The sequence below is a fragment of the Pseudarthrobacter sp. H2 genome (assembly GCF_050157045.1).
GTDB lineage: Bacteria > Actinomycetota > Actinomycetes > Actinomycetales > Micrococcaceae > Arthrobacter.
The window spans coordinates 4,030,410-4,255,424 of sequence record NZ_CP189594.1 but is presented as its reverse complement, the minus strand read 5'-3'; the positions used below and the strand labels follow the sequence as shown (position 1 = coordinate 4,255,424).

Annotated in this window: 205 protein-coding genes, 1 tRNA gene, 6 pseudogenes and 1 riboswitch (2 of these 213 running past the window's edge); of the genes and pseudogenes, 119 read left to right on the top strand and 93 right to left on the bottom strand. The window is 67.7% G+C overall.

Annotated features, from left to right (window positions below):
* The 4 genes from ACQCSZ_RS19725 to ACQCSZ_RS19710 form a co-directional block, all read left to right on the top strand.
* On the top strand, positions 1-638 hold the 3' portion of the coding sequence (locus tag ACQCSZ_RS19725; protein ID WP_427005349.1) for a PDR/VanB family oxidoreductase. It extends 367 nt beyond the left edge of the window; only the last 638 of its 1,005 coding nucleotides appear in the window; its start codon lies off the left edge, out of view; its stop codon occupies positions 636-638.
* 184 nt (positions 639-822) lie between these two features.
* Positions 823-1,641 (top strand): HAD family hydrolase, encoded by an 819-nt coding sequence (locus tag ACQCSZ_RS19720; protein WP_427005348.1) that lies wholly within the window; start codon positions 823-825, stop codon positions 1,639-1,641.
* A 139-nt stretch (positions 1,642-1,780) separates the two neighbouring features.
* Positions 1,781-2,524: a glycerophosphodiester phosphodiesterase gene (locus ACQCSZ_RS19715; RefSeq protein ID WP_427008397.1), complete on the top strand. Its 744-nt coding sequence runs from the start codon at positions 1,781-1,783 to the stop codon at positions 2,522-2,524.
* A gap of 94 nt (positions 2,525-2,618) precedes the next feature.
* Positions 2,619-3,743 carry a glycerate kinase gene (locus ACQCSZ_RS19710; protein WP_427005347.1) on the top strand — a complete coding sequence of 375 codons (1,125 nt, stop codon included), beginning with the start codon at positions 2,619-2,621 and terminating at the stop codon, positions 3,741-3,743.
* A gap of 4 nt (positions 3,744-3,747) precedes the next feature.
* Here the strand turns inward: ACQCSZ_RS19710 and ACQCSZ_RS19705 are convergent.
* Both ACQCSZ_RS19705 and ACQCSZ_RS19700 read right to left on the bottom strand, forming a co-directional pair.
* A pseudogene (locus ACQCSZ_RS19705) lies at positions 3,748-4,409 on the bottom strand (DUF6766 family protein).
* Positions 4,410-4,452: 43 nt separating this feature from the next.
* Positions 4,453-4,896, bottom strand: a complete 444-nt coding sequence (locus ACQCSZ_RS19700; RefSeq protein WP_427005346.1) for a DUF6328 family protein — start codon at positions 4,894-4,896, stop codon at positions 4,453-4,455.
* A 230-nt stretch (positions 4,897-5,126) separates the two neighbouring features.
* Here ACQCSZ_RS19700 and ACQCSZ_RS19695 point away from each other — a divergent pair.
* Positions 5,127-5,240 (top strand): annotated as a pseudogene (locus tag ACQCSZ_RS19695) (NAD(P)-dependent dehydrogenase); the annotation flags it as partial.
* Positions 5,241-5,300: 60 nt separating this feature from the next.
* Complete coding sequence (locus ACQCSZ_RS19690) at positions 5,301-5,711, top strand: hypothetical protein (RefSeq protein WP_427008481.1); 411 nt, start codon at positions 5,301-5,303, stop codon at positions 5,709-5,711.
* 98 nt (positions 5,712-5,809) lie between these two features.
* Here ACQCSZ_RS19690 and ACQCSZ_RS19685 read toward each other — a convergent pair whose 3' ends face one another.
* Positions 5,810-7,177: a uracil-xanthine permease family protein gene (locus tag ACQCSZ_RS19685; RefSeq protein ID WP_427005345.1), complete on the bottom strand. Its 1,368-nt coding sequence runs from the start codon at positions 7,175-7,177 to the stop codon at positions 5,810-5,812.
* A gap of 239 nt (positions 7,178-7,416) precedes the next feature.
* On the opposite strand from ACQCSZ_RS19685, the gene ACQCSZ_RS19680 reads away from it, so the two are divergent.
* A complete protein-coding gene (locus ACQCSZ_RS19680; protein WP_427005344.1) occupies positions 7,417-8,022 on the top strand; it encodes a malonic semialdehyde reductase in 606 nt (201 codons plus the stop codon).
* Positions 8,023-8,253: 231 nt separating this feature from the next.
* Complete coding sequence (locus ACQCSZ_RS19675; protein WP_427005343.1) at positions 8,254-8,439, top strand: hypothetical protein; 186 nt, start codon at positions 8,254-8,256, stop codon at positions 8,437-8,439.
* Positions 8,440-8,691: 252 nt separating this feature from the next.
* On the opposite strand, the gene ACQCSZ_RS19670 is transcribed toward ACQCSZ_RS19675, so the two are convergent.
* Positions 8,692-9,132, bottom strand: a complete 441-nt coding sequence (locus ACQCSZ_RS19670) for a hypothetical protein (RefSeq protein WP_427005342.1) — start codon at positions 9,130-9,132, stop codon at positions 8,692-8,694.
* A gap of 442 nt (positions 9,133-9,574) precedes the next feature.
* On the opposite strand from ACQCSZ_RS19670, the gene ACQCSZ_RS19665 reads away from it, so the two are divergent.
* Positions 9,575-10,780, top strand: coding sequence for an IS110 family transposase (locus ACQCSZ_RS19665; protein ID WP_427005341.1), 1,206 nt, complete (start codon positions 9,575-9,577; stop codon positions 10,778-10,780).
* A 178-nt stretch (positions 10,781-10,958) separates the two neighbouring features.
* Here the strand turns inward: ACQCSZ_RS19665 and ACQCSZ_RS19660 are convergent, their stop codons facing one another.
* Positions 10,959-11,954 (bottom strand): Gfo/Idh/MocA family protein, encoded by a 996-nt coding sequence (locus tag ACQCSZ_RS19660; RefSeq protein WP_427005340.1) that lies wholly within the window; start codon positions 11,952-11,954, stop codon positions 10,959-10,961.
* 2 nt (positions 11,955-11,956) lie between these two features.
* Positions 11,957-13,138 (bottom strand): Gfo/Idh/MocA family protein, encoded by a 1,182-nt coding sequence (locus tag ACQCSZ_RS19655; protein ID WP_427005339.1) that lies wholly within the window; start codon positions 13,136-13,138, stop codon positions 11,957-11,959.
* A 104-nt stretch (positions 13,139-13,242) separates the two neighbouring features.
* Here ACQCSZ_RS19655 and ACQCSZ_RS19650 point away from each other — a divergent pair, with 104 nt between their 5' ends.
* Positions 13,243-14,280, top strand: coding sequence for a LacI family DNA-binding transcriptional regulator (locus tag ACQCSZ_RS19650; protein ID WP_426976395.1), 1,038 nt, complete (start codon positions 13,243-13,245; stop codon positions 14,278-14,280).
* A 559-nt stretch (positions 14,281-14,839) separates the two neighbouring features.
* Here ACQCSZ_RS19650 and ACQCSZ_RS19645 read toward each other — a convergent pair.
* Together ACQCSZ_RS19645 and ACQCSZ_RS19640 are read right to left on the bottom strand one after the other, a co-directional pair.
* Positions 14,840-15,136, bottom strand: coding sequence for a hypothetical protein (locus ACQCSZ_RS19645; RefSeq protein ID WP_426976396.1), 297 nt, complete (start codon positions 15,134-15,136; stop codon positions 14,840-14,842).
* A 293-nt stretch (positions 15,137-15,429) separates the two neighbouring features.
* Positions 15,430-15,573, bottom strand: a complete 144-nt coding sequence (locus tag ACQCSZ_RS19640) for a hypothetical protein (protein WP_427005338.1) — start codon at positions 15,571-15,573, stop codon at positions 15,430-15,432.
* Positions 15,574-15,769: 196 nt separating this feature from the next.
* On the opposite strand from ACQCSZ_RS19640, the pseudogene ACQCSZ_RS19635 reads away from it, so the two are divergent.
* Positions 15,770-16,064, top strand: a pseudogene (locus tag ACQCSZ_RS19635) (IS5/IS1182 family transposase); the annotation flags it as partial.
* Positions 16,065-16,158: 94 nt separating this feature from the next.
* On the opposite strand, the gene cycA reads toward ACQCSZ_RS19635, so the two are convergent.
* Together cycA and ACQCSZ_RS19625 are read right to left on the bottom strand one after the other, a co-directional pair.
* Positions 16,159-17,637, bottom strand: a complete 1,479-nt coding sequence (cycA, locus tag ACQCSZ_RS19630; RefSeq protein WP_427005337.1) for a D-serine/D-alanine/glycine transporter — start codon at positions 17,635-17,637, stop codon at positions 16,159-16,161.
* A gap of 155 nt (positions 17,638-17,792) precedes the next feature.
* Positions 17,793-17,890, bottom strand: a riboswitch (glycine riboswitch).
* 124 nt (positions 17,891-18,014) lie between these two features.
* A complete protein-coding gene (locus ACQCSZ_RS19625; RefSeq protein WP_427005336.1) occupies positions 18,015-19,427 on the bottom strand; it encodes a DUF2382 domain-containing protein in 1,413 nt (470 codons plus the stop codon).
* Between the two features lie 818 nt (positions 19,428-20,245).
* Between ACQCSZ_RS19625 and ACQCSZ_RS19620 the strand changes: the two genes are divergently transcribed.
* Positions 20,246-21,412 carry a GGDEF domain-containing protein gene (locus ACQCSZ_RS19620; protein ID WP_427005335.1) on the top strand — a complete coding sequence of 389 codons (1,167 nt, stop codon included), beginning with the start codon at positions 20,246-20,248 and terminating at the stop codon, positions 21,410-21,412.
* 37 nt (positions 21,413-21,449) lie between these two features.
* Here the strand turns inward: ACQCSZ_RS19620 and pgm are convergent, their stop codons facing one another.
* On the bottom strand, positions 21,450-23,123 hold the full coding sequence (gene pgm, locus ACQCSZ_RS19615; protein WP_427005334.1) for a phosphoglucomutase (alpha-D-glucose-1,6-bisphosphate-dependent): 1,674 nt from the start codon (positions 23,121-23,123) through the stop codon (positions 21,450-21,452).
* A 131-nt stretch (positions 23,124-23,254) separates the two neighbouring features.
* Here pgm and ACQCSZ_RS19610 point away from each other — a divergent pair, with 131 nt between their 5' ends.
* Positions 23,255-23,905, top strand: a complete 651-nt coding sequence (locus ACQCSZ_RS19610) for a DUF4190 domain-containing protein (RefSeq protein WP_427005333.1) — start codon at positions 23,255-23,257, stop codon at positions 23,903-23,905.
* Positions 23,906-24,190: 285 nt separating this feature from the next.
* Here ACQCSZ_RS19610 and ACQCSZ_RS19605 read toward each other — a convergent pair whose 3' ends face one another.
* Positions 24,191-25,657, bottom strand: a complete 1,467-nt coding sequence (locus ACQCSZ_RS19605; protein WP_427005332.1) for an amidase — start codon at positions 25,655-25,657, stop codon at positions 24,191-24,193.
* A gap of 306 nt (positions 25,658-25,963) precedes the next feature.
* Between ACQCSZ_RS19605 and ACQCSZ_RS19600 the strand changes: the two genes are divergently transcribed.
* From ACQCSZ_RS19600 to ACQCSZ_RS19590, 3 genes are all read left to right on the top strand, one after another.
* Positions 25,964-26,290 carry a rhodanese-like domain-containing protein gene (locus ACQCSZ_RS19600; RefSeq protein ID WP_427005331.1) on the top strand — a complete coding sequence of 109 codons (327 nt, stop codon included), beginning with the start codon at positions 25,964-25,966 and terminating at the stop codon, positions 26,288-26,290.
* Positions 26,291-26,308: 18 nt separating this feature from the next.
* Positions 26,309-27,289 carry a prephenate dehydratase gene (pheA, locus tag ACQCSZ_RS19595; protein ID WP_427005330.1) on the top strand — a complete coding sequence of 327 codons (981 nt, stop codon included), beginning with the start codon at positions 26,309-26,311 and terminating at the stop codon, positions 27,287-27,289.
* Between the two features lie 92 nt (positions 27,290-27,381).
* Positions 27,382-27,618: a hypothetical protein gene (locus tag ACQCSZ_RS19590; RefSeq protein ID WP_427005329.1), complete on the top strand. Its 237-nt coding sequence runs from the start codon at positions 27,382-27,384 to the stop codon at positions 27,616-27,618.
* Here ACQCSZ_RS19590 and ACQCSZ_RS19585 read toward each other — a convergent pair.
* Complete coding sequence (locus ACQCSZ_RS19585) at positions 27,615-28,679, bottom strand: diacylglycerol/lipid kinase family protein (RefSeq protein WP_427005328.1); 1,065 nt, start codon at positions 28,677-28,679, stop codon at positions 27,615-27,617. The genes ACQCSZ_RS19590 and ACQCSZ_RS19585 overlap by 4 nt on opposite strands.
* Before the next feature lie 76 nt (positions 28,680-28,755).
* On the opposite strand from ACQCSZ_RS19585, the gene serS reads away from it, so the two are divergent.
* Both serS and ACQCSZ_RS19575 read left to right on the top strand, forming a co-directional pair.
* Positions 28,756-30,036, top strand: a complete 1,281-nt coding sequence (serS, locus tag ACQCSZ_RS19580) for a serine--tRNA ligase (protein ID WP_427005327.1) — start codon at positions 28,756-28,758, stop codon at positions 30,034-30,036.
* A 92-nt stretch (positions 30,037-30,128) separates the two neighbouring features.
* A complete protein-coding gene (locus ACQCSZ_RS19575; protein WP_427005326.1) occupies positions 30,129-31,004 on the top strand; it encodes an HAD family hydrolase in 876 nt (291 codons plus the stop codon).
* A gap of 45 nt (positions 31,005-31,049) precedes the next feature.
* Here ACQCSZ_RS19575 and ACQCSZ_RS19570 read toward each other — a convergent pair whose 3' ends face one another.
* The 4 genes from ACQCSZ_RS19570 to ACQCSZ_RS19555 all read right to left on the bottom strand — a co-directional run bounded on the left by ACQCSZ_RS19570 (position 31,050) and on the right by ACQCSZ_RS19555 (position 34,491).
* A complete protein-coding gene (locus ACQCSZ_RS19570) occupies positions 31,050-31,649 on the bottom strand; it encodes a hypothetical protein (protein ID WP_427005325.1) in 600 nt (199 codons plus the stop codon).
* 78 nt (positions 31,650-31,727) lie between these two features.
* Complete coding sequence (locus tag ACQCSZ_RS19565; RefSeq protein WP_427005324.1) at positions 31,728-32,483, bottom strand: DUF429 domain-containing protein; 756 nt, start codon at positions 32,481-32,483, stop codon at positions 31,728-31,730.
* Positions 32,484-32,543: 60 nt separating this feature from the next.
* Positions 32,544-33,869 (bottom strand): carboxylesterase family protein, encoded by a 1,326-nt coding sequence (locus tag ACQCSZ_RS19560; RefSeq protein ID WP_427005323.1) that lies wholly within the window; start codon positions 33,867-33,869, stop codon positions 32,544-32,546.
* A gap of 133 nt (positions 33,870-34,002) precedes the next feature.
* A complete protein-coding gene (locus tag ACQCSZ_RS19555) occupies positions 34,003-34,491 on the bottom strand; it encodes an inorganic diphosphatase (RefSeq protein WP_211882094.1) in 489 nt (162 codons plus the stop codon).
* A 140-nt stretch (positions 34,492-34,631) separates the two neighbouring features.
* Between ACQCSZ_RS19555 and ACQCSZ_RS19550 the strand changes: the two genes are divergently transcribed.
* The 15 genes from ACQCSZ_RS19550 (at position 34,632) to ACQCSZ_RS19480 (ending at position 50,117) form a co-directional block, all read left to right on the top strand.
* Complete coding sequence (locus tag ACQCSZ_RS19550; protein WP_427005322.1) at positions 34,632-36,143, top strand: D-alanyl-D-alanine carboxypeptidase/D-alanyl-D-alanine-endopeptidase; 1,512 nt, start codon at positions 34,632-34,634, stop codon at positions 36,141-36,143.
* A gap of 86 nt (positions 36,144-36,229) precedes the next feature.
* Positions 36,230-37,357 (top strand): zinc-dependent metalloprotease, encoded by a 1,128-nt coding sequence (locus ACQCSZ_RS19545; RefSeq protein ID WP_427005321.1) that lies wholly within the window; start codon positions 36,230-36,232, stop codon positions 37,355-37,357.
* Between the two features lie 128 nt (positions 37,358-37,485).
* Positions 37,486-38,523, top strand: coding sequence for a tRNA lysidine(34) synthetase TilS (tilS, locus tag ACQCSZ_RS19540; protein ID WP_427008396.1), 1,038 nt, complete (start codon positions 37,486-37,488; stop codon positions 38,521-38,523).
* A 29-nt stretch (positions 38,524-38,552) separates the two neighbouring features.
* Positions 38,553-39,104, top strand: a complete 552-nt coding sequence (gene hpt / locus ACQCSZ_RS19535; protein ID WP_427005320.1) for a hypoxanthine phosphoribosyltransferase — start codon at positions 38,553-38,555, stop codon at positions 39,102-39,104.
* 239 nt (positions 39,105-39,343) lie between these two features.
* Positions 39,344-41,410: an ATP-dependent zinc metalloprotease FtsH gene (gene ftsH, locus ACQCSZ_RS19530; protein ID WP_427005319.1), complete on the top strand. Its 2,067-nt coding sequence runs from the start codon at positions 39,344-39,346 to the stop codon at positions 41,408-41,410.
* Between the two features lie 69 nt (positions 41,411-41,479).
* Positions 41,480-42,085, top strand: coding sequence for a GTP cyclohydrolase I FolE (folE, locus tag ACQCSZ_RS19525; protein WP_427008395.1), 606 nt, complete (start codon positions 41,480-41,482; stop codon positions 42,083-42,085).
* Positions 42,086-42,096: 11 nt separating this feature from the next.
* Positions 42,097-43,038, top strand: a complete 942-nt coding sequence (gene folP / locus ACQCSZ_RS19520) for a dihydropteroate synthase (protein ID WP_427005318.1) — start codon at positions 42,097-42,099, stop codon at positions 43,036-43,038.
* Positions 43,039-43,052: 14 nt separating this feature from the next.
* Positions 43,053-43,421 carry a dihydroneopterin aldolase gene (folB, locus tag ACQCSZ_RS19515; RefSeq protein WP_427005317.1) on the top strand — a complete coding sequence of 123 codons (369 nt, stop codon included), beginning with the start codon at positions 43,053-43,055 and terminating at the stop codon, positions 43,419-43,421.
* Positions 43,418-43,984 (top strand): 2-amino-4-hydroxy-6-hydroxymethyldihydropteridine diphosphokinase, encoded by a 567-nt coding sequence (gene folK, locus ACQCSZ_RS19510; protein ID WP_427005316.1) that lies wholly within the window; start codon positions 43,418-43,420, stop codon positions 43,982-43,984. The genes folB and folK overlap by 4 nt, the downstream gene beginning before the upstream one ends.
* Positions 43,981-44,502, top strand: coding sequence for a DUF3180 domain-containing protein (locus ACQCSZ_RS19505; RefSeq protein ID WP_427005315.1), 522 nt, complete (start codon positions 43,981-43,983; stop codon positions 44,500-44,502). Before folK ends, ACQCSZ_RS19505 begins: the two co-directional genes overlap by 4 nt.
* Positions 44,483-44,995, top strand: a complete 513-nt coding sequence (locus ACQCSZ_RS19500) for a PH domain-containing protein (protein WP_427005314.1) — start codon at positions 44,483-44,485, stop codon at positions 44,993-44,995. Before ACQCSZ_RS19505 ends, ACQCSZ_RS19500 begins: the two co-directional genes overlap by 20 nt.
* Positions 44,992-46,584 (top strand): PH domain-containing protein, encoded by a 1,593-nt coding sequence (locus tag ACQCSZ_RS19495; protein ID WP_427005313.1) that lies wholly within the window; start codon positions 44,992-44,994, stop codon positions 46,582-46,584. Before ACQCSZ_RS19500 ends, ACQCSZ_RS19495 begins: the two co-directional genes overlap by 4 nt.
* Positions 46,577-47,497, top strand: a complete 921-nt coding sequence (locus ACQCSZ_RS19490) for a Rossmann-like and DUF2520 domain-containing protein (protein WP_427005312.1) — start codon at positions 46,577-46,579, stop codon at positions 47,495-47,497. The genes ACQCSZ_RS19495 and ACQCSZ_RS19490 overlap by 8 nt, the downstream gene beginning before the upstream one ends.
* A 14-nt stretch (positions 47,498-47,511) precedes the next feature.
* Complete coding sequence (locus ACQCSZ_RS19485; RefSeq protein WP_427005311.1) at positions 47,512-48,429, top strand: 4-phosphopantoate--beta-alanine ligase; 918 nt, start codon at positions 47,512-47,514, stop codon at positions 48,427-48,429.
* A gap of 203 nt (positions 48,430-48,632) precedes the next feature.
* Entirely contained in the window at positions 48,633-50,117 is a 1,485-nt protein-coding gene (locus tag ACQCSZ_RS19480) for an MDR family MFS transporter (RefSeq protein ID WP_427005310.1), read from the top strand.
* A 124-nt stretch (positions 50,118-50,241) separates the two neighbouring features.
* Here the strand turns inward: ACQCSZ_RS19480 and ACQCSZ_RS19475 are convergent, their stop codons facing one another.
* Together ACQCSZ_RS19475 and ACQCSZ_RS19470 are read right to left on the bottom strand one after the other, a co-directional pair.
* Positions 50,242-51,075 (bottom strand): alpha/beta fold hydrolase, encoded by an 834-nt coding sequence (locus ACQCSZ_RS19475; protein WP_427005309.1) that lies wholly within the window; start codon positions 51,073-51,075, stop codon positions 50,242-50,244.
* Positions 51,076-51,162: 87 nt separating this feature from the next.
* Positions 51,163-52,098 (bottom strand): alpha/beta fold hydrolase, encoded by a 936-nt coding sequence (locus ACQCSZ_RS19470; protein WP_427005308.1) that lies wholly within the window; start codon positions 52,096-52,098, stop codon positions 51,163-51,165.
* A 76-nt stretch (positions 52,099-52,174) separates the two neighbouring features.
* Here ACQCSZ_RS19470 and lysS point away from each other — a divergent pair, with 76 nt between their 5' ends.
* From lysS to dhaM, 8 genes are all read left to right on the top strand, one after another.
* The gene (lysS, locus tag ACQCSZ_RS19465; RefSeq protein ID WP_427005307.1) at positions 52,175-53,707 is read left to right on the top strand and encodes a lysine--tRNA ligase; all 1,533 of its coding nucleotides are present in this window, start codon (positions 52,175-52,177) and stop codon (positions 53,705-53,707) included.
* 2 nt (positions 53,708-53,709) lie between these two features.
* Positions 53,710-53,901 carry a hypothetical protein gene (locus ACQCSZ_RS19460; protein WP_211882067.1) on the top strand — a complete coding sequence of 64 codons (192 nt, stop codon included), beginning with the start codon at positions 53,710-53,712 and terminating at the stop codon, positions 53,899-53,901.
* A 135-nt stretch (positions 53,902-54,036) separates the two neighbouring features.
* Positions 54,037-54,363 carry a histone-like nucleoid-structuring protein Lsr2 gene (locus ACQCSZ_RS19455; protein WP_211882065.1) on the top strand — a complete coding sequence of 109 codons (327 nt, stop codon included), beginning with the start codon at positions 54,037-54,039 and terminating at the stop codon, positions 54,361-54,363.
* A 268-nt stretch (positions 54,364-54,631) separates the two neighbouring features.
* On the top strand, positions 54,632-57,124 hold the full coding sequence (locus ACQCSZ_RS19450; protein ID WP_427005306.1) for an ATP-dependent Clp protease ATP-binding subunit: 2,493 nt from the start codon (positions 54,632-54,634) through the stop codon (positions 57,122-57,124).
* Positions 57,125-57,287: 163 nt separating this feature from the next.
* Positions 57,288-57,797, top strand: coding sequence for an amino-acid N-acetyltransferase (locus ACQCSZ_RS19445; protein WP_427005305.1), 510 nt, complete (start codon positions 57,288-57,290; stop codon positions 57,795-57,797).
* Between the two features lie 650 nt (positions 57,798-58,447).
* On the top strand, positions 58,448-59,449 hold the full coding sequence (gene dhaK, locus ACQCSZ_RS19440; protein WP_427005304.1) for a dihydroxyacetone kinase subunit DhaK: 1,002 nt from the start codon (positions 58,448-58,450) through the stop codon (positions 59,447-59,449).
* A 2-nt stretch (positions 59,450-59,451) separates the two neighbouring features.
* Positions 59,452-60,078 (top strand): dihydroxyacetone kinase subunit DhaL, encoded by a 627-nt coding sequence (gene dhaL / locus ACQCSZ_RS19435; RefSeq protein ID WP_427005303.1) that lies wholly within the window; start codon positions 59,452-59,454, stop codon positions 60,076-60,078.
* Positions 60,075-60,755 (top strand): dihydroxyacetone kinase phosphoryl donor subunit DhaM, encoded by a 681-nt coding sequence (gene dhaM / locus ACQCSZ_RS19430; RefSeq protein ID WP_427005302.1) that lies wholly within the window; start codon positions 60,075-60,077, stop codon positions 60,753-60,755. Before dhaL ends, dhaM begins: the two co-directional genes overlap by 4 nt.
* Positions 60,756-60,790: 35 nt before the next feature.
* Here dhaM and ACQCSZ_RS19425 read toward each other — a convergent pair whose 3' ends face one another.
* The 3 genes from ACQCSZ_RS19425 to ACQCSZ_RS19415 all read right to left on the bottom strand — a co-directional run bounded on the left by ACQCSZ_RS19425 (position 60,791) and on the right by ACQCSZ_RS19415 (position 62,931).
* Complete coding sequence (locus ACQCSZ_RS19425) at positions 60,791-61,417, bottom strand: DUF4386 family protein (RefSeq protein WP_427008394.1); 627 nt, start codon at positions 61,415-61,417, stop codon at positions 60,791-60,793.
* A 122-nt stretch (positions 61,418-61,539) separates the two neighbouring features.
* Entirely contained in the window at positions 61,540-62,049 is a 510-nt protein-coding gene (locus tag ACQCSZ_RS19420; protein WP_427005301.1) for a hypothetical protein, read from the bottom strand.
* Between the two features lie 45 nt (positions 62,050-62,094).
* Positions 62,095-62,931 (bottom strand): A/G-specific adenine glycosylase, encoded by an 837-nt coding sequence (locus ACQCSZ_RS19415; protein WP_427008393.1) that lies wholly within the window; start codon positions 62,929-62,931, stop codon positions 62,095-62,097.
* 283 nt (positions 62,932-63,214) lie between these two features.
* Here ACQCSZ_RS19415 and ACQCSZ_RS19410 point away from each other — a divergent pair, with 283 nt between their 5' ends.
* Complete coding sequence (locus ACQCSZ_RS19410; protein WP_427005300.1) at positions 63,215-63,943, top strand: hypothetical protein; 729 nt, start codon at positions 63,215-63,217, stop codon at positions 63,941-63,943.
* A gap of 99 nt (positions 63,944-64,042) precedes the next feature.
* Here ACQCSZ_RS19410 and disA read toward each other — a convergent pair whose 3' ends face one another.
* A complete protein-coding gene (gene disA, locus ACQCSZ_RS19405; RefSeq protein WP_427005299.1) occupies positions 64,043-65,119 on the bottom strand; it encodes a DNA integrity scanning diadenylate cyclase DisA in 1,077 nt (358 codons plus the stop codon).
* Between the two features lie 335 nt (positions 65,120-65,454).
* On the opposite strand from disA, the gene ACQCSZ_RS19400 reads away from it, so the two are divergent.
* Complete coding sequence (locus ACQCSZ_RS19400) at positions 65,455-67,068, top strand: peptide chain release factor 3 (protein ID WP_427005298.1); 1,614 nt, start codon at positions 65,455-65,457, stop codon at positions 67,066-67,068.
* Positions 67,069-67,216: 148 nt separating this feature from the next.
* On the opposite strand, the gene ACQCSZ_RS19395 is transcribed toward ACQCSZ_RS19400, so the two are convergent.
* Positions 67,217-68,419, bottom strand: coding sequence for a PucR family transcriptional regulator (locus ACQCSZ_RS19395; RefSeq protein ID WP_427005297.1), 1,203 nt, complete (start codon positions 68,417-68,419; stop codon positions 67,217-67,219).
* Between the two features lie 97 nt (positions 68,420-68,516).
* Between ACQCSZ_RS19395 and ACQCSZ_RS19390 the strand changes: the two genes are divergently transcribed.
* Together ACQCSZ_RS19390 and ACQCSZ_RS19385 are read left to right on the top strand one after the other, a co-directional pair.
* The gene (locus ACQCSZ_RS19390) at positions 68,517-69,599 is read left to right on the top strand and encodes a ferredoxin reductase (RefSeq protein WP_427005296.1); all 1,083 of its coding nucleotides are present in this window, start codon (positions 68,517-68,519) and stop codon (positions 69,597-69,599) included.
* Positions 69,600-69,612: 13 nt separating this feature from the next.
* Positions 69,613-70,833 (top strand): fatty acid desaturase family protein, encoded by a 1,221-nt coding sequence (locus tag ACQCSZ_RS19385; RefSeq protein ID WP_427005295.1) that lies wholly within the window; start codon positions 69,613-69,615, stop codon positions 70,831-70,833.
* 182 nt (positions 70,834-71,015) lie between these two features.
* On the opposite strand, the gene radA is transcribed toward ACQCSZ_RS19385, so the two are convergent.
* The gene (gene radA, locus ACQCSZ_RS19380; protein WP_427005294.1) at positions 71,016-72,389 is read right to left on the bottom strand and encodes a DNA repair protein RadA; all 1,374 of its coding nucleotides are present in this window, start codon (positions 72,387-72,389) and stop codon (positions 71,016-71,018) included.
* Positions 72,390-72,468: 79 nt separating this feature from the next.
* A complete protein-coding gene (locus tag ACQCSZ_RS19375) occupies positions 72,469-73,596 on the bottom strand; it encodes an FUSC family protein (RefSeq protein WP_427005293.1) in 1,128 nt (375 codons plus the stop codon).
* Positions 73,597-73,908: 312 nt separating this feature from the next.
* Here ACQCSZ_RS19375 and pstS point away from each other — a divergent pair, with 312 nt between their 5' ends.
* The 4 genes from pstS to pstB all read left to right on the top strand — a co-directional run bounded on the left by pstS (position 73,909) and on the right by pstB (position 78,137).
* Complete coding sequence (gene pstS, locus ACQCSZ_RS19370; RefSeq protein WP_427005292.1) at positions 73,909-75,030, top strand: phosphate ABC transporter substrate-binding protein PstS; 1,122 nt, start codon at positions 73,909-73,911, stop codon at positions 75,028-75,030.
* A gap of 200 nt (positions 75,031-75,230) precedes the next feature.
* The gene (pstC, locus tag ACQCSZ_RS19365) at positions 75,231-76,163 is read left to right on the top strand and encodes a phosphate ABC transporter permease subunit PstC (protein ID WP_427005291.1); all 933 of its coding nucleotides are present in this window, start codon (positions 75,231-75,233) and stop codon (positions 76,161-76,163) included.
* Entirely contained in the window at positions 76,164-77,273 is a 1,110-nt protein-coding gene (gene pstA, locus ACQCSZ_RS19360) for a phosphate ABC transporter permease PstA (protein ID WP_427005290.1), read from the top strand.
* 84 nt (positions 77,274-77,357) lie between these two features.
* Positions 77,358-78,137, top strand: a complete 780-nt coding sequence (gene pstB / locus ACQCSZ_RS19355; RefSeq protein ID WP_427005289.1) for a phosphate ABC transporter ATP-binding protein PstB — start codon at positions 77,358-77,360, stop codon at positions 78,135-78,137.
* Positions 78,138-78,283: 146 nt separating this feature from the next.
* Here the strand turns inward: pstB and ACQCSZ_RS19350 are convergent, their stop codons facing one another.
* From ACQCSZ_RS19350 to ACQCSZ_RS19340, 3 genes are all read right to left on the bottom strand, one after another.
* On the bottom strand, positions 78,284-79,300 hold the full coding sequence (locus tag ACQCSZ_RS19350) for an inorganic phosphate transporter (protein WP_427005288.1): 1,017 nt from the start codon (positions 79,298-79,300) through the stop codon (positions 78,284-78,286).
* A 1-nt stretch (position 79,301) separates the two neighbouring features.
* Positions 79,302-79,919, bottom strand: a complete 618-nt coding sequence (locus tag ACQCSZ_RS19345) for a DUF47 domain-containing protein (RefSeq protein WP_427005287.1) — start codon at positions 79,917-79,919, stop codon at positions 79,302-79,304.
* Between the two features lie 338 nt (positions 79,920-80,257).
* Positions 80,258-80,914, bottom strand: coding sequence for a hypothetical protein (locus ACQCSZ_RS19340; protein ID WP_427005286.1), 657 nt, complete (start codon positions 80,912-80,914; stop codon positions 80,258-80,260).
* Between the two features lie 218 nt (positions 80,915-81,132).
* Between ACQCSZ_RS19340 and ACQCSZ_RS19335 the strand changes: the two genes are divergently transcribed.
* A tRNA-Lys gene (locus ACQCSZ_RS19335) sits at positions 81,133-81,205 on the top strand.
* Positions 81,206-81,543: 338 nt separating this feature from the next.
* Here ACQCSZ_RS19335 and ACQCSZ_RS19330 read toward each other — a convergent pair.
* The 6 genes from ACQCSZ_RS19330 to ACQCSZ_RS19305 all read right to left on the bottom strand — a co-directional run bounded on the left by ACQCSZ_RS19330 (position 81,544) and on the right by ACQCSZ_RS19305 (position 92,393).
* Positions 81,544-82,410, bottom strand: a complete 867-nt coding sequence (locus ACQCSZ_RS19330) for a hypothetical protein (RefSeq protein WP_427005285.1) — start codon at positions 82,408-82,410, stop codon at positions 81,544-81,546.
* Between the two features lie 40 nt (positions 82,411-82,450).
* Entirely contained in the window at positions 82,451-85,579 is a 3,129-nt protein-coding gene (locus ACQCSZ_RS19325) for an efflux RND transporter permease subunit (RefSeq protein ID WP_427005284.1), read from the bottom strand.
* A 1-nt stretch (position 85,580) separates the two neighbouring features.
* Positions 85,581-86,036 (bottom strand): hypothetical protein, encoded by a 456-nt coding sequence (locus tag ACQCSZ_RS19320; protein WP_427005283.1) that lies wholly within the window; start codon positions 86,034-86,036, stop codon positions 85,581-85,583.
* Positions 86,033-89,203 carry an efflux RND transporter permease subunit gene (locus ACQCSZ_RS19315; protein ID WP_427005282.1) on the bottom strand — a complete coding sequence of 1,057 codons (3,171 nt, stop codon included), beginning with the start codon at positions 89,201-89,203 and terminating at the stop codon, positions 86,033-86,035. Before ACQCSZ_RS19315 ends, ACQCSZ_RS19320 begins: the two co-directional genes overlap by 4 nt.
* Positions 89,204-89,667: 464 nt before the next feature.
* On the bottom strand, positions 89,668-90,375 hold the full coding sequence (locus ACQCSZ_RS19310) for a hypothetical protein (protein WP_427005281.1): 708 nt from the start codon (positions 90,373-90,375) through the stop codon (positions 89,668-89,670).
* 857 nt (positions 90,376-91,232) lie between these two features.
* Positions 91,233-92,393 carry a GGDEF domain-containing protein gene (locus ACQCSZ_RS19305; protein WP_427005280.1) on the bottom strand — a complete coding sequence of 387 codons (1,161 nt, stop codon included), beginning with the start codon at positions 92,391-92,393 and terminating at the stop codon, positions 91,233-91,235.
* 247 nt (positions 92,394-92,640) lie between these two features.
* Between ACQCSZ_RS19305 and ACQCSZ_RS19300 the strand changes: the two genes are divergently transcribed.
* The gene (locus tag ACQCSZ_RS19300) at positions 92,641-93,450 is read left to right on the top strand and encodes a putative protein N(5)-glutamine methyltransferase (RefSeq protein WP_427005279.1); all 810 of its coding nucleotides are present in this window, start codon (positions 92,641-92,643) and stop codon (positions 93,448-93,450) included.
* On the opposite strand, the gene ACQCSZ_RS19295 is transcribed toward ACQCSZ_RS19300, so the two are convergent.
* From ACQCSZ_RS19295 to ACQCSZ_RS19270, 6 genes are all read right to left on the bottom strand, one after another.
* Positions 93,447-93,857, bottom strand: coding sequence for a hypothetical protein (locus ACQCSZ_RS19295; protein ID WP_427005278.1), 411 nt, complete (start codon positions 93,855-93,857; stop codon positions 93,447-93,449). The genes ACQCSZ_RS19300 and ACQCSZ_RS19295 overlap by 4 nt on opposite strands.
* Positions 93,858-94,006: 149 nt before the next feature.
* Positions 94,007-94,270, bottom strand: coding sequence for a GlsB/YeaQ/YmgE family stress response membrane protein (locus ACQCSZ_RS19290; RefSeq protein WP_427005277.1), 264 nt, complete (start codon positions 94,268-94,270; stop codon positions 94,007-94,009).
* A gap of 121 nt (positions 94,271-94,391) precedes the next feature.
* A complete protein-coding gene (locus ACQCSZ_RS19285) occupies positions 94,392-95,363 on the bottom strand; it encodes an aldo/keto reductase (protein WP_427005276.1) in 972 nt (323 codons plus the stop codon).
* Positions 95,364-95,464: 101 nt separating this feature from the next.
* Positions 95,465-95,674 (bottom strand): dodecin, encoded by a 210-nt coding sequence (locus ACQCSZ_RS19280; RefSeq protein WP_427005275.1) that lies wholly within the window; start codon positions 95,672-95,674, stop codon positions 95,465-95,467.
* Positions 95,675-95,765: 91 nt separating this feature from the next.
* The gene (locus ACQCSZ_RS19275) at positions 95,766-96,641 is read right to left on the bottom strand and encodes an SGNH/GDSL hydrolase family protein (RefSeq protein WP_427005274.1); all 876 of its coding nucleotides are present in this window, start codon (positions 96,639-96,641) and stop codon (positions 95,766-95,768) included.
* Between the two features lie 62 nt (positions 96,642-96,703).
* A complete protein-coding gene (locus ACQCSZ_RS19270; protein WP_427005273.1) occupies positions 96,704-97,414 on the bottom strand; it encodes a FadR/GntR family transcriptional regulator in 711 nt (236 codons plus the stop codon).
* A 160-nt stretch (positions 97,415-97,574) separates the two neighbouring features.
* Between ACQCSZ_RS19270 and ACQCSZ_RS19265 the strand changes: the two genes are divergently transcribed.
* The 5 genes and pseudogenes from ACQCSZ_RS19265 to ACQCSZ_RS19245 all read left to right on the top strand — a co-directional run bounded on the left by ACQCSZ_RS19265 (position 97,575) and on the right by ACQCSZ_RS19245 (position 104,038).
* Positions 97,575-99,089: a four-carbon acid sugar kinase family protein gene (locus ACQCSZ_RS19265; RefSeq protein ID WP_427005272.1), complete on the top strand. Its 1,515-nt coding sequence runs from the start codon at positions 97,575-97,577 to the stop codon at positions 99,087-99,089.
* Positions 99,031-99,990 (top strand): annotated as a pseudogene (locus ACQCSZ_RS19260) (NAD(P)-dependent oxidoreductase); the annotation flags it as partial. The gene ACQCSZ_RS19265 and the pseudogene ACQCSZ_RS19260, both read left to right, overlap by 59 nt.
* A gap of 190 nt (positions 99,991-100,180) precedes the next feature.
* Positions 100,181-101,647 carry a GntP family transporter gene (locus tag ACQCSZ_RS19255; protein ID WP_427005271.1) on the top strand — a complete coding sequence of 489 codons (1,467 nt, stop codon included), beginning with the start codon at positions 100,181-100,183 and terminating at the stop codon, positions 101,645-101,647.
* The gene (locus ACQCSZ_RS19250; RefSeq protein ID WP_427005270.1) at positions 101,647-102,510 is read left to right on the top strand and encodes a class II fructose-bisphosphate aldolase; all 864 of its coding nucleotides are present in this window, start codon (positions 101,647-101,649) and stop codon (positions 102,508-102,510) included. The genes ACQCSZ_RS19255 and ACQCSZ_RS19250 overlap by 1 nt, the downstream gene beginning before the upstream one ends.
* 184 nt (positions 102,511-102,694) lie before the next feature.
* Entirely contained in the window at positions 102,695-104,038 is a 1,344-nt protein-coding gene (locus ACQCSZ_RS19245) for an acyltransferase family protein (protein WP_427005269.1), read from the top strand.
* On the opposite strand, the gene speB is transcribed toward ACQCSZ_RS19245, so the two are convergent.
* Both speB and ACQCSZ_RS19235 read right to left on the bottom strand, forming a co-directional pair.
* Complete coding sequence (speB, locus tag ACQCSZ_RS19240) at positions 104,001-104,999, bottom strand: agmatinase (RefSeq protein ID WP_427005268.1); 999 nt, start codon at positions 104,997-104,999, stop codon at positions 104,001-104,003. The genes ACQCSZ_RS19245 and speB overlap by 38 nt on opposite strands.
* On the bottom strand, positions 104,996-106,378 hold the full coding sequence (locus tag ACQCSZ_RS19235) for an MFS transporter (RefSeq protein WP_427005267.1): 1,383 nt from the start codon (positions 106,376-106,378) through the stop codon (positions 104,996-104,998). Before ACQCSZ_RS19235 ends, speB begins: the two co-directional genes overlap by 4 nt.
* Positions 106,379-106,550: 172 nt before the next feature.
* On the opposite strand from ACQCSZ_RS19235, the gene ACQCSZ_RS19230 reads away from it, so the two are divergent.
* A complete protein-coding gene (locus ACQCSZ_RS19230) occupies positions 106,551-108,086 on the top strand; it encodes a PucR family transcriptional regulator (RefSeq protein WP_427005266.1) in 1,536 nt (511 codons plus the stop codon).
* Between the two features lie 67 nt (positions 108,087-108,153).
* On the opposite strand, the gene ACQCSZ_RS19225 is transcribed toward ACQCSZ_RS19230, so the two are convergent.
* The 7 genes from ACQCSZ_RS19225 to ACQCSZ_RS19195 all read right to left on the bottom strand — a co-directional run bounded on the left by ACQCSZ_RS19225 (position 108,154) and on the right by ACQCSZ_RS19195 (position 115,008).
* Positions 108,154-109,572: an aspartate ammonia-lyase gene (locus tag ACQCSZ_RS19225; RefSeq protein ID WP_427005265.1), complete on the bottom strand. Its 1,419-nt coding sequence runs from the start codon at positions 109,570-109,572 to the stop codon at positions 108,154-108,156.
* Entirely contained in the window at positions 109,562-110,764 is a 1,203-nt protein-coding gene (locus ACQCSZ_RS19220; RefSeq protein ID WP_427005264.1) for a M20 family metallopeptidase, read from the bottom strand. The genes ACQCSZ_RS19225 and ACQCSZ_RS19220 overlap by 11 nt, the downstream gene beginning before the upstream one ends.
* The gene (locus ACQCSZ_RS19215) at positions 110,761-111,438 is read right to left on the bottom strand and encodes a DUF1028 domain-containing protein (RefSeq protein ID WP_427005263.1); all 678 of its coding nucleotides are present in this window, start codon (positions 111,436-111,438) and stop codon (positions 110,761-110,763) included. The genes ACQCSZ_RS19220 and ACQCSZ_RS19215 overlap by 4 nt, the downstream gene beginning before the upstream one ends.
* Before the next feature lie 29 nt (positions 111,439-111,467).
* Complete coding sequence (locus ACQCSZ_RS19210) at positions 111,468-111,887, bottom strand: RidA family protein (RefSeq protein ID WP_427005262.1); 420 nt, start codon at positions 111,885-111,887, stop codon at positions 111,468-111,470.
* Positions 111,884-113,344: a 4-hydroxyphenylacetate 3-hydroxylase family protein gene (locus ACQCSZ_RS19205; protein ID WP_427005261.1), complete on the bottom strand. Its 1,461-nt coding sequence runs from the start codon at positions 113,342-113,344 to the stop codon at positions 111,884-111,886. Before ACQCSZ_RS19205 ends, ACQCSZ_RS19210 begins: the two co-directional genes overlap by 4 nt.
* A complete protein-coding gene (locus ACQCSZ_RS19200; protein WP_427005260.1) occupies positions 113,341-113,946 on the bottom strand; it encodes a flavin reductase family protein in 606 nt (201 codons plus the stop codon). The genes ACQCSZ_RS19205 and ACQCSZ_RS19200 overlap by 4 nt, the downstream gene beginning before the upstream one ends.
* Before the next feature lie 141 nt (positions 113,947-114,087).
* Positions 114,088-115,008 carry a LysR family transcriptional regulator gene (locus tag ACQCSZ_RS19195; RefSeq protein WP_427005259.1) on the bottom strand — a complete coding sequence of 307 codons (921 nt, stop codon included), beginning with the start codon at positions 115,006-115,008 and terminating at the stop codon, positions 114,088-114,090.
* A 106-nt stretch (positions 115,009-115,114) separates the two neighbouring features.
* Between ACQCSZ_RS19195 and ACQCSZ_RS19190 the strand changes: the two genes are divergently transcribed.
* Genes ACQCSZ_RS19190 through ACQCSZ_RS19180 form a run of 3 tightly spaced genes read left to right on the top strand, consistent with a single transcriptional unit; the run spans position 115,115 to position 118,748 of the window.
* Positions 115,115-116,257: a M20 family metallopeptidase gene (locus ACQCSZ_RS19190; protein ID WP_427005258.1), complete on the top strand. Its 1,143-nt coding sequence runs from the start codon at positions 115,115-115,117 to the stop codon at positions 116,255-116,257.
* Between the two features lie 59 nt (positions 116,258-116,316).
* Complete coding sequence (locus ACQCSZ_RS19185; RefSeq protein WP_427005257.1) at positions 116,317-117,186, top strand: ABC transporter substrate-binding protein; 870 nt, start codon at positions 116,317-116,319, stop codon at positions 117,184-117,186.
* A gap of 2 nt (positions 117,187-117,188) precedes the next feature.
* Positions 117,189-118,748, top strand: coding sequence for an amino acid ABC transporter permease/ATP-binding protein (locus ACQCSZ_RS19180; protein WP_427005256.1), 1,560 nt, complete (start codon positions 117,189-117,191; stop codon positions 118,746-118,748).
* 707 nt (positions 118,749-119,455) lie between these two features.
* Here the strand turns inward: ACQCSZ_RS19180 and ACQCSZ_RS19175 are convergent.
* The 4 genes from ACQCSZ_RS19175 to ACQCSZ_RS19160 all read right to left on the bottom strand — a co-directional run bounded on the left by ACQCSZ_RS19175 (position 119,456) and on the right by ACQCSZ_RS19160 (position 121,934).
* Entirely contained in the window at positions 119,456-119,986 is a 531-nt protein-coding gene (locus ACQCSZ_RS19175; protein WP_427005255.1) for an RraA family protein, read from the bottom strand.
* Between the two features lie 6 nt (positions 119,987-119,992).
* Positions 119,993-120,673 (bottom strand): hypothetical protein, encoded by a 681-nt coding sequence (locus ACQCSZ_RS19170; RefSeq protein WP_427005254.1) that lies wholly within the window; start codon positions 120,671-120,673, stop codon positions 119,993-119,995.
* A gap of 37 nt (positions 120,674-120,710) precedes the next feature.
* Positions 120,711-121,079: a hypothetical protein gene (locus tag ACQCSZ_RS19165; RefSeq protein ID WP_427005253.1), complete on the bottom strand. Its 369-nt coding sequence runs from the start codon at positions 121,077-121,079 to the stop codon at positions 120,711-120,713.
* 117 nt (positions 121,080-121,196) lie between these two features.
* Positions 121,197-121,934: a hypothetical protein gene (locus ACQCSZ_RS19160; RefSeq protein ID WP_427005252.1), complete on the bottom strand. Its 738-nt coding sequence runs from the start codon at positions 121,932-121,934 to the stop codon at positions 121,197-121,199.
* A 631-nt stretch (positions 121,935-122,565) separates the two neighbouring features.
* Between ACQCSZ_RS19160 and ACQCSZ_RS19155 the strand changes: the two genes are divergently transcribed.
* From ACQCSZ_RS19155 to ACQCSZ_RS19130, 6 genes are all read left to right on the top strand, one after another.
* Complete coding sequence (locus tag ACQCSZ_RS19155; RefSeq protein WP_427005251.1) at positions 122,566-123,759, top strand: extracellular solute-binding protein; 1,194 nt, start codon at positions 122,566-122,568, stop codon at positions 123,757-123,759.
* 119 nt (positions 123,760-123,878) lie between these two features.
* Positions 123,879-124,730, top strand: coding sequence for a carbohydrate ABC transporter permease (locus ACQCSZ_RS19150; protein WP_427005250.1), 852 nt, complete (start codon positions 123,879-123,881; stop codon positions 124,728-124,730).
* A gap of 7 nt (positions 124,731-124,737) precedes the next feature.
* Complete coding sequence (locus tag ACQCSZ_RS19145; protein ID WP_427005249.1) at positions 124,738-125,595, top strand: carbohydrate ABC transporter permease; 858 nt, start codon at positions 124,738-124,740, stop codon at positions 125,593-125,595.
* A gap of 156 nt (positions 125,596-125,751) precedes the next feature.
* The gene (locus ACQCSZ_RS19140) at positions 125,752-126,789 is read left to right on the top strand and encodes a LacI family DNA-binding transcriptional regulator (protein ID WP_427005248.1); all 1,038 of its coding nucleotides are present in this window, start codon (positions 125,752-125,754) and stop codon (positions 126,787-126,789) included.
* Entirely contained in the window at positions 126,789-127,700 is a 912-nt protein-coding gene (locus tag ACQCSZ_RS19135) for a ribokinase (RefSeq protein WP_427005247.1), read from the top strand. Before ACQCSZ_RS19140 ends, ACQCSZ_RS19135 begins: the two co-directional genes overlap by 1 nt.
* A gap of 23 nt (positions 127,701-127,723) precedes the next feature.
* The gene (locus ACQCSZ_RS19130) at positions 127,724-128,698 is read left to right on the top strand and encodes a nucleoside hydrolase (protein ID WP_427005246.1); all 975 of its coding nucleotides are present in this window, start codon (positions 127,724-127,726) and stop codon (positions 128,696-128,698) included.
* An 83-nt stretch (positions 128,699-128,781) separates the two neighbouring features.
* Here ACQCSZ_RS19130 and ACQCSZ_RS19125 read toward each other — a convergent pair whose 3' ends face one another.
* Together ACQCSZ_RS19125 and ACQCSZ_RS19120 are read right to left on the bottom strand one after the other, a co-directional pair.
* On the bottom strand, positions 128,782-129,105 hold the full coding sequence (locus ACQCSZ_RS19125) for a hypothetical protein (protein WP_427005245.1): 324 nt from the start codon (positions 129,103-129,105) through the stop codon (positions 128,782-128,784).
* Between the two features lie 41 nt (positions 129,106-129,146).
* Positions 129,147-129,374, bottom strand: coding sequence for a type II toxin-antitoxin system RelE family toxin (locus ACQCSZ_RS19120; RefSeq protein WP_427005244.1), 228 nt, complete (start codon positions 129,372-129,374; stop codon positions 129,147-129,149).
* 190 nt (positions 129,375-129,564) lie between these two features.
* Here ACQCSZ_RS19120 and ACQCSZ_RS19115 point away from each other — a divergent pair, with 190 nt between their 5' ends.
* From ACQCSZ_RS19115 to ACQCSZ_RS19100, 4 genes and pseudogenes are all read left to right on the top strand, one after another.
* Positions 129,565-129,777 (top strand): hypothetical protein, encoded by a 213-nt coding sequence (locus tag ACQCSZ_RS19115; RefSeq protein WP_427005243.1) that lies wholly within the window; start codon positions 129,565-129,567, stop codon positions 129,775-129,777.
* Positions 129,774-130,118, top strand: a complete 345-nt coding sequence (locus ACQCSZ_RS19110; RefSeq protein ID WP_427005242.1) for a GNAT family N-acetyltransferase — start codon at positions 129,774-129,776, stop codon at positions 130,116-130,118. Before ACQCSZ_RS19115 ends, ACQCSZ_RS19110 begins: the two co-directional genes overlap by 4 nt.
* A 95-nt stretch (positions 130,119-130,213) precedes the next feature.
* Positions 130,214-130,858, top strand: coding sequence for a hypothetical protein (locus ACQCSZ_RS19105; protein WP_427005241.1), 645 nt, complete (start codon positions 130,214-130,216; stop codon positions 130,856-130,858).
* Positions 130,859-130,894: 36 nt separating this feature from the next.
* A pseudogene (locus ACQCSZ_RS19100) lies at positions 130,895-131,023 on the top strand (helix-turn-helix domain-containing protein); the annotation flags it as partial.
* A gap of 49 nt (positions 131,024-131,072) precedes the next feature.
* On the opposite strand, the gene ACQCSZ_RS19095 reads toward ACQCSZ_RS19100, so the two are convergent.
* From ACQCSZ_RS19095 to ACQCSZ_RS19080, 4 genes are all read right to left on the bottom strand, one after another.
* Positions 131,073-131,432, bottom strand: coding sequence for a DUF202 domain-containing protein (locus ACQCSZ_RS19095; RefSeq protein WP_427005240.1), 360 nt, complete (start codon positions 131,430-131,432; stop codon positions 131,073-131,075).
* Positions 131,429-131,830, bottom strand: coding sequence for a YidH family protein (locus ACQCSZ_RS19090; RefSeq protein ID WP_427005239.1), 402 nt, complete (start codon positions 131,828-131,830; stop codon positions 131,429-131,431). Before ACQCSZ_RS19090 ends, ACQCSZ_RS19095 begins: the two co-directional genes overlap by 4 nt.
* A 100-nt stretch (positions 131,831-131,930) precedes the next feature.
* Positions 131,931-133,277, bottom strand: coding sequence for an MFS transporter (locus tag ACQCSZ_RS19085; RefSeq protein ID WP_427005238.1), 1,347 nt, complete (start codon positions 133,275-133,277; stop codon positions 131,931-131,933).
* On the bottom strand, positions 133,274-134,344 hold the full coding sequence (locus ACQCSZ_RS19080) for an MBL fold metallo-hydrolase (RefSeq protein WP_427005237.1): 1,071 nt from the start codon (positions 134,342-134,344) through the stop codon (positions 133,274-133,276). The genes ACQCSZ_RS19085 and ACQCSZ_RS19080 overlap by 4 nt, the downstream gene beginning before the upstream one ends.
* Before the next feature lie 100 nt (positions 134,345-134,444).
* Between ACQCSZ_RS19080 and ACQCSZ_RS19075 the strand changes: the two genes are divergently transcribed.
* Complete coding sequence (locus ACQCSZ_RS19075) at positions 134,445-135,374, top strand: LysR family transcriptional regulator (RefSeq protein ID WP_427005236.1); 930 nt, start codon at positions 134,445-134,447, stop codon at positions 135,372-135,374.
* A gap of 59 nt (positions 135,375-135,433) precedes the next feature.
* Here ACQCSZ_RS19075 and ACQCSZ_RS19070 read toward each other — a convergent pair whose 3' ends face one another.
* On the bottom strand, positions 135,434-136,342 hold the full coding sequence (locus tag ACQCSZ_RS19070) for a LysR family transcriptional regulator (protein ID WP_427005235.1): 909 nt from the start codon (positions 136,340-136,342) through the stop codon (positions 135,434-135,436).
* A gap of 94 nt (positions 136,343-136,436) precedes the next feature.
* On the opposite strand from ACQCSZ_RS19070, the gene ACQCSZ_RS19065 reads away from it, so the two are divergent.
* The 5 genes from ACQCSZ_RS19065 (at position 136,437) to ACQCSZ_RS19045 (ending at position 141,065) form a co-directional block, all read left to right on the top strand.
* Positions 136,437-137,477: an MBL fold metallo-hydrolase gene (locus ACQCSZ_RS19065; protein ID WP_427005234.1), complete on the top strand. Its 1,041-nt coding sequence runs from the start codon at positions 136,437-136,439 to the stop codon at positions 137,475-137,477.
* Positions 137,478-137,568: 91 nt separating this feature from the next.
* Positions 137,569-138,891 carry an MFS transporter gene (locus ACQCSZ_RS19060; protein WP_427005233.1) on the top strand — a complete coding sequence of 441 codons (1,323 nt, stop codon included), beginning with the start codon at positions 137,569-137,571 and terminating at the stop codon, positions 138,889-138,891.
* 14 nt (positions 138,892-138,905) lie between these two features.
* The gene (locus tag ACQCSZ_RS19055) at positions 138,906-139,376 is read left to right on the top strand and encodes a DUF3237 domain-containing protein (RefSeq protein ID WP_427005232.1); all 471 of its coding nucleotides are present in this window, start codon (positions 138,906-138,908) and stop codon (positions 139,374-139,376) included.
* 103 nt (positions 139,377-139,479) lie between these two features.
* Positions 139,480-140,286 (top strand): helix-turn-helix domain-containing protein, encoded by an 807-nt coding sequence (locus ACQCSZ_RS19050; protein ID WP_427005231.1) that lies wholly within the window; start codon positions 139,480-139,482, stop codon positions 140,284-140,286.
* Positions 140,283-141,065: an SDR family NAD(P)-dependent oxidoreductase gene (locus ACQCSZ_RS19045; RefSeq protein WP_427005230.1), complete on the top strand. Its 783-nt coding sequence runs from the start codon at positions 140,283-140,285 to the stop codon at positions 141,063-141,065. Before ACQCSZ_RS19050 ends, ACQCSZ_RS19045 begins: the two co-directional genes overlap by 4 nt.
* Before the next feature lie 73 nt (positions 141,066-141,138).
* Here ACQCSZ_RS19045 and arfB read toward each other — a convergent pair whose 3' ends face one another.
* Entirely contained in the window at positions 141,139-141,561 is a 423-nt protein-coding gene (gene arfB, locus ACQCSZ_RS19040) for an alternative ribosome rescue aminoacyl-tRNA hydrolase ArfB (RefSeq protein WP_427005229.1), read from the bottom strand.
* Positions 141,562-141,976: 415 nt separating this feature from the next.
* Positions 141,977-143,578, bottom strand: a complete 1,602-nt coding sequence (locus ACQCSZ_RS19035; protein WP_427005228.1) for an MFS transporter — start codon at positions 143,576-143,578, stop codon at positions 141,977-141,979.
* Between the two features lie 425 nt (positions 143,579-144,003).
* Between ACQCSZ_RS19035 and ACQCSZ_RS19030 the strand changes: the two genes are divergently transcribed.
* Complete coding sequence (locus ACQCSZ_RS19030; RefSeq protein WP_427005227.1) at positions 144,004-144,228, top strand: hypothetical protein; 225 nt, start codon at positions 144,004-144,006, stop codon at positions 144,226-144,228.
* A 112-nt stretch (positions 144,229-144,340) separates the two neighbouring features.
* Positions 144,341-144,598, top strand: coding sequence for a hypothetical protein (locus ACQCSZ_RS19025; protein ID WP_427005226.1), 258 nt, complete (start codon positions 144,341-144,343; stop codon positions 144,596-144,598).
* A 38-nt stretch (positions 144,599-144,636) separates the two neighbouring features.
* Here ACQCSZ_RS19025 and ACQCSZ_RS19020 read toward each other — a convergent pair whose 3' ends face one another.
* The gene (locus ACQCSZ_RS19020; RefSeq protein WP_427008392.1) at positions 144,637-145,632 is read right to left on the bottom strand and encodes a LacI family DNA-binding transcriptional regulator; all 996 of its coding nucleotides are present in this window, start codon (positions 145,630-145,632) and stop codon (positions 144,637-144,639) included.
* Between the two features lie 273 nt (positions 145,633-145,905).
* Between ACQCSZ_RS19020 and ACQCSZ_RS19015 the strand changes: the two genes are divergently transcribed.
* The 3 genes from ACQCSZ_RS19015 (at position 145,906) to ACQCSZ_RS19005 (ending at position 149,266) form a co-directional block, all read left to right on the top strand.
* Positions 145,906-146,871, top strand: coding sequence for a nucleoside hydrolase (locus ACQCSZ_RS19015; RefSeq protein ID WP_427005225.1), 966 nt, complete (start codon positions 145,906-145,908; stop codon positions 146,869-146,871).
* A gap of 62 nt (positions 146,872-146,933) precedes the next feature.
* Positions 146,934-148,304: an MFS transporter gene (locus tag ACQCSZ_RS19010; RefSeq protein WP_427008391.1), complete on the top strand. Its 1,371-nt coding sequence runs from the start codon at positions 146,934-146,936 to the stop codon at positions 148,302-148,304.
* Between the two features lie 2 nt (positions 148,305-148,306).
* On the top strand, positions 148,307-149,266 hold the full coding sequence (locus ACQCSZ_RS19005) for a ribokinase (RefSeq protein WP_427005224.1): 960 nt from the start codon (positions 148,307-148,309) through the stop codon (positions 149,264-149,266).
* A 34-nt stretch (positions 149,267-149,300) separates the two neighbouring features.
* Here the strand turns inward: ACQCSZ_RS19005 and ACQCSZ_RS19000 are convergent, their stop codons facing one another.
* Positions 149,301-151,763 (bottom strand): ATP-dependent DNA ligase, encoded by a 2,463-nt coding sequence (locus ACQCSZ_RS19000; protein WP_427008390.1) that lies wholly within the window; start codon positions 151,761-151,763, stop codon positions 149,301-149,303.
* A 157-nt stretch (positions 151,764-151,920) separates the two neighbouring features.
* On the opposite strand from ACQCSZ_RS19000, the gene ACQCSZ_RS18995 reads away from it, so the two are divergent.
* On the top strand, positions 151,921-152,889 hold the full coding sequence (locus ACQCSZ_RS18995) for a Ku protein (RefSeq protein WP_427005223.1): 969 nt from the start codon (positions 151,921-151,923) through the stop codon (positions 152,887-152,889).
* 41 nt (positions 152,890-152,930) lie between these two features.
* On the opposite strand, the gene ACQCSZ_RS18990 is transcribed toward ACQCSZ_RS18995, so the two are convergent.
* The 9 genes from ACQCSZ_RS18990 to ACQCSZ_RS18950 form a co-directional block, all read right to left on the bottom strand.
* Complete coding sequence (locus tag ACQCSZ_RS18990) at positions 152,931-153,218, bottom strand: DUF7218 family protein (protein ID WP_427005222.1); 288 nt, start codon at positions 153,216-153,218, stop codon at positions 152,931-152,933.
* Positions 153,219-153,419: 201 nt separating this feature from the next.
* Positions 153,420-154,541: a hypothetical protein gene (locus tag ACQCSZ_RS18985; RefSeq protein ID WP_427005221.1), complete on the bottom strand. Its 1,122-nt coding sequence runs from the start codon at positions 154,539-154,541 to the stop codon at positions 153,420-153,422.
* A gap of 93 nt (positions 154,542-154,634) precedes the next feature.
* On the bottom strand, positions 154,635-156,653 hold the full coding sequence (locus ACQCSZ_RS18980; RefSeq protein WP_427005220.1) for a multicopper oxidase family protein: 2,019 nt from the start codon (positions 156,651-156,653) through the stop codon (positions 154,635-154,637).
* Positions 156,654-157,060: 407 nt separating this feature from the next.
* Entirely contained in the window at positions 157,061-157,606 is a 546-nt protein-coding gene (locus ACQCSZ_RS18975) for a hypothetical protein (protein WP_427005219.1), read from the bottom strand.
* Between the two features lie 33 nt (positions 157,607-157,639).
* Complete coding sequence (locus ACQCSZ_RS18970; RefSeq protein WP_427005218.1) at positions 157,640-159,370, bottom strand: hypothetical protein; 1,731 nt, start codon at positions 159,368-159,370, stop codon at positions 157,640-157,642.
* A 391-nt stretch (positions 159,371-159,761) separates the two neighbouring features.
* A complete protein-coding gene (locus ACQCSZ_RS18965) occupies positions 159,762-160,040 on the bottom strand; it encodes an HPr family phosphocarrier protein (RefSeq protein WP_427005217.1) in 279 nt (92 codons plus the stop codon).
* 55 nt (positions 160,041-160,095) lie between these two features.
* Positions 160,096-162,195, bottom strand: a complete 2,100-nt coding sequence (locus ACQCSZ_RS18960; RefSeq protein ID WP_427005216.1) for a PTS fructose transporter subunit IIABC — start codon at positions 162,193-162,195, stop codon at positions 160,096-160,098.
* 2 nt (positions 162,196-162,197) lie between these two features.
* A complete protein-coding gene (locus tag ACQCSZ_RS18955) occupies positions 162,198-163,184 on the bottom strand; it encodes a 1-phosphofructokinase family hexose kinase (RefSeq protein ID WP_427005215.1) in 987 nt (328 codons plus the stop codon).
* On the bottom strand, positions 163,181-163,996 hold the full coding sequence (locus ACQCSZ_RS18950) for a DeoR/GlpR family DNA-binding transcription regulator (RefSeq protein ID WP_427005214.1): 816 nt from the start codon (positions 163,994-163,996) through the stop codon (positions 163,181-163,183). The genes ACQCSZ_RS18955 and ACQCSZ_RS18950 overlap by 4 nt, the downstream gene beginning before the upstream one ends.
* Before the next feature lie 421 nt (positions 163,997-164,417).
* Between ACQCSZ_RS18950 and ACQCSZ_RS18945 the strand changes: the two genes are divergently transcribed.
* The 4 genes from ACQCSZ_RS18945 to ACQCSZ_RS18930 all read left to right on the top strand — a co-directional run bounded on the left by ACQCSZ_RS18945 (position 164,418) and on the right by ACQCSZ_RS18930 (position 169,779).
* Positions 164,418-165,638, top strand: a complete 1,221-nt coding sequence (locus ACQCSZ_RS18945; protein WP_427005213.1) for a beta-ketoacyl-[acyl-carrier-protein] synthase family protein — start codon at positions 164,418-164,420, stop codon at positions 165,636-165,638.
* Between the two features lie 34 nt (positions 165,639-165,672).
* Positions 165,673-166,290 carry an alpha/beta hydrolase gene (locus tag ACQCSZ_RS18940; RefSeq protein WP_427005212.1) on the top strand — a complete coding sequence of 206 codons (618 nt, stop codon included), beginning with the start codon at positions 165,673-165,675 and terminating at the stop codon, positions 166,288-166,290.
* 347 nt (positions 166,291-166,637) lie between these two features.
* Positions 166,638-167,375, top strand: a complete 738-nt coding sequence (locus tag ACQCSZ_RS18935) for an HAD family hydrolase (protein WP_427005211.1) — start codon at positions 166,638-166,640, stop codon at positions 167,373-167,375.
* Between the two features lie 73 nt (positions 167,376-167,448).
* The gene (locus ACQCSZ_RS18930) at positions 167,449-169,779 is read left to right on the top strand and encodes a glycoside hydrolase family 65 protein (protein ID WP_427005210.1); all 2,331 of its coding nucleotides are present in this window, start codon (positions 167,449-167,451) and stop codon (positions 169,777-169,779) included.
* A 149-nt stretch (positions 169,780-169,928) separates the two neighbouring features.
* Here ACQCSZ_RS18930 and ACQCSZ_RS18925 read toward each other — a convergent pair whose 3' ends face one another.
* Entirely contained in the window at positions 169,929-171,221 is a 1,293-nt protein-coding gene (locus ACQCSZ_RS18925) for an MFS transporter (protein ID WP_427005209.1), read from the bottom strand.
* A 193-nt stretch (positions 171,222-171,414) separates the two neighbouring features.
* Here ACQCSZ_RS18925 and ACQCSZ_RS18920 point away from each other — a divergent pair, with 193 nt between their 5' ends.
* The 7 genes from ACQCSZ_RS18920 (at position 171,415) to ACQCSZ_RS18890 (ending at position 181,214) form a co-directional block, all read left to right on the top strand.
* Positions 171,415-172,257: a hypothetical protein gene (locus ACQCSZ_RS18920; RefSeq protein ID WP_427005208.1), complete on the top strand. Its 843-nt coding sequence runs from the start codon at positions 171,415-171,417 to the stop codon at positions 172,255-172,257.
* 4 nt (positions 172,258-172,261) lie between these two features.
* Positions 172,262-173,011, top strand: a complete 750-nt coding sequence (locus ACQCSZ_RS18915; RefSeq protein WP_427005207.1) for a LamB/YcsF family protein — start codon at positions 172,262-172,264, stop codon at positions 173,009-173,011.
* A 180-nt stretch (positions 173,012-173,191) separates the two neighbouring features.
* Entirely contained in the window at positions 173,192-176,902 is a 3,711-nt protein-coding gene (locus ACQCSZ_RS18910) for a nitrate reductase subunit alpha (protein WP_427005206.1), read from the top strand.
* Positions 176,902-178,581, top strand: coding sequence for a nitrate reductase subunit beta (gene narH, locus ACQCSZ_RS18905; RefSeq protein ID WP_427005205.1), 1,680 nt, complete (start codon positions 176,902-176,904; stop codon positions 178,579-178,581). The genes ACQCSZ_RS18910 and narH overlap by 1 nt, the downstream gene beginning before the upstream one ends.
* Positions 178,578-179,198, top strand: a complete 621-nt coding sequence (gene narJ, locus ACQCSZ_RS18900) for a nitrate reductase molybdenum cofactor assembly chaperone (RefSeq protein ID WP_427005204.1) — start codon at positions 178,578-178,580, stop codon at positions 179,196-179,198. Before narH ends, narJ begins: the two co-directional genes overlap by 4 nt.
* A 1-nt stretch (position 179,199) precedes the next feature.
* The gene (gene narI / locus ACQCSZ_RS18895) at positions 179,200-179,967 is read left to right on the top strand and encodes a respiratory nitrate reductase subunit gamma (protein ID WP_427005203.1); all 768 of its coding nucleotides are present in this window, start codon (positions 179,200-179,202) and stop codon (positions 179,965-179,967) included.
* A 23-nt stretch (positions 179,968-179,990) separates the two neighbouring features.
* Complete coding sequence (locus tag ACQCSZ_RS18890; protein WP_427005202.1) at positions 179,991-181,214, top strand: MFS transporter; 1,224 nt, start codon at positions 179,991-179,993, stop codon at positions 181,212-181,214.
* Between the two features lie 89 nt (positions 181,215-181,303).
* Here the strand turns inward: ACQCSZ_RS18890 and ACQCSZ_RS18885 are convergent, their stop codons facing one another.
* Positions 181,304-182,647 carry a DUF445 domain-containing protein gene (locus ACQCSZ_RS18885; RefSeq protein ID WP_427005201.1) on the bottom strand — a complete coding sequence of 448 codons (1,344 nt, stop codon included), beginning with the start codon at positions 182,645-182,647 and terminating at the stop codon, positions 181,304-181,306.
* 50 nt (positions 182,648-182,697) lie between these two features.
* Here ACQCSZ_RS18885 and ACQCSZ_RS18880 point away from each other — a divergent pair, with 50 nt between their 5' ends.
* From ACQCSZ_RS18880 to ACQCSZ_RS18865, 4 genes are all read left to right on the top strand, one after another.
* Positions 182,698-183,597, top strand: a complete 900-nt coding sequence (locus ACQCSZ_RS18880; protein ID WP_427005200.1) for a glycerophosphodiester phosphodiesterase — start codon at positions 182,698-182,700, stop codon at positions 183,595-183,597.
* Positions 183,598-183,819: 222 nt separating this feature from the next.
* Positions 183,820-184,281 (top strand): DoxX family protein, encoded by a 462-nt coding sequence (locus ACQCSZ_RS18875; protein WP_427005199.1) that lies wholly within the window; start codon positions 183,820-183,822, stop codon positions 184,279-184,281.
* A 10-nt stretch (positions 184,282-184,291) separates the two neighbouring features.
* On the top strand, positions 184,292-185,068 hold the full coding sequence (locus ACQCSZ_RS18870) for an AzlC family ABC transporter permease (protein ID WP_427005198.1): 777 nt from the start codon (positions 184,292-184,294) through the stop codon (positions 185,066-185,068).
* Complete coding sequence (locus ACQCSZ_RS18865) at positions 185,065-185,376, top strand: AzlD domain-containing protein (protein WP_427005197.1); 312 nt, start codon at positions 185,065-185,067, stop codon at positions 185,374-185,376. The genes ACQCSZ_RS18870 and ACQCSZ_RS18865 overlap by 4 nt, the downstream gene beginning before the upstream one ends.
* 67 nt (positions 185,377-185,443) lie before the next feature.
* Here ACQCSZ_RS18865 and ACQCSZ_RS18860 read toward each other — a convergent pair whose 3' ends face one another.
* Complete coding sequence (locus ACQCSZ_RS18860; protein ID WP_427005196.1) at positions 185,444-186,076, bottom strand: TetR/AcrR family transcriptional regulator; 633 nt, start codon at positions 186,074-186,076, stop codon at positions 185,444-185,446.
* A gap of 171 nt (positions 186,077-186,247) precedes the next feature.
* Between ACQCSZ_RS18860 and ACQCSZ_RS18855 the strand changes: the two genes are divergently transcribed.
* The 3 genes from ACQCSZ_RS18855 (at position 186,248) to ACQCSZ_RS18845 (ending at position 188,473) form a co-directional block, all read left to right on the top strand.
* A complete protein-coding gene (locus ACQCSZ_RS18855) occupies positions 186,248-186,628 on the top strand; it encodes a thiamine-binding protein (RefSeq protein WP_427005195.1) in 381 nt (126 codons plus the stop codon).
* 49 nt (positions 186,629-186,677) lie between these two features.
* On the top strand, positions 186,678-187,355 hold the full coding sequence (locus ACQCSZ_RS18850; protein WP_427005194.1) for an O-methyltransferase: 678 nt from the start codon (positions 186,678-186,680) through the stop codon (positions 187,353-187,355).
* 149 nt (positions 187,356-187,504) lie between these two features.
* Complete coding sequence (locus ACQCSZ_RS18845; RefSeq protein WP_427005193.1) at positions 187,505-188,473, top strand: polysaccharide deacetylase family protein; 969 nt, start codon at positions 187,505-187,507, stop codon at positions 188,471-188,473.
* A gap of 612 nt (positions 188,474-189,085) precedes the next feature.
* On the opposite strand, the gene ACQCSZ_RS18840 is transcribed toward ACQCSZ_RS18845, so the two are convergent.
* From ACQCSZ_RS18840 to ACQCSZ_RS18825, 4 genes are read right to left on the bottom strand one after another with little or no spacing between them, the layout of a single operon-like run.
* Positions 189,086-190,633 carry an amino acid permease gene (locus ACQCSZ_RS18840; protein WP_427005192.1) on the bottom strand — a complete coding sequence of 516 codons (1,548 nt, stop codon included), beginning with the start codon at positions 190,631-190,633 and terminating at the stop codon, positions 189,086-189,088.
* Positions 190,634-190,646: 13 nt separating this feature from the next.
* A complete protein-coding gene (locus ACQCSZ_RS18835; RefSeq protein ID WP_427005191.1) occupies positions 190,647-192,065 on the bottom strand; it encodes an aspartate ammonia-lyase in 1,419 nt (472 codons plus the stop codon).
* Positions 192,066-192,073: 8 nt separating this feature from the next.
* Positions 192,074-193,135: an asparaginase gene (locus tag ACQCSZ_RS18830; RefSeq protein WP_427005190.1), complete on the bottom strand. Its 1,062-nt coding sequence runs from the start codon at positions 193,133-193,135 to the stop codon at positions 192,074-192,076.
* A gap of 54 nt (positions 193,136-193,189) precedes the next feature.
* Positions 193,190-193,918 carry a FadR/GntR family transcriptional regulator gene (locus ACQCSZ_RS18825; RefSeq protein WP_427005189.1) on the bottom strand — a complete coding sequence of 243 codons (729 nt, stop codon included), beginning with the start codon at positions 193,916-193,918 and terminating at the stop codon, positions 193,190-193,192.
* Positions 193,919-194,318: 400 nt separating this feature from the next.
* Between ACQCSZ_RS18825 and ACQCSZ_RS18820 the strand changes: the two are divergent.
* Positions 194,319-194,898 (top strand): annotated as a pseudogene (locus ACQCSZ_RS18820) (recombinase family protein).
* Positions 194,899-194,982: 84 nt separating this feature from the next.
* Here ACQCSZ_RS18820 and ACQCSZ_RS18815 read toward each other — a convergent pair.
* The 8 genes from ACQCSZ_RS18815 to ACQCSZ_RS18780 all read right to left on the bottom strand — a co-directional run bounded on the left by ACQCSZ_RS18815 (position 194,983) and on the right by ACQCSZ_RS18780 (position 203,215).
* A complete protein-coding gene (locus ACQCSZ_RS18815) occupies positions 194,983-195,201 on the bottom strand; it encodes a hypothetical protein (RefSeq protein WP_427005188.1) in 219 nt (72 codons plus the stop codon).
* 302 nt (positions 195,202-195,503) lie between these two features.
* On the bottom strand, positions 195,504-197,660 hold the full coding sequence (locus ACQCSZ_RS18810; protein WP_427005187.1) for a glycogen debranching N-terminal domain-containing protein: 2,157 nt from the start codon (positions 197,658-197,660) through the stop codon (positions 195,504-195,506).
* 200 nt (positions 197,661-197,860) lie between these two features.
* On the bottom strand, positions 197,861-198,862 hold the full coding sequence (locus tag ACQCSZ_RS18805; protein WP_427005186.1) for a zinc-dependent alcohol dehydrogenase family protein: 1,002 nt from the start codon (positions 198,860-198,862) through the stop codon (positions 197,861-197,863).
* A gap of 69 nt (positions 198,863-198,931) precedes the next feature.
* Positions 198,932-199,948: a universal stress protein gene (locus tag ACQCSZ_RS18800; protein ID WP_427005185.1), complete on the bottom strand. Its 1,017-nt coding sequence runs from the start codon at positions 199,946-199,948 to the stop codon at positions 198,932-198,934.
* Between the two features lie 109 nt (positions 199,949-200,057).
* Positions 200,058-201,203: a YihY/virulence factor BrkB family protein gene (locus ACQCSZ_RS18795; RefSeq protein ID WP_427005184.1), complete on the bottom strand. Its 1,146-nt coding sequence runs from the start codon at positions 201,201-201,203 to the stop codon at positions 200,058-200,060.
* 78 nt (positions 201,204-201,281) lie between these two features.
* Entirely contained in the window at positions 201,282-201,890 is a 609-nt protein-coding gene (locus tag ACQCSZ_RS18790; protein ID WP_427005183.1) for a DUF3618 domain-containing protein, read from the bottom strand.
* 18 nt (positions 201,891-201,908) lie between these two features.
* The gene (locus ACQCSZ_RS18785; RefSeq protein WP_427005182.1) at positions 201,909-202,322 is read right to left on the bottom strand and encodes a phage holin family protein; all 414 of its coding nucleotides are present in this window, start codon (positions 202,320-202,322) and stop codon (positions 201,909-201,911) included.
* The gene (locus ACQCSZ_RS18780) at positions 202,319-203,215 is read right to left on the bottom strand and encodes a hypothetical protein (protein ID WP_427005181.1); all 897 of its coding nucleotides are present in this window, start codon (positions 203,213-203,215) and stop codon (positions 202,319-202,321) included. The genes ACQCSZ_RS18785 and ACQCSZ_RS18780 overlap by 4 nt, the downstream gene beginning before the upstream one ends.
* 231 nt (positions 203,216-203,446) lie before the next feature.
* Between ACQCSZ_RS18780 and ACQCSZ_RS18775 the strand changes: the two genes are divergently transcribed.
* Positions 203,447-204,355, top strand: a complete 909-nt coding sequence (locus ACQCSZ_RS18775; protein WP_427008389.1) for a spermidine synthase — start codon at positions 203,447-203,449, stop codon at positions 204,353-204,355.
* Between the two features lie 42 nt (positions 204,356-204,397).
* Here ACQCSZ_RS18775 and ACQCSZ_RS18770 read toward each other — a convergent pair whose 3' ends face one another.
* Positions 204,398-205,333, bottom strand: coding sequence for a LysR family transcriptional regulator (locus ACQCSZ_RS18770; RefSeq protein WP_427005180.1), 936 nt, complete (start codon positions 205,331-205,333; stop codon positions 204,398-204,400).
* A 133-nt stretch (positions 205,334-205,466) separates the two neighbouring features.
* On the opposite strand from ACQCSZ_RS18770, the gene ACQCSZ_RS18765 reads away from it, so the two are divergent.
* Positions 205,467-206,846: an MFS transporter gene (locus ACQCSZ_RS18765; RefSeq protein WP_427005179.1), complete on the top strand. Its 1,380-nt coding sequence runs from the start codon at positions 205,467-205,469 to the stop codon at positions 206,844-206,846.
* A 102-nt stretch (positions 206,847-206,948) separates the two neighbouring features.
* Positions 206,949-207,698: a 3-hydroxybutyrate dehydrogenase gene (locus ACQCSZ_RS18760; protein WP_427005178.1), complete on the top strand. Its 750-nt coding sequence runs from the start codon at positions 206,949-206,951 to the stop codon at positions 207,696-207,698.
* A gap of 33 nt (positions 207,699-207,731) precedes the next feature.
* Here ACQCSZ_RS18760 and ACQCSZ_RS18755 read toward each other — a convergent pair whose 3' ends face one another.
* Entirely contained in the window at positions 207,732-207,995 is a 264-nt protein-coding gene (locus ACQCSZ_RS18755; protein WP_427005177.1) for a hypothetical protein, read from the bottom strand.
* A 158-nt stretch (positions 207,996-208,153) separates the two neighbouring features.
* Positions 208,154-209,668 (bottom strand): amino acid permease, encoded by a 1,515-nt coding sequence (locus ACQCSZ_RS18750; RefSeq protein WP_427005176.1) that lies wholly within the window; start codon positions 209,666-209,668, stop codon positions 208,154-208,156.
* 256 nt (positions 209,669-209,924) lie between these two features.
* Here ACQCSZ_RS18750 and ACQCSZ_RS18745 point away from each other — a divergent pair, with 256 nt between their 5' ends.
* The gene (locus ACQCSZ_RS18745) at positions 209,925-210,896 is read left to right on the top strand and encodes an NAD(P)-dependent alcohol dehydrogenase (RefSeq protein WP_427005175.1); all 972 of its coding nucleotides are present in this window, start codon (positions 209,925-209,927) and stop codon (positions 210,894-210,896) included.
* 21 nt (positions 210,897-210,917) lie between these two features.
* On the opposite strand, the gene ACQCSZ_RS18740 is transcribed toward ACQCSZ_RS18745, so the two are convergent.
* Entirely contained in the window at positions 210,918-211,358 is a 441-nt protein-coding gene (locus ACQCSZ_RS18740) for a protein-tyrosine phosphatase family protein (RefSeq protein ID WP_427005174.1), read from the bottom strand.
* Positions 211,359-211,593: 235 nt separating this feature from the next.
* On the opposite strand from ACQCSZ_RS18740, the gene ACQCSZ_RS18735 reads away from it, so the two are divergent.
* From ACQCSZ_RS18735 to ACQCSZ_RS18670, 14 genes are all read left to right on the top strand, one after another.
* On the top strand, positions 211,594-212,493 hold the full coding sequence (locus ACQCSZ_RS18735) for an IclR family transcriptional regulator (protein WP_427005173.1): 900 nt from the start codon (positions 211,594-211,596) through the stop codon (positions 212,491-212,493).
* Between the two features lie 211 nt (positions 212,494-212,704).
* Positions 212,705-214,405 carry a urocanate hydratase gene (locus tag ACQCSZ_RS18730; RefSeq protein WP_427005172.1) on the top strand — a complete coding sequence of 567 codons (1,701 nt, stop codon included), beginning with the start codon at positions 212,705-212,707 and terminating at the stop codon, positions 214,403-214,405.
* A 111-nt stretch (positions 214,406-214,516) separates the two neighbouring features.
* Positions 214,517-216,121, top strand: a complete 1,605-nt coding sequence (gene hutH / locus ACQCSZ_RS18725) for a histidine ammonia-lyase (RefSeq protein ID WP_427005171.1) — start codon at positions 214,517-214,519, stop codon at positions 216,119-216,121.
* 151 nt (positions 216,122-216,272) lie between these two features.
* Positions 216,273-216,509, top strand: a complete 237-nt coding sequence (locus ACQCSZ_RS18720) for a hypothetical protein (RefSeq protein ID WP_211881464.1) — start codon at positions 216,273-216,275, stop codon at positions 216,507-216,509.
* A 328-nt stretch (positions 216,510-216,837) separates the two neighbouring features.
* On the top strand, positions 216,838-217,947 hold the full coding sequence (locus ACQCSZ_RS18715; protein ID WP_427005170.1) for a DUF475 domain-containing protein: 1,110 nt from the start codon (positions 216,838-216,840) through the stop codon (positions 217,945-217,947).
* Between the two features lie 51 nt (positions 217,948-217,998).
* Positions 217,999-218,589 carry a TerD family protein gene (locus ACQCSZ_RS18710; protein WP_427005169.1) on the top strand — a complete coding sequence of 197 codons (591 nt, stop codon included), beginning with the start codon at positions 217,999-218,001 and terminating at the stop codon, positions 218,587-218,589.
* A 41-nt stretch (positions 218,590-218,630) separates the two neighbouring features.
* Positions 218,631-219,212, top strand: coding sequence for a TerD family protein (locus ACQCSZ_RS18705; RefSeq protein ID WP_427005168.1), 582 nt, complete (start codon positions 218,631-218,633; stop codon positions 219,210-219,212).
* An 85-nt stretch (positions 219,213-219,297) separates the two neighbouring features.
* Entirely contained in the window at positions 219,298-219,879 is a 582-nt protein-coding gene (locus tag ACQCSZ_RS18700) for a TerD family protein (protein ID WP_427005167.1), read from the top strand.
* A gap of 32 nt (positions 219,880-219,911) precedes the next feature.
* Positions 219,912-221,108 carry a toxic anion resistance protein gene (locus ACQCSZ_RS18695; protein ID WP_427005166.1) on the top strand — a complete coding sequence of 399 codons (1,197 nt, stop codon included), beginning with the start codon at positions 219,912-219,914 and terminating at the stop codon, positions 221,106-221,108.
* 34 nt (positions 221,109-221,142) lie between these two features.
* The gene (locus ACQCSZ_RS18690) at positions 221,143-221,652 is read left to right on the top strand and encodes a hypothetical protein (RefSeq protein ID WP_427005165.1); all 510 of its coding nucleotides are present in this window, start codon (positions 221,143-221,145) and stop codon (positions 221,650-221,652) included.
* An 8-nt stretch (positions 221,653-221,660) separates the two neighbouring features.
* Positions 221,661-222,203 (top strand): TerD family protein, encoded by a 543-nt coding sequence (locus ACQCSZ_RS18685; protein ID WP_427008388.1) that lies wholly within the window; start codon positions 221,661-221,663, stop codon positions 222,201-222,203.
* 1 nt (position 222,204) lies between these two features.
* Positions 222,205-222,975 carry a hypothetical protein gene (locus ACQCSZ_RS18680; protein ID WP_427005164.1) on the top strand — a complete coding sequence of 257 codons (771 nt, stop codon included), beginning with the start codon at positions 222,205-222,207 and terminating at the stop codon, positions 222,973-222,975.
* 35 nt (positions 222,976-223,010) lie between these two features.
* Positions 223,011-224,195 (top strand): HpcH/HpaI aldolase/citrate lyase family protein, encoded by a 1,185-nt coding sequence (locus tag ACQCSZ_RS18675; RefSeq protein WP_427005163.1) that lies wholly within the window; start codon positions 223,011-223,013, stop codon positions 224,193-224,195.
* Positions 224,192-225,015 carry the beginning of a phosphoribosyltransferase domain-containing protein gene (locus tag ACQCSZ_RS18670; RefSeq protein WP_427005162.1) on the top strand. Its footprint extends 1,945 nt past the window's final position, so only the first 824 of its 2,769 coding nucleotides appear in the window; its start codon is at positions 224,192-224,194; its stop codon lies off the right edge, out of view. The genes ACQCSZ_RS18675 and ACQCSZ_RS18670 overlap by 4 nt, the downstream gene beginning before the upstream one ends.

Below are 225,015 nucleotides of genomic sequence, written 5' to 3'. Positions count from 1 at the left end.
TCACCGCGCTGCTCAACATGGCGCGCGTGCTCCGCAACATCAAGGCCGACTACACCCTCGTCTACGCCGGCCGCAGCCGGGCCGCCATGGCCTACCTGCCCCAGCTGCAGCAGCTGCACGGGGACGCGCTCCGGCTGCACGTCGACGACGAAGGCACGGCGCTGAAGGTGGACGAGCTGCTGGCCGGCGTGGGCCGGGACACCGAACTGTACATGTGCGGACCGATCCGCCTGATGGACGCCGTGAAGCGGGGCTGGGACACGCGCGGCCTCGCCGGGCCCAACCTCAGGTTCGAGACCTTCGGCAACAGCGGCTGGTACGACCCCGAGGAATTCGTCGTCCGGGTGCCCCGCCTGGGCATCGAGGCGACCGTGGGTCCCGGAACGTCCATGCTGGAGGCCCTCGAGGGCGCCGGCGTGGACATGATGTTCGACTGCCGCAAGGGTGAGTGCGGCCTGTGCGAAGTCCGGCTGCTGGGGCTGCAGGGCTCCATCGACCACCGCGACGTCTTCTACAGCGAACGCCAGCAGCACGCGGCGGCGAAGATGTGCTGCTGCGTCTCCCGGGCCGTCAGCTCCGCAGCGGGGGCGCGGGCGGACTCCGGCGGGGAACGCGCCGTCGTCACGATCGACGTCTGAGCTGGACCCGGCGTCCGCGGCGCCGAAATCGCCGGAAGCCTGCGGACTCGCCGCGGCGTTCCGGCGACGTCGGCACGCTTCCGGCGATTTCGCGCCCGCGACTCGCCCGCGACTTCGGCTCAGGCAGGCCACCGTCCCCCACGGGCGCCCCTGCGGAGTCCCGGCCTCAACGTAGACTGGCAGTATGCGGCTGGTAGCAAGTGACATTGACGGAACGATCCTCGGCCACGACGGCAGGATCAGCGACCGCACCGTCCGCGCGTTCCACGCCTGCCGCGACGCCGGCGTCGAACTGGTCTTCGTGACCGGGCGCCCGCCGCGCTGGCTGCACCCCCTGCGCGAGCAGCTGGGCCACACCGGAACAGTCATCTGCTCCAACGGCGCCGTGGTGTGGGACCTTGAGGCGGACCGCCTGGTCTCGGCCCGGGGCCTGGAGCTCGACGCCGTCTTCGAGGCCCGCCGCATCATCCGGCGGCTGCGCCCCGCGGCTCTGTTCGCCGCCGAGACCCTGACCGGTTTCCACCTGGAACCGGGGTTCATCGAGGACGGCTCCAGCCGGCTGCTCGCCGAGTACACGCCGGCCGCGCTGCACACCACGCTCACCGCGGCGGATTCCGTGGTGAAGTTCCTGGCCGTCGTCCGCGCCGGGACCGCCGATGAGTTCCTGGCCGAGGTGTCGCCCGCCGTCGCGCACCTGGCGGCGGCCACCCACTCGGCGCCGGGCATGGCGCTCCTGGAACTCTCCCTCCCCGGCGTGAACAAGGCCGTCACCCTGGCCGCGTATGCCGCATCGCTGGGCATCGAGGCGCAGGACGTGGTGGCCTTCGGGGACATGCCCAACGACATCGAGATGCTGCGCTGGGCCGGCGACGGCTACGCGATGGCCAGCGGCCACCCGGAGGCGATCCGCGCCGCCGGCCAGCAGGCCCCGCATTTCGACGACGACGGCGTGGCCCAGGTCCTTGAGGCCAAGCTCGCCGGCCTGGGCCTCCGGCTTCCCTGACCGCAGGTCCAGGCAGGACCGGTACGCTTCAGGGGTGAGCGTTCCGCACCCCTTCTTTGCCGCCGGCGGCAGCCTCGACGGCGCCGCCGCCGGCGGCCTGAATGATGAGGGCCGTGCGCCTGCCGCGGCGCCCCTCGCGATGGCCCACCGCGGCTTCTCCCTGGACGGCCTGGAAAACTCGATGGCCGCGTTCCGCGCCGCCGTCGGCCTCGGGTTCCGGCACCTGGAGACAGACGTCCACACCACGGCCGACGGCGTGCTGCTGCTGTTCCACGACGAGTCACTGGACCGGGTCACGGACGGACACGGCCGGATCTCGGAGCTCCCCGCGGCGACCGTCGCCCGGGCGAGGATCGGCGGTGTGGAGCCGGTCCCGCTGTTCGAGGAGCTCGTCGCCGCCTTTCCGGAGGTCCGGCTCAACCTGGACGTCAAGGACTGGAACTCGGTGGACCCCCTGGCCGCCGCGATCGAGCGGTACGGGCTCCATGACCGGGTGCTGATTGCCAGCTTCTCGGACCGCCGGCGCCGCGCGGTGCTGAAGCAGTTGAGCCGGCCCGCCGCGGGCTCGGCCGGCGTCGTCTCCAACGCCCTGTTCGTCCTGCTGGGTCCGGTGTTGCCGGCCCCGCTGCTGCGTCTGGTCGCGGCGCGGGTGCTCCGCGGCGTCCACGCCCTGCAGGTCCCGGTCCGCTACGGCGCCGTGCCGGTGGTGACTCCCGGCTTTGTGCGGCGCGCCCACCGCCACGGCCTGCAGGTGCACGTCTGGACCATCAACGAGCAGGCCGAAATGCACCGGCTGCTGGACCTCGGCGTGGACGGGATCGTCACCGACCGCGCCGACCTGCTCAAAGCGGTGCTGCAGGAACGCGGCGAGTGGCGGCGGTGACGCCCGCGCCTCGATGAGTTCGCGGACGAAGCAGCCCGGACCTCCCAGCCGGCCGCCGGCACCGGGCCCGCAGCCGGGCTGGCAGGATAGAGCCATGCGCATCCTCATCGCCCCGGACAAGTTCAAGGGCTCCCTCACCGCCGCCGAAGCCGCCGCCGCCATCGCCGAGGGCGCCCTCCGCGTCTATCCCGACGCCGAGGCCGTCCAGTTCCCGGTCGCCGACGGCGGCGAGGGAACCCTGGAGGCAGCCGTCGCGGCCGGGTACGAGGAGCGGCTCAACGCCGTCGTCGGCCCGATCCTGGCGCCGGTCGGCGCGGCCTGGGCCCTCCGCAAGGACGCGTTCGGCGGCGGCACCGCCGTAATCGAAACCGCGCAGGCGTCCGGCCTGGCGCACATGGAACCGACTCCGGCCAACGCGCTGCGCGCCCACAGTTACGGCTGCGGCCAGCTGATCGCGGCGGCGATGGATGCCGGCGCCACGGAGATCGTGCTGGGCCTGGGCGGCTCGGCCATGACCGACGGCGGCAGCGGCGCCCTTCGCGCGCTGGGGCTCAAACCGCTGGACGCCGCCGGCAACGTGGTGCCCCTGGGCGGCGGGTCGCTGGCGGATGTCGCTTCCGTGGACCTCAGCGGGCTCGATCCCCGGCTGGCCGCGGTCAGGTTCCGGATCGCCGTCGACGTGCAGAACACACTGTTCGGAAGCGACGGAGCGGCGCACGTCTTCGGCCCGCAGAAGGGCGCCGACGAGGACGCCGTGGAGCTGCTCGATGCGGGGCTGCGGAACTGGGCCTCGGTGCTGCGCCAGGCCACCGGCCGGGAAATCAACGTTCCGGGGGCCGGGGCGGCGGGCGGATTCCCGGCGTCGTTCCTGGCCTTCAGCAACGCCGCGCTGGAGGGCGGGTTCGAGCTGGTGGCCGGGCTCACCGGCCTTGCCGCCAGGCTCGCCGAGGCGGACCTCGTCATCACCGGCGAGGGGTCGCTGGATTCGCAGTCACTGGCCGGCAAGGCGCCGATTGCGCTCGCCGACGCCGCCCGGGACCTCGGCATCCCGGTGATCGTGGTGGCCGGCCGCATCCTGGTCACCCCGGAGGACCTCGCCCGGCACGGCGTGGTGGCCGCCGCGCAGCTGCTGGACCTCGCCGGGAGCCCGGCCGACGCCGTCGCGAACGCCGCGAAGTACCTCACCTGGGCCACCAGCCAGGTGCTTGAGGGGGCCTGAGCGTTCAGGTGCCGGTCTCGTAGTGGGGCTCGGCCACGGGTTTGGACTCGGGTGAGCCCTTTTCACGGAGGTCGACCGAGGCGCCGACGAGGACGGCGACGGCCAGGAATTCGCTTTGCCAGTTCTGGAACGATTCGAACCAGAAGCGGCTGGTCGCAAGATACTCGAGCACGGTGACCGGCGGTTGGCCGTGGCTCTCCTGCTCGCTGCTGTAGGCCGCGCTGCCGCCGGCGGCGTGGAGGGCGAACGAGGCCAGGAACAGCAGGATGAACATGATGGAAAGGGAATGTTCATAGAGCTTCAGCACCCAGCCCCCGCGCCGCACCGGCCACTGAGTGGCGGCCTTGAGTGTGGCGTTCCGCGGGTCCTGGTCCTGCGGGCTTCCTGGCCTATCGGCTTAGACTCCGAGGATCCTTTCTGGAAGAGGAAGACCGTCAGGAGGACGTACATGCCCATCTGCAGGAATTCCGATTCCCAGTTCTCAAACGTGGCTTCGACGAAATCGCCGGTGGCAAGGTACTCGGCCACGCTGACGGCCGGTTCCCCGTGCGCCACCTGGTCCTCGCTGTAGCTGCTCGCGCCGCTGAGGACCATTCCGCCGAAGAAGACGAGGAAGAGCCCGATGTTGGCCAGCAGCAGCCCGCGTTCCTTTACCCATTTGCCCATGCTTGCACCAGTTTCTTGTTGTGGATGGTGGATGCCGGTCCGGTCACGCCGCACTGTCCCCGGCGCCCGCCCGCTTGGCTGCCTCACGGTTGAGCCGGGCCGGAACGTAGACCAGCAGGACCAGCAGCACGGCCAGCAGCACCCCGCCCGCCGTCAGTCCGGCGGCGCGGCCCGCAGTGACGTCAAAGACCAGTGCCGCCGAGCCCACGCTGAGCAGCCCGACGCCCCCCAGCGCGAACTTCGTGATGTTGTCCGCGCTTGCCACGAGGGCGGCTTTCAGGTGCTGGCGGAACAGCCGCCGGTGCACGCTCACCGGCAGCAGTATCACGGCGGTGGTCAGGGCGGCCAGCGACACATCCGCGAGGTAGAGGCCCTTCTGGAAAGCGTCCAGGCTGGGGAACCGGGCCTGGAAGGGTAACGTCAGCAGGAAGCCCGCGAGGATCTGGACGCCGGTCTGGAGGACGCGGAGCTCCTGGATCAGTTCCATCCAGTTCCATCCAGTTCCGGTCCAGGCGCTGGTCCGCGCTTTCATTCCGGCCGGGGTCGGGCGAAATTTCCGGATCGGACATCGGCGCACCTCCCCGCTCGTGGACGCGCCGCGACGCGGCCGTCAGGACTCAACCTATGCTCGGGAGTTGCTAATTTCAAGTTGGTACTAAGGCTGCTGACTATTTCCGGGTAGGGTGGAATTGTTTACGTTGCTGGGGCAGTTTTTCAATGGGACCGCCGCACCGCGGACCCGGCGAAGAAAGCTGCCGGGGGAGCGGCACCCTCGAGGGGAAGGCCGCGCTGATTACCGGCGGAGACTCGGGGACCGGCAGGGCGGTGGCCTCTGAACGCCTTTCCATCAGATTTCCCAGCAACAGCTTTCCGACAAGCAGGAGGAATGACATGAGCCAGGAGCAGCAGCACGGAAACCCGGCCGAGGAAGCCGGCGGCTACGGAACGCCGACCGTAGAGCAGGAAATGCCCGGCGGTGACGACACCAAGAAGTTCGCCCAGCCGCGGGAGGAGGAGGCGTTCGACGAGGCAGGCCTGAGCCAGGACAGCACAGACGGCGAGACATCCCCGGCCGGGGCGCCGGACCTCAGCCAGTTCGGAGCCGAAGACCAAGACAGTGCGGGAGAGCCCGGAGCGGGACGCCTGGGCGGGACGGAGGATCAGATGAAGGCAGAAAAAGAGAGCACGGACCCCGGCTTCGAACCGGGCAGCGAAGCGGCGGCCGGGGGCGGCGACGCCGCGGTGCCGTCCGCCGATGCCGAGATGGATGCCGCCAACACCGAGGAACCCGACGCCGATTAAGCTCCGCGGGCCACGCCCTGGAGGCCACAACAAAAAGGCCGGCATCCGGCCACCGGACGGTGGCCGGATGCCGGCCTTCGGCTCATCCCGGTGAAAGGCTAGCGGCGCTTCCTGCCGGCGCGCTTGGCCGCGGCGCTCGCGGCGGCCCTGACCGCCGGCGGCAGGCTCTGTAGTGCCGCGGGCGACTCCGTCTCAGGCTCGGCCACGGTGCCGCGGGCCTTGGCGATGGCCTTCATACCGTGGTAGATCACCAGGGCCGCGGCGGAACCCAGCGCGATGCCGGTGAACTTCAGGTCCCCGACGGTCCAGGTGTAGTCCGCGATGCCGACAATCAGGGCGACGGCGGCCGTGGTCAGGTTGACGGGGTTGGAGAAGTTCACCTTGTTCTGGACCCAGATCTTCACGCCGAGGACGCCGATCATGCCGTAGAGCATGGTTGCCGCGCCGCCCAGCACGCCGGCCGGGACGGTGGCGATGAGTTCACCGAACTTCGGCGAGAAGCTCAGCACCACGGCGAAGATGCCGGCCACCCAGTACGCCGCCGTCGAATACACCTTCGTGGAGGCCATGACGCCGATGTTTTCCGCGTAGGTGGTGGTGCCCGAACCGCCGCCGAGGCCGGCCAGCACCGTCGCCGCGCCGTCGGCCATCAGCGCCCGCCCGGAGACGCCGTCGAGGTTCTGCCCCGTCATGGCGGACACGGCCTTCACATGGCCGATGTTCTCGGCGACCAGCACCAGCACCACGGGCAGGAAGAGTCCGACGACGCCGAGGTGGAACTCGGGGGTCTGGAAGTGCGGCAGCCCGATCCAGGCGGCGCCGTCCATCTTGGAGTAGTCGACTTCGCCGCGCATCATCGCGACGAGGTAGCCCACCACGACGCCGACGAGGATGCTCAGCCTGCCCAGGATGCCGCGGAAAAAGACGCTGACCAGGATGATGACCGCGAGGGTGATCACGGCAGTGACGGGCGCGGAGTCGAAGTTCTGCCTCGCCGCCGGGGCCAGGTTCAGGCCGATCAGGGCGACGATCGCACCGGTGACGATCGGCGGCATCAGCCGGTTGATCCAGCCCGCCCCGAACTTCTGCACCACGGCTCCGATCACGGCCAGCCCGACGCCGGCCAGCACCACGCCGCCCAGCGCGCCGGGAACGCCGAACTGCTGCTGGGACGCCATGATCGGCGCGATGAAGGCGAAGCTGGAGCCCAGGTAGCTGGGCACGCGGCCCCGGGTGATGACCAGGAACAGCAGGGTGCCGATGCCGGAGAAGAACAGTGTGGTGGCGGGCGGCATGCCGGTGATGATCGGGACCAGGAACGTGGCGCCGAACATGGCGACAACGTGCTGCATCCCGACGCCGATGGTCAGGGGCCAGGCCAGGCGCTCGTCGGGCCTGACGACCTCGCCGGGGCGGATCGACCTGCCGTTGCCGTGGAGCTTCCATTTGGTACCGAGCATGCTCATTGCCGGGGGCCTTTCGGGGAATGTGGCGGGAATGTGGCGGGGCGCGGAAGGAATCTTCCGGAGCAACTTTACCGCGCGGCCGTTCCCGGGTGATCCGTGCGGTTCTGCCCTGTGCCGGCCCGCTGTGCCGAACGTCACGGGCCGACGCGGGAAGCGGGCGATCGACGTCGAGGTTGCAACTATGGAAAGCAGAACGCCAGCCATCACCCGGGTGCGCCGGCCCAGCGAAAGGGACGCGAATGACAATCGCCCATGACGAAGCAGTAATTGACGCAGCCGCCGTAGACGCAATCTTTGCCGAAGCACGCACTGCCAATGCCTTCACCGGGGAGGTCACGGACGAGCAGGCACGTGCCATCTACGAACTGACCAAGTTCGGCCCCACCGCCTTCAACTCCCAGCCGATGCGCGTCACCTATGTCCGCTCCGAGGAAGCCCGCGCGACCCTCGTGGGCGCCCTCTCCAACGGCAACCGCGCCAAGACGGCCGCCGCACCCCTCGTCGCCATCCTCAGCTACGACACGTCCTGGCAGGAGCAGTGGGACAGCTTCCTTCCCGGGTACAACGCCCCCAAGGCCATGTACGACGCCGCCCCGGACCTCGCCGCCGCCACGGGCAACAACAACGCCCACTTGCAGGCCGGCTACTTCATCCTCGCCGTCCGCTCCCTCGGATTCGCCGCCGGTCCCATGACGGGTGCGGACTTCCCGGCGATCGATGCCGCGTTCTACGCCGACGGCAGCCAGAAGAGCTTCCTCGTGGTCAACATCGGCCAGCCCGGCGTGGACGCGTGGGGCGAGGCCAAGCCGAAATTCGCCTATGAGGACGTCGTCCGCACCGTCTAAGGGTTTCCTCACGGGCGGGTGCCTCCGGCAGGCTCGTCCCGCGGAGGTGCCTCCGGCACCATGGGGGACAGGCCGGAGGCACGCGGGACGCAAATATGCGGTTGAGTGCAAGGCCTACGCCCGGGGCCACTTCCTATTTTAGTCCTCTTTTCAGTCCGCCGCGGGGCCGTGGCTGGGGCGATCTGCGCCGCCGTTGGCTACGTCCTGACCGCGATGAAGGCCACCTTTCGCATGCCCACCGACGTTGGGTTCCGGTGGGAGCGCAACGGCGTTGGCATCACCGGTGCCACCGCGGCCACCTACAAGCTCGCGGCCGCCGACAAGGGAGCCAAGATCACCGTCCGCACGCTGGTGAAGGTCTATGCCACAGGCCTCCCCGGGGTTTCCATCGTGAGCGCCCCGATCGGAATCGGCTAATTGGCCCCTTCTGCTGTCCGGGGTACGGTCTTTCCCGTATACCCCGGTCTTGTCGCGAGCGCGCCCGTCTGGCTGCCTGAGCCGCCCCAGTCTGCGGACGAACTGCCGGTGGAGGTTCGAGCAGCCGCGCTGACACTGGGCGGACGTGATTGCCTGCAAACGCTCTTCACGATTTGCCTATGAAGGCTGGGAGACGACCGAGGCTTCTGCTTTCTCGTTTACGTCGTGGGGTGTTCTGGGGAGACTGCCGTCCTACCTGGTCGGCTCCCACTCTGGACTGCCATCTATTGAATCGGCGCCCCGGGGCGGCGTCGTCAGATGGGCGGTAATTCCCTGTGCCTCAAGTTCCTCCACAATGACGCGAAGCATTTTCTCGCCCATCGCCCGAGAGAGTTCACCTTTCGTGTCCAGATATGCCACCGGTCCTTTAGGTGTGAGGTGGACGGGCGACGAGTAATTCGGCGTGTATTCGTTTGTGGTTTCCAGCTCGGAGTCGGCTAACTCGTTGCCGTTGCCGTCAATGTGCATGCACCGCTCCATGGCGATGTAGAGGGCTTCGGCAGCCTTGTCTGTCTGATCGGTGATGACAAGGAAGAACGGCGACGGACCTTCCCACCCGTCCCAATCCTGGGAAATGGACCCATCCTCCGTCTGCTGGTCAAAGATGTCTGGAGCTACCGTAACGTTGGCCATTCTGTCCCCCTGAGTTATATTGACCGGTGCTGCGCTGCCATGCCGAAAGCGTACAAGGTCGTGGCCCGCTGAGTCAGAGGAGTCGAATTGACCAAAATAGGTAACTGCAGCGCTAAACCGTCTTGTCAGGGCCTGCAGGAGGTCGACAAGGGCGTCGCTAGGCTCGGGCAGCACAGGCTTCACTATTATCTTTTGCTGCTGTCCTTATGGTGTTGACGGGTGGTTCCGTGGCCGTTGTAGGGTCGTGGCTACCCGGGGGAGGCGGGTATGGCTTTGTTGCTGTGGCCGGACGACTCATCTCGTGACGGCTCCGAAGGATTGGCCGCCCGCCGCCCCGCGATGACCCGACCGCTCATTGAGAGACGCGACATGATCGCCGGATAAGGACACGACGGCGCGGTTATCTGCCGGGTTCCACCCGTACGACAGACTGGAGGCTGTTTTGGTGCACCTATGGGCCGGTATCGACGCCGGCAAAGCCCATCATCACTGCGTCGTGATCGACGCCGACGGAAACCGGCTGCTCTCGCAGAAAATCCCCAACGATGAACCGGCCCTGCTCGAACTCATCGCCAACGTCCTCAAACTCGGAGACGGCGACGAAGTCATCTGGGCAACCGACCTGAACCACGGCGGGCCGGCGCTGCTGATCGCCATCCTCGTCGCCCATGGCCAGAACATCCTCTACATCCCGGGCCGGATCGTCCACCACGCCTCCAAGCTCTACCGCGGCGAGGGCAAAACGGACGCGAAAGACGCCGCCGTAATAGCCGACCAGGCCAGGATGCGCCGGGACCTGCAGCCGCTGCGGGCCGGGGATGAGATCAGCACCGGGCTGCGGATCCTCACCGCCCGCCGGGCGGACAAATCCGCGGACCGGGTCCGGGCGATCAACCGCCTGCAGGCCCAGCTGCTCGAATACTTCCCCGCCCTGGAGCGGGCCTTTGACTACAGCCGCTCCAAAGGAGCGCTGCTGCTGCTGACCAAACACCGCACCCCGGACGGGATCCGCCGCACCGGGCAGGCCAGACTCCATGCCTGGCTGAAGAAACACGGCACCCGCTCGTCCGCCGCGGTCGCCCAGGCCGCCGCCGACGCGGCGAAATCCCAGCACACCACCGTACCGGCCCAGCACCTCGGGGAACTGATCGTCGCAGCCCTCGCACAGGAAATCATCACCCTGAACAAGGAACTGGCCGACCTGGACGCGCTGATCAGCGAGAAGGTCACCGAACACCGGCACACGCAAACCCTGCTCAGCATGCCAGGCTTCGGACCCGTCCTCGCCGCGGAGTTCCTCGGAGCCACCGGCGGCGACCTCACGGTCTTTGAAACCGCAGACCGGTTCGCCGGCGTCGCTGGGCTCGCACCCGTACCCCGTGATTCCGGGCGGATCACCGGCAACCACCACCGGCCCCGGCGTTACGACCGCAGGCTCCTGCGCGTCTTCTACCTCTCCGGGCTTTCGGCGCTGAAAACCTGCCCCGCTTCCCGGACCTACTACGACCGAAAACGCGGCGAGGGGAAAACCCACATCCAGGCCATGCTCTCCCTGGCCCGCCGCCGCCTCAACGTCCTTTGGGCCATGCTCCGCGACGGCACTACTTATACCCCGGTGCCGGTCCCGGCAGCTCGGTTTGCTGCCTGACAGGTGAGGGACACCTTCGCGGGGGACGATTCCTCGATGGCTTGCATCGAGCCTTCGCTGAACCTGCGGTCCGCGGGGCTGGGACGCCTATGTTGTTGAGTGTGCGGGAAGACGGCACCGACGAATTTGGGAAGCCAGGTCGGAGTCGCGGGCCGGGCCGGCGCGGCCGACTTGGGGATCAGTATGAGATCGGTTCGGCCCGGCCGCTCGTCAGGGACCGGGTGGCTGCTTCGGCGATCGCTTGGGCTTTCAGCCCGTCCTCAAGGGAGGGACTGATGGGGGTGCCGTCCTCGAGAGCATTGACGAAGGCGGCGAGGGCTGCGGCATACGTCGGTTTGACTCTCTCGAACCAGCCGGGGTGGAGCCCGTCGTCCGTGACCTTGCCGGCGGTATAGCGCGATACGTTGCCGTTGCGGTGGCGGCGCGCCTCGGCCATGCCGGTGGATCCGAGGACCTCGATGCGTTCGTCGTAGCCGTATCCGATGCGACGCGTGCAGTCGATCTGGACGAGTGCCCCGGAGGCCAGCCGGAGGGTGACGGCCGAGGTATCGACGTCACCGTAGGCGGCCAGGCGAGGTTCGGCCAGGGTGGACCCGGTAGCAAAGACTTCAACGGGATCGAATCCGGAGATCCATCGTGCGAGATCGAAGAAGTGGACTGCCTGGTCGCGCATCTGCCCGCCGGAGACGGCGATGTACTCGAGGGGAGGCATGGCGGGACCTCTGCTGGAGAGCTGGATGAGTTCAACGTCGCCGATCTCTCCGGAATCGACGATGCGCTTCAGCTCGGCGTAGTCGCGGTCGAAGCGGCGGTTGAAGTCGACCATGGCGAGGGTGTTGCGTTCCCTGGCGTAGGCGACAGTCTCGGTTGCCTCCGCGAGGTCGAGATGGATCGGCTTTTCGCATAGCACGGCGACCCCGGCATCCGCGGCGCGCCGAAGATGACCGGCGTGGGTGTCCGTCGAAGACGCTATGAATACGGCATCAATCGCGCCGGCGTCGAAGATCTCGTCGAGGCTGCCGGCCACGGCGGCCCCGTATGTGCGCGCGAGGGCATCCGCGCGGTTGGTGTCGAGGTCGTACACAAAACAGAAGTCGACGTCCGGGTTGATTGCGAGGTTGGCTGCATGGACGGTGCCGATGAATCCGGCGCCGATGAGGGCGAAGCGTTGCATGGTCAGGCCTCCTGGCTGGTTGCGCTGGCCGGGACGGTCCAGGCGCCGTTGTTCGCGTGGGATGCGGCGACAGCTTCGACGAACTGCACGCCGATGAGCCCGTCGATGCCGGTCGGAAAGGACAACTCGCGGATTGTGCTTGCCGTGCGGTCACGTCGTGCCGTGAGTTCATCGGCGAGATCACGATAGAAGTTCGCGAATGCCTCGAGGAAGCCCTCGGGGTGGCCGAGGCCGACGCGGGTGAGCCGGGCAGCATCATCGGACAGAGTGCTGAGGCCATGCGTCAGGATGGTCGTCGTGCCCTCGAGGTCCTGCACCGACAGGTGATGGGGATCCTCGTGCTGCCATTCCAGGCTCCCGGCGTCACCGAATATGCGGATGCGCAGGCCGTGGTTGTGTCCCGTCGCGGCCATGCTGGCCCAGACACGCCCCGGGACTCCGCTGTTGAGCCGGAGCGATACCGTGGCGTTGTCGAAGACCGTGCGCCCGGGGACGACGGTGTGCAGCTGCCCGGAGATTTCTTCCGCTTCAAGGCCAGTGATGTAGCGGGCCAGGTGATAGGCGTGTGTGCCGAGGTCCGCCACCACGCTGGGGAATCCGGCAACGTCCGGGTCTGTGCGCCAGGCAGCCTGCTTGTGCCCGGAGAGTTCCAGCGGTGTCGCCGCCCACCCGGAGGCGTGCTCGACGTCGACGAAGGTGATGCGGCCGAGCGCACCGTCGCGGACCATCCTGCTGGCCTGGCGGACCATGGCGTAGGCGGAGTAACAATGCGGCACGGCGAGGATCGCGTCGTTCTCCGCCGCGATGCGCACGAGCTCGGCGGCCGTAGCCGAATCGCCGGTGAGCGGCTTCTCGCACACGACGGAGATTCCCTGCTCCAGGAACGCCTTCGCGATAGGGAAGTGGCTGTCATTCGGGGTGGCGACAACGGCGAGGTCGATCCCCTCCGGGTGCGCTGACTCCGCCTCGGCCATCTGCTCGTAGTCCGCGTACGTGCGCTCCGGTGAAACACCCAGGCTGCTCGCGACGCGTGCCGCCTGCCCGGAATCCCGCCCGAAGACGCCAGCTTCCAGCGAGTAACGGTCATCGAGCCGCATCCCGAAGCGGTGTGTCTTGCCGATGTCGGCACCGGCGCCGCCACCGACCATTCCTGCCCTGAGGCGGAGCCTGCCTGGTTCAACCATTACTTCGTTCCTTACCGCAGTTTGGACAAATGTAGACCGTTCCATATTGAGTCATGGGGAACCCGGGCGCAACCCCTAGACTGGATTCGACATGAGGAGAACGAATGCCTGAAACGGACAATGACGCACGGTCACTGCGGCAGCCGACGATCCGCGACGTCGCCGAACGCGCGCAGGTGTCCAAATCCTTGGTTTCGCTCGTCCTTCGGGACGCGCCGCACGTCAGCGACACACGCCGGCGGGTGGTCCTCGAGGCAATCGCCGATCTCGGGTACCGGCCCAATGCCCACGCCCGGGGACTCTCGCGCACTAAGAGCGACACCGTCGGCGTTCTCCTGAACGATTTGCGCAATCCCTGGTTCGTGGACCTGCTCGAGGGCCTGGCCGCCACCCTGCATGCTGCGGGACTGTCGCCGGTCCTGGTTGACAGCTACACGGACCGGCGCATCGGCAGGGACTCGGTGGACGCGATGCTCCGGCAGGGCATCGACGGGCTCGTGGTGGTCGGTACGACAACCGAATCCGATGCCATCCAGACCGCTGCCGAAACCATCCCGGTAATTCTCGCCGGAACCCGCGACCCGAACCTTCCCGGCGTCGACGTCGTAGTCAACGACGATGAAGCCGGTGCCCGCGCGGCAACACAGCACCTCATCGACTTGGGCCACCGGCACATCGCGCATCTGAGCGGGCCAGGCCGGATCGGCGAGCTTCGCCTCGCCGGATTCCGCGAGGCGATGCAGGATGCCGGGCTTGATCCGGACGAATTCGCAGAGACAGGCGGGATGAGCGAGGAGAGCGGGTACGCGGCCACCCGCCGACTCCTGACACAGGAACGCAGGCCTACAGCGGTCTTCGCCTTCAACGACATTGCTGCGATCGGCACTCTTTCGGCAGCCGCGGATCAGGGGCTGAGTGTTCCGGCCGATCTTTCCGTCGTCGGCTACGACAACACGTACCTCTCCCGCATCCGGCACCTGTCTTTGACATCCGTCGACAACGGAAACTTCGCCATTGGCGTGCAATCCGCGAAATACCTCATTGAGCGGATGGAAGCCCCTGTGCAGCTCCAGAGGATCCACCTCGTCCCCGCAACACTGCAAGTGCGAGGCTCCACTGCTGCTCCTCCAGCTGGAAACTGATCACTGTTCCGGCGTTTACGCAGGTATCCGGGCGGGCCCTCCCTAACTCCATCAGCGCGCGCGATCGGCATCGACGGACTCAGTGTCCACAACGTGCTGACCACCCGGAACCGGTCTACAAATCGTCTCGGCGGGGGCGAAGCGTGGACTTCTGAGAATGTCAATCAGACACGAGCCCACTTTGCCCTGGTATCGCAGTCTGATCGGGGACCAGCAGTGGGCCTCATTCCCGCGTGGGTCAGGAACGTCAAACGGCCCTGGCCACAACTGGCCAGGCTTCAGCAGCCCGATGAGCGACCGCGATTTCGAGCAGTGACGGAGCGTTCCGGGAGCGCTGCAGCTGAGGATTCCTAGCCAGGATTCCTGGGAGGGGCCCAGCGCGCAGGAGGGGGATAGATTTAGCTCGCGATCGTGGTTGAAACCCATCCGAGACTGAGAACCAGCGTCAGGACCATAGCCCAAGTGATGGCCAGCGCGGTGCTGTAGTACCAGTAGCTCTTGAAGTGGCTCATGACGTTCTTCGTTCCGGTATCGATGGCCTCCTGGTGGTCCGGTGTTCTCAGGCCGGGGGACGTGGCTGGAAGTGGAGTGTTTCAAGATAGTTTTCGTCGTACTTCTCTTCCCGGGGTTCATCATTCGGGAAACCACCGGGAAGTGTGCCCTGGTTCAGGCCAGCCAGAAGGACATGCTCAAGCCCCGGCTCGGTGTTCATGGTCGTTGTCTGGACGGTTCCGGTGGCCAGACCCGGTATTTTGGCGTTGGCCATTTCATCGATTCCGGCCACGCCGGCTGCGACCAGGAGAAACGCCGCGACGGCTGCCAGCCCGGGAACTATTTTTCTTCTCCATGCGCTCATACCCTGATCATGGGCTCCCCACATGGGAACAGGGCACCGATTCCCTATGGCGAGGCTGTGATAGCCAGTCGGCCCCGATGCTGATCCAGTGCCAGACACCGGCGGTGAGATCCACCGACCTCTGCGTTGTGCCCCGTCCCCGGTGAAGTGCGCGGATACTGGGAGGCTAAGGCGTGTCAGGCGCCCGGCCCGCGGTCCAGGTCAAGGCCTTCCGCGGTCCAGGTCAAGGCCTTCCGCGGTCGCCAGCCTTCTTGGCTCGTGCAGGATTTCCAGTTGCTGGTTGTTGAGGTCCATCAAAAGCTCGATCTCTTCTTTTGCTTCACGTTGGTGTCGTAGTCGTGCTGCGCTATCGCCGCGGCGACCGCGTCCTTGCGCTTGGCGGCGATAAGCAGGATAGCGCCTTGGAGCCCGGCCAGCATGGAGAGCAAGAGGTTCAAAAAAATTTAGGGATACGGGTCCCAGGCGTTGTTCGCCAGCGCTCAGGTGTTGATGGCGAACGGGTGCCCCGGCCATGAACCTGCCGGGGGCACCCGGAAGGCACGCCAACATCCGTTGACAACATCATTGAGATTCCTGCGGATCGTACGTGCCCGCTCCACCGGGGCTAAACCGTCCTGTGGACGGCTGGGCGCCTACTGGCGCAAGCGCCTGGCGGCAAGTGTGAACCAGCACCGGATCATGGACGCGGTCACCGAAGTCGTGACCACCACCGGGGTGCTCAAGGGCCGCAACCGCAGGGCACTTGACTCGACGGTCCTGGATGACGCGGGTCGCACGGCAGGACACCGTCACGCAGCTGATCGCCGCCGTGCGCCGCTTCGGCCGCGATGTTCCCGGCGGCAAGGACCTGATCGCGGCCCACCCCATCGAGTACGACTACACCCGGGCCGGCAAACCGGACATCGCCTGGAACGACGCGCCAGCCAGGGGGCGACAAGGAATATTCGGCCCGGGTGAAACGCCGTCCTCACCGCCTCCGGGCGATCAAATGCCGTTCAGTTGGATGCGGTCGGGTTCGGTCCTCATTGTCCGACCGACGCACCTTTGCTGAGGAGCTCCGTGGCAGCATTTTTGTCCGACTGGAGCTCGTCCTGGAACGTCGCGTAGCGGGCCAGGTGGGACGGGCGTTTGCGCAGGACGAGCCAGGCGGCGCCGAGCACGATGAACCAGACCGGGGTGACCAGGAGCGCCACGAGGGTGTCCGGCTGCGTGGTCAGCGCCCAGAGGACGAAGGCGAAGAACGCGAAGACCACCCAGACCATGGGGATGCCGCCGGGCATTTTGTACTTGGAGGCCTCGTGCAGGTGCGGGCGGCGGGAACGGAACTTCAGGTAGCTGGCCAGGATCATGGACCAGACGAAGACGAAGCAGACGGCGGACACGGTGGTGACCATGTCGAAGGCCTTGCCGATGTCCGAGCCCGCGTACATCAGGATGACGCCGGAGAGCAGCAGGACGCAGGAGAGGAACAGGGCGTTCTGCGGGACCTTGCGGCGGGAGAGGCGGCTGAACACGCCGGGGGCGTCGCCCTCCTGGGCCAGGCCGTAGACCATGCGGGAGGTGGAGTAGATGCCGGAGTTGGCCGAGGACATGGCCGAGGACAGGACCACCAGGTTCACGATGGTGGCCGCGGCGCCGAGGCCGGCGAGGGAGAACATGGCGATGAACGGGCTGTGGCCGGCCTGGAACTGGGTCCAGGGGGTGACGGACATCAGGATGATGAGGGCGCCGACGTAGAAGAGCAGCACGCGGATGGGGATGGAGTTGATGGCCTTGGGCAGGTTCTTCTCCGGGTCCTTGGCCTCGGCGGCGGTGGTGCCCACCAGTTCGATGCCTACAAAGGCGAACACGGCGATCTGGAAGCCGGCAACAAAACCCATGAATTCGTTGGGGAAGAAACCGCCGTGGCTCCACAGGTTCGAGAAGGTGGCCGGGCCGGCGTCGGACTGGAAACCGCTGAAGATCATGAACAGGCCCACAATGATCAGTGCGGCGATGGCGATGATCTTGATGAGGGCGAACCAGAACTCGGTCTCACCGAACGCCCTCACCGTGGCGAGGTTCAGGAGCAGGAGGATGCCAATGGTGACCAGGCCCGGGATCCACAGCGGCAGCCCCGGCCAGAGTTCCTGGGAGTAGCCGGCGATGGCGATGACGTCCGCGATGCCGGTGATCACCCAGCAGAACCAGTAGGTCCAGCCGGTGAAGAACCCGGCCCACGGGCCCAGGAGGTCCGCGGCGAAGTCGCTGAAGGACTTGTAGTGCAGGTTGGACAGCAGGAGTTCGCCCATGGCCCGCATGACGAAGAACAGCATGAAGCCGATGATCATGTACACGAAGATGACGGACGGGCCGGCGGCCGAGATGGTCTTGCCGGAGCCCATGAACAGGCCGGTGCCGATCGCGCCGCCAATGGCGATCAGCTGGATATGCCGGTTACTGAGCTGCCGCTCAAGATGGGGGGTTTCAACAATCATGGAAGGGGGAGGATGAATCGTCATGAGGAACTCCATTGTTCAAGTGGCGCCAAGGTGCCACGATGATTCGGGTTCCTCCCCGCTCTGTAATTGGACCTGAGAGTTTCCGCGTCCTGCTGTCGCAGGTGCCGCTTGCACCGTCGGTGAGCCCGGTTGCCCGGGCTGCTTTCCAGAGTTGCCTCGCCGCGGCGGTACATGGGCCTGAGAGATTCCTGGGGAGGATTTGCTCCTACGGCGCCTGCTGAATGTACCGGCAGGACTCTCCCGCCGCGGATCATAGGCTTTTTCAGTTTTGAGTGATGCGAGTCACAACACTAGCGTGGAGAACGGCTCCAGGCAACCAGCCAGCCGCCAATACCGTTCGCGCACTCAGCGGGCCAGAACTGTATTCGGAGCTCGTGTTAGCCGCGGCTCTCTTCGGGTCCTTCGGTGTCGATGTGTTCTTTGCGGACTTCCTCATTGACTGTGACCTCATCGGTGACCGTTTCGGTGCCGATGCGGACCCGTTCGACCGGGACGGTCTCCTTGGTAACTATGAGTCGTTCCTCGTGGAGGATGACCTCGCGCTCGTCGTCTTTGTCCGGACCGTTCATCGCCTCGCTGCGGTTTTCCTCCGTGATCGGTTCTCGCTCGATTCGGACTTCTTCGCGCTGCACTGGCACCGTCCTGGTGACGTTTTCCGTGGTGACGTATTTACGCAGGCGTGGCCGGCCGGGGGCCGGCTGTTCGGCACCGATGTCCGGGCGCGTCTGGGGCTGGGTCATGGCGTCGTCCGTAGTGGGCGCTGTGGCGTCGCGTTGTCCGGTGGGCGCGGTGGCGTCGCGTTGTCCGATGGGCGCTGTGGTGTCGTATCCGGTGGCGCCCGTGGCGTCCCGTGCGCCGGTGCGGTCCGTGCCGGTGGCGTCGGGAGCGTCGTTGCGGTCGGTTTCGGTGGTGTCGCGTTGTCCGGTGGTGCGGGTGGCGTCGGGTGCGTCGTTGCGGTCGGTTCCGGCGGTGTCGCGTTGTCCGGTGGTGCGGGTGGTGTCGTATCCGGTGGCGTCGCGTTGTCCGATGGGCGCTGTGGTGTCGTATCCGGTGGCGCCCGTGGCGTCCCGTGCGCCGGTGCGGTCCGTGCCGGTGGCGTCGGGTGCGTCGTTGCGGTCGGTTTCGGTGGTGTCGCGTTGTCCGGTGGGGGTCATGGCGTCGTCCGTGGTGGGCGCGGGGGCGTCGTATCCGGTGGCGTCGCGTTGTCCGATGGGCGCTGTGGTGTCGTATCCGGTGGCGCCCGTGGCGTCCCGTGCGCCGGTGCGGTCCGTGCCAGTGGCGTCGGGTGCGTCGTTGCGGTCGGTTTCGGTGGTGTCGCGTTGTCCAGTGGGGGTCATGGCGTCGTCCGTGGTGGGCGCGGTGGCGTCGCGTTGTCCGGTGGTGCGGGTGGCGTCGGGTGCGTCGTATCTGTCCGTGCCGGGGGCGGCGGTGGAAGCTGCGTTATCTGTAGCCGCTTCGGTGTAGGTGCGTCCGCTGTCGAGCTGGTAGTGCTGGTAGAGCCGGCCTTCCTCGGCAGGCTCCAGGGGCCGATCGGCGTCGATCCGGGGCGCGTCCTTGACCTGGTTTTTGCTGTACGTGACGACAATGTCATTGCCCTCTGTCCGAGCACCTTGAAGGGGCACGAAGGATTCGGACATTCCGAACAAACCCGTCCTGACGGTCATCCAGCTGGGCTGTCCGTCATCGTTGTCCACGAAGACCTGGCCGATGGAGCCGATCTTTTCTCCGTCCTCCGAAAGGACATTTGCGCCTTGGCTGAGCAGGCGATCGATTTGTTCGGCGGTGAGCATGACGTCTCCTTGGATCTCATAGGTTGGAATAGTGCGTCCGATCGGGTGCCCTTGATGGACCACCTGACCGGTACCGGGCAGGACGCTTTGATGCTGACCGGTGCCTTGGAGGCGTCCGCGGCGCTGCGAACTGCCTGGAGGGAGACGGGCCGCCGAAAGAGCCCAGTATCAGGCTCTTCACAGACGAGGCCGTCACGGGGCTGATGTTCGCCATGACGGTGCCGTGCTGGGACGCGATGATCGCAGCCGGCGGCGCGCTCACCGGATGTCGTCCGAAGACGAACCGCAGCAATGACGGGACGAGCATGTCGTAGAAGATTTTGGAAATGCTGGCACCCGCAACCGGTGAGGACTGGCCGGGTGCTTTGTTGGTGCTGCCGAGCTTCACCGGAGGGTCGAGACCCTCTTGATGCACCGGCTGGGCCGGGGTTCTGCGCTTCAACTTCGTGAGCGGCGGCCGGACGGCGAAGGCGACCAGGAACTGGAGAATGAACGTTTTCATTACCGCCAGTCCGGCTTGGATCCGGTGGAGAATATCCAAAGTATGCGCTGCCATTCGATCAGGAGGCTGGGACCGGTCCCGCGCGGGGAGGTCTTCCCGCGCCGTTTTTCGTGTTATATCACGAACGCCGCTTTATTAGGAAGCCCCCTTATGAATGACCGCGATGCACTCATCATCGCCCTGCAGGCGGTCCAGATGCGGATAGGTGACATCGTGAACCGGCGCCATGGTTGGTGGCCGGGGTGCCATACTGAGGTCAATTGCGATGCTGGGTCGATTGGAATCGGGCCATTGATTGTGGACCGGGGGTCACGACATGCTGCTGGACACATCGACGCTTCGTGTGGCGTTGGCTGTGGTCGACCTGACACTTCTGCTGCTCTTCTACTTCGTCACCTACCGGCGGACGCGTTCCGCATACAGTGGCTGGTGGTGCGTGGCCCTGCTGCTTTTCCTGGCGGGCAACGCCGCGTATCTGCTGGACGGCACGGTCCACCAGGTGTGGGCCAACCCCTCGGGCAACGTGCTGCTTGTGTCGGGAGCGGCCAGCATCTGGGCCGGCGCCCGTTCGCTGCGGACCGCCGCTCCGCGCAGCTGGGTCCTCGCCGTCGCTCCCGCGATCACCGCCGTGGCGTCCGTGCTGGACCACCCGGCCACCAACATCTGGGCGGGCGGGCCCGCGTACCTCGTCTTCATGGGCACGCTGATCGGACTGGGCTGCAGGGAGCTGTTCGTGCTGGACCGCGACTTTTCGCACGCGCACCGCACGCTCGCCGTCGGCTCGGGGATCCTTGCCGTGTACTATTTCGGCCGGTTCATCGCCTTCGTCACCGACGGGCCCGCGGGTCCGGTGTTCGGCTCCGTCTTCGGATCGGTGACCACCACTGTCTTTTCGGCCGTGATCCTGGTGGTCGCGTCCTTCACCATGGCCGAGCTGAGCTACGAGCAGCAGACGCAGGACCTCCGCTCCCGCGCCACCTTGGACGGCCTGACCGGGCTGCTCAACCGCACGGCCTTCATGGACCTCGCCGCGGTCGAACTGCGCCGGCTCAACCTGGCCAGGACGCCCACATCGCTCATCCTGGCCGACCTGGACCATTTCAAGACCATCAATGACGAGTTCGGGCACTCCGCGGGAGACACCGCACTGCAGGCCTTCGCGGACGCCTGCACGGCCACGGTGCGCTCCACCGACCTCGTGGGCCGCTACGGCGGGGAGGAATTCATCCTGCTCCTGCCGGGTGTGAGGCCCGAGCGCGCCAGCGAAATCGCTGCCGACATCAGCCGCCGGCTCCATTCCCGCCGGCCAGAGGTGATTCCGCGCCTGCCCACCGTTAGCTACGGCATCGCCTCGACGGCTGCCGGCCGCGCGGACCTTGCGGCGCTGGCGACGTCCGCGGACGCGGCCCTCTACCGGGCGAAAACCCTCGGGCGGAACCGCGCGGTGCTGGCCACGAGTCTCCTCGAGGACAAAACAGCCTGAACGGGGTCCGCCCGCGGGGTGGCGTCAGCCCGCGGCGTCAGGAAATGACCCCGTCCACCAGCGCCTTGGCCTCGGCCTGGACCTGCTTGAGGTGCTCCGCGCCCTTGAAGGACTCGGCGTAGATCTTGTAGACGTCTTCGGTACCGGAGGGCCGGGCCGCGAACCAGGCGTTCTCGGTGACCACCTTCAGCCCGCCGATGGCCGCGCCGTTGCCGGGTGCTTCGGTCAGCTTGGCCGTGATGGTCTCGCCTGCCAGTTCCGTGGCGGTGACGTCCGACGCCGAGAGCTTGCCGAGCGCCGCCTTCTGCTCCCGCGTGGCCGCGGCATCGATCCGGGCGTAGACCGGGTCGCCGAACTGGTCGGTGAGGCCCTTGTAAAGCTGCGACGGCGACTTGCCGGTCACCGCGGTGATCTCGGACGCCAGCAGCGCCAGCAGGATGCCGTCCTTGTCCGTGGTCCAGACGCTGCCGTCCTTCCTGTTGAACGAAGCGCCCGCGGATTCCTCGCCGCCGAAGGCCCCTTCGCCGGAAAGGAGCCCGGGAACGAACCACTTGAAGCCGACCGGGACCTCCACGAGCTTGCGGCCCAGGCTTTCGGCCACGCGGTCGATGATCGAGGAGGACACCAGGGTCTTGCCGATCACTGACTGCGGATTCCAGCCGGTCCGGTGGCGGTAGAGGTAATCGATCGCGACGGCCAGGTAGTGGTTAGGGTTCATCAGCCCGCCCTGTCCATCAACAAAAGGCGTCACAATGCCGTGGCGGTCCGCGTCGGCGTCGTTGCCGGTCGCGATGTCGAACGCCGTCTTGCCGGAACCGGCGTCGGACATCCGGTTGATCAGCGACGCCATCGCCGAGGGTGAAGAGCAGTCCATCCGGATCTTCTCGTCCCAGTCCAGGGTCATGAAGGCCCACTGCGGGTCCACGGTGGGGTTCACGACGGTCAGGTCCAGGTGGTGGCGTTCGCCGATTTCGCCCCAGTAGTCCACGGAGGCGCCGCCCATGGGGTCCGCGCCGATCCGGACGCCGGCCTCGCGGATGGCGTTGAGGTCCAGCACCGAGGGGAGGTCGTCCACATAGCTGCTGAGGAAGTCGAACTTGCCGGTGGTGCCGGCGCTGAGGGCGTCGGCGATGGGGATCCGCTTGACGCCGCGCAGCCCGTTCTCGAGGAGCTCATTGGCGCGGTTGGCGATCCAGCCGGTCGCGTCCGAGTCCGCGGGTCCGCCGTGCGGGGGGTTGTACTTGAAGCCGCCGTCGCCGGGCGGGTTGTGGCTGGGGGTGACCACAATGCCGTCGGCCTGCGGTGCCCCGGCCGGAGAGTTGTTGTTGTGCGTGAGGATGGCGTGGCTCAGGGCCGGGGTGGGGGTGTAGCCGTGGCGGGCGTCGATCAGCACGTGCACGCCGTTGGCCGCGAGCACCTCCAGGGCCGAGTTCTGGGCCGGTTCGCTCAGCGCATGGGTGTCCTTGGCAAGGTACAGGGGGCCGGTGATGCCCTGGCCCGCACGGTATTCCACGATCGCCTGGGTGATCGCGAGGATGTGCGGTTCGTTGAAGGACGCCTTCAGGCTCGTGCCCCGGTGCCCCGAGGTGCCGAACGCCACCCGTTGCCCGGGGTCGCCGAGGTCCGGCGAAACGTCGTAATACGCATCCAGGAGCGCAGTGAGGTCAACAAGATCTTGGGGTTGGGCAACAGTGCCCGCGCGGCTAGCCATGGCACCAGCATGCCAGACGACGGCGAACCGCAGCACGATTTGGCCTGAATGCGGTTCCTGTGACGGAGAATTTCCTGCCCGCCGGGGCCCGGCGGCGGTAGTCTTGACCCACCGACTCCAAGGGGATTTCGATGACCGATCAGCCGCATTCCGGCAGTAATTCCGGCGACGACAACGCAGCAGGGGACCAGGCGCCGGGCGGCCACCGGCCGCCGTCGGATCTTCCGCTGCAGGGATCAGGGGTTCCGGCCGCGCAGGCTCCGCCCGCACAGGCTCCGCAGGCAGCGCCGCAGTTCCAGGAGCCGGACTACGGCCGGCAGCACGAACAGTACGAACAGCCGGCGGCCGGCTACGGCCAGCCCGCCAGCCCCTACGGCACCGCATACGGTGTCCCGTACGGCCCCCCGGGCCAGCCGCCGTATGGCGGCCCCGGCGAGCAGCACGGCCAGCAGTACGGCCAGCGGTACGGCCAGCCGGGCAGCCCGTACAACGGCTACGGCCAGCCGGCCTACTACGGCATGCCGCCCGCGCCCAAGGGCCTGAGCATCGCCAGCCTGTGCTGCGGCGTTGCCACGTTTCTCGGGTTCGGGTTCTTCCTCCTGCCGCAGATCGCCGCCGTCGTGCTGGGGCACATGGCACTGATGCGGGAGCCGAGCGGCCGGGGCATGGCCATCGCGGGCCTTGTCCTGGGCTACGTGGCGATCGCACTCACGGTCCTGGCCATTGTGTTCTTGTCCCTGCTCGTCGCCGGCAGCGCAAGGTACAGCGGCTACCGGGTGTAGGAACGACGGGGGCGGCTCCTGACGGCAGTGCAGACCGGCGCCTTCGCGTGCCTGGTCCCCTGGGACTGAAGGGCATGCCGCGGCGCGCGGAGCTCGGATTGCTCGGCGCCGCCGATCCCGTGAGCCGCTGAACGCCCCCACCCGGGGGGACATGCCCAGTCCTTGGCCCCGCTGATGGGCATGGTGGCATTATGCCCGGCGGCGGCCGCCACGGGAGGGCATGTCCGGAGGCCGCTGGCGGGCGCAAGGCGGGCGGGGCCAGGCTGGCGGGTAGCTTCGGGCACGCTAGAAACCCAGCCGGGCGGCCAGCTGCAGCAGCAGCGCCTCGGACCCCATCCGCCCGACCAGCTGGATGCCCATCGGCAGCCCGGCGCCCTTCACGCCTCCGGTCCAGTGCACCGGGAGGCTGATCGCCGGCAGCCCGCACACGTTCACCATCGAGGACCACGGCGCGTATTCACACTGCTTGCGGTAGTCGTCGTCGGCGTCTCCCATCCACTCGGCCGCCGGCCAGTAGCCGCCGCCGTGGGCCGCCCCGGTGAACCAGCCCACCGGGCGGGGGGCCTGCGCCAGCGCGGGCGTCAGGATGAGGTCCCAGGCGGAGTACTGGGCGATCGTGTCCCGCTGGAACTGGTGCAGGAACCCGAGCGCGTCGCCGAGCCTGGCCGGGCTGCGCAGCTGCGCACGCCGCCGGAAAGTCCGCGTCAGCGGGGTCAGCAGCGCCTCTCGCTGCGGAGCGATCCGGGCGCTTCCGACGCCGGCGGTCCAGGCCGTGGTGAACGCGTCCGGGTAGCGGTTGTCGTAGCGGATGGCCGCTTCCGTGGTTTCGTGGCCGGCCGCTTCCAGCAGCCTGATGCCTTCGGCCAGGGCATCGAGCGCCGCGCCGTCCGGGACAAAGGGGAAGGTTTTCTGCCACGGGCTGTCCAGGCTGACCCCGATCCGGAGCCGGTGCGGTTCCCGGGTGGTCTGTTCAAGGTAGCCCGGCGCAGGCGTCCCGGGAATCCCGGGAATCCCGGGCGTCCCGGGCACGAGCGCATCAAGCAGCAGGGCGGCATCCGCGGCGGAGCGGGCCAGCGGACCCGCGACCACCAGCCCGGCCGGATCTCCGGTGCTTTCCCCCGCGGGCACCAGTCCCCGGCCCGGTTTCAGCCCCACCAGGCCGCAGGCCGCGGCCGGAATGCGGACCGATCCGCCGCCGTCGCTCCCGGGCGCGAACGGCACCAGACCCGCCGCCACAGCGGCAGCGCTGCCGCCCGAGGAGCCTCCCGAACTGCGGCTGAGCGCGTACGGGTTGCGCGAGGGAGGCGCGATCCGGTTTTCGCTGTACGCCGTCAGCCCGAACTCCGGAACCTGCGTCTTGCCCAGCGATACGGCGCCGGCACCCTTGAGCGCGGCGGCCAGGGCGCCGTCGGCCAGCGCGGGCCTGCGCTCAAGGGCGGCACTGCCGTGGGTGGTGACGACACCGGCGACGTCCGTCAGGTCCTTGAAGGCGACCGGCATGCCGTGCAGCAGCGGCAGGCCGGTCCCGTCCCCGGTCCGGGTTCCGGCCCGGGCGGCACGGGCATGGGACTCGTCGGCCGCGGCAGCATCCTGCAGGGCCTGCTCCGCCGTGACCGTGATGAACGCGCCAAGGTGCGGGTTTCCGGCGTCGATCCGCTCCAGGTAGTGTCCGGCCGCCTGCCGCGCCGAGAGTTCGCCCGAGCGCAGGGCATCGCGCAATTGGACGGCCGAGAGCTCGTGGATCTCAGCCAAGGAAGCGCTCCGGGCGTTCCCCCGCGGCGCCCCGCACCGGGGGACATGCCCAGTCCTCGGCCCCGCGGGTGGACATAGTGGCATCATGTCCAGCCCTGGCGGCAAGGGGAGGGCATGTCCGGGGGCGGCGGGTCGGCTCAAGCATGGCGTGCCGCTCCGCTGCCATCAGATCTCCCCTCACTGTGCTGATCACCGTACTGATAACTGTGCTGAATTCCTGAAGCGTAACGTGCCGGTCGTTAGGGCCCGGCGCGGCAGCTGGCGATACGCTGGAGGCAGAACCCAGATTTCCCGGAAAGGACTTCCATGAGCGACACCGAAACCGTGAAAGTATCCGAGGTCCCTGACGGGGCCAAGATCCTGGACGTCCGTGAGGACTACGAATGGGTCGCGGGGCACGCCGAGGGCGCCCTGCATATTCCCCTGGACCAGCTTCCGGCCCGCATCGGCGACCTCGATCCGGATGAGGACCTCTACGTCATCTGCCGCACCGGCGGCCGGTCCTTCCGCGGCGCCCAGTGGCTCGTGGGCCAGGGGTACTCCGCAGTGAACGTGGCCGGCGGCATGGACCAATGGCTTGAAAACGGAATGCCGCTGGTGTCCGACAACGGACTCAAGCCCGTCATCCTGTAACCAAAGAAAGAAGAGCCGATGCCCGCAGCAACCGTCACGTACACCTTCCTCGGGCCGGAAGGCACCTTCACCGAGGCGGCACTGATGCAGGTCCCGGACGCGGCGGACGCCATCCGCATCCCCTCCTCGAATGTGAACACGGCGCTGGACAAGGTCCGGGACGGTTCGGCGGACGCGGCCATGGTGCCGATCGAAAATTCCGTCGAGGGCGGCGTGACGGCGACCCTGGACGCCATCGCCACCGGTCCGGAGCTGCGGATCCTCCGCGAGGCCCTCGTGCCGATCAGCTTTGTCCTCGTGGCCAGGCCGGGCGTGCGGATCGGGGATATCCGCCGCATCTCCACCCACGGCCACGCCTGGGCCCAGTGCCGGCTGTGGGTTGACGCGCATATTCCCGGCGTGGAATACATTCCGGGTTCCTCCACGGCGGCGGCGGCGATGGGGCTGCTGGAGGACGGTGCCCACTATGACGCCGCGATTTGCGCCCCGATCGTGGCCACCGAGCAGCCCGGCCTGGCCGTGCTGGCGGAAAACATCGGCGACAACCCCGGCGCCGTCACCCGCTTCGTGCTCGTGGGCCGGCCGGGCGCCCTGCCCGGGCGGACCGGCTCCGACAAGACCACCGTGGTGGTGCCGCTGCCCAGGGACCGTCCGGGCGCGCTGATGGAGATCCTGGACCAGTTCGCCACCCGTGGCGTGAACCTGAGCCGGATTGAATCGCGGCCCACCGGCCAGTACCTGGGCCACTACTTCTTCAGCATCGACGCCGACGGCCATGCTGCCGATGCCAGGGTGGCGGACGCCCTCGCGGGCCTGCACCGGATCAGCCCGGCGACCCGGTTCCTGGGTTCCTACGGCCGCGCCGACGGCCACCGGACGAACGTGGCGCCGCATACTTCGGACCAGGCATTCCGGTCCGCGCATGCGTGGGTCAAAGATATTCTCGCCGGCACATCGGTGGCCCCGGAATATGTGCCGGAAGCTTCGCCCACAGCGTAGCCGAATGGCATCCGCGGCACTTCCGCCCCCCGGAAACTGTGCGTATGCTTGCCTGATCCATTGGGGATAACCTCTACCGGAGGGAGCGGGTCATGTCAGGCACCAGCACAGAAAATGACGGCCAGGGAATGATTGTCAATCCCAAGCCGACTGCTGAAAACCAGGACTGGGACGGCGACGACGCCGACCGTGCGGACCGGCTGCGCTTCGAAGAGGAACAGGCGATGATCCGTGAGCAGTCCGAGGCCCGCGCCGCCAAGGCCGCCGCGGAAGCGAAGAAGTCCGCCGATGCGAAGAATGAAGCTGTGAAGAAGGCGGCCAGCGCCTAGTCCGTTTCGGTGCCGTCCTTCACGCGGATCAGCAGCGAGCCCGGTGCCACCTGGATGGTGACCCTTGTGGCTTCGCCGGAGGGGTCGCCGTCGAGCTGGGTGGGCATGGGCTCCGCACACCGGATGGTGATCTTGCCGGAGCGGTAGTAGCTCATCACCGGCAAGTTTCTCTTGTGCTTCAGCAGGATCTTCCAGTACATCGCCAGCCAGCCGATCGCGCTGCGCGGGCTCATCACCACCACGTCCAGCATGCCGTCATCGATCATGGCCTGCGGGATGAAATCGATTCCGCCGGGGATCAGCCCGCAGTTCGCGAACAGCACGCTGCGGATCTTCCGGGTCTGCTCGGGCTGGTCGTCCAGCGCAATGGAGACCTTCTTGCGGCGCCCGGGCAGGTGCCGGACGCCGGCCTCGGTGTAGGCCAGCCAGCCGACGGCCTTCTTCAGCCCGTCGTTCGTGTCGCCGACGACTTCGGCATCCATGCCGATGCCCGCGATCACCAGGAAGGTGTGTTCGGTGGACCCTCCGGTCCGTGAATTCTCCACCCTCATGCGCGCCGTATCGATGAAGCGCTGGTGCCCGAACAGGGCCGTCTGTACATTGCCGGGCAGGTCGTACACGTCCAGATGGACGTTGCGGGCCAGCAGGTTGCCGGTTCCCAGCGGGATCAGGCCCATGGCGGTGTCCGAGCCCGCGAGGACTTCCGCCACGACGCGCACGGTGCCGTCGCCGCCGCCCGCCAGGACGACGTCGGCCCCGTAGCCCAGGGCTTCCCGGGCCTGCGAGAATCCGGGGTCCTCGGCCGTGGTGTCAAAGAAGCGGGGCCGTTCCCACCCGGCCTCGAGGCACGCATCCTCGATGAGTGCCCGCGCCTCGGCCGATTTGGCTTTGATCGGGTTCAGGACCACGGCGACTTTCTGCCGCCCCAGCCCGGGACTGTGCGTTTCTTCCCAGACCGCGCTGCGGACGTGCCGGGCCTTCAGCCGGCGCACCCCCCACCAGCTGGAGGCGGCAAAGGCCAGGACTCCCGCGATGATGAGGTACAGCAGCCAGTCGCTCATGGTGCTCCAACACTATCCCGCCGTTACCCGGCCCCGGATTGCCGGTGTTGGCTGCCGGATTGGATAGTCTTGTCCCGTGATCGACGTAAAAGACCTCAGCGAAAATCCGGGCAAGTTCCGGGCCAGCCAGCGCGCCCGCGGCGCCGATGACTCCGTGGTGGACGCGATCATCGCAGCGGACTCGGCCCGGCGCGCGGCGCTGATCCGCTTCGAGAACCTCAGGGCCGAGCAGAACGCCTACGGCAAGAAAGTCGCGCAGGCCAAGGGCGAGGAGAAGCAGGCGCTGCTCGCCGAGGTCAAGGTCCTTGCGGCTTCGGTCAAGGCCGCCTCAGCGGAGGCCGACGTCGTGCAGGCCGCGCACGAGGAACTGCTCCGGGTGATCCCCAACCTGATCGAGGACGGCGTCCCGGCCGGCGGCGAGGACGACTACATCGTGGTGAAGACTGTCGGCACGCCCCGCGAGTTCACCGACTTTGAACCCCGCGACCACCTGGAGATCGGCGAGCTGATCGGCGCCATCGACATGGAGCGCGGCGCCAAAGTCTCCGGTTCACGCTTCTACTTCCTGCGCGGCGTGGGTGCCCGGCTTGAAATGGCGCTGATGCAGATGGCGATGGAGCAGGCCATCGCCGCCGGCTTCGTGCCCATGATCACCCCCACGCTGGTCCGCCCCGAGATCATGCAGGGCACCGGTTTCGACGTCAAGCACGACGCCGAGATCTACCGTCTCGCCGAAGACGACCTTTACCTTGTGGGCACCTCGGAGGTGGCGCTGGCCGGCTATCACTCGGACGAGATCCTGGACCTCTCCGCGGGGCCCGTCCGCTACGCCGGGCAGAGCTCCTGCTACCGCCGCGAGGCCGGTTCGCACGGCAAGGACACCCGCGGCATCATCCGGGTCCACCAGTTCAACAAGATTGAAATGTTCGTCTACACCACCGTCGAGGAGGCCGCCGCCGAGCACGCCCGGCTGCTCGCCTGGGAAGAGGAGATGCTGGCCAAGTGCGAGCTGCCGTACCGGGTGATCGACACGGCCGCCGGTGACCTGGGCAATTCCGCGGCCCGCAAGTTCGACTGCGAGGCCTGGGTCCCGACGCAGGGCGCCTACCGCGAGCTGACGTCGACGTCGAACTGCACGACGTTCCAGGCGCGCCGCCTGAACATCCGCGAACGTGTGCTCAACGAGGACGGCGCGCCCAAGGGCACCCGGGCCGTGGCCACGCTGAACGGCACCCTGGCCACCACCCGCTGGATTGTGGCGATCCTGGAACACCACCAGAACCCGGACGGCTCCGTCAACGTCCCCGCCGCGCTGCAGAAGTACCTCGGCGGCATGTCAGTCTTCCCGGTCCTCTGACGCTCCGCCCCGGCGGCATGTTCACGAGGAGTTCATGCCCTGCTGTGGCGTGCATCCTAGCGGCTGTCCGGGGTGTCTGTTCTACTTGGTGGATGACTACATTGACTGAAACCTCAGTCGCCGGCAACGATGACCAGCGCAACGATGACCAGCGAAGCAACAAGAACACCACCGGCGAGAAGATGATGATCGCCCTCGACGTCGACGGTACCCTCGTGGACCACGACGGCCACATGTCGGTCCCCGTCCGCGAAGCCGCCCAGGATGTCGTGGCCGCCGGCCATCACGTCATGATCGCGACGGGCCGCTCGCTCAACGCCACGCTGCCCATCATCGAGCACATCGGCATCGAGAACGGTTATGCCGTGTGCTCCAACGGCGGCGTCACCCTGCGCCTCGATTCCAGCCTTTCCGATGGCTACGAGGTCCTCCACAAGGCAACGTTTGACCCGGGGCCGGCCCTTCGCGCCCTGCGCAAGCGGCTGCCCACGGCCAAGTATGCCCTGGAGGACGAGGACGGCAACTTCCTCTCCACCGAGCGCTTCCAGGACTCCAGCTTCGGCGTGGAGGCAATCGGTGTCGACTTCCAGACGATGCTGGAGGCCACAGCCGTGCGCGTGGTGGTCTTCAGCTCCGAAAACACGCCCGAGGAATTCAACACGGCGATCCGGCACATCGGGCTGGCCGGAGTGACCTACTCGGTGGGCTGGACGGCGTGGCTCGACATTGCCGCCGCCGGCGTCACCAAGGCCAGCGCCCTCGAGCACCTCCGCGGCCGGCTGGGCATCGAGGCCCACCGCACGATCGCCGTCGGCGACGGCCGCAATGACATTGAGATGCTGGGCTGGGCCGCCCGGGGCGTGGCCATGGGCCAGGCACCCGAGGAAGTCATCGCCGCCGCGGACGAGGTCACCCGCTCCGTCTACGACGACGGCGCCGCCCACGTGCTGCGCAGCATCCTCTCCTAACAGCAGGCGCCCCGGGCCCCGGAACGTGGGCTCGGAAGGCGGGTCCTAGCGGACCTCGAGGATGAGGCTCAACAGCCGGGCCGCGGCGGGCCGCGCCGCGTGTTCCTCGTTCCACTGGGCCCGTGCGACGGCCTTGCTGACCGCCTGGGTCGTGATGCCGAGTTCCGCCGCGACGGCTTTCTGCTGCCCGCGCACGCCGGGGGTCAGCAGATCCAGCACGCGCCATTCCGCGGTGCTCCGGTCATGCACGATCTGGCCCAGCAGGCGCAGGACGGCCTCCGCTTCCGCGGCCAGGTCCGCCAGCGGGCCCTCCACCGCGACCGGGACGCGGTCCTTGCCGTGGCGCAGCCGGTCCACGGCCCGCCGGGCGTAGACGAGGCCGTGGCCGGAGGCGTCCTTGATCTGGTTCGGCAACGGTTCATTGACCGGGCCGACGCCGACGCCGACGTACCAGCTGCCGCTGCGGACGGCGATCATCACCGCTTCGACGGCCTGCAGCGGGCAGTCCACGATGCCCTGGACCTCGTCCTCCACCGACCGGTCGAAGTCGAGGCGCGCCGGAATATGCCGCAGGTCCTTGAGGAGCTGCGGCACGCAGTCGCCGTCGCGCCGGCTGTCGGTTTGGTTGATCGTCAGCGTGAACATCTGGATCCACACTACCCGGTGGCAGCGGGGCAGCGCCGGGTGGGGAGCGCTGCGGCCTGAGCAGCCGCGCCGTCGTGTCTAAGCGCCGTTGAGCCCGGACAGCCCACCGGTGGGCAGATGGATCCAGCCCTCGGTCCGGGCAGCCCCGGCATGTCCGGCATCGGGGCGCAGCGTCCGGCCGAGGGCGGCTGCCCGCGCGGTCAGGGAAGCGATGAGCGCGTCGAACATATCATCGGAGGCGGCCAACCGGTCTTCATGTCCGGCCAGGTCCAGCCAGGGTGCGGCCGTGGACAGCGCGTCCAGGGCCACTGCCAGCCGCTCCGTTTCCGTCGCGCCCCGCCCTTTGTAACCGCGGGCCGGCAGGCCCCACAATTTCAGCGACGCCGCCGGGTACACCTCGGCGAGCCGGCCGCTGCCGTCCCTGGCCTGCGGCCCGTGCTCCCGGGCGATCTTCGCCTGGATGACGGCGCACCGCATCGCCGGATGCGCCAGCCGGTCCGCGGAGACACTGAGCGGGATCAGGCCGGTTTGACCGGTGACGAACCTGTCGGTGTCCCGGTAGGCCAGCAGCCGGCGGCCTTCGATCCCGTCATGGTCCAGCACGGGGTGCGCCTCGAAGTTCAGGTGCCCGGCAAGGAAGGGAAGGAAGGCGTCCGGCCAGCCCACGGGGCAGTCGATCCCCGTCATGTCGCTGGCGCCGAACAGGTCCACAATTTCCTGGTCTCCCACGTCCAGGGCCAGGTGTTCCAGACGGCCCGAGCCGCCGGCCCACGCCAGGACCGCCACTGCTGTTTTGGGGGTCGCGGCAGCAAGATCGATGCCGAGGCTCCTCACCGGAATCCGCCATGGGCGGGGATCAGGGCCAAGGGCATGGGAGCGTACCGGATCACGGGCTCAGACCGAACGGTACCGGAGTGCGCCGGGAATCTCCCCCCGGCGGCCGAGGCCGTCCCCGGAGGCGAAGCGCGCCCAGACCGCGCGGAGGGCATGGCCCTGGGAGTTGATCTCGTCCCAGCTGGCGCCCGCAAGGAGCCCGGCACCTTCCCAGGTCCTCTTGTCTCCGAACAGGAGCGGCAGATCAACGGTATGGGCGGCCCCGTAGCTGTTTCCCGGCGCCCGCCACGACAGCACGTAGCTGTAAGCCTTGCCTCCTGCCCGCGCATGCCGCCGGGCAAACTTCCTGGCCGACCTGCCATAGACCGTTTCCGTCACGGCCCAGCTGATGACCTTGAGGATGGCGCCGCCCAGGACCGGGATCCTGGCCACGCGGCTCAGCGGCCGGCTGCCCGGCAGGAACAGGCGGGCTTCCTCGGACGTGTGTCCGATCAGGACCTCGATCCCCGGGGCAGCCGTGTTCCACGCGTCCTCAATGCCGGATTCCGGCGGCAGGGGCGAGTGCCCGTACTGCGTGCCGAACGGCATGGCAGCCATCAGACCGTATTTCCGGGCCACCTGTGAAACGCGCTCTTCAACGGCCACCACGTCCATGGCCGGCGTGTCTTCGGTGACGGCTTCCGCGGCGATGCCCATGGCGGTGTTCATCTTTTTCCTCCCCCGGGAAATGCCCAGGGGCGCACTTTGAATGATGGCGCGCTGGAAGAGTGCTGGGGCGTCCGGGGTCGCCATGAGGTGGGCGACGGCGTCGCCCCCTGCGGACTGCCCGAAAGCCGTGACGCGTCCCGGATCGCCGCCGAACGCGCCGATATTGCGCTGCACCCAGCGGAACGCCTCGAGCTGGTCCAGGAGGCCGAGGTTGCCTGGCCGGCCCGTGCCTGCTGCCAGGTATCCGAACAATCCCAGCCGATACGTGACGGAAACGACGACGACCCGGGTCTCGGCCACCAGGGCCTTGGGATCGAAGATGGCCAGGTCCCCGGAGCCGGATGTGTAGGACCCGCCGTGCAGCCACACCATGACCGGCACCCGCTCATCCTTATCGAGGTCCGGCGGCAGGGTGATCGAGAGCCGCTGGCAGTCCTCACTGCCGGGAAGCTCGCCGTACCGGGTGCCGAGGATGTCGTCCAGGAACGGTACCGGGCCCTGCGGGCAGGCCGGGGAGAGTGAGGTGGCGGTGAACACCCCGGTCCAGTAGGGCGCACCCACCGGAGCCTGGAAACGTCCGGCAGTGGCATAGGGGATCCCGGTGGCGCGCACCACGTCACCGTCCCGCCATCCGGTGACCGGACCGCAGGGCGGGTTAAAGGCAGGGTCGGCGTTCATGAGCCAACGATTTCACACATTCCTGACATACCCGTTGGAACGCCCGAACGGACACTTGAGGCCCCAAAATCCGCGGATTCGGGGCCTGAAGTGTCCGTTCGCGCGTTGGCGAGGCGGTGGGTGGCGGTGGGGACTAGTGCGCTGCCGGTACGAAGCGCTTGATGGACGCCTCGAGCTCGGCTTCGGCGGCGGCGCGGTCGCCCCAGCCCTCGGCCTTGACCCATTTGCCCGGCTCCAGGTCCTTGTAGCGCGTGAAGAAGTGCTCGATTTCCTTGATCAGGAATTCGCTGACGTCGCTGATCTCCTTGATGTGATCGAAGCGGGCGTCGGCCGGGACGCAGAGGATCTTGGCGTCCCCGCCGCCGTCGTCGGTCATGTTGAACACGCCGATGGGGCGGGATTCAACGATCACGCCGGGGTGCAGATCGAAGTCCTGCAGGAGCACCAGCGCATCCAGCGGGTCGCCGTCCTCACCCAGGGTGTTCTCGAAGTAACCGTAGTGCGTGGGGTACTGCATCGAGGTGAACAGGACGCGGTCCAGACGGATGCGGCCGGTCTCGTGGTCGACTTCGTACTTGACGCGTGATCCCTTGGGGATCTCGATGGTCACGTCATGCTTCATGGAATGCTCCTTGACGATTTCAGGGGGTTGCGGCACACCAGGAAGACTGCCGGTGCCGCCGACTACTATTGAGGATATAGCGAGAGGCCCAGGTTTCAGGAACTAGTGGGGACATTTCAGGACTAAGGACCAACAGCAGCATGAAACGCAGAACCAGCCGTGCAGGCGCCCACCGGGCGCCCGGGCCAGTGCGCAGGCTCCTCCCCATGCTGCTCCTGAGCCTCCTCGTGGTGGCGCTCGGCGTCCCCGCCGGCATGGAAATCGCCCCCGCTTTCCATGGTCCGGACAGCACCGCGAACGCCCCGACGACGCCGGTTCCCTGGCAGCAGGCCCCCACCAGCCTCAGCCCGGGCGGCGCCGGCTCCGGGGTGATCACGCCGCTGAGCGCTTCGGCGCCCCTCCCTGGTCCCGTCCCCCTCGCCGCCCGGCTCGACGACGCGCTCAAGACCGACGGTGCCGGAACCTTCAGCGGCGTGGTCCAGGACGCCGCCACCGGCCGGCTGCTCTTTGACCGTTCGGGTAATGAGGCGCGCGTTCCGGCGTCGAATATGAAGCTCCTGACGGCCGCCGCGGCGCTGCGCATCCTGGGCCCGGACCGGCGCTTCAGCACCACGGTCGTGGCCGGGTCCGCGCCGGGCACCGTGGTCCTCACCGGCGGGGGAGACGTGCTCCTGGGCGCCGGCGAATCGGCCCCGGACGCGGTCCTCGGCCACGCCGGGCTCACCACCCTGGCGCAGGAGACCGTCCGCGCCCTCCAGAACGACGGCGCCGCCGGCACCGTCTCGGTGCGGCTGGACGACTCCCTCTTTACCGGCCCGTCCCTGAACCCGGGCTGGAGCCCCGATGACGTGGCGGCAGGGGAGACGGCCCCGCTGTTCCCGCTGGCCCTGAACTCGGCACGCTTCGATCCGGCCCAGGCTGCCGGCCCCCGCCCCCAGGACGCTGCCATGAGCGCGGCCGAGACGTTCTCCGCCCGGCTCACGGCGGCCGCCGCGGCGGCAGGACTGACGGTGGCTCCCGGCGTCGAACGGGTAGCGGCGCCGGCCGGGGACCCCCCGGCGGGAGGACAGGCCCGCGGGGGCGCCCGCGTCCTGGCGGAGGTCCAGTCCGCGACGGTCGGCGAGCAGGTGGACCTGCTGCTGCGGACCTCGGACAACTTCCTCACCGAGGTGATAGGCCGGATGTCAGCCCTCGCCGGCGGCCGGCCCGGGAGCAACGACGGCGCCATCGACGCTGTGCTGGCGCAGCTGTCCGGACTGGGGATCCCCCTGGACACGCTCCACGCCGCAGACGTCTCCGGCCTGGCCGTGGGCAACCGGGTCTCCGCCCGCCAGCTCTCCGAAGTGGTCCGGGCGATCACCTCCGGCACGGACCCGCGGCTGCGCGCCGCCCTGGCCGGGTTTCCGGTGGCTGCCCTCACCGGGACGCTGGGGGCCCGCTACGCCGACGCGTCCACGGCACGCGGCGCCGGCCTGGTCCGGGCCAAGACGGGCACCCTGAACACGGTGACCGCCCTCAGCGGCTACGTGGTGGACGCCGACGGCCGGCTGCTGGTGTTCTCCTTCATCGGCAACGGCCTGGCCCCGGGCGCCGACAACAGGACCGCCCTGGACCGGGCCGCGTCGGCCCTGGCCGGCTGCGGTTGCCGCTGACGCGGGGCGTAGCCACCCGGGAAGGTCCGGTTTGCCTGTTCGCCGGTCAGCGAACTTAAGGCCGGATGTCAGGCCGCTGTGATCTGATGGGTGCTATGGAGTCCTCTGCAAGCCAGACATCAGCCCAATCCCCAGCCCTGGTCAACTGGGAGATCGCGGCTGCCACTGCGGCCCGCCTGGCGCCTGCCGGGCCGACCCTGGGTTCCGCCGAGATCGGCGCAGCGGTGGACAACCTGCGTCTCATGGCGGACATTTCGGTGCCCCACGTCCACGACATCACCGGCCTTGAGGCTGCCCGGGACCTGCGTGATTCCTCGGTCCTGGTGGTGGACCGGGCCTCCTGGGCCAAGGCGAACACGCAGAGCTTTGCCGTCATGCTCCAGCCCGCCATGGAAAAGATGCTCGAGGGCCGCCGCGGCACGGTCAGCCCCGGCGCGGCCAACGTCGGCGGTGCCATCACCGGCGGGCAGCTGGGCGCGATCCTGGCGTTCCTTTCCAGCAAGGTCCTGGGCCAGTACGATCCCTTCTCCGCGCTCGCCGGGAACTCCACGGCCCCCGCCGCCGGCCGACTGCTGCTGGTGGCCCCGAACATCATCACCGTGGAGCGCGACCTCAACGTTGAACCCGCCGATTTCCGGCTCTGGGTCTGCCTGCATGAACAGACGCACCGCGTGCAGTTCGCCGCGGCACCCTGGCTGCGGCACCACATGCTGGCCGAGATCGAAAACCTCAGCGGCCAGCTGCTGGGCAACGTCGATTCCCTGATGGAACGGGCCGCGGCCGCCGCCAGGTCGCTCCGGGACCGGTCCGCGCCCGGCGCGGCCCCGGGCCGCGGCGCCATCCTTGACCTGCTGCAGAACCCGGAGGAAAAGGCCGCGCTCTCCCGCCTCACGGCCCTCATGAGCCTGCTCGAAGGCCACGCCAACGTGGTGATGGACGCCGTCGACGCCAGCATCGTACCCTCGGTGAAGACCATCCGGCAGCGCTTCAACGCACGGGGCAAGGACCGCGGCGTGATCGAGAAGTTCATCCGCAGCCTCCTGGGCCTCGATGCCAAGATGCGGCAGTACAGCGACGGCGCCAAGTTCGTCCGCGAAGTCGTCGCCGTGGCGGGGATGGAAGGCTTCAACAGGGTCTGGGAGTCGGCCGGCCAGCTGCCCACCGAAACCGAGATCCACGATTCGAAGCTCTGGCTCGAACGGATGGGGCTCTAGTCCCCGTGCCTGCCAGCAAGCCTCCCGCCGCCGCTCCCGAAGAATCCGCCGCCGTCGCTCTCCCCGCCGCTCCAACGGGGCGACGCCGGCCCGGCCGGCTCGCGCCCGTCGTCGGCACCGCGCGGAAGATGCTGCAGGACGCCCTGGCCGGGGCCGGCTACCCGGAGAACGTGCTCGTCGCCTGCAGCGGCGGGCCCGACTCGCTGGCCCTCGCCGCCGTCGCAGCCTACTTTGCCCGCCGCGGCCACGTGGACGGGCACCCGGTGGCGGTGGGCGCCGTCGTCGTGGACCACCAGCTGCAGCCCGGCTCCGCCGAGGTGGCCGCCGCCACCTCCGGCGTGCTCCGGGAACTGGGGCTCTCGCCCGTAATGGTGCGGGCCGTGGAGGTCGCATCCGCCGGCATGGGGCCGGAAGCGGCCGCCCGGGACGCCCGCCATGCGGCGCTCGAAGCCGCGGCAGCCGAGACCGGCGCCGGGGCGATCCTGCTCGGCCACACCCTGGACGACCAGGCCGAACAGGTCCTGCTGGGACTGGCGCGCGGCTCGGGCACGCGCTCCCTCGCGGGGATGCGGCCGGTCCGCGAGCGCCTGCTCCGGCCCTTCCTGGGCCTGCGGCGGGCCGAGACCCTGGAGATCTGCGCGGCGGAGGGCCTGGACCCCTGGCACGATCCCAGCAACGCCGATCCGGCCTTCGCCCGGTCCCGGACCCGGGTCGAAGTACTGCCGCTGCTGGAGGAGAAGCTCGGGCCCGGTGTGGCCGAATCGCTGGCCAGGACCGCCGCCATCCTGGCGCTGGACGCCGATTTCCTCGAGGACGTGGCGAACGACACCTTCGCCCGGGTGCGGGAGGACTCCGGGGCTGACATCAGCCTCCCGGAGGCCGCCCTGCGGGAACTGGCACCGGCCGTGAGGTTCCGGGTCATCGCCAAGGCCGCCGCCGCCGTCGGCGGTCATCAGCCGAGCTACCAGCGCCTGCTCGCCGCCGAAGCGCTGCTGCGCCGGCAGGGATCGGCCGGGCCGGTGGAGCTCCCCGGCGGGGTCAGCGTCTACCGGCTCTCACTGGCGCAACTGCTGGCCCAGGGGCCGCCCGCCGCCGCCGGCGTTCCCCGCGAGGGCGCCCGCTGTGGGAAGCTTGTATTCCGGCCTCACAAACCGCCCCGAATATAGTCGACCCCGCATCTACACAGGAGCTATTGGTGGATTCAAACGACGTCCAGGCAGACCTCAAACACGTTCTGTACTCCAAGGAGCAGATCCAGTCCCGGATCACCGAGCTCGCTGCCCAGATCGACAAGGACTACGAAGGCCGCGATCTGCTGATCGTCGGCGTGCTCAAGGGTGCCGTGATGGTCATGGCAGACCTGGCACGTGCCCTGCACAGCCACGTCTCGATGGACTGGATGGCCGTCTCCTCCTACGGCTCCGGCACGCAGTCCTCCGGCGTGGTCCGCATCCTCAAGGACCTCGACACGGACCTGATGGGCAAGGACGTCCTGATCGTCGAGGACATCATCGACTCCGGGCTGACGCTGTCCTGGCTCAAGACCAACCTGGAATCACGCGGCACGGCTTCGGTGGAAATCTGCACCGCCTTCCGCAAGCCCACGGCCACCAAGGTCAAGATCGACGTCAAGTACGTCGGCTACGACATCCCCAACGAGTTCGTCGTGGGCTACGGCCTGGACTACGCCGAGAAGTACCGCAACCTGGACTTCGTGGGCACCCTCGCCCCGCACGTCTACGAATAGCCCCGCCCCCGCCCGGTGATGCGCCCCGGGCCCTGCGGTGCCGCCCGGCGGTGTGCCCCGGGGCCTCAACGCAGAAGTGCGGCCCCACGGCCGGTCCGCTACGCCCAGAGGGAACTTTTGGAGTTCACCGTGCGTGAGTCACTCCGACGGTGTATAGCTAGAAACTGACGCAGCACCTCACGCGCGCAGATCGGTCGCCGTGCAGCACTACCAGGAGGGACGGGGCCAGCCCCGAACAGATGAAAGCTAAGAGTTTCTTCAAAGGCCCGGGCATCTGGATTGTCGTCGTCGTCGCTATGCTCCTGCTGGCCTTTGCCACTTTGGCACCGGCGGGTGCGAGCCGGATCGACACCGACAAGGGCCTCGCGCTGCTGACCGCAGGCGGCAAGGTCGAACAGGCCAAGATCTTCGACGCCGAGAACCGCGTGGACCTCGTCCTGAAGGACAACCTGACGGTCGACGGCCAGGACAAGGGCAAGAACATCCAGTTCTACTACGTCAATGCCCGCGCCCAGGATGTCGTCAAGGCCGTCACGGACTCCAAGCCGCCGAGCGGCTTCACCGACCAGCCGCTGGAAAACAACTGGTTCTCCGGACTGTTCTCCCTCCTGATCCCCGTGCTGCTGCTGGGCGTCCTGTTCTGGTTCCTGCTCTCCCGCATGCAGGGCGGGGGCTCCAAGGTCATGCAGTTCGGCAAGTCCAAGGCCAAACTGGTCAACAAGGACATGCCGCAGGTCACCTTCAGCGACGTTGCCGGCGCCGACGAGGCCGTCGAGGAACTCGAAGAGATCAAGGAATTCCTCGCCGAGCCGGCGAAGTTCCAGGCCGTCGGCGCCAAGATCCCGAAGGGTGTGCTGCTCTACGGGCCCCCGGGCACCGGCAAGACCCTCCTGGCCCGCGCCGTCGCCGGCGAGGCCGGAGTGCCGTTCTTCTCCATCTCCGGTTCCGACTTCGTGGAAATGTTCGTCGGCGTGGGCGCCTCCCGTGTCCGCGACCTGTTCGAGCAGGCCAAGGCCAACGCGCCCGCCATCATCTTCGTGGACGAGATCGACGCCGTCGGCCGTCACCGCGGCGCCGGCATCGGCGGCGGCAACGACGAACGCGAGCAGACCCTCAACCAGCTGCTGGTTGAGATGGACGGCTTCGACGTCAAGACCAACGTCATTCTGATCGCCGCCACCAACCGCCCCGACGTGCTCGACCCGGCCCTGCTGCGTCCGGGCCGCTTCGACCGCCAGATTGGCGTCGAGGCCCCCGATCTGATCGGCCGCGACCAGATCCTGAAGGTCCATGCGAAGGGCAAGCCGATGGCTCCCGGCGTCGACCTGCGGGCCGTCGCGAAGAAGACCCCCGGCTACACCGGCGCGGACCTGGCCAACGTGCTCAACGAGGCCGCCCTGCTGACCGCCCGCTCCAACGCGAACCTGATCGACGACCGCGCCCTCGACGAGGCCATCGACAGGGTCATGGCCGGTCCGCAGAAGCGCAGCCGCGTCATGAAGGAACACGAGCGCAAGGTCACCGCCTACCACGAGGGCGGCCACGCCCTGGTGGCGGCAGCCCTGCGGAACTCGGCGCCGGTCACCAAGATCACCATCCTTCCCCGCGGCCGGGCCCTGGGCTACACGATGGTGGTTCCGGAAAACGACAAGTACTCGGTGACCCGCAACGAACTGCTCGACCAGATGGCCTACGCCATGGGCGGCCGCGTCGCGGAAGAACTCGTCTTCCACGACCCGTCCACCGGGGCGTCCAACGACATCGAGAAGGCCACCGGCATCGCCCGGAAGATGGTCACCGAGTTCGGCATGAGTGAGCGGGTCGGCGCCGTACGCCTGGGCCAGGGCGGCGGCGAGCCCTTCCTGGGACGCGACGCCGGGCACGAGCGCAACTACTCCGACCAGATCGCCTACATCGTCGATGAGGAGGTGCGCCGCCTGATCGACGGCGCGCACGACGAGGCCTACGCCATCCTCACCGAAAACCGCGACGTCCTGGACGAGCTGGCCCTCGAACTGCTGGAACGCGAAACCCTGAACCAGGCCGAAATCGCGCAGGTCTTCGTCAACATCCGCAAACGCGATTTCCGCGATGTGTGGCTCTCCAAGGAGACCCGCCCGATCCAGTCCGCAGGCCCCGTGGAGTCCCGCATGGAGAAGGCCGAACGCGAGGCCCAGGAGGAAGCCACGCAGGCCCGGCTCGAGGAGCCCCTCGACGCCGAGCCTCCGCACCCCCAGGGCGTCGGCAGCCAGGAGTCCTTCCGGAGCGGCGGTACGGATCTGGGGCCCGACGGCCATCCCGGCTAAGCTTCATCTGTGACTTTCATCTTTGACGACGACGACGACGTTCCCGCCTCCGCCGCTCCCGGCACTCCCGTGCCGGGGAGCGGGCACGGGTCCGCCCATGCACATGTTCCGGCCGTGGACCGGCCGCGGATCCAGGCGGCGGTGCGGGAAATCCTGCTGGCCATCGGCGAGGACCCGGACCGTGCGGGCCTCGTGGACACCCCCAAGCGGGTCGCCAAGGCCTACACCGAGATGTTCGCGGGCCTGCACCATGATCCGGCGGAAATTCTGGCCACCACCTTCGACCTCGACCACGAGGAACTGGTGCTGGTCAAGGACATTCCCTTCTACTCCACCTGCGAACACCACCTGGTGCCGTTCCACGGGGTGGCGCACGTGGGCTACATCCCCTCGCACGACGGCAAGGTCACCGGCCTGAGCAAGCTGGCACGGCTGGTGGACATTTTTGCCCGCCGCCCGCAGGTCCAGGAACGGCTGACCACCCAGATCGTCGAAGCCCTCGTCACCCACCTCAAGCCGCGCGGCGCGATCGTCGTGATCGAATGCGAACACCTCTGCATGTCCATGCGCGGCATCCGCAAACCCGGCGCCAAGACCGTCACCAGTGCGGTACGCGGGCAGCTCCATGACCCGGCCACCCGTGCCGAAGCCATGAGCCTCATCATCGGAAGGTAATACAACAGACTATGGACTCCCTCGCTGCAGCCCCGGGAACCGGGCCGGCAACCACACCGCTTCCCATCCTGCGCAAGCCCCGCCCCGCGGCGCACTTCAAGGACCTGCCCACGGACCGGACGCTCGTGATGGGCATCGTTAACGTCACCCCGGACTCCTTCAGCGACGGCGGGCAGCACGCGACGGCGGAGGCCGCCATCGCCGCCGGGCTGCGGATGTTCTACGCGGGGGCCGACATCATCGACGTCGGCGGCGAATCCACCCGCCCTGGCGCGGTGGAAGTCAGCGTCGACGAGGAAAAGCGGCGCGTCCTTCCGGTCATCGAGGCGCTGGTCAAGGCCGGGGCCCTGGTCAGCATCGACACGACCCACGCCGCCACGGCCGCCGCGGCGCTCGACGCCGGGGCCGCGATCATCAACGACGTCTCCGGGCTGACCATGGAGCCGGAGATGGCCGAACTCGCCGCCCGGACCAAGGCGCCCTACGTCCTCACCCACCGCCGCGGCAACGCGAGCACGATGGACTCCCTGACCGACTACCGGAACGTGGCGGAAGACGTCGCAGCGGAACTCGCCGGAGTCCGGGACAAGCTCTACGCCGCCGGCGTCGCCCCCGAACAGATCATCGTGGACCCGGGACTCGGCTTCGCCAAGAACGACGCGCAGAACTGGGAACTCCTGGCGCATCTGGACGTCCTGCAGGCGCTGGGCCACCGGGTCCTGGTGGCCGCCTCGCGCAAGCGGTTCCTGGGCACCCTGCTGACGGTGGCCGGCAAGGCCGCCGTGCCGGCCGAACGCGATGCCGCCACGGCCGCCATCACCGCCATCAGCGCCGTCCGCGGCGCCTGGGCGGTGCGCGTGCACGACGTCGGCCCCAGCCTTGACGCGGTCAAGGTCGCCGCACGCATAGCGCCGCCCACGGCAACTAAACCGGCCGCCCCCGGCCACAGCTGACCCGGGCCGCCACCATGGACCAGATCACGCTGAGCGGTGTCACCGCCGTCGGCCATCACGGGGTGTTCGACTTCGAACGCCGCAACGGGCAGCCGTTCGTTGTTGACGCGGTGCTGCACCTCGACTTCGGCGCGGCCGCCGTCTCCGACGATGTCCTGCACACGGCGCACTACGGTGAAGTGGCCGAATGCATCCGGGGCTGGATCACGGGGGAGCCGCTGAACCTGATCGAGGCCCTGGCCGTGCGGATTGCCGAGGACGTGCTGGCAAAATTCCCGGTCTCCGCCGTGGACATCACCGTGCACAAGCCCCGCGCCCCCATCGCGGTCGAGTTCGGCGACGTCTCCGTCAGCGTGCACCGGGTTGCCCGGGAACGGCCATGAGCCCCTCCTTCACCCGCGCCGTGATTGCCCTCGGCAGCAACCTGGGGGAGCGGAACGACACCCTCACCGCCGCCGTCGCCGATCTTGTCGACCCGCCCGAGGTCCGGCTCCTGGCCATCTCGCCGATCGTGCAGACGAAGGCGGTCGGGGGGCCGGCGGACCAGCCGGACTTCCTCAACATGGTCATTGCGGTGGAAACCAGCCTCACGGCGCCGGAGCTGCTGCGGCACTGCCAGGCGGTGGAGGGCCGGCACCTCCGGGTCCGCGGGGTCCGGTGGGGTCCACGGACCCTCGACGTGGACATCATCACCTACGGGGACGCCGTGAGTTCGGACCCCGCGCTCACGCTCCCGCATCCCCGTGCCGCCGAGCGGGCCTTCGTGCTGTATCCGTGGTCGCTGATCGACCCCTCCGCCGAGCTGAACGGCGTAAAGGTCGGCGATCTCGCGGCCAGGGCCGCGGACTTCGCCGACCTCGCACCGTTCGACGGCTTTGAAGACAGCCGCCTTGAAGACCGGCGCCTTGAAGACCGCAGCGGCGCAGCCGGAGCGGTGGAGCCATGAAGCTGACGAACCCCCTGCTGCTGCTCGCGATCGGCGCGGCCGTGGGAGTGCTGGGCTGGCTCGCGGCCCTGCTGACCACCCGCTACAGCCTCAACACCCCGGTGCTGCCGCTGACGGGCCTCGTCACGATGGGCGTGATCGTGGCCCTCACCCTCGTGCTGGGCATCCGGGTGCTCCGCTGGCGGAACGGCAAGAAGAAGACAATGCTCAACCCGATCCTGGCCGCCTGGACCCTCGTCCTCGCCCAGGCCTGCGCGTACACCGGCACCGTGCTGCTGGGCTGGCACGCGGGGATCTTCATTGACCAGCTGCGGCTCTGGAATCTCCGCAGCGACCAGGGCATCAGCTGGCAGGCCCTGGCCATGGCCGGAGGCGGCCTGGCCATGGTTGTGGTGGGCCTGGCGGTGGAGCGGTTCTGCCGGATTCCCCCGGAAGACGGCGACGCCGATAAGGCTCCCGGACCGCAGGAAAAGCGCAAGCCCCAGGCGGAAGGTGAATATGCCTACCGAGGCCATTGACCCGCCCGGCATCGCCTGGCTGCGGGTTTCCCCGAAGTACGTCACCGTGCGCCGCGCCGGCTGGGCCCTGGCCAACCTCATCTGGCTGGCCGTGCTGTCCGTGCCGCTCGTGCTGGTCCTGTCCGGCGCGTGGACGTGGCCCCCGCTCTGGCTGGCGGCTGCCGTGCCCGCCGTGATGCTGCTCCTGGCCCTCGGCCGGCTCGCGCTCATCCCGCGCCAGGTGCGTTCCATCGGCTACGCGGAGCGCGAGGACGACCTCCTCATCCGCCGCGGCATCTTCTTCCAGCGCACCCTCGTGGTCCCCTACGGCCGCATGCAGTACGTGGACATCGGCGCCGGACCGGTGGAACGCGCCCTGGGCCTGTGCACGCTGAAGCTGCACACCGCCTCCGCCGGGACCAGCGCGGAAATCCCGGGGCTGCCCGCCGGGGAAGGGGCGCGGCTCCGTGAGCAGCTGTCGGCCCGCGGTGAAGCCCGGCTGGCCGGGCTGTGACGGGAACGCCCGACGGCGCGTGGCTGCGCGTGCATCCGGCCTCCCCGTTCGTCCGCGGCTGGGTGGCGCTGGCAGCGATCGGATTCTTCTTCGGCCGCGACACCTTCGAGCGGCTCCTGCAGGGCGGTCCCCTCATCGACGAGCAATTCGCCGGCCGCGCCCCGTGGCTCCTGCTCGGCGGCGGAACGCTGCTCCTGCTCACCGTGGCCGGCTACATCCTGACGTGGTACTTCACCCGCTACCAGGTGGCCGAGGGCTACGTCCGGGTCAACACCGGCTTCCTCTTCAGGCAGCAGCGCCAGGCCCGGCTGGACCGGGTCCAGGCGATCGACATCGTGCAGCCGCTGCTGGCCCGGATCTTCGGCCTGGCCGAGCTCAAATTCGAGGTGGCCGACGCCGGGGAGTCCGCGGTGCGGCTCGCCTACCTGCGGATGGCCGACGCCCGGCAGCTGCGCGCCACGATCCTGGCCCGCGCGGCCGGAGTGGCGGACAGCCCCGAAAGTCCGGAGGCCGCCGAGGCCCCCGAACACGCCGTGCTGACCGTGCCGCCGTCGCGCCTGGCCGGGTCGCTGCTCCTGAGCGAGCAGAGCGTGGGCGTGGTGCTCGGCGGCGTGGCGTCGGTGGCGCTGTCCGCGGTCACCGAGAACCGCGCCTTCTACCTCTACCTGATCCCGGCCGCGCTGGCCCTGGTGACCGCGTACTGGTCCATGTTCAACAAGGGCTACAACTTTACCGCCGCCGTTTCCCCGGACGGCATCAGGCTGCGCTACGGGCTGCTGGACACCCAGGCGCAAACCCTGCCGCCGGGCAGGATCCAGGCGCTGCGGGTCAGCCAGCCGCCGCTGTGGCGGATCTTCGGCTGGTACCGGATGCAGGCCAACGTGGCCGGCTACGGCGCTGCCGGAAGCAACGGTGAGGGCCCGGCCCGCTCCACGCTCCTCCCCGTCGGAACCTTCGCCGACGTGCTGGCCATGCTCTCCCTGGTCCTGCCCGACCCCGGGACCCCGGGCCCTGTCCGCGTCGTCACCGCGGGCCTGCGCGGGCTGGCGGACCCGGCAGGCACCCCGGACGCGGACGCCGACGGCGGCTTCGTCACCACCCCGCGCCGCGCCCGCCTGCTCGCGCCGCTGGGGTGGCGGCGCAACGGCTTCGCCGCCACCGACACGGCCCTGCTGATCCGCTCAGGCCGCTGGTGGCGGCACCTGGTGCTGGTGCCGCATCAGCGGACGCAGTCGATCGCGCTGGAACAGGGCCCGCTGGCCCGGCGCTTCAGGGTGGTTGACCTTGTCCTGCACACCACGGCCGGTCCGGTGTCCCCGAGGCTCGTCCAGGCCGGCCTCGAGGAAGGCCGGGCCCTGTTCCAGACCCAGTCCGCCCGCGCCCGCGCCGCCCGGAAACTGCAGCGAAGTGAACACTGGCTGGAGCTGCCGTCGGTGGTTGAGCGTGCACTGGTGGTTGAGCCTGTCGAAACCCCGGATCTCGACAAGCCCGATCACCGGTCAGGGCCCGATCACCGGTTAGAGTCCGATCACTGGGTCCAACCCGCCGCCAAAGGCCACAGCAAACAGGAAGGCCCGCACCATGGCTAAGCCCGGACGCCTCGGCATCGGAATCATCGGCGCCGGCAAGGTCGGCGCCGTCCTGGGCGCGGCGCTGCGGGGCGCCGAGCACGCCGTCATCGGCGTGTCGGCGGTCTCGGACGCCAGCCGGGAACGGGCCGATACCCTGCTCCCCGGTGTGCCCGTCCTGGAGGTGCGGGAGATTGTGGAGCGGGCCGAACTGGTGCTGCTCGCGGTCCCGGATGATGCCCTGGGCCCCCTGGTGGAGGGCCTCGCCAAGCTCGGGGCGTGGCAGCCGGGCCAGCTCGTGGCACACACCTCCGGCCGGTTCGGCGTCGGGATCCTGCACCCGGTCCGCGCCGCAGGGGCCGTGCCGCTGGCGCTGCACCCGGCCATGACCTTCACCGGCATGAGCCTGGACCTCACCCGGCTGCTGGACTGCACCTTCGGCGTCACGGCTGACCCCGCGATGCTGCCGATCGCGCAGGCGCTCGTGGTGGAGATGGGCGCCGAGCCCGTGGCGATCGCCGAGGGCGACCGCGTGCTCTACCACGCGGCCCTCGCGCACGGCTCCAACCACCTGGTCACCCTCGTGGCGCAGGCCTCGCAGCTGCTGCGGGAGGTCGGCGTCGACGCCCCGGAGCGCATGCTGGGGCCGCTGCTGCGCGCCACCCTGGAAAACGCGCTCGCCTCGGGGGAATCGGCCCTGACCGGCCCGGTGGCACGCGGGGACGCGGGCACCGTGGCGGCGCACGCGGAGGCCCTCCGAGAGCACGACGGCGGGTCCGGCGGGGATATTCTGGAGGCCTACCTGGCCATGGCCCGGGCGACGGCCCGCCGGGCAGGACGCCGGGGGCTGCTGGGGCCGGAAAAACTCGACGGCGTCAGGCAGGCACTCGACGGCCAGGGCCGTGAACCGGGCCACGACGGCCGGCAATCCTAAGGAAGGTCCATGACATGGCAATCCAACTCGTGACGACGGCGGCCGCGCTGCGGGCCGAAAGCGCACGCCTGCTCACGCGCAAGCGCGGCGCGTCCCAGGGCCTGGTCCCCACCATGGGCGCCCTGCACGAGGGACATGCCCAACTGGCGCGCACCGCCGTCGCCCAGAACGACGTCGTGGTGGCCAGCATCTTCGTCAACCCGCTGCAGTTCGGCGACGCCGCCGACCTGGACCGCTACCCCCGCACCCTGGAGGCGGACCTGGCCCTCCTCGACGCCGAGGGCGTGGACCTGGCCTTCGCGCCGTCCGTGGACGAGGTGTACCCCGGCGGGGAACCCCTGGTGCGGATCACCGCGGGGCCGATGGGGGAGAAGTGGGAGGGCGCCTCCCGCCCCGGACACTTCGACGGCGCCCTGACCGTCGTGGCGAAGCTGCTGCACTACGGCACGCCGGGGGCGGGGCTTCCAGGAGACGACGGCACCGGCGCGGGCCTGCCGGCGTACCGGGCCTATTTCGGCCAGAAGGATGCACAGCAGCTGGCCCTGGTCCGGCGGATGGTGGAGGACCTGAACTTCCCGGTGGAGATCGTGGCCGTTCCGACCGTTCGTTCCGCGGACGGTCTCGCGCTGTCCAGCCGCAACCGTTTCCTCTCGGACGAGGAGCGCGAGGCGGCCCTCGTGTTGTCCCGGGCCCTGCGGCTGATCGAGGAACGCGCCAACGCCCACGAGCCGCTGGACCTGGACTCCGCCCAGGCGCTGGTCGGGTCACAGCCGCTGGTGGGGCTGGACTATTTCGAGGTCGTGGATCCGCGCACCCTCGAGCCGCTCGCGGAGAACTGCCGGGACACCCCGTTCCGCGGCGAGGGCCTGGCCCTCATCGCGGCCAAGGTGGGCCCGGTCCGCCTGATCGACAACGCGCCGCTGAACTCCTGACACAACAACGCGGGGTCACTTAGCGCCCATCCCAGGCACGGACATGGGCGCCAAGTGACCCCGCGTCGCTTTGATTGGCGGCAGGCTGAGCCCAGCCCGGGCTCTTTTCCCCGCCGGGAATTACCTCCGCGGGTACACTGTTGCAACCAGCAGGAGCGCCGACGCTCGCCGGACCCCACTTCACACTCCCTGAGGGAACCCCCATGTCAACCGACGTCTCTTCCAACGCCCACAGCGACCCAGCGCAGCCTCCGGGCACGCAGACCCAGACGGCCGCGGGGACGCCTGCCAAGATGTCCCGCGAATCCGTCACCATCATCGTCACGTTGCTGGTGTCCACCTTCGTGGTGATCCTGAACGAAACCATCATGAACGTCGCCCTGCAGCGGCTGATGGTGGATCTCGGGGTCGACGCCCCCACCGTGCAGTGGCTGTCCACGGGCTTCATGCTGACCATGGCTGTCGTGATCCCGACCACAGGGTTCATCCTGCAGCGGTTGTCCACCCGCGCGGTGTTCATGCTGGCCATGGGCCTGTTCTCCGGCGGCACGCTCCTGGCCTCCGTGGCGCCGGGATTCGAAGTCCTCCTGCTGGCCCGCATCGTCCAGGCCGGCGGCACGGCCATCATGCTTCCGCTCCTGATGACCACCATCCTCACCCTGGTGCCGGCGGAACGCCGCGGAGCCGTGATGGGCAACGTGAGCATCGCCATCTCGGTGGCGCCGGCCATGGGCCCCACGGTCTCCGGCCTGATCCTCGAACACTTTTCCTGGCGGTTCATGTTCGTCTTCGTCCTGCCGATCGCGCTCGCCGCGTTTGCCATCGGCTTCCGGTATCTGACCAACATCGGCAAGACCGAGAAGACCCGCCTGGACGCCCTGTCCGTCGTGCTGACGGTTCCCGCGTTCGGCGGGCTCGTCTACGGACTGAGCCAGATCGGTGGCGGTGGCCAGGCCGGACCCGGCACCCCGGCCGTCGCGGCGCTGGCCGTGGGCGTCGTCGCCCTGCTGGCGTTCGTGCTCCGCCAGCTCAGGCTGCAGAAGTCCGACGCTCCGCTGCTGGACCTGCGCGCCTTCAACTTCCGGATGTTCACGGTGTCCGTGCTGCTGCTGGTCGTTGCCATGGTCGCACTGTTCGGCACGGTGATCCTGCTGCCCCTGTACCTGCAGGAAATCCGCGGGCTGAAGTCGCTGGAAACGGGCCTCGCCCTGCTCCCCGGAGGGCTCGCGATGGGCCTGCTGGGGCCGTTCATCGGCCGTCTATTCGACAAGGTGGGCCCGCTGCCCCTGACCGTCACGGGCTCGGTCATGATGGTGCTAGCCCTGTGGCAGTTCTCCCTGCTGGACGCCGGAACGCCGGTCGGCTGGATCATTGCGCTGCACGTCGCGTTGAGCCTGGGCCTGGCGCTGCTGTTCACCCCCGCCTTCACGACCGGCCTGAACCCGCTGCCGCCGCACCTCTACTCCCACGGTTCGGCCATCATGAGCACGCTGCAGCAGGTCGCCGGCGCCGCCGGGACGGCGCTGCTGGTCTCGATCTACGCCGTGGTCGCGGCCGGGGCCGGCATTGTCGCAGGCATGCACGCGGCGTTCCTGACCGCAGCGGTCATAGCCCTCGCCGCCGTCGTGCTGTCCGCCCTGATGCGCAAGACCGCCGGTGCAGAACAGCCCGCCGGGGCCGCCCACTAGCCCTGCCCTATTGAGCGCGAACGTACACTTCGCGCCCCGAAAACCGCGGATTCGGGGCCCCAAGTGTACGTTCGGGCCGGGGTGGTCGCTGGGGTGGGCGCTGGGTGGTCGTGCCCGCGCTGCTTCAGCTGGCGAAGAAGGCGCTCAGCTCGGAGATCAGCCGGTCCGGGGCCTTGTTGACGCCGTCGTGCCCCATGCCCGGCAGGATCGTGTAGCTCGAGCCGGAGAGCACGTCGTGGATCTGGGCGCAGGCCACGCCGAAGTACGCGGGGCTCTTCTCGCCCACGATGATGAGCGTTTCCAGGGGCAGTTCAAGGAACGGTTCGGCCGGCATGTCGGCGGCGATGATGGCCTTGATTTCGCGGACCCCGGTCTGCATCAGCTCGCGCAGCTGCTTGCCGATCGGGGTGCCGGCCGTCAGCTTGTTGGCCAGGGTCAGCATGGACAGCGGCATCCGGGACAGGGCGCTGCCGGTTTCGAGGCCCCTGACCAGCACGGCGAGGGCGCGGTCGTCGTCGCCGGCCGCCGTCGCCCGCTCATATTCGGTGGTCCAGTCCGCCGTGACGCTGTGGTTCACGGAGACGGCGGGATCGTACACGGCCAGCCGTTCCACCGGCAGCGTGCGGGCCGCGTGCAGGGCCACCGCACCGCCGAAGCTGTGTCCGAAGACGTCCGTGCTCGAGGTCTGTTTCATCACCGCATCGAGGTCGTGGATGTCCAGGTCCAGCGTGTAGTCCTCCGGCTGCGGGGAGGAGGAGCCGCGTCCGCGCCGGTTGAAGGTGTGCACCGGCCGGCCGAGCGAGGCGCTGAGCTTCTGCGCGAAGCGGGTGTAATCGGCGGCCGTCACCATGGACGCCGGCACGACGACGACGCCGGAGCCCGCCGAGGCGAGCTCGGCACCCGTGCTGAAAAGCTCAATGGTTCCGCCGTCGGGGGTTCTGATGTTCTCGCGGGTCATGGTCAGAGCCTAGCCGAGGCACCCGCCAACGCGCAGCCGGCCTCCCCGCCCGGGGCCGGCCCGCCCGGGACGGCCCGGCCGGTCTCCTCAGGGGCCGCAGCGGAAGCGCCGCCGGCGTCCCGGGAGCGGGCGGACGCTGCCGGACCCGCCGAGCAGGAACTTCGCCGTGGTCACGGCGAGCCGGTTCCCGGGCCGGAGGGGGCCTTCATGCAGCTGCCCGGGGACCACGGCGAATTCGATGGCCGGGACCGCGGCGGCGAGCTGCCGCCCGGTCTCGGCAAAGTACGCGGGGCTCCAGCCGCCGCTGAGCATCAGCGTGGGGGTGGTGATGGCGGCGAAGTCCGCCAGCTCCGCGTCCGCGCCCAGCACGGCGCGCATCTCCGCGACGGCGGTGGGCAGCAATCTGCGCATCTCGGCGCCCAGGCTGGTCCGGGCCGAGAGGATACTGAGCATCCGCAGCGCGCCCAGGGGCAGCCTGGACACCGGGCCCGCCGTTTCCAGGCCCTGGACGAGGTGGGCCCAGGCATGGTCCAGCTCGCCGGCGGCCACCGAACGTTCCAGCTCCGGGCGCCAGCGCCGGTTGAGGTTTCCGGACAGGGAGACCGCCGCGTCATACGTCACCATCCGGCGGATCGGAAGGCTCCGCGCCGTCTCCAGGGCCACGAAACCGCCGAAGCTGTGCGCCACGACGTCGGTGGACCCCGTCTCGCGCAGCACGGCGGCCAGGTCCGCGGTTTCCGTGGCGGCGCAGTACCCGTTCGGCTGCGGCGAGGACCCGGCCCGGCCGCGCCGGTTGTAGCAGTGCACCGGCCGCCCCAGCAGGCGGCCGAGTTTCCCGGCGAAGGGCCGGTAGAGCGCATCGGTGACCAGTGTCCCGTGCACCACGACGACGCCGGCCCCCGCGACGGCTGCCGGCGCTCCGGGCACTGCCGGCGCCGGGGCTCCGGCCGCGGGCGCCGGATGAAACGTGTGCACCTCAAGGTGCCCCTCGCCGTCGTCCGTCGCCACCGTCCACGTCTCCACAGGCTGAGTCTATTCCCGTATCCTTGCCCGGCACCGGGAACCTGTGCGGGCGGAACTCCCGGTAAACTTGGGGATTGTGACTTCCCAAAACATCCCCGCCCCGAACACCGCCGCCGAGCCGGCCGACGCCAGCGAACAGATGCGCATCCGGATGGAGAAGCGCGCCAGGCTGATCGAGCGCGGCATCGAGGCGTATCCGGTGGGGGTCGGGCGCACCCATTCGCTGGGTGAGATCCGCGAAAAGTACGCCCACCTCCAGGCCGACGAGACCACCGGCGACGTGGTCGGCGTGACCGGGCGCATCGTGTTCATCCGGAATACCGGCAAGCTCTGCTTCGTCACCCTCCAGGAGGGCGGCGTCGACGGCAAGGCCGTCCGCCTGCAGGCCATGCTGAGCCTGGCCAACATCGGCGAGGAAGCCCTCGCGGACTGGAAGGCCCTCGTGGACCTGGGCGACCACGTCTTCGTCAAGGGTGAAGTCATCTCCTCACGGCGCGGGGAGCTGTCCGTCATGGCCGAATCCTGGTCGATGGCGTCGAAGGCGCTGCGCCCGCTGCCGACGCTGCACGCCGAACTCAACGAGGAAACCCGGGTCCGCCAGCGCTACGCGGACCTCATGGTCCGTGACGAGGCCCGCGAAATGGTCTACACCCGGGCCGCGGTCACCCGTTCCATCCGCGAGACCCTGCACCGCCAGGGCTACGTCGAGGTGGAAACCCCGATGCTGCAGCTGGTCCACGGCGGCGCCACGGCCCGGCCCTTCGAGACCCACATGAACGCCTTCGACCAGAAGATGACGCTGCGCATCGCCACCGAGCTGTACCTCAAGCGCACCGTGGTCGGCGGGATCGACCGCGTCTACGACATGGGCCGGGTGTTCCGCAACGAGGGCGTCGACTCGACCCACAGCCCCGAATTCACCACCCTGGAAAGCTACGAGGCCTGGGCCGACCAGTTCGTCATGGCCGACCGGATCAAGGAGATCATCCTTGACGCCGCGGACGCCGCCGGCGTGGGCCGGGTCCTGCAGACCGAGGCCGGGGAGATCACCCTCGACGGCGACTGGGCCTGGCTGGCCGTGTACCCGGGACTTTCCGACTTCGTGGGCCAGGAAGTCACCCCCGACACTCCGGTTTCCGAGCTGCTGGCGCTCGCCGCCAAGCACGAGGTCAAGGTCGACGCCAATTGGGAAGCCGAGAAGCTCGTGGTCGAACTCTTCGGTGAACTCGTCGAGCCGACGCTGCAGAACCCCACCTTCGTCTACGACTACCCCCCGTCCGCCCAGCCGCTGGCCCGCCAGCACCGCGAGGACGACCGGCTGATCGAAGCCTGGGACCTGATCATCGGCGGCATGGAGCGGGGAACGGCCTTCTCCGAACTGATCGACCCGGTCATCCAGCGTGAACGCCTCACCGAGCAGTCCCGCCGCTCCGCCGCAGGCGATGTCGAGGCCATGCAGTTGGATGAGGACTTTCTCCGTGCGCTGGAATACGGTGCCCCGCCAATGGGCGGGATCGGCCTTGGCATCGACCGGCTGGTAATGCTCTTTACCGGCGCAGGAATCCGCGAGACCATCCTATTTCCCCTGCTGAAGCCCGAAGGACACTGATCGTGGACTACATCGCCGTATTGCTGCCGTCCGTCGTCGTCGGCCTTATATTCTGGTTCGCGATGAAATCGATTTTCAATGCGGACAAATCGGAGCGCCAGGCCGAAGCCCGCGCGCAGGCGGAAGCCGCAAAGCGTGCGCAGGGGCAGGATGCCGGCCCGGCGGACGGGCATTCCGCCGGGAATAGCAAATAGCGGCGGACTAATCCGGCCTTTGGTTTTCCTTTGGCCGGATTTTTCCACTTTGACGCGGTGCCGTAAAGCAGAGGATACTTTTTACAGATACATCCTGCTTTTTTAGATACTCGTCCTATTGGAAAGAGGGCCTTTATGGCACAGAAAGTTAAAATCATCCTTGTGGATGATCTGGATGGGGGATCCGCGGACGAAACTGTCCGGTTTGGCCTTGACGGCGTCGGTTATGAAATCGACCTGTCATCCGGCAATGCGTCAGAACTCCGCTCTGCAGTCGAGCGGTTTGTCGCCCACGCACGCAAGACATCGGGGGGCCGCCCCACGCGGACCAAAATCTCGAGCGGACGGAACCAGGACTCCGCACAGATCCGTCAGTGGGCCCGTGACAACGGCTACGCAGTCAACAGCCGCGGCCGGATCCAGGCTGAAATCCAGGAGGCCTACCACAAGGCCAATTCCTAAGCCGGACCGGCGCCCTGCCGACGGCGGTGCCCCGCCAGCCCTGCCGGAAGTGCCCCCGCCATCCCGGCGGGGGCACTTGCCGTATGCGCGGCAAAGCGGGCGCCCTCCGCACTCCCCCGGTTAAGGCCAGGCCGGGCCGCCGGGGCCGGCTTCCGAGGCGCTGTGCGTCGGCGCGGATGAGCCACGGTTTCCCCTGTGGCGAACAAACCCCAAATCTGGAACCGGGCCACGTAGCATCAAAGTACGTCGTAGCTAGGAGTGTGGCGAAATGTTTGAGCGATTCACGGACCGTGCCCGTCGCGTAGTTGTGCTTGCCCAAGAAGAGGCACGCATGCTGAACCACAATTACATTGGTACCGAACACATCCTCTTGGGTCTGATCCATGAGGGTGAAGGTGTTGCCGCCAAAGCCCTTGAGTCCTTGAGCATTTCGCTCGACGGCGTCCGCGAGCAGGTACAGGAGATCATCGGCCAGGGCCAGCAGGCCCCGTCCGGGCACATCCCCTTCACGCCGCGTGCCAAGAAGGTGCTGGAGCTCTCGCTGCGCGAGGCCCTGCAGCTGGGACACAACTACATCGGAACCGAGCACATCCTGCTCGGCCTCATCCGCGAGGGTGAAGGTGTGGCCGCCCAGGTGCTGGTCAAGCTCGGCGCGGACCTGGGCCGCGTCCGCAACCAGGTCATCCAGCTGCTCTCCGGCTACCAGGGCAAGGAAGCCACCGGCGCCGGCGTCGGCCCGGGACAGCCCGAAGGCACTCCCGCCGGTTCGGTCGTCCTGGACCAGTTCGGCCGCAACCTGACCCAGGCCGCGCGTGAGAACAAGCTGGATCCCGTCATCGGGCGCGAATCCGAAATGGAACGCGTCATGCAGGTCCTGTCCCGCCGCACCAAGAACAACCCTGTGCTGATCGGCGAGCCCGGCGTCGGCAAGACCGCCGTCGTCGAAGGCCTGGCCCAGGCGATCGTCCGCGGCGACGTGCCCGAGACCATCAAGGACAAGCAGCTGTACACGCTGGACCTCGGGTCCCTCGTGGCCGGATCCCGCTACCGCGGTGACTTCGAAGAGCGCCTCAAGAAGGTCCTCAAGGAGATCCGCACCCGCGGCGACATCATCCTGTTCATCGATGAGATCCACACCCTCGTCGGTGCCGGAGCCGCCGAAGGCGCCATCGATGCGGCCTCGATCCTGAAGCCCATGCTGGCCCGCGGCGAGCTGCAGACCATCGGTGCGACCACGCTGGATGAATACCGCAAGCACATCGAGAAGGATGCCGCCCTGGAACGCCGCTTCCAGCCGATCCAGGTCAAGGAGCCCTCCGTCGCGCACGCGATCGAGATCCTCAAGGGCCTGCGCGACCGGTACGAGGCGCACCACCGCGTCACCATCACCGACGGCGCCCTCGCCTCGGCGGCGGCCCTGTCCGAACGCTACATCTCGGACCGTTTCCTGCCGGACAAGGCGATCGACCTGATCGACGAGGCCGGTGCCCGGTTGCGGATCCGCCGGATGACGGCCCCGCCGGAGCTCAAGGTCATGGACGAGAAAATCGCCGCCATGAAGCTGGAGAAGGAATCCGCGATCGACGCGCAGGACTTCGAAGGCGCCGCGGCGCTGCGCGACAAGGAGCAGAAGCTCATTGCCGAGCGCGCCGAGAAGGAACGCCAGTGGAAGACCGGCGGCATGGACGACATCTCCGAAGTCGATGAGGATCTCATCGCCGAGGTGCTGGCGAACTCCACCGGCATTCCGGTCTTCAAGCTCACCGAGGAGGAGTCCTCGCGCCTGCTGAAGATGGAAGACGAGCTGCACAAGCGCGTCGTCGGCCAGGACGAGGCCATCCGCGCCCTGTCCCAGGCCATCCGGCGCACCCGTGCCGGCCTGAAGGACCCCAAGCGTCCGGGCGGTTCGTTCATCTTCGCCGGCCCCACCGGCGTCGGCAAGACCGAGCTGGCCAAGGCCCTGGCCGAGTTCCTGTTCGGTGAAGAAGACGCCCTGATCACCCTGGACATGTCCGAGTACTCGGAGAAGCACACGGTGTCGCGGCTCTTCGGCGCCCCTCCGGGCTACGTGGGCTACGAGGAAGGCGGACAGCTGACCGAGAAGGTCCGGCGCCGTCCGTTCTCCGTGGTGCTCTTCGACGAGGTGGAGAAGGCGCACGCAGACCTGTTCAACTCGCTGCTGCAGATCCTGGAGGACGGCCGCCTGACCGACTCCCAGGGCCGCGTGGTGGACTTCAAGAACACCGTGATCATCATGACCACCAACCTCGGCACCCGGGACATCTCCAAGAGCGTGGCCACCGGCTTCCAGTCCGGCACGGACACGCAGACCGGCTACAACCGGATGCGCGCCCGCGTCACGGAGGAACTCAAGCAGCACTTCCGTCCCGAGTTCCTGAACCGTGTCGATGACGTTGTGGTGTTCCCGCAGCTGACCCAGGACGAGATCATCGAGATCGTGGACATGTTCGTGGGCCGGCTGGAGAAGCGGCTCAAGGACAAGGACATGGGCATCGAGCTCACCACCGCGGCCAAGGTGCTCCTGGCAACCCGCGGCTACGATCCCGCGATGGGCGCCCGGCCGCTGCGCCGCACCATCCAGCGCGAGATCGAGGACCAGCTCTCCGAGAAGATCCTCTTCGGCGAGCTGCACGGCGGCGACATCGTGGTGGTGGATGTGGACGGCGAAGGCGACGACGCCAAGTTCACCTTCGCCGGCAACGCCAAGCCGCGTATCCCGGAGATCGCCCCGAGCGTCTAGGCAGCAAGTCCAAAGGCCCCGTTTTCCCGCAAGGGAAGGCGGGGCCTTTGCCTTGCCCAACTGGCTCGCAATTGTTGTCGTTTTGGACGCTCAAAACGACAACAATTGCGAGCCAGTTGGGGCCGGGCAAGGGTGCAGCAGGGCGCCGCCGTAAGATTGGGCTGTGACTGAGACCATCCGCATCCGCCCTGCCCGCACCAGCGACGTGGCGTCCATCAAGTCGCTGGTGGCTCCGCTGGCCGATCAGCGGATCCTCATGGCGAAGGAGACCGTGGCGTACTACGAAAGCCTGCAGGAGTTCCGGATCGCCGAATCCGTCGACGGCGAGGTGATCGGCTGCGGCGCTCTTCACGTCATGTGGGAGGACCTGGCCGAGGTGCGTACCCTCGCGGCAGCGTCGTCGTGGCGCGGCAAGGGAGTGGGGCACGTGCTCGTCGAGCGGCTGCTGGAGGATGCCAGAGAGCTGGGGGTCTCCCGCGTGTTCTGCCTGACGTTCGAAGTGGGGTTCTTCAAGAAGCACGGCTTCGAAGTCATGGCGGACCAGACTGCAGTGGATCAGGAGGTTTATTCGGAGCTGCTGCGCTCGCATGACGAGGGCGTCGCCGAGTTCCTGGACCTGGCCCGGGTGAAGCCCAACACCCTGGGCAATACCAGGATGATCAAGGCCCTGTAGCCGGGCCGCGGCCCGGCTGTGGCCCGGCTGCGGCCGGAGACGGGGACCGGACCGGTCCGGGGCTTCCGTTCACTAAATTTGGTGGATAAACTGATCCCGGCCCAGGGGGTGGGCCGCCATCTTCCGGAGGCAGAAAATGCACCAAGACGTGATTTTTCCAGGTTTCTCCGCATTCCACACGACCGGCGCCGTTGCGCCTGCGGCACCCGGCCAGGCCGGCAGCGGCCAGGCCGGCAGCGGCCCGGCCGGCACCAGCACGGAGGGCGGGGCCGCCGAAGCCCAGACGGCCGCCGGCACCCGGCGCCCGGGCCCAACAGGAACAGGCCCAACAGGAACGTGCCCGGCAGGAACAGGCCCAGCAGGAACGGGCCCAGCAGGAACGGGCGCTGCCCGGTTGAACACGCCGCCGTTTTCGTGGCTGTGCGGCGACGCGTGGCCGGACTTCCCACGGCGGGCGGACAAGCAGCCCTGACGAACGCCGTCGGCAGCCACGCCGTCGGCAGCCAGGCCGGCAGCGAAACCGGCGGAACTGCGGTTTCCGCAGTATCCCGGGTCCGCCCCAGCCGTTCGAAAACCGGCGCCTATCACTGGCAGGGCCCCGGTAGTAGGGTCTAACCAAGCAGCCAGGACACCATCCAGGGAGCACCGCCATGAAGAAGCTCATCAACGATCCCCGTGCCGTGGTCGACGAGTCAGTCGAGGGGTTCGGGCTCGCCCATGCCGACCTCGTGACCGTCTTCGCGGACCCGAACTACATCGTCCGCAAGGATGCGCCGGTGGCAGGCAAAGTGGGCCTCGTCTCGGGCGGCGGCAGCGGCCACGAGCCGTTGCATGGCGGCTATGTGGGCGTGGGCATGCTCGACGCCGCCGTGCCGGGCGCCGTGTTCACCTCGCCCACCCCGGACCAGATCCTTCCGGCCACGCTCGCCGTCAACTCAGGCGCCGGCGTGGTGCATATCGTGAAGAACTACACCGGCGACGTGCTCAACTTCGAGACCGCGGCGGAACTTGCACAGGCCGAAGGCGTGGAGGTCCGCACGGTCCTCGTCAACGACGACGTCGCCGTGCAGGACTCGCTGTACACCGCCGGGCGCCGCGGCGTGGGCGGCACGGTCCTGGTGGAGAAGATCGCCGGGGCGGCGGCCGAGCGCGGCGACAGCCTTGACGCGGTCGCCGCCATCGGCGACCGCGTCAACCAGAACGTGCGCAGCATGGGCGTGGCCCTGACCGCCTGCACGGTCCCGCACGCGGGCGTGCCCAGCTTTGAGCTGGAGGAAAACGAGATCGAGATCGGCATCGGCATCCATGGCGAGCCCGGCCGGCACCGCATCCCGATGGAAAACGCCGACGGCATCACGGACCGCCTGCTGGACCCGGTGGTCAGCGATCTCGGCGTCGCCTCCGGAGACCAGGTGCTCCTCTTCGTGAACGGCATGGGCGGCACCCCGCTGAGCGAGCTGTACATCGTCTACCGCAGGGCCGCCCAGGTGCTGGCCGAAAAGGGCGTCACCGTGGCCCGCTCGCTCGTGGGCAACTACATCACGTCCCTTGAGATGCAGGGCTGCTCCATCACCGTCCTGCGCCTCGACGAGGAGATGACGGCGCTCTGGGATGCGCCCGTCCACACGCCGGCCCTGCGCTGGGGCGTCTGAGCATGGGCCTCGACGTCAACTGGGCGGTGCGCTGGCTCACGCGCTCCGCCCAGGCCATGGCGGATCACCGGGTGGAGCTCATTGACCTGGACCGGCCGATCGGGGATTCCGATCATGGCGAGAACATGGACCGCGGTTTCAGGGCCGTGATGGACAAACTCGCCGAGTCGCCGCCGGAAACCCCCGCGGCGGCGCTGAAGCTGACGGCCATGACCCTGATGTCCAAGGTGGGCGGGGCCGCCGGCCCGCTGTACGGGACGGCTTTCCTGCGGGCATCCACCGCTCTCGGAGACCAGGCCGACGTCGACGCCGCCACGCTGGTGGCGGCCCTGCGGGCGGCCCGCGACGGCATCGTTGCCCGCGGGAAGGCCGAATCCGGGGACAAGACGATGGTGGACGCCTGGACGCCGGCGGTTGAGGCCGCCGCCGCTGCCGCCGGGGACGGCGACGCCCACGCGGTGCTGCTGGCCGCGGCGGAGGCGGCCGAGGCCGGCGCCGTGTCCACCGATCCGATGCTCGCCCGGAAGGGACGCGCCAGCTACCTGGGGGAGCGCAGCATCGGCCACCGGGACCCGGGCGCCGTCTCCAGCGCGCTGATCCTGCGCGCCGCGGCCGGAGCCGCCGAATGAGCGTCCGGCTCGTCGTCGTTTCCCACAGCGGGAAGATCGCCGAGGGCGCCGTCGAGCTGGCCGCCCAGATGGCGCCCGACGTGCTGATCCTCCCGGCAGGAGGCACCGACGACGGCCGGATCGGCACGAGCCTGGAGAAGGTCATGGCGGCGCTGGAACAGGCGGCCGGCGACGGTTCTGATGGGGTTGTTGTGCTGACGGACCTCGGCTCGGCGGTGATGACCGCGGAATCAGCGCTGGAGTTCGCGGCGGATCCGGAGTCGGTGCTGCTGGCCGACGCGCCGCTCGTGGAGGGCCTCGTCGCCGCAGCCGTCGCGGCGCAGGCCGGGGCCGACGCGCGGGCGGTGAAGGAAGCCGCCGAAGCCGTCTACCGGCCCCCGGCTGCGCCCGAAGCGCCCGCCCGCGGGCATCAGCAGCCGCCGGACGCCACCGCGGACTTCGAAATCGTGAACCAGGCCGGAATGCACGCCCGGCCGGCGGCCAAGATTGCCGGCGGCCTGTCCGGGATGGATGTCGACGTGTCCATCAACGGCGCCGACGGCGCGTCGATGACCGAACTCATGATGCTCGGCGCGCCCAAGGGCACGGTGCTGCATGTCCAGGCCAGCGGACCGGACGCCGCGAAGGCCATGCGGTATCTCGGCGGCCTGGTCGAATCGGGCTTCGGCGAACCCTGAGGCCGGAATTCCAGGACAGGTCACGGCAGGACAGGTCACGGCAACAGGGTTGCCGCAGGGTCCGGCGCCCGCCGGTCCTGGCGCACCGGGCTCCACGCGATCCAGCCGCCGGCCACCGCCATGACCAGGGCCCCGGCGGTCTGGGTGGGCAGGCTGCTTCCCGTCGTGGCCTGCCCCAGCACCACGCCCAGGACGTAGAACAGTACGACGCCGGCCAGCCAGGCTGCGCCGGCCCAGCGCGGCAGCGTGTGGGAGCCCCAGACCGCGGTGCCCAGCAGGACGTTGCCGACGAACGCCAGCAGGAGCCCGAGCAGGAAGGAGCCCTGCATGGCGGCCGGAAACTCCAGTGCCATGACGTCCCGGTTCCCGTCCAGGTAGGCCCTCCCGACCGCCGGCAACGTGAAGGTGGAGATGGCCGCCGGCACCAGCAGCAAGGCGGAACCGGCGACGGACATGACCATGGCCGCCAGCGCCAGGCGCCCCACCCGGCTGTTGGCCAGGAAGCAGCCGAGGGCGAAGACGCCGAAGATCGCAAGGACGGTGCCCGCCGTGCTGCCGAACAGGTGGCTGGTCAGGTAGGAGTCCGCGCTGACAAACCTTGCCCAGGCGTCCGGATCCCTGACCTGGTCGGGCTGGGGCTCGAGCGTGGCCCAGGCTGTGATCAGGCTGTGATCAGGCTGTGATCAGGCTGTGATCAGGCCCGAGACGGCCAGCGCCCACAGTCCCGCGTGGATCCAGCGGGTGATGTTCCGTGCGTTCATCGGGCTGTCCTGTTCTGCCGCGCCTAATCCGCCTGCCGAAGGCCGTTTGCATCCAGCACGAGGCCGGCGGTGATGAACCGGCCGCACTTCTCGCCGAAGGGGTAGGCCACCCGCGGCGTGAACGTGAGCGTCCGGACCGGCAGCGGGAGGCCGCTGGCATCCGTTCCCATGGACGTCGCCTCGATGCTGTCGCCGGTCAGGACATCAAGCATCAGCATACCCCTGACCGTGCCGTCAGGGGAAGAGCTTGCCGAACAGGGCCGGTCGCCGCCGTTGGGGCCGGGTTCACAGCCCTGGTCGACGGTTGTGCTTCCGGGGAAGAGCCCAAGGTCAGCCTCCGCGCAGCGGCCGGCCTGGCATGCCTTGAGGTGGACGGACTTCACCGAAGCCGCATACTCCTTCGCCACGGTCAGCGCGACCAGGGGCGCCTGTGCGATCGCGGGGCAGACCGTCTCGGCCTGGCACCCGCTCGCCAGGAGCGCACCGGTGAGCGCAAAACCGGTCAGGGCCACGGTTGCCGCGAACTTGCGCATGCTCCAGCGTAGGGCCGGAGGCGCGGGCCGCCAAGGGAGCCGGAGTCAGGAAGGGAGCCGGAGGCCGCCGGGGTGGAGCTCAGCCAGGCCATCGCTGAGCAGGCCGGCCAGGGCGCGTTCCAGCTGCTCGGGAGCCGAGTTGAGCCGGTGCAAGGCGGCGAGGGGAATGCCGATCCCGTCCGGCTCGAAGCCGAGGTCAGCGGGGGCCCGCCGGAACAGTTCCGGCTCCACCGGCGCGTCGGCCAGCCGGAGCACAGCCATCACGGCGCCGCGCACCTGGCGGTCCGTTCCGTGCCAGGACTGTCCCTTGGGCGTGTAGGTGGGCGGCGGCTCGCCGGCCGCGAGCCAGGCGCAGGAACCGCGCACCGGGCATTGCCCGCACTTCGGCGCCCGCGCCGTGCACACGAGCGCCCCCAGCTCCATGACGGCGGCGTTCCACCGCACCGACTCGCCGACGTCGTCCGGGAGAACCTGCGCCGCCAGCCGCATTTCCGCGGCGGTCAGGGCAGGCGACGGCAAGGCGGCGCCGGAGAGCAGGCGGGCATGGACCCGGCGGATATTGGTGTCCACCACCGTTGCACGGCGGCCGAAAGCGAACGCGGCAACGGCCGCAGCCGTGTAGCTGCCCACGCCTGGAAGCCCGAGGAGCTCCGCAGCACTGCCGGGCACCTCGCCGTCATGGTCCTTGACGAGGGCGACGGCGGCCGCGTGCAGCCGCAGCGCCCGCCGGGGGTAGCCCAGCCGCCCCCAGGAGCGGACGGCCTCCCCGGCGGCCTCCCGGGCCAGCCCTGCCGGCTCCGGCCAGCGCCGCAGCCACTCCTCCCACACGGGCAGGACCCGGACCACCGGGGTCTGCTGGAGCATGATCTCGCTGACCAGCACACCCCAGGGAGTGCAGTCCGCGGCCCGCCACGGAAGCTCCCGGGCGTTGGATTCGAACCAGCCGGCCAGCGCTTGGTGGAGGGCTGCCAGCGGCAGCCCGGCGGGTGCGGGGGCGGGTGTGCGGGCGGGGGCGGGTGCGGGAAGGTTCTGCGGGTGCGCGGCAGCACGGACGGCGGGGGAGTCGGCTAGAGCTTTGATGCAAGTAAGCGTAGTAGATGAGAGCCACAGTCCGCCTGCGGCGTGGGAGGGCCCCATACCCGGCGCGGTTCTCTAGCCTAGGAGAATGGGCAGGCAAGACAATTCAGGAACCCGAGGTTCCCGGCCGAAGGTTTCCGGCGGCGGACAAAACGCGCGGAAACCCGGGCGGGAGCCTGCACGAAAACCGCTCAGCCCCGTATTCCGCCGCCGCCGGCTGTTCGTGGGCGCCGCCCTGCTGCTGGTGATCGCCGTCGCCGTCGGCGGCTTCATTGCTGTCTCCAGCGCCATCACCGGCGGCCAGCCTTCCACGGACCCGGGCGGCTCCGCCGGCGCGAGCGGGCAGGCTGCTCCCTCGGACGCGGCTTCACCGCCGTCCACGGCACCCACCGCCTCGGCGACCCCTGCTTCGACCCCTACGGCCAGCAGTTGCGAGCAGAATCTGGTGACGGTGACGGCCGCCACGGACAAGGCCGCCTACGCGGCGGACGAGAAGCCGTTGCTGAGCCTGAAGGTCACGAACGGCAATAAGGTGCCGTGCGAGGTGAACATGGGAACGTCACAGATGGAGTTCCTCATCATCAGCGGATCGGACCGGATCTTCTCGTCCCAGGACTGCCAGACGGACAGCACGGACCTGGTGAAGACCATCGCGCCGGGCCAGACCGAGACGGCGAACTTCCCGTGGCTGCGCAACCGCACCGTGCAGGGCTGCGCCCTTATCGGGGCCAGGCCCGGCTCCGGCGGCTCCTATTACGTCTTCACGGCCAGGCTGGCGAGCAAGACGAGCGCCAAGGCCGTGTTCCAGCTCAACTGAGTCCCCTCGATTGCTCCGTAACTGCCCTTTTGAGGGCCCAAAACGGCAGTTGCGGAGCAATGGACGGGTTTCAGGGCGACGGGTTTCCGGGCGACGGAGTCAGAGGAACCTGTCCAGGAGGCTGGCCTCGGCCATCCGGCTCAGGCCCTCGCGGACCGTCCGGGCGCGCTGGTCGCCGATCCCGTCCACGGTCATGAGGTCATCGATCGTCGCGGCCATCAGGAACTGCAGGCCGCCGAAGTGGTCCACGAGCCGGTCGGCAACGGCCTTGGGCACGGCCTTGAGGCCGGAGAGCAGGCGGTAGCCGCGCGGCTGGACGACGGCGTCGAGGTTCGCCTCGCCGCCGGCGAAGCCGACGATCCCGGAGATCCTGCCAAGATCGATCAGTTCGGTGGGGCCCAGGCTCACGAGTGCCTTGACCGCGTTCTCGATGTCCTCGGCGGAGGCGGCCGGGCCTGAGTAGTCGCGGATGATCACATCACTGCCGGGGCCGCGGCCTGCAGTCAGCTCGTCCAGCTGCAGGGAAAGCAGGCGCCCGTCTTCGCCGAGTTCGAGCACATACTGTGAGATCTCCTCGGAAATCCGGCGCACCATTTCCTGGCGCTGCAGCGTCACGGCGACGTCGCGGACGGTCACCATGGCCTCGATTTCCAGGGCGGAGAGCGAGCTGGTCACCTGGTCCAGGCGCGAGCGGTAGCGTTCCAGGGTGGCCAGGGCCTGGTTGGCGCGGGCCAGGACCTTCTCGGAGCCCTCCAGGACGTGCCTGAGCCCGTTGACGTAAAGGGCGATGATCTGCATCGACTGGCTGACGGAGATGACCGGGACCCCGGTCTGGATGGCCACGCGCTCCGCGGTCCGGTGCCGGGTGCCGGACTCCTGGGTTTCGATGCTGGAGTCCGGGACCAGCTGCACGGCCGCCCGCAGGATATTGCTGGCATCCTTGTCACAGATGATCGCGCCGTCCATTTTCGCCAGTTCCCGCAGGCGGGTGGGGGAGAAGTCGATCCCGATCTCGAAGCCGCCGGAACAGATGGATTCGATGGTCCGGTCTATGCCCAGGACGATCAGGGCGCCGGTGCGCCCGCGGAGGATGCGCTCGAGGCCGTCGCGGAGGGCCGTGCCCGGCGCTACCCTGCCCAGAGTCGCCTTGAGTGAATCTTCAGGGCTCCGAGCCATGGTTTTCCCTTCAAAGGTGCAGGCTCCAGCCTGCAGGTACGCCGGTTCCGAGGATTTCCGGCAGGATCAAAAGTACTCGGTTTCCCGTCCTCCCCATAGTAGAGGCAAAGCGGTGCGCCAACCGCACAGGCAAGCCTCAAAGTGCTCCATTGCGACGCGTCCGGAAGTGCCTCCGGAATGGCCCGCGCGGCGGTCTCCCGGGACGGGACTTTCGGCCCTCCGCACGGCCGGTTGGCGTCCTGCGATAAACTGGAAGCCTTGGGTGTTCCCCGGCCTTCCGCCTGGCCCGGACCCGGACAGCGACCATCTCCCCAGCCCGCAGCGAAAGTAGCACCGTGTCTCAAGAAGTCCTCAGCCCCGCCCGAGTCCATGAGATTCACAAGCAGGCGGCCCGGCGTCGGACTTTCGCTGTCATTTCCCACCCTGACGCGGGCAAATCCACCCTCACAGAGGCCCTGGCACTGCATGCCAAGGTGATCGGCACCGCCGGCGCCTCCAGCGGCAAGGCCAACCGCAAGGAAACGATCTCCGACTGGATGCAGATGGAAAAGGACCGCGGCATTTCCATCAGCTCGGCCGCGCTGCAGTTCGCCTACCGGGACACCGTCATCAACCTGCTGGACACCCCCGGCCACGCGGACTTCTCCGAGGACACCTACCGGGTGCTGGCCGCCGTCGACTGCGCGGTGATGCTCGTGGACGCCGCCAAGGGCCTGGAAACCCAGACCATGAAGCTCTTCGAGGTCTGCAAGCAGCGGAACCTGCCCATCATCACCGTGATCAACAAGTGGGACCGCCCGGGCCTGGACGCCCTGGCGCTCATGGACGAGATCACCGAGCGCACCGGCCTCCAGCCGATGCCGCTGACCTGGGCCGTGGGCATCTCCGGCGACTTCCGCGGCGTGTGGGACCTCCGCAACGACCGCTTCGCCAAGTTCCAGCGCAACAACTCCGGCGCCAACATCGCCATCACCGAGTACTTCACCCCGGAGCAGGCCGCGGCCAGCCAGGGCGGCGACTGGACCAACGCGGTGGACGAGGCCGGGCTGGTCGTCGAATCCAACCTCGGGTTCGACGTCGACGCCTTCCACGCCGGCAAGGCCACCCCGATCCTGTTCAGCTCCGCCGCCCTGAACTTCGGCGTGAAGGAAATCCTCGACGCCCTCGTGGACTTCGCCCCGCCCGCCGCGCCCCGGCCCGACGTCGACGGCGCACCGCGCCCCGTCGACGCGCCCTTCGCCGGGTTCGTCTTCAAGGTCCAGGCCGGCATGAACAAGGCCCACCGCGACCACGTCGCCTTCATCCGCGTCTGCTCCGGCATCTTCGAGCGCGGCATGGTGGTGACGCAGGGCAGGACCGGGAAGTCGTTCGCCACGAAGTACGCCCAGCAGGTCTTCGGCCGGGAACGCGAGGTCATCGACGAGGCATTCCCCGGCGACGTCGTGGGGCTCGTGAATGCTTCCTCGCTGCGGGTGGGCGACAGCCTGTTCCTGGCCGAGCCGGTGGAGTTCCCCGCCATCCCGCTGTTCGCCCCGGAGCACTTCCAGGTGGCGCGGTCCAAGGACCCCAGCCGCTTCAAGCAGTTCCGCCGCGGCATCGAACAGCTCGAACACGAGGGCGTCATCCAGGTCCTCCGCTCCGACATCCGCGGCGACCAGGCCCCCGTGCTGGCCGCCGTCGGCCCCATGCAGTTCGAGGTCGTGGAGGACCGCATGGCGCACGATTTCAGCGCGCCGATGCGGCTGGAACGGCTGCCGTATTCGCTCGCCCGGATTTCGACGGCGGATGCCATGCCTGCGCTGGCCAACGTCCCCGGCGCCGAGGTGCTGCTGCGTTCCGACGGCGAGTACCTGGCCCTGTTCAACGACGTCTGGGCGCTGCGCCGGATCGAGAAAAACCATCCGGACCTGACTCTGGTGCCGATCGGCACGCACAACCCCGCCAAGTAGCGCCGCGGCCTCCGGCCGGCCAGGCGCCGTCGGGGGCCCCGCGCCGTCGGGCCTAACGCCTGCCGTGCCTAACGCCTGCTGCGCCTAACGCCTGCTGCGCCTAACGCCTGCTGCGCCTAACGCCTGCTGCGCCTAACGCCTGCCGCGCCTAACGCCTGCCGGCGTGCAGCGCCAGTTCCAGCTCGAACCGCGCCTCCGGATCCTCCAGGGCGTCACCGAAAAGCTCACGCAGCTGCGCCGCCCGGTAGCCCACGGTCTGCGGGTGGATCCCCAGCTCGGCCGCGACCGGGCCGCGCTGGCCCCAATGCCGGAGCCAGGAGAGCAGGGTTTCCGCCAGCCGCTCCCGCTGGGCCGGGCGAAGGCCCTCCAGGGGCGCCAGGCGGCGGTTCGCGAGCTCGGCGATGGCGGAGGGCTCGGCGCCCAAAACCACCTCCGCCAGGTGCTCGTCGGCCCAGATGGGCGGGTCCTCCGGCCCGTCCCGGGGAGGCAGGACAGAAGCGGACAGCACGGCCAGCCGCAGGGAATCCGGGACCTTCTCCCAGCCGCCGGCCGGCCCGACGGACGCTCCGCGCCCCCGCAGGGCCCGTTCCAGGTCCGCGCGCGCGGCCTTGGACTTCCGCGCCGGAACCAGGGCGACGGCGTCGGTCTCGCGTTCCACGACAAGGGTGCCGGGTCCCAGCCGCACCCGCAACCCGGCCGAGCGCTCCACCGGAAGGGTCACCACCACCATCCTTGGCGGCAGGGACCAGTCGGCCATGGCTGCCGTCTGGCGCAGGGCGGCCTCATCGGCCTGGCCACGCAGCAGCAGATCGAGCAGCTCGGTGCGGCGCCGGTCCACCGCTCCGGCGCGCTCGGACTGCTCCACCGCGTAGGCTTCGGCGCTCACCGCCGAGAGTTCGTCGATGTACGCGAGAATCGATTCGCCCAGGTCCACGACCACGCTCTGGCCCAGCTGGCGTTCAACGGACATCCGGGACATCTCCCGGAACACCACCCGGGCGCCCATCCGGTACGCACTCAGCAGCGCGTCCATGCTCCGGCCCTGCCGGAACTCGCCGCTGCCGAGCCCGGCCACCAGTTGCCTGCTCTCCTCGGACAGGGCCGGAAGCCGGGTCCCGGGCAGCTGCAGGAAGCGGTCCAGTGCCGCGGCGACGCCCCGGCGCAGGCCGCGGCCGAACCGTCCCTCGATGGGCCTGGCATAAGCGGGAACGAGCTGCGGTACGGCGTCGATGATGGCCTCCACGATGCCGGGCATCATGGGTCGCAGCATGTCGCTGACCTCCCGCGGCAGCGCCAGCCAGGGCGGCTCATGCGCGGGGGCCGGGGCGTGGCTTTCGGCCGGAGCATTCATGGCGCACTCCTAAAGTTGTGTCCAGGAGATAGTTTCTGTGAAGCGATCGTATGCCTTGGGTGAAGAAGTATGCCCCATACTGACATATGCTTGAAGCATGATCCGGCTCCGTAAGCTGGCGCGCGCCGCATCGATACTGACCACCCCCCTGGCTCCAGAAGACATTCTGTCGCTGTTCAACCCTGTGTTTTCTGCCCGCCAGTTGCGCGGGGTAGTCACCCGGGTGGTCCCCGAGACGAGCGATTCCGCCACCATTTTCTTCCGCCCCGGCCGCGGCTGGCAAGCACACCGCGCCGGCCAGTGGGCCCGCATCGGCGTCGAGCTCGATGGCGTCCGGCACTGGCGCTCCTACTCGCTCAGCAACCGGGCGGGCCAGGAACCGGCCATCACCGTCACCGACAGGGGCGCCGTCTCCGGGACCCTTGTGCGCACCACCAAGCCCGGCGATGTCCTCTTCCTGGCGCCGCCGCAGGGCGACTTTGTCCTGCCGGAACACCCCCGCCCGCTGCTCATGCTGACCGCCGGCAGCGGCATCACCCCGGTGATGTCGATGATCCGCACGCTTGTGCCGCACCGCCCTGACGCCGACGTCGTGCTGATCCACTTCGCCCGCACCGCAGCGGATGCCATCTTCCGTGAGGAACTCGCCGAACTCGCGGACCAGTTCCCCAACTTCCGCGTCGTCCACTGGTTCACCGCCGAACGCGGCCGCATGAACTTCAGTTCCCCCGCCGAGCTGGAACGGCTCTGCCCGGACTGGCGCCAGCGCGCCGCCTACGCCTGCGGCCCCGAAGTCTTCCTCGACCACGCCGAGGCGCTGTGGGCAGCCGAAACCGCGGCCGGGGAATCCTCCCCGGGCGCGCACGCCGCCACGCTGAACATCGAACGCTTCAGTACCAGCCTTGCCGGCGGTGCCGGGCACGACGGCGGGCTGGTCACCTTTGAGGCCTCGGACCGTGAGGTCGAAGCGGACGGGGACACGCCCCTGCTCGACGTCGGCGAGGATGCCGGTGTGCTGATGCCCAGCGGCTGCCGCATGGGAATCTGCCACAGCTGCCTCATTCCGCTCCGGGCCGGCCAGGTCCGTGACCTGCGCACCGGCGAAGTGCATGGCGAGCCCGGCCAACTAATCCAGACGTGCGTTTCGGCAGCTGCCGGACCCGTTAGCCTCGACCTCTAAGGAGCACCACCGTATGACGATCGTTACCAACAAACCGGACGTTGCCGGGGAAGACGCCTCCCGGGACGCTGCCCCGAAAGACGGTGCCGCCCCCAAGAAGGCGCCCGCCGCCGTGAAGACGCGGCCCGGCGCCCTTGCCGAGTCCGGCAGCCCGACGCTGCGTCCGCCGTCCGCCGCCCACCTCTCCGACGAGCAGGTTGCCGAGCTGGGCCGTGAACTCGACGCCATCCGTGACGACATCCTGGCCAAGCGCGGAGCGTCCGACGCCGCCTACATCCGCCGCATGATCAAGATCCAGCGCGGACTCGAGATTTCCGGCCGCGCCGCGCTCCTGGTCAGCAAGAACAAGGCTGCCTGGGTCGCCGGCACCACGCTGCTGAGCTTCGCCAAGATCCTGGAAAACATGGAACTGGGCCACAACATCCTGCACGGCCAGTGGGACTGGATGCGCGACCCGGACATCCACTCCACCACGTGGGAATGGGACTTCGTCACCCCCGCGCGCGCCTGGCAGCACACCCACAACGATCTGCACCACCGCTGGACGAACGTCATCGGCAAGGACAACGACGTCGGATACAACCTGCTCCGCATGGACCCGGACCAGGAATGGAAGCCCTTCAACCTGGGCAACCCGCTCTACAACGCGCTGCTGGCCCCGGTCTTCGAGTGGGGGATCGCCATCTACGATCTCGAGCTGCAGGACTACAAGGAGGGCAAGAAGACCAAGGCCGCCCTGGTCAAGGACCTCAAGGCCCTGGGGCGCAAGGCCCTCACGCAGTTCACGAAGGACTACGCCGCCACCCCCGCCGTCGCCATGCTCACCGGCTCCGGCAAGCAGGCACTGTACGGCACCCTGACGGCCAATGCCGTCCGCAACCTCTGGGCCCACGCCGTGATCTTCTGCGGGCACTTCCCGGAGGGGACGGACACCTTCACCGAGGAAATGGTGGAAGGCGAGACCCGCGGCGACTGGTACGTGCGGCAGATGATCGGCTCCGCCAACATCTCCGGTTCAAAGTTCATGCACCTCATGACGGGCAACCTGTCGCACCAGATCGAGCACCACCTCTTCCCGGACATCCCGTCCAACCGCTACGCCGAGGTGGCGCCGAAGGTCCAGGAAATCTGCAAGCGCTACGGGCTGACGTACACCACGGGCCCCATCCTGAAGCAGGTCGGCTCCACGTGGGCGAAGGTCTTCAAGCTCGCACTGCCGCCCCGGAAGGCCTGAGCGGCCCGGTCCTGAGACGATGACGGGACATGTCCTCCCGTGGGTAGCGCGCAATGCGCAGCCCGCCACGGGACATGTCCCGCTCGGGGGCTGGTGCGTGGACATATTCCTGTTGTGCCCGGTCCCGGGCGCGAAGAATGGGTATGTCCTCCCGGAGCGGGAGACGGGCAGGCCGGGCCGAGTCAGCCGATCAACAGGCCCAGCGCCTCGGCCAGGTGTCCGACTTCCCGCACCGAGAACCCGGCGGGCACCGGGCCGGGGCCGTTGGGGCTGGCCGGCACCACGGCGTGCGTGAATCCGAGCCGGTGGGCTTCCTGGATGCGCTGGTTGATGCCGGGGACCGGGCGGACCTCCCCGGCGAGGCCCACCTCGCCGAATGCGATGAGCCGCTCCGGCAACGGTTTCCTGGCCTTGGCCGACGCCACGGCCAGCGCCACCGCGAGGTCCGTGGCCGGTTCGCTGAGCTTCACGCCGCCCACGGTGGCCACATAGGAGTCATCCTTGTTCAGCAGGCAGCCCGCGCGCTGCTGCAGCACGGCGAGCAGCATCGCCACCCGTGAGCTGTCCAGCCCGCTCGTGGCCCGGCGCGGCTGGGAACTGGAGCTTTCGGCGAGCAGCGACTGGACCTCTGCCAGCAGCGGCCGGCGCCCTTCCAGGGTCACCGTGATGCAGGTGCCGGAGACGGGCTCCTTGGTCCGTGAGACGAACAGGCCGCTGGGATCGGCCAGGCCGACGATGCCGTCCTCGTTCAGGTCGAAGCAGCCGACATCATCGGTGGGCCCGTAGCGGTTCTTGACCGCACGGAGGAGCCGCAGCCGGGAATGGCGCTCGCCCTCGAACTGGCACACCACGTCCACGAGATGCTCGAGCAGCCGGGGCCCGGCGATGGAGCCGTCCTTGGTCACGTGCCCCACGAGCAGCGTGGTCATGTTGCGGCGCTTGGCCGCGGCGATGAGGGAGGCGGCGACCTCCCGCACCTGCGAGACACCGCCGGCGCTGCCTTCGACGTCGGCGCTGCTCAGCGTCTGGACCGAGTCCACCACCAGCAGCCGTGGCTCAAGCTTCTCGACCTGCCCCAGGGCCTGGCCGAGGTCCGTTTCAGCGGAAAGATAGAGGGATTCGGCGACGGCGTCGATCCGGTCCGCGCGGAGCTTCACCTGCGCCGCGGATTCCTCCCCGGTGATGTAGAGGACGTCCTGGGCGGTGCGGGCGAACTTGGCCGCGACGTCGAGCAGCAGCGTGGACTTGCCCACGCCGGGTTCGCCGGCGAGCAGGATGACCGCGCCGGGGACCAGCCCGCCGCCGAGCACCCGGTCCAGCTCGTCCACGCCGGTGGGCAGGAACGCCGCGGTGGTGGCATCGATGTCGGCGATGCGGCGGGCCGGTTCCAGCACGGTGGCTGCCGCCGTCGTCCGGGCGACGGCGCCGCCGGTCTCCTCAATGCTGCCCCAGGCCTGGCACTCGCCGCAGCGGCCCACCCACTTGGCCGCGGTCCAGCCGCACTCGGCGCATTTGTAGCCCGGCGCCTTGGACGGGCGGGAAGTCTTGGTAGCCATTGCTCCACCCTAACCGGGGGCACCGACAACCACGGTCGGGGACGGCCTGCCCCGCCCGGCTCCGGGGGCCAAAACGGTCCTACAGCGGCGGCAGGATGTCCCGGGCTTCCCGGGCGTCCATCCCGGTGGCCTCCAGCAGGTCCACCATGAGCGGGCGGAAGAGCATGACCACGGTTTCGCCCTCGAGGCGCTGCACGTCCAGGAGCCGGGGATGCAGCCGGCCGGCGACCTCGCCCAGTTCCGCCTTCGCGGTCCGCAGGTGGGCGCGCCGGACGCCGTCGTGCACCTCCGCCAGGCCCAGGGCGAGTTCGTCGATGCCGGCGGCAGTGTCCTGCAGCACCTCGGCAATGTTTTCGGTCGCCTCGTCCGAGAGCGCGGCATGGTTGATGGCGCTGGTCAGCCGCCGGGCAAAGACGCGGCTGTTGCGCAGGGCAAGGTCGATGAAGTCCACCGATTGCGCCAGCTGGTCCAGCTCGTCGCGGTGGCGGCGGTAGGCGGGGGCCAGGGTGGCCACCTCCCCGGAGGTGCGCAGGGTCTGGCGCATGGCATCGACGAGGGGCTGGACGTTGCGTCCGCGGATCAGCGCGTGCCAGGCCTGGGTGGAATCGCTGTACCGCAGGGCGGAGGAGCATTCCCGCAGCACTTCGGCCAGCTCGTGCAGGAGTTTCCTCACGTCGTGGCGCGGTTCCCGGCGCGGATCCTTCGGAACGAGGAAGGTCACCAGCAGGGCGAAGATCCCGCCGACGACGGCGTCCAGGCTGCGGGTGAACGGGCCCCCGGCCGGCGCGGGCAGGAGCACCACCAGGAGGGACTGCAGCCCGAGCTGGGTCGTGAAGATCACGCCGCGGTCCAGGAAGCGGGCCAGCATGATAGAGAAGAAGAGGACGACGGCGGCCTGCCAGATCCCCGCTCCCAGCCAGTGCAGCAGCAGATCACCCACCACAATGCCCAGGGTGCAGCCCAGCCCCACCTCCACCACCCGCCGCAGCCTGGGTTCGCGGGAGAAGCCGAGGGCTATCAGGGAGGAGGTGGCGGCGAAGAGCGGTCCGGTGTGGCCCAGGACGTATTCGGCGAAGGCGTACGCGCCGACGGCGCAGACGGTCATCTGGGCCGCCGGCAGCAGCGAGTTGCGGCTCCTGGCAATGCCGGTGCGGACCCGGCCGCGCAGGAATCGTGCGCTTGCGGAAAGTCCAGTAGCGGAGGCCATGCGCACCAGTCTATTTGCTGGCCACCGCCACCGGCACCGACACTGGCACCTGCGCCGACACTGGCACCTGCGCCGCTCGCCCGCCGCGGCCACCTGCGCCCGCCACTACGACTGTGACCCACATAACGCAATGGGGACCCGGCGGTTGTAACCCATTGTCCGGGCGTCGTTTACCTTCCGTTCACCTTGGGCGGCAACTCTCTTCACTTGGGGCACCTAGCTTCGATAAAAGGTACAAAAAGTACTCACAGTCTTTGTCCGGGCGTCTCCGGTCCGGCACGCATCAGAAAATCCCTGGAAGGGGTACATCTAGTGAAGGCACTTCGCATCGGCCGCCACGCGGCTGTCGCTGTTATCGCAGCTGGCGCACTCGCGCTCACCGCTTGTGGTTCAGACAACGCCACGAACACCCCGCAGTCGGCTACGCCGTCGGCGGCTGCTGTCAAGGTCACCGGCACCCTGACGGGCATCGGATCCTCCGCCCAGGGCGCAGCCATGGACGTGTGGAAGACCAACTTTGCCTCGGCAAACCAGGGCGCCACCGTGCAGTACTCCCCGGACGGCTCCGGCGCCGGACGCAAGGCCATCCTGGACGGCTCCGCCCAGTTCGCAGGCTCCGATGCCTACCTGAAGGACGAGGAGCTGGCCAGCTCCAAGGACAAGTGCGGCCCCGACGGCGCCCTGAACATCCCGGTCTACATCTCCCCGATCGCCGTGGCCTTCAACCTCCCGGACGTCAAGGAGCTCAAGCTCGACGCCGCCACGGTCGCCAAGATCTTCCGCGGCCAGATCGCCATGTGGAACGACCCGGCCATCGCCGCCCTGAACCCGGACGCCAAGCTCCCGGACCTCAAGGTCACCCCGGTCCACCGCTCTGACGACTCCGGCACGACGTCCAACTTCACCGACTACCTCGCCGCCGCCGCACCCGAGGCCTGGACCGACAAGGCCGGCGGCATCTGGCCCGAAGCCCTCGGCGGCGAGAACGCCAAGGGAACCTCCGGCGTCGTCAAGACCGTCACCGACACCCCGGGTGCTATCACCTACGCCGATGACTCCGCCGTGAGCGGCAAGCTCGGCACCGCCCAGATCAAGGTCGGTTCTTCCTTCACCAAGATCTCCGCAGACGCCGCCGCCAAGGCAGTCGACGCCGGCAAGCCGGTTGAAGGCCGCAACGCCAGCGACCTGTCCATCAAGCTGGACCGTACCACCACCATCGAGGGTGCCTACCCGATCGTCCTCGTCTCCTTCCACGTCGTCTGCACCACCTACGACAAGAAGGAAACCGTTGACCTGGTCAAGGCCTTCGAAACCTACGTAGTCTCCGACGCCGGCCAGAAGGCTGCCGCCGACGCCGCCAAGTCCGCACCGCTGTCCAAGACCCTGCAGGACAAGGCACTCAAGTCCCTCGAATCCATCAAGGCCAAGGCCTAGACCTAGGGATACGACGCACTCCAAGGCATAGTGGAAACACCAGCCTGACTCAGGTTCCCTGTCCGGGCGGGGCGGTCACAGACCGTCCGCCGGGGCAGGGAACCTGAGTGTTTGTCCCCATCTTCAAATTTTCCACCGCTGCCGACGCCTGAGAGATCCGGGACCGGCAGTCGCTTCTGATCGAACCCTAAGGATCGCTTGTGACCACCAACTCCCTGACAAAACCCCCGGGCGCAGGACGCGCCGGGGACAAAGTCTTTTCCGGAGCCACCTTGGCCGCAGGGTGCCTGATCCTTGCCGTGCTCTTCGGCGTGGCAATCTTCCTGGTGATCCAGTCGATCCCCGCGCTGGTGGCGTCGCCGGACAAGATCCAGGGCGGGGAAGGCTTCTTCGCCTACATCTGGCCGATCGTCATCGGCACGCTCATCGCGGCAGTCATCGCCCTCGTGATCGCCACGCCCGTCGCAATCGGCGTCGCCCTGTTCATCTCCCACTATGCGCCCCGCCAGCTCGCAAACGGCCTCGGCTACGTGATCGACCTGCTGGCCGCCATCCCCTCCGTGGTCTACGGTGCCTGGGGTGCGGCATTCCTGGCCAAGGAAATCTCACCGGCCTACAACTGGCTGGCCGCCAACATGGGCTGGCTGCCCATTTTCGAGGGCCCCGCCTCGGCCACCGGCAAGACCATCCTCACCGCGGGCATCGTGCTCGCCGTCATGGTCCTGCCCATCATCACCTCCCTGACCCGCGAAATCTTCCTGCAGACCCCCAAGCTGCATGAGGAGGCCGCGCTGGCGCTCGGAGCCACCCGCTGGGAAATGATCAAGATGGCCGTGCTGCCCTTCGGCCGGCCGGGCATCATCAGTGCCGTCATGCTGGGCCTGGGCCGCGCCCTGGGCGAAACCATGGCCGTCGCGCTCGTGCTGTCCTCCGGGGCCCTCACCGCCAGCCTGATCACCTCCGGCAACCAGACCATCGCCGCAGAAATCGCCCTGAACTTCCCCGAGGCCAGCGGGCTGAAGGTCAGTACGCTGATCGCGGCAGGCCTGGTCCTGTTCGTGATCACGCTGGGCGTCAACATGATCGCCCGCTGGATCATCAGCCGGCACAAAGAATTCTCGGGAGCCAACTAGATGACCTCCACCCTCACCCCGGTCCGCAAACGCTCAGCCCTGACCAAGGGCCAGCTGCCCAAGTTTGCCCCGTATCTCGTCCTGGCCCTGGCACTGATCCTAGCGGCCGCCATCATGGCACTGATCGGCTTCAACGCCCTCGGCTGGGGAATCATCTCGGCCATCCTGTTCGCCGCAGGCCTCGTCGGCTGGAGCGCCGCCGTCGAGGGCTCCCGCAGGGCCAACGACAAGCTGGCCACGTGCCTCGTCGTCGGGTCCTTTCTCATTGCACTGCTCCCGCTGATCTCCGTGATCTGGACCGTGCTGGTCAACGGGCTTCCGGGCCTGCTGGATCCGGGCTTCCTCACCACCTCCATGAACGGCGTGACGGGCTCCTTCGACAACAAGAGCGTCGAGGAAGGCGCCCCCGTCCTCGGCGGCATCTACCATGCGCTCATCGGCACCATCCAGATCACGCTGCTCGCCACCGTCATCTCAGTTCCGGTGGGCCTCCTGACCGCCGTCTACCTCGTCGAGTACGGCGAGGACCGCGCGCTGGCCCGCGCCATCACCTTCTTCGTGGACGTCATGACGGGCATCCCCTCGATCGTGGCCGGCCTGTTCGCCGCGGCCTTCTTCTTCGCCGTCGTGGGGCCTGGGACCAAGACCGGTGCCGTCGCCGCCGTCGCGCTGTCCGTGCTGATGATCCCGGTGGTGGTCCGCTCCAGCGAGGAAATGCTCAAGATCGTCCCCAACGAACTCCGCGAAGCCGCCTACGCCCTGGGCGTCCGCAAGTGGCGGACCATCCTGAAGGTGGTCATCCCGACGGCGATCTCCGGCATCGCGTCCGGCGTCACCCTCGCGATCGCCCGCGTGATCGGCGAGACCGCCCCGATCCTGGTCACCGCCGGCTTCGCGACCACGATCAACAACAACGTGTTCGGCGGCTGGATGGCCTCGCTGCCCACGTTCATTTACACCCAGATCCTCAACCCCACGTCGCCGTCGAACCCGGACCCGTCATCGCAGCGGGCCTGGGGCGCGGCGCTGGTCCTCATCATCCTGGTGATGCTGCTGAACTTCGGTGCGCGCCTGATCGCCAGGATGTTCGCCCCCAAGTCCGGGCGCTAGCCGCGGACTACGGCGCCGATACCCACTCCGGGCACCAGCCGCAGCTAAACTTCAATCCGTACCTCCAGCAAGTGAAGGAAAATCATGTCTAAGCGCATCGACGTCAAAGACCTGAACGTCTACTACAGCAAATTCCTGGCCGTCGAAGACGTCAACATTAACATCGAGGCCAAGTCAGTCACCGCCTTCATCGGTCCCTCCGGCTGCGGCAAGTCCACTTTCCTGCGCACCCTGAACCGCATGCACGAGGTCATTCCCGGCGCCCGCGTCGAAGGGGAGGTCCTCCTGGACGGGGACAACCTCTACGGCCCCGGCGTGGACCCGGTGACGGTGCGGTCGCAGATCGGCATGGTGTTCCAGCGCCCCAACCCGTTCCCCACCATGTCCATCCGGGACAACGTGCTGGCGGGCGTGAAACTGAACAACCAGAAGATGTCCAAGGGCGAGGCGGACGCCCTCGTGGAGCGCTCGCTGCAGGGCGCGAACCTGTGGAACGAGGTCAAGGACAGGCTCGGCAAGCCCGGCTCCGGTCTCTCCGGCGGGCAGCAGCAGCGGCTCTGCATCGCCCGCGCCATTGCCGTGGAACCGCAGGTGATCCTGATGGACGAGCCCTGCTCCGCCCTGGACCCGATCTCCACGCTCGCCATCGAGGACCTCATCAACGAGCTCAAGGACCAGTACACCGTGGTGATCGTGACCCACAACATGCAGCAGGCCGCCCGTGTTTCGGACCGGACGGCCTTCTTCAACATCGCCGGCACCGGCAAGCCCGGCAAGCTGATCGAATACGGCGACACGCACACGATCTTCAGCAACCCGACCCAGAAGGCCACCGAGGACTACGTCTCCGGCCGCTTCGGATAGTCCCCACCCGCTCCCCAGGCTCGCCAGTCCCCACCGGCTCCCAGCCTTCGCAAGCTCAGGCCGGGACCCTCGCCGGTGTGGGCCCACGCCCGGGGACCCCTGCGGGCGTGGGCCCACCCACTCTCCTTCTTGCAGCCGATGAGCCTCTACAGCCTCGCGAGGGGCGAGAGCGCGAGTCCCAGGATGAACGCGACGCCGACGGTGACCAGCGGGGTCAGCACCCAGAACAGCAGGATGCGGAGCACCAGCCGGCGGTTGGTGGCGGGAAAGCCCTGGTTGGCGCCTGCCCCGAGGGCCGCGGCTGTCACCGTGTGGGTGGTGGAAACGGGCCAGTGCAGGCCGATGGCCCCCACGAGCAGGATCAGCGAGCAGTACAGCTGGGCCACGAACCCGCGCAGGGGATCGATCCGGGTCAGCCGGTAGCCGATGGTGTAGGAAATCCGCCAGCCGCCGGCCAGCGTTCCTGCCGTCAGCATGGCCGCGGTGAGCAGCGCCACCCAGAGGGGCGGGGCGGCGCCGTCGGAGAGGCCGGAGGCCAGCAGTGCGAGGATCACGACGGCGCTCGTGCGCTGGCCGTCCTGCAGCCCGTGGCCGAAGGCGACAGCTCCGGCCACGATGGCCTGGGCCCGCCGGGACCGGCTGTTCACCACGTTCGGCGCGGTGTACCGCGCCGCCCACGCGGCGGGCCAGACCAGCACGAAGGCGCCCAGGAAGGCGATCGCCGGCGACAGCAGCAGCGGCAGCACCACCTGGATCAGCAGCGAGTTGTCCACGCCGGTCACGGCCTGCCCGCCCACGGCGATGCTCGCGACGCTGGCACCCGCCAGGCCGCCGACCAGCGCATGGGTGGAGGAGGACGGGATGCCCCGCCACCAGAGGTAGATTCCCCAGATCACGGCGCTGAGGAGCCCGGCCAGGAGGATGACCAGGCCGTTGTTGCCGGGCGGAAGCGCCACCCAGGTCCTGCTGACCTGCAGCGCGAGCGTGGCACTGAGCCCGGCGCCGATGAAGTTGAATATCCCGGCCAGCAGCACCGCCACGGTGGGGGTGAGGGCCCGCGTCCGCACCGCCAGCGCCACCGAGGCGGAGGCATCCCGGAAGCCGTTGAGGAAGGCAAACGCCCCGGCGAAGACCACCACCAGGGCGAAGAAGAAGAGGGTCACGTCAGGATTCCTTGACGATGATGCTGCCCACCTGGGTTGCGATCCGCCGCATGTCCCTCGTGACTTCCACCAGCTGGTTGGCGATGTCGCGGTTGCGGGTGTAAGCGGCCCACTTCATGTCGGCGACCATGTCCGCCGTCCAGACCCGGTGGGTGCGCTCGGCGCGTTTGGACAGGCGGAGGATCTCGATCCAGTAGTCCTCCAGGTCATCCAGGTTGTTCAGCTGCCGCATGGCCTCGACGGTGAGTTCGGCCTGCCGGCTGATGATTTCCAGCTGGTCCGTGGCCCGCTTGGGCAGCCGTTGCAGCTTGTAGAGGGACACGAGCTCGGCGGCGGCGTCGAGCTTCTCCATGGCCTCATTGAGGTACCGGGACAGGGCGTACATATCCTCGCGGGGCAACACGTTCACGAAGCTGGTCCTCATGTGCGTCAGCAGTGCAAAGTGCAGCTCGGCGGATTTGGCCTCGTGGTTGTGCATGTCCTCCACGAGGCGGCCGTGCTCGACGACGGGCACGCCCAGGATCTCCGCGAGCGTGCCGGTGGCGAGCACGATCTGGCGGGCCATCAGGGAGAGCAGGTTCAGCCCGGCGGGCTCCTGGGGGAAGAGGCGCAGCTTCACGTGGGGATACCGGCCTTCTTCGGGAGGGGGGTGCCCGGGTACGGTCGCCCCGCTCTGTGACGTGACGATGACCCGCGCATGAGCTTTACTTTACCGTCCGTGTCCCAAGGGCCGGCACCGCCGGGACGGCACGTCGGGAAGGGGACACCGCGGTGCGCGGCGGCGGCGGATGAAGGGGGCATGAAAATGGTGCCGAACCGGATACGCCTCTCGGCGGTAGGCCGCTCTAGGCGGCTATTTGTTGAAGCCCGGGGGTTTCGCGGTTCGGCACCGCTTTTAGTTTTCTACGTCGCCTGCGCCAAGTCAACATTGACAGCCCGGCGCGGGCGTGGGCGGGTTCAGTCCAGTTCGCCCAGCCGCCATGCATTGGCGGCGTGCTCCAGGTCCTCGGCGGTCTTGACCAGCAGGTGCGAATTGCGGGTCAGCTTGCTCGCGTGGTTCGCGTTGCTGTGCTCCGCGCCGTCGGCGAGGGTGGCCTGGCCGAGCGCCACCACGCGGCAGAACGCGGCGGAACGCTCCAGCGCGACGTCGAAGTCGCCGTCGAACGCCCCGGAAAGAATGGCGTCCGCCATGAGCTTCATTTCGTCCGCTCCCGGCGGCTCTGCGGCGCCGGCGACCACATGGGAGACCTGGGCGGTATCCTTGCCGGCCCTGAAGTAGACGGAAATCCGTTCGGGGTCCTGGATGGTGGCGGCCCGCAGGGCGTACAGCCGCCACAGGGCGCCGGGGAGTGACCGTGCGGGGCTCTCGGCCCACATTTCGGCGATGGCTTCCAGGCCCTGCTCATCGGCGAGCTTCACCAGCCGCCGGGTGACCGTAGGATCGTCGCTGTCCCGGCCGCGGCGCACGAGGGCCTGCGCCGCCAGATGGGCGGCCTCCGAAATCCGGGCAGGATCGGCCCCGCCGGCGAACGGTTCAAAGTCCATGGGTGCGAAGGGCTTCGGCTTGTGGGGCCGGTGCGGTCCGGAGGCGCTGGATCCTGCTTGCTCGCTCATGCCACCACGCTACTCCTGTGCTGTCCGGTAATCGAGCATGCCCGGCGCCCCGCCCGGAGGGCCGCCCGTCCGGAGAGCCGGTGAAATACGACGGCGGCGTCCGCGCCGCGGTGCGAAAGCCTGCTCCGGTCTGGGGTACAGTATTAACGTCCAGAAATGGACGGGGCTGATCCCCTCCGGAAGGGCGGATTTATCCGCATTTTCGGGGCATTCAGCCGGGGCCTTTAGCTCAGTTGGTAGAGCATCGGACTTTTAATCCGTGGGTCGTGGGTTCGATCCCCACAGGGCCCACCCGCGGCGCAGGTCAGAGGCATATTGCCTCTGACCTGCTTCTGTTTAAGGCCCCAACGCAACGGAAGCCCAACGAAGGCCACGTACCAGCGTCAAGCCGGCGCTGCCGGACCGCCCGGCGATAATGGCCGCCCGGACGGGCAGGGACCTGAACCACCCCCACTTCATATCGTCTAGTCGCGGAACGCCCGGACTCGCGAAATAGTTCTGTGTGGTTTCGGAGGCCGCGTTGTGACACTCTCGCCAAAGTGTTCTGTTCCGTTTCGGATTCCCATGTGTGACACTTTCCAAAGTGTTCCGTTGGGTTTTCCGCATGACGTTGCGACACTTTCCAGCAATCAGGAATGGTCAGTGGCCCGCGCCGTCTGGCCATAGACGTCGGGGCTCACCTTGTAGCCGTGGCGGTCCTGCGCCTTCGCCCGTTCGTTGACATCTGCCAGTTCCGTCTGATCCAGCTTCGTCGTCTTGACGAGCTTCAGGAATTCCTGGCTGTCCCCGCTGGAGGCCGTGACTTTGAAGCTCCCCAGGCCGGCGCGGTAGTACTTCTGCTGGTGTCCGGCGGCAGCGCCGTCGAGCGGGTTGAACTCGTCGATCTTCAGCTCCGATCCCTCCCGGCTGACTATCTGCCCGCAGTCCAGGAAGTCAATCGCCGGGGCCGAGGCCTGGGTGTACGGCGCCGATCCTTCCTTCGGGTGGGCCTGCATGGCTATGCCCGCATGGGCGTCGTCTATCCCGGTGATGAAGGTGTTGGGTGCTCCGGAAAACTTGCCCGCCTCAAACTCCTCGGGGTACTCACCCAGCAACCAGACGTCCCCCTTCTTGGACTGCGCGAAGAACGCGAGCTCCGATTCTCCGAGGGTTCCGTCGGTGTAGTCCCGGTCCCACAGGACAACGGTCCGCACGCCGTCGATCACCTTGGTCAGACCCGTGACGATCGACACCACGCGGTGTTGATGGACCTCCGGAGTGCCGGAGGTGAGGTCCGTGACGGTGCCGTTGAATTCTGACCGCCTTCCGGGTTCCAGCGGGAGCCACTTGTTGTCCACCTCCGGATGGGCCGCAAAGTCTCCAGCACTGAAGTCGGGGAGGGACCCCGGGCCGCAATCGGCTGCGCCTCCGGTGCCGGCCTCGGCGGAATTGACCGTCAGAAACGACATCGGCAGCGCGATGAGGCAGCTCAATACAGCAACAGGCTTACGAACCATCGGACTGTCCTTTCTTGGTTGGGTGGCTGTCGTCTGGTCATCAGGCGGTCACAGGATCCTTGACGGATCGGGCCTTCCGGGATTTTCCGAAGCGGAGGTAGAGCGAAGGAACAATGAACAAATTGAGCAGGGTGGACGTGACAAGTCCGCCCAGGATGACCACGGCCATGGGGTGTTCGATTTCATGGCCCGGGATATTGCCCATGACCACCAGGGGCACCAGGGCCAGCCCGGTGGCAAGGGTGGTCATGAGGATCGGGGAAAGCCGTTCCGCCGCTCCGCGCAGCACGAGGGCACGGCCGAAGGCAACGCCTTCGTTCCTTTCCAGATGCTGGCAGTGGCTGATGAGCAGGATGCCGTTGCGCGCCGCGATGCCCATCACCGTGAGGAACCCGACGAGTGAGCCGAGGGAGAGGACTCCGCCGGTCATGGAGGCGGCGAAAACCCCGCCGACGAGGGCTATCGGGAGCGTCAGCAGCGCGAGTACGGCCAGCCGCCAGCTCCGGAACGAGGCCTGAAGGAACAGCAGGATCAGGCCAAGGGCCGCCACGGCGAAGATCGTCAGGCGTTCCGTGGCCGCTTCCCGTTCGGTGTACTCCCCGAAGAGCTGGACGCTGTAGCCGGCCGGCAGGTCCAGCTCTTCGAGACGGTCCTGCAGCTTCCGGACAACGGTCCCGAGGTCTGCCCCCTGGGCGATGAAGGAACCCACCTCGACGCGGCGGGAGCCGTTCGTGCGGTCGATGAGGTTCGGCGTCGCCTGCACACTGACGGCCGCGACGTCGGCAAGGCGGACACGCTGCCCGCCGGGGGTGTCGAGCGGCAGGTCCTCGATGCTGGTGACGCTGGAACGGGTTTCCGGAGTGCTCCAGACCTGGACGTCGTAGGCCCGTCCGTCGCGGAAGACGTCCCCGACCTCTTCCCCGGCCACGAGCGTCGCGGCCGCCCGCCTCACGTCGCCGGGCTTCAGCCCGTACTTTTGCGCCTTGTCCAGGTCCACCTTGACGGTGATCTGCGGCACCTCGACCTCGAGGGACACATGGGGATTCGCGGTACCCTCGATCTCGTCAAGAATCGACTTGACCCTTTGGGCCTGCTCCCGGAGCACGTTCAGGTCATCGCCGTAGACCCGGACCAGGACCGGTTCGCTGGCGCCGGTCAGGACCTCCTCGATCCTCTCCTTCAGATAGGTCTGGACGTCCCGGTGGAGGCCCGGGTAGCCGTCCACCACCGTCTGGACCGCTGCCACCGTCGTCTCGTAGTCTGCGTGGCGGTCGATGCTGATCCAGTGTTCACCGGCGTTGACGCCGACGATCTCGTCTGCCGCGAAGGCCTGCCCGATATGGGTTCCGCAATTGAGCACGCCGGGGACCTTGAGGAACTCCTCGCAGCCGCGCTGCGCAATCCGGTACTCCTCCGCGGCGGAGGTGCCCGGCTCCGAGACCCAGTGCATCAGGAAATCCCGTTCCTTGAAGGTGGGGAACAAGGACTGGCCCAGCAGGGGAGCGATCGCCAGGCCCGTCAGGGCGAGGGCGCCGAAGCCGGCGTAGCCATAGCGGGGCCGGTTCATGATCCGCGACAGGACGGCGTGGTAGCCGCGCTTGAGCACCCGGACCAGGGGAGGATCGCGCTGCTCCAGTTTCGCGTTGCCCAGCAGGATCAGGGCCAGGGCCGGCGTGACGGTCAATGCCACCAGCATGGAGGCGAAGACGGCCAGGGTGTAGGAGACAGCCAGCGGCCTGAAGAAGACGCCGGTCAGCCCGTCGAGGAAGAAGATGGGCACGGCCGCGACGACGATGATCAAGGTCGCGTACACAATGGGGCTTCGCATTTCGAGGGAGGCCCTCAGCACCACCGACGCCGTCGATTCGCCGCTGCCCGCGGCCCGGTGCTGCCTGAGTCGGCGCATGATGTTTTCGACGTCGATGATCGCGTCGTCGACGACGACGCCCACGGCGATGACTAGCCCCGCCAGGACCATGGTGTTGATGGAACTGGCGGTGGCGTACAGGACCAGGGCTGCGGTGAGCAGGGAGAGCGGAATGGCCACGAGGCTGATCAGGGCGGTGCGCCATTGGAAGAGGAAGGCGCCGAGAATCATGACGACCAGCAGGCAGCCCAGGAGCAGGGCGAGGCTGAGGTTGGAAATCGCCTCCTCGATGAAGCTCGCCGGGCGGAAGATGGTGGTGTCAAAGCTGATTCCGCTCAGGCCGGGCTGGAGCTGGCGAAGGGCCTCTTCGACTCCCCTGGTCACATCGAGGGTGTTGCCCCAGGGGAGTTTTTCGACGATGAGCATGAGACCGTGCCCGTTGTTGATGACCGCATCACCGATGAGCGGCTGGTGGTCCTCCACGACCCTGGCCACGTCGCCCAGGTGCAGCGCGACGCCGTCCTTTTCCCTGATCGTGACCTGGGCCAGATCCGCGGGGCTGGAGACCGCCTGGACATGCCGGACCCCCATCCTCTGGTTCGGACTGTCGATGAAGCCGCCCGTGCCGATGAACCGGCCGGGGGAGTACCTCAGCAGGCCGGCGTCTACTGCTCCGGCAGTGACTTCCATGACCTGGTTGAGCGAAATGTTTTCAGCCTTGAGCCGGTCCGGTTCCACCTGGACCTGCAGCATCTGGAGCCGTTCACCCCAGATGGCGACGTTGGCCACGCCCGGCACCCGGAGCAGCCGGGCGCGGATCGTCCAGTAGGAGAGCATGGACATCTCGATCAGGGACCGGTTGGAGGAGGTCATCCCGATCTTCATCACGCGGCTCGTCGAGGACAGGGGCTGCAGCATGACCGGCGGGGCCGCCCAGGTGGGCAGCGCAGAGGTCACTGCCGCCATCCGTTCCGAGACCAGCTGGCGTGCGTTCAGCAGGTCGGTGCCTTGTTTGAAGACCAGCACGATCGAGGACAGCTGGGGCACGGACTTGGAACGCAGCTCATCCAGGCCGGGCATCCCGCTGAGGGCTGCCTCGATCGGGACGCTGACCAGTTCTTCCACCTCCTGCGCGGTCAGGCCCAGGCAGGCGGTCTGGATTTCCACGCGCGGCGGCGCGAATTCCGGAAACACATCGATGGACGCTGCACTCAGCTGCACGGAGCCCAACAGCATCACGGCACAGGCCAGTGCGACCACCACCGTCCTGAATTTGAGGCTGATGCCTATGATCCAGCGCATCTCAGTGGGCCGTGTCCAGTTCCGCGCCGAAGAGTTCCTCGGCTCCCAGCGTGACCACGATAGTCCCGGCCGGCGGGCCGGCCGTGAGCAGGGCGGCTTCGCCGGCTATGCGCTCGACGGTGATGGCCTGGCGGACGTACACCCGGGATTCCGGATTGGTGTAGACCCAGGTCCTGCCCTGGCTGTCATAGAGGACGGCGGCGTAGGGGACGGTCAGCTTCCCCTGCGGGCCGGTCGCCGCCGTCGCGGTTTTGAGCCCGATCCGCTCAATGGCGTGTTCGGTCAGGGTGACGCGCTGCAGGTCCGTTCCGGTGATTTCTTCGAGGGTCGCGGGTGCCTCGGCGGCCGATTCGGCTTCGAGCCGCGGCTGGGCGCAGCCCGGCAGGAACAATGCCACGGACAGCACGGCGATGAGGGCCGGAGCGCTGCGGCCGGTCCGCGGAATTATCGGATTCATGACGCATCCTGACTCTCAGTGCGGACCAGGGGATTGTGCCCGGTCCTGGGCCCCGGTGCCCGTTCCGGTCCGAATCGAAGCAACAGTGCGGGCAGGATGAATAGGAGAAAGAGGGTGGTGGTCAGCAGTCCGCCCCAGATGATCATGGCGAGCGGCTGGATGATTTCCGTCCCGACCACGCCGCCGAGAAGCACCAGCGGCAGCAAAGCCAGTCCGGCCATCAGGGCCGACACCAGGGCCGGGACCACCCGGTCCCTCGCGCCCTGCATCACGAGTGACGGCCAGGACGGCACGCTGTCCTCAGACCGCAGGCTTTGGACCCGGCTGAGCAGCAGGATGGAGCCGCGGACGGCGATGCCCAGGACGGCCGAGAACGCGGCCAGCGAAATCAGGGAGTTGATTCCGCCCGTCGCCTGGGCTGACAGCACCCCGCCGGACAGGGCCACGATCAGGCCCAGGAAAACCGCTGCACCGAGCCGCCAGCTTCCCAGCGCCGTCTGGAGCAGCACCAGGATGCCGGCTGCGGCGACCGCCGCGAGCAGCCACAGCCACTGGGAATAGCTTTGCTGCTGGGCATACTGGGTGAGGATCTCCGCATGGTAGGAGAGCGGGAACTGGAGCTGCTGGAGGCCCTTTTCGATGTCCTGCTGCACCTCGTTGAGCCCGCGGCCCTGGATTTCAGCCGTCACGTCCATGCGGCGTGAGGTGTCGTCATGCAGGATCACCGCCTCGTTGCCGACCATGCTGACCTGGGCGACGTCGCCGAGGCGTACGTGCCCGCCGCTGGGGGTGTCGAGGAGGAGTTCGCGGACGCTGGTCAGGCTGTTCCGGGTGGCTGGCGTCCCCTTCACGATCACCGAGAAGACCTTCTGTTGTTCGTAGATGTTGCCGACTTCGATCCCCTGTATCAGGGCAGCTGCCGCGCGCCGTATATCGCCGGGTATGAGACCCGCTTTCTGGGCTTCGGCCAGATTCACCTTGACCTCGGCGATCGGCTGTTGGCGGGGCGCGTCGATATGGGGATTGACGACGCCGTCGGTGTGGGCCAGGATCTGCTGCACTTCGCCTGCCTTCTGGCGGAGCGTGGTCATGTCCAGCCCGTAGACCCGGACCGTGAAGCCGCTGTCGGCGGCGTCGCGGATCTGGTCGATTTTCTGCTGCGGGTAGGTGGAGACTTTGCTGGTCAGCCCCGGGTATCCGTCCACCACCTGCTGGATGGCCGCTGCCGTGTCGCGATACGACGCGTCCGGGGTTATCGTCACCCAGAGTTCTCCCGAACTGACGTCCCCCACCTGGTCCGAGGTTATGGCGCGCCCGACATGCCCGCCCACGTTGGCGACGCCTGGCAGCGCCCGGAGTTCGCGGGCGGCCGCGTCGGTGATCCGGCTCATTTCCTGGTCCGAGGTGCCGGCCGCTGCGCTCCACTGCACGACGAGGGTATGGTCTGCCAGCACCGGCACCACGGGGCGGCTGGCGGCCAGCTGGGGGACGAGGGCAAGGCCCGCCAGTGCGACGACGGCGGCCGCGGCGAACACCCACCGGGTCTTACCGGCCAGCCGGGACACGGCACGGCCGTAGCCCCTTTGCATCCGGCCCAGGGCCCGGTTTTCCCGTTGCGGGTCGGGGGCCTTGGTAGGCAGGACAAAGGCCAGCGCCGTGGTAACAGTCAGCGCCACTATCATCGAGACGGCGAGGGCGAGCAGGTAGGAGAAGACCAGGGGCCCGAAGAGCGCCCCGTTCTCGCCTGTCACGAAGAATGCGGGCAGAACAGAGAGCGCCATGATCAGCAACGAGTAGAGAATGGGCGTTCGGACGGCCCGCAGGGCCCCCGCCGCCAGGGTCTCCTTCGACTCGCCGGAGCCGGACTCCCAGGCGCGGGAATCCCCGGCGCGGGCGGCCAGGGCTACACCGTTGAGGTCTTCGGCAACGTCTCCCACGATGACGGCCAGGGCAAGGATCATGCCGGCCAGGACCATGGTGTTCATCCCGGTGCCCCGCAGGTAGAGGATCAAAGCCGCAGCGGTCAATGACACCGGAATCGTGATCAGGCTGATCACCGCGGCGCGCCACGAGCGGAAGAACGCGCCAAACATGGCGGCTATCAGCAGCAGGGTGACAAGCAGTGCGATGCCAAGCGTTCCGGTCTCTTCCTGGATGAAGGACGCCGGCCGGTAGACGGTGGTGTCGATCGTGACGCCGGGCAAGCCGGGCTGGAGCGCGTGGAGTGCCTCATCGATGCCCCGGGTCACGTCCCTCGTGTTGGTCTCCGGGAACTTTTCGATGACCAGCAACAGCTCAGCATCCTTGCTGAGCAAGGTATCGCCGATCAGCGGCTGGTGATCCGTCTCGACGCGGGCGACGTCGCCCAGCACCAGCTTCCCGTCCGGCCGCTCAAGGCTCACCTTGCTCAGGTCCTGGGGCGTGGTGATGGGCAGGACGTGCTGGACTCCGAGCCGCTGGTGGCTTGTCTCCAGAAAGCCGCCGGTACCGGGCGTGGAGGCCTCCAAATAGCTCAAGGGGGATACCCACACCGCGTTGCCCGTCGTCGTAATGACGTCGTCCAGCGTCACGCCCTTGGCCTGGAGCTGCTCGGGATCGACCAGGACCTGCAGTTGCTGGTCGCGCAGGCCCCAGATGGCCACGTTCGCGACGCCCGCCACGGCCAGGAGCCCGGGCTTCATGGTCCACCTGGCCAGGACGGACATGTCGATGGCAGACATGTCCCTGGAGGTAAGCCGGATCATCATGACGCGGCTCGTCGAGGACAGCGGCTGCATGAGGACAGGCGCAGCCGATACATTTGGCAGGGCGCGCGCCTGGGTCAGGCGCTCCGAGACAAGTTGGCGGGCCCGGAAGAGGTCCGTCCCTGGCTTGAAGACCATCTGGATCGAGGAAAGACCAGGGACGGATTTGGAGCGGATGGCCTCCACCCAGGCCACGCCGTTCAACAAGTCGGCCTCCATCGGGGAGGTGATCAGCTGTTCAACTTCGGCGGCGGACAGGCCCAGGGCTTCAGTCTGGATCTCAACCTGTGGCGGTGCGAATTCCGGGAACGCGTCCACGGACATGCCGGGCAGGCTGGTGAACCCAAAACCCAGGATTCCCACCGCCAATGCCAGGACCAGAAGCCGGAACTGGAGAACCCAGCGGAGGATCGCGCCCATCATGGCCGGTTCACCGCGGACGCCGTGGTGCTGGAGCGGGCAGGGCCGCAATCCGGCGGCCGACGGCGTCGTCGGTAGCCCGGTTTATTGAGCTGATGGCGGGGAGGGAACGGCGGCGCGGGCGCACTTCCGAATCGATTTCCGGTAAGTGCCTGCTGGAAATGTTTGATGCCCGGTAGCTATCCACGGCTCGGTTCCTTGGTGCAGTGCCAATTGGTGCAGTGCCAGGCGCCCCAGGCGTCTACACCCATGATGATCCCCGGGCAGACCCCGGTCAACGTGCCGATGATGAATTTTCAGGGTACTCGCAGGTATTTTTCTGAGTTCCTTCAGGCAGATATGGTATGGGCCCGAATGGCCGGATGTTGGCGATGTCTGGGCGGCGGGGATTCGGGCATCAAAATAGCAAGTTTGCCTGGCTATAGGCCCGGTTCGGTGACTGGCCGGCCGTGGCTGACCCCGATCCCTCAGTAGCCGCCGGAGCCCAGATTTGCAACTTCAGCGTGGGGCGTTGTGCCGTAGACACTTCCGCTGACCTGGTAAGCGTGCATGTCCAGTTCCAGTGCCTGCTGATTGATCTCACTCAGCTTGGAGTCTGCGAGCGTGTCCGCCTTGACAAGGTCCAAGGACTCCTGGTCTGCACCACTAATCGCTGTCACTTTCACCAGCCCCGTGCCCGCTGAATAGAACTTCTGCTGGTGGCCCACAGCCGGTTCCAGCGGATTGTATTCATCAACGACCAGCACATCGTCGTAGCACCCGGCGGGCACGCATACCCGCTGGTGCTCCTTGAAGACGGCTCCACAATCCAGGAACCCCACGTCGGGTGCGTGGGCCTGGACGTAGCCCGGGGTGCCGGTCAGGGGCTGATCCTGCATGGCGATCCCTGCCTGGGCCTTGGAAATCCCGCTAATGAAGGTGCGGGGCGCGCCGGTGAAATTGCCGCTTTCGTACTCTTCCGGATACTCCCCGAAGAGCCAGACCGCTCCCTTCTCCGTCTGGGCAAAGAAGGCCAGTTCGGATTCCACCAGCTCCCCGTCGGAGTAGTCCTGGTCCCACATCACGAGGGTCTTCACGCCGTCTATCACCTTTGTCAGTCCGGTCACGGAGTGGACGACCGTGCGCACAGTGGTGCCATCGGCACTCGTCACCGTGCCCGTCGTCGTGTACTGCATGCCGGGCTTGAGCGGAAACCACTTGTTGTCTATCCTCGGAGCCGGTTGGAAGGCGGAGCGGTCGTAGCGGATGGCGGACCCCGCCCCGCAGAACTCTGTGGCGTCCGAGGTCCCTGTCGGCGACGCTGACTCCGACGCCGTCCCTGTCGGCGACGCTGACTCCGACGCCGTCCCTGTCGGCGTCCCTGTGGACGTGGACGGGGAAGGCGCACCGTTTGGCGCGGCACACGACGCCACCGTGGACATTGCCAGAAACAGCACGAGCGCGGAACCCAACGCTGTTAGTCGGTTACTTGGCTGGAACATCTCGGTGTCCTTTCACATTGGGATTTGTTGCTTGGTCTAGCTTCCAGTGAGTGCGTTTCGAGGGGTGCGCTCTCGGTCCCGATAACCAACGCCCGGCAGGAGCGGCTTGGGAAATGCCCGGAAGGGGCCAGCCCTCCGGGCGCCTTCATGAGAGCCCGAAGAAAGAACGACTGTGACAGGGGAAGAGAGGGTTCGATACCCGGGGAGAGTTAGCCGCCCGGCCCGGAAGACTCACCGATGGATAAGGTATTCCCCTGAGCCGACGCCACCGGGCAACGCTAAAGTCCACATCTTCTGACCCTATGTAGCAGACAGGACGTGGATGCAGGGCAGGCATTGCTTTAACTGTTTTCATGCCGCACCACCCACGGTCCAACGTTTTCTCAATTGTGCTCCCGCCAGAGCAGAAAAGAACAGTTCGATCCCCACAGGGCCTACTCTTTTAGCGAAGAGTGGAAACCCTGGCATCCTGGCGACAGGCTGCCCCGAGGCAGGCAGGCAGGCAGGCAGGCAGGCAGGCCGGCCCGCCGGCGCGCTCAGCCCGGCGGCGCTCAGCCCGCCGGGCGGCTCGCCTGCGCCGCGCCAATCATGGCCCGGTTGCGTCCCGCTGCCTTCGCCGCGTACAGCCCACCGTCGGCCTCGCGGATCAGCCGCTGAAGGCCGGCGTTCGTGCCCCGGGTGTCGACGACGCCGAAACTCGCCGTGGGTGCCGGGGCCCCGCCCGGCAGGGAGCTGCGCGCAGCGAGGGCGGCATTGATCCGGTCGGCGATCCGGACGCCCTCCTCGGCGTCAACCCCGGTCAGCAGCAGGACGAATTCCTCGCCGCCGTAGCGCCCCACGAGGTCCGCTGTCCGGAGGGTCGAACGGCAGGCCTCACTGAAGGCGCGGATGACGCCGTCGCCGGCGTCATGCCCGTAACCGTCGTTGATGGCCTTGAACCGGTCCAGGTCAGCCATGACGATCGCGGTGTCGACGCCGGCGTCCAGATTGGCGCGGAGGCGCAGCTGGGCCTGATGCATGAATCCGCCACGGTTCAAGAGGCCGGAGAGCGCGTCGCGCGAGGCCCGCTCCCTGAGGTCCTCGGTCCGGCGGGCGGTGTTCAGGGCCGTGATGCTCGCGGAGACCACCACCAGCAGGACCATGGCCATGAGCAAGGTGACTCCGGTGCCGAACAGCAACTGGAAGAGCGGGTCCTCGGGGCTCAACACGGCCAGGCCCACGGTGCGGCTGAGGTAGTAGGCGGCGCAGACGGCCGTCGCGATCGCCAGGGAGCGCACTGTCTGCCAGGAGCCTTCACGCTCGCGCCACAATTCCAGCGACGCCAGTCCGATCGCGGTCCCCATCAGGGCCAGGCAGACGAGAGTGGCGGAGCGGGCGTCGGCGGCAAAGCGCACGGCCACGGCCAGAACCGTAGGGACCAGCAGGAACCAGGCGCGCACCCTGCGGCCCGCCAGCGAACGGGTTCCGGCCCAGACGCTGCCGGAACCGAGCACCATCACCCCGTTTCCGATGCCGGGGGCCCAGGCCTGGTTCCAGACTTCCCCCACGAAGTAGAAGAGCGCGGCGCTGAAAAAGGAGCCGACGGCAACGCACCACCAGCCGGCGAAGGCGGCCCGGGACTTGCGGTAGGTGTCGAAGTAGAAGAGCACCAGCATGGTCATGGTCAGCACGGCGAAGACCACCATGAGCGTCGACCGGTCGAGCAACACCATATGCGAACGAGTCCAAGCTGCCGGAGGCGGTCCCCACAGACCCCGGCGTAGATTTCCCTGCCGGATCACGCCCCGGCCGGGTCCAGTCTTCCAGAACCTCAGCCGCCGCCCCGGCAGCGACACAACAGTTGCCGGACCAGCGGAGTGTCCAGGGAGGCGCGCTGGCACCGGGCCGGGGGGCCGTGCAGCCGTCCTGCCGGTTCGGTAGCATGGGTTTCCATCAGCCACGGCGGAAGGGGGCGTTCCCATGCCGTCCCTCCCGGTTACCGAGCCGGCGATCGTCCGGACACTGCGGGCTGCCGGCTGCGTCTTTGCCGAAGAGGAAGCGCGCCTGCTGACGCAGGCCGCGCAGACGCCGCGGCAACTCGCGGCCATGCTCCGGCGGAGGGCCTCCGGCGTGCCGCTGGAGCACATCCTGGGCTGGGTGCAGTTCTGCGGATTAAGGATTGCGGTGGACGCCGGAGTCTTCGTGCCCCGCCGCCGGACTGAGTTCCTCGTCCGGCAGGCCGCCCGGCTCCTCGAGCCGTCCGACGGCGCCCGTCCGGCGCCCGTCGTCGTCGACCTCTGCTGCGGTTCCGGTGCCGTCGGGGCGGCGCTCGCCTCGCTGGCCGGCCCGCTGGAGCTGCACGCCGCCGACGTCGACCCGGCAGCGGTGGCGTGCGCCCGCCGGAACGTCCTCCCGCTGGGCGGGGAAGTCCATGAGGGCGACCTTTTCGCGCCGATCCCGGCCCGGCTCCGCGGCGCGGTCCTGGTGCTTGCGGTCAACGCCCCGTATGTGCCCTCGGCTGCGATCGGGACGATGCCGCCGGAAGCCCGCCTGCACGAGCCGAGGGCCTCCCTCGACGGCGGCGCCGACGGGCTCGACGTGCAACGGCGGGTGGCCGCCGCGGCGCCGCAATGGCTGGCACCGGGCGGCCGCCTGCTGATCGAGACGAGCCGGGGGCAGGCGCCCCGGACCGCCGAACTGTTCCGCCGCAGCGGCCTCACCGCCCGGGTGCTCCACTCCGGGAAGCTGGATGCCACCGTGGTGGCCGGTGGCATCCGCAGGTCCGGCTAAGGGACCTTGTCCGGATCGACGTTGGTGGCGGGCCCTGCCGGGGTGGCGCCGCCTTCATCGGACCAGTCCTGGCCGGTCCGGTCATTGAGTGCCGGGTCGGATCCGACGTCCGGGGCGGCCTGGTCCGCGCTCTTCACATGGGTGTTGTTGTGTTCCGCCCTGTCGCGATGGGTGGCGGAACCGATGACGGTGCTTGCCCGGCGGGCCGCGTGGGTGAGCTGCCCGGGGAGCTCGGGGGCCTTTTCCTTGACGGCTTCCGTTGCCGCGGCCACCTTGTCCTGGATCGGCTTGCTTTCCCAGAGTGCGGCAGCCCGGGTCTTGAGTTTGTCATAGGCCGCCCGGCCGGACCGTGATCCGAGGACGAAGCCTGCGGCGATTCCGGCGCCGAAAAGAAGTTTCGCTTTCATGCTGTACTCCTGCTCTGTGAATCTTGCTGTGGCTTTTTGCTGTGGCTTTTTTGCGCGGGCTGTGATGTTGAAGCTGCACCAATGGCGTGTCCTGTGCGAAAAACCGGCCCCGGAAAAATTCCGGGGCCGGTTTCCGGCCAGGCTCAGCTTTAGCGGGCTGAACGCTTGGTGATCATGCCGTAAACCAACAGGACGATGATCGCACCGCCGATGGCCAGCAGCCAGGTCGAGAGCGAGAAGAACTCGTTGAGGCCAGTGCCGAACAGTGCGCCACCAATCCAGCCGCCAAGAACGGCGCCGACAACGCCGAGGAGCAGGGTGATGAAAATGCCACCGCCCTGGCGTCCCGGGAGGATTGCCTTAGCGATTGCTCCGGCGATAAGGCCCAGAATCAGAAATGCGAAAAAACCCATTTTATCGTTCCTTCTTCTTTCATTGAGGAGGCACCCGGATCGTCGGGTGCGCTTCGCCCTTCAGCCTCAATACTAATCATGCTTACTATTGAATTGCCACTCGGGGCCGGTTTCACTCAACTCACCAGGCATAGTCCTCCGGGGCGGTCCGGTGGCCCGGGAATATCACGTCGAGGTGCTTGAGGGCGTCGGCGTCGAGCGTCACGGCCAGGGCCCGGACGGCGGCATCGAGCTGCTCCCGGGTGCGCGGGCCGACAATCGGAGCGGTCACGGCGGGCTGGTGCAGGAGCCAGGCCAGGGCGACGTCGGCCGGTTCGTGGCCGAGTTCGTCGGCGAAGTCCTCGTACTGCCGGATCTGGTCCTGGTGCGTCTTGAGGGTTTCGACCGAGCGGCCGGTGGCGCGGCGGACGCCGTCGTGTTCCTTCTTCAGCACCCCTCCGAGCAGCCCGCCGTGCAGCGGTGACCAGGGGATGAGTCCCAGCCCGTACTGCTGCGCGGCCGGAATCACTTCCAGTTCCACGTTGCGGGTGAGCAGGTTGTAGATGGACTGTTCGCTGACGAGGCCGTTGAAGTGGCGGCGGGCCGCAGCCTCCTGGGCCTGGGCAATGTGCCAGCCGGCGAAGTTGCTGCTGCCCGAGTACAGGATCTTGCCCTGCTGGACCGCGACGCCGACCGCCTGCCAGATCTCGTCCCAGGGGGTGTTCCGGTCCACGTGGTGGAACTGGTAGAGATCGATGTAGTCCGTCTGCAGCCGCTTCAGGCTCGCGTCCAGGGCCCGGCGGATGTTCAGGGCGGAAAGTTTGGACTCGTTGGGCCGGTCCGTCATGGTTCCGTAGAGCTTGGTGGCGAGCACGGTGTGTTCCCGGCGCTCGCTGCCCTTGGCGAACCAGCGCCCCAGGATTTCTTCCGTCCAGCCCCGGCGGCCCGATCCGCCGTAGACATTGGCGGTGTCGAAGAAGTTGATGCCGGATTCCTGCGCCGAATCCATGATGGCGTGGGTCTCGGACTCCTCCGTCTGCGGACCGAAGTTCATGGTGCCCAGGCAGAGGCGCGAGACCGTCAGGCCGGAGCGGCCCAGATGGGTGTACTGCATGGCTGCTTCCTCGTTTTGCGCCGGTGCCCGGCCCCCGCGGCTGCCCCGGCGGTGTCCGCACACGGGCGGGACCGCAGGGGCCGGCGCTCCGGGGTCGGACCTCAGCGCTCCAGGCGGAACCCGAGCTTGATGGTCACCTGCCAGTCGGCGACTTCGCCGTTGGCCAGGTGGCCGCGGATCTCCTTGACCTCGAACCAGTCCAGGTTGCGGAGCGTCTTCGCGGCCTCGGCGACGCCGTTGCGCACCGCAGCGTCAACGCTTTCGGTGGAGGTTCCGACAATTTCAGAAATGCTGTAAGTGTGATTAGGCAACTTCGCTCCTCATGATCGCCATCGATACCCGGCTGTCGGCCGTTCCTGCAGACTAGCCGACGGATCGCGGCCGGACTAGGGCTAAACGGGGCTATGCGGCGCCGGCTGCGGGGTCCGGGGCGGCCTCGCGGAATCCGTAGACCGGTCCGGGCTCGGGCCGCTTGGCGGTCAGCGGCACGTCTTCGGCCCGTGGCCTGATCCGGCTGACCATCCAGGGGACAAGGTACTGCGTCGCCCAGGCCAGGTCTCCGACCCGGGCTTCCCGCCAGCTGCCGGCGGGCATCGGCTTGGGTTCCAGCGGCCGCAGGCTGTGCGGAACGCTGAGGGTGTCCAGCACCATCGTCGCGATCGTGTGATGTCCCAGCGGCGAGAAGTGCAGCCGGTCCGGATCCCACATCTGCGGATGCGCCAGCTGCCGGAGCGTCCACAAGTCGGCGATCACCCCGTGATGCCGGGCCGCAATGGTGCGGATGTTCTCGTTGAAGACGGCGACTTTGCCGCGGGTGCGGCCCAGCAGCGGGGTCCCGCCCCAGTCCGGGCCGGTGAACAGCACCACCGTAGCGCCGGTGGCGGCCAGTTCCTGCACCGCGGCATCCAAGGCGACGGCGAGCCGGTCGGGATCGCTCCGGTGGAACACCAGATCGTTCCCGCCGGCCGAAAGGGTCACCAGATCGGGTTTCGCCGCCAGGGCCGGCCCGAGCTGCTGGTCGAGGATCTGCCGCAGCAGGAGGCCGCTGACGGCAAGGTTGGCGTAGGCGAAATCCTCGCGGCGCTCGCTGAGCTCCTCGGCAATACGGTCCGCCCAGCCCCGGATACCGCCGGGACTCAACGGTTCCGGATCCCCGAGGCCTGCCGTGAATGAGTCGCCCAGGGCGACGTACCGGCTCCATGACCCCGCGGCGCGCCCGGCGGCGGCTCCGGTGGTGCCGGCAGGGCCGGCGCCCGGTCTGAAGCTGGCGGCATTCACACCCCCAGCAATACACCGGTATTTCCTGCCGCGCTAGGTACAAAGGCCCCTGATGTGGCCCGTCAGGCCGGACGGTCCGCCAGCACATAAGTCTTCAGGTCATCCAGTGTCTGCTGCATGTGCGCGTCCATGGCCTCGCGGGCCCGGTGCGGATCACGGGAGGCCAGGGCGTCCACGATGCCCTGGTGGTGTCCGATCGCGTGTGCCTGGATTTCGGGCACCGTGGAGGTCTCGGTGCGTCGCTTTTCCAGTATCCGGTGCAGCGGCTCGAACAGTACGGCGACGAACACGTTCTCCGAGGCCTGCAGGATGAGGTCGTGGAACGCCAGGTCTGCTTCAACAAATGCGGTCACGTCGTTGCTGCCGTGTGCCAGCCGCATCGCTTCCTGCTGCCCGCGGAGGGCCTGGATCCCGGCGTCGCCGATCCGCCCGGCGGCCAGTTCGCAGGCGCCGGTTTCCAGCATCCGGCGGAGCTCGATCAGCTGGATGGCGGCGGACGCATCGTTCTTGCCTTCTGACGCTGCCCGCAGGACGGCCTCCAGGGAAGCCCAGCGATTCAGGGGGTTCACGAAGGTGCCCCGGCCGCGCTCCACCCTGAGGATTCTCTGGGCCTCAAGGGTCTTCATCGCCTCCCGCACGGTCATGCGGCTCACCTCGTGCCGGGCGCTGAGCTCGAGCTCCCCGGGTACGCTCGCCCCCGGCAGGAACTCGCCGGAAATGATCCGGTCCAGCAGCTCGTCCGCCACCACGCCGACCAACGATTTCCTAGCCAATTTTCCCCGTCCAGCGCCCCGGTCCTGCCTGAGCGTCAAGTCTACTTGCGCGTCTTTGTGCCATGTGCCACACTATCATTCAGTTATCAGATGTCAGACATCTTACAAATCATTCTGGCGATACCGATGTACCGCAGACTTACCCACAATGGAGTGCAAAGTGCCCCTTGAAGCAGACGTGCTTGCCGCCTTCCCGGCGGAGGTGCGGATTCCCGCCCGGCTCGTGGCAGACGGCCTGGCCGCGTCCTCCGCGATATCGCCCCGGGTCTTCGTCGTGCTCGACGACGACCCCACCGGAACCCAGTCCGTCGCTGACCTGCCCGTCCTCACCCGCTGGGAAGTGGCGGACTTCGCCTGGGCCTTCGCCCATGAAATCAACGGCCGGCGCCAGCGCGCGGTCTACGTGCTGACCAACACCCGGAGCCTGGACCCGGCAGAGGCGGCCGCCCGCAACGAGGAAGTCGTCCGGAACGCCCTCGCGGCAGCCGCCGCGGTCCCGGCCGGCGCCGGCCCGAGGCTGCGCCTGAGCTTCGTCAGCCGCAGCGACTCCACCCTCCGCGGCCACTTTCCGCTGGAGCCCGACGTCATCGCGGCCACCGTCGCGGCCGTCGCCGGCGAGGCGACCGACGGCGTCGTGATTGTCCCGGCGTTCCCCGACGCCGGCCGCGTGACCATCGGCGGGGTGCACTACATGCGCGGCACCGGGGAAGACGCCGGCGCGCTGACCCCCGTGGCCGAGACGGAGTTCGCCAAGGACGCGTCCTTTGGCTTCGCCAACTCGGAACTGGCCAGGTACGTGGAGGAGAAGTCGGAGGGCCGCGTCGCCGCGGACTCCGTCATCGTCCTGGACCTCAACATCATCCGCGCCTCGACCGATCCGCAGATCTCCGCCAAGGCCATCGCCGACGCCATCGAGTCCGCCACCGACTCCACCCCGATCGTTGCCGACGTCGTCTCCGAAAACGATCTCCGTGCCCTCGCCCTGGGCCTCGAGGAAGCCGAACGCCGCGGCAAGAAGCTGCTCTACCGTGTCGGGCCGCCGTTCGTCCGCGCCCGGATCGGCCAGGAAATCCGCGCCGAACTCAGCGGTGAGGAAGCCTACGCCGGAAACGCGCCGTCGGAAGCCGGCGGCCTGATCGTGGTGGGTTCGCACGTCGGCGTCACCACCCGCCAGCTCAAGGCGCTGACCGAGCAGCACAGCGCGGCCCGGATCGTGGAGATCGACGTAGAGAAGCTCCTCGCCGCCGAAACCGAAACAGGCAGCGCGGACAGCTACCTCGACGAGACCGTGGACAAGGTGGTGGAGGCCCTCCGCGGCAGTGACGTCATCGTCCACACGAGCCGCCTGCTGATCAGGGCCCACGACGCCGCCGAGAGCCTGCGGATCGCGCGCACCGTCTCCGCCGCCGTCGTCGCGGTGGTGAACCGCACGCTCAAGACCTTCCCGCCGCGGTTCGTCATCGCCAAGGGCGGCATCACGTCCTCGGACGTCGCCGCCCACGGGCTGGAGATCCGGCACGCGATTGTCCGCGGCCCCATGCTCCCGGGCATCGTGAGCCTGTGGGAACCGGTGGACGGCCCCGCCAAGGGCATCCCGTACACCGTTTTCGCCGGGAATGTGGGCGATGACCAGTCCCTCGCCGCCGTCACGCGCAAGCTCAGCAACACCTTCTAATCCCCACCGGCTCCCAACCCTCGCAAGCTCGGGCCGGGGCCCTCGCCGGCGTGGGCCCACCACCCGCCAGTATTCAAAGGAGAACACCATGACCAGCAACTACACCATCACCGTCCTGGGCCTCGGAGCCATGGGCCTGCCCATGGCCACCCGCCTGGCCAGCCAGCTCACCGTCCACGGCTTCGACATCGCCGAGCCGCGGCTGAAGCTCGCTGAAGAGGCCGGTATCCGCACCTTCGCCTCCGCACGGGAAGCCTCGGAAGGCGCCGACGCCCTGCTGCTGGCGGTGCGCAACGGCGAACAGCTCAACGATGTCCTCTTCGGCGGGAACGGCGTGGCCTCCGTGCTGAAGCCGGGCGCCGTTGTGATCCTCGGCAGCACGGTGGGCACCGAAGCCATCCCGGCCACCGTGGACCGCCTGGCCGAATACGGCGTCGAACTGGTTGATGCCCCGCTCTCCGGCGGCCCCAAGCGCGCCGGAGAAGGCGACCTGCTGATCGTGGTGGGCGCATCGCCCGAGGCGCAGGAAAAGGCCCGCCCGGCGCTGGAACTCCTCGCCTCCACCCTGACCGTCGTGGGCGACAAGCCCGGCGACGGCCAGGCCCTCAAGACGGTCAACCAGCTCCTCTGCGGCGTCCACATCGCCGCGGCCGCCGAGGCCATGGCCCTTGCGGACGCCCTCGGCCTGGACCAGGCCAAGACCCTCGCCGCCCTCGAAGCCGGCGCGGCAGGCTCCTTCATGCTCTCCAACCGCGGCCCCCGGATTCTCAAGGCCTACACCGAGGAAGGCGCCGAGGTCCTGAGCCGCCTGGACATCTTCGTCAAGGACATGGGCATCGTGGGCAAGGCCGCCCGCGCCGCCGGACTCGCCGCCCCCGTGGCCGCCGCCGCCGAACAGCTCTACCTCCTCGGCCAGGCCCAGGGCCTCGCCGCGGCGGACGATTCGGCAGTCATCAAGGTGGTAGCCCCCACCAAGCGCACGGTCTGACCCGTACCACCAGCCCGACGACGGCGGATCCCCCTTCCGCCGTCGTCGAACCTTTCCGTCGTTACCCTTTTCGAAGACTGTCCTGTCAAAGGAGACACCCAACATGACCCCCCTGATTAATTCCCTGGTGGTGCGCGCCGCAGACGCGCCCGTCATCAAGCCGGCCGTGGAGCTGGGTACTCCGCTGCTGCTGACCATCGCGGCAGCCGGCGTGGCGCTGCTGCTGCTGCTGATCATCCGCTTCAAGGTCCAGGCCTTCGTGGCCCTGCTGGCCGTCAGCATCCTGGTGGCCGTGGCCGCCCAGATCCCGCTCAAGGACGTCTTCACCGTGGTTTCCAACGGTGTGGGCGGCACCTTGGGCAAGGTTGCCATCCTGATCGCCCTGGGCGCCATACTCGGCCGGATGATCGAGGTCTCCGGCGGCGTCCAGTCGCTCGCAGACCACTTCACCGCCAAACTGGGCGCCAAGCGGGTGGCGGTGGCCCTCACCGCCGTCGGCTTCCTCGTCGCCATCCCGGTGTTCTTCGAGGTGGGCATCATCGTGCTCGTGCCGATCGTCTACGCCTTCGCCAAGATCGCCAACGTCCACCCCGTCAAGTTCGGCCTGCCCATGGCCGGCATCATGCTGTCCATCCACGTCGCCGTCCCGCCGCACCCGGGCATTGTCGCCGGAGCGGGCGTGCTCGGCGCCGACATCGGCCTCATCGCCCTGATCTCGCTGGCGATCTGCGTGCCGCTCGGTTTCCTGTCCTACTGGGTTGCCAGCATCATGAACCGCCGGGACTACGAGCTGCTGCCCACCGTCAAGGCACAAGTTGACGAATTCGGCTCCGACACCGTGGTGCGCGCGGGCCACGTCGGGCCCGGCGCCAGCGCGGTTGCCCCGCCCCGTCCGGGACTGATCATCTTCCTCATCGCCGCACCGATCACCCAGATCCTGCTGGGCACCGTCGGCACGCTCGTGATCGACAAGAAGGACTACTGGTACGGCGTGGCAGCCTTCGTCGGCAACCCGTTCTTCGCTCTCCTCGTCGCCGTGGGGCTCGCCTTCTTCCTGCTGGCCGTGCGCCGGAACTGGTCGCTGAAGGAAACCGGCGAGATCTTCGAAGGCGCCCTGCCGCCCATCGCCTCCATCCTCATGGTGGTGGCAGCCGGCGGCGTGTTCGGCGGTGTCCTCCAGGTCTCCGGCATCGGCGCGGCGCTCTCCGAAACCCTGGACACCCTGGGCGTTCCGCTGCTCCTGCTCGGTTTCATCATCTCGCTGGCCCTCCGGGCAGCCCAAGGCTCGGCCACGGTCGCCATTGTCACCACCACCGGCCTGCTCTCGGCGGCCGTGGCCGGCGGCGGCTACACCCCGGCGCAGATCGCGGTGATCGTGATCGCGATCGGCTTCGGCTCCCTTGGCCTCTCGCACGTCACCGACGCCGGCTTCTGGGTGGTGGTGCGGTACTACGGCCTCACCGTGGCGGACGGTCTCAGGACCTGGACCGTGCTCACCACCATCCTGGGGCTGGCCGGCTTCGCCCTGACGTTCGTGGCCTGGATCCTGGTGGGAGGCCTGGGCGCCTGATGCGTACCCGCCTCGACACCCTGGTTGTCTCAGCCCTCCAGCAAGGCGCCGCAGTCCCGGCCTTCACCTGCTACGACTTCACCACGGCCCTCGCCGTCGTGGGAGCGGCCGAGCAGGCCGGCCGTGGGGCCATCCTGCTGGTGGCTCCGAAGACCGCCGCCACACCCAACGGGCTGCGGCTCATCTCGGCCCTCCGCGGCCTCGCCGACGCCGCCACCGTTCCGGTCGCCGTGCAACTGGACCACGCCTCCGAGCTGCAGGTCATCCTCGACGCCGTCGCGGCCGGGGCGGACTCCGTCCTCGCGGACGGCTCGTCCCTGCCGTTCGAGGAGAACATCGCGCTGGTCCGCGAAGTCCGCGCTGCACTGGACGCTCAGGGGGACTCCGGCGTCGTGATCGAAGCGGAACTCGGCGGCCTCGCCGGGGACGAGGACCGCGCCTTCTGGGCGGACGCCGCCGGCGTTGCCGTGGCGGGACTCACCGATTCCGCCCAGGTGGAGGACTTCGTGGCACGCACCGGCGCGCAGCTGCTGGCCGTGGCCGTGGGCAACGTCCACGGCAAGTACAAGGGGGAGCCCCGGCTGCGGTGGGACGTGCTGCAGGACATCGCGGTCCGCACCCACATCCCGCTGGTGCTGCACGGCGCCTCCGGCATCCCGCCCGAGGAGCTGGTGAAGGCTGCCGCCATGAACGTGGGCAAGGTGAACTTCAACACCGAGCTCCGCACCGGCGTGCTGGCCACGTTGGAGGCCCGGACGGCCGCGCACCGTGCCGACGGCGAAAACCTCCAGGCGCTGCTGGGGGAGTGGGACGCCGCGGCCCGGGACTTCGCCGCCGCTTCCCTGGGCACACTCTCCCGCTGAGCCGGGGCCCGGACGGGGGAAGCCAGGATCGGACCTGCTGGCCGCCTGAACGCGGGATATTCGTCCGTCGCCGATTCCGCTGGATGTAGGCCCGGACAAGGCCGACAATGGAGGCAACGAGGCGCGAACGGGGCCGAATTGGCCGCGTCCGCGGGCGCTATTGGCAGCTTCCTTAGGGGGCGCAATGGGTGTTCCACAGCAGGGGCGCGGCGGCGGACCGGCCACCATTCCGGAACGCGACCTGGCGATCGACCTTGCCAGGTTTTTCTGCCTTGCCATCGTGGTGGTGGGGCACACCATGATGGTCAGCCCGGTGCTGCATCCCGACGGCACCGTGACCTCGGAAAACACCCTCGGGAACCAGCGCTGGTTCGAGCCGGTCGCCTGGGTCCTGCAGGTGATGCCGCTCTTCTTCGTCGCCGGCGGCATCACCGGGCTGGGGTCCTGGCAGCGGCTCAGCGCCCGCGGCGGCAGCGCCTTCGACTTCATCCAGGCGCGGATGCTGCGCCTCATCCGTCCGGCGGCCGTGCTGCTGGCCGTGATGTTCGCCGGGCTGTGGACCGCCCGGCTGGCAGGGGTGGACCCGGAGGTCATCCAGCTGCTGACCGCCGGGGCCGGCATGCCCTTGTGGTTCCTCGCCGCCTACCTGGCCGCCCAGCTGAACCTTCCGCTCCTGGCGCGCCTGCACTCCCGCGCCCCGCGGCTGACCTTCGCGGGCCTCGCCGGGCTCGTGGTGACCGTGGACTGCCTGCGCGGGATGCTGCCGCTGCTGGCCTACGCCAACATGATTTTCCTGTGGTGCGCCGTGCAGCAGCTCGGATTCATCATGGCGGACGGCCGGCTGCCGGACCTGGGCCGGTCCGCGCTCGCGGGCATCATCGTGGCCAGCAACCTGGCCCTCGGGCTGCTCGTGGCGCTGGGGCTCTACCCGGGGAACATGCTGGTGAACCTCAATCCGCCCAACCTGGCCCTGCTGTTCCTGGGGATCTCGCAGGCTGCGGCCCTGCAGCTGTTCCGGCCGGCGCTCACCCGGGTGGCGGCCGTCGGATGGGTACGGAAGGTGCTGGCTGTGGCCGGCCGCCGCGCGATGACCGTCTACCTGTGGCACCTGCCGCTGCTCGCGGCGATGTCCGGGCTCCTGCTGCTGTCCGGGTTCCCCCAGCCGGCCGGCGGGACCGCCGCCTGGTGGTGGGGCCGGCCGCTCGTGCTGGCGGCCGTCGTCGTGCTCCTGCTGCCGGTGCTTGCGCTGTTCGGGAGGCTGGAAGAGCGTCCGACGTCGTCCGGCCACGTGCGCGGCCGCCCGGCGGCCGCCGTGGTGACGGCCGCCGTGGTCGTCTTTGTCCCGGTGTCCGACGCCGCCCTCAACGGGCTCACGCCGGGGCTTCTGGGCGGCGGAGCAGCCTGTTTCGCCCTCGCCACCCTGCTCCTGGGCAGGGTTCCGGCTCCGGCCCCGGCCGTGGCGGAGGCGCCGGTGGCCTGCAACGGCGTGCCTAAACGGCGGCGCCCTCAAGCGCTTCGTCGCTCCTGAGGGTTGCGCCCTTGGAGCGGTTCACCATGAGTCCCAGGAGGTCAAAGACCAGGGTGGCGGCTGCCAGGGTGGTGATGTCCGCGTGGTCGTAGGCGGGGGCAACTTCGACCACGTCGGCTCCGACGATGTTGATGCCGTTGAGGCCGCGCAGCAGGGCCAGCAGTTCGCGGGAGTGCAGGCCGCCCATTTCGGGAGTTCCGGTGCCTGGAGCGTAGGAGGGGTCCAGGACATCGATGTCGATGGAGACGTAGACCGGGGTGTCGCCCAGGCGATCCTTGACCCTCTGGATTGCGGCCGGGACGCCGATGACGTCCAGGTCCGAGCAGCGGATGATCTGGAACCCGAACTCGTGGTCGCGCAGGAAGTCGTTCCGGTCATAGACCGGCCCGCGGATACCCACGTGCATGGACTTGTCCTCAACGAGCAGGCCCTCTTCGAAGGCCCGGCGGAAGATGGTTCCGTGGGTGACCGGCTGGTCGAAGTAGGTGTCCCAGGTGTCCAGGTGCGCGTCGAAGTGGAGCAGGGCAACCGGTCCGTGGACCTCGTTCAGGGCCCGCAGCATCGGCAGGGCGATGGTGTGGTCCCCGCCGATGGCGATCAGCCTCTTGTCCTTGCTGATCAGCGGCCGTGCCTGCTCTTCGATTTCACGGACGGCGCGGGTGATGTCGTAGGGGGTGCAGGCGATGTCGCCGGCGTCCACCACCTGGGCTTCGTAGACGGGCTCGACGTCGAGTTCCGGGTGGTAGCCGGGGCGCAGCAGACGGGATGCTTCACGGACAGCGGCGGGACCGAACCGGGCGCCGGGGCGGAAGGACGTGCCGCCGTCGAACGGTACTCCGACGATGGCGATGTCGTAGTCGGGCACCCGGTCGATTTGAGGGAGCCGGGCGAAGGTTCCAAGCCCGGCGTAGCGGGGTACCTTCGTTGCGTCGACGGGGCCGATCGGCTTGTGCGTGGTCATGACAGTGCTCCTTCTGTTGCTTTGATGGGTGCCGGGGTTTCCGGCTTTTTTTCGGTGGTGAGTTCCGCGAGGGACTTGTTGGCGGTTTCCGGCGCGAGCAGGAAGGTGGCCAGCAGTCCGACCAGGGAGATGACGGCGCCGATGAGCAGCGAGCCTGCGGCGCCGAAACTGAGGATGGCGACCGGCATCAGGTAGGTGCTGGCTGCGGAGCCGACACGGCTGATTGCCGTGCCGAAGCCCACTGCTGTAGCACGGACCTCCGTGGGGAAGAGTTCGTTCGGGTAGACGACCTCGAGGAAGCTGGACGCGCCAGAGGCCAGGGCGAAGATGGCCAGGGCGATGAAGAGCGGCGCGGCCTGGACATTGGGGATGAAGGCGGGGATGGCCAGGGCCACCACGATGATGCCGAAGCTCCACAGGAGCAGCTTGCGACGGCCGATCTTCTCGACGAGCCACAGACCGGGAACGCCGCCGACGACGAACAGCATGGAGATCAGGAAGGATCCGCCGTAAAGGTTGGCGTCACCTGTCATGCCCATGGACGCCAGCAGGTCCGGTGCGAAGGTGTAAACCGCGAAGAGCGGGATGACCTGGGCAGTCCAGAAGATGGAGACAAAAAGTGTGCGCTTCCAGGCCTGGCCCCTGAAGATGTCCAGGAAGCTGCCCTGCTTGGCAGGACCTTCACTGTCCGAGGCGATGTCGGCGAGGCCGTACTGCCGGCCGTAAACCTTCTTGATGACAGCCTCCGCCTCGTCACGGCGGCCACGGGAGAGCAGCCAGCGGGGGGACTCAGGGGTGCCGAGCCGGAACAGCAGGGTGATGATGGCGAAGATCGCCGGGCTGGCAACCATGACGCGCCAGACGTCCGGCCCCGTGTCGCGGAGCAGGTATCCGACGGCGTAGGCAGCTGCGGCGCCGATCGCCCAGACCACGAAGGTGGCACCCAGGAGGCGGCCACGGTGTTTCTTCGGGAGGAACTCGGCGAGCAGCGAGGTGGCGATCGGGTAGTCGGCGCCGATGGCCATACCGAGAAGGAACCTGCAGAGAACAACCTGCCAGACTTCGGTCGCGAAGGCATTGAGGGCGGAGAACAGGGCCAGACCGATGAGGTCGGCAATGTACATCTTGTGCCGGCCGATCTTGTCCGTCAGCCACCCGAAGATGGCCCCGCCGAAAAAGATGCCAACCAGGCTGGCCGCACCGATCAAGCCGATTTCCACGGTGCTCAGGTGCAGGCCCGGGGTCATCGTGATCAGGGCGATTCCGATGATTGACAGCGCGTAGCCGTCGATGAAGGGACCCCCGGAGGCAAAGAAGGTCAGCTTTTTGTGGAAATTTGTAAGTGGGGCGTCATCAATGAGATTGCTCGTTGCGCTCATCGCAAACCCTCTCTCTTGAATGCTCGTCGTTGAGCGGGAAGTAAGTGACTTAATCATCGGTGACCGGCATCACCTCGCATACCCGTCACCTGACTACAAATGACGGAGGCGTCTATACATCTGTATAAAATGGGCCCGGTCCACTGCCCGCCGAACGAAGGAGCCACTGGTCGTGATTACCGTTGCCGAACTGCTGGCTGAGCCTCAGCTGGGCCTGAGCCTGATTGCAGGTTCCGGGGGTCTGGGAAACCGCATCACATGGGCGCACACCTCGGATCTTCCCCGGCTGTGGGAGTGGGTCACCGGCGGTGAGATCATGATGACCAACGGGTTGTCGATTCCGCCGGACGCCGCCGGACAGGTTGAACTTGCCGAGTCCCTGGTTAGGGCAGGCACGAGCGCTTTGGCTGTCGGCGAGAAGATGCACGCCCCGCAGCTTCTGCCCGAATTTCTGTATGCGTGCAACGCCCTGCCATTGCCGGTGATCAACGTGCCCTATCCGCTGCCGTTCATCGCGATTGCCCGGTCGGTCGCCGAGTCTTCGCTTTTGGAGGAATCCCGCAGGCTGCGGCAGACGGCCAGGATTTATGACCTTCTCCGTCTTGCCGGGGCCGGGAACCACTGGCAGAAGCTGCTCCAAGGGGTAGCGGCCGAGCTGGATTCGAGGCTGTTCGTGGTGGACCGGCGGTGCCTTCACCCGTGGCACCCGGACGGCGAGGCATTGCCGGCAACCCTGGCGGGGGAGCTGAAGTCGCTGGTGGGGCAGACGCCGGGTGCCACGAAAAATTTCCAGTGGCACCGGCTCGGTGACCAACACATCCTCATGATGGACATTCCAACGCACACCAATGCGCTGCTGGTGGTCCTTCCGGCGTCCGAACCGCACCCCGATGCGGTTGTTTTGCTCCATGCGGCGACGGTGCTGGGCCTGGAGCTGTCGCGGACCGTGCTGGCGCTGGAGAACCGGCTCCGTCTGGGGGCCGAATTCCTTCTGCAGGCATTTGACGGCCGCAACGGGATCGCGGATCTGGAAAGCCGCCTGTCCGAATTCGAAATTCCGGCGCAGGAGTTTCTGGTCGTCTCCATGTCCAGTGATGATGGAGCGCATCTGGCCGACGTGCACGTGAATCTGTGGCGCCATGGCTTCCCGACCGCGTGCCTGCGCAGCTTCAACAAGCTCCACATCGCGGTGTCCGCGGAGTGTTCCGCGGAGCTGTTACGGCATGTGGTCAGGCCGGATGTCCGGATCGGCGTCAGCACCCCGTCCACCGCTGCAGGCGTCCAAAGAGCCCTTCAGGAGTCATTGTGGGCGCTGGGAACAGCAGGCAGCAGTACGGAGCAGCTGGTGCGTTACGCGCAGGGCCCTTCGTGGCTGGGGTTGACAAGCCATGACGAAGGAAAGGCGCTCGTCCAACGGCTCCTTGGCCCGGTCTTCGAGTACGAGCGGGGCCGCGAGCCGGATCTCATCCTCACACTGAAGACGTATCTGGACATGCAGCGGTCGTGGCAGAAGACGGCGGCCGCCCTCTTCGCGCACCGGCAGACCATCATCTACCGGATCCGGAAGATCGGTGAGCTGACGGGGCTGGACATGACCGAAACGTCAACCCTCGCCCAGCTCTGGTTCGCCTTGCAGATCCATGACGCGATGGAGATCCGCGGCAGCAGCGCGCCTCTGACGTCCCCGTCTCCGGCACGGCGGGGATGATGCCGGCGTTGCTCCACCGGGTTCCAGCCCGCTGAGGGCCCAGGGCAGCTACGGACATGGCGCCCGCCTACAGCCCGGATGCAGCCACCCGGATGCGGCCGGTGAGCGTGTCCGGGTCCAGGGCTTCCGCCAGTTGTTTGGCCGAAATCAGTCCGCGAGCCAGCGCCAGCGAGCCGATGTCGGACCCGGTCAACAGGGCTTCCTGCGCGATCTCCGTGGACGCCGCGTAGCCGATGTACGGGCTCAGGGCCGTGACCAGCCCTGCAGAGTGGGACACCATGCGTGCCATCCGGTCCCGGTTGGCGGTGATGCCCCGGACGCAGCGGGTGGCAAGGGCGTCGCAGGCGGCCCGGAGATGGGTCAGAGAGCGCAGCATGCTGTACGCGATGACCGGTTCGAAGGCGTTGAGCTGAAGCTGCCCGGCCTCGGCTGCCATCGTGATGGTGACGTCGTTGCCGATCACTTCGAAGGCCACCTGGTTGACCATCTCTGGAATTACCGGATTGACCTTGCCCGGCATGATGCTGGAGCCGGCCTGCATCGCGGGAAGGTTTATTTCGCCGAAACCCGCAGTGGGTCCGGAGGACAGCAGCCGCAGGTCGTTGCTGGTCTTGGAGAGCTTGACGGCAGTGCGCTTGAGCACGCCGGAGAGCTGCACAAAGGAGCCGCAGTCCTGGGTTGCCTCGATCAGGTTGGCCGCCACCTTCACAGGTTCCCCGCTGATCCGGGACAGGTGGCTGCACGCCAGTGCCGAGTACAGCGGATGGCCGTTGATGCCGGTTCCGATCGCCGTGCCGCCAAGGTTGCTTTCCAGCAGCAGCACCGCGGTTTCGGCAAGCCGTTGCTCATCCTCGCGGAGCATGATGGCGTAGGTCATGAACTCCTGTCCGAGCGTCATGGGGACGGCATCCTGCAGCTGGGTCCTGCCCATCTTCAGGACGTCGTCGAATTCGGCGGCCTTGTCCGCGAAGGCGGCCGCCAGGCGTTCCATCGCCTCGCGCAGCCGCCTCAGGGACACCACCATGGACAGTTTCAGCGCCGTGGGGTAGACGTCGTTGGTGCTCTGGCCCAGATTGACGTGCTCCAGTGGGCTGAGCATCCCGTAGTCGCCCCGCTGGTGGCCCAGGATTTCCAGCGCCCTGTTGGCGATCACCTCGTTGGCGTTCATGTTGGTGGACGTGCCGGCACCGCCTTGGATGGGATCCACCACAAACTGCTCCAATAGGGCGCCGGCACGGATTTCCTCGCAGGCCTGGACAATGGCCCGGCCCTGTTCCACGGGGAGCAGGCCGAGGTCCATATTGGCCGAGGCCGCCGCCTGTTTCACCGCGGCCAGCGCAAAGACGAGGTCGGGGAAGGCTGCGATGGAGGTTCCGGTGACGTCAAAATTCTGCCGGGCCCGCATGGTGTGGATTCCGTAGTAGGCCTCGGACGGGACCTGGAGGTCCCCGATCAGGTCATGTTCGGTGCGCGTTTCAGCCGGCATGGCTCGCCTCGGCTGCGGGGGACGCAGCGGCATGGTTTTGCCGCTGGAGTCGCTTTCTGGTTTCCGGGTTGTTCGCGATGTCGATGCACGTCCAGGCCAGGGCCGTGGCCGCATCAAGGATGGCGCGGTTGGCGGCGTCGCCCACGCAATGGGCGGCGAATTCCTTCTGGTGGTTCACCGCCGGGAGCGAAGCGATCCCTATATAGGGGTGGATGGACGGGATGACATGCGAGATGTTGCCCATGTCTGTGGACGCCCGGTTCATGCGCATGTCGGGGCCCGACGTCGTGAAGCTCCGCCCCAGCTGCGTGGCGTTGTCTATGTAGAGCTCCAGGATGTCCTCGTCGGTGACGAAGTCGGCGTAGGGCTTGCTTTCGGGTGTGATCTCCAGTTCGCACCCGGTGGCCAGGGCCCCGGCCTCGAAGCACCGTTCCACCCGGGCCTCCAGCGGCTTCAGGTCGGCCAGCGTCTCGGCCCGGACATACCAGCGGCCCTGCGTGTGCTCCGGGATCGCGTTCGGTGCCTCCCCGCCGTTGGTGATGACACCGTGAACCCGCGATCCCGGATCCAGCTGCTGCCGGAGCAGGCCGATGGCCACCTGGGCCACGGTGAACGCATCCGCGGCGTTGACGCCGCGTTCCGGGTAGGCCGCCGCGTGCGATGCCTTGCCGCGGTATTCGACTTTGCTGTGCGCGACGGCGAAGGGTTCGGCGCGCGCTACGTCCAGGGGCCCGGGGTGGACCATCATGGCCGCGTGCACGCCGTCGAAGCCGCCACGCTCGAGCATCAGGATCTTGCCGCCGCCGCCTTCCTCTGCGGGCGTGCCCAGCACGGTGATGGTGATGCCGAGTGCCGCAGTCAGGGGGGCGAGCGCAGCGGCTGCGCCTACCGCAGCCGCGGCGATGATGTTGTGCCCGCACGCATGCCCCAGCCCGGGCAGGGCATCGTATTCGGCGCAGATGGCCAGGTTCAGCGGCCCGTTGCCCACCCGGGCGGCAAACGCCGTGGGGAGTTCGCAGATGCCGGCATCAACCGTGAAGCCGACCCCGGCAAGTTCCGCCGCAACCCACTGGGCGGCACGCCGTTCTTCCCAGGCAATTTCGGGATTGGCGTGCAGCCGGTGCGACAGTGCCAGCAGCCGTCCGGAGAGTTCGTTGACGCGGGCCTTAGCGACGTCCTTGAGGTTGTTCACAGGTCACCCGGAACGCCATAGCTGGGGGCCGCCGTCGGATCGACTGCCCGGGTGAGATAGTCCTGTTTCTGCGGTGCCCACAGTTGCCGGAGCCGCTCCAGCTCGCCGATCGGGTCCTCTTCGGCCCAGTCCACCCGGAGGTCGGTCTCCGGCCAGCCGGCCGTCCCGACGACGACGAGCCCTGCCGAGTGCTCCGGCCCCTCCTCGCCGCCGGTGTCGCGGCCCGCCAGCAGCCCGGCCAGCAGCCGTTCCTCGAACGGGCGTCCGGCTGCCTGGAGATAGGCGTCCACCATCGCGTCAACGACGCCGGGGGATGAGAGCAGGTTTCCGGCGGCGACGACGCCGGCGCGGGCGACCGTCCGGTGGGTTCCCAGCGTGCCGTCGCCGGAGAACGCGGCGGTGCGGCCGGCGTCGTCGATCACCGTCAGCTGGCGGTAGCTGACCAGCGGCGCCGAGGCGATGACCTTGGCCAGCGCCTCGTCCGCGTCGGCCCCGGCTTCCAGCAGGTCAAGCAGCGTCGTGCCCAGCGCCGGGTTGGTGATGTTCTGCGATGCGGCGCCGCCGATGCCGGCCCGCAGATGCACGCAGCGGGCGGCCACAGCCGGGCTGGAGGAGGTCACCACCATGCCGAAGTCCCCGGTGGCTTCGTCCCTTGCGACCAATGAAAATGTCACTGCTACTCCCTGGTTCGTTGAAATCGGTGCTAGTTCTTGGCGGAAATGGCGGCTGTGGCATCGATCTCGACCAGCCATTCGGGCCGTGCCAGGGCGCTGACGACAATTCCCGTCGAGACCGGGAAGACGCCCTTGAGCCAGCGGCCCATGGTGCGGTAGACGGGCTCGCGGTACCGGGGATCGATGAGGTAGACCGTGACCTTGACGATGTCCTCGAGGCGGCTGCCCGCTTCCTTGAGCAGCAGGTCGATGTTCGCCATGGCCTTCTCCGCCTGGGCCTCGACGTCGCCGATGCCCACGGATTCGCGGCTGTCCAGGTCCTGGCCGATCTGGCCGCGGAGGTACACCACGCCGTTGGCCACCACGGCCTGGCAGAGATCGTTGTCCAGCTTCTGTTCCGGGTATGTCTCTTTGGTATTGAACGGCCGGATCCGGGTGTGGGTGCTCACAGTGAGGGCCCGTAGACCTTTTCGGACAGCTCGGCTGCCTGCTTGACCAGGCCCAGCGGACCGTCGAAGTCGAAATTGCGGTAGACGGCTCCGAGCTGGGCGAAGGGCGGGGACTGGGCGAAGAGCTGGAAGGTCAGCCGGTGCCCGGCGTAGTCGCTGTTGAGCAGGTCCCGGGCGAAGGACAGCAGCCGGCGGCGGTCTTCAGAGACCCAGTTCTCGTTGATCGAATAGAACTTTTCGAGCCAGGGGGCTGTTTCCGGGTTGCTGAACGTTGCCGCGTCCGGGGTGATGCAGATCTGGCCGCCGCACAGCTCGCGGGCGATGTGCATCATGGCGGGCAGCTGGGAGAGAGCCACCACGCGTCCGGTGTAAAGCAGCGACTGGTTGGGCATCAGCAGGCCGCCCGGGCTGGGTTCGGCGTTGGCGATGGCCGCCGTGAGGTGGGCGTTGATGGATTCCCGGTAGCAGGCGAGCTGGGCGAGCTTTTCCTGGACCGCCTGCTGCTTTTCCAAGCCGGTCTGCTTCACGTTCCACAGGGCCGCCCCGATCATGAGGTCGGCCAGGTGCAGGGTGCGCTGGACGAACGGGAAGGCACTGTACCGGTGCAGGGTGGAGCGGATGAACGACGCCGCCTTGGTGTGCTGGTAGAACAGGACGTCTTCCCAGGGGATCTCGACGTCGTCGAAGATCACCAGGGATTCCACCTCGTCCACGCGGTTGGCCAGCGGGTAGTCCGCGGACGGTGCCCGGCCGGCAAAGCCGTTGCGGGAAATGAATTTCAGGCCGGGGGAGCCCATGTCCAGCATGAAGCCGACGGCGTAGTCCGACAGTTCGCTGTTGCCCCAGTTGGCGATCGTTGGCTTGGTGAAGGCCTGGTTGGAGTACGCGGCGGCCGTTTCGTATTTGGCGCCGCGCACCACGATGCCGTTGTCGGTCTCCTTGACCACGTGCAGGAGCATGTCCGGGTCCTGGTCCTGCGGGGCCTTGGAGCGGTCGCCCTTGGGGTCGGTGTTGGCCGAGACATGGAACGGGTCGGCCTTGACGGCCTTGGCGATGTGGCGGCGGATGTTCTCGGAGAACCGCGGGTCGACCTCGTTGAGGACGTCCTGGCCGTCGAAGAGGGACCACATCTCGCCGATGGTTTCGTCGCCCACGCGGGTGACCACGCCGCCGGCTTCGCGCTGGACCAGGTCGACGGCGGCCCGCTTGTCGTGCCAGTCCTGCTGCGTCCGGGGGAGGCGGTTGGCGATGGCGTTGAGCTCCCCGGTTTCCTCGTCGGCGTAGGTCATGGCGGCCTGGGTGGACTCCTCATGGGCCAGATCGTAGATCCGGGCCCTGACATCCACGATCGGCTTGAACATGGGGTGGCTCGGGACGTCTTTGACCTTCTCGCCGTCGATCCAGACCTCGCGGCCGTCGCGGATGGATTCGCGGTATTCGTCGCCTGTACGGATCATCGTGAGTTCTCCTTGGTGTTGTTCCGGTGGACGGGGCCCGAACCCGGATAATCGGGGAAGACCGAGGGCGGGAAAGGCACCGGCTCGGCGTAGCTGTGGGCGCTGTAGACGAGGGGCACTCCGGGTTCGGCCTGCACATCCATCACGCGTCCGATATAGATGTAATGCGTTCCGGCGGTGGAAACCTCGTGGACCTCGCAGTCGAAGGACGCCACTGCATCGCGGACCCGGGGCGCACCCGAGGGGGCGTCGTCCCATTCGCCGCAGCTGAAGTCCCAGGGTTCCTTGCCAGGCCACGGGCGGCCGGCGAAGGTGTCGGCGACATGGTCGTGCTTTTTGCCGAGCAGGTTGACGCTGAAGACGCCGTGGGCGGCGATGGCTTCGTTGATGGGACTGCGCTGGTTGATGCAGACGAGCACCAGGGCGGGGTCGGCGGAGACTGAGCACATCGCGCTGACGGTCTGCGCAAACCGTCCGTTCGGGCCGTCGGTGGCCACCACGGTGACCCCGGTCGCGGCGGCCCCCATGGCGGCGATGAACTGCTCGCGGATACCCGGAGCGAGGGGCTGCTGGGGGACTGGAAGAGATGTTGAAGCTGTCATGGCTGGCTCCTGTTCGCATTGCGTTGGTGCATCTGCAATCAGTATGGAAACCCAGTCAGGTATGTGTCCAACAGATGTTTCAGCTAAGCCCCATTGGTTTTTTCCATACCTAAGTGACTCGTCCCTCCGCGGAGGAGCCGTTCAGGCGGTGGCCGGTGCCAGCGAGGTGCGGCACTGGTCAATGAACGCGGAGGCCCTGCGCGTCAGCCGCGCCCCGGCAAGATGCACGGCGCCCACGCTCAGGCCGGGCGGTGCCCCGATGAGCGGGCGGCACACGAAGCCGTGTCCCTCGTAGCTGACGTTGATACCCGTGCGCTGGCTCAGGATCGAATAGCCAAGTCCCCTGGCCACCAGTGCCCGGACCATTTCGAAGCTCGTCGTCCGGAACCGGATGTTCGGCTGCAGCCCCTCGGCCTCGAACAGCGAAAGGAAGTACTGGCCGCCCGGGGGCAGGTCGAAAAGGATCATGGGTTCGGCCGCGAGCTGCCCCAGGGAGATGCCGGGAAGCGTGCTGAGCGGATGGTGTTCGGGCAGGACCACATACGGGGGCGTGGACATCAGCACATGCATGGCCAGATCCGTGGGGAGGCGGCGCTGGTCGAACTCGTAGTCATAGAGCAGCGCCAGGTCACAGGCCCCGCTGCGGAGCAGGTCCACCAGCTGGGTGTAGGAGCCCTCCACGAAGCGCAGGTCCACGGCGGGGTGGTGGGCGACGAAGTCGGAGATGACCCGCGGCAGCAGGATCGGCGCCAGCGTGCTGTAGCAGCCGACGTCGAGCTTGCCGGAAAGCGATTCGTTCGCCTCCCGTGCGCTGTTTTGCAGGTCGTCAACGCCGGACAGCAGCCGGCGGGCGTCCACCAGGACCTGGTGGCCCACCGAGGTGAGTGACAGGCCGCGGGCGTGCCGGACGAACAGCTGGACCCCGAGGCTCTCCTCCAGGTCGGCCAGGGCGGTCGACACCGCGGACTGCGAGAGGAAAACGCGCGCTGCAGCGGCCGTCACGCTGCCGGTGTCGGCGGCGGCCACGAAGTACTCCAGCTGGCGGAGACTGACAGCACTCATAGATTATTCCTATTCCACACTTCGATTAGTTCTGTTTTACATGATCCAAGTCACATCGCATAGTCGATGTAATCCCTTCACCGGTCAACAAAGCGAGGAGCCACCTGTGACTGACAACGAGCTAGAACTGCTCTTCGACTGCCTTCGGATTGATTCGACCTGGGGGCGTGAGCGCGAACTGGCGGAATTCATCGCGGGCCGGCTCCGCCTCTGGGGCGTGGACGACGTCGAGATCGTTGAATCCATGCCGGGCAGGCCCAGTGTGGGCGGGCGTCTCCGCGGCACGGGAGCGGGACGCTCCCTGATTCTGAACGGACACCTGGACATCTACGAAACCTCACCGGACTGGACCCGCGATCCCTTCAACCCCGAGGTGGTGGACGGAAAGATCTACGGGGCTGGAATCGCAGACATGAAGGCCGGCACCGCGGCGGCACTCGCGGTCATCCGCCGTCTGGCCTTGGGTGAACGGCCCAGGGGCGACGTCATATTCCAGGGGGTCTCGTGTCATTTTGAAGGCGGGGTCGGCACCCGCTCGCTGCTGGAAGCCGGGTTCACGGCCGATGCCGCCATCTGCGGGGAACCCACGGACAACACCATCGGCACCGTACACCGCGGCGCCGCCTACCTGAAGATCACCACTATCGGCAAGCAGGCACACACCTCGGCCAAATGGCTCGGCCTGAACGCGATCGAGACCATGGAGCCCGTCCTGGCCGGCATGCGGGAGCTCGAATCCACGATGCCGTACACCCCGCATCCCGAGCTTCCTGGAGGGCCGAACCTGAACATCGGCACCATCAACGGCGGAACCAAGCACAACCAGGTCCCCGACCGCTGCGTCATGACCTGCGATATCAGGCTGCTGCCTTCGCAGGACCCGTACGAGGTCCGGCTCCAGGTGGAGCAGATGATCAGTGAGCTCAAGCGGGCGGATCCGCGCATCGAGGCAATCGTCGAGTTCAGCGACCACTGGCTCAGCGGCCCCCGCCTGCCCTACGAGATCAGCCAGGAATCGGACATCGCCCGGGTGGCGGCAGGCGCCGTGGCCGCGGCGGGTTCGGAGCCTGTCTTCAAGGGCATCCAGTTCTGGACGGACATGGTCCCGCTGCAGCAGTTCGGCATCCCGTCGGTCAACATCGGCCCGGGCACCCCGCCCTACAGCTGGGCCGATGAATGGGTCGAACTCGAAAAGTACCAAGAGACCGTTGAGATTTACCACCAGGCTGTCCTCGCCTGGTGCAACTAAGCCACGTTTCCCACAGTGCAGGGCCCCTGCACGTATATATTCCTGCGGAAGGATTTTCGATGAAGGCTTCACTGAAAATGAGTGCACTGCTGGGCGGCGCTGTTGCCGCGGCCGTGATGCTCGCAGGCTGTGGGGGCAGCACACAGGCGACATCCGGGTCACCGGGGACGACGCCGAAGGTCAAGACGCTGTCCGACGGCGTACTGAACGTCGGCACCGACCTCACCTACCCGCCCTACGACATGCTGGTGGACGGCAAGCCGGCGGGCTTCGACATCGAGTTCATGGACGCCATGAGCAAGGAGCTCGGGCTCACGCCCAAGTACCAGGACACCCGCTTTGCGCAGATCGTGGCCGGCATCAAGGCCAACCGTTACGACGTCATTGCCTCCACCCTGTATGTCTCCGCCGGACGGGCCAAGGAAGTGGATTTCGTTCCGTACTTCCAGACCGGAAACTCTGTGATCTCCCCGGCCTCCGTGGACGGCCCGGCCACCGCCCAGGACCTCTGCGGCAAGCGCGTCAGCGTCGTCACGGCCACCGTCATCGCCAAACTCCTGCCTGCCGGCGAAAGCGACAAGTGCAAGGCGGCCGGCAAGGACGCCATCACCGTCAACGAATTCCCCACCGATCCCGAGGCCACCCAGGCCCTGCTGTCCGGCCAGGTGGACGTGCAAATGACCGACGCCGCCGTCGGCAAGACGGTGGTGGAGAAGTCCAACGGCCGCCTGAAGATCAGCAGCAATTCCCTGATCTACCCGATCGCGGTCGGCCTGGCGGTCAACAAGGCCAACGCCGAGATGAAGCAGGGACTGGAAACCGGGATCGAGGCCATGAAGAAGTCCGGCAAGTACGACGAACTGCTCAAGAAGTACAACCTTGAGCCCGCGGACCCGGCCGTCGTCGACGCCTCGATGAAGCAGGGCTAACCATGGGCAACTCGTTCGACTGGGGATACACCGTATCGCTCTTCGCGGACGGCAACCTGTGGCAGGCCGCCGGGCTCGTCGTGGTGCTCGGCCTCCTGGCCTGGACCATGGCGAACGTGGCGGGCATGGTGCTGGCCCTCATGAAGGAATCCAGGTCCCTCGTCCTCCGCAGCATCTCCGGAGCCTACGTCTGGCTGTTCCGGAGCCTGCCCCTCCTGGTCCTGCTGGTCTTCGCCTACAACGTCCCGCAGGTGCTCCCCGCCACGCAGGCGGTCCTCGGATCCTCCTTCAATGCAGCCCTGATCGCCCTGGTCCTCAGCGAAGCGGCCTACATGGCCGAGATCCACCGCGGCGGGCTCCTGTCCGTCTCGGCGGACCAGCGCGAGGCCGCCCGCGCACTCGGACTGCCGTACGGACTGGTCCAGCGGCTGGTCGTCATCCCGCAGGCCTTCCGCATCGCGCTCCCCAGCCTGGGCAACGAATTCGTCTCCATCCTGAAACTGACGTCGCTGGCCAGTGCCATTTCCCTCAACGAGATCCTGCTGGTGGGCCAGCGGCTCTACACGCAGAACTTCCTGGTCCTTGAAACGCTGCTCGCCGTCGCAGTGTTCTACGTTCTGCTCGTGACCGTCTTTGACCGGCTGCGCGTTCTGCTGGAGCGCTGGCTGGACGTGAACCGGCGCCGGCCGGCGCTGAAAACCACCACGGCGTGCGCGGACGAGCAGCTCGAACGCGTGCGCGACCGCCGGGTGCATGCGGGCGAAAAGCTCGTCTCCACGCAGCAGGTCACCAAGTCCTTCCATGGAAACCAGGTCCTCAAGGGCGTGGACGTCGATGTCCACGCCGGCGAAGTGGTCGTGGTGATCGGCCCGTCCGGTTCTGGCAAGACCACCCTGGTCCGCACCCTCAACCACCTCGAGCCGGCGGACGGCGGGACCGTGGAGGTCAACGGGCAGCTCGTGGGCTGCAGGGCCGGAACGCAGGGCCGGGTCGTTGCCCTGTCCGACCGGGAAGTGTCGATGCAGCGGCGGAACATCGGCATGGTGTTCCAGCGCTTCAACCTGTTCCCGCACAAAACTGTGCTGCAGAACGTCACCATGGCCCCGGTCAAGCTCGGCCTGGTCCCGGCCGTGGAGGCCGAGGCCACCGCGCTGGGCCTGCTCCGGAAGGTCGGCATGGAAGCCCACGCGGACAAATACCCGCACCAGCTCTCCGGCGGCCAACAGCAGCGCGTCGCGATTGCCCGGGCCCTGGCCATGAACCCCTCGGTCATGCTCTTTGACGAGCCGACGTCCGCCCTTGACCCTGAGCTTGTCTCCGAGGTGCTGCGGGTGATCGCCCAGCTCGCCAACGACGGCATGACCATGGTGATCGTGACCCACGAGATGCGGCTGGCCCGCGACGTCGCCGACTGGGTGGTCTTCATGGAGGACGGACAGGTGGTCACCCAAGGTCCCCCGGAGTCGGTGTTCGGTCCGGATGCCGGACCCCGGGTACGCCGCTTTGTGGCCGACGTCGGCGAGGCCCCGATCCCCACCGCGCCCTTGGCCGTCGCCCCCTAACAGGAATCCGGAACGCAAGGCAGCCCTCACGGTCAGGCGAGGGCTGCCTTGCTGTCGGTCAACCGACAACTCGGCTGATCCCTACGGAAAGAGCCGGAGCGCGGCACCCCAACTGTCAAGCGCGGGTTTGTGGATACTTTTTGGTTGGAAAATTGTCTGTAGTTCCGGTGCCGGGCGAACGCCTCGGCAAGGCGTCCAGCGCCAGGTCGGTGTAGAGGCTGGTGGCCACCTGCCAGCCCGCGACTCACCGGGAGAACACGTCGATGACGAACACCGCGTACACCCCGGCGAACGTGCGGACATACGTGATGTCGGTCGACCCACAGTCGGTTCGGCGCCGCCCCGTGTGTGAATCGCAGCGGTAAGTGGCGTTGTTTTCGCAGCGCTAAATGGCACCCCGCCGCCCGTTAGAGGACCCCTCTCCGGAGACCTGGATGCGCATTGATCGCGGGGCTCTGTGGCGGGTTTTCAGGGAGAACTGGCTTTGGCTTTGTCGCAGCAGAAGAGCTGCTCAGGTTGCGTGCCTTGGCTTTATTCTTCGATTTCGGCTCCGTGGGTGCGGAGGTGTTCTCGGAACGTCAGGTCAGTGTTGGTGGCCCTTGCGGTGAGGTAGGTAGCGAGGTGGGCTTGGGTTCTAAAGGGTGTGCCGTGGAGCATGAGGGCTGCCTGATTGCGTTCAGTGTCACGGATAGCGGTTGCGGCTGCGGCTACGGCTTCCGCGTCGGCAAGGGGATGAAGAGCGTGCCGTCATCGTCTCCAAGGACGAAGTCGTTGTGGGTGATGGTGTGCCCGCCGACGCTGGCATGGGTCAATGCGTCCTGATCACGGGATTCCAGACGTTGCGGGCCCACAGGGAAAGCGCCGAGACTGACGATGGGCAACCTGATGGTGCCCAGCTCGGCTGAATCGCGGTGGTACCCCCAGATGACGATCCCGGCGAGCCCGGCTTGGCGGGCTTCGAGAGCTATCAGGTCCCCGACGCAGGCCTCGTCATCTCGTCCGCTGTTGTCGACCACCAAAACATCCCCTGGTTCGGAGCTGTCGATAGCTTCGAGGAAAATGTCGACGCTGCCGTAGTGACGGGTGGGCACTGCGCGGCCGGCGAAGTGAGTGCCGGCCCACAGTGGACGTGTAGCGGCCGGAGCGCTGCGGACGGGGACCCCGAGCCGCATGCAGGCGTCTGCAACATGGGGTGTGCTGAGGTCCAGGTAGATGCGGTGGAGGTGGTCGGAGTTCATGGGACGTTATTTTCCTTTGGTTGTCGTTCTGGTGGTGTGGGGGCGGAAGTCCTGCCGTACCAGTGTTTTGCCGTTGTGCAGGGGGTAGCTCAGGCTCAGGACGTGCGCGAAGCCTGCCTTTCCCATCGCTGTCACGAGAGCCAGTGGGTCTATATCGGAGGAGATGGCCCCAAGGCCGTCGAAGGATGCCGCGTATTGGGTGGGGCTGACGAAGCCGGTGGCTTCGTTGAGCTGGGTGACGCAGGAGAGCGTGCCGATCGCGTGGATGTTCGCGGCCGCGAAGGCGGCGAATTCTTCGATGCCGACGTATTCAACGATCAGATTCGCTATCAGGAGCCCGACCGGTGCGATGTCCAGTGCCCGGTCGATGCTGGCCTGTACCAGGTGCAGGCGGGGCCCGAGCGTTGCATTGTGCCGGTCCGCGCAGGCTTGAAGGTATTGGCCGTTGATGTCGTATCCGAAGACCGCGTCGGTAGTGGCCGGATCAATGAGATCCAGTCCGTTGCCGCCGGCGACACCCAGGATCCCGATGGACCTTGAGGGATAGGTGGTGAGTTGTTCCCCGGTGATCTGGTGGAGCAGCTGCAGTTGCCCCACCGCGGCGTCGCTCATGTGGTTTTCGTAGATGGCCAGGTCAATGCCTTCCCACGGATGATCCTGGGGTCGTTCTTCTCCAGGGTCGGTCATGGTGTTTGTCCTTTGTCGGGATGTGTAGCGGACATTCTTAGGCCTTCCCCGGGCGTCGAGTACTGATGACGTCAGTGGTACCACGCAGGCGCGGGCTGAAAGCCAGAGCAGCTATGGCGAGTGCACCTGTGATGGCGAGGGCAGCGACGGTGGCCGGGACGAGACCGGTCGCGTTGCCGATCCAGCCGATGACCAGCACCACGAGGGCGGCCACGGCGTAGGTGATGGCCGCGTAGAGGGAAGCGGTCGCGCCTTGTCGGGCGGGGTCCGATCCGCGAGTCAACATCACCAGCGCTGCCCGGTAGGCGATGCCGATTCCAGCACCGATCACTACAAAGCCGCTGATCGCCACCGGGTCAAGGCGGAAATGGGCCCCGCCGAGGATGAGAACGGCGCCGGTGGCCATCGTGATCGTTCCGCTGATCCATGGTGCAATTCTGGCCAGTGCAGGGCTGAGCAGTTGCCCTGCGGCGCTTCCGCAGACCAACAGAATCGGGCCGAGGCCTTTGCATGGAGTGCATGTTCAGTTCGTTAAGATGGGTGCCCCGAAAACGGCGGCGATGCTGATGCCGGTCCAGGCGATGGTGCCGCTGCTGAACAGCGGCAGCGAGGACCGTCCCGGGCGTGCGGAGGTGCGGATGCCTGGAAGGGCTGACAGGGCGAGCTTGTTGGGTTCACGCCGTTGCCACAGTACGGCGGCGGCCGCGACCAACAGGGCGAAACTCAGGGCGGCGTGGACGAGGAATACTGTTTGCGGGGCATCAGCTGTCAGGACCAGTACGGCCAGTTGGGCGCCGCTGACTCCAAGGATCGCTCCGATGGTGTTGCCCGTGGCTGTGACGGCGCGTCCTGTGGTGCCGATGGCTGCGACGACAAGGGCCGATGCGGCGCCGGTGCCCAGGCCCCCGGCGACCCCGGCGAGCATGCGGCCGCTCAGGATGGAATCTTCCTGGGCATGGGCCATGAGCAGGTCAGAGGGGATCATCATGGTCAGGCTCAGAAGGACCAGTGCGGGAGCGTGGCGGGTGAAGCGGGGCCGGGCGAGTATGAACAGCACGGGAACCAGCACCGCGACGTACAGGGTGAACGTCAGGGAGAGCATCAACGGGTCCAGGCCCAGTGAATCCCTATAGACCGGCAGGAGCGGATACGCCGCGTTTGATCCGGCCAGGAGCATCGCATACGAGATGGCGATGATTCCTGCCTTCGCTGAGGCGGCCCGGCGGCTTACGGTGGCCACTGCCACTGCCGGGGCGCCCATCAGCTGATGCGCCGGGGACAGTCCTGACGTTGAAGATGTTACTTACGCGCGGAAGCTCTCAAGGCCACGAGGCGTGCGCCTGCCTTCAAGGTAGCGGTGCCGTCCGTTCGGTTCTACAGCGTAACAATCCGCCGGATTGGCGCCGTCGGGCCTTATTGCGGCGGATCATCTGGCTCCCCCAGTCGGGGGGCGAGGGCTATTTGCAAGAGTATCAATATTTTCTATGGCCTGTATGGAAAGTATGAAATAGACAGAACCCCCTGGCTCGCCCAATCTGGATGGAGTCAACCGCGCGGCAGTTCGGCAGCCTCCGGTGATGTGCAACATCCATAGACATTCAAGGTGGCAAGGCTGGAACGTTGTTCGGCCTCTGCAATGTGAAAACGATTACATCGCACGATGAAAACGATTACACGACGCCCAGGGCATGGGCCCGGCTCGTCGAGGTTCCGGCCCATCCACCGCCATCCCACGGCAACACACACTAGGAGTTCAGATGAGAAGAGGCGTCACAGCAGCCGCCGCAGTGCTGACAATATCCATGTTGGCCCTGACTGCGTGCTCGAACAGCAATACATCCGCAGCCCAGCCGGGACCGACCACCAGCGAGTGTCCGTCAGGGGTCACCACTTTGAAGGTCCTCACTTCGGAGTTTGGATTCCCCAAGCCTTCCCAGATTGAGGACTACGCGAAGGTCCAGCCGTGCATCAAGTTCGATGCTGAGCGTGTCCCGTTTGCCCAGCTGGCTGAGAAGATCTCTGTGGCGGCCTCATCGAACAACCAGCCGGACATTATTGGCTTCGATGGCCCGTGGACCCAGAACTTCGCCTCCCAAGGAATCCTGGCCCCGCTGGATAAATACCTACCGCAGGGATGGAAGGACGACGCCGTTTCGGGAACCGTAACTGAGCAGTCATACAAGGGCCAGCTCTACGGCATGGGTATCCAGCAGGACAGCATGGCCCTCTACTACAACAAAGACATGACCGATGCCGCGGGCATCACCGTGCCTTCGAAGCTAGAAGACGCATGGACCTGGGAGCAGGCCCGGGATGCGATGGCCAAGTGCCAGCAGGGCCCGGCAGGCAACCCCACCGTATGGGGATGGGCGCCAAACCGCTGGAGCCCCGGATTCTCCTATCGGGACCAGCTGTTCCTGCGCTCGGCCGGCGATCCCAAGGCGCCCAAGGATTCCAGCGCGTACAAGACGTACTTCGCGCTTTCAGATGATGGGAAGACGGCCAACGGCTGGCTAAACTCGCCTGAGGCCGTGCAAGGCGCCACCTTCTTCCAAAGCCTCTTCAACGGGCCCAATGCCGTCGCATCGCAGACGGCCATTCCCAACTCGCTCATCGACAAGCGGAGCTGCTTTGACATCGAGGTTGTCGGCCTGGTGGACATCCTCAACAAGGCCAAGGTCGACTTCAAATGGGGGATCGCGCCACTGCCGTACATCAAGACTCCGATTGCCCACACAGGGTCCATCACGATGGGCATTCCGTCACGATCCAAGAATATGGACGTGGCGGGCAAGACGATTGTGGAGATGAGCACCGGAGACATGCTCAAGCAGTACTCGGCCAAGACGTTCGCGCAACCGGCGTTGAAATCGACGGCGGCCCAGGTCCCAGCGCTCAACACCGAGCCGTATGTCCTGTTCACCAACGAGATCCAGAAGATCGGCGTCCCGCGGCCGCCCTCGGCGCACTACGTCCAGTATGACCAGTACACGGGTGAGGCCTTGAAGGACATCGCCTACGGTGCCGACCCGAAGTCCGCATTAGATAAGGCCGTTTCGCGCATCGATCCCATTCTTTCAAAGTAGCTGAGGCCACCATGACCGCAACCCTCCCCGATCACATGAAGCAGGGACGTACGCCCGCCCTTCCCCGGACCGGGGAGGGTGCGCGGCGAAAACGACGTCGAATCAATCGCCACGATCTTTTGGCCGCAGCGAGCTTCCTGACGCCGTTCCTGGTGCTCACTCTGGTTTTCCAATACGTTCCCTTGGCTGTTCTCGCCAGGGACAGCATGTATGAATACACCCTTTTCAATCCCGACGCGGCCACCTTTGTGGGTGGAAAGAACTTCGGCAGAATCTTCACAGACGCTGACACCGTTCAGTCGCTGGGCGTCACCTTCGTGTTCATGGCGGTCTTTCTGGCCATGGTCGTGCCGCTCGGACTGTTGCTGGCCGTTTACATCAATGGCAGGATGGCGGCCCGCGGCCTGATCCGGACCATGATCTTCTTGCCGGTGGTGACGTCTTCCGTGGTTGTTGCCACCATGTGGACCTTCATCCTGGCCCAGACAGGCCTTCTCAACGGGCTGTTGACCAGTGCCGGAATCTCGCCGGTTGCGTTCCTGACCAACAAGGACACGGCGCTGTACGCCATCATTGCCATGTGTGTGTGGCAACAGTTGGGTCTGGCCGCGGTTCTTTTCCTAGGCGGACTCCAGTCCATTCCGGCGGACGTCCAGGAGGCTGCAGAGATCGACGGCGCGGGGCCCGTCCAACGTCTCTGGCACATCATCATCCCGATGCTGTCACGGACCACCGTCCTGGTGGTGGTGATGATGACGGTCTTTGGCCTGCAGGCTTTTGCGCCGGCCTTCATCATGACCACGGGCGGACCCGAGGGCAGCACAAACTTCATCATGTACCACATCTACCGGACCGCCTTCTTCCTGCAGGACCCCGGTTTTGCCTCGGCGATTTCGATAGTTGTACTGCTCTTTGCACTCGCCATCAGTCTCATCCAGATGAGGCTGCTCAAGACCAAGTGGAACTTCTAGGATGACCATGGACAACAAGGCCGTTCGAAACCGCCGGGCGCTGAAATTTGTGTGGTCCGGGGCCATTTTGGCGGCCGTGCTGGCCGTATTTCTGCTCCCTTACTTGTGGATTGTTTCCTCGGGATTCAAGAAACAAACGGAGATCTTCAGGGACATGTCGCCGGTTTCCTGGCGAACGTTTTTCCCGTTTGGGGCCGTCATGGACAATTTTGTCCAGCTCTTCACGGAGAAGGGTGTTGGCACGGCCCTGATGAATTCTCTACTGGTGGCTGCGATTGAAGTGGCTGGCGCACTCGTCGTGTGCACGCTGGCCGCCTACGCGCTGACACGGATCAGGTTCCGTGGCCGCGGTCTGGTCTTTGCCCTGATTTTGGCAACGTTTATGCTGCCCGTAGAGGCCATGGTGGTGCCGATGTACCGCGTTGTCTCGGGCCTTGGCCTCCAGGACACTCTCTGGGCCGTGGCGCTTCCGGGCGTCGCGAGCGTATTTGGCCTGTTCCTGCTTCGGCAGTCGTTCGAACAGATCCCCGTCGAACTGGACGAGGCGGCACGGATTGACGGTGCTGGACATCTGCGTATCTTCTTCTCCGTGATCATGCCAAATGTGAAAACGTCCCTCGCCACACTGGTGCTAATCAAGTTCCTTTTTTCCTGGAATGCCTTTCTGTGGCCGCTCGTGGCCATCCAAACCCAAAAGAACCAGGTCATCCAGGTGGCAATCGCCCACTCTGCCGCCCCCGATTACCTGCCGAATTGGGGGTTGACCTTTGCAGGGGCAGCCGTCGCAACTCTGCCCCTGCTGCTGCTCTTCTTGATCCTCCAGCGCTATTTCGTGAGAGGTCTGGCGACAACCGGCATGAAATAGCGCCCGGATCAACGGAGGTATGGAAATCGTGAGGGCCGCCGCCGCTGGTGGCTGTCCGGCTCGGTGCCGCGGGCCTGCTGAATCGTTCCGCGGCATCGAAATCCATCATTGGGATGGGACACGTCGGAACGACAACCTTCATGAACGGGAGAACACATGACCAATGTTTCGGTACGGGAAGTTGCCGCAAGAGCCGGCGTTTCAACGGCAACCGTCTCGCGCGTCCTTAACGGCACCGCCCCCGTGAGCGCCTTGGCCGAATCACAGGTGCGCAAGGCCGTTCATGACCTTGATTACGCGCCCTCTGCCGCAGCCAGGAGTCTTCGATCACGGCGAACCGGTGTGCTCGGGCTGATTCTGCCGTCGCTTCGCAACCCATTCTTTCCTGAGCTTATCGGAGCGGCGACGTCGGTCGCCGCCGGGCAGGGATACGGCGTTTTGATTGCGGCATCAGAAAAGCCCGGAGATGATGTCCTGCGAATGGTGCGCTCTTCGACGGTGGACGGGATCGTCCTCGTCGGGTCCACATCAGGGCAAGATGACATGACGGGCGTCGAAGACCTGGAAATTCCGCTCGTCGCTTTCGACCGCGCACCCTCAAACATGCCGACGACGGTGTTCCGAGTTGACAACGAATTGGGCGCCACTGAGGTGACACACCACCTTATTGGAGGCGGACACAGTCGGATTGCACACATCTCCGGGCCGCCAGAGCTCGGTGTCACGGAGCAGCGGCTGAAAGGATTCCAGCGCGCAATGCAGCAGGCCGGCCTGGTAGACCGTCGCGAGTTCAGAATCCACGGTGACTTTACCGAGGAATCCGGCTACGCCGGGGCCCGCACGCTGCTCCGCTTGGCTGAACCGCCCACCGCCATCTTTGCTGCAAACGACATGATGGCTATCGGGGTGTTATCCGCCCTAAGGGAAAACAAAAGGAGAGGGGAGAGTCTCGTGGCTGTGGCCGGTTTCGATGGCTTGGCACTTTCACGATATGTCTCGCCGCGATTGACAACATACCGGCAGCCGATCGAACAGCTGGCCACCCTGTGCATTCAGCGTCTTCTACAAGCTGTTGAGGACAGAGACCCTGCAATGCTCCGTGGTCCCAATGGGGAGCAGATCATCTCCCAATTGCCGGGCCAGCTCATTGTCAGCGAGTCAACCGGCGACATCATCAACTATAAGGATATTTAATGACTTCGGTTTTGGTCTTCGGATCGATCAACAAGGACACCATTGTCTCCATCGCGCGGGCTCCGCGGCTGGGCGAAACCCTGCTGGGACGCTCGGTGATGACTGCACCGGGAGGCAAGGGCGCCAACCAGGCTGTTGCAGCAGCCCGCTTGGGGGCGAACGTGCGAATGTTCGGTGCAGTGGGAATCGATGCTGACGGCGACATGATGCTGGCAACACTTTCCCACGAAGGTGTGGATGTCTCATGTGTGGCCCGGGTCCGGACGGAAACAGGATCTGCCATTCTGACGGTGACCGACGATGGGGAAAACTCGATAATTGTGATCCCTGGAGCCAACCGGCAGGTAGGGGCCGGCCAGATTGAACAATTGGGATCGTCCGTCCGACCGGGGGACATAGTCGTCGCCCAGCTCGAAGTCCCCCTCGATGAAGTCGTTGCCGCATTGGAGACAGCCCAAAATCGAAATGCCCACACGATTCTCAATGCCGCGCCAGCCCAGGACATCGCTCGCCTTCTTCCCCTCGTGGACATCCTGGTTGTCAACGAGTCGGAGGCGGCACTCCTGTGGGGTGCGCCGGTCGATTCCGTCGATGACGCCCGGCTTGCTGCTGCTCACTGCGTGAATGACTACGCCGTTGTCGCAGTCATTACACTGGGTTCTTCGGGTTTAGTGATCGCCGACGCCAACTCCATCGACCATGTTCCCGCGCATGCGGTGAAAGCAGTGGATTCCACCGGAGCAGGGGACACCTTCGTAGGTGCGCTGGCAGCGTTCCTGGCCGAAGGGATGAGTCTTCGTGATGCAGCAGGACTGGCTTCGCGTGCAGGAGCGGTGGCATGCACGGCACTTGGTGCACAGGCATCAATGCCTATGCGGGCCTCGCTAGACACCACCCAGGTTCCGGCGTAACAGCGAAAGACAAGGATCAACAATTGAAACACATTATTCTTGATACAGACCCCGGCGTCGATGACGCCGTCGCACTTCTCTTGGCCTGCGCGTCGAACGAGATCGAGATCCACGGCATAACTACGGTCGGTGGAAACGTGGGGATCGAAGCTGTGACGGCTAACGCGCTGGCCATACTGGAACTGGCCGGCCGTCCGGACATCCCGGTCTATCGAGGTGCCGATCGTTCGCTGGCGCGCGAGCAAACCCGTAAATCCCTGGCACATGGCGACGACGGTCTGGGCGGACACCGCCCCGACCTGAACACGGGGGCAGCAGCGTCAGATATAGATGCAGTGCGTTTCTTGACCCGTCATGTTCGAGAAAATCCGGGGGTGGTGACCATTGTCGCGATTGGCCCTTTGACCAATATCGCGGCGGCGATCGCCGCAGACCCCTCGTTTGTCGCCAACGTCAAGGAAGTTGTCCTGATGGGTGGTTCGGAAGGCACGGGCAATGTCACACCGTCAGCCGAATTCAACTTCTGGCACGATCCGGAGGCCGCAGAGATTGTCTTCTCCGCTGGCTTTGCCTCGATCGCCATGGTCGGCCTCGACTCGACCCATCACGCGTTCATGACTCCCGGCACTCGTGAACTGCTCCGGCAGATCGGTTCGCCCGTGGCCCAGTTCATCCACAAGACCACGCGTAAATATACGGACTACTACTGGAATCGTTACCGCGAGGTAGGGGCCGAATTGTGCGACGCCCTAGCGGTCGCTTACCTCATTGACCCGAGCCTCATCGAAATGGTGCGGGCCGACGTGCAAATCGCGACGAATGGGATCTGCGAAGGACGCTCAGTCGTGGCGCGAACCAGCCGGTACTCCGACAGAATTCCAAATGCGATAGTCGGCACGGCGGTGGATACCCAGCGGTTCTTCGCACTACTTCTTACGAGGCTGTTTCCCGACCATAAAGAGGACATCGTCCGAGTGTTGGCACATGAATACCGCTAGATAGTTGGAGGATTTCAGATCTTCCGCCATTACTGGCCAAGTACTGGATCGTGGCACGGCCATGATTTAAGCGCAGGTGAAGTTCACGAGGGCTCGTAGCTGACGGCACTGGGTGAGGTCACGCAGGATACCGATGTGCTCCGGTCGGACAAAGGATCCGCGCACGAGCCCGTGGGCGCCCAGCTCGGCGAGCCATTGCGCGTCGGAGACACGTCCGTCTTGCGGTCCGGAAGATTCCTTGCATGGCGGGCGTTGACCAGCATGACGTCCAGTTCGGGATCGAGGATGAAACGGAACGGTTTCCAATAGTCTCCGGCGGCCTCCGTCACGGCCAGTGTGACCTGCTGGGCCACCAGGTACTCCCGCAGCTGGGCGATACTCTTGGTCGTGGCAGCCGAAACTGTCACTACTTTGGTAGAGGTGTTGGGACGTGGGCCGTCGTCAGTTTCTAATGCTGGTAGATGTCCCGCCGGTGGCGCAGGGCGACAACGAGAACGATGAGCTGCGCGTCCTGGATCTCGTAGATGATCCGGTAATCGCGGGTGCGGACACGCCAGTCGCCGCTGCCGCCGGAGAGCTTCTTTGCCCCAGGGGGACGCGGCGTTTCGGCGAGGAGTTCGATGGCGGCCTGGATGCGCCGGCGGGCGGCCGGCACGACCTGCACGGCATAGCTCACACCAGGCCCACTTCGACCTTGACTTCCTCCCACGGTCTCGGGCCCTCGCCGGTATCGGCCATTTCGGTGCGTGCCGCGTCCGCGGCACGCAGGTCCTCCAGGTCCCGCACCGCGGGGGAACCTTGGCCGCCCGCTGAGGCCAGAGCGTCCGACGCCGTCCGGCCACGCGCGCGCCCGCCCGGCGGCCGCCGTGGTGACGGCCGCCGTCGTCGTCTTTGTCCCGGTGTCCGACGCAGCCCTCAACGGGCTCACGCCGGGGCTTCTGGGCGGCGGAGCAGCCTGTTTCGCCCTCGCCACCCTGCTCCTGGGCAGGGCCCCGGCCCCGGCCGTGGTCGAGGCGCCGCACCGCGGTTCCGGACCACCATTGCCACACCCGCCATTAAGTGCCAATGTCGAACCATGACGGAGAACTCGGCAGCCATTGAAGACACGTTTAGCCCTGACGTCACCACCACCCGGAACGATGAGCTGCACCGCTATGAGCTGCACGTCGGCGGGAAGCTGGCTGTCGAGATCCGCTTCATCGACGAGCCAGGCCACATTGACTTTATCCACACCGACACCGCGAAGCAGTTCCAGGGCCAGGGACTCGGCAAAGTGTTGGCCCATTTCGCCCTGGACGACGTGGTGGCCGCCGGGAAGCGGATCATCCCGAATTGCCCCTTCATGTACCGCTACCTGCGCAAACACGAGGTCTACCACCAGTGTGTCGACTGGCCGGAGAAGCCGCCGGAAGGGGCCTGAGCGCGGCATCCCGGGTTGTGACCCGGACGACAAACTCTTATGGTTTTAACTGAGTTATGCAGCTGGCTCTTGGACGTGTCCCCCTGGAGAACCCCGTGAACCATAAACTGCGTGTGCTGGTCCGTGCGGACACCGATCCCGGACGCGTGACCCTCAAGGTCGCCGGTTGCCTGACCCGGCCGGACTTTCCCGCCCTGCTGCACATCCTGAAGCGTGCCGGCCGGCTCGCAGCGGGGACCGAGGTCAGCATCGACCTCCACGGCGCCTCGCACCTGGACCCGGAAGTGCTGCTCGAGTTGAGGGAGATCGCCGGATCCGGAACCGGGCAGCTCCGCATCACCCTTGACGAACCCGCGTCGCTGCCCCTCTGCCTGCTCCACGTCGGTTCCGACGGCGAGGTCCTGGCCCTGCTCGACGACGAGATGTCGGGTTCCCTGCCGGAGGCCGGCCCCGGCGAGGCCCCCAGCCCCATGCCGTCGGAACCCGAAACCGTCGACGGGCTGTCGCTCGCCGGCTGCTTCGATGGATCGCTGGACCCTGTGGCAACGGTCGGGGCGCTGTCCGACGCCGCGCTGTGCCAGCTGGCCGACGCCCTCTACCGCCACCTCGATACGTCCAGCCCGTCCTACGGCGCCCATACCTGGTACGAGCTGGCCGCGGAAGAGCTGCAGAACCGCCGCCGTACGGAACCGGACGGCCCGGCGGAGGGCGAACGCGCTGCGGGGCAGAGCCTGGGCTGAACCGGCTGCCGGCCGGGTAGTACAGCTAACGCCCGACGCCTGATCGACACCGGCCAGCCTGCTATCCAGGTGGCCCGCGACCTGGGCATCTCCCGGGCGACCTTGTACCGGCGGATGGGCGAGTTCGACGCCCGGCAGTGGATCACCTCCCGGACTCGCGGATAGTCAATCGCGTGAGGCGACGGGGCGCGACCCTCGTCGGCGCCGGGTCTGCCTATGGGTGCAACGGCAGGTAGAGCACCGTATAAATTCCCAGACCTGCGAGGATGACGACGGCAGCAGACACCGACATCGTTGCCATCACGTCGGCACGCATGCTTTCGGCGTTGATGCCTAACACTGCACGAGTGTACCGGCGCTGTTGGGTCAGTTTCATGGCGAATGAAGTCAGTACCGTCGCGGCGACGATGACGCCTATGAACCAGCCGTGGTGAGGCATCCACCGCAGGAAGATGGCGGCCACCACCGTCATGGCCATCGTGGTCCGTCCCCAGGCCAGATCTGTTCGTTCGGGCTGCAGGCCGGCATCTCCGTGTTCAGGGTTTCGGCGGCCCTTGCTGAAGACCACGATCACCCGGTTCGAAGAAGGACGAACACCACGAGAGTGACGGCAACGAGCGCGCCCCCGGAGGATAGGATCGGCGCAATCAACGGCAACGGCAGAGGTGACACGTGTCGCATCGCGCGTTCCACATTAAGCCAGCGGAAGAACGAACCGCCACCGACCAGCAGTGCCATCAGCAGCAATGAGACAGCGACCGTCTTACGGATTTCGGGTAGGAAGACGTCTGAGGTGAAGGCTTCGACGCCGATCCCCCCGGCCATCAGGGCCAGCGAAGTGCGGATCCATGCCAGGAAAGTGCGCTCGTTGGCCAGTGTGAAGCGCGGGTCAGGCTCGGTTCCGCCTCCGAGCGCGCGCGAAAAGAACCTGACGCGGCCTTCGTCGGCATCCGGGTCTTTCTGCAGAGCCACTGGTTCATCCTTTGTTGTTGTCTTGGGGTGCTGACGGCATTCATCGTGGCCCGGTTGGGGCCGATATTCCCTGCAGCCTGTCGAACCGGGCCATGGAGGCCTAGCTGATCTCCCGGATGTCCCTGTCCTTGCCTTCCTTGGCCAGGATCAGTGCAATGGCGCTGAGCGCGGAGAACACGATCCATGCAACGGCCACCATCCACAATGATCCCCCCGCTGCAATGACCAGGCCGGTGGCGATCAGCGGGGTGAAGCCGGCACCCAGCATGCTGGCCAGTTGGTAGCCGATGGAGGTGCCGCTGTAGCGGATGTTGGCGGGGTACAGCTCGGCGGCGAAGGCACCGTACGGGCCGGCGGTAAAGCCCTGGATCACGCTCAGACCCAGGATGAGGGCCAGGAAGAATCCCCAGACGGACCCGGCCTCGATCAGCCACATGATGGGGAACGCCAGGACCATGGCGGCGATGGTGCCGCCGAGCATCACCTTCTTGCGGCCGATCCGGTCGCTGAGGCGGGCGGCGAAGATGATCATGGCAATGGTGGCCACCCCGGCGAGTGCCTTGACGTTCAGCACCGAGGTCTGCGCGAGGGTGGCCTGCTCCACGGCGTAGGAGATGGCCCAGGCGCCCATGAGGCCCTGCGCGGCCTGGCCGGCGATGCCTGCAAAGACGGAGATGAAGAAGCTGCGGGGATGCTTGGTGATGACCTCGGCAGCCGGGACCTTGACCGGCTTGGCCTTGGCCACTTCCTTGAACACCGGCGACTCGGACACCTTGAGCCGGATGATCAGGCCCACCACCACCAGGACGGCGCTGAAAAGGAATGGAATGCGCCAGCCCCAGGACAGGAAGTCGTCCTTGGGCAGGGTGGACATGGCGCTCAGCACGAGGGTGGCGATGATGGTTCCGGCGGGGGCACCCATGTAGGCGAAGGAGGCAGCGAAGCCGCGGCTCTTCTTCTTGGAATGCTCGAAGGCCAGCAGCATGGCGCCGCCCCATTCACCGCCCACGGCGATGCCCTGCAGGACGCGGAGCACGACCAGCAGGATGGGCGCCGCGACGCCGATCTGGGCCGTGGTGGGAAGCAGGCCGATCAGCACGCTCGCCACGCCGATCATCACCACGGTGACCACCAGCATGGCCTTGCGGCCCAGCTTGTCGCCGAGATGTCCGAAAATAAGGCCTCCCAGCGGACGGGCCACGTAACCGGCGGCCAGGGTGGCGAACGAGAGCATGAGCCCCACGCCCTGGTCCACGCCGGTGAAGAACACCTTGTTGAACACCAGGCTCGCTGCCGTGGCGTAGAGGATGAAGTCGTAGTACTCGATCGCTGTGCCCAGGAAGCTGGACGTCAGGATCTTGCGCATTTCGCGGGGATCAACCCCGGACCCGTCAGCGGAGGGTGCCGCTGACGGTGCGGCCGGGTTCTGGAAGCTGCTGGTGGTCATGAGAGTGCCTTTACAGGTTCGACGGCGGTGTCGGAGGTGGTGCGTGGTGTTGAGGCGAAGGAAATGGTCTCGAGGTCTTCCGGCACAAAGAGCTGGCCGGCGAAGGTCTCCTGCGCCTTAAGCCATGATTCGGCGGGGGCGAAGGCGGGAACCAGGTGGTGCAGCACCAGTGAACGGGCATCGGCCTGGGTAGCGAGTTCGCCGGCCTGCCGTGCCGTGGTGTGGGCGCGGCGGTGGTGGTCCATGGTGGCGTTCATCAGGGCCTGGTCCGTGTATTGGGCGGCGATGATCTCCAGGTCGATGGCTTCGTGCATGAGCAGGTCCGTGCCCTGGGCGATGCGGACCAGGTTCCGGCACGGCGCGGTGTCCCCGGAGATGGTCACGGAACCCTCGGCAGTGTCGAAGCGGAAAGCAAAGGCCGGAGCCGTGGGGTGGTGGGACACCAGGATCGCGGTGACTTCCACAAGGTCGTCCGTGAAGATAGTGAACGGCTCCATGTCCGGGCAGACGTTGTCGTTGGGGTCGAAGCCTGTTCCCTCGGGAATCACGATGTCGTGGACGTCGAAGTGCTGGGACGGCGGCCGGGTGAGGGAATCGAAGATGCGGTCGTTGATGTCCGTGGCGTAGGCGGCGGACAGCGTTTCGAACAGCTGCTCGATGCCGGGCCCCGGGTTGGCCGGCGCCACCATCTCGGGTACGGACTCGGCATGAGAGGACAGCGGGGGGAGCTTCCCGCGCGGGCCGGGTCCGTACACCGGGATGGGGCCAAGGGACGGGTCCTTCCGCTCGAACTGGCCGAAAAGAATCATGGAGGCCAGGTCGACGGTGTGATCCGAATGCATGTGGGTGATGAAGAGGCCCCGCATGTGGTCCATGCCGAGTCCGGCATTCTTGAGTTGCCGGCCTGTGCCCTGGCCGCAGTCCACCAGGTAGACCCGGTCCTGGACCACAACGGCGGTGCTGATGCCGCTGCGCTGGGATCCTCCCGGCGAGTTCCACCAGCGGGGCCCTCCGGCGGTCCCCAAGGTCACTACGTGCGGCCCGAGCCGTGCTTCCGAGGCGTTCATGCCACTCCTTTGTGTGCTGCATCCATGTCTGTTTCTAGAGTGGTCCACGTCCCATCAGATGTAAAACAAATAGATATCGGCTATAACCTATGATTTCCTTATGAAGGAAATGACGCTGCGGCAGCTTGAATATTTTGTTGCGGTAGCCGAGGCCCAGTCCATTACCAAGGCAGCACTCAAGTGCCACGTCTCCCAGGCGGGCATCAGCCTCGCCCTCAAAGAACTGGAGGCCGCGCTGGGGGTTCAACTGGCCATCCGACGCAAGTCCAAGGGCGTGTACCTGACCCCGGCGGGCAGCATCGTCGCCACCCGGGCACGAGCCCTGATCAGCGAAGCCCAGCATCTGATCGACGCGGTGGATGCCGGCACCGCGGGATATTCCGGCACCTTCACCGTGGGATGCTTCACCACCCTGTCCATGCTGGTCCTTCCGGAGGTGGCTGAGTTCTTCGCCCGCGAGCACCCCAAGGTGACGCTGGAGTTTGTGGAAGGTTCCGGTCCGGACATCCAGGAGAAGATGCTACGCGGCCAGATTGACGTCTGTTTCATCTATGAGGTCCAGCGCCACCCGGAGGTCGAGTCCGTCCTGCTGCGCCGCCGCGAGTTCCTGGTGGCCCTGTCCCCGGACCACCCGCTCGCGGACCGGAACACCATCAACCTGCTTGATCTTGCGCCCTACCCGGCCGCACTCCTGAACGTGGAGCCGGCGTCCTACCTGAACGAGTCCATGCTGCGCCGTTTCGGCGTCGAACCCAACATCGCATACCGGAGCTCCAACGTCCACACCATCCGCGCCATCGTGGGCCGGGGCCTGGCTTACTCGCTGCTGATGGAGGCGGTGGAGGAAAGCCACGAGCATCGCCCGCTGAAGTTTCTGCCCATCGCGCAGAATACTGGAACTAATTCGCTCCTCGTCGCCTATCCGCAGGGCGTGAAGCTGTCCGGCCTGGCCCAGGAACTGATTGAACACTGCGACCGACACCTGGGCCAGCGCACCGACGGCAGCCCGCTTCCCGCCGTCGGGCGTTAGCTACGCCGGCAACGACGACGGCGGAACTACCGGCCGCCGTCGTCGGCCTGCGCCTGGGGTTACTCCGTCCGATTAGCCAGCATTTCCTGACAGAACAGGATGGCCTCCCGCACCCGCCGGGACGGCCGGATCCCTTCCGGCACCACCGCCATGATCGCGTTCTGCGGAAGTTCATCGGCGATGCGCCGGTAAACCACGGATGTGTCGGCCGGGCCAAACTCGTTCTCCGGCCGGGTGTTGGTCAGGGAATACCCCATGCCCCGTGCGACCAAGGACCGGATGGTTTCGGCATTGCTGCTGCACCACCGGAGCCGCGGCTCAACCCCCACTCCCGCCATCATGGCCACGGCCCGCTCCATGGACGGCGGCACATCCAGCAGGATGGCCCATTCACTCTCCACTTCACGCAGGAACACGGATTCCCTGCCCGCGAGAGGATGATCCGCGGAGAGCATGAGCCGGGTCCGCACCTCGGCCAGCGTGAACAGATCCACTCCGGGGACCGTCTGCCGCCGGTATACGAGGCAAAGGTCCAGGCGCCCTCCGATCATCTGCTGCTGCAGCTCGCCGGCCGCCCCTTCCTGGAAAGACACCTCGACGCCGGGAAACCGCTCGGCGAAGTCGCTCACCAGCCCCGGCAACAGCCGGGGGGACAACGCGGACATGCAGCCCACCCGCAACACGCCGCGCATCAGGTCATCCTGGCCTGTCACGGCGCCTTCCATTTCCCCCACGAGTCCCAGAACCTGACGGGCGCGGCTGGCCAGTTCCATTCCCGCGGGGGTGGCAGCGACTCCCTTCGAGCGCTTGCGGATCAGCAGCGGGGTGCGCAGGGCATGCTCCAGCTGGGCGATGGCCATGGAGACCGCAGCCTGCGACACCTGGGCACTCCGGGCTGCCGCGGTGACGGATCCCGTTTCCAGAACATGCACGAAGTATTCAAGCTGGCGGAGGGTAAGTTCACTCATAAGTTTAAGTTGTGGTTCCCATCAGAATTATTGACTATGCCAAGTATGTGATGAAGGTCATTATTGAACAAGTCCATAGTTCTGAGGAGAATCAATGACACATCAGACGGCCGCCGGCAGTCTCCGCCCCCATATCCTGACGCTCGGCACCGCCGGCGGCCCCAAGTGGTGGAAGGGCCCCCGGGCGGGCGAACGCACCGGGATCGCCACCGCCGTCGTCGTCGGCGAAAACATCTACCTGGTGGACTGCGGACACGGCGTGGGCCGGCAAATGGCCCGGGCCGGACTGGAACTGAAGAACCTGCGCGGCATCTTCCTGACCCACCTTCATTCGGACCACACCGTGGACCTGGCCAGCCTGGCGATCTTCGGGCTGTACGAGCTCCTGGACCGCGCCAGCGACCCGGTCAAGGTGATCGGGCCTGGCAACCGGGGCATGCTGCCCAAGGTGTCGCCGCGCGCCAAGGTGGCACCGCAGCCCATCTTCCCCGAGCTGCCTACGCCCGGCACCAAGGAAATGTTCGAGCTCCTGATGCACGCCCACGCCACGGACCTCAACGACCGCATCCTCGACAGCCTTCGCCCGTCCCCCCTCGAGCTGTTCGAGGCTTCGGACATCGAAATCCCTGAAGGAATCGGCTACCACCCCAACGATTCCCCCACGCCGGCCATGGAGCCCTTTGTGATCTTTGAGGACGATCTGGTCAAAGTCTCCGCCATCCTCGTGGAGCACCCGCCGGTGGCGCCGGCCTTCGGCTTCCGCTTCGACACCGCCGAAGGCTCCGTGACGTTCTCCGGGGACACCGCCCCCACCGAAAACATGATCGCCCTCGCCAAGGACACGGATCTACTCGTCCACGAAGCCATCGATTTTGGCTGGGTGGACTCCGTCTACAATCACAAGGCTGACGAGGCTTCCCGGGCCGCGCGCGACCACCACTACAAATCCCACACCGGCGTGGCCGACGCCGCGCAGATCGCGCAGAAGGCCGGTGCCCGCCAGCTGGCCCTGCACCACCTGGTGCCGGGCACAGCCGACGCCGCGCAGATCGCGCAGCAGGCCGCGCAGCACTTTGACGGGACCTTCCACCTTCCCAACGACCTCAGCGTCATCGGACTCCGACCCGGCAGCTGACTGCCACCCCGCTCCGGCAGCAGGCCCGACGCCGGAGCGGGCCACCCACGCACCACCCCCGGCAGCACCCGTCACGATTCAAGGAGGAAACGTGAGCGAACCCAGCACACTGACACAGCAAGAAGCCACACCGGCAGGGTCCATGAACACCAAGGACATGCGCCGGATCCTGGCCTCCAGCTTCATCGGCAGCGCCATCGAGTACTACGACTTCATCCTGTACGCCACCGCGGCAAGTATCGTCTTCAACAAGGTCTTCTTCGCCAACCTTGAACCCGGCGTGGCCATCTTCGCCTCGTTCGCCACGCTCGCCGTCGGGTACCTTTCACGGCCGCTGGGCGGCATCATCTTCGGGCACTTCGGCGACACGATCGGCCGCAAGAGGATGCTGGTCCTGTCCATGCTGCTCATGGGCGGAGCCACCACCGCCATCGGCGTCCTGCCCACGACGGCGCAGATAGGCGTCGCGGCCCCGGTAGCCCTGATCGTGATGCGCCTGATCCAGGGCTTCGCGGTGGGTGGCGAATGGGGCGGGGCCGCGCTGATGGCCATGGAACACGCACCCCAGAAACGCCGCGGCTTCGCTGCCTCCTTCGCCAACGCCGGCGGACCCGCCGGCGCCATCCTGGCCACTCTCACCGTTTCTGCCGTCACCGCGATTTCCGGCAAGGACTTTCTGGTGTGGGGCTGGCGGGTGCCCTTCCTGCTCAGCCTGGTGCTCATCGCCGTCGGCATGATCATCCGTCTCAAGGTGTCCGAAACCCCCATGTTCAAGAAGCTGGAAGAGCCCGGCGCCAAGAAGCGCATCCCTTTGGTCGAGGTGTTCCGGCACCATTCCCGTGCGGTGGTCATAGCCCTCGTGGCCACCATGAGCTTCTACTGCTGCCAGGGCATCCTGACTGTCTGGGGCGTCTCGATTGCTGTTGAGAACGGTGTGGACCAGGCCAGCGTGCTGAACATCAAGGCCCTCGGCGCTGTGGCCACGCTCATTGTCACCGTCTACTCTGCACGCCTGAGTGACAAACTGGGACGCCGCCCCATCCTGATTGGCGCCGGAATCGCCGGCATCGTGCTGGCCTACCCGCTGCTCTGGTGCCTCAACAACGGAACAGTCTGGGGCTTTGCCACCGCAATCCTGGTGGGCCAAGGCATCATCCAGGGCCTCCTGTTCGGCCCCATCGGCGCCTACATCGCCGAGCAGTTCCCCACAGATATGCGCTACACCGGAGCGTCACTGTCCTACCAAGGCGCCTCAGTCCTGGGTGCGGGCTTCACGCCCATGATCGCCGCAGCGCTGATGCTCGCCGGAGGCGGGACACTGTGGCTCGTGGGCGGTTTCTGGATTGCTGTCCTCCTCGCCGGTGTGATCGCCGTGAAGCTCACCCCCGAAGGCATCAAGCGCAAACTTGCCTAGGAAGGCCAGGGACCATGACGACAAACCACGCAGCCCCGGACCTTAGCTACCTGGCCACCTTCTCCATTCAGGTGGGCACACCATTGGAGGTCGGTGAAACGCCGGACGGATTCCGGCGGATCATCCCCATCCTCAGCGGCACGGTCGACGGCCCCGGCTTCAAAGGATCGATATTGTCTGCAGGTGCGGACTTCCAACTGCTCCGCAACCCAACGCTGACCGAGCTGGAAGCCAAATACGCCGTCGAGACATCCGACGGCGAACGGATCTACGTGACCAACTTTGGAATCCGCTCCGGCTCAGCCGAAGACATCAACAAGCTCGTTATCGGGGAACCGGTAGACCCTAAGCGCATCTATTTCCGATGCGCACCACGCCTGACATCCACAGGAAAGAACTGGGCGTGGCTCAATTCCCGCATCTTCATCGCTACCGGCGAACGACTGCCCGACGAGGTCAGGCTCGATGTCTTCACGGTCAACTGAGGCTGCCAACCCAAAGTCAACAGCCCCACCCGAAGACGAGGCGACATATCTCCTAGTGCGGTGGAAAGGTTGACCGGGTTTGGGAACGTGCCAGTCTGGTGGCATGGCTGATCGTGTGAAAGTGCGCCGATTGAGTCCGGCGGAGGGGCAGCAGTTGCTGCGGATCGTGCGCCGGGGCGAGCCGAAACAGGTCCGGAGTGTGGTCCGGTGGCGGCGGGCGACGATGCTTTTGGCTTCGGCGGGCGGGAATTCGGTGCCGGTTATTGCCCGGCTGCTCGCCGCCGACGAGGACACCGTGCGGGAGGTGATCCACCGGTTCAACGAGATCGGGCTGGACTGCCTGGACCCTGAGTGGGCGGGAGGCCGTCCCCGCCTGCTTTGTTCCGGCGACGAGGACTTCGTCGCCGCGACGGCCAGCACCCGTCCGGGCAAACTGGGGGTGCCGCTCTCGCACTGGTCGATCCGGAAGCTGGCCGGGTACCTCGAGGCGAAGCTGGAGAGGATCGAGGACGTGCTCGACCACCATCCGGACCGGGCCTTCGCGTTCGACGAGTTCGGCCCGCTGGGCATCCGTCCGACCGCCGGGACCGGCTGGGCCCGGCAGGGCCGGCCGGAACGGTTGCCGGCGAACTACCACCGCACGGCGGGGGTGACGTACTTCCACGGCTGCTATTCGGTCGGAGCCGGCACATTGTGGGGCATCAACCACCGCCACAAGGGCACCGTGAACAGCCTCACCGCGCTCAAAAGCATCCGGGCCGCGTGCCCCGACGGGCAGCCGGTCTTCGTGATCCTGGACAACCTCTCGGCCCACGCCGTCGAGCTGTGCTTTACCCCGACCTACGCTTCCTGGGCCAACCCGAGGCTCACTTCGGGCCGCTGCGCCAGTTCAGCTAGGCTGTCCCCATGAACCGATTCCCCGCGAAAGCGGCCGGGAGTACTGCCCTGATCACCGGGGCAACCGCGGGCCTCGGCGCGGAATTCGCCCGCCAGCTCGCCGAACAGGGCCACAACGTGGTGCTCGTCGCCCGGGATGCCGCCCGGCTCCAGTCCGGGGCGCAGGAGCTCGAGCGGCTGTACAGCATCCGCGCCGAGGTGATTGCGGCGGATCTGGCGGACGACGACGGCGTGGCCGCCGCCGTCGCGCGTCTCACCGACCCCGCGCGGCCGGTGGAGATCCTCGTGAACAACGCCGGAATCGGGCTGCTGCATCCCTTCGCGGAGAATGCCATCGCCGAGGAGAAGAGGCACCTCAAGCTGCACGTCGAGACCGCGATGGAGCTCACCCACGCGGCCCTGCAGGGCATGCTGGCGCGCCGGTCCGGCAGGATCATCACCGTGTCCAGCGTGGCGGCGTTCCTGCCCCGCGGAACGTATTCGGCCGCGAAGGCGTGGCTGCTCAGCTTCTGCCGCTGGGCCAACCTCGCCTATGCCGGCAGCGGCGTGATCGTGACGGTGGTCTGCCCCGGACTCACGCACACCGAGTTCCATGACCGCATGGGCATGGACAAAACGGTGGCTCCGCGCTGGATGTGGCTGCAGGCCGAGCGCGTGGTGCGGGAGGCACTGGCCGACAACGAACGCGGGAAGGCCGTCTCCATCCCGAGCTGGCGCTACAAGGTCCTCACGTCGGCCGCCCGGATCCTGCCGGCACGGCTGGTGGCAGGTCCGCCCCGGCGGGCCAGGTAGTCCCTGCGCCCCAGGTAAGCCCGGATTACCGGATCAAGGGGCCAAGTGCGGCTGGATTGTCGACTGGATGGCGCTACTCGGCGGACGGCCGCCTTCGTTGCTGTTTCGTCGCCGCGCGCTGTTCCTTTGCGGCGAGGCGCCGACGGTTCGAGCCCCGCGTGGGTTTGGTCGCCCGGCGGGGAGCAGCTTCGGGAGCAAGACCGTCTGCCACAAGGTCGGAGAGCTTGGCCAGGGCGATCTCGCGATTGCGCAGCTGGGAGCGCCGCTCGGAGGCGGTCACGGTGATCACCCCGGCGATGAGACGTCGTCCGAGACGCGTGAGCAGCATCAGCCGTTGGCCGTCCGAAAGCGCCGCCGAGCCGGCGACGTTCCAGGACAGTTCGACGCGGCTGTCCGAGGTGTTGACGTGTTGACCGCCTGGCCCGGACGAACGCGAGAACCGCCAGCCGAGTTCCGATTCGGGAATCGTCAGCGCGGGCGACACCTCCAGATCCATGCAACAAGCGTTGCACGATATGGGTGCGATCGCTTCGTGCTCAACCTGTGTAGGGCTCATGGCCCGGTTCCGGAAACAGCTGCAGCCGACGTGGTGCCCTGCTGCAGGCCGTACTCGAATTCGTCCAGGAGCCGGGCCCGGCCGATCAGGTCCGGCGGGTGGCTTCGGGGGTCGGTTTGAACGGGTTCGGAACCGGGCCCTCCCGGGTGAATATAGGTGAAACTGGTGAAAGTGGTGAACTTCGGCCAGCCTGCCACTCTGGACATTCCCTGTTGGACGCCAAAGGCCTGCCCCGTGCGCCTCCTCCAGGGAGTAACGCACGGGGCAGGCCTCAACGGGCGGGACTTGGACTACTGGGTCTGGATGGGGCGGTCAGGAACAGGACGCTCCGGACCGCGCTGCCGGGAGGGCAGGCTCACACCCCGACGGGAACCTTGACGTCGTCCCGATCCACGGCGGAATCCGCGGCCGGTGCAACGAAGGGCATGTCCATGTGTTCCAGGTCGATCAGCGGGTTCTCGTCCTGGGTGGCGACCAGCTCGCGGGCCTCGGCCTGGGTGTCCACGCTGGGCATGGAACCCGGCAGCGGCATCTGGGCCGATTCCTTGAGGAAGTAGATCGCCACGGCGCCGATCGCCGAGGTGGCCATCAGGTAGTACGCCGGCATCATGTCATTGCCCGTGGCGCCGATGAGGGCGGCGACGATGAACGGCGTCGTGCCGCCGAAGATCGCCACGGAGAAGTTGTACGCGATGCCCATGGCACCGTACCGGCTCGACGTCGGGAACTGGGCCGGCAGTGCGGAGGCGAGGTTGGCGACGTAGAACGTCACCGGGAAGGCGATCAGTGACAGTCCGGCCAGCGTGGACCAGACCTCGCCGATGCCGATCAGCAGGAACGCCGGGGTAGCCAGGACCACGGTGCTGATGGCGCCGATCCAGAGCACGGGCCGGCGGCCGATCCTGTCGGAGAGCTTGCCGGTCAGCGGGATGCACAGGCTCATGATGACCAGCACGGGGATGGTCAGCAGGGTCCCGTGGACCGGGTCGTAGCCCTTGGATTCGGTGAGGTACGTCGGCATGTATGAGGTGAGGGCGTAGCCGGCGGTGTTCGCGGCTGCCACGAGGATCATCGCAACGATGAGTGAACGCCAGTAGGCCTTCACTATGCCCACCGGGCCCTTCGACGCGGCGGGATCGTCCGCGGAAGCGCCCTTGGCGGAGGCTTCCTGCGCGTCGAGGGTCGCCTGGAACTGGGGGGATTCCTCGATCTTGCTACGGAAGTAGACGGCGATCAGGCCCAGCGGACCGGCAACGAGGAACGGAATCCTCCAGCCCCACTGCTCCATGTTGTCCTGGCCCAGGGTCAGCTGCAGCACCGAGACGAGGGCGGCACCCATGGCGAAGCCGAGGTAGCTGCCCATGTCGAGGAAGCTGGCGAAGAAGCCGCGGCGTTTGTCCGGGGCGTACTCGCTGACGAAGGTCGTGGCGCCGGCGTACTCGCCGCCGGTGGAGAAGCCCTGGACGAGCTTGAGGACAACCAGGAGCGCTGCTGCCCAGATGCCGATCTGTGCGTAGCCAGGCACGAGCCCGACGGCGAAGGTGCTGGCGGCCATGATCATCAGCGTGGTCGCGAGGACCTTCTGGCGGCCGATCTTGTCGCCGAGCCAGCCGAAGATGACTCCGCCAAGGGGGCGGGCAATGAAGGTGGCGGCGAAGGTTCCCAGCAGGAACAGCGTCTGCACGGTCTTGTCCGCTTCGGGCAGGAACACAGGACCCATGGTGGTGATCAGGTAGCCGAACACGCCGACGTCGTACCACTCCATGGTGTTTCCCACGATGGTGCCGCCGAGTGCCTTCTTGAGCATCGGCTGGTCCACGACGTTGACGTCGGACTCTTTGAGCCGGCGACGTGCCAGCAGCTTTGGTTTTCTCACACCCTTGGGCGTGGCCTGGTTGGTTCCGCGGGCGTTCAAAACGCCTGCTGAAGAGTCGGTCGTGCTTCGGTCTGTGGGCATTTGGGCCGCTCCTAAGGAGGTCATTTGCTTGCGACGTGTGGCTGCCCCGCTCCGGGCAGGCCTTCAATTTTACGCGACATCTATGGATTTTCCGAGTTCGGTGCCGTATGATCCGGTGATTTAGCGCCGGATCGGGACGGTTTGGCGGATTTCTTTTCCGCGGTTTCACCGCGCGGGTGCTGGGAACCGGGGGCATCCCCGGGGCCGCCGCCAATATTTTTCCGCTGACGACGCCGGACAGCCGGTTTTCGCCCAGGATCGCCGCCTGCGGAACCGCGGAATGAGGGTATTCAGCGCGCTGGCGCAGCGCCTAGAGTGGATCCATCGGGGTGCCGGGCAGGCCCCTGGAAAAAGCCACCTGAAAAGGCCACCGGCAAGGCCACATGCAAAGGCCGCACGAAGCGGCCGAACAAGGAGATCCTTCCATGACTGACGAAGACGGCACGAAGAGCAACAAGGCAGAAAGCAACGACGGCGGGAAGCCGGCCGAGCCGGAGAAGGGCATCAAATCGCGCCTGAGCGATGCCCAGAAGGAAATGCTCGCCAGCAAATCCCGCGGCGGCGCCTCCTCGCAGAGCGTCGGGCACAGCCACAAGCCCACCCACGTCAGCGGAAAGCAGGGTCCCGCGGAGAAGAAAGTCCGCTGGTAGCTCCTGCAGACATCTCCTGCCTGCCGACCTACGATGGATGGACACTTCATTTCACAGCGATCCATTCACAGTGATTCATTCCCAGCGATAATGCACGGCGGAAGGAAGAGCCATGGCGGAACACCACTCCGGCGAAGAGATCAAACCTGAGGTAGCCAGCCACCTGGCCGGGTCCATGGACGAGGCCCCCGGCCCCGAACCGGTGCGCCACGTTGCGCCGCCGGCGTCCGAGGGCCAGCAGTGGCCGGACGGCAGCGGCAAGCATCGCCACCCCAAGGAACATGACACTAAGCCTGGCCGGGCGGGCCACGAGGCGGCGGTGAATGCGGTCCACCGGACCGGACGGCCGGAAATGCCCCACTCCTCGTAGAAACGCGGGCCAGTAGCGGTTGGAACACCAAGGAACAGCTAGAGGCTGCCCGCCTGCCCGGTGGTGGAGGCGCGCTCGATGAGTGTGCTGGCCAGGGTCCGTTGCGGTTCGGCGAGCACACGGCCGCGCATCAGCTCCTTCAGTGCCCGGCCTGCCTGCTCCCCGAGCGCCGCCGCCGGCAGGTGCACGCTGGTCAGTGCCGGGCTGCTGGTGGCCGAATACGGCAGATCGTCGAACCCGGCCACGGCCAGCCGCCCCGGAATCGCGACGCCGGCAACCCGCGCCTCCTGGAGCACGCCGTAGGCGTGGGTGTCCGTGCAGCAGACGACGGCGGTGATCCCGCTGCGCTGCCAGGCTGGCCAGGCGTCGGCAAAGGCGGCTGCTGCGGCGCCGACGTCGATGGGGGTGCTGGCGACGGCGCCGTCGGGCACCTCCATGCCGCTGGCGGCGGCCTGGGCCAGAAACGCCTCCCGGCGCACCCGGAACGTGGCCGTTCCGCCGGTGCTGTCCAGATACGCCACCCGGACATGGCCCAGGGCCGCCAGATGCTTGGCTAGCTCGCGGGCGCCGTGGCCCACATCAAGGTTGACGGACGGGGCGTAGTGTTCCACCCCCGGCGCATCCAGCAGGACCACGGGGGCAGTGCTGTGCAGCCGGTCCAGGAACGCCGCGTCCGGGGCATCCACCAGCAGCCCGGCCGGCCGCAGCGACATCAGCGCGCGGACCTCCTCCGGGGTGGGGAGCTGTCCGGCGTCGCTGACTGCCAGCAGCAGCTGGTAGTCGGAGCCCAGGGCGGCGCGCACGCCGCCGATCACCTTGGCGAAGAAGGGGTTGGCGACGTCGGGGGCGGCCAGAATGACCAGATTGCTGCCGCCGCGGGCCAGCGAGCTGCCGATGCCGTCCACCACATAGCCGAGTTCCTCGATGGCGGCCGTGACGCGGGCGATGTTCTCCGCCGAGACGCGTCCCTCCGTCTTGCCGTTGGCCACGAGGGAGACGGTTGCGGCCGAGACGCCGGCACGGACGGCCACCATGGCGGCCGTGACGCGCACACCGGGCCTGCCGGCCGCGGCGGTTGCCTCCGCACGGGCGGGGATGGCGCGGGGTTCGGGGGTGGATTCGTCGTTGGACCGCATGCCTCGATGGTATCGGCCAGGCAGCGTTCCTCGCGGGATCCACGCGGATATGGCATCAAGCGCTTGACGCGTCTCACGTTAAGCGCTTGACGTTACGGCGGTGGGGTGCCACACTTTTTCTAAATGACTCTGCATGCCCCGGTGCAGAGGCCCCAAAGACGTGGAGTAATCATGACTGTCACATCCGCAACACCGCGCAAGATCATCCTGGACTGCGATCCCGGCCACGATGACGCCGTCGCCCTCCTGCTGGCGCACGGCAACCCGGACATCGAGCTGCTGGCGGTGACCACCGTGGTGGGCAACCAGACGCTGGAGAAGGTGACCCGCAATGCCCTGTCCGTGGGCACCATCGCCGGCATCACCGGCGTCCCGTTCGCCGCCGGCTGCGACCGCCCGCTGGTGCGCACCATCGAGAACGCCCCCGACATCCACGGCGACTCCGGCATGGACGGCCCCGACCAGCCCGTGTCCACGATCGAGCTGGACCCGCGCCACGCCGTCGACCTCATCATCGAGACGATCATGGCCCACGAGCCCGGTACCGTGACCCTTGTTCCCACCGCGGGGCTGACCAACATTGCCATGGCCGCCCGCAAGGAGCCGCGCATCGTTGACCGCGTGCAGGAGGTTGTCCTGATGGGCGGCGGCTACCACGTGGGCAACTGGAGCGCCGTGGCCGAGTTCAACATCAAGATCGACCCCGAGGCCGCGCACATCGTCTTCAACGAGAAGTGGCCCGTGGTCATGGTGGGCCTGGACCTGACCCACCAGGCGCTGGCCACCCCCGAGGTGGTGGCGCAGATCGAGGCCGTGGGCACCAAGCCGGCCAAGTTCGTGATGGAACTGATGGAGTTCTTCACCAAGACCTACAAGGACGCCCAGGGTTTTGACTACCCGCCGGTGCACGATCCCTGCGCCGTCGCCTACGTCATTGACCCCACCGTCATGACCACCCGGAAGGTTCCGGTGGACATCGAGCTGACCGGCACGCTGACGCTCGGCATGACCGTGGCCGATTTCCGCGCCCCGGCCCCCGCCGACTGCCACACTTCCGTGGCCGTGGACCTGGACCATGCGAAGTTCTGGAACCTGGTGACGGACGCCCTGGTACGCATCGGGGAGGTTGACCTGTGAGCGCGCCCTTGGACGACACCAAAACCGGGTCCAAGCCCGGCACCGCCAACATCGCCGCGCTGATGACGGCGCTGCTGGCCGCCTGCGTGGCGTTCCAGCTCAATGCCTCCATGCTCAGCCCGGCCCTGGTCACCATGGGCAGGGAGCTGCACACGGACCAGGCCGTCATTGGCCTGTCCCAGACCTCCTTCTTCACCGCGGCGGCGCTGTTCTCGCTGTTCCTGCCGCGCCTGAGCGACATCGTGGGCCGCAAGAAGATCCTCGTCATCATGATGGTCCTGATGGCCGCGGGCTCCGTGATTTCCGCCCTGGCCCCCGACGTCACCTGGCTCTTTGTGGGCCGCATCGTCCAGGGCGTCAGCGGCCCCACCGTGCCGCTGTGCCTGATCATGCTGCGCTCGGCCGTCAGCGAGCCCAGGAAGTACGGCGTGCTGATGGGCCTCATCACCGCCGTCAACGGCGGCATCGCCGGCGTCGATTCCTTTGTGGGCGGCTACTTTGCCGAGCACTACGGCTTCCGCAGCATCTTCTGGCTGATGGTGGCACTGGCCGTCGTCGCCACGGGCCTGATTGTCTGGCTGGCCGGCGAAAGCAAGCCGGGCGAGGGCACCAGGATGGACTGGACGGGCGTGTTCTTCATTGTGGTGGCCGTGGGCGCCCTGCTGACCGCGCTCAACCAGGCCTCTGCCCTGCTGGCCGGCTTCTCCGCCGCAACGCTGGCCTGGTCCGTGAGCCTGGCCGTCGTCGCCGTCGCCGCCTTTGCGCTGTTCTGGAACACGGAAAAGCGGTCCAAGCACCCCATGGTGGAGGTGGCGCACCTGCGCCAGCGCGCCACCTGGGCCCCGCTGCTGACCACCACGCTGACCATGACGGGCATCTTTGCCGTCATCAACGGCATTGTGCCCGCCTTCGTGCAGGCCGCGGACCCCGGTTTCGGGATCGGCGCCACGGAGATGTCGCTGCTGATCCTGACCCCGTACGCCCTGCTGGGCTGGGTCTTCGGCCCGATCAGCGGCCGGCTGGCCCCCGTGCTGGGCTACACCCGCGTGCTGCGCATCGGCATGGTGGGCTCGCTCGTGGCGCTGGCCATCATCGGCTTCTTTGGCCTGCACAGCCTGGGGCTGATGATCACCGGCACCGTGCTGCTGGGCATCATGTACGCCGGCACCGTGAACATCATGCTCAACGGCCTGGGCGTGGTGCTCTCGCCCAAGGGCAACCCCGGGTTCCTGCCGGGCATGAACGCCGGAGCCTTCAACCTGGGCGCCGGGCTGAGCTTTCTGGTGCTGCCGGCCGTGCTGGTGGCCGCGGGCTCCATGGGCGGCGCCGGCTCCTACCTGGCCACCGTCGTCGTGGCCCTGGTGGTCACCGCGCTGGCCCTGGGCGCCTCGCTGCTGATCCCCAAGCCGGTTGAGGCCGAGGTGGCGCACTGACCATGGAGGCACCGACCAACACCTCGAACGCCGGCCGCATTGTGGTGGTGGGCTCGCTGAACGCGGACCTGACCATCTACACCGAGCGGCTGCCGCTGCCGGGCGAAACCCTGCACGGCAGCGGCTTCGCCGTGAACCCCGGCGGCAAGAGCGCCAACCAGGCCGTGGCCGCGGCCCGGCTGGGCGGCGCCGTCACGCTGATCGGCGCGGTGGGCAACGACGCGAACGGCGCCATGCTGCTGGCCTCCACGGCCGGGGCGGGCGTGGACGTCGCACGCGTCCGTCACACGGCCGAGCCCACCGGCGTCGCGGTGATTTCCGTGGACGCGGCCGGGGAGAACTCGATCATCATCGCCGCCGGCGCCAACGGAACGCTGGCACCGGAGGATCTGGACCCGGCCGCCTTCGACGGTGCCGCCGTCGTCGGGCTGTGCCTGGAGGTGCCGCTGGCGACGGTGCAGGCCGCCGCGCAGGCCGGGCACGACGCCGGCGCCCGGGTGCTGCTGAACCTCTCGCCGTATGCGCAGATTCCGCAGGCGCTGGCGGGGCTGACGGATGTGCTGCTGGTCAATGCCCACGAGGCCTCGCAGTTCCTGGGCGGCTTCGAGATGCCCGCCCCGGAGGCGCCGGAGGCCGAGTGGGAGCCCGCCGTGGCGCAGTTTGCCGCCCACGGGCTGGCGCAGGTGCTGGTGACGCTGGGCTCGCAGGGCTCCGTGGTGCTGGACTCAACCTCCGCCACCCCGGTGGTGCGGATTGCGCCCACCCGGGTGGACGCCGTGGACACCACCGGCGCCGGCGACGCCTTCACCGGCGGGGTGGCCGCACGCCTGGCCGCCGGCGACTCCCTGGTGGACGCCGCCCGCTACGCCTCCGTGTCCGCGGCCATGGCGGCCACCCGCAAGGGCACCCAGACGGCGTACCCCACCGCTGCGGAGGTCAGCGACTTCCGCCAGCTCTCGTAGCGTTCCTGGCGCGTGGCGCCACTGCGGCGGCCGTTCAGCCCTGTTCCACCACGACATCGGCCGGTTCCTTGTCCAGCCGCCAGCCGCGCCACACCGGGTGCCGGAGCTTCCCGCTGCCCGTCCATTCCCCGTAGCTGACCTCCCCGACGAGCCTGGCGCTCACCCAATGGGCATCGGAGGCGTCAGCCGCCGGCACGTCCTTGAAGGGCGAGGTCTTGCGCCCCATGGCGTCCAGCTGCTGCCGCAGTTCCTTGAGCTCGCGGGAGCTGAAGCCGGTCCCCACCCGCCCCACGTAGCGCAGCCTGGAGCCCTCAGGGATGCCCACCAGCAGCGAGCCCACCGACGGCTCCCGCTCGCCCTTCCCCGGACGCCAGCCGCCGACCACCACTTCCTGGGTGCGCTCGAGCTTCAGCTTGAGCCAGGACTGGCTCCGCTGCCCGACGTAGCGGCCGTCCGTCCGCTTGGCCATGATGCCTTCCATCCCCAGCTCGTGGACGGACTCCAGGATGTACCGGGCCTCGTCGTCGATCACTCCGGAGAGCTCCACCGGGCAGCCGGAGGGCCGGAAGAACGCCTCCAGGCGGCCCCGGCGGTCCGTCAGGGGCAGGCGGCGGAGGTCCTCGCCGCCCTCGGACAGCAGGTCGAAGAGCATCAGCCGCACCGGGATGGAGGCGCGCGCCTTCGCGACGTCGTCGGGCCGGGTAAGTTTCATCCGCCCCTGCAGGTGCCCGAAATCGGGCATCCCGGAGATTCCCGGGGCGATGATCTCGCCGTCGGCGACGAAGTCCTGTTCAGGCCAGCAGGCGCGGTCCGTCAGTTCCGGGTACGTCGCGGACACATCGTGGCCGTTGCGGCTGAGGAGACGGATCTTCGTCGCATCACCCATGATCAGGGTCCGCACCCCGTCCCACTTGAGTTCAAACTGCCAGTCCTTGTCCGGCAGGTCCGCGAGGGTTCCGGGGCTGGCGAGCATGGGCGTGAAGAGGACGACGGCGGCAGCGGCAGCGGCGGGGGACCCGGCGGAAACGGCGGCGGGCCCGGGCTTCTCCGTCTCCGCGCCGGCCCCCGGCGGAGGGGCGGTGTGTCCGTGCTTCGAACCCGGGAGGTCCATCAGATGGATGAGCCACTGGTCGTTGCCTTGGCCGGTGTGGATCAGGGCGAACCTGCGGGTGCCGCCCAGGCCGCCGCCCTCCCCGCCGGTGAGGGTGGCGATGACCTCCTTGCCCGCGATCCATTTCTCGCACTCGTAGTACCCCCGATCCCAGATGCTGACCGTCCCGGCCCCGTACTGGCCCTTGGGGATGGTGCCCTCGAAGTCCGCGTAGTCCATCGGATGGTCCTCGGTCTGGACCGCGAGGTGGTTTTTTTCCTTGGAGGTGGGGACGCCCCTGGGCAGGGCCCAGGAGACCAGCACGCCGTCGCGCTCCAGCCGGAGGTCGTGGTGCAGCCGGCGGGCGTGGTGTTCCTGGATCACGAACTTTTCCCGGGGCGTGCCGCTGACCATGCCGCTGTCCGCGCCGCTGCTGTGCCGTTCCGCGGTGAACGGCTCGGGAGTCGCGGCCGCGTCCCGCTTGCTGCGGTACGGCTCCAGCCGGGGGTCCGCAGCCCCGTCCTGGCCCTCGGCGCCGTCGTCGGCGTTGCCGGCGGCGGGCGTTTCCGGATGGCCGCCGTGGCGGGCGCCCCCGGAGATCACGGCGAAGGGATCCTTCCTGGCCTTCACCCGCTTCATCACCTCCCGGTAGTCCAGCTGGTGCAGCGAGGCGGAGCTGAGCTCGCGCCAGGTCCGGGGTGCCGCCACCATGGGTTTCAGCCGGCCGCGCAGGGAATAGGGGACGATGGTGGTTTTCGCCGCGTTGTTCTGGCTCCAGTCCACCAGGACCTTGCCGGTGCGCAGCGTCTTCTTCATGTCGCTCACGGCCAGCTCCGGGTGGTCGGCCTCGAGCGCCCGGGCCAGTTCATGGGCGAAGTCCGAGATCTGCTCGGAGCTCTGGGTCCCGTCCAGCGCGGCGTAGAGGTGGATGCCCTTGCTGCCGCTGGTCACCGGCACCGGGTCCAGGCCCACGTCCTGCAGGATGGCGCGGGCCAGCCTGGCGACCTCCGCGCATTCGGCCAGGCCCGCCCCCTCGCCCGGGTCCAGGTCCAGCACCAGCCGGTCCGGCGGCGTCGCGTTCCCGTGCGAGTCCACGCGCCACTGCGGCACATGGATCTCCAGGGCGCCGATCTGCGCGAGCCAGGCCAGGGTGGCCGCATCGTTGACCAGCGGATACTGGTTGGTGCGCTCCTTGTGGGCGATCGAGGCACGCGGAACCCAGCCCGGGGTCGATTCGTCCAGGTTCTTCTGGAAGAACATCTCGCCTGGAGCCTCCGCGGTGCCCACGCCGTGCACCCAGCGCTTCCGGGTGGCCGGCCGGTTGGCGGCGGCGGGGATCAGCACCGGTGCCACGGCCGCGTAGTAGGCCAGGACGTCGCCCTTGGTGGTGCCGGTTTCCGGATACATCACCTTGTCCAGGCTGCTCACCACCAGTTCGCGGCCACCGACCCGGACACGCTGCCTGCCGCCGGACGGGCCCGGATCCTGGGCCTGATCCTGGGCCTGATCCTTACCGTTGGCCAAAAGGCTTCACCTCCGCACGAGTCTGATGTTCACTTGATCCATGAGAGCCATCTGGAAAGGCGCGATAGCGTTCGGGCTGGTCAACGTCCCCGTCAAGGTCTACAGCGCCACCGAAGACCACGACATCAGCCTCCACCAGGTCCACAACGCCGACGGCGGGCGGATCCGCTACCAGCGCCGCTGCGAGGTCTGCAGCAAGATCGTGGACTACGAGGACATCGACAAGGCCTACGAAGACGAAGGCCGCACGGTCGTCCTCAGCCGGGAGGAGCTCAAGTCCATCCCCGCGGAGAACAGCCATGAGATCGAAGTGGTGCAGTTCGTTCCGGCCGAACAGCTCGATCCCATCACGTTCGAGAAGAGCTACTACCTGGAACCGGACTCCAAATCGCCCAAGGCGTACGTGCTGCTGCGCCGGGCCCTCGAGGACACGGACAGGGTGGCCATTGTCCAGTTCGCCCTGCGCGAGAAGACCCGGCTGGGCGCCCTGCGGATCCGCGACGACGTGCTGATGCTGCAGTCCCTGCTCTGGGCCGACGAGGTACGCGAAGCCAGCTTCCCGGCCTTGGAAGCCTCCGTCCGCATCTCCGCGCAGGAGCGGGAAATGTCCGCAGCCCTGGTGGACTCGATGGCCGCCGACTTCGAACCGGAACAGTTCACGGACGACTACCAGGTCCAGCTCCGCCAGCTCATCGAGGCGAAGCTGGAAAAGGGGGAGTCGCTGGACACCGAGGAAACCTTCGGTGCCGCCGCCGCGGAAGCCGGCAACGGCGAGGTGATCGATCTGATGGAGGCGCTCAAGCGGAGCCTGGACAAGAAGCGCGGAGCCGGGGCGGCGTCCGCCCAGGACACGCCCGCCGACAAGCCCGCCGCGAAGACCGCCCCGAAGGCGGCGGCCGCCAAATCCGCCGGGAAAACCGCCCCGAAGGCCGCCCCCAAGGCTTCGTCGAGGACCGCCGCCAAGGCCGCCCCTAAAGCCGCGCCCAAGAGCACCCGCAAGGAGGCCTGAGGCTTCGGAAGGGCAGTCCTTGCCGGCCGCCGGCATCGGGATCAGGAGTTCCTGAGCGCGGAGATGAGCTCGCTCTTCTTCTTCGCCGAGTAGCCCTTGAGGCCGATCTCCTTGGCGCGTTCCTTCAGCTGGGGGACTGTCCAGTCCTCATAGTCACCGGCTTTGCCGCCCTTGCGCCCGACGGCGGAACGGCCCCGCTTTGCGGCGGCGTTGGAGATGCGGGCCGCTTTCTGCTTGGAGGCGCCGTCCGCCAGGAGTTCCTCGTACAGTTCCGGGTCCTTGATGCTCGGGTTCTCGGAGCCCCGCGGGGCGTTCTTCTTCGTGGGCATGGCTACCGCGCTCCCTGTCCGTGCTTATCTACTTCGGCCTGGAAGTCAAGCCGCGGCCGTCCACGGGTAGTGGTGCCGCGGATTCCAAACTAGTGGTGCCACTTCGTGCTGACAAGCACTTACGAGCAGCTCTTCCGTTGATCGTCCAGCCAGTCCCTCCGCGGCCGTGAACAACCAGTGCACGGTCCGGCTCTGTGCGTCTCAATGATGGGCTACGCTAACCGACTCGCCTCCGGAATTTCCCGGGCTTTCGAGCCAGCCCGGGCTGGTTCCTGCGAGTCCCAGGACGCTGATGGCGATCGCGGCCACGACCGGGAGCGAACGGATGTGGGCTGATGCGAGTGGGCGTCCGGGGATCCGTTCCTTGCCTCGGAGTAGGACGACGGCGACCAGCAGAGTGCCCAGTTCCAGGAAACCGGCAGCACAGTCAGCCAGGCCGACCGCTTCGGGCACGCCTGAGTCGGGTCCGAAGGGCAGCCCGGCTGTGCGGGAGTACGACCACAGTGCCAACGGCACGATCGAAAGTGCCACGGTGGCCAGGAGCGGGGTGCGCTTGCCGCCGCCGAGCAGCAGGAGGCCAACGACGAGCTCCGCTGCGGCGAGGGTGAGGAAGAAGGCGCCGGCGGCGACCCACAGGCCAAGGTGCTCCGGTGCGACGGCGGCGTGGATGCCAGTGCTACCGAACAGCGCGGCAGCCAGAAACAGACGTCGGTGGTCAATTCGGCCGCTGCGGGCCGTGCGTTGTCGAGTCCGGCTGACGTCCAGCCGGCCGCCCCGGATCGCCACCACCCAGCCGATCGCCACGACGTTGGTGCCGAGGAGTATCGCGCTGCCGTAGCCGAGTGCGTCAAGCTGTAGCCCGAGGGACGCCTGCTCTTGAAGGGGCAGGATGCTCGCGGTGGCCATGTGGTGCAGCGAGTTAATGAGCTGGAACTGCAGCTGGTAGTCCCAGGCGGTGCTGGCAGCAATCTCGGCGATGCCAACAAGTGTGCCCGCCCCCGCGGCCAGGAGCCCCGTGGCCATGACCGTACGCGGCCTGGAGAGGACCGGCCCGAACCATCGCAGCGCCAGCGTGAGAGCTGCCAGCACAGCCAACATGAACAATGGGAGGACCGCGGTGGACTCGTGCAGCCAGCTGGCAAAGGGCTCCTGCGTGCGCTCGATGGCACCGACGGCCCCCCGCAGCACAACCATCCAGAAGCCGTCAGCGAAAGCCATCACGACAGCCAGCAATACGACCGTCAACCATGGGACGCCTGGGCCGTCAGGGGCCGCGCCGCTGCGCTCGCGGACGGAGTCGGGGAGTGCTGTCTTCTCGATCATCTTCCATTACCTCGCATATCCGTTGTCGGGGCCGGGGTTTGTCTGGGCCGGCAAACCCCGGCGCCCGGGTTCAATGGGAAGGGCGGGAGGCGGTCACGGCGTGATCTCCCAGCCGAACATCATGGCGTGGTCCTCGTGGGCCAGGTTGTGGCAGTGGGCCACATAGGGTCCGACGAAGTCGCGGAATCCGCGGTACACGATCACCGCCTCGCCCGGGTCGAGCGCCACCAGGTCTTCCCGGGAGACGTCGTCCGGATGGGAGGGGTCTCCGCGGGTCACGTCCTTGCCATTGCGCATGACGGTGCGGTGCTCCTCCATGTGCAGGTGGAAGGGGTGTACCCAGCCGCCGCCGCCGTTGCGGATTTCCCAGAGGTTGAAGCTGTTCTTTTTTTGCCGGGCGGGCGGTGTGCGGCCCGCCTTGTTCTTCAAACTCGTTGCCACCGTGGAGGGATCGAAGGGTTTGCCGTTGATCAGCCATTCGATCTCGCCGCCGGCGCTGCCGCGCTTGACCTCGAAGATCAGGCGGTTGTCCAGAAGGTTCTTCCAGTTGCCCGGCAGCGGCGGCAGCGGCCGCATCGCCGAGGGGATCTGGCTGTTGTCCGGCGCGTCGTCGCCGATCACGAACTTCAGCACCGGAACCCTGTACGCGGGATCAGGGAGGAAGCGCGATGAGTTGGACCACATCCGGCCGTTGGGCATCTTCATGACGTTGGTGAGGTAGATGACATCGCCCTTGGTGGTGGGCGTGCCGTCCTGGTACCGGGTGAAGTCGATGATGACTTCGCGCCGCTTGGCCGGCCACAGTTCGAACGAGTCCCGCGTGATCGGAAACGGCAGAAGTCCGCCGTCGGAGGCGATCTGGGTGAACTGCATGCATTGCTGCGCGTCCGGGATGCGGTACTGGCCCTCGAGCTCGTCGCCCTGGTAGCCGAGCGACGCTGATGACTTCGGGCCCTGGCTCGAGCTCATCAGCTTGAACTCGTAAATGCGTGCAATGGAGGCGTCGAGGAACCGGAAGCGGTACTTGCGCCGTCTGACCTCCATCACAGGGTTGGCCGTGCCGTTGACGGTGAAGATGTCGCCGACGAACCCGTGGCTGGGGAAATGCTTGTAGAAGGACTTGCCCCACCACTCGGGGTGCCGGGCCGGGTTCTTGGCAGCCGGGAAATCTCCCTGCACGTCGTGGATGTCCTTGTGCACGGTCACGCCGTCGTCCAGGCGGGTGTCGTAGAAGGCCAGGGGGACGTCGTACTCGACGTCGAAGGACCCATCCGGGTTGTCTTTCCGGACGCCGGGCAGCCGCAAGCCCTGGCGCTCGTCCCCCATGTCCATGCCGTTCTTGGGATCGTAGATCGGGTACAGGCCGACCAGGCCCTTGTACACGTTGGAGCCGGTGTGGTCCATCGTGTGGTCATGGAACCAGAAGAAGCTCTGCTTCTCCCGGTCGTCGCCGCCGGCCGGCCAGTTCAAGTACAGGTTGTCGACGAACATCTGCGGGCTGAAGCCCGGGTGCTTGGGACCGGACACCATGGAGTAGTGCGGGTTTCCATCACTTTCGGGTGCGGTGTGAGCGTTGTGCAGGTGGGTCAGGAAGGACCAGTCCGGGGATCCGAAGTCCTGGCGGTCGAGGTTGAAGGGGTTCTCGTCCAGGTGGTTCTCGAAGCGCACCAGCGCGGGTTTGCCGTACTCGGCGTTGATCATTGGCCCGGGGAAGGTGCCGTTGAAGCCGTAAATCGTGCTCAGCGGCAGGGTCCGCATGGTGCCAGCCGCGACAGTTTTGCCCGATGCATCGAAGGAGACAGTCGGGCGCCCTTTGGCGTCTATCGGCAGCACCTGCGAGGTGGTGAACGCATGAGGGCGGACCAGGAGGTCGATTTTGTACACGACGGGATCGGGGTAGCCGATTTTGCCGGGCCAGATCTGGTGCCGCTCATTGCGTATCGAGTTCTGCTCGCCCATGCCGGGTCCGGGCGTCTGGTTCCACTCGGTGTATCCCTTCCGGGAACCGTCACCCAGCTTCGGCGTCGGGGCCAGCGCCTTGGGGATCGGCAGCGGATCCACGAACGGCGAGATGATCAGCGGGCTCGTCGGGAATGCCTCGATGTAAAACAACAGATCGCCAAGCGCTGTCGACGTAGCAGCGAACGCGCCATCGGCCGAAAGCAGACCCCTTTGAGCGAGAAACGGACCGCCCCAGCCCTGCGCCGCGACCAATGCGGCCCCGGCTCCCCCCGCCGCCCCCAACCGCAAGAGCGTACGGCGGGACAGCCCCGCTGCGTTTATGGATTTCTCGGACATTTGTGTGTGCCTCCTTCATGCGGGCCGAGGGGCTCCTGCGGCCAAGGGACGTGATCCCGTGTGCGTGGTCCCCAAGATTGAAGATCCCGATCACGGGCAATCTCCCCGCCTTATGCGGTGAGAATTTGCTTTTCGGTTCCCACCCGGCCACTGTGACCTGCGGACCTTGGGAAAGATTGGGTTCTGCCCGACCAGGGTTTGAGGCCCCATGGCCGGACGGACTACCCCTTGATGACTGAGATGGTCAGGTTCGTTTCCGTGGGCGAGTGGTCCCTGTTGGCGGCGACCATGACGACTTGGTAGCCGTTACGGTGCAGCTGCGCGGTGCCGCCGGGGGTGAAACCGCCGGCGGCGTAGAAGCTGACGGCCGAGGCCAGGGCTTCCGCGGCCCCGCCCTCGACCAGCAGCATCACGCTCCACCGGGGCGCCATACCCGTAGATCCCGCCAGGAGTCCAGGCGGAAGCGGAATCTCCGCCGGCCAGTCCGCCGGCAGAGCCTGCGCGGCACTGCGCGTATCCGCCCCGCCGCCGTTACCGTGCCGGCCGCCGGCCGGCGGTGCCACGAGGACCTGGCCCCGTGGCACCGACGCCGGCGGCGAGACAGCCGGCCGTGCAGCCGATGGCTGCACCGTGGCTGACGCCGTCGTGCTTCCTGATATCTCGGACGGCCCCGGCGCGGACAGGGGAGTCCCGGCGCAGCCGGCGAGCAGGCCCGTGGCCAGGACCCCCGAGGTCAGTCCCCGCCGGCGGGTGTGGTTGTTTTTCATCCGGCCGCAGCCGTCCCGGTCAGCCCTTGCCGTTTACCACGGCGCCGGTGTCAGGGCACCGGGGTTGCCGGCGCCCTCACCGTTGACGAGGAAGGGCAGGTGCCAGAGATCGTTGGGCACCAGCAGGTCCCCCGGCTTCACGTTCTCCGGGAAAATGAACTCGAAGACCGGGGCAACGTACTGGCCCGGCTGCAGCCCGTTGGCCCATCTGACAGCGTTCGTGAAGCACGCGTCCAGGGCCGTCTGATTGACCGTCGTCGTGGTGGGATCCACGGGTGTCGGCATGCACAGGCTGCGAACGCCGACACGTACGGTTCGGTCCGGCTGGCTGAGCAGCCCGTTGGGTGCCTTGGTGGCCCGCAGGCGGGCCCGCTGCGGCTGGGGGCCGGCGTTCTGCGTGGTGATCCCGCCGCTGGGGCCGCTGACCGGGGCCGCGTTCTCTCCGGTCATCTCGAACGGGGTGACCCACCGGTTGCGGACGGTGCCGCTGAGGGGACCGTCAGTGATCCGGTCCTCGTAGTAGATGTCCACCGGTGTCTTGACATCCGTGGTCTGAGTCTCGAGGAAGATCCGGTCCTGCGTTTCCTGGCCCACCCCATTGACTGCAGTTGCCAGCGGGTCTGCCGTACCGACCCCGAACGAGCCGATGGCCAGATAGCTGGGCTGGGTTCCCGGCTGCGTGTAAATGCCCACGTTGGCCTCGACCGTGTGAGCGGAGATGTAGTCACGGGCTCCGTTGGCCCCACGGATAAGGGTGCCCGAGAAGTCCACGAAATCGCCGACTTCAAAGGGCGCCTGCTGGCGGGCATCGGGCTGCGTGGCCGTGCGGGTTGCCGTGGAGGGCATCACGAACTGTGAGCAGTAGACCTGGCCCGCGGCCGGGGCGCTGAGCTCGCCGCTGACAGGCAGCGCGACCCCGGCCGTACTGAAATTGCGGCAGGCCGGGATGGCCGCCGGGTTCGGAGACGGGGGTGCCAGCGGCCGGTTCTTCTGCGGGCACAACGGGTCATCGGCAACGCTCGGATCCGTGCGCGGAACGCACATCGGGTAGCCGGTACCGGAGTGGACCGTGGGGTTGTCCTGGTCAACGCTGAAGCGGTTGTCCGGCGACTTGCCGATACTGAATCGTCCGGTCTCCGCCCCGGTGCTGTCCTTCAGTCCGGGGATCGTGGGGTCGTTCAGTTGGACGGTCACGGTTCCGCCGGCGGCGTTGGCCACCTGCATGGAACCGTTGGCGTAATCCAGGGCCGTGATCACGCCGCGGCCACCGTTCATCGACTGCTGGGATATGAAGACAAGGCCGGCGATGTGGCGGGTGCCGACGATATTTCCCACAGCCTGCAGTTCCAGATCCGTGGTGGACAGCGGAGCGCTGCCACCGGTCCCGTCAAACAACTGTGCCCAGCTCAGTGTGTTGGCCGGCATCTGGACGACCAGGTTGCACGGGATCGTGATCAGGACGCCGTTCAGCGTGACGGTTCCACCCTGCGCGGCCCGAGCGGCAGTCGGGCAGTCGGCGTTGCTGACGGTGGCGTTCTGCGCGAGGCCGGTGTCATTGAAACCGTGCAGCTGGGCAGCCGGAACGGAGAAAGCCGGCGTCGGAAGGGTGGGGACCACCCAGGGCGAGACAGCCCCCTTGGGCGGCTTCGCGGTGCCGCCCTTGGCGTCCGCGGGACCTACACCCGCAGTCACGACCAGGCCGGCCGCCGCGAGGAGCACGAGCACTTGGCGGAACGATGTCGGTGCGGTTGAGTGTTTTTTCATGGTTCATCCTTCAGAGAGCATGTAACGGTGTAGTGGACCCCCCGTTCCCCCGAAAGCAACGCTTGGTTCCGGCCTCCAAAAACTTCACTCCGATGAAGTCCCATGGGCCGCAGGCAGCCTGAGAACAGACGGCACGTCAATCCTGCGCCGCCCCGGGCGATTGAGCCCGACTACCAACCCCTCAACATGAGCCGATGGTCACCGCCACTTTTGCGGCTCCCACCGGGGGAGCCTGACACACCCCAGTTGGGAAAACCTTGTGCACCGCGTCCAAGAACGGTTGCAGGATTTTCATGATGCGGCCACGACGACGGGCGGCCTGCTTCCGGAACGCCGAAGGCCCGGCCGCACCTTTTCAGGGGTGCGGCCGGGCCTTCGGCACTGCGGGATGCTACTCGGCGTCGTGGTCCGTCTCGAGGACCTGGACCAGCCGGTCCAGGGCCGCGTCGGCGCCTTCACCCTCGGCGCGCAACACCACGATCTCGCCGTGGGCGGCGCCAAGGCTCATCAGGGACAGGATGCTGGCGGCATCCATGGCCTCGTCTTCCGGTTCGCCCAGCCGGGCAATGGTGATCTCGAGATCGAACTCGCCTGCTGCCTCGGCAAAGATGGCTGCCGGACGGGCATGCAGCCCCACACGGCTGGCAATGGTGGCGTTACGTTCGGTCATTTCTGCTCCTTGGATATCAGTACGTTCAGCTTGGGGAAGGATTTCCTGGACCGGGTCAGACGGTTACGGGAACCGCTTCAACCGTATCAACGGTCTTCTTGACTGCCCAGCGCTTGAGCGCGATCACGGCGAAGGCCGACACCACGGTTCCGACCGCGATGGAGACAAAGAACATCAGGAAGTTGTCGATCGCGAAGAAGACGAAGAATCCGCCGTGCGGGGCCTTGGAGCCGACGCCGAAGGCCATCGACATGGCGCCGGTGACGGCACCGCCGAGCATGCTGGCCGGGATGACGCGCAGCGGGTCCGCCGCGGCGAACGGGATGGCGCCTTCGGAGATGAAGGAGGCACCCAGCAGCCACGCGGCCTTGCCGTTTTCACGCTCGGCCAGGCTGAAGCGCTGCTTGTCCAGTACGGTCGACGCGAGTGCCATGGCCAGCGGCGGGACCATGCCGGCGGCCATGACCGCGGCCATGATCTGCCACGGCGCCTGGTTTTCCAGGGTTGCGGCGCCGAGGCCGGCGACGGCGAAGGCGTAGGCGACCTTGTTGACGGGTCCGCCGAGGTCGAAGCACATCATGAGGCCGAGGATCACGCCGAGGGCGATGGCGCTGGCGCCGGTGAGGCCGGAAAGCCAGCCGTTGAGGCCCTTGGTGATGGCGACGATCGGCCCACCGAGAATGAGGAACATCAGGCCCGAGGCGACGAGGGAGGCCAGCAGCGGGATGATCACCACGGGCATCAGGCCGCGCAGCCAGCGGGGCACGCTGAGCCGGCCGATGACGTGGGCGATATAGCCGGCCAGCAGGCCGCCCACGATGCCGCCGAGGAAGCCTGCGCCCATGAATCCGGCGACGGCGCCCGCGACGAAGCCCGGCGCGATGCCCGGCCGGTCGGCGATTGCGAAGGCGATGTACCCGGCCAGAGCGGGCACGAGGAACCCGAGGGACAGGGCACCGATCTTGAACAGGACGGCACCGAGGTAGGCGCCGAGCGGGCCCCAGGCGTTGTCCGGGAACTGCGTGGGCAGGTTGAACAGGCTGTTGTCCACAATGATCGTGTCCGCGTACTTCGTGATCAGGTAGCCGCCCATGAGGAACCCGAGGGCGATCAGCAGGCCGCCGCCGGCCACGAACGGGATCATGTAGCTGACACCGGTGAGCAGGGCCTTCTTCAGCTTCTGGCCGATGTGCTCGCCCTTTTCCTCGGCCTCGTGCTCGGCCTGCTCCTCGGCGCCGAAGTGCGGCACGCGGCGGGCATGGGGGTTGTCCGCTGCGGCCAGGGCCTCCCGGACCATTTTCTCCGGCTCGTCGATGCCGCGCTTGACCGGGGCGTTGATGACCGGCTTTCCGGCGAAGCGCTCCTTGCCGCGGACGTCCACGTCGACGGCGAAGATGACGGCGTCGGCGGCGGCGATGACCGCGGGATCCAGCGGCTTGGCGCCGGAGGAACCCTGGGTCTCCACCTGGAGGTCCACGCCCATTTCCTTGGCCGCGGCCACCAGCGAATCGGCGGCCATATAGGTGTGGGCGATGCCGGTGGGGCAGGCGGTGACTGCCACGAGGCGCTTGGGGGCGCCGGACCGGCGGGCTCCCGCGGCTTCCCCGGCGGCAGGAGCAGCCGGGGCATTAGCTGACAGGCCGGCGGCGGCGCCGGCCGCGGCGCCGACTGCGGCCGGGGCTTCGGCGGTGTGGGCCGCGGGCTTGTCCGCAAGGGCGCCGTCGACCAGTTCAACAATCTCCGCCGGGGAGCTGGCGTCACGCAGGGCAGCCCTGAAGTCCTTTTTGATCAGCGAGCGGGCCAGCCTGGAGAGCAGTTTGAGGTGCTCCTGGTCCGCGCCTTCGGGGGCCGCGATAAAGAAGACGAGGTCCGCCGGGCCGTCCTTGGCGCCGAAATCGACCGGCCGGGAGAGCCGTGCCATGGCCAGGGTGGGCTCCGTGACGGCAGTGGAGCGGCAATGCGGGATCGCGATGCCGCCGGGCACGCCGGTGGCGGTCTTCTGCTCCCGGGCGAAGGCGTCGGCGAAGAGGCCTTCAACTTCGGTGGCGCGTCCGTTGGCCGCGACCCTGCCTGCCAGGTGCCGGATCACGTCCTCGGGCGAACCGCCCAGGTCCTGGTCGAGCTCGACCAGTTCGGTGGTAATGAGCTGAGTCACTGTCAATCCTTCTTCAAGGCCGTGATGGTTACGGCGTCGGGGGTGGTTTGATGGACCGCCGGGACCGTGGAGCCCGGCAGGGAAGCGGCGGCGGCACCATGGGCCACCGCCTGACGGAGGCAATCGGCCGGGGCGGCGCCCCGGCTGGCGGCGAGCAGGTAGCCGGCGAGCGAGGAATCCCCGGCGCCGACAGTACTGACCGCGTTGACCGGCGGATGCGTGGCCAGCCACGCGCCGTCGGCCGTTACAAGCACCGCACCCTTGGAACCGAGGGTGGCCAGTACCGCGCCCACGCCGGAACGCACGACGGCGGCGGCGGCCGCCGCGGCAGCCTCCGGATCCGCTTCGAGTTCCTCGGCGGACTTGTCCGTGGCGAACCCGGCTGCGGCAGCCAGTTCCGCCAGTTCCTCGGCGTTGGGTTTGAGCAGGTCCGGCTTCCCGGCGGCGTCGCCGGAGACCACGGCGGCGAGCGGGGCGCCGGAGGAGTCGACGGCGATGCGCGGCGCATCGTTGCCGTCATTGAGCGACCTCAACCGCCGGGTGACGGTGGCGTAGAAGTCGGCCGGGACCCCCGGCGGGAGCGAGCCTGCCAGGACAACCCAGCTGGCGCCGCGGGACTGGTCCAGCAGCAGCCCGATCAGGGCTTCCTGCTGGTCCTCACTTAGCACCGGCCCGGGCTCGTTGATTTTCGTGGTGACGCCGCCGGGCTCCGTCAGCGCCACATTGCTGCGCAGCGGATCGCCGATGGGCAGGGCGGCGAACGGCACATCGCCGTCCCGCAGGCCGGCAAGCACGGGATCGGTCTCGCCGCCGGGCAGCACGGCGATTGTCTTCAGTCCGGAGGCGGCGAGGGCGCGGGAGACGTTCACTCCCTTGCCCCCCGATTCCTGCCGGACCGAGACGGCCCGCTGGACTTCCCCGCGGAGCAGGGGCCCGGGCAGGGCCACGGTGCGGTCCAGGCTCGGGTTGGCGGTCAGTGTGACAATCATGCGACCACTACCTCCACTCCCGCATCCGCAAGGGCGTCGGCGAGGCCCTGGCTGGGTTTCCGGTCTGTGATCAAGGTGTCCAGATCTTTCAACGAGGCGAACTGGACCAGGGTTTCGGCGTCCAGCTTGGAGGAATCAGCCAGCACCACGATGCGGCGCGCTGATTGGACGAAGGCGGCCTTGACTGCGGCTTCTTCAGGATCGGGCGTGCTCAGCCCGAAGGCCGCATGGATGCCGTTGGTGCCGATGAAGGCGATGTCCGGGCGGATCCGGCGCGCGGCCTCCACCGTGGACTGGCCCACCGCGGCCTGGGTGAGCCCGCGGACCTTCCCGCCCAGCAGGTGCAGGGCGATGCCGGGTTCCCCGGACAGTTTTGCCGCGATGGGCAGCGCGTGGGTGATGACGGTGAGTTCGACGCCGGCGTGTGAGGCGGCGCCGGTCGTCGCGGCCGTCGCGGCCGTGCGGGCCGACAGGAGTTCGGCGAGGGCCTCGGTGGTGGAGCCGGCGTCGATCAGGACGCTGCCGGAGCGGCCCTGGGGGATGAGTGCCAGGGCGGCCTCGGCGATGCGGGTCTTCTCCGGCTGCCGCTGGATGGCCCGCTCGAGGATGCTTTCTTCCGTGGTGCTGAAACGGTCGGGGGGGACCGCGCCCCCATGGACGCGGCGGACGCTGCCCGCGACCTCGAGCGCGGCGAGGTCCCGGCGGACTGTTTCGGTGGTGATGCTGAAGCGCTCGGCCAGGTCCGTGACGCTGGCCCGTCCGCTCGTGGCAATCAACCCCACGATCAGCTGTTGGCGTTCCTCGGCGAACACTTGCCCTCCATTGCGTCGGTGCTGCTGGCTGCCCGGTCAATCACGGCCGGCGGCTCTGTGAATCCTCGTCCGTTCCAGTGACCCGCGTCACCAAAAGTGGAATTGATTGACTTTATCTTTGAACTTGTGGCTTTGTCAATGGAAAACAACAAGAACACAGAACCGGGCTGTGGGTCCGCGGGGGACATGCCCAGTGGTCGCGCCGGGGAGTGGGCATTTCGGGATCATGTCCACTCGCGGCCCCGGGCGTGGGGCATGCACCTGGCGGTCCGGGCGGCCGGGGCGGGCATGCACCTGGCGGACCGGACGGCCGGGGCGGCCTGGCCCCGGCTGGTGGCACGTACTCTTAAAGCAACGCGTCGGCCCGTCAAGCACGCCCGGCCCGGCACTCCCCGCTGGACTCACAGAAACACGGTTGCCAATGTCTGAAGTTCCCCCCAGGGTAGTTGTCACCGGATTGGGTGCGGTGACGCCCGTAGGCGGCACGGCGGCCGAGACCTGGGCCGCACTGTTGGCCGGGCGCTCCGGAATCGTGGCGCTTGACGAGGACTGGGCGCAGGAGCTGCCGGTCCGGATGGCCGGCCGGGTCACAGTGGACGTGCCGTCGCTGCTCTCCACTCCCGAATACAGGAGGATGGACCGGTGCGGGCATCTCGCGCTCATCGCGGCCAGGGAAGCCTGGGCGCAGGCCGGCCGTCCGGAAGCGGACCCGGAGCGGCTGGCAGTCGTGATCGGCTCCGGCTACGGCGGCCTGGACACCACGCTGGAGCAGGCCCGGACGCTTGATGCCAGCGGCCCGCGCAGGGTCTCCCCGCACACCCTTACCCGGATCATGACCAACGCCCCGTCCGCCTGGGTGTCCATGGACATCGGCGCCAAAGGCGGTGCCAGGACTCCCGTGAGCGCCTGCGCCTCCGGGGCGGAAGCCATCTCGCAGGCGGCCGACATGATCCGGGCCGGGGCCGCGGACGTGGTGGTTGCCGGCGGCGTGGATTCCTGCATTAACGGCCTGATCATCAGCGGTTTTGCGCAAATCCGGGCCCTGTCCACGCGCAACGCGGACCCGCAGTCCGCATCGCGGCCCTTCGACCGGGACCGCGACGGATTCGTGCTGGCCGAAGGTGCCGGAATCCTGGTGCTGGAACGGGAAGACCATGCCCGGGCCCGCGGGGCGGAAATACTGGGCGTGGTGGCCGGGACGGCGGTCACGTCCGACGCCGTCGACATCGTCGCCGCTGATCCGGCAATGCAGCGCCGGGTGATGGAAAAGGCGATTGCGGCCGCAGGCCTCAGCCCCGGGGACATCGGCGCGGTCCACGCCCACGCGACCTCCACGCCGGTGGGGGACCGGCTGGAAGCGGAAGCCATCAAGGCCGTCCTCGGAAACGGGGTTCCCGTCACGTCAACGAAATCCCTCACCGGGCACCTTCTCGGCGGCGCCGGCGCGCTCGGCGCCGTCGTTCTGGTCCAGGCGTTGCGGACCGGGGCCTTCCCGGGCACGCGCAACCTTGAAGACCCGGATGGCGGGATCGATCTGAACATCATTCCGGAAGCGGTCTCGGGCCTGTCGGCGACGGCGGGCATAGCCAACGCCTTCGGATTCGGCGGCCACAGCACCGCGTTGGTGATCACGGCGGACTGACCGCCGGCCCGCGGGGGAAAGCTAGGCTGGGCCGATGGAGACAGTCGTCTGGTCCAGGCCGGAACACGAACGCGCCGGCACCCCGCTGCTGGTGATGATGCACGGCTACGGCACGGACGAGTCGCGGATGGCGAAGCTGTTCGGTTCCCTTCCGCCCGGGTTCAGCTGCGCGGCCCTGCGCGGCCCGAAGATGATCGGGGACCACCACGGCTGGTTCCTGCTGGACTACTTCCTCACCCACGATTTCGCCGACGTCATCTCAAGCACGAACGCCGTTTTCGCCTGGATTGACTCGGTCAAGGCCCGGCACAGCAGCGTCAGCCTGCTCGGCTTCTCGCAGGGGATGGCCATGGCGAGCACGCTGCTGCGCCTCCGGCCGGCCCAGTTCCGGGCCGTCGTCGGGCTTTCCGGGTTTGTCCTGGACAACGAGCTGCTGGCGATGAGCGAATCCTTCGACTCGCCGCCGCCGTTCTTCTGGGGCCGGGACCGGGCGGATCCCGTGATCAACGGCCCCGCCACCGAATACACCGGGGAATGGCTGGAGCGGAACACCCAGCTCACGGCGCGGACCTATCCCGGAATGGGGCACGCCATCTCCGCGGCGGAGCTGGTGGACGTCGGCGCGTTCCTGCGCCACTACGTGCTGCGCTGACGTGCTGCACTGACGCCCGCGGAGCAGCCCCCGGCAGACGCCCTGAGGGGCCCCGGTTTGTCAGCGCCGAAAAACGTGTCCATCATGGATAGGGACGATCATCAGATGAGCTGGTTCCCGGGACTGACCACAGGACTGACCACAACCGCCCAGCCGGTAGCCGATCAGGGCGCCTTCGCCGCCACGCTGCTGATTGAAAAACTCCACCTCCGCCAGCGACCGTCCTGGCCCATCGCTGTTGATGCCGGCCGGCTTCCCTGCCGCCCGTATGATCGCCGACCTGCCCGACCTCCGACCTGCCTTGACCACCGACCTGCCTTGACCCCCGTCTGGAAGGACACCGCATCGTGACTGAGCTCCCCGACACCGCAGCCTCGAACTGGACCGGCGCCTCCGCCATCCTCTTCGACCTCGACGGCGTCCTGACGCCGACGGCGGTGGTGCACGAACGCGCCTGGCAGGAACTCTTCGACGGCTTCCTCCGCTCTGTCCCCGGGGCGGCCGGCTACCGCGAAAGCGACTACTTCGAGCACATCGACGGCAAGCCCCGGTTCGACGGCGTCCGCGACTTCCTGGCGTCCCGCAACATCGCCCTGCCCGAGGGCCCGCTGCACGACGATCCGACGAACGACACCGTGCACGGCCTGGGAAACCGCAAGAACAAGGTGTTCAACGACATCGTCGCGGCCGGCGGCGTCACGCCCTACGAGGGCTCGGTGCGGTTCATCGAAGCCGCGCGGACCCGCGGACTCAAGCTCGCCGTCGTCTCCTCCTCCCGCAACGCCCCGGCGGTGCTCAAGGCCGCGGGGCTGTCCGGCTGGTTCCCGGTGGTGGTGGACGGCGTCGTCGCCGTGGCCGAGGGGCTGGCCGGCAAGCCGAGCCCGGCCACGTACGAGTACGCCGCGCGGCTGCTGGGCCTGCCCAGCGAGGAGTGCGCCGTCGTCGAGGACGCCGTCTCCGGCGTCCAGGCCGGCAGCGCGGGGAACTTCCATTCCGTGATCGGGGTGGACCGGGGAGCCGGCCGGCAGACCCTGCTGGACGCCGGCGCCACCCTCGTGGTCACCGACCTCGCCGAACTGCTCTAACCCCCGCGCAGCCCCGGCACCGCCCGCACCCCCGTCACCCGCAGCAGCAGATACCCGCCAAAGGAAACCAACCATGGCCCTCGTCACCTCGGACCGCGAACGGTTCCCCAACGACCCCTGGCAGCTCGTCGAAACCGTCCATGTGCCCGGCAACGCCGGCACGCTGGAAACCCTCTTCAGCCTCGGCAACGGCCACCTGGGCATCCGCGGCGCGCACTGGGCGGCCGCCGACGCCGACCTTCCGGGCAGCTTCATCAACGGCTTCCACGAGACCTGGGACATCAAGCACGCGGAAAACGCCTACGGCTTCGCCCGGACCGGCCAGCGGATCCTCTACATCCCCGACGCCAATAACTTCACCGTGATCATCGACGGCGAGACGCTCAGCCTGGCCGAATCCACCGTCCTGGACTACCGGCGCAGCGTTGACTTCGCCACCGGCATCTACGAATGCCGGATCACCTGGCGGTGCCGTTCGGGCGCCACGGTCACCACCAGGGAACGGCGCGCCGTCGGCTACGAGTCCCGCGGCGCGCTGGGCATCTCGCTGGAGCTGGAAGCGGACCGGGACATCTCCGCCGACGTCACGTCCTCCGTGATCAACCGCCAAGACCAGCCGGTCGACGACCCCTCGGAGCATGACCCGCGCCGCGCCGGCCGCCACGCCGGTCGTGTGCTGCTGCCCGTGCGGCTCGACGGCGGCGACGGCTCCCTGCGGCTGTCCTGGGAGGCCGCGGAGTCCAGGCAGCGGCTCGGCATGGCCGTGGACCACTGGACCTCCGCCGGCGTCCAGCCCTTCGACACCCTGGTGGACCAGGACGAAAGCAGCGTCCGCTATGTGCTGGCGGTCGGCCCCGAGGTGCCGTTCGTGCTGGAGAAGACCGTCAGCTACGCCGTCGGGCAGAACGTCGAGGACCTGGCCGGCGCCGCCGAAGCCGGGCTCAGGCAGATCGGCGAGATCTTCGCCGAAAGCGCGGCGCACTACCGCGGCTACTGGACCACGAGCGACATCGTCGTGGCCGGCCAGGCCGAACTCCAGCAGGCCGTCCGCTGGAACCTCTTCCAGCTGGCCCAGGCCACGGCCTGCGCCGACGTCGCCGGCATCCCGGCCAAGGGTGTCAGCGGCTCCGGGTACGACGGGCACTACTTCTGGGACCAGGAGGTGTACCTGATGCCCTACCTGACGTACACCAGCCCGGGCAACGCCCGCCAGGTCCTCGAGTTCCGCCACGGGATGCTGCCCGAGGCGAAGATCCGCGCCAAGGAGCTCAGCGTGAACGGCGCCCTGTTCCCGTGGCGCACCATCAACGGCCTGGAGGCCAGCGCCTACTACGCCGCCGGCACGGCCCAGTTCCACATCGCCGCCGCGATCGCCTTCGCGACCAACCGCTACATCTGGGCCAGCGGGGACCAGGAGTTCCGGGACACCCTGGGCGCCGAACTGCTGATCGAAACCGCACGGATGTGGGTCTCGCTGGGCTTCTTCGGCAAACACGGGCTGTTCCACATCCACGGCGTCACGGGCCCCGACGAGTACACCGCCGTCGTCAACGACAACCTGTACACCAACGTCATGGCACGCTTTAACCTGCGCGCCGCGGCGGCGCTGGACCACCCGGAGATCGACGACGCCGAACGCCAGCTCTGGGAACAGGCCGCCAACCGCATGCACATGCCCTACGACGTGGACCTCCAGGTCCACTCGCAGGACAACGACTTCATGGCCCTGGAGCCGTGGGACTGGTCCACGCCCCGGTCCAAGTACCCGCTGCTGCTGAACTTCCACCCGCTGGTGATCTACCGGCACCAGGTACTGAAGCAGGCGGACACCGTGCTGGCGATGTTCCTGCAGTGGCAGGATTTCACAGCCGAGGAGAAGCGCCGGGCCTTCGACTTCTATGACCCCATCACCACCGGCGACTCCACCCTGTCCGCCTGCGTCCAGGGCATCATGGCGGCGGAGGTGGGCTACGGGCAGGCCGCGCTGGACCACTTCACCCACGCGCTGTTCATCGACCTGGACGACACCCACGGCAACACGATCGACGGCGTGCACATCGCCTCCACCGGCGGGGTGTGGAGTTCGCTGGTCAGCGGTTTCGCCGGCCTGCGCGACCAGGGCGCTGTGCCGTACTTCGATCCGCGGCTGCCCGAGGACTGGGTGGGACTGGCCTTCCACCTGAAGATCCGGGGCCGGCTGCTGCACGTCGAACTGGACCAGGCGGCCATCCGGCTGAGCGTCCGGGAGGGCGGCCCGCTGGACGTCGACGTGCGCGGCGAACTGGTCACCGTCGGCAGCGACCCGGTGCAGGTTCCGCTGGCACCCGTCGCGGCTCCCGAGCCCACGGTCTTCCCGAGCGGACTTCCGACGGCGTCGATCCCGGTGGTCCGCGCCAGCGCCTGAGGCGGGGTGAGAGGCGCGGGCCGGGGTCACTGCCGCCGGGGTTGGCCTGTGGGCTCGGCCCGCGGGCAGATCAGGGCGGATCGACGGCTCCGATCCGCCCTGATCTGCCCGCACGCGCCGCCCGCTGCCCGCTGCCCGCCGCCAACTGCCTACCCGCGCCGCGCCCCGGTCCGGTCCACGCGGCGGTCCAGCGGGTGGGCGAGTTCGTCGTCGCGCATCCGGGCGACCACCATGGCCGCCACGGCCAGCACCGGGCAGACGCCTCCGGCCGCCAGGAAAATGAGCCACAGCGGCAGTGCTTCGGCGGCGGGGCCGGCCAGGGCCATCGAGATCGGCATGAGGGCCAGGGACACGAAGAAATCCAGGCTGGACACCCGGCCCAGCAGCTGCGGCGGCACGCGGCGCTGCAGCAGCGTCCCCCAGATGACCATGCCCACGCCTTCGGTGGCGCCGAAAATGAGCAGGGCGAGGGCCAGCAACCAGAAACTGTCCAAGAATCCCACGGCGGCGATCGGCAGGCTTCCCGCTCCCCAGCAGGCCATCATGACCGTGAGGTAGCGGCGCGGCAGCGGGAACCAGGCGGTGGCCAGCGAGGCGGCGGCGCCTCCCACGCCCATGACCGCCAGCACGAAGCCGAACATGCGCGAATCGCCGCCGAGCTGGTCCCGGACCACGAAGGGGAGCAGGACTTCGATGGGGCCGATGAGGAACAGCACGGAGATGCAGGCCCAGAGCAGGGTCCACAGCAGCCAGGGCGTCCGGACCGTGTAGCCCACCCCCTCGCGGAGGTCCTGGAGCAGTGAGGTCCTGGCGCGCTCCCCGCCGGGCCCGGGGTCCTGTGGCGCCCGTCCAAGGTCGCGGCCGAGGAAGTTCAGGATTCCGAAGGCCAGCAGATGGCAGGCCGCCACCCCGGTCACCGCGTGGGAGGGGGACAGCGCCGCCACCAGGAGGCCCGCAACCGCCGGGCCGGCCGCCTGCTGCAGGACCGGCCGGATGGTCCCCTCCATGCCGTTGGCTGCCAGCAGGTCCTCCGGCGGCAGGATCCGGGGCAGGATTGCGGAGTAGGCCGGGAAGAAGAACGCCGCCCCGACGCCCAGCACGAAGGTTCCGAGTGCCAGGTGCCAAAGCTGCAGCAGGCCGAGCAGGGCCAGCCCGCTGATGCTTGCGATGACGGCCAGGTTTGCGCCCTCAACCCCGATGATCAGGAGCCGCTGCGGAAACCGGTCCGCCGCGATGCCGCCTGCGAGCACAAAGGCCACCAGCCCCGCGCTGCCGGCCGTCGCCACCAGGGAAAGCTCCAGCGGCCCGCCGCCGAGGTGGATCACCTCGTAGACCATCGCCACGGCCCACATTCCGGAGCCGAAGATGGAGATCGCCAGCGCCAGAATCAGCACCCGGTATTCCCGGTGCGCGAACGGTCGCAGGGCCCTCGGTGCGCGCATGGATCCAGTTTAGGCGCGCCCTTCGGATCGTCCCACCCCGGGCAGGTCCGACGTCGAACCCGGACCGGCGCCGCCGACGCTACCCGGCGGTAGCCCATGGGTGTGGTGGCTTAGTGTTAAGGGTGAGTGACAGCCAAGAGCTGTCCGGGCCAGGTGCCGCGACCCGCTGTTCCCGTTCCCAGGAGAGGTGAAGATGGCCATGCGAAAGAACCCCGCGCTGAAAATCGCCCAGAAGACGGCCCAGAAAGCGGTCTTCGACGCACAAGGAAATCCGAAACCAGGCGTCCACAACTTGATCCTCCGGGCCATCGAAATCCAGCGGCCGCTGGTGCTCGCCAACATCCGCCGGCTGCAGCGGCGGTATCCCCGGGCCACAGCCGCCCAGCTGGCCGACAAGCTCGAACGCGACTACCTCGCTGCCGTCACCGGCGGCGGCGCGCTGGTGGGGGGATCCGCGGTCATCCCGGGTGTCGGCACCGTCGCCGCCCTTGGCCTCTCCGCCGTGGCTACCGTGGCGTTCCTGGAGGCCACAGCCCTCTACGCCACCTCCCTGGCCGAACTTCACGGCGTGCGCCTGGTCGATCCGGAAAAGGCCAGCACCCTGGTGATGGCCATCATGCTGGGCGAGGAAGGCACCGCCCTGCTGGGCAGCCTCAGCGGCCAGGCCGCGGGCAGGGGCAAGGGCCTCCCGGATGCCTGGGGATCCGCGTTCGCGCGCAAGACATCCATCCCCGGGTTCGGCTCCGTGCGGGACCACCTCCAGAAGGCCTTCCTCCGCAGCCTGCTGCGGCGGCAGGGCACGGCGCTCCTCGGGCGGGCGCTGCCTTTCGGCGTCGGCGCCGTGGTGGGCGGGGTGGGCAACCGCGTCATGGGGCGCGCCGTCGTCGCCAACGCCAAGGAGGCTTTCGGCCCCATGCCGGACACCATTCCCGGCGAACTCGTCGCCGGCGCAGGTTCCGGCACAGGTCCAGCCCCGGCCGATCCCGGCGATCATTCCGCCGGACCGCAGTCTCCCGACGCCGCTACGAAAGGCTGATGCATTGGATCTGAACGCTGACCTGGGGGAGTCCTTCGGCACCTGGACCAGGGGGGACGACGCCGCCATGTTCCCGCTGGTAACGAGCGCCAGCGTGGCCTGCGGCCTGCACGCCGGAGACCCCGTGACCATGCTGGACACCTGCCGTGCCGCCTATGAACTCGACGTCCGGGTGGGTGCGCATCTGGGCTACCCGGACCTGGCCGGCTTCGGCCTCCGTTCCCTGGACATGACCTTCGACGACCTTTTCGGCGCGGTGCTGTACCAGCTCGGCGCGCTGGACGGCGTGGCCCACGCGGTGGGCGCCTCGGTGGACTACGTCAAGATGCACGGGGCGCTCTACGACCGCACGGTGCGCGACGCCGAGCACGCCGCCGCCGTCATCTCCGCCATCCAGGCCTACGACCCCGGACTGCCGGTCCTCGGTTTTCCCGGCTCCGCCCTGCTGGAAACCGCACGCGAGGCGGGGCATCCCGTGTTCGGGGAGGCCTACCCGGGCCGGGCCTACCTGCCCGACGGCACCCTGGTGCCGCGCCCGCAGGAAGGTGCCCTGCTGCAGGATGCCGGCGAGATCGCCGGGCGGGCGGTCCGGCTCGCCACGAAGGGCGAAATCGAGGCGGTCGACGGCACCGTGATCCGCGTCAGGCCGGATTCGCTGTGCCTGCAGGCGGACACCCCCGGATCCGCGGCCATGGCCGCCGTCGTGCGCAAGTCACTCGCGGACGCCGGGGTGGAACTGGAGCCTTTCGCCTGACGTCCCTTCCCGGCTGTCGGCCAGCTTGAAGCGCGAACGGACAGTTGCGGCCCTCCAGAAGCGCCGGAAGGGGGCTTAAATGTCCGTTCGCGCCTGGCAAGTGGCCGGGCAGCCTGGCCAGGCCCGCCCCGTGCCGTTCGGCCCTACCCGGGACACTGGCCGCGGCCTAGCTTGAAAGGCATGACTGCCGGAGGCGCTGCGGGGTTCGACGGACCCGCCTCGGATGCAATGTTGAAACTCGGCCGGTTCTTCACGAAGTGGGACCAGACCGACGACGGCAGGGCGGTCTTCCGTGAGGGCGGCCGGAAGGGCGACATCTTCTACCGCGACAGGTGGAGCCACGACAAGGTGGTCCGTTCCACGCACGGGGTCAACTGCACCGGCTCCTGTTCCTGGAAGGTGTACGTCAAGGACGGCATCATCACCTGGGAGTCCCAGCAGACCGATTACCCCTCCGTGGGGCCGGACAGCCCGGAATACGAGCCGCGGGGCTGCCCGCGCGGGGCGGCCTTTTCCTGGTACACCTATTCGCCCACCCGGGTGCGCTTCCCCTACGCCCGGGGCGTCCTCGTGGAGATGTACCGCGAGGCCAAGGCCCGGCTCGGCGATCCGGTGCTGGCCTTTGCCGACGTCGTGGGGGACCCCGAGCGGCGCCGCCGCTACCAGCAGGCCCGCGGCAAGGGCGGCCTGGTGCGCGTCTCCTGGCAGGAAGCGATCGAGATCGCCGCCGCCGCGCACGTCCACACCATCAAGGCCTACGGGCCGGACCGCTGCGCCGGCTTCTCGCCGATCCCCGCGATGTCCATGGTCTCGCACGCCGTCGGAACCCGCTTCATCCAGCTGATCGGCGGGGTGATGACGTCCTTCTACGACTGGTACGCGGACCTCCCCGTAGCCAGCCCGCAGGTGTTCGGGGACCAGACCGACGTCCCGGAATCCGGGGACTGGTGGGACGCGGGCTACCTCATGATGTGGGGCTCCAACGTCCCCGTGACCCGGACCCCGGACGCGCACTGGATGGCCGAGGTGCGGTACCGCGGCACCAAGGTGGTGACGGTCAGCCCGGACTATGCGGACAACACGAAGTTCGCCGACGAATGGCTCCCCGCCCAGGCCGGGACGGACGCCGCACTGGCGATGGCCATGGGGCACGTCATGCTCAAGGAATTCTTCGTGGACCGCGACGTGCCTTTCTTCTCCGACTACGTCCGCCAGTACACGGACCTGCCGTTCCTGGTGCGGCTGGAACGGCGCGACGACGGTTCGCTCACACCGTCGAAGTTCCTCACCGCGAAGGACCTCCCGGCCGAGTCCGGGGCCGAGGACGCGGCGTTCCGCACCGTGCTGTTCGATAAGAGGACCGGCCGGCCCGCCGTCCCCAACGGCTCCATGGGGTTCCGCTACTCAGCCAGCGGCGAGGGCAAATGGAACCTGGACCTCGAGGGGATCGAGCCCGCGCTGTCGCTGCGCGAGGTCTCCGCGGACAGCGCCGAAATCCTGCTGCCCTGCTTCGAGGACGCGGGCGGGGAAGGCAGCGTGCTCCGCCGCGGCGTGCCGGTCCTGGAGGTGGAAGGCCAGCTGGTCACCACCGTGTTCGACCTCATGCTGGCGCAGTACGGCGTCGGCCGCGAAGGCCTCCCGGGGGAGTGGGCGTCAGGCTACGACGACGCCTCCACGCCGTACACCCCGGCCTGGCAGGAGGAGATCACCTCCGTCCCGGCGCAGGCCTGCATCCGGGTGGCCCGCGAGTTTGCCCGCAACGCCGAGCAGTCCAAGGGCCGCTCCATGATCATCATGGGCGCCGGGATCTGCCAGTGGTTCCACGGCGACGCGACCTACCGGGCCGTGCTGGCCCTGGTGATGCTGACCGGCTGCATGGGCCGCAACGGGGGCGGCTGGGCGCACTACGTGGGCCAGGAAAAGACGCGCCCCGCCACCGGCTGGGTGGCCCTGGCCAACGCGCTGGACTGGGCCCGGCCGCCGCGGACCATGATCGGCACCGGCTACTGGTACATGCACACGGACCAGTGGCGCCAGGACGGCTACTCCGCGGATGCGCTGAAATCCCCGCTCTCCACCGGGGCCCTGGACGGGATGCACACCGCGGACGCGCTGGCCCAGTCCGCGCGGCTGGGCTGGATGCCGTTCTACCCGCAGTTCGACCGGAACCCGCTGGACCTCGCGGACGAGGCGGAGGCCGCCGTCGCCGCCGGCACCGCGAAGGACACCCCCTCCTATATTGCGGACGCGCTGAAGAACCGCACCCTGAACCCGGCGATCGAGGACGTGGACGCCCCGGCGAACTGGCCGCGGACCCTCGTGCTGTGGCGCTCCAACCTGTTCGGCTCCTCCGCCAAGGGCAACGAGTACTTCCTGCGGAACCTGCTGGGAACCCACAACAACGTCCTGGGCAAGGACCACGCCGAGGGGCTCAAGCCCCGGGACGTGAAATGGCATGAGCAGGCGCCGGAGGGAAAGCTGGACCTGCTGGTCTCCGCGGACTTCCGGATGACGTCCACCACGCTGCTGTCCGACGTCGTGTTCCCGGCCGCCACCTGGTACGAGAAGCACGACCTGTCCTCCACCGACATGCACCCCTTCGTGCACGCCTTCAGCCCCGCGATCGACCCGCCGTGGGAGACCAAGACGGACTTCGACACCTTCCACCTGCTGGCCCGGGAGTTCTCCCGGCTGGCGAAGAGCCACCTGGGCGTCCGCCGCGACCTGGTGAGCGTGCCGCTGCAGCACGACACCCCCGGCCAGCTCGCCCAGCCCGGCGGCATCGTGCGGGACTGGCGGGACATGTCCATCCCCGCGGTGCCGGGGCAGAACATGCCCGTTTTTTCCGTCGTGGAGCGGGACTACACCGCCATCGCGGACAAGCTGGCCGCCGTCGGGCCGCTGGCCGAGAAGCTGGGCTTCACGGTCAAGAACGTCACCTACAAACTCGCCGGTCCCCTGGAGAGGCTCAGCCGCTCCAACGGCGTCATGCTCGGCGGCGCCGCGGACGGGCGCCCGGCGATCGACACGGACGCCAAGATGGCCGAGGCCATCCTGGCCTTCTCCGGCACCACCAACGGCGCGCTGTCGGTGCAGGGCTTCAAGGACCTGGAGATCCGCACCGGCCGGAAACTGGCGGACCTGGCCGAGGGGTCCGAGGAAAAGTTCATCACCTTCGCCCAGACCCAGGCCGGCCCGGTCCCGGTGATCACGTCGCCGGAATGGTCCGGGTCCGAGACGGGCGGCCGGCGCTACGCCCCGTTCACCATCAACGTGGAGCGGCTCAAGCCCTGGCATACCCTGACCGGGCGGATGCACTTCTTCCTGGACCACGACTGGATGATCGACATCGGCGAGGCGCTGCCGATCTACCGGCCGCCGCTGGACATGCACCGCCTCTTCGGGGAACCCAAGCTGGGCCAGGACGGGGCCATGGAGGTGGTGGTCCGCTACCTGACACCGCACTCCAAGTGGTCCATCCACTCGGAATACCAGGACAACCTGCTGATGCTCTCGCTGTCCCGCGGCGGGCCCACGGTCTGGATGAGCCCCGCCGACGCGGCCGCCATCGAGGTCAAGGACAACGACTGGGTGGAGTGCGTGAACATCAACGGCGTCCTCGTGGCCCGGGCGATCGTCAGCCACCGGATGCCGGCCGGCGTGGTCTACGTCCACCACGCGCAGGAACGCACCATCGACGTGCCGAAGTCCGAGGCCACGGGCCGGCGCGGCGGCATCCACAATTCGGTGACCAGGCTGCTGGTCAAACCCTCGCACCTGATCGGCGGCTACGCCCAGCTGGCCTACGCGTTCAACTACCTTGGCCCCACCGGGAACCAGCGGGACATGGTGGCCACGGTCCGCCGTCGTTCACAGGAGGTGCAGTACTGATGCGTGTCATGGCTCAAATGGGCATGGTCATGAACCTGGACAAATGCATCGGCTGCCACACCTGTTCCGTGACCTGCAAGCAGGCCTGGACCAACCGTGCGGGCACCGAATACGTCTGGTTCAACAACGTCGAGACCCGTCCCGGGCAGGGGTACCCGCGCCGCTACGAGGACCAGGAGCAGTGGCACGGCGGCTGGGCGCTGAACAAGCGCGGCAAACTGGTGCTCAAGGCCGGCGGCCGGGTGAAGAAGCTTTTCGGGATCTTCGCCAGCCCGGTCCAGCCCGAGCTCAAGGACTACTACGAGCCGTGGACCTACGACTACAAGACCCTCGTGGACGCGCCCTTGGGCGACGATTTCCCGGTGGCCCGGCCTAAGTCCCTGATCACCGGCGAGGACACCAAGATCACCTGGTCCGCGAACTGGGACGACGACCTGGGCGGCGCCACCGAGAACGGCCACCTGGACCCGATCGTGGCGAAGATTCGCCGCGAGTCCGAGGACAAGATCAAGTTCGCGTACGAGCAGACCTTCATGTTCTACCTGCCGCGGATCTGCGAGCACTGCCTGAACCCGTCCTGCATGGCGTCCTGCCCCTCCGGCGCCATCTACAAGCGGGTGGAGGACGGGATCGTCCTGGTGGACCAGGACAAGTGCCGCGGCTGGCGCCAGTGCGTCACCGGCTGCCCGTACAAGAAGATCTACTTCAACCACAAGACCGGCAAGGCCGAGAAGTGCACCTTCTGCTACCCGCGGGTGGAGGTGGGGCTGCCGACGGTCTGCTCGGAGACCTGCGTGGGACGGCTGCGGTATCTGGGGCTGTTTTTGTACGACGCCGACGCCGTCACCGCGGCGGCGTCGGTCACGGACCCCAAGGAACTCTACGACGCCCAGATGGACGTGCTGCTGGACCCGAACGACCCCGCCGTCCAGGCCGAGGCCCGGGCCCAGGGGATCCCGGAGGACTGGATCGACGCCGCCCGGCGCTCGCCGGTGTACGCCCTCGCCAAGGTCTACAAGGTGGCCCTGCCGCTGCATCCCGAATACCGGACCATGCCGATGGTCTGGTACGTGCCGCCGCTCTCGCCGGTGGTGGACCTGCTGCGGGACCAGGGGCACGACGGCGAGGACGCCGGCAACCTCTTCGGCGCCATCGACGCGCTGCGCATCCCGGTGGAATACCTCGCCGAACTCTTCACCGCCGGCGACGCCGGCCGGGTCACCGCGGTGCTGAAGAAACTCGCGGCGATGCGCTCCTTCATGCGCGGCATCAGCATGGGCAACGACCCGGACGATTCCATCCCGGAGTCCGTGGGCATGGACGGCCAGACCATGTACGAGATGTACCGGCTGATGGCGATCGCGAAGTACGAGGAACGCTACGTCATCCCGAAGGCCCACGTGGAACAGGCCCACGACCTCGAGGAGATGGGCTGCTCGCTGGACTTCGACGGCGGCCCGGGCATGCAGGATTCCTCCCCGTTCGGCGAGGCCAGCGGCCGGCCCGTGCCGGTGGCGGTGGAAACCTTCAACGCCCTGCGGGACCGGCAGACCTCCGGCTCCGCGCCCGGCGAGACGACCCTGCGCGGGCGGGTCAACCTGTTGAACTGGGACGGCACGGGGGCGCCTGCGGGGCTGTTCCCGGAAAAACCCAACCCGCCGGCGGGGCAGCAGCCATGAGCCGCCGCGAGCAGGTCGTGTACCTCGCAGCGGCCTGGTGCCTGTCCTACCCGGACGAGGAACTGATCGGCCGGGTGCCGCTGATGCGCGCCGCGCTGGCCGAGTTCCCCGGGGCCGTCGCGGACTTCGCGGAGGTCCTGGACCGGCTCGAGTCCACGCCGCCGATGGAGATCCAGGTCGACTACGTGCGCGAGTTCGACCTCGGCAAGCGCCACGCCCTGCACCTGTCGTACTGGACGGACGGGGACACGCGGCGCCGCGGCGAGGTCCTCGGCAACTTCAAGAAGACCTACCGGCAAAGCGACATCCTGGTGGACACCCACGGGGAACTGCCGGACTACCTGCCCATGGTCCTGGAATACGCCGCGGTGGTGGACCTCGCGGCCGGCCGCGAGCTGCTGATCCGCTTCCGGGCCAGCCTGGAGATGCTCCGCTTCGGCCTGCTGCGGGACGAACTGCCGCACGCAAGGATCCTGCAGGCCGTCTGCGCCACGCTGCCCGGCAAATCCCCGGCAGACGAGCAGGCCGTGATGCGGATGGCCGGCTACGGGCCGCCCACCGAGGCGGTGGGGCTGGACCCCTATGACCCGCGGCTGCTGCCCGTGAAGGGGGCCTGAGATGGCTCTCTCCGCAGCGGACATCCTGCTCTGGGGCGTGCTGCCCTACGTCATGGTGGTGGTCCTGGTGGGCGGCCTTATCTGGCGCTATAAATACGACCAGTTCGGCTGGACCACGAGGTCCTCCCAGCTCTACGAATCCCGCCTGCTGCGCATCGCCTCGCCGCTGTTCCACTTCGGCCTGCTCGCCGTGATCGCCGGCCACTTCTTCGGCCTCGTCATCCCGATGGCCTGGACCCAGGGCGTGGGGATGAGCCAGGACTTCTACCACTTCAACGCCCTGTTCGTCGGCGGGATTGCCGGGGTGGGAACACTGGGCGGGATCATCCTGCTGATCTACCGCCGCCGCACCACCGGGCCGGTGTTCATGGCGACCACGAAGAACGACAAGACCATGTACGTGGTGCTCACGGCCGCGATCGTGTTCGGGCTGTGGACCACGCTCGCGAGCGTTTTCGAGGGCGAGCACGGGCACAACTACCGCGAAACCGTGGCCCCGTGGTTCCGCTCCCTGTTCATCTTCCAGCCGGACATCGCGGCCATGGCCGCGGCGCCCTTCTCCTTCCACCTGCACACCCTGGTGGGCATGGCGCTCTTCGTGATCTGGCCGTTCACCCGGCTGGTCCACGCCTTCACGGCCCCGTTCCACTACCTCTTCCGGCCGTACATCGTGTACCGCTCCCGGGACAAGGACAGGACTTCCAGCGCCCCGGTGCATCGTGGATGGTCGGCCGTCGGCACCCACGACCGGGACAACCGGAACCGCTGAGCCGAGCCGAAGAGGAGAACACCGTGGCCGGATCCGCGCCCCTTCAGCAGTCCGCCCCCGCCGGCCGGACGCCCAACCTGGTGCTCGCCACCTCGGCCTCGGTGGTGTGCTTCTGGGCCTGGAACTCCGTCGCCACCCTGGGGGCTTTCTACACGCAGAACCTCGAGCTCAACCCGGCCACCACCGGGGTGCTCGTGGCCATGCCCGTCTTCGTGGGCTCGCTGGGCCGGATCGTCGTCGGAACCCTGACGGACCGGTACGGCGGGCGCGCCATGTTCACCTTCGTCCTGCTGGCCTCCATCCTGCCGATCCTGCTGGTGGCCGTGGGCGGCACCATCACCTCCTTCGCGCTGGTGCTGGGCGCCGGGCTGCTGCTGGGGGTCGCCGGAACGGTCTTCGCCGTCGGGATCCCCTTTGTCAGCGCCTGGTACGAGCCTTCCAGACGAGGTTTCGCCACCGGCGTCTTCGGCGCCGGGATGGGGGGAACGGCGCTGGCGGCCTTCCTCAACCCCCGACTCGTCGCCGGGATCGGCTACTTTCCCACCCACCTGCTGATCGCCGCGATCCTCGCCGTCATGGCCGCCCTCATCTGGTTCCGCATGAAAGAGTCCCCGGGCTGGACCCGCAACAACGCCCCGGGCCTGCCCAAGCTGCTCGACGCCGCGAAAACCCCGGTCACGTGGAAGATGTGCTTCCTCTACGCCGTCGTCTTCGGCGGCTTCGTCTCCTTCGCCACCTACCTGCCCACCTACCTCCGGGATGTCTACAGCTTCGATCCGAGCGGGGCCGGGGCCCGAACCGCCGGGTTCGCGCTCGCCGCCGTGCTGGCCAGGCCGGTGGGCGGGGTGCTCGCGGACCGGTTCGGCCCCAAACCGGTGGTGGTTGCGTCCCTCGCCGGCGTCGCGGCGCTCGGCTGGGTGGTGAACCTGCAGCCCGACGGCGAAGTCCCCGCCGGGCTGACGTTCGTCGCCATGGCGGCGGCGCTGGGCCTCGGAACGGGCGGCGTGTTCGCCTGGGTGGGGGTGCTGGCGCCACCGGGAAAGGTGGGCAGCGTCAGCGGGGTGGTCAGCGCAGCCGGCGGCCTCGGCGGCTACTTCCCGCCGCTGGTCATGGGCGCAACGTACGATCCGGTATCCCGCAGCTACTCGATCGGGCTCCTGCTGCTGGTGGTGACCGCGCTTCTGGCGCTGGCGTTCACGATCTTCGCCGTCCGGGGCCGGGCCAAGGTGGAGGTCGCGGCCGCCTGACGATCCGTTCCTGAAGCGCGAACGGACAGATCCGGCCCTCAAAACGCGCCGGAAGGGGCCTTAAATGTCCGTTCGCGCCTGGCAGGTGGTCAGCCGAACACCAGGTGTGCCAGCGTGAAGATGGCCAGCCCGGCCAGGGCGCCCACCACGGTGCCGTTGATCCGGATGAACTGCAGGTCCTTGCCGATCTGGAGTTCGATCTTCCGCGAAGTCTCCTCCGCGTCCCAGCGGGCCACCGTCTCGGTGATCACCCCGGCGATGTCCGAGCGGTAGGTCTTCACGAGGTACCCGGCGGCGTCGCCGATCCAGGTGTTGACCTTGCCGGCCAGCTCCGGATCGACCACCAGGCGGGTGCCGAAGTCGTGCACGGCGGCCTTGAACTTGACGGTCAGTTCGCTGTGGGGATCGTCGACGGCGCCCAGCAGCGCCGCCTTGATGGTGCCCCACGTGCGGGACGCCAGTTCGCGGACCTCCGGGTCGCCGAGGACCTGCGCCTTGATCCCTTCGGCCCGGGCGATCATCACGGGGTCGTGCTGGAGGTCCTGCGCCAGTTCCTTGAGGTACTTGTCGATGGACTGGCGGACCTGGTGCTGCGGATCGGACTGCACGGCCTTCGTGAACTTCAGGACCTCAACGTAGACCCTGTCACCCACCAGGCCGTCCACGAACTGCGGAACCCACTGCGGGGAGCGGTCCGAGACCAGCCTGCTGACCGTCTCATGGTTGTCCCGCACCCAGTCCACCGACCGGTCCACAAGCAGGTCCACGAGCGCGTGGTGGTGGCCGTCGGCGAAGATCCGCTCGGCCAGCCGGCCCACCGGGGGCCCCCACGGCGGAGCAAGCAGATGCTTGCGGACCATGCCCTCGATCACGGACTGGACGTCGTCGTCGTTCAGGACCTTAAACGCGCCGCGGATGACGGCGGCGCCCTCCCTGGCGACGCGCTCGGCGCCGCCGGGCCCGGACAGCCACGCGCCTGCCTTCCGGGCGATGTCCACGCTGGCCAGCTTCTGCTGGACCACCTGCTCCGAGAGGAAGTTGGTCTCCACGAACTCGCCCAGCGAAGCGCCGATCTGGTCCTTGCGGTTCGGGATGATGGCGGTATGCGGGATCTTGATGCCCATCGGGTGCTTGAACAGGGCTGTGACGGCGAACCAGTCGGCCAAAGCGCCCACCATGCCGCCCTCGGCCGCGGCCCGGACGTACTCGAGCCATGGATACTGCTTCTGCAGCGCGAAGGCGAGAACGAAGATGATGGCCATCACTACCAGCAGCGAAACCGCCAGCAGCTTCATTTTCCGCAGCGCCGCAGCTTTTTCGGCGTCGCTCGACGCGGGGGAGCGGCGGGCCGGGGCGCCGGGCTGAACGCCGGGCGCACCCTCTGTGCCGCTGGCGCTTTCCGGGCGGGTACTTGGCTCAGTGTTCACCTGCATGTGCCCAGCCTAGTCCCGCAGGGGCAATGCCAGTCCGCTACCGTGTCAGGATGACGATTGACATGTCCCTCCCCGCCCGTCCGCTGGTTTACGCCCATAGGGGCTCCAGCGGGGTCTTCGCCGAGCACACCCGCGCCGCCTACCTGCAGGCGATCGCCGACGGCGCCGACGGCGTCGAATGCGATGTCCACCTCACCCGGGACCAGCACGCCGTGCTGCTGCACGACGCCACCCTGGACCGCACCTCGGACGGCACCGGACCCGTGGCCGAGAGGACCCTCGAGGAGCTCCGGCGGCTGGACTTCTCCTCGTGGAAGGGGGTGAGGATCCCGGACGCGTACGGCGCCAGGTCCGGGCAGCTGCTGACGCTGCCCGAGCTGCTGGACCTCCTGCGCCTGGCCGGCCGGGAGATCGGCCTGGCGATCGAACTCAAGCACCCCAGCCCCTTCCAGCTCAAGCTCGAAGACCGGGTCCTCGAGGTCCTGGCGGCCGAGGGCTGGAATCCCGCCACGTCGATGCTGGACAACATCCGGGTGTCCTTCATGACCTTCAGCCCGGACGCCGTGCAACACCTGCTCCGGTCGGTTCCCGCGGAGGCCGTCTGCCAGCTCGTGGACGACGTCACCGTGGCGGAGATCCGTGAGGAACTCGGCCTCGGGGCCTTCACGGGCGGGGCGCTGGCAAACGTCATGAAGGCGGCACAGACGGAGGCGGAACGGATCCTGGACGACTGCGAGGTAGGCCTGGCCGGACCCGGCATCGATTATGTCCGCCAGCATGCGCGTGCGGTCCAGCGCTGGCTCGAGTCCGGCCGGCGCTTCCGCGTGTGGACCGTGGACTCGGTAAACGATGTGGCCCTGTGCCAGGGCCTGGGCATCCAGGAGATCACCACGAACCGGCCGGCCGAGGTCCTCGCCCAGCTCACGGCAGGCAGCCAGCCGGTCAGCTGAGGGGCCAGCTGCCGCCGTTGGGCAGTTGGCGGCGGATCCGCGGCCGATCCGCCGCGCGTATGGGCAGATCAGGGCGGACCGGCGCCGTCGATCCGCCCTGATCTGCCCACAGGCCAACCCCGGCGGCGGTGAGCCCTGCGGCGGTGAGCGCAGGCCAACCCGCTCAGACGCTGACGGGCCGGGGGATTACGGCCTTCCCGGCGGCTGTGATTGAGTGGTTCCATGCCATTTAGCCGGCCCAGCCGGGCCACCCAGACTCTCTCCGCGGCTGCCCTGAGCGCGTTGCTGCTGGCCAGCGCAGGGAAGCACTTCCGGGATCCCGGGTTTTATGACCAGGTGGTTCCGGACATCCTCTGCCGCGATGATTCCGGCGGCAGGGCAAACGGACCCCTCGCCGTGCTGTCCCGCGAGGAATGGGTGGCGGTGAGCGGGCTGCTGGAAGCGGGCGCCGCCGTCGGGCTCCTGATCCCGGCCACGCGCCGGGCCGCCGCGGGCTGCGTCGCCGTCATGTTCACCCTCTTCCTCGCCGGGCACGCCGACGCCCTGCGCAAGGCCTATGGCCCGGACGGATCCCCCCGCCCGCGCACGGTGCACACCCTGCGCCTGCCGCTGCAGGCCCCGCTCATCGCCTGGGCCTGGAGCCTGCGGGCTCCCGGAACGCCAGCCGCGGGGATCCCGGCATGAGGCCGCAGCCGTGAAACTCCTGCAGTCCCCGGCCGTGCGGGTCGGGCTGTCGATCAGCATCGCCACCGGCCTCTACGGCGTGTCCTTCGGCGCCCTGTCCGTCACCTCCGGGCTGGACTTCGGGCAGACCATGGCCCTGAGCCTGCTGCTGTTCAGCGGCGGTTCGCAGTTCGCCTTCATCGGGGTGGTGGCCGGGGGCGGTTCCGGCGTCGCCGCCATGGGGGCGGCCACGCTGCTGGGCATGCGCAACGGGATCTACGGGATGCAGATCAACGCCCTGCTGCGGCCCCGCGGCTGGTTGAGGTTCGCCGCCGCGCAGGTGACCATCGACGAGTCCACCGCCACCAGCACCGGGCAGACGGACCCGGGCGAACAGAAGCGCGGCTTCTGGACCGCAGGGATCGGCATCTTCGTGCTGTGGAACGTCTTCACCGCCGTGGGCGCCCTGGCGGGCGGAGCGCTGGGCGATCCCAAGCAATGGGGGCTCGACGGCGCCGCGGTGGCGGCCTTCCTGGGGCTGCTGTGGCCGAGGCTGAAAGGCCGCGAACCCATGGCGATCGCCGTCGTGTGCGCACTGGCCACCGTGCTGGCCGTGCCGTTCGTGCCCGCCGGCGTGCCCATCCTGGTGGCGGCAGTGGTGGCGGCCGTGATCGGCTGGTTCAGCCATGGCCGCAGCGACGAAGGCCTGGAACCGGACCTGGAGCCCTACGCAGGGAACCCCTCCGGGCGTTACCCGGGCCATCACTCCAATCGTCCCGCGGATCGTCCCTCTGGAGAGGCCGCATGAACCTGTGGATGTGGCTGCTGCTCGCCTGCCTGCTGGCCTACGCCTGGAAACTGCTGGGCTATCTGGTGCCGGCCGGCCTGCTCCGCGACCCGCGGATGTCCAGGATCGCGGGAACCATGACCATCGGGCTGCTGGCGTCGCTGACGATCGTCAACACGGTCGCCTCGGGCCAATCGCTGACGCTGGATGCGCGGCTGGGAGCACTGGCCGCGGCCGGCGTCGCCCTGTGGTTCCGTGCGCCGTTCCTCGTGGTGGTGCTCGCCGGCGCCGGCGCTGCCGCCGGGCTGCGGCTGCTGGGCTGGGGCTGAGCCTGGGGGGAGCCTGACCCGCCGGAGCGTCCGCAAAACCTGGTGTTTTGAAAACGCTGAGCGGGCGCTAACCGAGCACTGCGCCGAACGCTGTGCCGGGCAGGGGGGCCTGCGGCGGCAACGGCCGGTGGGGCCGTTCCGTGCGGATGGCGTCTTCGACGAGGGCGACGGGGCGCCGCCAGGCATCCGAACCGGCCTCCATGGTGTCCACGACGCCGATCAGCATGGCGAGCAGCCGGATCAGGTCCGTCATCGAAATGTCGCCGCGGAGGGATCCCTGGCCCTGGCCGCGGCCCAGCAGTACGGCCACCGATTCGATCAGGCCGCCGGTGATGCCGGTCAGCAGCCCCCGCCGGCCTGCCACGGCGCCCAGCAGATTGGCCTCCTCACTGGCCACCCCCATCACGGCATCGATCACACGGAAGAGTCCCTCGGCGGCATCCGGGCCGGCGAGAGCCTCATCGATGACGGGGTCCACCAGGCGCCGGAGCTGCCGGTTCAACGCCGCCAGGACCAGTTCTTCCTTGTCCGCGAAGTTCCTGAAAAGGGTCGCCGGACCCACCCCCGCCGTGAGGGCGATGGTCTGCAGCGGCACTTCCGGCCCGTACTCGCGGAAGCATTGGCGGGCAGCGGTGATGATCTTGTCCACGTTCCGCGCAGCATCGGCGCGGAGCGGCCTGCGGTCTAATGCGCGGTCCATTTGCCTAGCGTAGCAACGGGAACTTCGGCCCACCTTGTCATTCAGCCGTCGAGCTCCGGATGACGGTCTCCGCCCGCCTCAGCCTGGTGTCCGCCTCCCGCGCTATCCGGACGAGGCGCCGACACCCCGCCGGAACGGAACAGTGCCGGCCGCGCATGAAAGACTGGAGCCATGTTGCTTGCATTCTCTGTCGCACCCTCGGGACGGCCCCCGGCCGCAGGACCTGATTCCGGCCACGGCCCTGCCGCCACTTCCGGCCACGGCCCTGCAGACGACGCCTCCGTCCACGACGCCGTCGCCGAAGCAGTGCGGATCGTCCGCGAATCCGGGCTGCCCAACCACACCGATTCCATGTTCACCACGATCGAGGGCGAGTGGGACGAGGTGTTCGCGGTGGTCAGGCAGGCCACGGAGGCCGTGGGCCGCTACGGCAGCCGGGTCTCGCTGGTGATCAAGGCGGACATCCGTCCCGGCTACTCCGGGGAACTCGCCGGCAAGCTGGACCGTCTGGAGAGGGCCATCGGCGGGTCCCAGGATCCGGACCTGGGCTAAGCCTCCGGAGAAGCTACCGCCGGGCGCGGGCAACTGCGAGACTGGGGGCATGATCGAGCATCAGCCCACCGCCGGCTGGACCGCCGTCGAGGACTTCCTCTCCGACGTCGTGGTCCGACCGGACAGTGCCCTCAAACATGCCGTGACTGCCGCCCTCGAGGCGGGCATGCCGCCCATTGAGGTGGCGCCCAATGCCGGCAAACTGCTGAAGCTGCTGGTCCAGCTCTCCGGCGCCCGCCGTGTGCTGGAAATCGGAACGCTGGCAGGATTCAGCACCATCTGGATGGCGCAGGGGCTTCCCGACGGCGGCCGGCTCGTCACCTGCGAATACCTCCCTAAGCATGCCGAGGTGGCCCGCGCCAACATCGATGAGGCTGGGCTGGGATCCAGGGTGGAAATCCGGATCGGGGCCGCCCTGGATAGCTTGCGTGCCCTTGAAGCGGAAGGCGCGCAGCCCTTCGATTTCGTCTTCATCGATGCGGACAAGGAAAACGATCCACACTACCTGGACTGGGCCATCCGGCTGGGCCGGCCCGGGACCACCGTCGTGATGGACAACGTGGTGTGGGAAGGCGCCGTGCTGGATCCGTCCCTGGATACCGTCAACGCCCCCGGCATCATCAGTGCGCTGCAGATGATGGGCGAGGACCCGCGGCTGGACGCGACGGTGATCCAGACGGTGGGTGCCAAGGGCTGGGACGGCTTTGCCCTGGCACTCGTGCGGTAGGCCCGGCACACACTGGCCGTCGACATGCTCGCCGTCGCGTTCCCGCGGGTGGCGTCGGGACTCGCCCCAGCAGCTCCGCCAGCTTGCTTGCCCGGCCTGCCGGGCCCTTCAGCCCTAGCCCTGGAGGGACCGCGGTGACAAGGTGAAGCATGTGGACGATCTTCGCCGGTGACCGACGCCCACTGACGGCTGTGGTAGCCCTGCTCGTGCTCCTTGCAGTGGCGCTGGTGGTGGCCGTCATCCTCTCGTCCGGTCCTCCGGCAGCGGGTCCGGCCGGGTCAACGTCGCCGTCGCCATCCGCCAGCCAGACCCCCAGCGCGACGCCGTGGGAAGCCGCCACCGCCACCGCCACCGAAACGGCGCCGGCTCCCGCTGAACGCGTCCCTACGGTGCCAGTCCCCGCCGAGCCTGGTCCGGTGCCACCCAACGAGCCTCCCGCCACAGTGCCCGTGCCGCCTGCCCCCGCGCCGGCCGCGCCGTTCCCGGCTGCGCTCGCCGGCCACGACGTCGAGGTCCTCCCGGGCGCGGGCCCGGTGGTTGCCCTGACCTTCGACGCCGGAGGCAACTCTGCAGGGCTTGCCAGCATCCTGCAGACGCTGCGAGGCGCAGGCGTCCATGGAACGTTTTTCCTGACCGGCAGCTGGGCCGCCGCCAACCCGCGCGGCGTCGCCTCGATCGTGGCAGGGGGCCACCGGGTGGGCAATCACTCGATGACACATCCGGGCTTCACCGGCCTTTCCGATGCCGCCATCGGCGAGGAAGTCCTCGGAGCGCAGCAGGCCATCCAGGCCGCCGGCGCGGACTCCCGCCCGCTGTTCCGGTTTCCGTTCGGCGAGCGAGACGCCCGGACCATCGCCGCGGTCAACTCGCTGGGCTACGTCCCGGTCCGATGGACCGTGGACACCCTCGGCTGGAAAGGAACCAGCGGAGGGGTAGCGGCGCAGGTCGTCGCGGACCGCGTCCTCGCCAACCTGCAGCCGGGCGAGATCGTCCTGATGCACGTCGGCTCCAACCCCGACGACGGGACCACCTTGGACGCCGACGCCCTGCTCCAGGTCATCAACCGGATCCGCCAGGCCGGCTACGGCTTCACCGCCCTCGACCAACTGTTGAGGTGACAGGCCTTCCGGACCCAGGACGCCCGCGAGGCGGCGGTTCCAGCGTTTCCCATAGAGCCCGGATATCGGAAGAGAGCCGCCACCCGTTTACCTCGTACACTGCGGCTACTGCCGCGGACAGCTTCAGCGGCCTCGATCGTTTCGGCGCCGGCTCTGGCAGGTGGGGTGTAAGTTTCCCGGTGAGCGGCGTGAGAGTTTTGGCGGGTGACCATGGCCGCAATGACACCCAGGGTCACTGCCGCAATGGACCACATGATGGTGCCGCCCGGCCCAGTGACAGAACCGGCCGCTGCGCCCGATGGCTGGCTGAGGGCGGCCCTGATCGGCCCCGATCGGTCCTCAGCCTTCCAGTCGCCGGCCCGGCCGAGTTCTTCCGCGAAGACGCTCCGCGTTCCCGGGCGGTCTGGGTACCCGTACGGTGTCCGTGTCCTCCTGGGCATCACCCGCGTGAAGCGCGGCCACACCGACTTTCTCACCACCAGATCCAACAAACTGAAAGAAGCCATTCCGCATGAGCCCCGGCAGGCCAGAGCGGCACTGCCGGTCCAGAAGTACTGGATCCTGCAGTGCCGCCAGGGTGAGCCAACAACGGATGGTACCTATGCGGTAGTGCTAGCCCTCTTCACCTGCGGCGCCCCGTACCGGCCTGTTGGCCACCAACGGGTACGGCCCGGTGAAGCCATCGCGGACCGCGGCGAGTTCCAGGACGCGCTCGCGGCACAGCCGCCAGCCCAGCATCAGCGCCGGGATGATGACCAGCAGCGAGGCAATGGTCCAGGTGCCCACGGGGGAGTCGAAGGCCATCAGGACGAGCACGGCCAGCAGGAAGGCCAGCGTGATCCAACCCGTAACCGGGGCTCCGGGCATCCGGAAGGCCGGGCGCAACAGTTCGCCGCGCTTGGCCAGCCGTGCCAGCTGCATCTGGCACATCACGATCACAGCCCACGTGCTGATGATGCCCAGGGAGGCGACGTTCAGCACGATCTCAAAGGCCTCGGCCGGAACCACAGCGTTCAGCACCACGCCGAGGACTGCCACTGCCGCGGTGAGGGCGATGCCGCCATAGGGGACGCCGGCTTTGTTCATGCGGGCGGCGAACTTCGGGGCGGAACCGGTGACGGACATAGAGCGCATGATGCGGCCGGTGGAGTACAGGCCGGCGTTGAGGGAGGACAGCGCCGCGGTGAGGACCACCAGGTTCATGATGGCATCCACGCCTTCCACACCGATCGAGCCGAAGAAGGTGACGAACGGGCTTTCGCCGGCCTTGTAGGACGAGTACGGCAGGAGCAGCGAGAGCAGCACCAGGGAGCCGACGTAGAACACGGCGATGCGCACGATCACCGTATTGATGGCCTTGGGCATGATCTTTTCCGGGTTTTCGGTTTCGCCGGCGGCCGTGCCGATCAGCTCGATCGAGGCATAGGCGAACACCACGCCCTGCATCACCACGATCGCCGGCAGCAGGCCGTTGGGGAACAGGCCGCCATTGTCAGCGATGAGGCTGAAGCCGACCTCCTGGCCTGCCACCGGGGTGCCGAAGACGACGAAGTAGATGCCCACGAGCAGGAAGGTCACGAGCGCCACGACCTTGATCAGGGCGAACCAGAATTCGAGTTCGCCGAACACCTTGACGGAGATCAGATTCAGGCCGAGCACCAGGATCAGAGCGGCGAGTGCCCAGGTCCACTGCGGCACGTCCGCGATGGGGGCCCAGTATTTTTTGAAGAAGTTCATGTACAGCGCGACGGCGGTGATGTCCACGATCGCCGTCATGGCCCAGTTCAGCCAGTACAGCCAGCCGGTAACGAAGGCGGCTTTCTCGCCGAAGAATTCCCGGGCGTAGGAGACGAAGGAACCCGAGGAGGGCCGGTGCATCACGAGTTCGCCGAGCGCGCGGAGAATCATGAATGCGAAGAAGCCGCACACGGCGTAGCTGATAACCAGCGCGGGGCCGGCCGCGGCCAGCCGGCCGCCCGCACCCATGAAGAGCCCGGTGCCGATCGCGCCGCCGATGGCGATCATCTGGACCTGACGGGGCTTCAGGCCCTTGTGGTAGCCCTCATCCTCGACGTGGAGCGTTCTTTCGGACGCGTGGGCATGCGCGGGAACGGTGTGGTCGGTTACGGCCTGGGTGGCGGCCTGTTGTGGCTGGGTCATGAGAATCCTTTGTCTACTTGCTCAGGTTGGCCAGGCGCTGCGGGCTGAGGAGCTCTTCGAGCTGCTCGGCGGTGAGCAGGCCGTGTTCGAGCACGAGTTCGGCGACGCCCTTGCCGGTGGCGAGGGCTTCCTGGGCGATGGCGGTTGCGGTGGAGTAGCCGAGCTGGGGGTTCAGGGCGGTGACGAGGCCGATTGACTGTTCCACGGTGAGGCGGAGGTGTTCGGTGTTGGCGGTGATGCCGCGGACGCAGCGTGCCGTGAGGGTGCGGCAGGCCGCTTCCAGGTGGGAGATGCTCTTGTGGAGGCTGTGGACGATGATCGGTTCGAAGGCGTTGAGCTGGAGCTGCCCGGCCTCGGCGGCCATGGTGATGGTGACGTCGTTGCCGATGACCTCGTAGGCGACCTGGCTGACGACCTCCGGGATGACCGGGTTGATCTTGCCGGGCATGATGGAGGAACCGGACTGCACGGCGGGGAGGTTGATTTCGCCGAAGCCGGCCCGCGGGCCGGAGGAGAGCAGCCGGAGGTCGTTGCAGATCTTGGACAGCTTCACGGCGACGCGCTTGAGCACCCCGGAGAGGTGCACGAACGCGCCCACGTCCGCGGTGGCCTCGATGAGGTCCGCCGCGGTGACCAGGGGCAGGCCGGTGATCTCGGCCAGGTGCCGGCAGGCGGCCCCGGCGTATCCGGCGGGGGCGTTCAGTCCGGTGCCGATCGCCGTGGCGCCCAGGTTGATTTCGTGGATCAGGAGGTCCGCCTCGGCCAGCCGCAGCCTGTCTTCGCCGATGGTCACGGCGTAGCTGCCGAATTCCTGGCCCAGGGTCATGGGGACCGCGTCCTGGAGCTGGGTGCGCCCCATCTTCACCACGGTGCGGAACTCCAGGGCCTTGGCCGCGAACGCCTCTTCCAGTTCCTCGAGTGCTGCTAGCAGTTCCCGGGCGGCGAAGATGGTGCCCAGTTTCACGGCGGTGGGGTAGACGTCGTTGGTGGACTGGCTGAGGTTGACGTGGTCGTTCGGGTGCAGGCGGGCGTAGTCGCCCTTCGGGTGGCCGAGGATTTCCAGGGCCCGGTTGGCGATCACCTCGTTCGCGTTCATGTTCGACGACGTCCCGGCGCCGCCCTGGATGACGTCCACCACGAACTGCTCGCTGAGCTTGCCGCTCAGCACATCCATGCAGGCGTCCTCGATCGCCTGGGCCCGTTCGGCGTCGAGCAGTCCGAGCTCGTGGTTGGTGCGGGCGGCCGCCATCTTCACGGCGGCGAGCCCGCGGACCAGGTGCATGTTGGAGGACAACGGCTGGCCGGTGATGGGGAAGTTCTCCACGGCGCGGAGCGTGTGGACACCCCAGTAGGCGCCGGCGGGCACGTCCCGGTCGCCGAGCAGATCGTGCTCGGAGCGGAATGCCGTGCGGCGGGTATCGGAAGCGGTCATGGCTGTCCTCAGAGGGTTTCGGGGGCGGGGGAGGTTGCGGGGAGGAAGTCGGTGGGGTGGAGCAGCCCCACGGGGCGGCCCCCGCCCAGAACGGTCACAGTGGCGATGTCGGCGAGGGGTGCGGTGTCGACGTCGAGCGCTTCGAGCGCGCGGACGGCGACGGGCATCCGGGCGCGGTCGCCGCCGTCGGAAATTTTCAGCGCAATGGCGCGCCCGTCCGGCAGGCCCACCAGCTGCACGCCTTCGAAACCGTCCTTGGCCAGCAGCCCGGGCACCAGGCGCATCAGCTCGGTGACGTCGCGTCCTTCGCCGGCCACCATCTCCGGGTGGCGGCGCATGGCGTGCGCGACTGTGGCTTCGGGGCATTCGGCGGGGGCGCCGCCGGGGTGCATTTCGGCAGCGGCCAGGCGGCCGAAGGCCCGGGCCATGCCAAGGAGGGTGAGGGCGAAGAGCAGAGTGCCGCAGCCGTCGGTGCTGGTGCCGGACGGCTCCTCGCCGGTGAGTCCCCGGACTGTCTCAGCCACGAGCTTCTGCAGGGGGTGTCCGGGATCCAGGTAGCCCTGCACAGGCCAGCCGTTGATGACGCAGGTGGCGGCCATGGCGGCGTGCTTTCCAGAGCAATTCTGCGTCAGCTGGGTGGGCACCCCGCCGCCCCGGAGCCATTCTTCGCGTTCGCGGACGCCGTACGGGAGGTCGGTGGTGTTTTCGAGGGCTCCTGCCGCGAGGCCGTGGAGCTGCAGGATCCGGGCGGCGCCGTCGCGGTGCATGGCTGCGCCGGAATGGCTGGCGGCGGTGAGGGCCAGAAGGTCGGCGGGCAGGTCCAGCCCGGCGCGGACCATTGCCACTGCTTGCAGGGGTTTGAGCGCGGAGCGCGGGTAGAACGGCGCCAGCGGATCACCCGCAGCGAGCAGGGTCCGGGATCCTGCCGATTCCGCCGAGACGGCGATGAGCGAACCATAGTGGAGGCTTTCCACCAGTCCGTCGCGCGTCTGGGCCGCGAGGGGAACGTGCCGCGGCAGGGCGTTGAGCGCCGGGGCAGGTGCGTTTTGGGCAAGGGCAGGGACAGGCATGGAGTCCTAGGGATGGTTGCTGGAGTGCTGGAGTGCTGGGCTACCGGCTGAGGGCTACCGGCCGAGGATAGAATCGAGGGCCGAGCCCACGGCGTGGAGGTGCTCGCTCATGGCGGCACGGGCGCCGGCGGCGTCGCCGGTTTCGATGGCCTGCATGATGCGCTGGTGCTCCCGGTCCGAGGCAAGCTGCCGGTCTGCCACGATGTTGAGGGTTTCTGACTGATGGGCGAGTGCATCGCGGATGTCGGCCACGACACTTTCGAAGACCTTGTTGCCGCTTGCCCGGGCAATGGTTGCGTGAAAGCTGGAGTCCAGGCTGACCCAGGCCTCGGGATCGTCCTCGGCAGCCATGGCGGCCACGATGTCCCGGAGGCTGCCCAGTTCTTCAGCCGTGCGACGCTGCGCGGCGAGCCCGGCGGCGGGCACTTCAATATGAGGGCGTGCTTCCGTGAGGTCCCGGGCAGAGTATTGGCCCAGGACGAGGTCCTTGGCCACCTGGTCGGCGACCACAAATGTGCCCTTGCCGGTCTTCGTGACGGTCAGCCCGAGTGCGTTGCAGGACCGCAGCGCTTCCCGGACCACCGAGCGGCTCACCCCGTAGCGCTGGGCGAGCGCGGTTTCTGAACTCAATTTGGCGCCCACATCCACCGCGCCGGTTTCGATCTCCCCGCGGAGCGCGTTGAAGACGGCCTCCGCGGCGCTAAGCCGGGGAAGCGGCCGGCTGGCCGCGCCCTCGGGATCTGATGCAGGCTGTCCTGCTGTCCGGCTGTCTGACAGGTTCACCCCATCAATATGGCATGGATCACATGCGGTGTCAACGCAGGGGCACTGATGCTCCGCGGGCTATCAGACGCCGCTCGCATCGCCGGCTCCGCCCGGGCGCGGCAGCCGATGGTGGCAGCCGTAGCGGCGACAGGCGAGAGTCGATTGATCCCAGAGCTGTGGAGTTCAGCGCTTCGTGGCAGCGTTCTGTGATCGCTTGGTGTCGCTCACCGGGCTTTGAGTTGTCTTGCATCGCATGGGATATGAGACGTCTCACCGACTGAACGACCGTGACGACGGCAGTGCCTTAATTTCGTGAAATCGTACGAGCTCGTCCGCGGCCGGCGATTCCCGTAACTATGTCTCGAAACCTTCGAATCGGTGTATTCACCGTTAGTTACGAGACACATCGGAGCAGCCCATCACGAAACTGATCGGCTACGCACGGTTTCGACGCGGCAGCAGTCCACCGACCGGCAGCAGGCGGATCTTCTGGCCGCCGGCGTCCGACGCGATGACCTCTACGTGGATCACGGTGTATCCGGGGCGCGAGCCTCACGACCCAGTTCGATCGGGCACTCGACGCGCTGATCGACGGCGACACCCTCGTCATCACGACGCTGGACCGGCTCGGGCGATCCACCCAGAACATGCTCGCCTTCGCCGACGAACTCCGCGGTTGAGGCGCGGGCCTGCGCGTCTTAAACCTCGGCGGTGGCGACGTCGACACCGCGACACCCATGGGGTCGATGCTGTTCACGATCATGGCCGCTCTCGCGCAAATGGAACACGAGATCAAACGCGAACGCGTCACCGACTCCATCAGCAAACGCAGGGAAGCCGGAAAGGACCTTGGCGGCCGACCCCGCCGGGTCACCGACAGTCAGATTCGAAGCGCTGTCCGCCTGGTCGAAGGCGGTGAACCCGCTGCGCAGGTTGCCCGCGATCTCGGAATCTCCCGAGCAACATTTTATGGACGGTCGCGAGCACTCAAGGACTAGCCGCGTCGCATCCTCCCTGAAGGCGACACCAAGCGATCACAGAACGCCGCCAGAGAACGATCAAATCCGCACCCAGAGCCGCGCTTATGGGGTGGGCCCCCGGAGTTGCTGCGTAAGCACTTCGAATTCCTCGACGCCAAGAATCTGCATGTGCTGCTCAGCGCTGGTTTCAGAACGGATTTGGCTTGTCGCCTGCTGACTCCCCGCCAGGGCTTCTTCGTCATCCCACAGGGTGATCGAAAGTGACGTGCCGTCCTTCCCCAGTAGGTAGTAAATCCCCAGGCATCCTGGGAGCTCAAGCACCCGATTGACCGTATCTTCTGAAGGAGCACCTGTGCTATCAGGGCCGGGCCGATATGTACTGACTCGAGCGAACATGATCTTTCTCCTGGTTACTCGCCGGCTGGAGCAGGCCTGCCATCAAGCGCTGGTCAGTCAGATGCGGGAGCGCAGTTTGGTGGCCGGGTCTCCTCCCCAGTAAGGACCCAAGCGGGTGTGGGCACAAGCCCAAGAGTCTGAACGATGCAAATTAACCGCAGGGATTTTTAAGCGGGGGAGGGGCTAACCGCTTGCAAGCGGTTGGCCAGATCGGCCAGCCGATCCGGCTAAGCCTTTCCGCGCATTCTGGCCTGTTGCACCAGGTCTGACGCCCACGGCCGGGTTCCGCGGTGGAACACCATTCCCTCGGGCAGCCCCTGGACGGTCGCGGTGGAACCGGAGATATCGATGGTGATCCGGCCGTCGGCCATGGGCGCGTTGGTGATGTGCAGGTCGCCGTAGGATTCCGGGAGCACGGGATCCATCCACAAACCCCCAAGGGCAACATCCGCATAGTAGCCCATCAGGCTCTTCACCAGCTGGATTGGGGTGGTGGCCGCCCAGGCCTGCGGCGAGCACGCCGTGGGATAGGGCACGGGTTCGTCGAAGTGCTCGCGGCTGAAGCCGCAGAACAATTCGGGCAGCCGTCCTTCCGAATACTCGGCCGCCTCCAGCAGGGCCGTAGAGATCCGCTGTGCCTCCGCCACGAAACCGTAGCGAAGGAGTCCGGCTGCGATGATCGCATTGTCATGGGGCCAGACGGAGCCGTTGTGGTAGCTGGCGGGGTTGTAGGCGCCCATGTCGCTGGCCAGGGTCCGCACTCCCCAGCCGCTGAACATTTCCGGGGACATCAGCCGTTCCGCCACCAGCGGGGCCTTGTCCTCATCGATGAGGCCGAACAACAGGCATTGGCCCATGTTGGAAGCGCAGGCATCGACCTTCCGCTTGTCGCGGTCCAGGGCGACGGCGTAGTACCCGCGATCGGGCAGCCAGAACTGCTCGTTGAACTGCCGCTTCAGCCGCGCCGCGCGGTCCCGGAACTCGGTGGCCAAATCCACGTCACCGGCGTCGTACGCCATCCACGAGCGGGCCAGATACGCACTGTAGACGTAGGCCTGCACCTCGCAGAGCGCGATCGGCGGCTCGGCCATCCTGCCGTCGGCGAAATTGATCCCGTCCCAGGAGTCCTTCCAGCCCTGGTTAATCAGCCCCCGGTCGTTCAGGCGCTCATACTCGACAAAGCCGTCGCCGTCCTTGTCCCCGTAGTCCCGGATCCAGTCCAGCGCCCGGTCCGCATGGGGCATCAGGGCAGCGACGGTATCCGTGGCGAAACCCCAGCGGCTGACTTCCCCGAGCAGGGCCACGAACAGCGGGGTGGCATCGACGCTGCCGTAGTAGGCGGACTTGCCGCCCAGCGCCAACCCGGTGGAGACATCGAGCCTGACCTCGTGCAGGATCTTGCCCGGCTCCTCCTCGCTCATCACATCCACCACAGTGCCCTGGCGGTCGGCCAGCGTCTGGATGGTGCCAAAGGCCAGGGACGGGTCCACCGGCAGCGCCATGAGGGACGCCCACAACGAGTCCCGCCCGAACAGCGCCATGAACCAGGGCGCCCCGGCGGCAACCACGATCCGGTCCGGATGGTCCGGATCCTCGATGCGGAGGGCGCCCAGATCGTCGTAGCTGCGCCGCAACGTCCGCTCGATCGACCGGTTTCCCATCTGCAGCACCGGAATCTTTGCCACCCACTCCTGCCGGCGCCGGTCACGCGGGGACATCTGGCCCTCGTCCGGACGAATGAACGGCGCCATCGGAGCGGTTCCGTCGACAGTGGGCACCACGCTGAGCGTGGTACTCCATTGTCCGTGCGGAGCCACAACCGGCCGATATGTCAGGGCCTCAGCCGTGACATCGGCACCCGCCGCCGTGACGACGACGCCCTTCCGGACCTCCTGCCAGGCCGCCCGGATGATCAGCGATTCGCCGTCGGTTTCGCGGGACTCTTCCCACTGCCGCTGGATACGTGCCTCCTTCACCTCGAAGAGGTCCGCGAAATCCGCCTCGACCCTCAGGGAAACCACGCACTCCACAGGGGCCGATGAATAGTTCCGGACCGTGATCTGTTCCTGGATTCCGGCACCCAGCTCGCGGAGGCGTTCCACGATCAACGGGCTGTCCGCGTACCCGTCCGAGCGCAGTACGCGCCCGGCAAACAGGGCCCGGTACGGCTCCTTCGTCTTCGCGGCCAGCGGCTCCAACGGCTCACCGTCAACCGTCAGATTCCAGCGGGACAGGATGCGCGTGTCCCCGTGGAAAACCCCGTGCGGGTACTCAGGATGGATGTCCCCGTTCGCCGAGGAAATGCAAAAAGATGAACCCTCCACCAAGGTGACACTCCCTGCTCCCAGCGGCCCGGCAGCAGTGTCGGCATTCCACCCAGTCATCCCCGCTCCTTCAAAGGATTGACTTCACGGCTCAACGCCGGGCGGCACCACAGAGCCTGGTCCGCCCACGGATCGCCGCCTCTTTTGCTAAATTGACGCTACGCCCGCGCTCCAATTGATGCCAGCCCCACCGCTAGTGGCGCAACCACCCCCGGCCTGTCCGCGGAGGTCCAGGAGGATGTCCAGGCACCGATACCCGTTCAGGCCATGTGCAGCACGGCGGCGCCGGTGATCCGGCCGTCCGCCAGGTCCCGCAGCGCCGTGTCCGCGGCCGAAAAGGGGTACGCCACCGTGGTAGGGCGGATCGGAATTTCCGCGGCGATGCGGAAGAACTCCTCGCCGTCGGCCCGGGTGTTGGCCGTCACGCTGCGGAGCTGGCGTTCCTGGAACAGCTCGGCGGCATAGTGCAAGGGGGGAATGTCGCTGAGGTAGATGCCGGCGACGGCGAGAGTACCGCCCCGGTCGAGGGCACGCAAGGCCGCCGGCACCAGTCCACCGGCGGGCGCGAAGAGGATGGCGGAGTCCAGCGGATCCGGCGGGGGCTCGTCGGCCCCGCCGGCGAAGGTCGCTCCAAGCTCGACGGCGAGGCGGCGGGCTTCCTCGGACCGGGTCATGACATACACCCGCGCGCCGCGGTAGAGGGCGATCTGGGCGGCCAGATGCGCCGAGCCGCCGAAGCCGTAGATTCCCAGCCGGCCGCCGATCGGCAGCTCCGCCCGGTTCAGGGCGCGGTAGCCGATGATGCCCGCGCACAGCAGGGGAGCGGCCTCCTCGTCGGTGAAGACCTTCGGAATCCGGTAGGCGAAGTCCTGGCCCACCGTGACCAGCTCGGCATAACCGCCGTCGCGGTCCCAGCCCGTGAACGTGGGGGACAGGCACAGGTTCTCCTGGCCGCGCAGGCAGAAGCGGCAGGAACCGCAGGTTCCGCCCAGCCACGGGACTCCCACCCGTTCCCCGGACCGGAACCTGGTGGCCCCGGGACCGAGCGCGACCACTTCGCCGACGACTTCGTGACCCGGGATGATGCCGGGGTGCCGGGGTTTAAGGTCGCCTTCGGCCAGATGCAGATCGGTGCGGCACACCCCGCAGACCCGGACCTGGAGCAGTACTTCGCCGCGCCCCGGCGAGGGATCCGGGCACTCGGCGGCCACCAGGGGACCGTCGCTCAGGGGTCCGGGATGTCCAATCCGCCAGGCTCGCATGCGGCCTCCCTTTTCTTGCACTCTTTCGTAAATTTGCAGTGGCCCGGAGGCGGTGCTCCCGGGGCCGGTTCAGCGGGTAATCAGGACGTTGCAGGGCGCCTTCTGCAGCACGGCGGAGACGGTGTTGCCCGGGCCGCCCCCGCGGTTGTGGGCGCCAAGCACCAGGACATCCGCCCCGGACGCCGCCGCGACCAGTTCCGTGGCCGCGGAACGGCCTTCCCTCAAGGTACCCGACACGGTCAGCCCGGGAGCAAGTTCCCTTGCCTCGCCCAGCGCGTGGTCCAGCAGTTCCTGGCCGTGGAGCGCGGCGTGGCGGCCATGCGCTTCCTTGCCGCCCGCGCGCGCCTGGTCCACGTGGACGAGCCGCAGCGAGGTGCGGAGCGCGACGGCCAGCCGGACGGCGCCGGCCACTGTGGCCAGGCCCCGGGCCGACGCATCGACTCCCGCCACGACGGGGGCACCCGGGGCACGGGGACGGCGGATGACCATCAAGGGGCACGGGGAGGAGCCGGACAGGTCCAGACAGGCCGACCCCGCCAGTTGGCCCATTACGCCGCCGACGCCGCGGCTGCCCACGACCAGCAGCCGCGCGCCGGCCGCTGCCTCGCGCAACACCGGGGCCGGGAGCCCGGTTTCCATGACGCCCTCGACGTCGACGCCGGGGGCGACGTCGGGGGCGGGCGGCCCAGCGGCGGGCGGCCCGGCGGCGGGCGGCCCGGCGGCGGGCGGCCCGACGTCGACCCCGACGGCGGCGGCGGGCGGCCCGGCGGGCGGCCCCGCGGCGGCGCCATCGGAAGGGCTGGCGGCGGATGCGTTAGTGGCGGATGCGCTGGCGACACCGCGCGCCAGTTGGACGCCTTCGGCCAGGATGGCTTCCCCTGAGTGCCGCAGGCCGCTGCCCGGGATTCCTTTGACGGGCCCCAGGTTCTTGGTGAACAGGGGCCACACCCAGGCATGGATCACGCGGAGGCTGCACTGTTCGTCAGCGGCGTATTCGGCCGCCCACCGGACGGCCAGCCGTGCGGTCAAGGATCCGTCATAGCCCACGGCAATGGTGGAGCGCGGGTACTCTGCTGCGGGTGCCAATGCTTTCCTCCCGGCTGGGCAGCCTTACCCCGTCCCCCACCGGTACCTGGATCCAGTACAACCTGCGGGGGCAGGGCACGGGTAGGGGCTTTGGTCCCGGAGGCCGGGCTTATCGGGCGTGGGGATCCCGGTCCTGCCCGCCGTCCTGCCCGCCGTCCAGCCCGGCCCCGCCGTGCTGCTCCCGCAGGTCGCGGCCGCGCCGGATATCCTCTTCCTCGCGGTCCTGCAGCTTGTCGCTTTGCTTGGTATCCCGCGGCGGCAGTTGGATGGTCTCCTCCGCCTCGATACCGGCCTGGAGCTCGCGCCCGCGCTCCATCTCGGCGTCGAACTCGGCACCGAACAGCAGCGACATGTTCAGGATCCAGAGCCACAGCAGCATCACGATCACGCCGCCGATCGTGCCGTAGGTCTTGTTGTAGTTGTTGAAGTTCGCGACGTAGAAGGCAAAGCCGAGGGATGCCAGGACGGACACCACGAGGGCGATGAAGGACCCCATGCTCATCCAGCGGAACTTCGGCTGCTTCACATTGGGGGTGGCGTAGTAGAGGATCGCGATGGCTGCCACGACGAGCACCACCATGACCGGCCATTTCAGGATGTTCCACGTCGCGAGGAAGGCACCGCCCAGCCCGATCGCGTTTCCCACCGCTTCGGCCACCGGCCCGGTGAGCACCAGCATGGCCGCCAGTACGGCAACGATCGCCAGCGTGGCAACGGTGACGCCCAGCATGGTGCCCCGGAGCTTGATGAAGGGCCGGCCCTCGTCGACCTCATAGACCCGGTTCATGGCCCGCGCGAAGGCTCCGACATATCCCGAGGCGGACCACAGGGCGGTCAGAATGCCGATCACGAGGGTGAAGCCGGCCGCCGGCGATTTGGTCAGTTCCTCGATGGGTTGCTGGATGATGCTGACGGTGGTTCCGGGCGCGATGTTCCGGACGATGTCCAGGAGTGCGGCCGTGGTCTTCTCGGCCTGACCGACGACGCCGAGCAGCGAGACGAGCGCCAGGATCGCGGGGAAGAGCGACAGGACCGCGTAGTACGTCAGCGCCGCGGCGAGGTCGGGGCACTGGTCTTTGCTGAATTCGCGCAGGGTCTTGCGCCCGATGTACTGCCAGGAAGGCTTCGTGACGTCGGCGGGGCTGTCCGGCTTGCGGGAATCATCCGGTGCGGGGGCCGTCCGGGCCTTGGCGGTGCTGCTCTTCTCCGTTTCGGCACCGGTGCCATGTCCTGCCTGGGTGAAGTTCTTGGCCATCGGATCCTCCTTGGTGGGTTAAGCGCAACAGCCGGCCGCCCCGCGGGAGCGGGGACGGCCGGCCGGGTCCCTGCGGGCCTAGGCCTGCTTGACGTTGTCCGCGGCTGAGGCGGCCGTATCCTTGACGTCCCCGACGGCGTACTGGCCCTCGGCCTTGACGTTCTCGGCAGCGTCGGCGGCGCTCGCCTTGACGTTCTCCATGGCCTCCTGGGCAGGCTCCCGAAGTCCCTCGGCCACGTTCTTAGCTGCCTCGGCCAACTCGGTGGTGAGCGGTTCGGCGGCCGTCTTAATGGCGTCGGCGGCCTCACGTTCCTTCTCGCTGGCGGGGATCAGCGACGAGAACAGCAGGCCGGCGCCAAACGCGATTAGCCCCGCCGCGAGCGGGTTGCCCTGCGCCTTGGCGGCCACGCGCTGGGGTGCCTCCCCGATGGCCGCCCCGGCGTCGCCGAGGTGTGCCCCCGCGCTGCCCGTGGCGGAGTGGACATTGCCGGCGGCGTGGTCGGCTGCTCCCATGACTTTCTCCTTCACGCCGAAAACGGCGTCCTTGACTGATTCCTTGACCTTGTCGGTCTGCCGCTGGACTATGTGCGACGGCGTGACCTTGTCCGCGACGGCGTCGACATTGGTGCCGAGGCGCGCGCGGGTTGCTTCGATATCGGCTCGGATGGCATCCGGGTTTTCACTCATCGTGTTTCCTCGCTGGGTCTAGGTGGTGGGTTTGAGTGTGGGCGGGATTTCCTGGAGCGTCTGCGCGGTCTGCGGCATGCCCTTGATCGCGCTGAGTTCCTTGCGGCCCCTTGAGGCCAGGATCGCGGCGATGATTGCCCAGATGACGGCGACGACGACGCCGGACCAGCCGAGCCCCATCACAAGTCCCAGCGCCCACCACAGGGCGAGGGAGAGGAACAGGAGTACGAAGTGGCCCGCGACCGCGGCACCGGCGAGCAGGCCGCTGCCCTTGCCAGCCCGGGTCGCCGACTGCTTGAGTTCGACCTTGGCCAGCTCCACTTCCTGCCGCATAAGGGTGGACATGTCCCGTGTAACGTCGCCCAGCAGATCGCCAAGGGATGATGTCTCGGCCTTGAGGTGTGCGGCAGCTGGAGGCACTTCATCGCTCATCGCTGGCCACCGTCAAAGGGATCGTCGCGGCCTGGATCGATGCGGTAGGGATCAGCGGCCGCAGGATCCGCGGGCCACTGGTCCTGCCCGGTGCCGTCCGCCGCCACGGGGTTGGGCGGGTACGTCTCCGCCAGCCCGGCCGTCGTCATGTCCGGGGCGGGCAGCTGCACTGGCGCCGGCGGAACCGCCACGCCGGTGTCGGGGACGCGATAGGCGTGCGCGCCGGTGCCCGCGGCGCCGGTGCCTGTGGTGCCGGTACCCGCCGCAGAAGTGCCCGTGTCCGGGGCCCCGGCGGCGAGGCTGCGGCTGAGCCGCCCGGCCAGGATGCCTGCTCCGGCGGCGAGCATCAGGAAGGTGCCGGGACGCCGGCGGGCAAAGGACTTCACCTCGTTCAGCAGCGAACCGGGATCCCGGTCGTCCAGCCATGATGCGACGTCGGAGGACCGTTCGGCGGCCTGCCGGACCAGATCGGCGGCCACCCCCGGCTGATCCGGGGCGGACGCCATGGAGTGCAGTTCTGTCGAGATCGAGCGGAGTCCCTGCGCGACCTTTTGCTGCTGCGTGCCGGCCTGCTCGGTGAGATCGGACTTGGCCTGGTACAGGAGGTCCTTGGCGTTGGTTTTCACCTCGGCGGCGACATTGGCTGCTTCCGACTTGGCGGTCTCTGCCACGCTCTGGGCCGAATCGGTTGCCTGCCGGGCAACTTCCCCGGCCTGTTCCTTGGCGGCGCCGGTCTTTGACGTCCCGCCCTCCGTGGTCCCATCGTCCAGGGGCGGGGTGTAGCCTTCGTCGCCCGGAACCGGGAGCACCGTCGAAGGCTGGCCCAGGTCGCCCCGCTGGGTGGCCGCAGGCGTGCGGTAGCTGGCGTCCTGGGGCCATTGGTTCTCTGTCATCTTCGCTCTCTTTCAAAGAAGATCGGCTGCTGATCACAAGCCAGCACGGTTGGCAGTTAAATACTAAGCATGATTACTAACACTTGGTAAGTGCTCTTAGCTTCTATTTTCGGGAGGGGTCGAAATGGCCGGGCCCCAGCGGCCGGCCCGATCCCGGCCGGTCCCGATCCCGGCCGGTCCGGCGCGGCCGGTGAACTAGGGTTGATGCATGAACAAACCGGTGCACGGCTGATGGCGAAGCGGGGAAGGGCCGCCGGCCGGAGCACCGGAAAATCGACGGCGGGAGTGGTGGACGTACCCAAGGGCACCCGCCCGGACGGCCCGGTAGAGGGCGTCTACTACATCGACACCGGGGACTGCGAGCTGATCCCGGACCAGGACAACTCCAACGGCTGGCTGCTGCGCATCAACGGCGTCATGAGTTCCCACATCGACCTCGCGGATCCGCTGTTCCTCGACTTCGAATACATGCGCTGGATCTCGGCGCTGGTGGAATCGCGCTGGCGCCGCGAGTCGAAGCCGAAACTGCGCGCCCTGCACCTCGGCGGGGGAGCATGCTCACTGGCCCGGTACTTCCATGCCGCCTATCCTGACGCCCGCCAGGTGGTGGTGGAGTTGGACGGCAAACTGGCCGAGTATGTCCGCGGCTGGTTCGACCTGCCCAAGGCCCCGCTGCTGCGCCTGCGCGTGGGGGAGGCCCGTGAAGTCACCGAAAGCCTCACCCCGCACACCCGGGACCTCATTATCCGGGACGTCTTCGCCGGCTCCCTCACGCCCCGGCCGCTAACCACCAGGGAATTCAATGAGCACGCCAAACAGGTCCTGGCTCCGGGCGGGATCTACGTGGCCAACTCCGGAGACGCACCGGACCTGGTGAACGCCCGCGAGGACGCCGCCACCATCGCGGCCACGTTCGAGCACACGGTGATCATCGCCGACCCCGCCATGCTCAAGGGCCGCCGTTACGGCAACATGATCATGGCCGGCAGCGACCTTCCGTTCGACGGCGATCCCGGCCTGGCCCGGCGCCTGCTGGGCGGAGCCGTGCCCGCGCACATCTGGGACGACGCGAAGGTCAGGGCGTTCGCGGCCGGCGCCCCCGTCCGCCACGACCCGAAAGCCCCATCGATTGCTCCGTAACGGCCCTTGTGTGACAGCCCTCGTGAGGCCTGAAAACGGCAGCTACGGAGCAACCGATGAGCCCGGAACAACCGATGACCCCGCGGGCCGCCCCAGCAGGGCTTCGCGGTGGGCCGCGGTCTGTTCCCGCAGTGCCTGCACGACGGCGGCCACCGCCGGGCGGCGCATGGAGTCGGGCCGGAGGACCATCCAGTAGGGGAGCAGTTCCGCGAACTCCCCGGGCAGCAGCCTCACCAGGTCCGCATGCAGGTCCGCCGCAAAGCACGGCAGGAACCCGATCCCGGCGCCGGCCCGTGTCGCCTCCACATGGACAAAGACATTCGTGGAACTCAGGCCGTCCCGCATGGCCGGCACCAGCCGGCGCGGGGCGTCCAGATCGTCCACCTGGAGCATCGAATCGACAAAGTAAACGAGCGAATGGGCCGTCAGTTCCTCCACCGTTGCGGGCGTCCCGTATTCAGCCAGATAGTTCCGCGAGGCGTACATGCCCAGCATGTATTCGCCGAGCCGGGACGCTTCCGCCCGGTGCACCTGGGGCTCGCCGACCACCACCTCGATGTCCAGCCCGGAGCGTTGCTGCAGCGCCCGCCGGGTCACGGTGACGATCTCCACGCTCAGCCCCGGATGGTCGCGGCGCAGCCGGGCCACCGCGGGGGCCGCGATGTAGGCGCTGAAGCCGTCCGTGGCGGTCATCCGCACGACGCCGGTGATGGGGTCCGGGGTCCGGCCGGGCTGTTCGAGGGTGCGGAGGGCCCATTCGACCTGCTCCGCGACCCGGACGGCCTCCGCACCGAGCGCCGTGAGCTCCCAGCCGCCCGCGGCGCGGGAGAGCACACGGCCGCCGAGGGCCTTCTCCAGCGCCGCTATCCGCCGGGAGACGGTGGTGTGGTTCAGGCCCAGGGCCTGGGCCGCCGTCGTGAATTTCGCGGAACGGGAGACCGCGAGGAGCACCAGCAGGTCATCGGGATTGGCGTTCATATCTGCAATTCTGCACACAAGCGGTGCCGCTTTGGCCATTGAACCGCCCCCTTTGTGCAGCAATACTCAGTGGGAGCCATTTCAAGTGCTGTGTATCACAGCGCGTGTCACCGTGGACACTAAGGAGAACCAGATGAGCGTAAACCAGCGCTCGGCATCACCTGCCGCCCCCGCACCCAAGGGTTCCGGCCTCAAGAAAATCGTCGCCGCGTCAATGGTCGGCACCGTCGTGGAGTGGTACGAATTCTTCCTGTACGCCACCGCCGCCACCCTGGTATTCGGCAAGTACTTCTTCCCCGCCACCGGCAATGAACTGGACGGCATCATCCAGGCGTTCCTGACGTACGCCGTCGGCTTCATCGCCCGCCCGCTCGGCGGCATCGTCTTCGGCCAGATCGGCGACAAGCTGGGCCGCAAACCCACCCTGCAGCTCACCATCATCATCATCGGTGTCTCCACCTTCCTGATGGGCTGCCTCCCCGGCTTCGCCGACATCGGCTACCTCGCGCCGGCCCTCCTGGTCCTGCTGCGCTTCATCCAGGGCTTCGCCTTGGGCGGCGAATGGGGCGGAGCCGTGCTGCTCGTCGCCGAGCACAGCCCCAACAAGTCCCGCGGCTTCTGGTCCAGCTGGCCCCAGGCCGCCGTTCCGGTCGGCAACCTGCTGGCCACCCTGGTCCTCTACATCATGTCCAACGTCCTGAGCAGCGCCGACTTCCTGGGCTGGGGCTGGCGCGTGGCGTTCTGGCTGTCCGCCGTGATCGTGTTCGTCGGCTACTACATCCGCACCCACGTCACCGAGGCGCCGATCTTCCTGGAAGCCAAAGCGCAGCTGGAGAAGGAGCAGGCCGTCAGCTACGGCGTCTTCGAGGTCATCCGGAAGTACCCCAAGGGGATCCTGCAGGCCATGGGCCTCCGGTTCGCGGAAAACATCATGTACTACCTCGTGGTCAGCTTCGCGATCGTCTATCTCAAGAGCGTGCACAAGTACGACACCTCCTCCCTGCTGCTGGCCCTCCTGATCGCCCACGTCATCCATTTCCTGGTCATCCCGCAGGTGGGACGCCTGGTGGACAGCTGGGGCCGCAAGCCGGTGTACCTCGTGGGCGTCCTCACGGGTGCGGCCTGGCCGTTCTTCGCCTTCCCGATGTTCGATACCCGCAACCCGGTGGTCATCGTCCTGGCCGTGACGATCGGCCTGTGCCTGCACGCGTTCATGTATGCCGGCCAGCCCGCCATCATGTCCGAGCTCTTCCCGACCCGGATGCGCTACGCCGGCGTCTCGCTGGGCTCGCAGGTCACCTCGATCTTCGCCGGTTCGCTGGCGCCGCTCCTGGCCACCCAGTGGCTCAAGGACACCGGCTCCTGGCTGCCCACCGCGATCTACCTGGTGGTGGCGTGTGCCATCACCACCGTCGCCGTGCTCAGCCTGAAGGAAACCAAGGGCATCGCCCTTGAGGAAGTGGACCGGGCCGACGCCGAACGCGAAGGCCTTGCCGTCCCGGCCACACGCTGAGCTGCTCGTGCTGAGCTTCTCGTGCTGAACTGCAAGAAGCGGCCGGCTCCAGCGCGCTGGAGCCGGCCGCTTCGCCGAAATCTTTGAACAGGAAGACTGATTATGGAAAACACGCTGAACGGCCGCAAGGCCCTGGTCACCGGCGGCGCCAGCGGGATCGGCGCGGCCAGCGTCCGTGCCCTGGCCGCGCGGGGCGCCAAGGTGGTGGTTGCGGACGTTGACGCGGCCGCAGCCGCAGCCCTCGCCGACGAGGTGGGCGGCACCGCCTGGGCGGTGGACCTGCTCGACGTCGAGGCGCTCCAGGCCCTCAGCCTTGACTGCGACATCCTGGTCAACAACGCCGGGATCCAGCGCATCAGCCCCATCGAGGACTTCGATCCGGCCGATTTCCGCCGGATCATCACGCTGATGCTCGAGGCGCCGTTCCTGCTGATCCGTGCCGCGCTGCCGCACATGTACGCCAACGGCTTCGGGCGGATCATCAACCTGTCCTCGGTGCACGGACTGCGGGCCTCCCCGTTCAAGGCCGCCTATGTCTCCGCCAAGCACGGACTGGAAGGCCTCAGCAAGGTGACCGCGCTGGAAGGCGGGGAGCACGGGGTCACCTCCAACTGCGTCAACCCCGGCTATGTCCGGACGCCGCTGGTCGAGAAGCAGATTGCGGACCAGGCCAAGGTCCACGGCATCCCGGAAGCCGAGGTGCTGGCCAGGATCATGCTGACGGAATCCGCCGTGAAGCGGCTGGTCGAGCCGGAGGAAGTGGCCTCGCTGGTGGCATGGCTCGCGTCCAACGACGCCGGCATGGTCACCGGCGCCAGCTACACCATGGACGGCGGCTGGTCGGCGCGGTAGGAGCCGGTCGCCTTCCCCGCCCGCCCAGGCAGGCTACTCGGGCTCCCTGAGATGCCGGTAGTCGTAGAAGAACAGGTGGCCGGCGGGCTGGCCGGGGGCGCGCAGGCCGACAAACGGCGGCGTGACGACAGCCACCGTACCCAATCGGCGTCCGTTGAACGGGTCGTCGCCGACGAGGACCTGGCCCACGCGGAACGGGAAGCGGGCCGTGCGCGCACGGTCGAGCGTATGTCCGAGGATCCGGACCAGGCGGCGTCCGCGGGGACGAAGCCCCGGCCCTGCATCGGGAATCTCCATCGGGACCGCTCCTTCCTCGCACCGCGCTTGAGCCATCGTAAACTCCAGGCTCAGGAGTAACACGAGTAACTCCTACCCCTCCGGTCCCAAGAAACCCCTGCGTCACTACCTGTCCGGCCTGTTTCCCCTGCTCCCCCCTGGGGCCGGGCGGCGCCGGGCTATCCTGCGGTGCCGGCCGCGGGAACCTGCGGGAGCTGCGACGTTTCGTCCGCCAGTTCCGCCCGGGCCCGGCCGTGGCCGCGGACCCAGAGCCGGTACGCGAGCACCAGCAGGCCGAGCCAGACGGCACCAACGTAGAGGGCCACCCGGGTGTCCTCGAAGGCGCCCAGGACGCCGATCACCAGGGCCATGAACACGATGGTCAGCACGGAGGCGGCGGGCCACCACGGCGACGGGAACTCCGACGCCGGCAGGCCCTTGCGGGCGATCTCGCGTTTCATGGCCACGTGGGAGGCCAGGATCATCACCCAGACCCACACCGTGGCGAAGGTCGCGATCGAGGCGATCAGCAGGAACACATCCTCGGGGATGACGGCGTTCAGGACCACGCCCACCAGCAGGATGACCGTCATCATCACCACCGTCATCCACGGCACGCCATGGCGGGATACCTTGCCGAAGCTCGCGGGGGCGTGACCCTGCCGGGCCAGGCCGAAGAGGATCCGGCCCGCGCCGAAGATGTCGCTATTGATGGCGGAGAGGGCGGCGGTGATCACCACGGCATTGAGGATGTGCGGGGCGGCAGGGATGCCCAGGCCGCTGAAGATCTGCACGAACGGGCTGCCGTTGGTGCCGATCTCGTTCCACGGGAACAGGCTCATCAGCACGCCGAGGGTCAGCACGTAGAACAGCAGCACCCGCACGGGGACGGTGTTGACGGCCTTCGGGATGACGGTCTTGGGGTCGGCGGCCTCGCCGGCGGTGATGCCCAAGGTTTCGATCCCGCCGAACGCGAACATCACGACGGCGAAGGACGCAAGGAGCCCTTCGAAGCCATTGGGGAACATCCCGCCGTGGTCCACCAGATTGCCCAGGCCGGGCGCCACGGTGGCGCCGCCGGCCTGGAAGCCGAAGACGATGATGGCCGCGCCGCCCGCGATCATGGCGATGATGGCCGCCACCTTGATCAGCGAGAACCAGAACTCCAGCTCGCCGAAGACCTTCACGCTCAGCAGGTTCAGGGCGGCCAGGAAGAAGATGATGGCCAGCACCCAGATCCAGCGCTCCACCTCGGGGAACCAGAATCCCATGTAGATACTGAAGGCGGTGACGTCCGCGATGGCCACGATCGCCATCTCGAAGACGTAGGTCCAGCCGGTCACAAAGCCGGCCAGCGGTCCGAGGTAGCGGCTCGCGTACTGGCCGAACGAGCCGGAGACCGGGTGCCGCACCGCCATTTCCCCCAGGGCGCGCATCACCATGAACACCGCCGCGCCGCCGATCATGTAGGCGAACAGCACGCCCGGCCCGGCTTTCTGGATGGCGGACGCCGAGCCGTAGAACAGCCCGGTTCCGATCGCCGACCCCAGGGCCATAAAGCGGATATGCCGGACGTTGAGTCCCCGGCTGAGCACCGTTTCGACGGCGGCGCTGACGGTTTTTCCGGCGGCGCCGGCGGGTGTTCCATCGGTGCCGGCGGGCGTGGGCTTGGTGGCGGTTTGGGCTTGTTGCATGCGAATACCTTCTCGTCATTGGGAGGGGGATCGCCATCCAGCAGACCATCTTTGGCGAGGCTGTGAGGAGGCTCATGGCGGGTTGGTGTCTTCGATCTCAGACTGTGCCGGGTCTGATCTCAGCCTGTTCGGCGCAGGCCCGGGAAGCCGGACGCTATTGACTCCGGGTCAGGTTTCCTTAGCTTGGGATGTCAGGTTTCCGCCCGACGGCGTGTCCAGCACGCCATGGGCACGCCGGCCATGAAGGAGAACCACCATGAAAGCGATCATCCAGGACGTGTACGGCTCCGCGGATGTATTGGAACTCCGCGACGTCGACAAGCCGGTGGCAGGCGAGGACGAGGTGCTCGTCCGCGTCCGCGCTGCCGGCGTCGACCAGGGCGTCTGGCACCTCATGGCGGGACTGCCGTACCTGGCCCGGATCATCGGCTACGGGCTGAGGAAGCCGAAGGACGGGATCCGGGGCCGGGCCGTCGCCGGGCAGGTGGAGGCAGTCGGAAGGAACGTCGCCGGATTCCGGCCCGGCGATGAGGTGTTCGGTACCTGCGAAGGATCGTTTGCCGAATATGTGTGCGCCAAGGAGAAACTGCTGGCGCGGAAACCAAGAAACCTCAGCTTTGAGCAGGCCGCCGCCGTCCCCATCTCGGCGGGCACAGCCCTCCAGGGCCTGCGGGACAGCGGGCAGGTCCAGCCCGGACAGGAAGTCCTGGTCATCGGGGCGGCCGGCGGCGTGGGCACCTACGCCGTGCAGCTGGCCAAGGCGTTCGGGGCGCACGTGACCGGCGTGTGCAGCACCGCCAAGGTGGAGCTGGTCTCCTCGATCGGCGCGGACCACGTCATCGACTACACCCGGGAGGACTTCGCGGCAGCCGGGAAACGCTACGATCTCATTCTCGACATCGCCGGCAACCGTCCGCTGTCGGTCCTCCGGCGCGCGCTGGCACCCAAGGGGACCCTCGTCGTCGTCGGCGGGGAAGCAGGCGGGCGGTGGGCCGGCGGCCTGGACCGTGTCCTCCGGGCTGCGGCGCTGTCCCTCTTCGTCGGCCAGAAACTCCGCGGCCTGGCGTCGGTGGAGCGGCAGGTGGACCTTGAATTCCTGACGACGCTCATCGAGGACGGCAGGATCAGGCCCGTCATCGACAAAACTGTCACGCTCGCCGAGGCCCCGGCGGCCATCGAGTATGTGCACGAGGGCAGGGCCCGGGGAAAGGTCGTGGTGACGATCTGAGCGGCCGGCCGCCGGCGTGCGTCACGCGGCCGGCGGCCGGAACCGGGCGACGTACCGCCGCTGCCAGGGCGTCTCCACCGTCCGCCGGTGGTAGTGCCGGCGCACGAAGGAGACGGCCTGTTCGGGCGGGACCCCGTCCAGGATGGCGATGCAGGCCAGCGCCGTGCCCGTCCGGCCGCGCCCACGCCAGCAGGCGATCTCAACCCGCTCGCTTTCGGCGCGGCGCCACGCTTCGGCAAAGGCGGCCAGGGCATCCGGTTCGTCCACCGGCAGCCGCAGATCCGGCCAGTGCACCCAGCGCGCTTCCCACTCCACCGGCGGCGGGCTCTCGCCCAGCAGGTACACGCCGAATTCAGGCGGCGGTCCCGCGGGAAGAGGCAGATGCAGGGCGCGGCCGCGGATGAGCCGGCCGGAGGGCAGAATCATGACGCCCTCCTGCCCTGGCTCCCACGTCTGCTTCATGGTCCAGATGGTAGCCGTCCTGCCGGACGCCTGACTACGGTGCCGCCTGACCATGGTGTCCGGATCTTCGCTCCCGGGTGATGCGGCCGGTGCATCCTTTGGCGGGCACCCGGACATCCGCCGGAAATGTCCGGGATCCCGGACAGTCGGCCCCACCCGTGCCTGTCCGAATCCCGCGAACCGGCGCATGCTTGAGTACGGGATACCGGACACCGCAAGCCTTCGAAGAGGACCCATGCCAGCGACCAGCACCACCGCCCTGAACACCGCAGCCGCAGCAGCCGCCGCCGCCGCAGCCGCCGTCGGCACCGGCACCGGAGCCGTGACCACAGCGGCGCCCAAAACAGCTGCCCCGAAGGCGGCCTCCAAGGTCCCCGCGGCAGAGAACACGCTGCGCATCCTCAAACTGCTGGCCTCCCGGCGGGGGCCGATGGCGGCGTCGAACATTGCCACCGCGCTGGGACTCCCGCGCTCCAGCGTCTACCACCTGCTCGGCGTGATGGAGGAGAACGGCTTCGTGCTGCACCTGCACGAGGAGCAGCGGTACGGCCTGGGGATCAGCGCCTTCGAGCTGAGCTCCGCCTATTCCCGGCAGGAACCCCTCTCCCGGCTGGGCCGGCCGATGCTCGCCTCGCTCGTGGACGTGGTCGGCGAAAGTGCGCACCTGGCCGTGCTGCACGGCCGCGACGTGCTCTACATCGTCGAGGAGCGGGCCAAGAACCGCCCGTCGCTGGTGACCGACGTCGGGGTCCGGCTGCCCAGCCACCTGACCGCCAGCGGGCGCGCCATCCTCGCCGCGCTGCCCAAATCCCAGGTCCGCGCGCTGTACCCGAACGCCGCTGCCTTCACTGCCCGGCACGAGACCGAATCACCCATCATGAAGTACTCCGCGCTGTCCTCGCACCTGGACCAGGTCCGCCAGCGCGGCTACGCCACCGAACACGGCGAGGTGACGCCCGGCTTCGGCTCGATCGCGGCCGCCGTCACCGACCACGTGGGATGGCCGACGGCGGCCGTCGCCGTGACGTTCCTGGAGGACAAGCTGCCCCCGGAGCAGTGGCCCGCGCTGGCGGCGCGGATCCAGAAGGTCGCGGACGAGCTCTCGGTCCGGATCCACGGCCGCCCCGCGCACTGACCCCGCCCACCAGTGCCCTCACCCGCCAGCCCAACTGACTCGCAGCAGTTGTCGTTCTGGGGCCTCAAAACGACAACTGCTGCGAGCTAGTTGGGTCTGGGCATTGGGTCTGGAATACCGGACAGCACCCGCCCGCAGGCACTGTTTCCGCGGCTGCGGACAGGCTTTAGTTGATACAGAACCTCCCGGAACACCTAGATAGGAGCCCCTCATGGCACCCGCCGATTTCACCACCGGTGCCCGCCCGGTCAAAGCAGCCCGCGGCACCACGCTCACGGCGAAGAGCTGGCAGACGGAAGCGCCGCTGCGCATGCTGATGAACAACCTGGACCCCGAGGTCGCCGAACGCCCCGATGACCTCGTGGTCTACGGCGGCACCGGCCGGGCCGTCCGGTCCTGGGCCGCGTTCGACGCCATCACCCGCACCCTCGAGACCATGGAAAACGACGAGACCCTGCTGGTCCAGTCCGGCAAGCCGGTGGGCGTCTTCCGCACCAACGAATGGGCGCCGCGGGTGCTCCTGGCCAACTCCAACCTCGTCGGCGACTGGGCCACCTGGCCCGAATTCCGCCGGCTCGAGGCCGAGGGCCTGATGATGTACGGCCAGATGACCGCCGGGTCCTGGATCTACATCGGCACCCAGGGCATCCTGCAGGGCACCTTCGAGACCTTCGCCGCGATCGCCCGCAAACTCACCGGGGACCCGGACGGCACCCTCGCCGGCACCCTGACCCTCACCGGCGGCTGCGGCGGCATGGGGGGCGCCCAGCCGCTCGCCGTCACCCTGAACGACGGCGCCTGCCTGATCGTCGACGTCGACGAGTCCCACCTGCGCCGCCGCGCCGGCAAGCGCTACCTCGACGAGGTGGAAACGGACCTCGACGCCGCGATCGCCAAGGTCCTCAAAGCCAAGGAAGAACGCCGCGGCTGGTCCGTGGGCTACGTCGGCAACGCCGCCGAGGTCTTCCCCGAGATCCTGCGCCGCCACAACGCCGGCGAGCTCACGGTCGACATCGTCACGGACCAGACCTCCGCCCACGACCCGCTGTCCTACCTGCCCGAAGGCATCAGCGTGGCCGAATGGCACGCCGAGGCCGCCGCGGACCCGGAAGGCTTCACCAAGAAGGCCCAGGCCTCGATGGCCCGGCACGTCCAGGCCATGGTGGAGTTCCAGGACGCCGGCGCCGAGGTGTTCGACTACGGCAACTCCATCCGCGACGAGGCCCGCAAGGGCGGCTACACCCGCGCCTTCGAATTCCCCGGCTTCGTCCCGGCCTACATCCGCCCGCTGTTCTGCGAGGGCCTGGGCCCGTTCCGCTGGGTGGCGCTCTCCGGCGACCCGGAGGACATCGCCGTCACCGATGCGGCCATCAAGGAGCTGTTCCCGGAGAACAAGCACCTGCACCGCTGGATCGACGCCGCGCAGGAACGGGTGGAGTTCGAGGGCCTGCCGGCCCGGATCTGCTGGCTGGGCTACGGCGACCGTGCCAAGGCAGGGCTGCTGTTCAACCGGCTCGTGAAGGAGGGCAAGGTCAAGGCCCCCATCGTGATCGGCCGCGACCACCTCGACTCCGGCTCCGTCGCCTCCCCGTACCGCGAGACCGAGGCCATGGCCGACGGCTCCGACGCGATCGCCGACTGGCCGCTGCTCAACGCCCTGCTCAACACCGCCTCCGGCGCCACCTGGGTCTCCATCCACCACGGCGGCGGCGTGGGCATCGGCCGCTCCATCCACGCCGGCCAGGTCTCCGTCGCCGACGGCACCGACCTCGCCGCCCAGAAACTCGAACGGCTCCTCACCAACGACCCCGGCATGGGCGTCATCCGCCACGCCGACGCCGGCTACCCCCGCGCCGTCGAGGTCGCCAAAGAACGCGGCGTCCGCATCCCGATGTCCCCACAGGCCCCCTAACCTCGCAAGTCCCCACCGGCGCCCCAACCCCACATCGATTGCTCCGTAACTGCCGTTTTGAGCCACCAAAAGGGCACTTACGGAGCAATCGATGAGAATGAAGTAGGAATCATGACCATCACAGCCAACGCACCAACCCACGAACCGCTCACCGTCACCCTCGGCTCCAGCGGTGTCACCCCCGAGGACGTCGTCGCTGTCGCCCGCCACGACGCCAAGGTGACCATCTCCCAGGACGCCCTCGACGCCGTCGCCAAGGTCCGCGCCCACATCGACGGCCTCGCCCACAGCGAGGTCCCGGCCTACGGCATCTCCACCGGCTTCGGCGCGCTGGCCAACCGGCACATCCCCAACGAGCTGCGCACCCAGCTGCAGAAGTCCCTGATCCGCAGCCACGCCGCCGGCATGGGGCCTGCCGTGGAACGCGAGGTGGTCCGCGGCATCATGTTCCTGCGCGCCAAGACCCTCGCCTCCGGGCGCACCGGCGTCCGCCCCGTGGTGCTGCAGACCATGGTGGACATCCTCAACGCCGGCATCACCCCGGTGGTCCGCGAATTCGGCTCGCTCGGCTGCTCCGGTGACCTCGCGCCGCTGTCCCACTGCGCCCTCGTGATGATGGGCGAAGGCGAAGCCGCCGGCCCGGACGGGGAACTGTATGGCACCAAGGACGGCCGCCCGGTCGCCGAACTCCTCGCCGCACACGGCATCGAACCGGTCACGCTCGCCGAAAAAGAGGGCCTGGCGCTCGTCAACGGCACCGAGGGCATGCTCGGCATGCTGCTGATGGCGATCGCGGACATCCGCCAGCTGCTCACGACGGCGGACATCACCGCCGCGCTGAGCGTCGAGGCGCTGCTCGGCACCGACCAGGTGTTCCTGCCCGAGCTTCACGCCGCGCTCCGCCCGCACCCGGGCCAGGCCGCCTCCGCCGACAACATGCTGCGGGTCCTGTCCGACTCCCCGATCGTGGCCTCGCACCGGATCAACGACACCAAGGTCCAGGACGCCTACTCGCTGCGCTGCGCACCCCAGGTGGCCGGCGCCGTCCGCGACACCGTGGACCACGCCGCCCTCGTCGCCTCCCGCGAGCTCGCCGCCGCGATCGACAACCCGGTGGTCCTGCCCGACGGCCGGGTCAGCTCCAACGGCAACTTCCACGGCGCCCCGGTGGCCTACGTGCTCGACTTCCTGGCCATCGCCGTGGCGGACCTGAGCTCCATCGCCGAGCGCCGGACCGACAGGATGCTGGACCCGGCACGCTCGCACGGCCTGCCGGCCTTCCTGGCGGCGGATCCGGGCGTGGATTCCGGCCTGATGATCGCGCAGTACACGCAGGCCGGGCTGGTCTCGGACAACAAGCGGCTGGCCGTCCCGGCGTCGGTGGACTCGATCCCGAGCTCGGCGATGCAGGAGGACCACGTGTCGATGGGCTGGCACGCTGCCCGCAAACTCCGCCGCGCCGTGGAGAACCTGCGCCGTGTCCTGGCCATCGAGCTGGTGACCTCGGCGCGGGCCCTGGACATCCGCACGCAGCTCTCCGGCGGAGATCTCACACCGGGGCCGGCGGGCACCGCAGTGATCGCGGCGCTGCGCGGCGTCGTCGACGGTCCGGGGGCCGACAGGTTCCTTTCACCGGAGCTGGAAGCCGCGGACCGGCTCGTCGCCTCCGGTGCGGTCCGGGCGGCGGCCGAATCCGCCGTCGGAAATCTCGCCTGAGAAGAAACAAAATGCGGCACAGGTGAACAATTTCCGGCGCCCCCGAAATAGTTGGCGACACGCACGCCGGGGGCCCGGAAACTGTAGTAAAAATGGAAGTCCACACCAACGAAGTTGTGGCAAAGAACACATACAAAGGGGTAAAAGTTCAATGAAAGCACGCGAGACGGTTCTGTCCAGACGCCAGGCATCCGCCGCCACGGTTTCCGACTGGAGAAGCCTGAAGGCCGGCGATCGGGTCGAAATCCTCAAGCACGCACAGGTCCTGGCCGCCGGTGAGGTGGAGGAAGTCTCGGTGAGCGGCCACGTGCTCTGGCTGGTCCCGGCGGCACCGCCTGAGACGCAGCTCTTCCTGAAGTCCGACGGCGTCGAGGTGCGGCGCAGCTAGCCGCATTCAGCGTTATGCAACGGAAAGTCCCCGTCTCCCGGACCGATCACCGCGTCCAGCGGCGCGGTCCGGGGGCGGGGACTTTCCGCGTCCGGCTGTTGTTCCGGATTTCGGCTGAACAACACGGCAGCGGGGCTCACCCCCGGCGATGACAACCCGGACGGAACTCCGGGCGGGTCACGGTCGTTATACGGGGTTGGGGTGACATCGCGTCGCGCCCGGTAGATAGGATGAGGGCACGAAGTCTTGGGGGATAACTTCCGGGATGTTTTTCGCCGTCCTGCCGTCGTTGACTGGCCGGACCCGTAGTTCCAGGAGTTGTTCAAGCGTGTTTTTCAAGACTTTCGGCTGGTCGTTCGCGGTCACCATCATTGCTTTGGTGGTGGCTTTTCTTTATGGCGGCCCCCAGGCGCTCATTCTTTGCGTCATTCTGGGCATTCTTGAAATCAGCCTGAGTTTCGACAACGCGGTGGTCAACGCGCGGATCCTTGAGCGCATGAACCCGTTCTGGCAAAAGATGTTCCTCAGCGTGGGCATCATCATCGCTGTCTTCGGGATGCGCATCGCCTTCCCGTTGCTGATTGTGGGAGCCACGGCCCAGCTGAACCCGGTTGAGGCTGTCAGCCTGGCCCTGGAAAAGGGCGACCCCCACACGCCCGGAACCTACGGATACCTGCTGCACGAGGCCCACCCGCAGATCGCGGCCTTCGGCGGAATGTTCCTCCTGATGCTCTTCCTGGACTTCATCCTTGCCCACCGTGAGATCAAGTGGATCAAGTTCCTGGAAATCCCGCTGGCCAGGCTGGGCAAGCTCGACAGCGCCTCCCTGATCGTGGGCATGGTCGCGCTGGCCGTGGCCGGTGCCGTGGCGGGCGACAAGCAGGGCATCGTCCTGCTGTCCGGGCTCCTGGGCATGATCACCTACTTCCTGGTCAACGGCCTCGGGAACCTCTTCGATGTGGATGCAGAAGGCCACGTCGACGCCGGAGACGCAGAAATCGCGCCGCGCTCAGGCCCCACCGGCGCGGCCAAGCTGGCCGGCAAGGCTGCGTTCATGATGTTCCTCTACCTGGAGGTCATCGACGCTTCCTTCTCGTTCGACGGCGTCATCGGAGCCTTCGCCATCACCTCGGACCCGATCATCATTGCCCTCGGACTGGGCTTCATCGGCGCCATGTTCGTCCGCTCCCTGACCGTCTTCCTGGTCAGGCAGGGCACCCTGGACGAATACGAATACCTCGACCACGGGGCCCACTGGGCCATCGGCGCCCTGGCCGTGATCCTGCTGATCACGATCGTGGTTCCCATCAACGAGATCGTGACCGGCCTGATCGGCGTCGTGTTCATCGGAGCCGCCTTTGCCGGTTCGGTCCGGCGCAACAAGCGGGCCGCCGCCGAGCGCGACGGATCGCTGCAGCCGGCCGATGCCAGCAGCTGATCCACTACGCTACAAGATCCACAACCACCACGATGAGAAGCGAGTAAAGCAATGGGTTTGAGTTTGCAGAAGGGCCAGTCACTGTCGCTGACCAAGCAGAACGGTGACGCCCTGACAAATGTCCGGCTGGGTCTCGGATGGGACTCCGCGGTCCCGGTCAAGAAGGGATTCTTCGGCGGCACCAAGACGGTGGAGATCGACCTCGATGCCTCGGCACTTATGTTCGACGGCGACCGGAACCATCTTGACACGGTCTTCTTCAACCAGCTCACCAGCAAGGACGGGTCTGTCCGTCACACCGGCGACAACCTCACGGGCGCCGGCGACGGCGACGACGAGACCCTGATGGTGAACCTGCCAGGCGTTTCGCCGGCAGTCCAGCACATCGTCTTCGTGATCACCAGCTACAGCCAGCAGACCTTCGATATGGTCCAGAACGCCTTCTGCCGGGTCATCGACGACTCTGTGGCGGGCAGCCCTGAAGTGGCCCGCTACGATCTGACCGAGTCGGGCCGCAACACGGCCATGGTCATGGCCAAGCTCTCCCGGAGCGGCGGCACCTGGAGCTTCCAGGCCATCGGCGCTCCGACCAACGGCCGCACCGCGGGCGACGTCCGCGGCGCCGCGGCTTCCGCCCTGTAGCACCGGACCGAGATTTCACAGCCGACTGAGAAGGAGTAAACGTGTCCAGTCTGACTCTAAGCAAGGGCAGCAACCTGTCCCTGACAAAGGCCGATCCCGGGCTGCGCAAGGCCATGATCGGCCTCGGCTGGGACCCCCGGACAACAGCGGGGGAGCAGTTCGACCTGGACGCCTCGGCGCTCCTGGTCCGGGCCGACGGCAAGGTCCGCTCGAACGACGACTTCATCTTCTACAACCAGTTGACCTCGGCCGACGGTTCCGTCGTGCACCAGGGCGACAACCGCACCGGCGAGGGGGAAGGGGACGACGAGCAGATCCTGATCGATCTTGACGCCGTGGCCTCCGACGTCGAGAAGGTCGTCATCGTCGTCTCCATCGACCAGGCCGAGGCGCGGCGCCAGAACTTCGGCCAGGTGCGCGACGCCTTCTGCCGCGTGGTGAACCAGGAGACCGACAACGAGATTGTCCGCTACGACCTCACCGAGGACGCGGCCGCGGAAACGTGCATGATCTTCGCGGAGATCTATCGGAACAACGGCGAGTGGAAGTTCCGTGCCGTGGGCCAGGGCTACGCCTCCGGTCTTCGTGGCGTGGCCACGGACTTCGGCATCGTGCTGGACTGAGCCAGCAGCGGGGTGGCCCGGTACGGGTCACCCGCCACAACTTCACCCGCCACAACTTCACCCGACTGAAACAAGGAGCATCACCATGGCCGGCCTGACCCTGACCAAAGGCAGTAACCTCTCGCTCACCAAGTCCGATCCGGGACTGAACAAGGTTCTCGTCGGGCTGGGCTGGGATCCGCGCACAACAACGGGCGACGCTTTCGATCTGGATGCCTCGGCACTGTTGCTCGGAGCCGACGGAAAGGTCCGCTCCTCGGCGGACTTCATCTTCTACAACCAGCCCGCGGCAGCCGACGGCTCCGTGGTCCACAAGGGTGACAACCGTTCGGGTGCGGGCGAGGGCGACGACGAGGTGGTCGCCGTCGAACTCTCCGCCGTGGCAGCCGACGTCGAGCGGATCGTCTTTGTCGTCTCGATCGACCAGGCGGAGGAGCGCCGGCAGAACTTTGGCCAGGTGCGCTCGGCCTACTGCCGCGTCCTCAACCAGGAAACCGACACCGAGGTGGTCCGCTACGACCTCAGCGAGGATGCCGCGCCGGAGACCTGCATGATCTTCTCGGAGCTGTACCGGCACAACGGCGAATGGAAGTTCAAGGCCGTCGGCCAGGGATACGCCACCGGCCTCGCCGGCATCGCCGCTGACTACGGCGTCCAGCTCGGCTAAGACCTCGCGACCACAGAAAGAGAGAAGTAATCATGAGCATGCAACTCACCCCGCCGGACACCTCGGCGTCGACCCCGCTGGTCCTGAACGCCCCGGAAACCGTGGATATCGTCAAGGTCGACGACGCCCCGGGCATGGTTCCGGTCCCGGCTGAACGCCAGCAGGAGATCAACGCCCAGGCGCGGGCCTTTGTCAGCGAAGTCTCGGCAATGAACCCGCACAGCCCCGAGTACACGAGCAAAATCGACGGGATCAACCGGCTGGCGGGCGAGCAGCTGGTCTCCTCCGCCAGTACCTCGAGCCGGCTGCTGGAACGGTCCTCCACGTCGCTGGCCGGCGCGAAGAAGTCCGGCAGCAGCGCCCAGGTGCAGGTTGCCTCCACGCTCGGTGAACTTCGTTCCACGGTTGAAGACCTCACCCCCAGCAACGCCGACCTGAGCGTGGGCCGGAAGATCCTGGGGATCATCCCGGGCGGCAATAAACTCGCCAAGTACTTCCAGAAGTATGAGACCGCCCAGACCCAGCTGGACAAGATCATCAAGTCCCTGATGTCCGGGCAGGACGAGCTGCTCAAGGACAATGCCGCACTCGCGCAGGAAAAGACGCAGCTGTGGGAGACCATGCAGGGGCTGAGCGAGTACGCCGTCTTCGCGAAGGCCCTGGACACGGCAACGGCCGGCAGGATCGACGAGCTGAAGACGTCCGGGCAGATCGACGTGGCCAACACCCTCGACTCGGATGTGCTGTACCCGATCCGCCAGCGCCACCAGGACATCCTGACGCAACTGGCCGTCTCGGTGCAGGGCTACCTTGCCATCGACATGATCCGCAAGAACAACACCGAGCTGATCAAGGGCGTGGAGCGGGCACGCACCACGACGATCTCCGCGCTCCGGACCGCGGTGATCGTGGCCCAGGCGCTGGCCAACCAAAAGATGGTGCTGGACCAGATCGATGCCATCAACACCACCACGAACAACATGATCCTGAAGACTTCCGAGATGCTCAAGGACCAGACCGCCCGCATCCACCAGCAGGCGGCCAGCTCCGGCGTCAGCGTGGAAACACTGCAGAAGGCCTTCGACAACGTCTTCCAGACCATGGACGCGATCGACACCTTCCGCTCGCAGGCGAACAAGAACATGGAAGGCACCGTCCACGCCCTTGAATCGGGGCTGGAACGCGCCCGTCCCTACCTGGAGCGGGTCCGCAAGCAGGAGGGGAATTAGCGGCCGCCAGCCCTGAGCAATAGGCTTACGGGCTATGGTCGCAAAATTCTTAGGCTCGCTGTTCGGCAACAACGCTGTTCCTGCGCCTGTTGCCGAACAGCAGCCCCGGCACGATCCTGTCCAGGACGAGCTGGCCGCCACCTCGGCGGCTCTTGAGGAACTCCGGGCAATGGCGCTGGGCAGGGGGGCGGAGCTGCCGACGCTGGTGCTCTCACAGGTGCTGCAGCTCGTGGACGTCCTTCGTGCCTTGATCCGCTACATCGGGCAATCGGGGGCGTCCACCGAGCAGCGCGTGCTCCTGAACGCGGTCATCACCGACTACCTGCCCGCTCCGCTGCGCGCCTACTCAATGCTGGCGGCGGGCTCTCGGAGCGAAGATTCGGCGGATACCGCGGTGCTGCTGGAGCAGCTGGACACCCTCTATTCCACCGTGCAGAACCTGGACAACCAGGTCCGCACCGGCGCCATTACGGAACTGGCCGTCCACGGACAGTTCCTCAGGGACAAGTTTGATATCGACGGTCTTCACCTGGAAGGACGCTAGTGGCTTCGATGGTCGCAGGCAGCAACGCTGCCCTCACCGCAGAGAACCCCGGCCTCGGCAAGGTGCTGCTGGGAATCGGCTGGGACATGGTGCCGAGCCGCGGTCCGCAATCCGAGCCGGTTCCGATGGTCATCATGTGCGGACCGGACGGCCACGCCGTCTCGGACGAACACCTCGTCTTCTTCAACCAGATCGCGAGCCCCGAGGGCAGCGTCGCGTTCGCCGGAACCGAAGACCAGGAACAGATCGACGTCGACCTGGCCCGGGTTCCGGAGGCCGTCAGCAAGATCGCGGTGCTCGTCTATATCGACCCCGATGTCCGCGGCCCCGGCACCTTTGCCGCCGTCAGGAACGCCTATCTGCGGGTCGCCGATGACCGGAACCGGGAGCTGCTCCGCTTCAACGTTCCGCCGATGAACATGGACAAGATCAACGCCATGATTCTCGGGGAGCTCTACCGGCACGCCGGCGGATGGAAGTTCCGGGCCCTCGGCCAGGGCTACGAAACCGGGCTGGCAGCCGTCGCCGCCGACTTCAAGTTGAGCCTCTGACATGCCCCTGGACCGACGCGCCATCCGGACGGACCTGGGCTACCTCAGCCGCCGGCGGAAACCCGGGCAACACCCGCCCGTGACGCAAGCGGGGACCGGCGGACTCGGCGCGCCGTCGAACCCTGCGCCGTCGGGCTCCGCGGGACTCACCCTCGAGACCGGCCGTTCCCGGCCCGGCCCCGCGGCTCAAGCGTCTGCGGGCCTCGCTTCGGGGCCACGCCGTGCTCCGGCGTCGAGCCCCAAGGCGACGGTGCAGGACCGCGTCTTCCCGGCCCCCGCCTTCGGGGACGTCCGGCAACTGGGCGAGGCGAACCCCCTGGTACGGCTGAACGCGAGGCAGTCCGCTATCGGTTCCCTGCTGGTGGCCGGCGTCCGCTCGGTGGCCTGGGAGGATACGCACTTCACCACCGGCGCCCACCACGCCGACGGGCACAAGGCCGGGACCCCCGTCATGACCCCCGGAAACCGGCCCCTGGTCGGTTTCGAGGACTCGTCCGGCGTGGTGTCCCTGCGCCATGTCCGGCTGCTCCGCCGCGCGCTGTTCATCGCCGCGGAGAAGCCGCTGACCATCGGGGTGTTTGACGGCGGCGCCGCCGCGGTTGCCCCCCGGAACGACGACGGATTCCGGACCGTGCTGCACCTGTCCCGGATCGGCGCGATCCTTGAAGTGCGCACCGAGTTTGTCCCGGCAGATGCCTCCGACGCAGCAGTGTGGGCCCTGTTCGGGTTCACGATGACAATTCCGCTGGACCAACGGGTCCTCCTGCGCTAATCCGGCACCACGCCGCAGTTACTACCTGGGGGAAAATGCAGCATTTCAGAGCCTTGACCGAGTCCGTCAAGGAGCGACTTTTCCATGTGCGGCCCGAGGTTCTTCACCGGGCCTCGGATCCGGGACTGCTGGCGGTGGCGCTGGGCGCGACTCTCTACACGCCGGCCACCAGGGCCGGCCTCGCTCAAGGCATACTAAAGCAGGCCGGATCCGGATGCCTGAGCACCGTCATTTGCCTTGAAGACGCCGTGCCTGACGGGGAAGTGCCCGCCGCGGAGGAGAACCTGCTGGCTGCCCTCTCGGAACTGCACGCCGTCGACGATCCGGGCGAGCTGCCGCTGATCTTCATCCGGTGCCGCACCCCGGAACAACTGCTCGACGTCGGGAGACGGGCCGGCGCCGCCCTGGGCGTGGTTTATGGCTTCGTCCTTCCCAAGTTTGAGAACGAAACCGGCCGGGGCCGGGCCTTCATGGAGGCGTTGCAGCTGTTGAACGAGGATTCCGGCCGTGCGCAGGATCCGGACGTGCAGGCGCTGCGGGCCATGCCGATCATCGAGGACCCCGTCACGACCCATCTTCAGTCCCGGGTCCGTGTGCTGACGGACAACCTGGCCCTGATCAACGAGTTCCGCGAACTGGTGCTGTGCGTGCGGATCGGTGCCACGGACATGTCCAGTGCCTTCGGGCTGCGGCGCTCCCGCGATCTGACAATCTACAACGTCAAGGTGGTCGCCAACATCATCGGCGACGTCGTGAATATCTTCGGCCGCCCGGAAGGCGGCTGGGTGATTTCCGGGCCGGTGTGGGAGCACTTCGTCAACACCGAACGGGTGCTGCGGCCGCAGCTCCGGTCCACCCCCTTTGAAGCCGTCAACGAGGGCGAACTCCGGCAGCGGATCCTGATGGAGAACCTGGACGGACTCATCCGCGAGATCGAGCTGGACCTGGCCAACGGGCTGCTCGGCAAGACCGTGATCCATCCCAGCCACGTGCCGGTGGTGCACTCCATGTGCGTCGTCAGCCATGAGGAGTACCTCGATGCCCTGGACATTGCCGGCGATGCGGGCGGCGGCGTGAAGGCCTCCTCGTATGGCAACAAGATGAACGAGCTGAAGCCGCACCGGCCCTGGGCGGAGCGCACGCTGCTGCGCGCCCGGGCGTTCGGAGTCGCAAGGCCCGGCGTGAGTTTCGTCGAACTTCTGGAAGCGAGCATGCGATGAGGGCAGCAGGGACAGTAGAGAGGGACGTTGTGTGGAGCGGGGCGTACGTCCGGGACGAACTGGGCGTCGAGGTGGCCACCGCCCCCGGGGGCGGCGTGCTGCCGGTGGAGGCCCTGGTCGGGCTGGCGCTCCGGCGCAACCCCAAGCGGGCGCACCTGCTCGTATCGCGGGTTCTCGCCAAGCACGTCCCGACCGAACCGGGAATCGTGACCGCTGCCGGCCGGCTGCTGGCCCTCCTGGTCCGGCAGGAGCTGCACGGCGCAGCCGGAGACCCAGCCGGAGACGCAGCCAAGGGCGCAGGCTCCCGCACGGCGCCGAAGGCCCCGTTGGAGGCCGCCCCGTTCGAGGACGTCATCGGCGAGGCCGCGGCGAGGCTCGCGGGACTGCTTGCGTCGGATCCTGACGGCGATTCCGCGTTTCCCGAGAAGGCCAGCGGGACGCGGGAGGCCAGGCTGTCCGCCGTCGCCGGGCTCTGCGGACTGCTCGAAGGGCAGCAGGCAGCGCTTCCCGGCGCCGTCACCATCGGCTACGCGGAAACCGCCACAGGGCTGGGACAGCTCGTGGCCGGGCAGCTGGGCACCTACTACATCCACTCCACCCGGCACGCAGCGGACGACGACGGCGTGGCGGCCTACGGCGCGTTCGAAGAGCCGCATTCGCACGCCACCTCACACCAGCTCCTGCCGACCAGCCGCGCGGCCCTGGACCTGGCCGACACCGTGATCCTGGTCGATGACGAGCTGAGCACCGGTGCCACGATCGTCAACACGATCCGTGAACTTCACCGCACGGCCCCGCACCGACGGTATGTCATCGCGTC

What these genes read in the sequence shown, in the direction of transcription:
- ACQCSZ_RS19720 (WP_427005348.1), top strand. Translation starts at nt 823, where the DNA reads ATGCGGCTGGTAGCAAGTGACATTGACGGAACGATCCTCGGCCACGAC.
- ACQCSZ_RS19715 (WP_427008397.1), top strand. Translation starts at nt 1,781, where the DNA reads ATGGCCCACCGCGGCTTCTCCCTGGACGGCCTGGAAAACTCGATGGCC.
- ACQCSZ_RS19710 (WP_427005347.1), top strand. Translation starts at nt 2,619, where the DNA reads ATGCGCATCCTCATCGCCCCGGACAAGTTCAAGGGCTCCCTCACCGCC.
- ACQCSZ_RS19700 (WP_427005346.1), bottom strand. Translation starts at nt 4,896, where the DNA reads ATGGAACTGATCCAGGAGCTCCGCGTCCTCCAGACCGGCGTCCAGATC.
- ACQCSZ_RS19690 (WP_427008481.1), top strand. Translation starts at nt 5,301, where the DNA reads ATGAGCCAGGAGCAGCAGCACGGAAACCCGGCCGAGGAAGCCGGCGGC.
- ACQCSZ_RS19685 (WP_427005345.1), bottom strand. Translation starts at nt 7,177, where the DNA reads ATGAGCATGCTCGGTACCAAATGGAAGCTCCACGGCAACGGCAGGTCG.
- ACQCSZ_RS19680 (WP_427005344.1), top strand. Translation starts at nt 7,417, where the DNA reads ATGACAATCGCCCATGACGAAGCAGTAATTGACGCAGCCGCCGTAGAC.
- ACQCSZ_RS19675 (WP_427005343.1), top strand. Translation starts at nt 8,254, where the DNA reads ATGCCCACCGACGTTGGGTTCCGGTGGGAGCGCAACGGCGTTGGCATC.
- ACQCSZ_RS19670 (WP_427005342.1), bottom strand. Translation starts at nt 9,132, where the DNA reads ATGGCCAACGTTACGGTAGCTCCAGACATCTTTGACCAGCAGACGGAG.
- ACQCSZ_RS19660 (WP_427005340.1), bottom strand. Translation starts at nt 11,954, where the DNA reads ATGCAACGCTTCGCCCTCATCGGCGCCGGATTCATCGGCACCGTCCAT.
- ACQCSZ_RS19655 (WP_427005339.1), bottom strand. Translation starts at nt 13,138, where the DNA reads ATGGTTGAACCAGGCAGGCTCCGCCTCAGGGCAGGAATGGTCGGTGGC.
- ACQCSZ_RS19650 (WP_426976395.1), top strand. Translation starts at nt 13,243, where the DNA reads ATGCCTGAAACGGACAATGACGCACGGTCACTGCGGCAGCCGACGATC.
- ACQCSZ_RS19645 (WP_426976396.1), bottom strand. Translation starts at nt 15,136, where the DNA reads ATGAGCGCATGGAGAAGAAAAATAGTTCCCGGGCTGGCAGCCGTCGCG.
- cycA (WP_427005337.1), bottom strand. Translation starts at nt 17,637, where the DNA reads ATGACGATTCATCCTCCCCCTTCCATGATTGTTGAAACCCCCCATCTT.
- ACQCSZ_RS19625 (WP_427005336.1), bottom strand. Translation starts at nt 19,427, where the DNA reads ATGCTCACCGCCGAACAAATCGATCGCCTGCTCAGCCAAGGCGCAAAT.
- ACQCSZ_RS19620 (WP_427005335.1), top strand. Translation starts at nt 20,246, where the DNA reads ATGCTGCTGGACACATCGACGCTTCGTGTGGCGTTGGCTGTGGTCGAC.
- pgm (WP_427005334.1), bottom strand. Translation starts at nt 23,123, where the DNA reads ATGGCTAGCCGCGCGGGCACTGTTGCCCAACCCCAAGATCTTGTTGAC.
- ACQCSZ_RS19610 (WP_427005333.1), top strand. Translation starts at nt 23,255, where the DNA reads ATGACCGATCAGCCGCATTCCGGCAGTAATTCCGGCGACGACAACGCA.
- ACQCSZ_RS19600 (WP_427005331.1), top strand. Translation starts at nt 25,964, where the DNA reads ATGAGCGACACCGAAACCGTGAAAGTATCCGAGGTCCCTGACGGGGCC.
- pheA (WP_427005330.1), top strand. Translation starts at nt 26,309, where the DNA reads ATGCCCGCAGCAACCGTCACGTACACCTTCCTCGGGCCGGAAGGCACC.
- ACQCSZ_RS19590 (WP_427005329.1), top strand. Translation starts at nt 27,382, where the DNA reads ATGTCAGGCACCAGCACAGAAAATGACGGCCAGGGAATGATTGTCAAT.
- ACQCSZ_RS19585 (WP_427005328.1), bottom strand. Translation starts at nt 28,679, where the DNA reads ATGAGCGACTGGCTGCTGTACCTCATCATCGCGGGAGTCCTGGCCTTT.
- ACQCSZ_RS19575 (WP_427005326.1), top strand. Translation starts at nt 30,129, where the DNA reads ATGACTACATTGACTGAAACCTCAGTCGCCGGCAACGATGACCAGCGC.
- ACQCSZ_RS19570 (WP_427005325.1), bottom strand. Translation starts at nt 31,649, where the DNA reads ATGTTCACGCTGACGATCAACCAAACCGACAGCCGGCGCGACGGCGAC.
- ACQCSZ_RS19560 (WP_427005323.1), bottom strand. Translation starts at nt 33,869, where the DNA reads ATGAACGCCGACCCTGCCTTTAACCCGCCCTGCGGTCCGGTCACCGGA.
- ACQCSZ_RS19555 (WP_211882094.1), bottom strand. Translation starts at nt 34,491, where the DNA reads ATGAAGCATGACGTGACCATCGAGATCCCCAAGGGATCACGCGTCAAG.
- ACQCSZ_RS19550 (WP_427005322.1), top strand. Translation starts at nt 34,632, where the DNA reads ATGAAACGCAGAACCAGCCGTGCAGGCGCCCACCGGGCGCCCGGGCCA.
- ACQCSZ_RS19545 (WP_427005321.1), top strand. Translation starts at nt 36,230, where the DNA reads ATGGGTGCTATGGAGTCCTCTGCAAGCCAGACATCAGCCCAATCCCCA.
- tilS (WP_427008396.1), top strand. Translation starts at nt 37,486, where the DNA reads ATGCTGCAGGACGCCCTGGCCGGGGCCGGCTACCCGGAGAACGTGCTC.
- ftsH (WP_427005319.1), top strand. Translation starts at nt 39,344, where the DNA reads ATGAAAGCTAAGAGTTTCTTCAAAGGCCCGGGCATCTGGATTGTCGTC.
- folP (WP_427005318.1), top strand. Translation starts at nt 42,097, where the DNA reads ATGGACTCCCTCGCTGCAGCCCCGGGAACCGGGCCGGCAACCACACCG.
- folB (WP_427005317.1), top strand. Translation starts at nt 43,053, where the DNA reads ATGGACCAGATCACGCTGAGCGGTGTCACCGCCGTCGGCCATCACGGG.
- folK (WP_427005316.1), top strand. Translation starts at nt 43,418, where the DNA reads ATGAGCCCCTCCTTCACCCGCGCCGTGATTGCCCTCGGCAGCAACCTG.
- ACQCSZ_RS19505 (WP_427005315.1), top strand. Translation starts at nt 43,981, where the DNA reads ATGAAGCTGACGAACCCCCTGCTGCTGCTCGCGATCGGCGCGGCCGTG.
- ACQCSZ_RS19500 (WP_427005314.1), top strand. Translation starts at nt 44,483, where the DNA reads ATGCCTACCGAGGCCATTGACCCGCCCGGCATCGCCTGGCTGCGGGTT.
- ACQCSZ_RS19490 (WP_427005312.1), top strand. Translation starts at nt 46,577, where the DNA reads ATGGCTAAGCCCGGACGCCTCGGCATCGGAATCATCGGCGCCGGCAAG.
- ACQCSZ_RS19485 (WP_427005311.1), top strand. Translation starts at nt 47,512, where the DNA reads ATGGCAATCCAACTCGTGACGACGGCGGCCGCGCTGCGGGCCGAAAGC.
- ACQCSZ_RS19480 (WP_427005310.1), top strand. Translation starts at nt 48,633, where the DNA reads ATGTCAACCGACGTCTCTTCCAACGCCCACAGCGACCCAGCGCAGCCT.
- ACQCSZ_RS19475 (WP_427005309.1), bottom strand. Translation starts at nt 51,075, where the DNA reads ATGACCCGCGAGAACATCAGAACCCCCGACGGCGGAACCATTGAGCTT.
- ACQCSZ_RS19455 (WP_211882065.1), top strand. Translation starts at nt 54,037, where the DNA reads ATGGCACAGAAAGTTAAAATCATCCTTGTGGATGATCTGGATGGGGGA.
- ACQCSZ_RS19450 (WP_427005306.1), top strand. Translation starts at nt 54,632, where the DNA reads ATGTTTGAGCGATTCACGGACCGTGCCCGTCGCGTAGTTGTGCTTGCC.
- dhaK (WP_427005304.1), top strand. Translation starts at nt 58,448, where the DNA reads ATGAAGAAGCTCATCAACGATCCCCGTGCCGTGGTCGACGAGTCAGTC.
- dhaL (WP_427005303.1), top strand. Translation starts at nt 59,452, where the DNA reads ATGGGCCTCGACGTCAACTGGGCGGTGCGCTGGCTCACGCGCTCCGCC.
- dhaM (WP_427005302.1), top strand. Translation starts at nt 60,075, where the DNA reads ATGAGCGTCCGGCTCGTCGTCGTTTCCCACAGCGGGAAGATCGCCGAG.
- ACQCSZ_RS19420 (WP_427005301.1), bottom strand. Translation starts at nt 62,049, where the DNA reads ATGCGCAAGTTCGCGGCAACCGTGGCCCTGACCGGTTTTGCGCTCACC.
- ACQCSZ_RS19410 (WP_427005300.1), top strand. Translation starts at nt 63,215, where the DNA reads ATGGGCAGGCAAGACAATTCAGGAACCCGAGGTTCCCGGCCGAAGGTT.
- disA (WP_427005299.1), bottom strand. Translation starts at nt 65,119, where the DNA reads ATGGCTCGGAGCCCTGAAGATTCACTCAAGGCGACTCTGGGCAGGGTA.
- ACQCSZ_RS19395 (WP_427005297.1), bottom strand. Translation starts at nt 68,419, where the DNA reads ATGAATGCTCCGGCCGAAAGCCACGCCCCGGCCCCCGCGCATGAGCCG.
- ACQCSZ_RS19390 (WP_427005296.1), top strand. Translation starts at nt 68,517, where the DNA reads ATGATCCGGCTCCGTAAGCTGGCGCGCGCCGCATCGATACTGACCACC.
- ACQCSZ_RS19385 (WP_427005295.1), top strand. Translation starts at nt 69,613, where the DNA reads ATGACGATCGTTACCAACAAACCGGACGTTGCCGGGGAAGACGCCTCC.
- radA (WP_427005294.1), bottom strand. Translation starts at nt 72,389, where the DNA reads ATGGCTACCAAGACTTCCCGCCCGTCCAAGGCGCCGGGCTACAAATGC.
- ACQCSZ_RS19375 (WP_427005293.1), bottom strand. Translation starts at nt 73,596, where the DNA reads ATGGCCTCCGCTACTGGACTTTCCGCAAGCGCACGATTCCTGCGCGGC.
- pstA (WP_427005290.1), top strand. Translation starts at nt 76,164, where the DNA reads ATGACCTCCACCCTCACCCCGGTCCGCAAACGCTCAGCCCTGACCAAG.
- pstB (WP_427005289.1), top strand. Translation starts at nt 77,358, where the DNA reads ATGTCTAAGCGCATCGACGTCAAAGACCTGAACGTCTACTACAGCAAA.
- ACQCSZ_RS19340 (WP_427005286.1), bottom strand. Translation starts at nt 80,914, where the DNA reads ATGAGCGAGCAAGCAGGATCCAGCGCCTCCGGACCGCACCGGCCCCAC.
- ACQCSZ_RS19330 (WP_427005285.1), bottom strand. Translation starts at nt 82,410, where the DNA reads ATGGTTCGTAAGCCTGTTGCTGTATTGAGCTGCCTCATCGCGCTGCCG.
- ACQCSZ_RS19325 (WP_427005284.1), bottom strand. Translation starts at nt 85,579, where the DNA reads ATGCGCTGGATCATAGGCATCAGCCTCAAATTCAGGACGGTGGTGGTC.
- ACQCSZ_RS19320 (WP_427005283.1), bottom strand. Translation starts at nt 86,036, where the DNA reads ATGAATCCGATAATTCCGCGGACCGGCCGCAGCGCTCCGGCCCTCATC.
- ACQCSZ_RS19315 (WP_427005282.1), bottom strand. Translation starts at nt 89,203, where the DNA reads ATGATGGGCGCGATCCTCCGCTGGGTTCTCCAGTTCCGGCTTCTGGTC.
- ACQCSZ_RS19310 (WP_427005281.1), bottom strand. Translation starts at nt 90,375, where the DNA reads ATGCAGTACACGACGACGGGCACGGTGACGAGTGCCGATGGCACCACT.
- ACQCSZ_RS19305 (WP_427005280.1), bottom strand. Translation starts at nt 92,393, where the DNA reads ATGGTGTTGCTCGACCGGTCGACGCTCATGGTGGTCTTCGCCGTGCTG.
- ACQCSZ_RS19300 (WP_427005279.1), top strand. Translation starts at nt 92,641, where the DNA reads ATGCCGTCCCTCCCGGTTACCGAGCCGGCGATCGTCCGGACACTGCGG.
- ACQCSZ_RS19295 (WP_427005278.1), bottom strand. Translation starts at nt 93,857, where the DNA reads ATGAAAGCGAAACTTCTTTTCGGCGCCGGAATCGCCGCAGGCTTCGTC.
- ACQCSZ_RS19290 (WP_427005277.1), bottom strand. Translation starts at nt 94,270, where the DNA reads ATGGGTTTTTTCGCATTTCTGATTCTGGGCCTTATCGCCGGAGCAATC.
- ACQCSZ_RS19285 (WP_427005276.1), bottom strand. Translation starts at nt 95,363, where the DNA reads ATGCAGTACACCCATCTGGGCCGCTCCGGCCTGACGGTCTCGCGCCTC.
- ACQCSZ_RS19255 (WP_427005271.1), top strand. Translation starts at nt 100,181, where the DNA reads ATGACCCCCCTGATTAATTCCCTGGTGGTGCGCGCCGCAGACGCGCCC.
- ACQCSZ_RS19250 (WP_427005270.1), top strand. Translation starts at nt 101,647, where the DNA reads ATGCGTACCCGCCTCGACACCCTGGTTGTCTCAGCCCTCCAGCAAGGC.
- ACQCSZ_RS19245 (WP_427005269.1), top strand. Translation starts at nt 102,695, where the DNA reads ATGGGTGTTCCACAGCAGGGGCGCGGCGGCGGACCGGCCACCATTCCG.
- speB (WP_427005268.1), bottom strand. Translation starts at nt 104,999, where the DNA reads ATGACCACGCACAAGCCGATCGGCCCCGTCGACGCAACGAAGGTACCC.
- ACQCSZ_RS19235 (WP_427005267.1), bottom strand. Translation starts at nt 106,378, where the DNA reads ATGAGCGCAACGAGCAATCTCATTGATGACGCCCCACTTACAAATTTC.
- ACQCSZ_RS19225 (WP_427005265.1), bottom strand. Translation starts at nt 109,572, where the DNA reads ATGCCGGCTGAAACGCGCACCGAACATGACCTGATCGGGGACCTCCAG.
- ACQCSZ_RS19205 (WP_427005261.1), bottom strand. Translation starts at nt 113,344, where the DNA reads ATGATCCGTACAGGCGACGAATACCGCGAATCCATCCGCGACGGCCGC.
- ACQCSZ_RS19200 (WP_427005260.1), bottom strand. Translation starts at nt 113,946, where the DNA reads ATGACAGCTTCAACATCTCTTCCAGTCCCCCAGCAGCCCCTCGCTCCG.
- ACQCSZ_RS19195 (WP_427005259.1), bottom strand. Translation starts at nt 115,008, where the DNA reads ATGAGTGCTGTCAGTCTCCGCCAGCTGGAGTACTTCGTGGCCGCCGCC.
- ACQCSZ_RS19185 (WP_427005257.1), top strand. Translation starts at nt 116,317, where the DNA reads ATGAAGGCTTCACTGAAAATGAGTGCACTGCTGGGCGGCGCTGTTGCC.
- ACQCSZ_RS19180 (WP_427005256.1), top strand. Translation starts at nt 117,189, where the DNA reads ATGGGCAACTCGTTCGACTGGGGATACACCGTATCGCTCTTCGCGGAC.
- ACQCSZ_RS19175 (WP_427005255.1), bottom strand. Translation starts at nt 119,986, where the DNA reads ATGAACTCCGACCACCTCCACCGCATCTACCTGGACCTCAGCACACCC.
- ACQCSZ_RS19170 (WP_427005254.1), bottom strand. Translation starts at nt 120,673, where the DNA reads ATGACCGACCCTGGAGAAGAACGACCCCAGGATCATCCGTGGGAAGGC.
- ACQCSZ_RS19165 (WP_427005253.1), bottom strand. Translation starts at nt 121,079, where the DNA reads ATGGCCACCGGCGCCGTTCTCATCCTCGGCGGGGCCCATTTCCGCCTT.
- ACQCSZ_RS19160 (WP_427005252.1), bottom strand. Translation starts at nt 121,934, where the DNA reads ATGGGCGCCCCGGCAGTGGCAGTGGCCACCGTAAGCCGCCGGGCCGCC.
- ACQCSZ_RS19145 (WP_427005249.1), top strand. Translation starts at nt 124,738, where the DNA reads ATGGACAACAAGGCCGTTCGAAACCGCCGGGCGCTGAAATTTGTGTGG.
- ACQCSZ_RS19140 (WP_427005248.1), top strand. Translation starts at nt 125,752, where the DNA reads ATGACCAATGTTTCGGTACGGGAAGTTGCCGCAAGAGCCGGCGTTTCA.
- ACQCSZ_RS19135 (WP_427005247.1), top strand. Translation starts at nt 126,789, where the DNA reads ATGACTTCGGTTTTGGTCTTCGGATCGATCAACAAGGACACCATTGTC.
- ACQCSZ_RS19110 (WP_427005242.1), top strand. Translation starts at nt 129,774, where the DNA reads ATGACGGAGAACTCGGCAGCCATTGAAGACACGTTTAGCCCTGACGTC.
- ACQCSZ_RS19085 (WP_427005238.1), bottom strand. Translation starts at nt 133,277, where the DNA reads ATGACCACCAGCAGCTTCCAGAACCCGGCCGCACCGTCAGCGGCACCC.
- ACQCSZ_RS19080 (WP_427005237.1), bottom strand. Translation starts at nt 134,344, where the DNA reads ATGAACGCCTCGGAAGCACGGCTCGGGCCGCACGTAGTGACCTTGGGG.
- ACQCSZ_RS19075 (WP_427005236.1), top strand. Translation starts at nt 134,445, where the DNA reads ATGAAGGAAATGACGCTGCGGCAGCTTGAATATTTTGTTGCGGTAGCC.
- ACQCSZ_RS19070 (WP_427005235.1), bottom strand. Translation starts at nt 136,342, where the DNA reads ATGAGTGAACTTACCCTCCGCCAGCTTGAATACTTCGTGCATGTTCTG.
- ACQCSZ_RS19065 (WP_427005234.1), top strand. Translation starts at nt 136,437, where the DNA reads ATGACACATCAGACGGCCGCCGGCAGTCTCCGCCCCCATATCCTGACG.
- ACQCSZ_RS19055 (WP_427005232.1), top strand. Translation starts at nt 138,906, where the DNA reads ATGACGACAAACCACGCAGCCCCGGACCTTAGCTACCTGGCCACCTTC.
- ACQCSZ_RS19050 (WP_427005231.1), top strand. Translation starts at nt 139,480, where the DNA reads ATGGCTGATCGTGTGAAAGTGCGCCGATTGAGTCCGGCGGAGGGGCAG.
- ACQCSZ_RS19045 (WP_427005230.1), top strand. Translation starts at nt 140,283, where the DNA reads ATGAACCGATTCCCCGCGAAAGCGGCCGGGAGTACTGCCCTGATCACC.
- arfB (WP_427005229.1), bottom strand. Translation starts at nt 141,561, where the DNA reads ATGGATCTGGAGGTGTCGCCCGCGCTGACGATTCCCGAATCGGAACTC.
- ACQCSZ_RS19035 (WP_427005228.1), bottom strand. Translation starts at nt 143,578, where the DNA reads ATGCCCACAGACCGAAGCACGACCGACTCTTCAGCAGGCGTTTTGAAC.
- ACQCSZ_RS19030 (WP_427005227.1), top strand. Translation starts at nt 144,004, where the DNA reads ATGACTGACGAAGACGGCACGAAGAGCAACAAGGCAGAAAGCAACGAC.
- ACQCSZ_RS19025 (WP_427005226.1), top strand. Translation starts at nt 144,341, where the DNA reads ATGGCGGAACACCACTCCGGCGAAGAGATCAAACCTGAGGTAGCCAGC.
- ACQCSZ_RS19020 (WP_427008392.1), bottom strand. Translation starts at nt 145,632, where the DNA reads ATGGTGGCCGTCCGTGCCGGCGTCTCGGCCGCAACCGTCTCCCTCGTG.
- ACQCSZ_RS19015 (WP_427005225.1), top strand. Translation starts at nt 145,906, where the DNA reads ATGACTGTCACATCCGCAACACCGCGCAAGATCATCCTGGACTGCGAT.
- ACQCSZ_RS19010 (WP_427008391.1), top strand. Translation starts at nt 146,934, where the DNA reads ATGACGGCGCTGCTGGCCGCCTGCGTGGCGTTCCAGCTCAATGCCTCC.
- ACQCSZ_RS19005 (WP_427005224.1), top strand. Translation starts at nt 148,307, where the DNA reads ATGGAGGCACCGACCAACACCTCGAACGCCGGCCGCATTGTGGTGGTG.
- ACQCSZ_RS19000 (WP_427008390.1), bottom strand. Translation starts at nt 151,763, where the DNA reads ATGTATCCGGAAACCGGCACCACCAAGGGCGACGTCCTGGCCTACTAC.
- ACQCSZ_RS18995 (WP_427005223.1), top strand. Translation starts at nt 151,921, where the DNA reads ATGAGAGCCATCTGGAAAGGCGCGATAGCGTTCGGGCTGGTCAACGTC.
- ACQCSZ_RS18990 (WP_427005222.1), bottom strand. Translation starts at nt 153,218, where the DNA reads ATGCCCACGAAGAAGAACGCCCCGCGGGGCTCCGAGAACCCGAGCATC.
- ACQCSZ_RS18985 (WP_427005221.1), bottom strand. Translation starts at nt 154,541, where the DNA reads ATGATCGAGAAGACAGCACTCCCCGACTCCGTCCGCGAGCGCAGCGGC.
- ACQCSZ_RS18975 (WP_427005219.1), bottom strand. Translation starts at nt 157,606, where the DNA reads ATGAAAAACAACCACACCCGCCGGCGGGGACTGACCTCGGGGGTCCTG.
- ACQCSZ_RS18970 (WP_427005218.1), bottom strand. Translation starts at nt 159,370, where the DNA reads ATGAAAAAACACTCAACCGCACCGACATCGTTCCGCCAAGTGCTCGTG.
- ACQCSZ_RS18965 (WP_427005217.1), bottom strand. Translation starts at nt 160,040, where the DNA reads ATGACCGAACGTAACGCCACCATTGCCAGCCGTGTGGGGCTGCATGCC.
- ACQCSZ_RS18955 (WP_427005215.1), bottom strand. Translation starts at nt 163,184, where the DNA reads ATGATTGTCACACTGACCGCCAACCCGAGCCTGGACCGCACCGTGGCC.
- ACQCSZ_RS18945 (WP_427005213.1), top strand. Translation starts at nt 164,418, where the DNA reads ATGTCTGAAGTTCCCCCCAGGGTAGTTGTCACCGGATTGGGTGCGGTG.
- ACQCSZ_RS18940 (WP_427005212.1), top strand. Translation starts at nt 165,673, where the DNA reads ATGGAGACAGTCGTCTGGTCCAGGCCGGAACACGAACGCGCCGGCACC.
- ACQCSZ_RS18930 (WP_427005210.1), top strand. Translation starts at nt 167,449, where the DNA reads ATGGCCCTCGTCACCTCGGACCGCGAACGGTTCCCCAACGACCCCTGG.
- ACQCSZ_RS18925 (WP_427005209.1), bottom strand. Translation starts at nt 171,221, where the DNA reads ATGCGCGCACCGAGGGCCCTGCGACCGTTCGCGCACCGGGAATACCGG.
- ACQCSZ_RS18920 (WP_427005208.1), top strand. Translation starts at nt 171,415, where the DNA reads ATGGCCATGCGAAAGAACCCCGCGCTGAAAATCGCCCAGAAGACGGCC.
- ACQCSZ_RS18910 (WP_427005206.1), top strand. Translation starts at nt 173,192, where the DNA reads ATGACTGCCGGAGGCGCTGCGGGGTTCGACGGACCCGCCTCGGATGCA.
- narH (WP_427005205.1), top strand. Translation starts at nt 176,902, where the DNA reads ATGCGTGTCATGGCTCAAATGGGCATGGTCATGAACCTGGACAAATGC.
- narJ (WP_427005204.1), top strand. Translation starts at nt 178,578, where the DNA reads ATGAGCCGCCGCGAGCAGGTCGTGTACCTCGCAGCGGCCTGGTGCCTG.
- narI (WP_427005203.1), top strand. Translation starts at nt 179,200, where the DNA reads ATGGCTCTCTCCGCAGCGGACATCCTGCTCTGGGGCGTGCTGCCCTAC.
- ACQCSZ_RS18885 (WP_427005201.1), bottom strand. Translation starts at nt 182,647, where the DNA reads ATGCAGGTGAACACTGAGCCAAGTACCCGCCCGGAAAGCGCCAGCGGC.
- ACQCSZ_RS18880 (WP_427005200.1), top strand. Translation starts at nt 182,698, where the DNA reads ATGACGATTGACATGTCCCTCCCCGCCCGTCCGCTGGTTTACGCCCAT.
- ACQCSZ_RS18875 (WP_427005199.1), top strand. Translation starts at nt 183,820, where the DNA reads ATGCCATTTAGCCGGCCCAGCCGGGCCACCCAGACTCTCTCCGCGGCT.
- ACQCSZ_RS18865 (WP_427005197.1), top strand. Translation starts at nt 185,065, where the DNA reads ATGAACCTGTGGATGTGGCTGCTGCTCGCCTGCCTGCTGGCCTACGCC.
- ACQCSZ_RS18860 (WP_427005196.1), bottom strand. Translation starts at nt 186,076, where the DNA reads ATGGACCGCGCATTAGACCGCAGGCCGCTCCGCGCCGATGCTGCGCGG.
- ACQCSZ_RS18855 (WP_427005195.1), top strand. Translation starts at nt 186,248, where the DNA reads ATGTTGCTTGCATTCTCTGTCGCACCCTCGGGACGGCCCCCGGCCGCA.
- ACQCSZ_RS18850 (WP_427005194.1), top strand. Translation starts at nt 186,678, where the DNA reads ATGATCGAGCATCAGCCCACCGCCGGCTGGACCGCCGTCGAGGACTTC.
- ACQCSZ_RS18845 (WP_427005193.1), top strand. Translation starts at nt 187,505, where the DNA reads ATGTGGACGATCTTCGCCGGTGACCGACGCCCACTGACGGCTGTGGTA.
- ACQCSZ_RS18840 (WP_427005192.1), bottom strand. Translation starts at nt 190,633, where the DNA reads ATGACCCAGCCACAACAGGCCGCCACCCAGGCCGTAACCGACCACACC.
- ACQCSZ_RS18835 (WP_427005191.1), bottom strand. Translation starts at nt 192,065, where the DNA reads ATGACCGCTTCCGATACCCGCCGCACGGCATTCCGCTCCGAGCACGAT.
- ACQCSZ_RS18830 (WP_427005190.1), bottom strand. Translation starts at nt 193,135, where the DNA reads ATGCCTGTCCCTGCCCTTGCCCAAAACGCACCTGCCCCGGCGCTCAAC.
- ACQCSZ_RS18810 (WP_427005187.1), bottom strand. Translation starts at nt 197,660, where the DNA reads ATGACTGGGTGGAATGCCGACACTGCTGCCGGGCCGCTGGGAGCAGGG.
- ACQCSZ_RS18805 (WP_427005186.1), bottom strand. Translation starts at nt 198,862, where the DNA reads ATGCGAGCCTGGCGGATTGGACATCCCGGACCCCTGAGCGACGGTCCC.
- ACQCSZ_RS18795 (WP_427005184.1), bottom strand. Translation starts at nt 201,203, where the DNA reads ATGGCCAAGAACTTCACCCAGGCAGGACATGGCACCGGTGCCGAAACG.
- ACQCSZ_RS18790 (WP_427005183.1), bottom strand. Translation starts at nt 201,890, where the DNA reads ATGAGTGAAAACCCGGATGCCATCCGAGCCGATATCGAAGCAACCCGC.
- ACQCSZ_RS18785 (WP_427005182.1), bottom strand. Translation starts at nt 202,322, where the DNA reads ATGAGCGATGAAGTGCCTCCAGCTGCCGCACACCTCAAGGCCGAGACA.
- ACQCSZ_RS18780 (WP_427005181.1), bottom strand. Translation starts at nt 203,215, where the DNA reads ATGACAGAGAACCAATGGCCCCAGGACGCCAGCTACCGCACGCCTGCG.
- ACQCSZ_RS18775 (WP_427008389.1), top strand. Translation starts at nt 203,447, where the DNA reads ATGGCGAAGCGGGGAAGGGCCGCCGGCCGGAGCACCGGAAAATCGACG.
- ACQCSZ_RS18770 (WP_427005180.1), bottom strand. Translation starts at nt 205,333, where the DNA reads ATGAACGCCAATCCCGATGACCTGCTGGTGCTCCTCGCGGTCTCCCGT.
- ACQCSZ_RS18765 (WP_427005179.1), top strand. Translation starts at nt 205,467, where the DNA reads ATGAGCGTAAACCAGCGCTCGGCATCACCTGCCGCCCCCGCACCCAAG.
- ACQCSZ_RS18760 (WP_427005178.1), top strand. Translation starts at nt 206,949, where the DNA reads ATGGAAAACACGCTGAACGGCCGCAAGGCCCTGGTCACCGGCGGCGCC.
- ACQCSZ_RS18755 (WP_427005177.1), bottom strand. Translation starts at nt 207,995, where the DNA reads ATGGAGATTCCCGATGCAGGGCCGGGGCTTCGTCCCCGCGGACGCCGC.
- ACQCSZ_RS18750 (WP_427005176.1), bottom strand. Translation starts at nt 209,668, where the DNA reads ATGCAACAAGCCCAAACCGCCACCAAGCCCACGCCCGCCGGCACCGAT.
- ACQCSZ_RS18745 (WP_427005175.1), top strand. Translation starts at nt 209,925, where the DNA reads ATGAAAGCGATCATCCAGGACGTGTACGGCTCCGCGGATGTATTGGAA.
- ACQCSZ_RS18740 (WP_427005174.1), bottom strand. Translation starts at nt 211,358, where the DNA reads ATGAAGCAGACGTGGGAGCCAGGGCAGGAGGGCGTCATGATTCTGCCC.
- ACQCSZ_RS18735 (WP_427005173.1), top strand. Translation starts at nt 211,594, where the DNA reads ATGCCAGCGACCAGCACCACCGCCCTGAACACCGCAGCCGCAGCAGCC.
- ACQCSZ_RS18730 (WP_427005172.1), top strand. Translation starts at nt 212,705, where the DNA reads ATGGCACCCGCCGATTTCACCACCGGTGCCCGCCCGGTCAAAGCAGCC.
- hutH (WP_427005171.1), top strand. Translation starts at nt 214,517, where the DNA reads ATGACCATCACAGCCAACGCACCAACCCACGAACCGCTCACCGTCACC.
- ACQCSZ_RS18720 (WP_211881464.1), top strand. Translation starts at nt 216,273, where the DNA reads ATGAAAGCACGCGAGACGGTTCTGTCCAGACGCCAGGCATCCGCCGCC.
- ACQCSZ_RS18710 (WP_427005169.1), top strand. Translation starts at nt 217,999, where the DNA reads ATGGGTTTGAGTTTGCAGAAGGGCCAGTCACTGTCGCTGACCAAGCAG.
- ACQCSZ_RS18700 (WP_427005167.1), top strand. Translation starts at nt 219,298, where the DNA reads ATGGCCGGCCTGACCCTGACCAAAGGCAGTAACCTCTCGCTCACCAAG.
- ACQCSZ_RS18695 (WP_427005166.1), top strand. Translation starts at nt 219,912, where the DNA reads ATGAGCATGCAACTCACCCCGCCGGACACCTCGGCGTCGACCCCGCTG.
- ACQCSZ_RS18690 (WP_427005165.1), top strand. Translation starts at nt 221,143, where the DNA reads ATGGTCGCAAAATTCTTAGGCTCGCTGTTCGGCAACAACGCTGTTCCT.
- ACQCSZ_RS18685 (WP_427008388.1), top strand. Translation starts at nt 221,661, where the DNA reads ATGGTCGCAGGCAGCAACGCTGCCCTCACCGCAGAGAACCCCGGCCTC.
- ACQCSZ_RS18680 (WP_427005164.1), top strand. Translation starts at nt 222,205, where the DNA reads ATGCCCCTGGACCGACGCGCCATCCGGACGGACCTGGGCTACCTCAGC.
- ACQCSZ_RS18675 (WP_427005163.1), top strand. Translation starts at nt 223,011, where the DNA reads ATGCAGCATTTCAGAGCCTTGACCGAGTCCGTCAAGGAGCGACTTTTC.